The organism is Rhabdaerophilum calidifontis (assembly GCF_008641065.1).
Lineage (GTDB): Bacteria > Pseudomonadota > Alphaproteobacteria > Rhizobiales > Beijerinckiaceae > Rhabdaerophilum > Rhabdaerophilum calidifontis.
The window spans coordinates 168,679-392,390 of sequence record NZ_VTRS01000001.1 but is presented as its reverse complement, the minus strand read 5'-3'; the positions used below and the strand labels follow the sequence as shown (position 1 = coordinate 392,390).

209 protein-coding genes, 3 tRNA genes, 2 pseudogenes and 2 riboswitches (2 of these 216 only partly in view) are annotated in these 223,712 nt (G+C 68.6%); of the genes and pseudogenes, 91 read left to right on the top strand and 123 right to left on the bottom strand.

The window, feature by feature from the left end; all coding sequences use genetic code 11:
* A protein-coding gene (gene purC / locus FWJ24_RS01865; RefSeq protein ID WP_150286071.1) for a phosphoribosylaminoimidazolesuccinocarboxamide synthase crosses the window boundary here: on the bottom strand, window positions 1-431 show its 5' portion. 364 nt of this gene lie to the left of the window's left edge; only the first 431 of its 795 coding nucleotides appear in the window; the start codon lies at window positions 429-431; its stop codon lies off the left edge, out of view.
* Between the two features lie 284 nt (window positions 432-715).
* Here purC and FWJ24_RS01860 point away from each other — a divergent pair, with 284 nt between their 5' ends.
* Both FWJ24_RS01860 and FWJ24_RS01855 read left to right on the top strand, forming a co-directional pair.
* Window positions 716-1,039 (top strand): DUF1476 domain-containing protein, encoded by a 324-nt coding sequence (locus FWJ24_RS01860; RefSeq protein ID WP_150286070.1) that lies wholly within the window; start codon window positions 716-718, stop codon window positions 1,037-1,039.
* Window positions 1,040-1,127: 88 nt separating this feature from the next.
* Entirely contained in the window at window positions 1,128-1,934 is an 807-nt protein-coding gene (locus FWJ24_RS01855) for an HpcH/HpaI aldolase family protein (RefSeq protein ID WP_150286069.1), read from the top strand.
* On the opposite strand, the gene FWJ24_RS01850 is transcribed toward FWJ24_RS01855, so the two are convergent.
* The 5 genes from FWJ24_RS01850 to FWJ24_RS01830 form a co-directional block, all read right to left on the bottom strand.
* Entirely contained in the window at window positions 1,935-2,603 is a 669-nt protein-coding gene (locus FWJ24_RS01850; protein WP_150286068.1) for an alpha/beta hydrolase, read from the bottom strand.
* 42 nt (window positions 2,604-2,645) lie between these two features.
* Complete coding sequence (locus FWJ24_RS01845; RefSeq protein ID WP_150286067.1) at window positions 2,646-3,878, bottom strand: ABC transporter permease; 1,233 nt, start codon at window positions 3,876-3,878, stop codon at window positions 2,646-2,648.
* Window positions 3,879-3,888: 10 nt separating this feature from the next.
* Window positions 3,889-4,632: an ABC transporter ATP-binding protein gene (locus tag FWJ24_RS01840; protein WP_281291930.1), complete on the bottom strand. Its 744-nt coding sequence runs from the start codon at window positions 4,630-4,632 to the stop codon at window positions 3,889-3,891.
* On the bottom strand, window positions 4,632-6,350 hold the full coding sequence (locus FWJ24_RS01835; RefSeq protein WP_166443550.1) for an HlyD family secretion protein: 1,719 nt from the start codon (window positions 6,348-6,350) through the stop codon (window positions 4,632-4,634). Before FWJ24_RS01835 ends, FWJ24_RS01840 begins: the two co-directional genes overlap by 1 nt.
* Before the next feature lie 82 nt (window positions 6,351-6,432).
* Complete coding sequence (locus tag FWJ24_RS01830; RefSeq protein WP_150286065.1) at window positions 6,433-7,359, bottom strand: polyprenyl synthetase family protein; 927 nt, start codon at window positions 7,357-7,359, stop codon at window positions 6,433-6,435.
* A 206-nt stretch (window positions 7,360-7,565) separates the two neighbouring features.
* Here FWJ24_RS01830 and rpmF point away from each other — a divergent pair, with 206 nt between their 5' ends.
* Window positions 7,566-7,751 (top strand): 50S ribosomal protein L32, encoded by a 186-nt coding sequence (rpmF, locus tag FWJ24_RS01825; RefSeq protein ID WP_150286064.1) that lies wholly within the window; start codon window positions 7,566-7,568, stop codon window positions 7,749-7,751.
* A gap of 94 nt (window positions 7,752-7,845) precedes the next feature.
* On the opposite strand, the gene FWJ24_RS01820 is transcribed toward rpmF, so the two are convergent.
* Entirely contained in the window at window positions 7,846-8,088 is a 243-nt protein-coding gene (locus FWJ24_RS01820) for a hypothetical protein (RefSeq protein WP_150286063.1), read from the bottom strand.
* Window positions 8,089-8,237: 149 nt separating this feature from the next.
* Between FWJ24_RS01820 and FWJ24_RS01815 the strand changes: the two genes are divergently transcribed.
* A complete protein-coding gene (locus tag FWJ24_RS01815) occupies window positions 8,238-10,007 on the top strand; it encodes a sensor domain-containing phosphodiesterase (RefSeq protein WP_150286062.1) in 1,770 nt (589 codons plus the stop codon).
* Window positions 10,008-10,016: 9 nt separating this feature from the next.
* On the opposite strand, the gene phaR is transcribed toward FWJ24_RS01815, so the two are convergent.
* Window positions 10,017-10,559 carry a polyhydroxyalkanoate synthesis repressor PhaR gene (gene phaR, locus FWJ24_RS01810; RefSeq protein WP_150286061.1) on the bottom strand — a complete coding sequence of 181 codons (543 nt, stop codon included), beginning with the start codon at window positions 10,557-10,559 and terminating at the stop codon, window positions 10,017-10,019.
* Window positions 10,560-10,762: 203 nt separating this feature from the next.
* Between phaR and FWJ24_RS01805 the strand changes: the two genes are divergently transcribed.
* The 3 genes from FWJ24_RS01805 to yddG all read left to right on the top strand — a co-directional run bounded on the left by FWJ24_RS01805 (window position 10,763) and on the right by yddG (window position 13,727).
* The gene (locus tag FWJ24_RS01805) at window positions 10,763-11,941 is read left to right on the top strand and encodes an acetyl-CoA C-acetyltransferase (RefSeq protein WP_150286060.1); all 1,179 of its coding nucleotides are present in this window, start codon (window positions 10,763-10,765) and stop codon (window positions 11,939-11,941) included.
* A 110-nt stretch (window positions 11,942-12,051) separates the two neighbouring features.
* Entirely contained in the window at window positions 12,052-12,777 is a 726-nt protein-coding gene (gene phbB / locus FWJ24_RS01800; protein ID WP_150286059.1) for a beta-ketoacyl-ACP reductase, read from the top strand.
* A gap of 74 nt (window positions 12,778-12,851) precedes the next feature.
* Window positions 12,852-13,727, top strand: coding sequence for an aromatic amino acid exporter YddG (gene yddG / locus FWJ24_RS01795; RefSeq protein ID WP_150286058.1), 876 nt, complete (start codon window positions 12,852-12,854; stop codon window positions 13,725-13,727).
* A 40-nt stretch (window positions 13,728-13,767) separates the two neighbouring features.
* Here yddG and FWJ24_RS01790 read toward each other — a convergent pair whose 3' ends face one another.
* Both FWJ24_RS01790 and gloB read right to left on the bottom strand, forming a co-directional pair.
* Entirely contained in the window at window positions 13,768-14,223 is a 456-nt protein-coding gene (locus FWJ24_RS01790; protein WP_150286057.1) for a cupin domain-containing protein, read from the bottom strand.
* Between the two features lie 27 nt (window positions 14,224-14,250).
* Window positions 14,251-14,970 carry a hydroxyacylglutathione hydrolase gene (gene gloB / locus FWJ24_RS01785; RefSeq protein ID WP_150286056.1) on the bottom strand — a complete coding sequence of 240 codons (720 nt, stop codon included), beginning with the start codon at window positions 14,968-14,970 and terminating at the stop codon, window positions 14,251-14,253.
* Between the two features lie 68 nt (window positions 14,971-15,038).
* On the opposite strand from gloB, the gene FWJ24_RS01780 reads away from it, so the two are divergent.
* Window positions 15,039-15,788 (top strand): methyltransferase domain-containing protein, encoded by a 750-nt coding sequence (locus tag FWJ24_RS01780; protein WP_150286055.1) that lies wholly within the window; start codon window positions 15,039-15,041, stop codon window positions 15,786-15,788.
* Between the two features lie 12 nt (window positions 15,789-15,800).
* Here the strand turns inward: FWJ24_RS01780 and metW are convergent, their stop codons facing one another.
* A complete protein-coding gene (metW, locus tag FWJ24_RS01775; RefSeq protein ID WP_150286054.1) occupies window positions 15,801-16,436 on the bottom strand; it encodes a methionine biosynthesis protein MetW in 636 nt (211 codons plus the stop codon).
* Window positions 16,433-17,596, bottom strand: a complete 1,164-nt coding sequence (metX, locus tag FWJ24_RS01770) for a homoserine O-acetyltransferase MetX (RefSeq protein WP_150286053.1) — start codon at window positions 17,594-17,596, stop codon at window positions 16,433-16,435. Before metX ends, metW begins: the two co-directional genes overlap by 4 nt.
* A gap of 185 nt (window positions 17,597-17,781) precedes the next feature.
* Between metX and FWJ24_RS01765 the strand changes: the two genes are divergently transcribed.
* From FWJ24_RS01765 to FWJ24_RS01755, 3 genes and pseudogenes are all read left to right on the top strand, one after another.
* Entirely contained in the window at window positions 17,782-18,615 is an 834-nt protein-coding gene (locus FWJ24_RS01765) for a chorismate mutase (protein WP_246155470.1), read from the top strand.
* Window positions 18,616-18,665: 50 nt separating this feature from the next.
* A pseudogene (locus FWJ24_RS01760) lies at window positions 18,666-19,754 on the top strand (pyridoxal phosphate-dependent aminotransferase); the annotation flags it as partial.
* A gap of 107 nt (window positions 19,755-19,861) precedes the next feature.
* Entirely contained in the window at window positions 19,862-20,803 is a 942-nt protein-coding gene (locus FWJ24_RS01755) for a prephenate/arogenate dehydrogenase family protein (protein ID WP_150286050.1), read from the top strand.
* On the opposite strand, the gene FWJ24_RS01750 is transcribed toward FWJ24_RS01755, so the two are convergent.
* Window positions 20,797-21,828, bottom strand: a complete 1,032-nt coding sequence (locus FWJ24_RS01750) for a DUF2125 domain-containing protein (protein WP_150286049.1) — start codon at window positions 21,826-21,828, stop codon at window positions 20,797-20,799. The genes FWJ24_RS01755 and FWJ24_RS01750 overlap by 7 nt on opposite strands.
* Window positions 21,829-21,873: 45 nt before the next feature.
* Between FWJ24_RS01750 and FWJ24_RS01745 the strand changes: the two genes are divergently transcribed.
* Window positions 21,874-22,476 (top strand): gamma-glutamylcyclotransferase, encoded by a 603-nt coding sequence (locus tag FWJ24_RS01745; protein WP_150286048.1) that lies wholly within the window; start codon window positions 21,874-21,876, stop codon window positions 22,474-22,476.
* Here FWJ24_RS01745 and FWJ24_RS01740 read toward each other — a convergent pair.
* From FWJ24_RS01740 to ftsE, 4 genes are all read right to left on the bottom strand, one after another.
* On the bottom strand, window positions 22,419-23,186 hold the full coding sequence (locus FWJ24_RS01740) for a lysophospholipid acyltransferase family protein (protein WP_150286047.1): 768 nt from the start codon (window positions 23,184-23,186) through the stop codon (window positions 22,419-22,421). The genes FWJ24_RS01745 and FWJ24_RS01740 overlap by 58 nt on opposite strands.
* Before the next feature lie 83 nt (window positions 23,187-23,269).
* A complete protein-coding gene (locus FWJ24_RS01735; RefSeq protein ID WP_206110765.1) occupies window positions 23,270-23,863 on the bottom strand; it encodes a YdcF family protein in 594 nt (197 codons plus the stop codon).
* A 35-nt stretch (window positions 23,864-23,898) separates the two neighbouring features.
* Complete coding sequence (locus tag FWJ24_RS01730; protein WP_246155469.1) at window positions 23,899-24,897, bottom strand: cell division protein FtsX; 999 nt, start codon at window positions 24,895-24,897, stop codon at window positions 23,899-23,901.
* A complete protein-coding gene (gene ftsE, locus FWJ24_RS01725) occupies window positions 24,890-25,606 on the bottom strand; it encodes a cell division ATP-binding protein FtsE (RefSeq protein ID WP_150286045.1) in 717 nt (238 codons plus the stop codon). The genes FWJ24_RS01730 and ftsE overlap by 8 nt, the downstream gene beginning before the upstream one ends.
* A 77-nt stretch (window positions 25,607-25,683) precedes the next feature.
* On the opposite strand from ftsE, the gene FWJ24_RS01720 reads away from it, so the two are divergent.
* From FWJ24_RS01720 to FWJ24_RS01710, 3 genes are read left to right on the top strand one after another with little or no spacing between them, the layout of a single operon-like run.
* The gene (locus tag FWJ24_RS01720; protein ID WP_150286044.1) at window positions 25,684-26,748 is read left to right on the top strand and encodes a zinc-ribbon domain-containing protein; all 1,065 of its coding nucleotides are present in this window, start codon (window positions 25,684-25,686) and stop codon (window positions 26,746-26,748) included.
* A gap of 26 nt (window positions 26,749-26,774) precedes the next feature.
* Entirely contained in the window at window positions 26,775-27,341 is a 567-nt protein-coding gene (hpt, locus tag FWJ24_RS01715; RefSeq protein ID WP_425468885.1) for a hypoxanthine phosphoribosyltransferase, read from the top strand.
* A 12-nt stretch (window positions 27,342-27,353) separates the two neighbouring features.
* Window positions 27,354-27,728 carry a response regulator gene (locus tag FWJ24_RS01710; protein WP_150286043.1) on the top strand — a complete coding sequence of 125 codons (375 nt, stop codon included), beginning with the start codon at window positions 27,354-27,356 and terminating at the stop codon, window positions 27,726-27,728.
* Window positions 27,729-27,768: 40 nt separating this feature from the next.
* Here FWJ24_RS01710 and FWJ24_RS01705 read toward each other — a convergent pair whose 3' ends face one another.
* From FWJ24_RS01705 to FWJ24_RS01670, 8 genes are all read right to left on the bottom strand, one after another.
* Window positions 27,769-28,275 carry a TspO/MBR family protein gene (locus FWJ24_RS01705; RefSeq protein ID WP_150286042.1) on the bottom strand — a complete coding sequence of 169 codons (507 nt, stop codon included), beginning with the start codon at window positions 28,273-28,275 and terminating at the stop codon, window positions 27,769-27,771.
* 58 nt (window positions 28,276-28,333) lie between these two features.
* The gene (locus FWJ24_RS01700; protein ID WP_166443549.1) at window positions 28,334-29,209 is read right to left on the bottom strand and encodes a DMT family transporter; all 876 of its coding nucleotides are present in this window, start codon (window positions 29,207-29,209) and stop codon (window positions 28,334-28,336) included.
* Window positions 29,210-29,330: 121 nt separating this feature from the next.
* Window positions 29,331-31,961, bottom strand: a complete 2,631-nt coding sequence (clpB, locus tag FWJ24_RS01695; protein ID WP_150286040.1) for an ATP-dependent chaperone ClpB — start codon at window positions 31,959-31,961, stop codon at window positions 29,331-29,333.
* 204 nt (window positions 31,962-32,165) lie between these two features.
* Window positions 32,166-32,978 carry a DUF4167 domain-containing protein gene (locus tag FWJ24_RS01690; RefSeq protein ID WP_150286039.1) on the bottom strand — a complete coding sequence of 271 codons (813 nt, stop codon included), beginning with the start codon at window positions 32,976-32,978 and terminating at the stop codon, window positions 32,166-32,168.
* Between the two features lie 300 nt (window positions 32,979-33,278).
* Complete coding sequence (prmC, locus tag FWJ24_RS01685; RefSeq protein WP_246155466.1) at window positions 33,279-34,193, bottom strand: peptide chain release factor N(5)-glutamine methyltransferase; 915 nt, start codon at window positions 34,191-34,193, stop codon at window positions 33,279-33,281.
* Window positions 34,190-35,275 carry a peptide chain release factor 1 gene (gene prfA, locus FWJ24_RS01680; protein ID WP_150286038.1) on the bottom strand — a complete coding sequence of 362 codons (1,086 nt, stop codon included), beginning with the start codon at window positions 35,273-35,275 and terminating at the stop codon, window positions 34,190-34,192. Before prfA ends, prmC begins: the two co-directional genes overlap by 4 nt.
* A gap of 20 nt (window positions 35,276-35,295) precedes the next feature.
* On the bottom strand, window positions 35,296-37,566 hold the full coding sequence (gene ptsP / locus FWJ24_RS01675) for a phosphoenolpyruvate--protein phosphotransferase (protein ID WP_150286037.1): 2,271 nt from the start codon (window positions 37,564-37,566) through the stop codon (window positions 35,296-35,298).
* A gap of 137 nt (window positions 37,567-37,703) precedes the next feature.
* Window positions 37,704-38,960 (bottom strand): aspartate kinase, encoded by a 1,257-nt coding sequence (locus tag FWJ24_RS01670; RefSeq protein WP_150286036.1) that lies wholly within the window; start codon window positions 38,958-38,960, stop codon window positions 37,704-37,706.
* Between the two features lie 170 nt (window positions 38,961-39,130).
* Between FWJ24_RS01670 and ubiG the strand changes: the two genes are divergently transcribed.
* Window positions 39,131-39,910 (top strand): bifunctional 2-polyprenyl-6-hydroxyphenol methylase/3-demethylubiquinol 3-O-methyltransferase UbiG, encoded by a 780-nt coding sequence (ubiG, locus tag FWJ24_RS01665; RefSeq protein ID WP_150286035.1) that lies wholly within the window; start codon window positions 39,131-39,133, stop codon window positions 39,908-39,910.
* A gap of 14 nt (window positions 39,911-39,924) precedes the next feature.
* On the opposite strand, the gene FWJ24_RS01660 is transcribed toward ubiG, so the two are convergent.
* The 5 genes from FWJ24_RS01660 to FWJ24_RS01640 all read right to left on the bottom strand — a co-directional run bounded on the left by FWJ24_RS01660 (window position 39,925) and on the right by FWJ24_RS01640 (window position 42,919).
* Complete coding sequence (locus FWJ24_RS01660; RefSeq protein WP_150286034.1) at window positions 39,925-40,353, bottom strand: DUF1178 family protein; 429 nt, start codon at window positions 40,351-40,353, stop codon at window positions 39,925-39,927.
* Window positions 40,350-41,231: a carbon-nitrogen hydrolase family protein gene (locus tag FWJ24_RS01655; RefSeq protein ID WP_150286033.1), complete on the bottom strand. Its 882-nt coding sequence runs from the start codon at window positions 41,229-41,231 to the stop codon at window positions 40,350-40,352. Before FWJ24_RS01655 ends, FWJ24_RS01660 begins: the two co-directional genes overlap by 4 nt.
* A 65-nt stretch (window positions 41,232-41,296) precedes the next feature.
* A complete protein-coding gene (locus tag FWJ24_RS01650; RefSeq protein ID WP_150286032.1) occupies window positions 41,297-41,650 on the bottom strand; it encodes a hypothetical protein in 354 nt (117 codons plus the stop codon).
* 151 nt (window positions 41,651-41,801) lie between these two features.
* Window positions 41,802-42,059, bottom strand: a complete 258-nt coding sequence (gene grxC / locus FWJ24_RS01645) for a glutaredoxin 3 (RefSeq protein WP_150286031.1) — start codon at window positions 42,057-42,059, stop codon at window positions 41,802-41,804.
* A gap of 8 nt (window positions 42,060-42,067) precedes the next feature.
* Window positions 42,068-42,919 carry a ComF family protein gene (locus FWJ24_RS01640; RefSeq protein WP_150286030.1) on the bottom strand — a complete coding sequence of 284 codons (852 nt, stop codon included), beginning with the start codon at window positions 42,917-42,919 and terminating at the stop codon, window positions 42,068-42,070.
* Here FWJ24_RS01640 and FWJ24_RS01635 point away from each other — a divergent pair.
* A complete protein-coding gene (locus tag FWJ24_RS01635) occupies window positions 42,918-43,778 on the top strand; it encodes a class I SAM-dependent methyltransferase (RefSeq protein WP_150286029.1) in 861 nt (286 codons plus the stop codon). The genes FWJ24_RS01640 and FWJ24_RS01635 overlap by 2 nt on opposite strands.
* Window positions 43,779-43,792: 14 nt before the next feature.
* Here the strand turns inward: FWJ24_RS01635 and FWJ24_RS01630 are convergent, their stop codons facing one another.
* Genes FWJ24_RS01630 through argJ form a run of 3 tightly spaced genes read right to left on the bottom strand, consistent with a single transcriptional unit; the run spans window position 43,793 to window position 45,673 of the window.
* Window positions 43,793-43,984 carry a Flp family type IVb pilin gene (locus FWJ24_RS01630; RefSeq protein WP_166443548.1) on the bottom strand — a complete coding sequence of 64 codons (192 nt, stop codon included), beginning with the start codon at window positions 43,982-43,984 and terminating at the stop codon, window positions 43,793-43,795.
* A gap of 43 nt (window positions 43,985-44,027) precedes the next feature.
* On the bottom strand, window positions 44,028-44,426 hold the full coding sequence (locus FWJ24_RS01625; RefSeq protein WP_150286027.1) for a (deoxy)nucleoside triphosphate pyrophosphohydrolase: 399 nt from the start codon (window positions 44,424-44,426) through the stop codon (window positions 44,028-44,030).
* Window positions 44,423-45,673, bottom strand: a complete 1,251-nt coding sequence (gene argJ, locus FWJ24_RS01620) for a bifunctional glutamate N-acetyltransferase/amino-acid acetyltransferase ArgJ (protein WP_150286026.1) — start codon at window positions 45,671-45,673, stop codon at window positions 44,423-44,425. Before argJ ends, FWJ24_RS01625 begins: the two co-directional genes overlap by 4 nt.
* A 172-nt stretch (window positions 45,674-45,845) precedes the next feature.
* Between argJ and FWJ24_RS01615 the strand changes: the two genes are divergently transcribed.
* Entirely contained in the window at window positions 45,846-46,712 is an 867-nt protein-coding gene (locus FWJ24_RS01615; protein ID WP_150286025.1) for a PAS domain-containing protein, read from the top strand.
* 24 nt (window positions 46,713-46,736) lie between these two features.
* Here the strand turns inward: FWJ24_RS01615 and FWJ24_RS01610 are convergent, their stop codons facing one another.
* On the bottom strand, window positions 46,737-47,537 hold the full coding sequence (locus FWJ24_RS01610; RefSeq protein ID WP_150286024.1) for a peptidylprolyl isomerase: 801 nt from the start codon (window positions 47,535-47,537) through the stop codon (window positions 46,737-46,739).
* 274 nt (window positions 47,538-47,811) lie between these two features.
* Here FWJ24_RS01610 and secA point away from each other — a divergent pair, with 274 nt between their 5' ends.
* Complete coding sequence (gene secA / locus FWJ24_RS01605) at window positions 47,812-50,682, top strand: preprotein translocase subunit SecA (protein WP_150286621.1); 2,871 nt, start codon at window positions 47,812-47,814, stop codon at window positions 50,680-50,682.
* A gap of 7 nt (window positions 50,683-50,689) precedes the next feature.
* Complete coding sequence (locus FWJ24_RS01600; protein ID WP_150286023.1) at window positions 50,690-51,295, top strand: hypothetical protein; 606 nt, start codon at window positions 50,690-50,692, stop codon at window positions 51,293-51,295.
* A 34-nt stretch (window positions 51,296-51,329) separates the two neighbouring features.
* On the opposite strand, the gene FWJ24_RS01595 is transcribed toward FWJ24_RS01600, so the two are convergent.
* From FWJ24_RS01595 to FWJ24_RS01580, 4 genes are all read right to left on the bottom strand, one after another.
* Window positions 51,330-52,772, bottom strand: coding sequence for a L,D-transpeptidase family protein (locus tag FWJ24_RS01595; RefSeq protein ID WP_246155464.1), 1,443 nt, complete (start codon window positions 52,770-52,772; stop codon window positions 51,330-51,332).
* A 131-nt stretch (window positions 52,773-52,903) separates the two neighbouring features.
* Complete coding sequence (locus FWJ24_RS01590) at window positions 52,904-53,863, bottom strand: acetyl-CoA carboxylase carboxyltransferase subunit alpha (RefSeq protein WP_150286022.1); 960 nt, start codon at window positions 53,861-53,863, stop codon at window positions 52,904-52,906.
* A 93-nt stretch (window positions 53,864-53,956) separates the two neighbouring features.
* Window positions 53,957-54,883, bottom strand: a complete 927-nt coding sequence (locus FWJ24_RS01585) for a tyrosine recombinase (protein ID WP_150286021.1) — start codon at window positions 54,881-54,883, stop codon at window positions 53,957-53,959.
* Window positions 54,883-55,020 carry a histidine kinase gene (locus tag FWJ24_RS01580; protein ID WP_150286020.1) on the bottom strand — a complete coding sequence of 46 codons (138 nt, stop codon included), beginning with the start codon at window positions 55,018-55,020 and terminating at the stop codon, window positions 54,883-54,885. The genes FWJ24_RS01585 and FWJ24_RS01580 overlap by 1 nt, the downstream gene beginning before the upstream one ends.
* A 152-nt stretch (window positions 55,021-55,172) precedes the next feature.
* On the opposite strand from FWJ24_RS01580, the gene FWJ24_RS01575 reads away from it, so the two are divergent.
* Window positions 55,173-55,805 (top strand): shikimate kinase, encoded by a 633-nt coding sequence (locus tag FWJ24_RS01575; RefSeq protein WP_150286019.1) that lies wholly within the window; start codon window positions 55,173-55,175, stop codon window positions 55,803-55,805.
* Window positions 55,798-56,922 (top strand): 3-dehydroquinate synthase, encoded by a 1,125-nt coding sequence (gene aroB, locus FWJ24_RS01570; protein ID WP_150286018.1) that lies wholly within the window; start codon window positions 55,798-55,800, stop codon window positions 56,920-56,922. The genes FWJ24_RS01575 and aroB overlap by 8 nt, the downstream gene beginning before the upstream one ends.
* Here aroB and FWJ24_RS01565 read toward each other — a convergent pair.
* A complete protein-coding gene (locus FWJ24_RS01565; RefSeq protein WP_150286017.1) occupies window positions 56,919-58,688 on the bottom strand; it encodes a glucan ABC transporter ATP-binding protein/ permease in 1,770 nt (589 codons plus the stop codon). The genes aroB and FWJ24_RS01565 overlap by 4 nt on opposite strands.
* A 186-nt stretch (window positions 58,689-58,874) precedes the next feature.
* Here FWJ24_RS01565 and FWJ24_RS01560 point away from each other — a divergent pair, with 186 nt between their 5' ends.
* Window positions 58,875-59,651, top strand: coding sequence for a motility protein A (locus FWJ24_RS01560; RefSeq protein ID WP_150286016.1), 777 nt, complete (start codon window positions 58,875-58,877; stop codon window positions 59,649-59,651).
* Between the two features lie 15 nt (window positions 59,652-59,666).
* On the top strand, window positions 59,667-60,491 hold the full coding sequence (locus tag FWJ24_RS01555) for an OmpA/MotB family protein (RefSeq protein WP_150286015.1): 825 nt from the start codon (window positions 59,667-59,669) through the stop codon (window positions 60,489-60,491).
* 10 nt (window positions 60,492-60,501) lie between these two features.
* On the opposite strand, the gene FWJ24_RS01550 is transcribed toward FWJ24_RS01555, so the two are convergent.
* The 11 genes from FWJ24_RS01550 to FWJ24_RS01500 all read right to left on the bottom strand — a co-directional run bounded on the left by FWJ24_RS01550 (window position 60,502) and on the right by FWJ24_RS01500 (window position 72,880).
* Window positions 60,502-62,946 carry a DUF3772 domain-containing protein gene (locus tag FWJ24_RS01550; RefSeq protein WP_166443547.1) on the bottom strand — a complete coding sequence of 815 codons (2,445 nt, stop codon included), beginning with the start codon at window positions 62,944-62,946 and terminating at the stop codon, window positions 60,502-60,504.
* 125 nt (window positions 62,947-63,071) lie between these two features.
* A complete protein-coding gene (gene ccoS / locus FWJ24_RS01545; protein ID WP_150286013.1) occupies window positions 63,072-63,224 on the bottom strand; it encodes a cbb3-type cytochrome oxidase assembly protein CcoS in 153 nt (50 codons plus the stop codon).
* Window positions 63,221-65,401: a heavy metal translocating P-type ATPase gene (locus FWJ24_RS01540; RefSeq protein WP_150286012.1), complete on the bottom strand. Its 2,181-nt coding sequence runs from the start codon at window positions 65,399-65,401 to the stop codon at window positions 63,221-63,223. Before FWJ24_RS01540 ends, ccoS begins: the two co-directional genes overlap by 4 nt.
* Before the next feature lie 9 nt (window positions 65,402-65,410).
* The gene (locus FWJ24_RS01535; protein ID WP_166443546.1) at window positions 65,411-65,935 is read right to left on the bottom strand and encodes a FixH family protein; all 525 of its coding nucleotides are present in this window, start codon (window positions 65,933-65,935) and stop codon (window positions 65,411-65,413) included.
* Between the two features lie 73 nt (window positions 65,936-66,008).
* Window positions 66,009-67,451 carry a cytochrome c oxidase accessory protein CcoG gene (ccoG, locus tag FWJ24_RS01530; RefSeq protein ID WP_150286010.1) on the bottom strand — a complete coding sequence of 481 codons (1,443 nt, stop codon included), beginning with the start codon at window positions 67,449-67,451 and terminating at the stop codon, window positions 66,009-66,011.
* 75 nt (window positions 67,452-67,526) lie between these two features.
* Window positions 67,527-68,405, bottom strand: coding sequence for a cytochrome-c oxidase, cbb3-type subunit III (ccoP, locus tag FWJ24_RS01525; RefSeq protein ID WP_150286009.1), 879 nt, complete (start codon window positions 68,403-68,405; stop codon window positions 67,527-67,529).
* Window positions 68,406-68,409: 4 nt separating this feature from the next.
* Entirely contained in the window at window positions 68,410-68,565 is a 156-nt protein-coding gene (locus tag FWJ24_RS01520) for a cbb3-type cytochrome c oxidase subunit 3 (RefSeq protein WP_150286008.1), read from the bottom strand.
* Window positions 68,566-68,577: 12 nt separating this feature from the next.
* Window positions 68,578-69,312 (bottom strand): cytochrome-c oxidase, cbb3-type subunit II, encoded by a 735-nt coding sequence (gene ccoO, locus FWJ24_RS01515; protein WP_150286007.1) that lies wholly within the window; start codon window positions 69,310-69,312, stop codon window positions 68,578-68,580.
* Between the two features lie 13 nt (window positions 69,313-69,325).
* Complete coding sequence (gene ccoN, locus FWJ24_RS01510) at window positions 69,326-70,984, bottom strand: cytochrome-c oxidase, cbb3-type subunit I (RefSeq protein ID WP_150286006.1); 1,659 nt, start codon at window positions 70,982-70,984, stop codon at window positions 69,326-69,328.
* Between the two features lie 185 nt (window positions 70,985-71,169).
* Window positions 71,170-71,778: a Crp/Fnr family transcriptional regulator gene (locus tag FWJ24_RS01505; protein ID WP_150286005.1), complete on the bottom strand. Its 609-nt coding sequence runs from the start codon at window positions 71,776-71,778 to the stop codon at window positions 71,170-71,172.
* Window positions 71,779-72,028: 250 nt separating this feature from the next.
* Window positions 72,029-72,880, bottom strand: a complete 852-nt coding sequence (locus FWJ24_RS01500; RefSeq protein WP_150286004.1) for an SDR family oxidoreductase — start codon at window positions 72,878-72,880, stop codon at window positions 72,029-72,031.
* 76 nt (window positions 72,881-72,956) lie between these two features.
* Here FWJ24_RS01500 and FWJ24_RS01495 point away from each other — a divergent pair, with 76 nt between their 5' ends.
* Window positions 72,957-74,033: an L-idonate 5-dehydrogenase gene (locus FWJ24_RS01495; RefSeq protein WP_150286003.1), complete on the top strand. Its 1,077-nt coding sequence runs from the start codon at window positions 72,957-72,959 to the stop codon at window positions 74,031-74,033.
* Window positions 74,034-74,059: 26 nt separating this feature from the next.
* Here FWJ24_RS01495 and FWJ24_RS01490 read toward each other — a convergent pair.
* Window positions 74,060-74,136: transfer RNA gene (locus FWJ24_RS01490), tRNA-Arg, on the bottom strand.
* A 252-nt stretch (window positions 74,137-74,388) separates the two neighbouring features.
* Between FWJ24_RS01490 and FWJ24_RS14565 the strand changes: the two genes are divergently transcribed.
* Together FWJ24_RS14565 and FWJ24_RS01485 are read left to right on the top strand one after the other, a co-directional pair.
* Window positions 74,389-74,964: a hypothetical protein gene (locus tag FWJ24_RS14565; RefSeq protein ID WP_166443544.1), complete on the top strand. Its 576-nt coding sequence runs from the start codon at window positions 74,389-74,391 to the stop codon at window positions 74,962-74,964.
* 107 nt (window positions 74,965-75,071) lie between these two features.
* Complete coding sequence (locus FWJ24_RS01485; RefSeq protein ID WP_166443543.1) at window positions 75,072-76,529, top strand: M48 family metalloprotease; 1,458 nt, start codon at window positions 75,072-75,074, stop codon at window positions 76,527-76,529.
* 15 nt (window positions 76,530-76,544) lie between these two features.
* Here FWJ24_RS01485 and FWJ24_RS01480 read toward each other — a convergent pair whose 3' ends face one another.
* The 6 genes from FWJ24_RS01480 to FWJ24_RS01455 form a co-directional block, all read right to left on the bottom strand.
* Window positions 76,545-77,417 (bottom strand): RNA polymerase factor sigma-32, encoded by an 873-nt coding sequence (locus FWJ24_RS01480; RefSeq protein WP_150286001.1) that lies wholly within the window; start codon window positions 77,415-77,417, stop codon window positions 76,545-76,547.
* A gap of 140 nt (window positions 77,418-77,557) precedes the next feature.
* On the bottom strand, window positions 77,558-78,142 hold the full coding sequence (locus tag FWJ24_RS01475; protein WP_150286000.1) for a CarD family transcriptional regulator: 585 nt from the start codon (window positions 78,140-78,142) through the stop codon (window positions 77,558-77,560).
* Window positions 78,143-78,488: 346 nt separating this feature from the next.
* On the bottom strand, window positions 78,489-78,827 hold the full coding sequence (gene fdxA / locus FWJ24_RS01470; protein WP_150285999.1) for a ferredoxin FdxA: 339 nt from the start codon (window positions 78,825-78,827) through the stop codon (window positions 78,489-78,491).
* Window positions 78,828-78,933: 106 nt separating this feature from the next.
* Window positions 78,934-79,242 carry a S4 domain-containing protein gene (locus tag FWJ24_RS01465; RefSeq protein WP_150285998.1) on the bottom strand — a complete coding sequence of 103 codons (309 nt, stop codon included), beginning with the start codon at window positions 79,240-79,242 and terminating at the stop codon, window positions 78,934-78,936.
* 9 nt (window positions 79,243-79,251) lie between these two features.
* Window positions 79,252-82,638 (bottom strand): helicase-related protein, encoded by a 3,387-nt coding sequence (locus tag FWJ24_RS01460; protein ID WP_150285997.1) that lies wholly within the window; start codon window positions 82,636-82,638, stop codon window positions 79,252-79,254.
* A 656-nt stretch (window positions 82,639-83,294) separates the two neighbouring features.
* Window positions 83,295-84,119: a DUF3108 domain-containing protein gene (locus FWJ24_RS01455; protein ID WP_166443542.1), complete on the bottom strand. Its 825-nt coding sequence runs from the start codon at window positions 84,117-84,119 to the stop codon at window positions 83,295-83,297.
* Between the two features lie 210 nt (window positions 84,120-84,329).
* Between FWJ24_RS01455 and rpmB the strand changes: the two genes are divergently transcribed.
* Complete coding sequence (gene rpmB / locus FWJ24_RS01450) at window positions 84,330-84,614, top strand: 50S ribosomal protein L28 (protein WP_150285995.1); 285 nt, start codon at window positions 84,330-84,332, stop codon at window positions 84,612-84,614.
* A gap of 79 nt (window positions 84,615-84,693) precedes the next feature.
* On the opposite strand, the gene FWJ24_RS01445 is transcribed toward rpmB, so the two are convergent.
* The 5 genes from FWJ24_RS01445 to FWJ24_RS01425 all read right to left on the bottom strand — a co-directional run bounded on the left by FWJ24_RS01445 (window position 84,694) and on the right by FWJ24_RS01425 (window position 90,338).
* Window positions 84,694-85,539 carry a hypothetical protein gene (locus tag FWJ24_RS01445; protein WP_150285994.1) on the bottom strand — a complete coding sequence of 282 codons (846 nt, stop codon included), beginning with the start codon at window positions 85,537-85,539 and terminating at the stop codon, window positions 84,694-84,696.
* A gap of 177 nt (window positions 85,540-85,716) precedes the next feature.
* Window positions 85,717-86,736 carry an esterase-like activity of phytase family protein gene (locus FWJ24_RS01440; protein WP_246155527.1) on the bottom strand — a complete coding sequence of 340 codons (1,020 nt, stop codon included), beginning with the start codon at window positions 86,734-86,736 and terminating at the stop codon, window positions 85,717-85,719.
* Window positions 86,737-86,738: 2 nt separating this feature from the next.
* Window positions 86,739-88,673 carry a cobaltochelatase subunit CobT gene (gene cobT / locus FWJ24_RS01435; RefSeq protein WP_150285992.1) on the bottom strand — a complete coding sequence of 645 codons (1,935 nt, stop codon included), beginning with the start codon at window positions 88,671-88,673 and terminating at the stop codon, window positions 86,739-86,741.
* Window positions 88,674-88,676: 3 nt separating this feature from the next.
* The gene (cobS, locus tag FWJ24_RS01430; RefSeq protein ID WP_150285991.1) at window positions 88,677-89,684 is read right to left on the bottom strand and encodes a cobaltochelatase subunit CobS; all 1,008 of its coding nucleotides are present in this window, start codon (window positions 89,682-89,684) and stop codon (window positions 88,677-88,679) included.
* Between the two features lie 57 nt (window positions 89,685-89,741).
* On the bottom strand, window positions 89,742-90,338 hold the full coding sequence (locus FWJ24_RS01425; RefSeq protein ID WP_342788592.1) for a J domain-containing protein: 597 nt from the start codon (window positions 90,336-90,338) through the stop codon (window positions 89,742-89,744).
* Window positions 90,339-90,429: 91 nt separating this feature from the next.
* On the opposite strand from FWJ24_RS01425, the gene FWJ24_RS01420 reads away from it, so the two are divergent.
* Together FWJ24_RS01420 and FWJ24_RS01415 are read left to right on the top strand one after the other, a co-directional pair.
* Window positions 90,430-90,720 (top strand): BolA family protein, encoded by a 291-nt coding sequence (locus FWJ24_RS01420; protein ID WP_150285990.1) that lies wholly within the window; start codon window positions 90,430-90,432, stop codon window positions 90,718-90,720.
* A gap of 96 nt (window positions 90,721-90,816) precedes the next feature.
* Window positions 90,817-92,118, top strand: coding sequence for a hemolysin family protein (locus FWJ24_RS01415; protein WP_150285989.1), 1,302 nt, complete (start codon window positions 90,817-90,819; stop codon window positions 92,116-92,118).
* Window positions 92,119-92,121: 3 nt separating this feature from the next.
* On the opposite strand, the gene FWJ24_RS01410 is transcribed toward FWJ24_RS01415, so the two are convergent.
* Window positions 92,122-93,339: an MFS transporter gene (locus FWJ24_RS01410; RefSeq protein WP_166443541.1), complete on the bottom strand. Its 1,218-nt coding sequence runs from the start codon at window positions 93,337-93,339 to the stop codon at window positions 92,122-92,124.
* A 5-nt stretch (window positions 93,340-93,344) separates the two neighbouring features.
* Window positions 93,345-94,511 (bottom strand): acetyl-CoA acetyltransferase, encoded by a 1,167-nt coding sequence (locus FWJ24_RS01405; protein WP_150285987.1) that lies wholly within the window; start codon window positions 94,509-94,511, stop codon window positions 93,345-93,347.
* Between the two features lie 296 nt (window positions 94,512-94,807).
* Between FWJ24_RS01405 and FWJ24_RS01400 the strand changes: the two genes are divergently transcribed.
* Complete coding sequence (locus FWJ24_RS01400) at window positions 94,808-96,223, top strand: D-alanyl-D-alanine carboxypeptidase family protein (protein WP_166443540.1); 1,416 nt, start codon at window positions 94,808-94,810, stop codon at window positions 96,221-96,223.
* Window positions 96,224-96,242: 19 nt separating this feature from the next.
* Entirely contained in the window at window positions 96,243-97,250 is a 1,008-nt protein-coding gene (locus tag FWJ24_RS01395; protein WP_166443539.1) for a CobW family GTP-binding protein, read from the top strand.
* Between the two features lie 11 nt (window positions 97,251-97,261).
* Here the strand turns inward: FWJ24_RS01395 and FWJ24_RS01390 are convergent, their stop codons facing one another.
* Window positions 97,262-98,941 (bottom strand): AMP-binding protein, encoded by a 1,680-nt coding sequence (locus tag FWJ24_RS01390; RefSeq protein ID WP_150285984.1) that lies wholly within the window; start codon window positions 98,939-98,941, stop codon window positions 97,262-97,264.
* Between the two features lie 181 nt (window positions 98,942-99,122).
* On the opposite strand from FWJ24_RS01390, the gene FWJ24_RS01385 reads away from it, so the two are divergent.
* A complete protein-coding gene (locus FWJ24_RS01385; RefSeq protein ID WP_150285983.1) occupies window positions 99,123-100,130 on the top strand; it encodes a TerC family protein in 1,008 nt (335 codons plus the stop codon).
* Between the two features lie 20 nt (window positions 100,131-100,150).
* Here FWJ24_RS01385 and FWJ24_RS01380 read toward each other — a convergent pair whose 3' ends face one another.
* Window positions 100,151-100,615: an Lrp/AsnC ligand binding domain-containing protein gene (locus tag FWJ24_RS01380; protein WP_150285982.1), complete on the bottom strand. Its 465-nt coding sequence runs from the start codon at window positions 100,613-100,615 to the stop codon at window positions 100,151-100,153.
* Window positions 100,616-100,756: 141 nt separating this feature from the next.
* Here FWJ24_RS01380 and putA point away from each other — a divergent pair, with 141 nt between their 5' ends.
* Both putA and FWJ24_RS01370 read left to right on the top strand, forming a co-directional pair.
* On the top strand, window positions 100,757-103,846 hold the full coding sequence (gene putA, locus FWJ24_RS01375) for a bifunctional proline dehydrogenase/L-glutamate gamma-semialdehyde dehydrogenase PutA (RefSeq protein ID WP_150285981.1): 3,090 nt from the start codon (window positions 100,757-100,759) through the stop codon (window positions 103,844-103,846).
* 68 nt (window positions 103,847-103,914) lie between these two features.
* Window positions 103,915-104,742, top strand: coding sequence for a hypothetical protein (locus tag FWJ24_RS01370; RefSeq protein WP_150285980.1), 828 nt, complete (start codon window positions 103,915-103,917; stop codon window positions 104,740-104,742).
* A 23-nt stretch (window positions 104,743-104,765) separates the two neighbouring features.
* Here FWJ24_RS01370 and FWJ24_RS01365 read toward each other — a convergent pair whose 3' ends face one another.
* The 6 genes from FWJ24_RS01365 to FWJ24_RS01340 all read right to left on the bottom strand — a co-directional run bounded on the left by FWJ24_RS01365 (window position 104,766) and on the right by FWJ24_RS01340 (window position 112,275).
* Window positions 104,766-105,155 (bottom strand): F0F1 ATP synthase subunit epsilon, encoded by a 390-nt coding sequence (locus FWJ24_RS01365; protein ID WP_150285979.1) that lies wholly within the window; start codon window positions 105,153-105,155, stop codon window positions 104,766-104,768.
* A gap of 15 nt (window positions 105,156-105,170) precedes the next feature.
* On the bottom strand, window positions 105,171-106,607 hold the full coding sequence (gene atpD / locus FWJ24_RS01360; protein ID WP_150285978.1) for a F0F1 ATP synthase subunit beta: 1,437 nt from the start codon (window positions 106,605-106,607) through the stop codon (window positions 105,171-105,173).
* A 26-nt stretch (window positions 106,608-106,633) separates the two neighbouring features.
* Window positions 106,634-107,503: a F0F1 ATP synthase subunit gamma gene (locus tag FWJ24_RS01355; RefSeq protein ID WP_150285977.1), complete on the bottom strand. Its 870-nt coding sequence runs from the start codon at window positions 107,501-107,503 to the stop codon at window positions 106,634-106,636.
* A 107-nt stretch (window positions 107,504-107,610) separates the two neighbouring features.
* A complete protein-coding gene (atpA, locus tag FWJ24_RS01350; RefSeq protein ID WP_150285976.1) occupies window positions 107,611-109,140 on the bottom strand; it encodes a F0F1 ATP synthase subunit alpha in 1,530 nt (509 codons plus the stop codon).
* A 77-nt stretch (window positions 109,141-109,217) separates the two neighbouring features.
* Window positions 109,218-109,775 (bottom strand): F0F1 ATP synthase subunit delta, encoded by a 558-nt coding sequence (locus FWJ24_RS01345; RefSeq protein ID WP_150285975.1) that lies wholly within the window; start codon window positions 109,773-109,775, stop codon window positions 109,218-109,220.
* A gap of 283 nt (window positions 109,776-110,058) precedes the next feature.
* Entirely contained in the window at window positions 110,059-112,275 is a 2,217-nt protein-coding gene (locus FWJ24_RS01340; protein ID WP_150285974.1) for a primosomal protein N', read from the bottom strand.
* Between the two features lie 105 nt (window positions 112,276-112,380).
* On the opposite strand from FWJ24_RS01340, the gene FWJ24_RS01335 reads away from it, so the two are divergent.
* A complete protein-coding gene (locus FWJ24_RS01335) occupies window positions 112,381-113,286 on the top strand; it encodes a tyrosine recombinase XerC (protein ID WP_150285973.1) in 906 nt (301 codons plus the stop codon).
* A gap of 70 nt (window positions 113,287-113,356) precedes the next feature.
* Here the strand turns inward: FWJ24_RS01335 and lpdA are convergent, their stop codons facing one another.
* The 9 genes from lpdA to zapE form a co-directional block, all read right to left on the bottom strand.
* Window positions 113,357-114,754, bottom strand: coding sequence for a dihydrolipoyl dehydrogenase (gene lpdA / locus FWJ24_RS01330; RefSeq protein ID WP_150285972.1), 1,398 nt, complete (start codon window positions 114,752-114,754; stop codon window positions 113,357-113,359).
* Window positions 114,755-114,881: 127 nt separating this feature from the next.
* Window positions 114,882-116,084 (bottom strand): 2-oxoglutarate dehydrogenase complex dihydrolipoyllysine-residue succinyltransferase, encoded by a 1,203-nt coding sequence (gene odhB, locus FWJ24_RS01325; protein WP_150285971.1) that lies wholly within the window; start codon window positions 116,082-116,084, stop codon window positions 114,882-114,884.
* A 38-nt stretch (window positions 116,085-116,122) separates the two neighbouring features.
* A complete protein-coding gene (locus FWJ24_RS01320) occupies window positions 116,123-119,005 on the bottom strand; it encodes a 2-oxoglutarate dehydrogenase E1 component (RefSeq protein ID WP_246155463.1) in 2,883 nt (960 codons plus the stop codon).
* An 8-nt stretch (window positions 119,006-119,013) separates the two neighbouring features.
* Window positions 119,014-119,247 carry a YqaE/Pmp3 family membrane protein gene (locus tag FWJ24_RS01315; RefSeq protein ID WP_150285969.1) on the bottom strand — a complete coding sequence of 78 codons (234 nt, stop codon included), beginning with the start codon at window positions 119,245-119,247 and terminating at the stop codon, window positions 119,014-119,016.
* Between the two features lie 23 nt (window positions 119,248-119,270).
* Window positions 119,271-120,155 (bottom strand): succinate--CoA ligase subunit alpha, encoded by an 885-nt coding sequence (gene sucD / locus FWJ24_RS01310; protein WP_150285968.1) that lies wholly within the window; start codon window positions 120,153-120,155, stop codon window positions 119,271-119,273.
* 16 nt (window positions 120,156-120,171) lie between these two features.
* Entirely contained in the window at window positions 120,172-121,365 is a 1,194-nt protein-coding gene (gene sucC / locus FWJ24_RS01305) for an ADP-forming succinate--CoA ligase subunit beta (RefSeq protein WP_150285967.1), read from the bottom strand.
* A 91-nt stretch (window positions 121,366-121,456) separates the two neighbouring features.
* A complete protein-coding gene (gene mdh, locus FWJ24_RS01300; RefSeq protein WP_150285966.1) occupies window positions 121,457-122,419 on the bottom strand; it encodes a malate dehydrogenase in 963 nt (320 codons plus the stop codon).
* A 340-nt stretch (window positions 122,420-122,759) separates the two neighbouring features.
* Window positions 122,760-123,356 (bottom strand): TetR/AcrR family transcriptional regulator, encoded by a 597-nt coding sequence (locus tag FWJ24_RS01295; protein WP_150285965.1) that lies wholly within the window; start codon window positions 123,354-123,356, stop codon window positions 122,760-122,762.
* The gene (gene zapE / locus FWJ24_RS01290) at window positions 123,353-124,528 is read right to left on the bottom strand and encodes a cell division protein ZapE (RefSeq protein ID WP_150285964.1); all 1,176 of its coding nucleotides are present in this window, start codon (window positions 124,526-124,528) and stop codon (window positions 123,353-123,355) included. Before zapE ends, FWJ24_RS01295 begins: the two co-directional genes overlap by 4 nt.
* A 251-nt stretch (window positions 124,529-124,779) precedes the next feature.
* Here zapE and FWJ24_RS01285 point away from each other — a divergent pair, with 251 nt between their 5' ends.
* Window positions 124,780-125,433, top strand: coding sequence for a GNAT family N-acetyltransferase (locus FWJ24_RS01285; protein ID WP_150285963.1), 654 nt, complete (start codon window positions 124,780-124,782; stop codon window positions 125,431-125,433).
* Here the strand turns inward: FWJ24_RS01285 and FWJ24_RS01280 are convergent.
* Window positions 125,408-126,037, bottom strand: coding sequence for a glutathione S-transferase family protein (locus tag FWJ24_RS01280; RefSeq protein WP_150285962.1), 630 nt, complete (start codon window positions 126,035-126,037; stop codon window positions 125,408-125,410). The two genes, FWJ24_RS01285 and FWJ24_RS01280, sit on opposite strands and share 26 nt — an antisense overlap.
* 23 nt (window positions 126,038-126,060) lie before the next feature.
* Window positions 126,061-126,783 (bottom strand): AprI/Inh family metalloprotease inhibitor, encoded by a 723-nt coding sequence (locus tag FWJ24_RS01275; RefSeq protein ID WP_150285961.1) that lies wholly within the window; start codon window positions 126,781-126,783, stop codon window positions 126,061-126,063.
* A 111-nt stretch (window positions 126,784-126,894) separates the two neighbouring features.
* Here FWJ24_RS01275 and FWJ24_RS01270 point away from each other — a divergent pair, with 111 nt between their 5' ends.
* Window positions 126,895-127,275 (top strand): MAPEG family protein, encoded by a 381-nt coding sequence (locus FWJ24_RS01270; protein ID WP_150285960.1) that lies wholly within the window; start codon window positions 126,895-126,897, stop codon window positions 127,273-127,275.
* Between the two features lie 9 nt (window positions 127,276-127,284).
* Here the strand turns inward: FWJ24_RS01270 and FWJ24_RS01265 are convergent, their stop codons facing one another.
* The 7 genes from FWJ24_RS01265 to FWJ24_RS01235 all read right to left on the bottom strand — a co-directional run bounded on the left by FWJ24_RS01265 (window position 127,285) and on the right by FWJ24_RS01235 (window position 132,236).
* Entirely contained in the window at window positions 127,285-128,079 is a 795-nt protein-coding gene (locus FWJ24_RS01265) for a succinate dehydrogenase iron-sulfur subunit (RefSeq protein WP_150285959.1), read from the bottom strand.
* A gap of 10 nt (window positions 128,080-128,089) precedes the next feature.
* A complete protein-coding gene (gene sdhA / locus FWJ24_RS01260) occupies window positions 128,090-129,928 on the bottom strand; it encodes a succinate dehydrogenase flavoprotein subunit (RefSeq protein ID WP_150285958.1) in 1,839 nt (612 codons plus the stop codon).
* Window positions 129,929-130,013: 85 nt separating this feature from the next.
* Entirely contained in the window at window positions 130,014-130,412 is a 399-nt protein-coding gene (gene sdhD, locus FWJ24_RS01255) for a succinate dehydrogenase, hydrophobic membrane anchor protein (RefSeq protein WP_150285957.1), read from the bottom strand.
* A gap of 5 nt (window positions 130,413-130,417) precedes the next feature.
* On the bottom strand, window positions 130,418-130,810 hold the full coding sequence (gene sdhC, locus FWJ24_RS01250; protein WP_150285956.1) for a succinate dehydrogenase, cytochrome b556 subunit: 393 nt from the start codon (window positions 130,808-130,810) through the stop codon (window positions 130,418-130,420).
* Between the two features lie 178 nt (window positions 130,811-130,988).
* Entirely contained in the window at window positions 130,989-131,315 is a 327-nt protein-coding gene (locus FWJ24_RS01245; protein WP_150285955.1) for a DUF167 family protein, read from the bottom strand.
* Window positions 131,316-131,321: 6 nt separating this feature from the next.
* The gene (locus FWJ24_RS01240) at window positions 131,322-131,876 is read right to left on the bottom strand and encodes a cytochrome P460 family protein (protein ID WP_150285954.1); all 555 of its coding nucleotides are present in this window, start codon (window positions 131,874-131,876) and stop codon (window positions 131,322-131,324) included.
* Between the two features lie 75 nt (window positions 131,877-131,951).
* Window positions 131,952-132,236 carry a YggT family protein gene (locus FWJ24_RS01235; protein WP_150285953.1) on the bottom strand — a complete coding sequence of 95 codons (285 nt, stop codon included), beginning with the start codon at window positions 132,234-132,236 and terminating at the stop codon, window positions 131,952-131,954.
* Window positions 132,237-132,380: 144 nt separating this feature from the next.
* Between FWJ24_RS01235 and FWJ24_RS01230 the strand changes: the two genes are divergently transcribed.
* Together FWJ24_RS01230 and FWJ24_RS01225 are read left to right on the top strand one after the other, a co-directional pair.
* Window positions 132,381-132,456 (top strand) — tRNA-Ala (locus FWJ24_RS01230).
* 546 nt (window positions 132,457-133,002) lie between these two features.
* Window positions 133,003-133,434 carry a hypothetical protein gene (locus tag FWJ24_RS01225; RefSeq protein WP_150285952.1) on the top strand — a complete coding sequence of 144 codons (432 nt, stop codon included), beginning with the start codon at window positions 133,003-133,005 and terminating at the stop codon, window positions 133,432-133,434.
* Between the two features lie 106 nt (window positions 133,435-133,540).
* Here the strand turns inward: FWJ24_RS01225 and exbD are convergent, their stop codons facing one another.
* From exbD to nirB, 4 genes are all read right to left on the bottom strand, one after another.
* Entirely contained in the window at window positions 133,541-133,993 is a 453-nt protein-coding gene (gene exbD / locus FWJ24_RS01220) for a TonB system transport protein ExbD (protein WP_150285951.1), read from the bottom strand.
* A 7-nt stretch (window positions 133,994-134,000) separates the two neighbouring features.
* Entirely contained in the window at window positions 134,001-134,783 is a 783-nt protein-coding gene (gene exbB / locus FWJ24_RS01215) for a tonB-system energizer ExbB (protein WP_150285950.1), read from the bottom strand.
* 156 nt (window positions 134,784-134,939) lie between these two features.
* On the bottom strand, window positions 134,940-135,308 hold the full coding sequence (gene nirD / locus FWJ24_RS01210; protein WP_150285949.1) for a nitrite reductase small subunit NirD: 369 nt from the start codon (window positions 135,306-135,308) through the stop codon (window positions 134,940-134,942).
* Between the two features lie 40 nt (window positions 135,309-135,348).
* Window positions 135,349-137,820 (bottom strand): nitrite reductase large subunit NirB, encoded by a 2,472-nt coding sequence (nirB, locus tag FWJ24_RS01205; protein WP_150285948.1) that lies wholly within the window; start codon window positions 137,818-137,820, stop codon window positions 135,349-135,351.
* A gap of 68 nt (window positions 137,821-137,888) precedes the next feature.
* Here nirB and FWJ24_RS14560 point away from each other — a divergent pair, with 68 nt between their 5' ends.
* Window positions 137,889-138,059, top strand: coding sequence for a hypothetical protein (locus tag FWJ24_RS14560; protein WP_166443538.1), 171 nt, complete (start codon window positions 137,889-137,891; stop codon window positions 138,057-138,059).
* Window positions 138,060-138,159: 100 nt separating this feature from the next.
* Here the strand turns inward: FWJ24_RS14560 and FWJ24_RS01200 are convergent, their stop codons facing one another.
* The 3 genes from FWJ24_RS01200 to FWJ24_RS01190 all read right to left on the bottom strand — a co-directional run bounded on the left by FWJ24_RS01200 (window position 138,160) and on the right by FWJ24_RS01190 (window position 141,264).
* Window positions 138,160-139,662 (bottom strand): tripartite tricarboxylate transporter permease, encoded by a 1,503-nt coding sequence (locus FWJ24_RS01200; protein WP_150285947.1) that lies wholly within the window; start codon window positions 139,660-139,662, stop codon window positions 138,160-138,162.
* Between the two features lie 48 nt (window positions 139,663-139,710).
* Complete coding sequence (locus FWJ24_RS01195; protein ID WP_150285946.1) at window positions 139,711-140,169, bottom strand: tripartite tricarboxylate transporter TctB family protein; 459 nt, start codon at window positions 140,167-140,169, stop codon at window positions 139,711-139,713.
* A gap of 108 nt (window positions 140,170-140,277) precedes the next feature.
* Window positions 140,278-141,264: a Bug family tripartite tricarboxylate transporter substrate binding protein gene (locus FWJ24_RS01190; protein ID WP_246155461.1), complete on the bottom strand. Its 987-nt coding sequence runs from the start codon at window positions 141,262-141,264 to the stop codon at window positions 140,278-140,280.
* Between the two features lie 181 nt (window positions 141,265-141,445).
* Between FWJ24_RS01190 and FWJ24_RS01185 the strand changes: the two genes are divergently transcribed.
* From FWJ24_RS01185 to FWJ24_RS01150, 8 genes are all read left to right on the top strand, one after another.
* Window positions 141,446-142,111: a response regulator transcription factor gene (locus tag FWJ24_RS01185; RefSeq protein ID WP_150285945.1), complete on the top strand. Its 666-nt coding sequence runs from the start codon at window positions 141,446-141,448 to the stop codon at window positions 142,109-142,111.
* Window positions 142,108-143,523 (top strand): sensor histidine kinase, encoded by a 1,416-nt coding sequence (locus tag FWJ24_RS01180; RefSeq protein WP_150285944.1) that lies wholly within the window; start codon window positions 142,108-142,110, stop codon window positions 143,521-143,523. The genes FWJ24_RS01185 and FWJ24_RS01180 overlap by 4 nt, the downstream gene beginning before the upstream one ends.
* Window positions 143,520-144,596, top strand: a complete 1,077-nt coding sequence (locus FWJ24_RS01175) for an ABC transporter substrate-binding protein (RefSeq protein WP_246155460.1) — start codon at window positions 143,520-143,522, stop codon at window positions 144,594-144,596. The genes FWJ24_RS01180 and FWJ24_RS01175 overlap by 4 nt, the downstream gene beginning before the upstream one ends.
* A gap of 95 nt (window positions 144,597-144,691) precedes the next feature.
* On the top strand, window positions 144,692-145,666 hold the full coding sequence (locus tag FWJ24_RS01170) for a Bug family tripartite tricarboxylate transporter substrate binding protein (protein ID WP_150285943.1): 975 nt from the start codon (window positions 144,692-144,694) through the stop codon (window positions 145,664-145,666).
* 3 nt (window positions 145,667-145,669) lie between these two features.
* A complete protein-coding gene (locus FWJ24_RS01165) occupies window positions 145,670-146,167 on the top strand; it encodes a tripartite tricarboxylate transporter TctB family protein (RefSeq protein ID WP_150285942.1) in 498 nt (165 codons plus the stop codon).
* Window positions 146,167-147,681, top strand: a complete 1,515-nt coding sequence (locus FWJ24_RS01160; protein WP_150285941.1) for a tripartite tricarboxylate transporter permease — start codon at window positions 146,167-146,169, stop codon at window positions 147,679-147,681. Before FWJ24_RS01165 ends, FWJ24_RS01160 begins: the two co-directional genes overlap by 1 nt.
* The gene (locus FWJ24_RS01155) at window positions 147,662-148,867 is read left to right on the top strand and encodes a CaiB/BaiF CoA transferase family protein (protein ID WP_246155459.1); all 1,206 of its coding nucleotides are present in this window, start codon (window positions 147,662-147,664) and stop codon (window positions 148,865-148,867) included. The genes FWJ24_RS01160 and FWJ24_RS01155 overlap by 20 nt, the downstream gene beginning before the upstream one ends.
* Window positions 148,864-149,700 carry a citryl-CoA lyase gene (locus FWJ24_RS01150; protein ID WP_150285940.1) on the top strand — a complete coding sequence of 279 codons (837 nt, stop codon included), beginning with the start codon at window positions 148,864-148,866 and terminating at the stop codon, window positions 149,698-149,700. The genes FWJ24_RS01155 and FWJ24_RS01150 overlap by 4 nt, the downstream gene beginning before the upstream one ends.
* Before the next feature lies 1 nt (window position 149,701).
* Here FWJ24_RS01150 and FWJ24_RS01145 read toward each other — a convergent pair whose 3' ends face one another.
* Entirely contained in the window at window positions 149,702-150,424 is a 723-nt protein-coding gene (locus tag FWJ24_RS01145; RefSeq protein ID WP_150285939.1) for a fused DSP-PTPase phosphatase/NAD kinase-like protein, read from the bottom strand.
* A gap of 130 nt (window positions 150,425-150,554) precedes the next feature.
* Here FWJ24_RS01145 and ppa point away from each other — a divergent pair, with 130 nt between their 5' ends.
* Complete coding sequence (ppa, locus tag FWJ24_RS01140) at window positions 150,555-151,091, top strand: inorganic diphosphatase (protein WP_150285938.1); 537 nt, start codon at window positions 150,555-150,557, stop codon at window positions 151,089-151,091.
* Between the two features lie 42 nt (window positions 151,092-151,133).
* On the opposite strand, the gene FWJ24_RS01135 is transcribed toward ppa, so the two are convergent.
* The gene (locus tag FWJ24_RS01135; protein WP_150285937.1) at window positions 151,134-152,009 is read right to left on the bottom strand and encodes an HpcH/HpaI aldolase/citrate lyase family protein; all 876 of its coding nucleotides are present in this window, start codon (window positions 152,007-152,009) and stop codon (window positions 151,134-151,136) included.
* A gap of 66 nt (window positions 152,010-152,075) precedes the next feature.
* Here FWJ24_RS01135 and FWJ24_RS01130 point away from each other — a divergent pair, with 66 nt between their 5' ends.
* From FWJ24_RS01130 to FWJ24_RS01070, 13 genes are all read left to right on the top strand, one after another.
* On the top strand, window positions 152,076-152,828 hold the full coding sequence (locus FWJ24_RS01130; protein WP_150285936.1) for a DUF429 domain-containing protein: 753 nt from the start codon (window positions 152,076-152,078) through the stop codon (window positions 152,826-152,828).
* A gap of 154 nt (window positions 152,829-152,982) precedes the next feature.
* On the top strand, window positions 152,983-153,582 hold the full coding sequence (locus FWJ24_RS01125) for a carbonic anhydrase (RefSeq protein WP_425468896.1): 600 nt from the start codon (window positions 152,983-152,985) through the stop codon (window positions 153,580-153,582).
* Between the two features lie 108 nt (window positions 153,583-153,690).
* The gene (locus FWJ24_RS01120) at window positions 153,691-154,602 is read left to right on the top strand and encodes an alpha/beta hydrolase family protein (protein ID WP_150285935.1); all 912 of its coding nucleotides are present in this window, start codon (window positions 153,691-153,693) and stop codon (window positions 154,600-154,602) included.
* Between the two features lie 132 nt (window positions 154,603-154,734).
* Window positions 154,735-155,790 carry an aromatic ring-hydroxylating dioxygenase subunit alpha gene (locus FWJ24_RS01115; RefSeq protein ID WP_150285934.1) on the top strand — a complete coding sequence of 352 codons (1,056 nt, stop codon included), beginning with the start codon at window positions 154,735-154,737 and terminating at the stop codon, window positions 155,788-155,790.
* A 2-nt stretch (window positions 155,791-155,792) separates the two neighbouring features.
* Entirely contained in the window at window positions 155,793-156,557 is a 765-nt protein-coding gene (locus FWJ24_RS01110; protein WP_425468884.1) for a GntR family transcriptional regulator, read from the top strand.
* Window positions 156,558-156,566: 9 nt separating this feature from the next.
* Window positions 156,567-157,547, top strand: coding sequence for a PDR/VanB family oxidoreductase (locus FWJ24_RS01105; protein ID WP_150285933.1), 981 nt, complete (start codon window positions 156,567-156,569; stop codon window positions 157,545-157,547).
* A gap of 86 nt (window positions 157,548-157,633) precedes the next feature.
* Window positions 157,634-157,810, top strand: a riboswitch (cobalamin riboswitch).
* Window positions 157,811-157,861: 51 nt separating this feature from the next.
* Window positions 157,862-158,539 carry an energy-coupling factor ABC transporter permease gene (locus FWJ24_RS01100; RefSeq protein ID WP_150285932.1) on the top strand — a complete coding sequence of 226 codons (678 nt, stop codon included), beginning with the start codon at window positions 157,862-157,864 and terminating at the stop codon, window positions 158,537-158,539.
* A gap of 129 nt (window positions 158,540-158,668) precedes the next feature.
* Window positions 158,669-158,871, top strand: a riboswitch (cobalamin riboswitch).
* A 30-nt stretch (window positions 158,872-158,901) separates the two neighbouring features.
* Window positions 158,902-160,923: a TonB-dependent receptor plug domain-containing protein gene (locus FWJ24_RS01095; RefSeq protein ID WP_150285931.1), complete on the top strand. Its 2,022-nt coding sequence runs from the start codon at window positions 158,902-158,904 to the stop codon at window positions 160,921-160,923.
* Window positions 160,924-160,930: 7 nt separating this feature from the next.
* The gene (locus FWJ24_RS01090) at window positions 160,931-161,941 is read left to right on the top strand and encodes a FecCD family ABC transporter permease (protein WP_150285930.1); all 1,011 of its coding nucleotides are present in this window, start codon (window positions 160,931-160,933) and stop codon (window positions 161,939-161,941) included.
* Complete coding sequence (locus FWJ24_RS01085; protein ID WP_150285929.1) at window positions 161,938-162,714, top strand: ABC transporter ATP-binding protein; 777 nt, start codon at window positions 161,938-161,940, stop codon at window positions 162,712-162,714. The genes FWJ24_RS01090 and FWJ24_RS01085 overlap by 4 nt, the downstream gene beginning before the upstream one ends.
* Window positions 162,699-163,634, top strand: a complete 936-nt coding sequence (locus FWJ24_RS01080; RefSeq protein WP_150285928.1) for an ABC transporter substrate-binding protein — start codon at window positions 162,699-162,701, stop codon at window positions 163,632-163,634. The genes FWJ24_RS01085 and FWJ24_RS01080 overlap by 16 nt, the downstream gene beginning before the upstream one ends.
* A 161-nt stretch (window positions 163,635-163,795) precedes the next feature.
* A complete protein-coding gene (gene cobN, locus FWJ24_RS01075) occupies window positions 163,796-167,494 on the top strand; it encodes a cobaltochelatase subunit CobN (RefSeq protein ID WP_150285927.1) in 3,699 nt (1,232 codons plus the stop codon).
* On the top strand, window positions 167,491-168,816 hold the full coding sequence (locus FWJ24_RS01070) for a cobyrinic acid a,c-diamide synthase CobB (protein ID WP_150285926.1): 1,326 nt from the start codon (window positions 167,491-167,493) through the stop codon (window positions 168,814-168,816). Before cobN ends, FWJ24_RS01070 begins: the two co-directional genes overlap by 4 nt.
* A 132-nt stretch (window positions 168,817-168,948) precedes the next feature.
* Here the strand turns inward: FWJ24_RS01070 and FWJ24_RS01065 are convergent, their stop codons facing one another.
* The 3 genes from FWJ24_RS01065 to FWJ24_RS01055 are packed head-to-tail and all read right to left on the bottom strand — an operon-like array spanning window position 168,949 to window position 170,861.
* Window positions 168,949-169,797 carry a class III extradiol dioxygenase family protein gene (locus FWJ24_RS01065; protein WP_150285925.1) on the bottom strand — a complete coding sequence of 283 codons (849 nt, stop codon included), beginning with the start codon at window positions 169,795-169,797 and terminating at the stop codon, window positions 168,949-168,951.
* A complete protein-coding gene (locus FWJ24_RS01060; protein WP_150285924.1) occupies window positions 169,798-170,136 on the bottom strand; it encodes an extradiol ring-cleavage dioxygenase in 339 nt (112 codons plus the stop codon).
* A gap of 11 nt (window positions 170,137-170,147) precedes the next feature.
* On the bottom strand, window positions 170,148-170,861 hold the full coding sequence (locus FWJ24_RS01055; RefSeq protein ID WP_150285923.1) for an alpha/beta fold hydrolase: 714 nt from the start codon (window positions 170,859-170,861) through the stop codon (window positions 170,148-170,150).
* Between the two features lie 223 nt (window positions 170,862-171,084).
* On the opposite strand from FWJ24_RS01055, the gene FWJ24_RS01050 reads away from it, so the two are divergent.
* Window positions 171,085-172,074 carry an acetyltransferase domain-containing protein gene (locus FWJ24_RS01050; RefSeq protein ID WP_150285922.1) on the top strand — a complete coding sequence of 330 codons (990 nt, stop codon included), beginning with the start codon at window positions 171,085-171,087 and terminating at the stop codon, window positions 172,072-172,074.
* Between the two features lie 84 nt (window positions 172,075-172,158).
* Here the strand turns inward: FWJ24_RS01050 and FWJ24_RS01045 are convergent.
* From FWJ24_RS01045 to hemC, 5 genes are all read right to left on the bottom strand, one after another.
* A tRNA-Thr gene (locus FWJ24_RS01045) sits at window positions 172,159-172,234 on the bottom strand.
* A 61-nt stretch (window positions 172,235-172,295) separates the two neighbouring features.
* A complete protein-coding gene (locus FWJ24_RS01040; RefSeq protein ID WP_150286613.1) occupies window positions 172,296-173,957 on the bottom strand; it encodes a heme biosynthesis protein HemY in 1,662 nt (553 codons plus the stop codon).
* A gap of 28 nt (window positions 173,958-173,985) precedes the next feature.
* A complete protein-coding gene (locus tag FWJ24_RS14685; protein WP_206110764.1) occupies window positions 173,986-175,281 on the bottom strand; it encodes a COG4223 family protein in 1,296 nt (431 codons plus the stop codon).
* A 131-nt stretch (window positions 175,282-175,412) separates the two neighbouring features.
* Complete coding sequence (locus FWJ24_RS01030) at window positions 175,413-176,150, bottom strand: uroporphyrinogen-III synthase (protein WP_166443537.1); 738 nt, start codon at window positions 176,148-176,150, stop codon at window positions 175,413-175,415.
* Between the two features lie 4 nt (window positions 176,151-176,154).
* Window positions 176,155-177,099: a hydroxymethylbilane synthase gene (gene hemC, locus FWJ24_RS01025; RefSeq protein ID WP_206110763.1), complete on the bottom strand. Its 945-nt coding sequence runs from the start codon at window positions 177,097-177,099 to the stop codon at window positions 176,155-176,157.
* Window positions 177,100-177,231: 132 nt separating this feature from the next.
* Between hemC and tsaD the strand changes: the two genes are divergently transcribed.
* The 3 genes from tsaD to FWJ24_RS01010 are packed head-to-tail and all read left to right on the top strand — an operon-like array spanning window position 177,232 to window position 179,757.
* Window positions 177,232-178,290 (top strand): tRNA (adenosine(37)-N6)-threonylcarbamoyltransferase complex transferase subunit TsaD, encoded by a 1,059-nt coding sequence (gene tsaD / locus FWJ24_RS01020; RefSeq protein WP_150285920.1) that lies wholly within the window; start codon window positions 177,232-177,234, stop codon window positions 178,288-178,290.
* Window positions 178,291-178,333: 43 nt separating this feature from the next.
* Window positions 178,334-179,320 carry an NAD(P)H-dependent glycerol-3-phosphate dehydrogenase gene (locus FWJ24_RS01015; protein ID WP_150285919.1) on the top strand — a complete coding sequence of 329 codons (987 nt, stop codon included), beginning with the start codon at window positions 178,334-178,336 and terminating at the stop codon, window positions 179,318-179,320.
* A 17-nt stretch (window positions 179,321-179,337) separates the two neighbouring features.
* On the top strand, window positions 179,338-179,757 hold the full coding sequence (locus tag FWJ24_RS01010) for an EVE domain-containing protein (protein ID WP_150285918.1): 420 nt from the start codon (window positions 179,338-179,340) through the stop codon (window positions 179,755-179,757).
* A 456-nt stretch (window positions 179,758-180,213) separates the two neighbouring features.
* Here the strand turns inward: FWJ24_RS01010 and FWJ24_RS01005 are convergent, their stop codons facing one another.
* On the bottom strand, window positions 180,214-180,636 hold the full coding sequence (locus FWJ24_RS01005; protein WP_150285917.1) for a DUF6455 family protein: 423 nt from the start codon (window positions 180,634-180,636) through the stop codon (window positions 180,214-180,216).
* 226 nt (window positions 180,637-180,862) lie between these two features.
* On the opposite strand from FWJ24_RS01005, the gene acs reads away from it, so the two are divergent.
* Window positions 180,863-182,809 carry an acetate--CoA ligase gene (acs, locus tag FWJ24_RS01000; RefSeq protein WP_150285916.1) on the top strand — a complete coding sequence of 649 codons (1,947 nt, stop codon included), beginning with the start codon at window positions 180,863-180,865 and terminating at the stop codon, window positions 182,807-182,809.
* A 7-nt stretch (window positions 182,810-182,816) separates the two neighbouring features.
* Here the strand turns inward: acs and FWJ24_RS00995 are convergent, their stop codons facing one another.
* On the bottom strand, window positions 182,817-184,142 hold the full coding sequence (locus tag FWJ24_RS00995) for an SAM-dependent methyltransferase (RefSeq protein WP_246155458.1): 1,326 nt from the start codon (window positions 184,140-184,142) through the stop codon (window positions 182,817-182,819).
* A 294-nt stretch (window positions 184,143-184,436) separates the two neighbouring features.
* Here FWJ24_RS00995 and FWJ24_RS00990 point away from each other — a divergent pair, with 294 nt between their 5' ends.
* Window positions 184,437-184,865, top strand: a complete 429-nt coding sequence (locus tag FWJ24_RS00990; protein WP_150286611.1) for a L,D-transpeptidase — start codon at window positions 184,437-184,439, stop codon at window positions 184,863-184,865.
* A gap of 21 nt (window positions 184,866-184,886) precedes the next feature.
* Here FWJ24_RS00990 and FWJ24_RS00985 read toward each other — a convergent pair whose 3' ends face one another.
* Entirely contained in the window at window positions 184,887-185,120 is a 234-nt protein-coding gene (locus FWJ24_RS00985) for a DUF1674 domain-containing protein (RefSeq protein WP_150285914.1), read from the bottom strand.
* Between the two features lie 82 nt (window positions 185,121-185,202).
* Between FWJ24_RS00985 and FWJ24_RS00980 the strand changes: the two genes are divergently transcribed.
* The 4 genes from FWJ24_RS00980 to purH all read left to right on the top strand — a co-directional run bounded on the left by FWJ24_RS00980 (window position 185,203) and on the right by purH (window position 190,738).
* Window positions 185,203-185,928 (top strand): RluA family pseudouridine synthase, encoded by a 726-nt coding sequence (locus FWJ24_RS00980; RefSeq protein WP_150285913.1) that lies wholly within the window; start codon window positions 185,203-185,205, stop codon window positions 185,926-185,928.
* 16 nt (window positions 185,929-185,944) lie between these two features.
* Window positions 185,945-187,291 carry an RsmB/NOP family class I SAM-dependent RNA methyltransferase gene (locus FWJ24_RS00975; RefSeq protein ID WP_425468883.1) on the top strand — a complete coding sequence of 449 codons (1,347 nt, stop codon included), beginning with the start codon at window positions 185,945-185,947 and terminating at the stop codon, window positions 187,289-187,291.
* A 33-nt stretch (window positions 187,292-187,324) separates the two neighbouring features.
* On the top strand, window positions 187,325-189,034 hold the full coding sequence (locus FWJ24_RS00970; protein WP_166443536.1) for a heparinase II/III family protein: 1,710 nt from the start codon (window positions 187,325-187,327) through the stop codon (window positions 189,032-189,034).
* Window positions 189,035-189,142: 108 nt separating this feature from the next.
* On the top strand, window positions 189,143-190,738 hold the full coding sequence (gene purH / locus FWJ24_RS00965; protein WP_150285911.1) for a bifunctional phosphoribosylaminoimidazolecarboxamide formyltransferase/IMP cyclohydrolase: 1,596 nt from the start codon (window positions 189,143-189,145) through the stop codon (window positions 190,736-190,738).
* Between the two features lie 19 nt (window positions 190,739-190,757).
* Here the strand turns inward: purH and FWJ24_RS00960 are convergent, their stop codons facing one another.
* A complete protein-coding gene (locus FWJ24_RS00960) occupies window positions 190,758-195,566 on the bottom strand; it encodes an NAD-glutamate dehydrogenase (protein ID WP_150285910.1) in 4,809 nt (1,602 codons plus the stop codon).
* 141 nt (window positions 195,567-195,707) lie between these two features.
* Between FWJ24_RS00960 and FWJ24_RS00955 the strand changes: the two genes are divergently transcribed.
* On the top strand, window positions 195,708-196,316 hold the full coding sequence (locus FWJ24_RS00955) for a peroxidase-related enzyme (protein WP_150285909.1): 609 nt from the start codon (window positions 195,708-195,710) through the stop codon (window positions 196,314-196,316).
* A gap of 455 nt (window positions 196,317-196,771) precedes the next feature.
* Window positions 196,772-197,152 (top strand): DUF2794 domain-containing protein, encoded by a 381-nt coding sequence (locus FWJ24_RS00950; RefSeq protein WP_150285908.1) that lies wholly within the window; start codon window positions 196,772-196,774, stop codon window positions 197,150-197,152.
* A 77-nt stretch (window positions 197,153-197,229) separates the two neighbouring features.
* Here the strand turns inward: FWJ24_RS00950 and FWJ24_RS00945 are convergent, their stop codons facing one another.
* From FWJ24_RS00945 to FWJ24_RS00935, 3 genes are all read right to left on the bottom strand, one after another.
* A complete protein-coding gene (locus FWJ24_RS00945; protein ID WP_150285907.1) occupies window positions 197,230-198,003 on the bottom strand; it encodes a Bax inhibitor-1/YccA family protein in 774 nt (257 codons plus the stop codon).
* A 203-nt stretch (window positions 198,004-198,206) separates the two neighbouring features.
* Window positions 198,207-200,777, bottom strand: a complete 2,571-nt coding sequence (locus tag FWJ24_RS00940; protein ID WP_150285906.1) for an ABC transporter permease — start codon at window positions 200,775-200,777, stop codon at window positions 198,207-198,209.
* Window positions 200,774-201,490 (bottom strand): ABC transporter ATP-binding protein, encoded by a 717-nt coding sequence (locus tag FWJ24_RS00935; RefSeq protein WP_206110762.1) that lies wholly within the window; start codon window positions 201,488-201,490, stop codon window positions 200,774-200,776. Before FWJ24_RS00935 ends, FWJ24_RS00940 begins: the two co-directional genes overlap by 4 nt.
* Window positions 201,491-201,565: 75 nt before the next feature.
* Here FWJ24_RS00935 and FWJ24_RS00930 point away from each other — a divergent pair, with 75 nt between their 5' ends.
* The 4 genes from FWJ24_RS00930 to FWJ24_RS00915 all read left to right on the top strand — a co-directional run bounded on the left by FWJ24_RS00930 (window position 201,566) and on the right by FWJ24_RS00915 (window position 203,894).
* Complete coding sequence (locus FWJ24_RS00930; protein ID WP_425468895.1) at window positions 201,566-202,234, top strand: arylesterase; 669 nt, start codon at window positions 201,566-201,568, stop codon at window positions 202,232-202,234.
* Window positions 202,235-202,331: 97 nt separating this feature from the next.
* Entirely contained in the window at window positions 202,332-202,892 is a 561-nt protein-coding gene (locus FWJ24_RS00925; protein WP_150285903.1) for a hypothetical protein, read from the top strand.
* A gap of 142 nt (window positions 202,893-203,034) precedes the next feature.
* A complete protein-coding gene (gene thpR, locus FWJ24_RS00920; protein ID WP_150285902.1) occupies window positions 203,035-203,583 on the top strand; it encodes an RNA 2',3'-cyclic phosphodiesterase in 549 nt (182 codons plus the stop codon).
* 17 nt (window positions 203,584-203,600) lie between these two features.
* Window positions 203,601-203,894 (top strand): 4a-hydroxytetrahydrobiopterin dehydratase, encoded by a 294-nt coding sequence (locus tag FWJ24_RS00915; protein WP_150285901.1) that lies wholly within the window; start codon window positions 203,601-203,603, stop codon window positions 203,892-203,894.
* Between the two features lie 3 nt (window positions 203,895-203,897).
* Here the strand turns inward: FWJ24_RS00915 and FWJ24_RS00910 are convergent, their stop codons facing one another.
* Complete coding sequence (locus FWJ24_RS00910; protein WP_150285900.1) at window positions 203,898-204,683, bottom strand: SDR family NAD(P)-dependent oxidoreductase; 786 nt, start codon at window positions 204,681-204,683, stop codon at window positions 203,898-203,900.
* 203 nt (window positions 204,684-204,886) lie between these two features.
* Here FWJ24_RS00910 and FWJ24_RS00905 point away from each other — a divergent pair, with 203 nt between their 5' ends.
* Window positions 204,887-205,297: a YkvA family protein gene (locus FWJ24_RS00905; protein ID WP_246155455.1), complete on the top strand. Its 411-nt coding sequence runs from the start codon at window positions 204,887-204,889 to the stop codon at window positions 205,295-205,297.
* On the opposite strand, the gene FWJ24_RS00900 is transcribed toward FWJ24_RS00905, so the two are convergent.
* On the bottom strand, window positions 205,283-205,852 hold the full coding sequence (locus FWJ24_RS00900; RefSeq protein WP_150285898.1) for a sigma-70 family RNA polymerase sigma factor: 570 nt from the start codon (window positions 205,850-205,852) through the stop codon (window positions 205,283-205,285). The genes FWJ24_RS00905 and FWJ24_RS00900 overlap by 15 nt on opposite strands.
* 347 nt (window positions 205,853-206,199) lie before the next feature.
* Here FWJ24_RS00900 and FWJ24_RS00895 point away from each other — a divergent pair, with 347 nt between their 5' ends.
* The 3 genes from FWJ24_RS00895 to FWJ24_RS00885 all read left to right on the top strand — a co-directional run bounded on the left by FWJ24_RS00895 (window position 206,200) and on the right by FWJ24_RS00885 (window position 209,088).
* Window positions 206,200-206,790 carry an invasion associated locus B family protein gene (locus tag FWJ24_RS00895; RefSeq protein ID WP_150285897.1) on the top strand — a complete coding sequence of 197 codons (591 nt, stop codon included), beginning with the start codon at window positions 206,200-206,202 and terminating at the stop codon, window positions 206,788-206,790.
* Window positions 206,791-206,874: 84 nt separating this feature from the next.
* Window positions 206,875-208,104: a dual-specificity RNA methyltransferase RlmN gene (rlmN, locus tag FWJ24_RS00890; RefSeq protein ID WP_150285896.1), complete on the top strand. Its 1,230-nt coding sequence runs from the start codon at window positions 206,875-206,877 to the stop codon at window positions 208,102-208,104.
* A gap of 138 nt (window positions 208,105-208,242) precedes the next feature.
* Window positions 208,243-209,088: a YiiX/YebB-like N1pC/P60 family cysteine hydrolase gene (locus FWJ24_RS00885; protein ID WP_150285895.1), complete on the top strand. Its 846-nt coding sequence runs from the start codon at window positions 208,243-208,245 to the stop codon at window positions 209,086-209,088.
* Here FWJ24_RS00885 and FWJ24_RS00880 read toward each other — a convergent pair whose 3' ends face one another.
* On the bottom strand, window positions 209,089-209,748 hold the full coding sequence (locus tag FWJ24_RS00880; protein WP_246155454.1) for a LysE family translocator: 660 nt from the start codon (window positions 209,746-209,748) through the stop codon (window positions 209,089-209,091).
* A gap of 138 nt (window positions 209,749-209,886) precedes the next feature.
* Between FWJ24_RS00880 and ggt the strand changes: the two genes are divergently transcribed.
* A complete protein-coding gene (gene ggt, locus FWJ24_RS00875) occupies window positions 209,887-211,641 on the top strand; it encodes a gamma-glutamyltransferase (RefSeq protein WP_150285894.1) in 1,755 nt (584 codons plus the stop codon).
* Window positions 211,642-211,650: 9 nt separating this feature from the next.
* On the opposite strand, the gene FWJ24_RS00870 is transcribed toward ggt, so the two are convergent.
* Together FWJ24_RS00870 and acnA are read right to left on the bottom strand one after the other, a co-directional pair.
* Window positions 211,651-212,388: a DUF1223 domain-containing protein gene (locus FWJ24_RS00870; protein ID WP_166443535.1), complete on the bottom strand. Its 738-nt coding sequence runs from the start codon at window positions 212,386-212,388 to the stop codon at window positions 211,651-211,653.
* 148 nt (window positions 212,389-212,536) lie between these two features.
* Window positions 212,537-215,233 carry an aconitate hydratase AcnA gene (gene acnA / locus FWJ24_RS00865; RefSeq protein WP_150285892.1) on the bottom strand — a complete coding sequence of 899 codons (2,697 nt, stop codon included), beginning with the start codon at window positions 215,231-215,233 and terminating at the stop codon, window positions 212,537-212,539.
* A 221-nt stretch (window positions 215,234-215,454) separates the two neighbouring features.
* Between acnA and ccmA the strand changes: the two genes are divergently transcribed.
* The 5 genes from ccmA to FWJ24_RS00840 all read left to right on the top strand — a co-directional run bounded on the left by ccmA (window position 215,455) and on the right by FWJ24_RS00840 (window position 218,440).
* Window positions 215,455-216,162: a heme ABC exporter ATP-binding protein CcmA gene (gene ccmA / locus FWJ24_RS00860; protein ID WP_246155453.1), complete on the top strand. Its 708-nt coding sequence runs from the start codon at window positions 215,455-215,457 to the stop codon at window positions 216,160-216,162.
* Window positions 216,159-216,824: a heme exporter protein CcmB gene (gene ccmB / locus FWJ24_RS00855; protein ID WP_150285891.1), complete on the top strand. Its 666-nt coding sequence runs from the start codon at window positions 216,159-216,161 to the stop codon at window positions 216,822-216,824. The genes ccmA and ccmB overlap by 4 nt, the downstream gene beginning before the upstream one ends.
* A 67-nt stretch (window positions 216,825-216,891) precedes the next feature.
* The gene (locus FWJ24_RS00850; protein ID WP_246155452.1) at window positions 216,892-217,665 is read left to right on the top strand and encodes a heme ABC transporter permease; all 774 of its coding nucleotides are present in this window, start codon (window positions 216,892-216,894) and stop codon (window positions 217,663-217,665) included.
* Entirely contained in the window at window positions 217,665-217,841 is a 177-nt protein-coding gene (ccmD, locus tag FWJ24_RS00845) for a heme exporter protein CcmD (RefSeq protein WP_150285890.1), read from the top strand. Before FWJ24_RS00850 ends, ccmD begins: the two co-directional genes overlap by 1 nt.
* Window positions 217,838-218,440, top strand: a complete 603-nt coding sequence (locus FWJ24_RS00840; RefSeq protein WP_150285889.1) for a DsbE family thiol:disulfide interchange protein — start codon at window positions 217,838-217,840, stop codon at window positions 218,438-218,440. Before ccmD ends, FWJ24_RS00840 begins: the two co-directional genes overlap by 4 nt.
* A 4-nt stretch (window positions 218,441-218,444) precedes the next feature.
* Here the strand turns inward: FWJ24_RS00840 and FWJ24_RS00835 are convergent, their stop codons facing one another.
* Window positions 218,445-219,083 (bottom strand): septation protein A, encoded by a 639-nt coding sequence (locus FWJ24_RS00835; protein ID WP_150285888.1) that lies wholly within the window; start codon window positions 219,081-219,083, stop codon window positions 218,445-218,447.
* 119 nt (window positions 219,084-219,202) lie between these two features.
* Here FWJ24_RS00835 and FWJ24_RS00830 point away from each other — a divergent pair, with 119 nt between their 5' ends.
* Window positions 219,203-219,904, top strand: coding sequence for a fumarylacetoacetate hydrolase family protein (locus tag FWJ24_RS00830; RefSeq protein WP_150285887.1), 702 nt, complete (start codon window positions 219,203-219,205; stop codon window positions 219,902-219,904).
* Window position 219,905: 1 nt separating this feature from the next.
* Here the strand turns inward: FWJ24_RS00830 and ftsY are convergent.
* The 3 genes and pseudogenes from ftsY to dapF form a co-directional block, all read right to left on the bottom strand.
* A pseudogene (ftsY, locus tag FWJ24_RS00825) lies at window positions 219,906-220,820 on the bottom strand (signal recognition particle-docking protein FtsY); the annotation flags it as partial.
* Window positions 220,821-220,928: 108 nt separating this feature from the next.
* Window positions 220,929-222,221 (bottom strand): tRNA (N(6)-L-threonylcarbamoyladenosine(37)-C(2))-methylthiotransferase MtaB, encoded by a 1,293-nt coding sequence (gene mtaB, locus FWJ24_RS00820; protein ID WP_150285885.1) that lies wholly within the window; start codon window positions 222,219-222,221, stop codon window positions 220,929-220,931.
* A complete protein-coding gene (gene dapF, locus FWJ24_RS00815; protein ID WP_150285884.1) occupies window positions 222,218-223,114 on the bottom strand; it encodes a diaminopimelate epimerase in 897 nt (298 codons plus the stop codon). Before dapF ends, mtaB begins: the two co-directional genes overlap by 4 nt.
* Before the next feature lie 135 nt (window positions 223,115-223,249).
* Here dapF and FWJ24_RS00810 point away from each other — a divergent pair, with 135 nt between their 5' ends.
* Window positions 223,250-223,712: the 5' end (the start) of an esterase-like activity of phytase family protein gene (locus tag FWJ24_RS00810; RefSeq protein WP_150285883.1), read on the top strand. The gene runs 923 nt beyond the window's last position; the window shows 463 of its 1,386 coding nt (coding positions 1-463); its start codon is at window positions 223,250-223,252; the stop codon falls past the right edge of the window.

The following is a 223,712-nucleotide window of genomic DNA, read 5'->3' as shown; positions in this document are numbered from 1 at the left end:
TCGGAAACCATCGGATCGTTGAGCGTGTCGTTCTTGTAGTAGAATTCGATGATCGAGCGCGGCAGCGGCGTGCCCTCGTCGATTCCGAGCCGCGCCGAGAGCGAGCCGGCGGCGACATTGCGCACCACGATCTCGAGCGGGATGATCTCCACCTCGCGGATCAGCTGCTCGCGCATGTTGAGCCGCTTGATGAAATGGGTCGGCACGCCGATCGCGTTGAGCTGGTTGAAGATATATTCCGAGATGCGGTTGTTGAGCACCCCCTTGCCGTCGATCACCTCGTGCTTCTTGGCGTTGAACGCGGTGGCGTCATCCTTGAAATGCTGGATGAGCGTGCCCGGCTCGGGCCCCTCGAACAGGACCTTGGCCTTGCCCTCGTAGATGCGGCGGCGACGATTCATCGGTGTGTACCGTGGTTTCAGGAAATCCATGGAGGGCCGAAGCTCCTTGATCGCGTGAGCGCCGGCTCGGGCGGCTTCGCGGGGGTGGGGCGATCATGCCCCCGATGGGCGCGGTTCATGGCCAGGATGTCCCCCGATCACGCCGGAACCTAGCTGATCCGGCCGGCGGACACAATGTTGCCGTCCCGCTCCATCTATGCATCCACACCATTGATTTCCAGATTGGTGAACCCTATTCCCTCCCTGTCGCCTGCGCGGCGCAGGGCGGCAAGAGGTTGAACGGCCCGTGAGGGCCCCTGGGAGAGGTCTCGGCCATGACGACATTCGACAATCGCAAGGATGCCGCCGAGAAGAAATTCGCGCATGACGCGGAATTGCAGTTCAAGGCCACCGCGCGGCGCAACAAGCTGCTCGGCCTCTGGGTCGCCGAAAAGCTCGGCAAGACCGGCGAGGCCGCGGAGGCCTATGCCAAGGAGGTCGTGAAGGCGGATTTCGAGGAAGCGGGCGACGAGGACGTGTTCCGCAAGGTCCACGCCGATCTCGCGGCCGCATCGGCCGGGATCTCCGACCATGTCATCCGCCGGACGATGGAAGAACTGATGGCCAAGGCGATCGCGGAGATCAAGGCCGGCGCCTGAGCGCGATCATCGGCTCTGGCATTCGGCGCGCGAAGCACGCAGGATCGGGCGCCGTCGTTCCCGCGGCGCCTTCGATTCGGAATTTGCCATGGCTCACGTGCCGCTCCTCGCCCTTGCCGCGCGCCTGCGCGCCGGCCCCACCGCCTTCGCAGCCTGGTGCGGCACGAAGGATCCCGCCATCGTCGATGGTCTCCTGCGCGAGGGGTTCGATTGCGCCGTGCTGGATTGGCAGCACGGCCATCTCGATCAGGCGGCGATCTCGGCCGGCATCCTCGCCGCGGAGGCCAATGGCAAGGCCGCACTGGTGCGCATCGGTGTCGGGGCCTTTGCCGAGGCGGCCCGCTATCTCGATTGGGGGGCGGCGGGCATCATCGCACCGATGGTCAATTCGGTGGAGGATGCCCGCCTGCTGGCCGAATTCGTGAAATATCCGCCCCTCGGCCGCCGCTCCTGGGGGCCGGTGCGTGCGCTGCCGATGTCCGGGCAATTGCCGCTCGATCACCTGCGCGGCGCCAATGCCGCCACGCTCGCGATCGCGATGATCGAGACGCGCGAAGCGCTCGATGCCCTTGACGCCATCCTCGCCGTCGAGGGCATCGACGGCGTGTTCGTGGGACCGTCGGATCTCTCGATCACGCTCACGCGCGGCGCGCTCGTCGATCCCGTGCATGCGGAGGTCGATGCGGCGCTCACGCGCGTCGTTGCTGCCAGCCGCGCCGCCGGCAAGCTCGCCTGCGCCTTCTGCATGGACGGCGCCCGCGCCGCCGAACTCGCGGCACGCGGCTTCCATCTCCTGTCGATCGGCACCGATCAGATCCTGCTCCGCGCCGCCGGCCGTTCCGAGCTGGCGCGGGCGCGCACCGGCCTGCCGGCCGGCGGCAAGGCCGCCTCCTGATCAGCGCGCCGGCGGCCTGATCCCGAAACTCTGCGCCAGGAACAGCCCGCCATGGCGCAGGCCCTCCTGGTCGATGCCGTGGCCGAGCCCGGCCGAGAGATGCCATTGGCAGGGGATTTCCGCCTGGCCGAGGCCGTCCATCGCCTCGAACAGCGCGTCCACCGGGATGACCTCGTCGCGGTCGCCATGCACGAGCAGCACCGGCGGCCGCCCCGTGGCCTCGGCCGCGAGATGCTCCGGCCCGACAAGATGGCCCGAATAGCCGATGATCGCCGCCGGCGCCGGTTTGCGGCGGAGTCCGACATGCAGCGCCATCATCGCGCCCTGCGAGAACCCGACCAGCGCCAGCCGCTCCGGCGGCAGCGCATGCCGGGCGAGTTCCTGATCAAGAAAGGCATCGAGATCCGGCGCCGCCTGCACGCAGCCGCGCCAGCGCTCGGACGGATCGCGGAAGGTCAGCGCCCACCATTGCCGGCCCATCGGCCCCATGCCGCAGGGCTCCGGCGCGTGCGGCGAGGCGAAGGCGGCGTCCGGCAGCAGCCCCGCCCAACTCCGGCCGAGATCGATCAGATCGTTGCCGTCCGCGCCATAGCCGTGCAGGAACACGACGAGCTTGCGTGCGGTGCCGGATTTCGCAGGCAGTCGGGGGCCGTCGAGCGGGCGGGGCATGGATGACCTCAAAGATCCTGTCCCGCCCCTGATGCCGGAGGCTCACGCCGCGCGCAAGGCCTCGACCGGATCGAGCCGCGCGGCGCGGAAGGCCGGGTAGAAACCGGAGACGATGCCGACGAGCCCCGAGAACAGCACCGCCGCCGCCACCACCGCGGGGTCGATCAGCAGCGGCCAGCCGGCCGAATGCGCCGAGACGACGGCGATCCCGATTCCGATCGCCACGCCGATCAGCCCGCCGATCAGCGCGATCACCGTCGCCTCGATCAGGAACTGCCCCATCACGTCGCGCGGGCGGGCGCCGACCGCCATGCGCAGGCCGATCTCCCTGGTGCGCTCCGTCACCGAGACCAGCATGATGTTCATGATCCCGATGCCGCCGACGACGAGGCTCACCCCCGCGACGGAGAGCAGCAGCATCGCCAATGTCCGCGCGCTTTCCTCGCGCGTCTGCTGGATCTCGGCGAGGTTGCGGATCGAGAAATCGTCGTCGCGCCCGTCGAGGATCCGGTGCCGCTGGCGGAGCAGCCGGCGCATCTCGTCCTCGGCGGCGGCGATGTCCTCACCCTCGCGCACCTTGACCATGATCTGGTTGACCGAGCGCGTCTTCGCCCGCCCGGTGCCGACGACCCGCTGCCGTGCCGATTGCAGCGGCAGGAGGATGACATCGTCCTGGTCGAGCCCGCCCATGCTCTGGCCCTTGCGGGCCATGACGCCGATCACCGTGAACGGCACGTTCTTGACGCGGATCTCGGCGCCGATGGCGCTGCCACCCTGGAACAATTCGCGCGCCACCGTCTGGCCGACGATCGCGACCTGCCCGCCCCGGCGCGCCTCCTCCTCCGTGAAGCCGCGCCCCTCCTCCACCGCCCAGTCGCGGGCGGTGAAGAAGGCGAGATCGACGCCGATCGCCGTCGTCGACCAGTTGGCCCCGCCCGAAACGAGCTGCACCCCGCCGCGCACGAGCGGCGCCGCCGCTTCCACCGCCGCGATCTCGCCCTGGAGCGCGGCGGCGTCCTGGTCGGTCAGGGTCGCGGCATTGCCGGTGCCGAGCCGCGCACCGGTCAGGGTGACATTGCCGGGGATGATGATGATGAGATTGGCGCCGAGCGCCTGGATCTGCGCGTTGATCCGCTCGCGCGCGCCGTTGCCGACCGCGACCATCGCGATCACCGCCGCGACGCCGATGACGATGCCGAGCATGGTCAGGACCGAGCGCAGGGCATGGGCGCGAATGGCGGCAAGCGCGGTGAGAAGCGCGTCGGCAAGGCTCATCGGCGCGCCCTCACGCTGCCTCGGCCCAGGATGCGAGCGCGGCGGCGGCATCCTTCGGGGTCTGGCGCTGATCGGCGACGATCCGGCCGTCGCGGAAGCGGATCACGCGGGCGGCGAATGCGGCGACATCGGCCTCATGGGTGACGATGATCACCGTCATGCCCTCGCGGTTGAGGTTCTGGAACAGCGCCATGATGTCGAGCGAGGTGCGGCTGTCCAGCGCGCCGGTCGGCTCGTCGGCGAGCAGCACGGCGGGCCCGTTGACGAGCGCGCGCGCGATCGCCACGCGCTGCTGCTGCCCGCCGGAAAGCTGGAGCGGCAGATGTCCCATCCGGTCCGCGAGGCCGACCCGCGCCAGCGCCGCCCGGGCCCGCTCGGCGCGCAGCCGCGCCGGAACGCCGGCATAGAGCATCGGCAATTCGACATTGCCGAGTGCATCGACCCTCTGGAGCAGGTTGAACTGCTGGAACACGAAGCCGATCTCGCGGTTGCGCGTCGCGGCGAGTTCGGCGGTGGAAAGCCGCGACACCTCGCGGCCCTTGAGCCGGTAGGAGCCGCCGCTCGGCTGGTCGAGGCAGCCAATCAGGTTCATGAAGGTCGATTTGCCCGAGCCCGACGGCCCCATCACCGCGACGAATTCGCCGGCCGCGATGGAGGTCGTCACCCCGCCGAGCGCCACCACGCGCTCGCTGCCCATCCGGAACTCGCGGGCGAGGTCCCGGACATCGACGAGGGGTGCGGCGGTCTCCGCCATCATAGCCCGAATCGGAAGCTCGATGACGGGCGCGCCAGCTTGCCCGCCGCACCGAGCCCGGTGATCACGCTGTCGCCGGCGCGCAGATCGCCGGAGAGCATTTCGGTGAAGCTGCCGTCATTGGCGCCGAGCCGGACATTGACGGCACGCGGATTGCCCTTCTCGTCCGGTACGAAGACGCGGCCGGGAACCCCGCCGGCGCTGCGCGCCATGGCACCGCTCGCCCGCTGCCGGCGCGCCTCGGCGAGGGCGCGGTAGGCGCCGCGCTGCTCGGGCGTGAGAAGCTCTTCAACCGCGCGAGTGAAGCGCTGGCGCGCCTGCCGCGCCATCTCGCGGCGCGCATTGGGGTCGCTTCCGGCGGCGGCGATCTCCGCGCGCATCCGGGTCGCGAGCGCCTCGACCTCCCGCACCTGCTCCGGCGCAAGCTTGAGATCGCGCGTCAGTCCCTCGACGATCGCCGCGACCGGGCGCGGCCCGGAGCCGCCCGCAGCCGCCGCATCCCCCGCGGGACCCGCGAAGGGGCCGGCACCATCCTCGCCCGGCGCAGGGGGGCCGGCATTGCCCGCGCCGCTCCCGGCCGCGCGCGGGGTTCCCGCCGGCTGCCAGCGTAGCGCGGCATTGGGGATGCGCAGCACATCGGCCTTGCGATCGGTGAAGATGCGCAGATTGGCCGTCATGCCCGGCAGCAGCGCCATGTCCTCGTTCGCGACCTCGACCACCGTCGTGTAGATGACGACATTCTGCACGTTCTGCGATCCGAGGCGGATCTGCTTCACGCGGCCGCGAAAGGTGCGGGCGGGATAGGCGTTGACGGAGAATTCCACCTCCTGCCCGGGCTGAACGCGCCCGACATCGGCCTCGTCGAGATTGACATAGATCTCGATCAGCTTGAGATCCTGCGCGACGAGGAACAGCGTCGGCGATTGCAGCGAGGCCGCGACCGTCTGTCCCAGTTCGACATTGCGCTGGATGACCACGCCGTCGACCGGCGAGCGGATCTCGGAATTGGCGAGATCGACCTCGATCTGCCGCACCTGCGCCTCGGCCTTCAGCACCTGCGCGTCACCGGCGCGCTTCTGCGCCTCGATCACCTTGAGATCGGCGTCGAGCGCCGCGATCTGCGCGCGCGAGGAGGCGATCTGCGCCTCCGCCGAGCGGATCGCCGCCGCCTGGCTGTCGCGCTGGGTCGTGGCGGATTGCAGCGCGACATCGCTGGCGATGCCGCGCGCCTTCAGCGCCTGCTGGCGCTCGAACGTCGTTTCGGCATCGTCGAACATCGTCTGCGCGCGCTGGCGCTGCGCCTGCATGTCGGCGAGGGTCGCTTCGGCGCGGCGGAGATCGGCGCGGTTCTTCTCGGCCTGCGCATCGGTGAGCTGGCGCGCCGCGCGGGCCTGGGCGAGATCGGCGCGGGCGCCGTCGAGCCGCGCCGTCAGCGTGTCGCGGTTGAGCCGCGCCAGCACCTGGCCGGCCTTCACCTGGCTGTTGTAATCGGCAAGGATCTCGACCACCTGCCCGGAAAGCTGGGAGCCGACGATCACGGTCGTCGTCGGCGTCACGGTCCCGGTCGCCGAGACGGCGGCGATGATCGATCCGCGCTCAATCTTCTCGACGCGGAAGCGCTGGCCGGCATCGGCCCGCTCCTCGGCCTTGCGGGACGCGAAGGCCCAGGCGCCGAGCCCGGCGACAAGAACCGCGAGAATAAGGAATGCCTTGCGCATGCCGCTTTCTTTAGCAAAGCGGCAATGCCGGCGCATGTGAAAGCTTGGTAATCTCCGCGAGCCTGGCAATCCCACGCCGGGTTCAGCGGTCGCGGGCGCGGTTGAACTCGAGCAGCGCGACGAGCGTCGCCGCGCGATCGCCGAAGGCCGCGGCGAGCGCCGCGCGTCCCCGTTCCGTCACCCGGTCGAGTTCGGCGCGCGCCCCCTCGATGCCGAGCAGGCCGACGAAGGTCGCCTTCCCCACCGCCGCATCCTTCGCAAGCGCCTTGCCGACGGAAGCCGCATCGCCCTCGACATCGAGGAGATCGTCGCGAATCTGGAAGGCGAGGCCCAGCGCCTGGCCGTAGATCCGCAGCGCGCGCCGCTCCACGCCCCCCGCACGCGGCGCGAGGATCGCGCCGGCCTCGACCGCGAAGGCGATCAGCGCCCCGGTCTTGAGCGCCTGGATGCGCCGGATCGCCGCCGCCCCGGTGCGGCGTCGGCGGGGCGGTTCGAACCGTCCCTCGGCGGCGAGGTCGAGCATCTGCCCCCCCACCATGCCGTCCATGCCCGCCCCCCGCGCCAGCGCCGCAACGAGGCGGGCGCGCCGGCCAGGACTAACCGGCGCGGCGGCAAGCGCGGCGAAGCCGAGCGTCAGCAAAGCGTCGCCCGCCAGGATCGCCGTTGCTTCGTCGAAGGCCCGGTGCACCGTCGGCTGCCCGCGCCGGAGATCGTCGTCATCCATGGCCGGCAGGTCGTCATGGACAAGCGAATAGCAATGGACGAGTTCGAGCGCCGCCGCGACCGCGACCGGCGCCGCGCCGGTGACGCCGAACAGCCGGGCGGATTCGAGCACCAGGAACGGCCGCATGCGCTTGCCGCCGTTGAGCACGGCATGGCGCATCGCCGCGACGAGCCGGGGTGGCCGGCGCCCTTCGGCAAGCAAGGCCTCGAGCGCCGCGCGCACCGTCTCCTGCGCCGCGCCGAGCCGCGCCTCGAACCCCGCCTGCTCCGCATCATCCGCCCGCATCGCCCGCTCCGCCCTGGCTCTCGTTCCGCCCCGGCATTAGGATTGTTTGAGCGCCGCGCCAAGCGCGACGCGCGCCCCGACGCTTCTTGCGACTTTGCGCTGGCGTTTCGCGTCGCTTGCGATTATAGAGCGCGCTTCGCTTTCACCCCAGATATCGATCTGGCTGCCGGTCCGGCCTGCCCCGGACCAATCCGAGGAGTTCGACCATGGCCGTTCCGAAAAAGAAGGTCTCGCGCATGAAGCAGGGGCATCGCCGCTCCGCCGATGCGATTGCCGCCCCGACCTATGTCGAGGACAAGAACACGGGCGAGCTTCGCCGTCCGCACCATATCGATCTGAAATCCGGCATGTATCGCGGCCGTCAGGTCCTCACGCCGAAGGATGCCGGCTGACGCCGCACCCGCCTGACGCGGCGGATAGAACCCGGCCCTGGCCGGGCTTTTTTCTGCGCGGAGGGCGCTGGCCCTCCTTTGGAAGCGCAGTTCTTCAGGCCATGGCCTGCAATTGCGGGGCACAGGGCCGCTGCGCCGAAGGCCGGTTGGCGAGCGCTTCGCCATAGGCATGCTCGCGCTGGTCCGCGCGATCGGCGCGGCCGAGGCTGGCGGAGCGGCCGACCCCCTGCTCGATCATGATCTGAACCAGGAAGGGGCCGGACCGTTGCGGCATGGCACGGCCGGACGGCGCCGCTGCGCCGGAATGATACGGGACGGGAATGGTTGTGCTGCTCATGCCCCTGAACCGGCAAGCCTCGTGCCAGCCCCCAGCCGCCGCCGTAAGCCTTCATTTAGGCTTCGCCGATCATAACAGCGATCGGCCGGCTTTACCCGCGCGCTCGGGTTCGGGATCGGCCTGTTCGGAATGGACCGGAACGGACCAAGATGATTCAGGATCTCGGGCTCGCCGCAGGATACGGGAGCATCGCGCCACGGCCTGAGCCGGATACGGCACCTTCCGGTGTGCAACTCGCGCTCGCAAGCGGCGAGGATCCGGGCGAGGCGGTCTATTCCTGGAACATCGAAACCGACCAGATGGTCTGGAACGCCGATGCGGCGCCGCTCTTCGGCGTCAGCGAACCGGTCCTGCTCGCCGCCGGCACGAGTTTCGCGACATTGATCGACCAGGCGAGCCCCACCTCGCGCCATGCCGAAATCTTCGAGAGCAACCGCAAGGACCCCGGCACCGGCGTACCGTTCTCGACCCGCTATCTTGTCAATCCGGCACCGGGACTCCGGTTCTGGATCGAGGATTGCGGTCGCTGGTTCGCGAACGAGGCAGGCCGGCCGCGGCTCGTCCACGGCACCTGCCGCCGCGTCCTGGCACCGACCGCGCAGGAACTCGCGCTGGCCGCGAAGCGCCATTTCGACCCCGCGACCGGCGCGCTGACCCGCGCCGATTTCTGCAATGCGCTCGCCCATGCCATCGAGGCCAATGCGCGGGATTCGCGCGGGCTGGTGGTGATGATGGTGGCGATCGACGATCTCCAGCAGATGAACCGGACCTATGGCTACCAGATCGGCGACGAGGTGATCGCCGCCATCGCCCGGCGCCTGCGCGGCATGATCCGCCGCCGCGACATTCTCGGCCGCTATGCCAGCAACAAGATCGGGCTGGTCCTCGCGCCGAGCGGCCCGGAGCACATGGAATTCATCGCGGCGCGGCTCGCAAGCGGGGTGCGCTCCGCCCCCATCGATACCAGCGCCGGACCGATCCCCGCGGCGATCCGGATCGGCGGCGTTTCCGTGCCCGACGAGGCGCGCACGACGATGGAGGCGCTACATGCCTGCGAGGAGGCCCTGACCGACGCACATGAGCGCGCGGATTCGGCCTTCGCCGCCTTCTCCGCCGATCCGGAAATCCGCCGCCGCCGCTCCGCGAACCGCGAATCAACCGACACCGTGCTCTCGGCGCTGAACGATCGCCGCATCCGCCTCGCCTTCCAGCCGATCATCGCCTCGGCGAGCGGCGAGACCGCGATGTATGAATCGCTCGTCCGGATGGAGACGCCCGACGGCGAGCGCCTCGGCGCCGCGCGGATCGTGCCTGTCGCCGAGCGGCTCGGCTTCCTGCATCTCGTGGACCATCGCGTCACCGAACTCGCGATCGAGGCCCTGCGCGCCCGACCGGACGTGACGCTCAGCGTCAATGTCGGCGTCAACACCGCCCTGCATCCGGACTGGATGGCCGCGTTCCGCGCGCAGCTCGCGCCCGATCCCGATATCGCCCGGCGGCTGATCGTCGAGATCACCGAAACCGCGTTGATCGAGGACATCCAGGCCGCCCGGCGGCTGATCGAGGGCATCAAGGAACTCGGCGCCCGCGTCGCGATCGACGATTTCGGCGCCGGTCACACCTCGTTCCGCAACATGCGGCTGCTGCCGATCGACATCCTCAAGATCGACGGCAGCTTCATCAAGAATCTCGCGCGCTCCGCGGATGACCGCTTCTTCGTCCAGACCCTGCTCCAGCTCGCGCGCCATCTCGGCATCGCGACGGTCGCGGAATGGGTGCAGGACGAGGAGACGCTGGCGCTGCTGACCGCATGGCGGGTGGAGTATATCCAGGGCGACTTCCTCGGCCCGGCGCAGGATTGCCTGCCGTCGCGCGCCGATGCGGCCCCGCAGAACCCTGCCCTGCGGCGCCGCGCCTGAGCCCGACCTTCAGCGCGGCTTGCGGCCGCCCGGCTTGGTCTCGGTTTCCTCCGGGGCGGTGCCTGCGGAAGGGAACGGCGAGAAGGCGCGCATCGCCTCCTGGAACAGCGCCATGTTGTTGCGGGCCTGCTCCTCCAGCGCTGCCATCGCGCCGGGGCCGAACACGCCGCTCGTGAAGGCATTGGTGCCGAAGCTCTTCGTCATCTGCTCGCGCAGCTTCTGCTGCTCGGCCATGAAGCGCTCGATCGAGAGTTCGAGATAGCGCGGCACCAGGGCCTGCATGTTGTCGCCGTAGAACTGGATCAGCTGGCGGAGGAAGGTGATCGGCAGCAGGAACTGACCCTTGTTCTCCTGCTCGAAGATGATCTGCGTCAGGACCGACCGCGTGATGTCCTCGCCGGTCTTGGCATCGGTGACCACGAAATTCTCCCCCTGGCGGACCATCAGCGCGAGATCCTCGAGCGTCACGTAGGAACTCGTTCCCGTGTGATAGAGGCGCCGGTTGGCGTATTTCTTGATGATGGTCGGGTCCTTCGCGTTGTGCTCCGCCATTCCTGCTCCCTGTCCGGCATGTTCCGGCCCGGCATGCGCTGTTCGCCGGCTTCGCGTCGGGACATGCACCCGGCGCATTCCGCCGAACCATTCTTAGCGCCGTTTCTGGCTTGACGATAGTTCCTTCGCAAGTGTCATAGTTGGCTTGGAGAATGCGGGCGCCGGACGAGAAGGCCCCCCGAGGCCCGGGCAAGGAGAGCGAGATGTCCACCAATTCGATTGTGATCGCGAGTGCGGCGCGGACGGCGGTTGGCGCCTTCGGCGGTGCCTTTGCCGAGGTTCCGGCGCATGATCTCGGCGCCGCGGCGATCCGGGGCGCGCTCGGCCGCGCCAAGGTTGAGGGCGCCGAGGTGGACGAGGTGATCATGGGGCAGGTGCTCGCCGCCGGGCAGGGCCAGAACCCGGCCCGCCAGGCGGCGATGGCCGCCGGCATCCCCCAGGAAAGGACCGCCTGGGGCCTCAACCAGCTCTGCGGCTCCGGCCTGCGCGCCGTGGCGATCGGCATGCAGCAGATCAAGAGCGACGACGCGCGGATCATCGTCGCCGGCGGTCAGGAATCGATGACGCTTGCCCCGCACGCCGCCTATCTCCGCTCCGGCGTGAAGATGGGCGAGATGAAAATGCTCGACACCATGATCAAGGACGGGCTGTGGGATGCGTTCCACGGCTACCATATGGGCCAGACCGCCGAGAACGTCGCCGCGAAATGGCAGCTGACGCGCGAGGAGCAGGACATCTTCGCGGTCGCCTCGCAGAACAAGGCCGAGGCTGCCCAGAAGGCCGGGAAATTCAAGGACGAGATCGTCCCGGTGACGGTGAAGACCCGCAAGGGCGATGTCGTCGTCGAAGCGGACGAATATCCCCGCCACGGCTCCACGGTCGAGGCGATGGCCAAGCTTCGCCCCGCCTTCACGAAGGACGGAACGGTCACCGCCGGCAATGCCTCCGGCATCAATGACGGCGCCGCCGCCGTCGTGCTGATGAGCGAGGCGGAAGCCGGGCGGCGCGGCCTCACGCCGCTCGCCCGCATCGTCTCCTGGGCCACCTGCGGCGTCGACCCCGCCATCATGGGCACCGGGCCGATCCCCGCCTCGCGCAAGGCGCTCGAAAAGGCCGGCTGGAAGATCGGCGATCTCGATCTCGTGGAAGCCAACGAAGCATTTGCGGCGCAGGCGCTGGCGGTCAACAAGGATCTCGGGTGGGATCCGGCGATCGTCAATGTCAATGGCGGCGCGATCGCGATCGGCCATCCGATCGGTGCCTCGGGCGCGCGCATCCTCAACACGCTGCTGTTCGAGATGCAGCGGCGCGGCGCGAAAAAGGGCCTCGCAACCCTCTGCATCGGCGGCGGCATGGGCGTCGCCATGTGCGTGGAGCGCTGAAACCCGGTATCCGGGCGCGCGATCCCGCGAGACAGGCACCGGGGCCCGAGCCCCGGCGCCCCATAAAATAAGTCGGCGAAACGCCGCATGAATCCGGAGGAGGAGACGGAATGACCCGAGTGGCATTGGTGACTGGCGGCTCGCGCGGCATCGGCGCGGCGATCTCGAAAGCGTTGCAGGCGGCCGGCTACAGGGTGGCCGCGAATTACGCCGGCAACGACGAGGCGGCCGCCGCCTTCACGAAGGAGACCGGCATCCCGACCTATAAATGGGATGTCTCGGATTTCGACGCCTGCGCGGCGGGGATCGCCAGGGTCGAAGCCGATCTCGGCCCTGTCGAGGTGCTCGTCAACAATGCCGGCATCACCCGCGACAGCATGTTCCACCGCATGACGAAGGACCAGTGGAACGCGGTCATCAACACCAATCTCAATTCGCTGTTCAACATGACGCGCCCGGTCTGGGAGGGCATGCGGGCGCGGAAATTCGGCCGCGTCATCTGCATCTCCTCCATCAACGGCCAGAAGGGCCAGATGGGCCAGGCGAATTATTCCGCCGCCAAGGCCGGCGATGTCGGGTTCGTCAAGGCGCTGGCGCAGGAGGGCGCGCGGGTCGGCATCACCGTCAACGCCATCTGCCCCGGCTATATCGCGACCGAGATGGTGAAGGCGGTGCCGCAGGACGTGCTGGAGAAATCGATCCTGCCGCATATCCCGGTCGGCCGGCTCGGCGAGCCGGAGGAAATCGCCCGTGCGGTCGTGTTCCTCGCGGCGGACGAGGCCGGTTTCATCACCGGTTCGACGCTCTCCGCCAATGGCGGGCAATACATGGTGTGAGCCCCGGCGGGGCGGCAGCGGGGCCGGGCGACCGGCCCCTTTCCTTTTGTCGCCGCCGCGACTATCCCGCGGGCATGCCGCGCCTTTCCCTGCCCGAACATGTCTCTTTGCCCACCCTTGCCGGCCTCGGAGCCATCCTGCTCTGGGGGCTCCTCGCACTGCTGACCGATCTCACGGCCGGCGTGCCGCCCTTCCTGCTGACAGCGCTGACCTTCGCGATCGGCGGCGGGCTGGGGCTTGCCCTTGTCGCCCTGCGGGGCGGATTGCACCGGCTGCGCCAGCCTCCCGCCGCCTGGGCGCTGGGGCTCGGCGGGCTCTTCGGCTACCATGCCGTCTATTTTGCGGCGCTCAAGGCTGCACCGGCGGCGGAGGCGAGCCTGATCGCCTATCTCTGGCCGCTGCTCATCGTGCTGTTCTCGGGCCTTCTGCCCGGCGAGCGGCTGGGCGCGCGGCCGGTATTCGGCGCGCTGCTCGGCTTTTCGGGCGTGGCGCTTCTGGCACTGGCCAAGGGCGGGTTCGGCGCCGGCGATGCGGTTCCGCTGCTCGGCTACGGGCTCGCGCTTGCCTGTGCCTTCATCTGGTCGGGCTATTCGGTGCTTTCGCGGCGGATGTCGGCGGTGCCGACCGAGGCGGTGGCCGGCTTCTGCCTCGCCACGGCCCTGCTTGCGGCGCTGGCGCATCTCGCGCTCGAACCGGCGCATTGGCCGGCGGAGGGACGGGTCTGGGGCGCGATCCTGCTGCTCGGGCTCGGTCCGGTCGGCGCGGCGTTCTTCCTGTGGGATCTCGGCATGAAGCGCGGCGATATCCGCTTCCTCGGCACCGCCTCCTACGCCGCGCCGGTGATCTCGACGCTGGCGCTGGTCGCGGCCGGCCGGGCGGCGGCGGGCTGGCCGCTGGCGCTCGCCTGCGCACTCATCGTCGGCGGGGCCGTCATCGCCCGCCCGCGCTGATCAGGCGGGGCGGCGCCAAGGGGCCGCTCACGCAGCGGCGTCAGCCTCCCGGCCGGCGCGGCACAGGACGCCAGCCCGGCGGCGCCATTTCGAAGCCGGCAAACTCGAAGCCCGGCGCCACCGTGCAGCCGACGAGCGTCCAGGCGCCGAGGCTTGTCGCGCATTGCCAATGCCCGGCGGGAACGACGATCTGCGGCCGCTGCCCGGCCGCGAGCGCGGGGCCGAGATGGCGCGCTTCCGCGTCATGGCCGTTGGGGCTGATGGTGAGCACCAGCGGCGCCCCGGCATAGAAATGCCAGATCTCGGCCGCATCGACACGATGCCATTCCGAAACCTCGCCGGCTTCGAGCAGGTAATAGATCGCCGTTCCGCAGGACCGCCCGTCCGCCCCGGCGCGCGGATCGCGGAAGGTCTCGCGGTAATGCCCGCCCTCGGGATGGGGGTGGAGATCGAGCAGCGCGATGATATCGCGCGCCGGCAGGGAGGATTCGAGCATGACGTCCCCGATGGAAAGCAGATATTCCTAGAAGGTGTTCTTGGCCTCGCGCCGGGCGGCGAACTCGGCGAGATCGCGCGCGCGGACGAAGACATTGGTCGCCTTCTCCTCGCCGACGCTGGTCGGGACGGTGAACACCCCCGCCGCGCGCAGCGCCTCGACCGCCGCCAGCCGCGCCGCGATCGCCGGGTTCTCCGGCTCGACATGCGCGCAGAATCTGGCATTGGCGATCGTGTATTCGTGCCCGCAATAGATCCGGGTGGCATCCGGCAGCGCGGCAATGCGCCGGATCGAGGCATGAAGCGCCTCGGCGGTCGAATCGAGGATGCGCCCGCAGCCCATCACGAACAGCACGTCGCCGACAAAGATCGCGTTTTCGGAGCGGAGATAATAGGCGACGTGATCGGCGCAATGCCCCGGCGCGTCCCAGACCTCGGCGACGAGCCTGCCGATCTCGACCCGATCGCCTTCGCCGACGAAACGATCGGCGCCCGGCAGCTCCGCCCGCGCGCCCTTCGGCGCCACGACCTTGACTCCGTAGCGCGCGACAAGCGGCGCCACGGCCTCGATATGGTCGAAATGCCGATGGGTGACGAGGATCATGTCGAGCGTCCAGCCGCGCCGCGCCAGCGCCGCCTCGGTTGCCGCGAGATCGCCGGCATCGATCGCCGCGACGATCCCCGTGGCGGGGTCGCGGATCAGGATGCCGTAATTGTCGCTGCGGCAGAGGAAGAGTTCGATCTCCATGACGCTCTTTCCCTTTCTCGCAGATCCCCGGCTTCACGCGGGCGGCGTTTCCTGTCAGGTTCTAGCGCATGCATCTCGACATCGTCGATCTCAAATCCTTCTATGCGAGCCCGCTCGGCGAGGTGGCCCGGCGGATGATCCTGCGCGGCATTCGTGCGCGCTGGGATTCGCTCTCCGGGCTCGCCCTGCTCGGACTCGGCTATCCCGGCCCCTATCTCGACATCCTGCGCGAGGGCACGGAGCGCAGCCTCGCCTTCATGCCGGCGCGGCAGGGCGTCATCGCCTGGCCGTCGCGCCAGCTTTCCGCCGCGAGCCTGGTCGAGGCGACCGACATGCCGCTGCGCGATTCGGTGGTCGACCGCATCCTCGTCATCCATGCCCTCGAAACCTCGGAGGATCCGGCGCAGCTCATGGCCGAACTCTGGCGCGTTCTGGCGCCGGGCGGCCAGATCATGATCGTGGTGCCGAACCGCCGCGGCCCCTGGGCCAGGCGCGATTCCACGCCCTTCGGCCATGGTCAGCCGTTCTCGCGCCGCCAGCTCACCACCCTGCTGAAACAGGCGCTGTTCACGCCCACCCATTGGGGCGAGGCGCTCTATGTGCCGCCGGTGCAGCGCCAGTTCTTCCTGCGCAGCGCGCTGGCCTGGGAGCGGGTCGGCGCCGCCCTGGCCCTGCCATTCTCCGGGATTTACGTCATCGAGGCGACGAAGCAGGTCTATCGCCCGGCGCTTGCCGGCAAGGCGCAACGAATCCGGGGCTTGCTGGAACCGATCCTGGTGCCGAGCGGCGGCGGTGCCGCCGGCCGCTGGACGCCCTGAAAGAAAGCCGACTTACTTCCCGCGCGCCAGCCAGAAGATCCCCTGCTCCGCCATCAGGTTCCAGAACCACCACGGCATCCGCACGCCCACCGGCCGGCCGGCCGCGTCCAGCGCCTCGGCGCGCATGATCCGCGCATCGAGCGCGCCGGCCAGCGCCACGAAATCGCGGATGGTGCAGAAATGGATGTTCGGCGTGTCATACCAGGTATCCGGCAGGTTCTCGGTCACCGGCATCCGGCCGTGGAGCAGCAGATGCCCGCGGATCCGCCAATGGCCGAAATTCGGGAAGGAGACGATGGCATTGCGGCCGATGCGGAGCATCTGCTCCAGAACCACCTTCGGCCGCCGCGTCGCCTGGAGGGTCTGCGACAGGATCACGTAATCGAAGCAATCATCGGGATAATCGAAGAGGTCGGCATCCGCGTCGCCCTGGATCACCGCCAGCCCGCGCGCGACGCAGGCCGCGACACCCTCGCGGGACAATTCGATGCCGCGCGCATCGACCGCCTTGGCCCGCGCGAGAAAATCGAGCAGCGCCCCATCGCCGCAGCCGACATCAAGCACCCGCGCCCCCGCCGCGACCATGCCGGCGACGAGCCGGTGATCGGCGCGCACAAGCGGCAGAATGCCATGTTCCGGCCCGGTCATCGGCCCGCCTCCGCCACGCCGCGCGCCCGCGCCGCCGCATCAAGGAAGCCGGAGGCGGTGGCGAACAGGTTTGGCTCCTCGAGCAGGAAGGCGTCGTGCCCCTTGTCGCTCTCGATCTCGACGAAGGAGACCGAGGCGCCGGCGGCGTTGAGCGCATGCACGATCTGCCGGCTGTCGGCGGTCGGGAACAGCCAGTCCGAGGTGAAGGAGATCAGGCAGAACCGCGTGCCGGTGCCGCGGAAGGCCGCCGCCAGCGAGCCGCCATTGTCGGCGGCGAGATCGAAATAATCCATCGCCCGCGTCAGATAGAGATAGGAATTGGCGTCGAACCGCTCAACGAAAGTGATCCCCTGATGGCGGAGATAGGATTCGACCTGGAAATCCGCGTCGAACGAGAAGGTCGGCGCGTCGCGGTCCTGAAGCTTGCGGCCGAATTTCCGCTGCAGGGCCGGCTCGGAGAGATAGGTGATGTGGGCGGCCATGCGCGCAACGGAAAGGCCCTTTACCGGCCGGGTGCCTTCGAGCATGTAGCGCCCGCGCCGCCAATCCGGATCCGCCATCACGGCCTGGCGCCCCACCTCGTGGAAGGCGATGTTCTGCGCCGTGTGCTTGGCGGCGGAGGCGATCGGCATCGCGGCGAAGACCCGTTCCGGGAACAGCGAGGCCCAGGCCAGAACCTGCATGCCGCCCATCGACCCGCCCACCACCGCGAGCAGGGTCTCGATCCCGAGATGATCGACGAGCCGCGCCTGTGCCCGCACCATGTCGGAGATGGTCACCACCGGAAAGGCCGTGCCATAGGGCTCGCCGGTGGCCGGATCGGTCGAAGCCGGCCCGCTTGATCCCATGCAGCCGCCGATGACATTGGCGCAGATCACGAAGAAACGGTCGGTGTCGATCGGCCGCCCCGGCCCCACCATGCTGGTCCACCAGCCGGGTTTTCCGGTCACGGGATGGATGTTGGCGACATGCTGGTCGCCGGTCAGCGCGTGGCAGATGAGCACGGCATTGGCGCGCGCGGCATCGAGCCGCCCATAGGTCTGATAGGCGATCTGGAGTGGCGCGATCGTCGCGCCCGATTCGAGCGTGAGCGCCGCCTCCGGCGCGAGCCGCAGCACCTCGGATCGCGGTGTGTCGGCTTCGGTGTTGCGCGGTGCCATGTCTGTCCGGTCTGGCGGCGCGGGACCGCGCCGGTTCGTCGAGCGTTTTTTCTTTAGGTAGCGCCGTCCGTCTTAACGAACAAGCGCTTTCAACGCAACGCCCCGCTCTTGCCGCACCGCCGGAACCGGGCCTATCTCAGATGCGTACATCGCCGGCAGCCGCACAGCCCGACAGGAGCCCCATCGTGACCGACCCCCGCCCCGTCCTCGGCCAGCTGCGCGAGGAGATCGACCGGATCGACGGCGCCATTCACGCGCTGCTCGTCGAGCGCGGCGCGGTGGTCGGCCGCGTCATCGCGGCCAAGCGGGCGGCGGGCGATGCCGGCTCCGCCTTCCGCCCCGATCGCGAGGCTGATCTGATGCGCCGTATCGTGCTGCGCAATCCCGGCCGCTGGCCGCTCGACGCGCCCGAGAACATCTGGCGCATCATCCTCGCCACCTCGACCTTCACCCAGATCGCCTACCGGGTTCATGCGGATCTTTCCGGCGGAGAGACGCCGATCCGGGAGAGCATGCGCTTCCATTTCGGGTTCACGGTCCCCTTCGTGCCGGCGGAGCATTCGGCGGCGGTGATCGCCGCGGTTGACGCCTCGGAGGGCGATCTTGGCATGTTCCGCATCGACCAATCCGCGATGCTGGGCGCCTGGTGGAAAGGGCTCGAAGGCCCGCGCGCGCCCAAGATCATCGCGCGGCTGCCCTTCGCCGAACGGCCGGACCATCCGGCGGGCCTGCCGGTCTTCGTCGTCGCGCGCCCGCAGAACGAAGGGCTCGCGCGCGAGACGATCCTCGCCTCGGTGCGCGCCGAGCGCTGGCGCAATCCGGCCGGCGCGGCGCTGGCGGAACTCGGCGCCGAGCTGGTTGCCAGCGCCGGCGATGCGGTGGGCGCGAACCTGCTCATCGCCCATCCGGCCGAAATCCCCGCCCGGGCATTGACGGATGCGCTTGATGCGGCGAAATGCGCGCCGACGCGCTATATCGAGATCGGTTGCCACGCGCACCGCTTCCGCATCGCGCACTGAGAATCGTTTGTCCCGGGCCGGCGGGCTTCTCCGGCAGATCGGAGTCGCCCGTGCCCGCCCCGCAACCCCGCCCCGGCATTCTCGCGATCGAGGCCTATATCCCCGGCAAATCCAAGGCGCCGGCGGGGGTCACGCTCCACAAGCTCTCCTCGAACGAGACCCCGCTCGGCCCTTCGCCCGCCGCCATCACCGCCTATCGCGACGCGGCCACGCATCTCGAACGCTATCCGGACGGCTCGGCCGAACGGCTCCGCGCCGCCATCGCCGGCCGCTACGGGCTCGATCCCGCGCGGATCCTCTGCGGCGCCGGCTCGGACGAATTGCTCTCGCTCGTCGCCAATGCCTATCTCGGTGCCGGCGACGAAGGCGTCTACAGCGAGCATGGTTTCCTCGTCTACCGGATCGCGATCCTCGCCGCCGGCGCAACACCCGTCATCGCCAAGGAGACCGGTCTCACCGCCGATGTCGATGCCCTGCTCGCCGCGATCACCCCGCGGACCCGAATCGTCTTTCTCGCCAACCCCAACAACCCGACGGGAACCTATCTCCCGTTCGAGGCGGTGAAGCGGCTCCATGCCGGGCTGCCCCCGCATGTCCTGCTGGTGCTCGACGCCGCCTATGCCGAATATGTCCGCCGCAACGATTATGCCTCGGGACTCGAACTCGTCGCGACGAGCGACAATGTCGTGATGACCCGGACCTTCTCGAAGATCCACGGCCTTGCCGGGCTGCGGATCGGCTGGCTCTACGGCCCGCCGGCGATCGTCGACATCCTCAACCGCATCCGCGGGCCGTTCAATGTCAGCGCGCCGGCGATCGCCGCCGGCATCGCCGCAATGGAGGATCGCGCGCATGAGGAGCGCGCCGTCGCCCACAACGCGCTCTGGCTCGGCCGGATGACCGCCGCGCTTCAAGCGCTGGGCCTCGTCGTCACGCCCTCGGTCGGCAATTTCCTGCTGATCCATTTCCCGGACGCCGACGGCCGCCGCGCGCCGGATGCCGACGCCTTCCTGACCGAGCGCGGCGTGATCCTCCGGCGCATGGAAGCCTATGGCCTGCCGAACGCGCTGCGGCTGACCATCGGCTCCGAGGCCGCCAATGCCGCCGTGATCGAGGGGCTGGCGCTGTTCCTCGGCGACAAGACCGCCCCGGACGTCCATCTCCACCCGGTGGCCGCCGGCAGCGAGACCGCCTTCGACGCGGTTCTCGAACGCGCGCTCGCCCTGCTCGGCAAGGCCTTGCCCTGATGCCGGGCTTCGACCGGCTCGCGATCATCGGCATGGGGCTGATCGGCTCGTCGATCGCGCGCGCCGCACGCAAGGCCGGCTGCGCCGGCACGATCGTCGCCATCGATCGCGACCGGGGGGTGATCGAGCGCGTCGTGGAACTCGGCATCGCCGATACGGCGACGACCGACGCCGCCCAAGGGGTCCGCGATGCGGATTGCGTCATCCTCTGCGTGCCCGTGATGGCGAATGCGGCGCTTGCGGCGCTGATCGGGCCGCATCTCGCGGCCGGCGCGCTCGTTTCCGATGTCGGCTCGGTCAAGGGTGCCGTGGTGCGCGATGTCGCGCCGCATCTGCCGGAGGGCGTGCATTTCGTGCCCGCGCATCCGGTGGCGGGCACCGAGCATTCCGGCCCCGATGCCGGTTTCGCGGAACTCTTCGTCCGGCGCTGGTCGATCCTCACCCCGCCGGAAGGCACCGATCCGGCGGCGATCGCGCGGATACGGCGGTTCTGGGAGGCGCTCGGCGCCAATGTCGAGATCATGACGCCGGATCATCACGATCTCGTCCTCGCCATCACCTCGCATGTGCCCCATCTCATCGCCTACAACATCGTCGGCACCGCCGCGGATATGGAGAGGGTCACCCAGAGTGAGGTGATCAAGTTCTCCGCCGGCGGCTTCCGCGATTTCACGCGCATCGCCGCCTCCGATCCGACGATGTGGCGGGATGTGTTTCTCACCAACCGGGAGGCAGTGCTCGAAATGCTCGGCCGCTTCAACGAGGATCTGCTGGCGCTCCAGCGCATGATCCGCTGGGGCGACGGCGACGGATTGCACGCGCTCTTCACCCGCACGCGCGCGATCCGGCGCGGCATCATCGCCTCGGGGCAGGAAACCGCGGCACCCGATTTCGGCCGCCCGCACGGCGCGTTGCCGCCGCCCCCCGACGAGGCTCAGTAGAGCGGCGCCAGCGTCGCGATCGGGAACGGGCCGTAACGCAACACACCGTCCTGGAAGGCGAGCACGACCGGGATCCCCTGTCCGCCGCCGCCGAGCCGGCCGAGAATGCCGCCGACATCGAGCCCGCCGCGCCGGGCGAAGCGGCTCGTCAGCGCCTCGAGCCCACGCGCGCGGCCCTGGAGATTGCCCTCGAGCCGATGCGCCGCGTCGAGGCCGATCTCGCCCGCCAGATCGATATTCGCCGCTCCCTTCTCCGCCTTGAGGACCAGAACGCGCGCCCGGTTGCCGCGCTGGCGCCATTCATCGAGCACCGCGTGCCAGCGCCGTGCCGGATCGACCAGCAAGCCCGGCGCCCGCGCCTGGATCTCCAGGCGCAGCGGATCCGGCGTGCCCGTCAATTCGTCGAGCGGCGCAACCGCGAGGTCCGAGACGAGGCCGGCGAAATCCGTGCCCGCCCCATCTCCCGGCGAGGGACGGAGATGGAATTGCACCGCGCGCGCAGCCGCCTTCATCGGGCGCTGCTCACCGAAGCCGAAGGAAAGGCGCGGCTCCAGCATCTCGAACGACATCTCGCCGATCGCGCCGCTGCCGAGGCGGAAACTCGCCCGCGCGCTCTTCCAGTTCAGGTCGCCGTCGCCCTGGCGTAGCGTGCTCGTGAAGGGGCCGGTGAAAGTCGCGATCACATGCTCCGGCGCGGCAAGCCGGGCATGGAGAATCAAGCCGCCGAGCCGCATCTCGTTCCTGAGTCCGTCCTGCCCGCGCATCACCAGCTGCGGCCGGGTGCAGGAGAGTTCGATCCGGAACGGGAAGCCGCCGACCCGCCGGTCGGGGCAGAGCCAGTCGCGGCCGCGCTCGGCTTCGCGCGCGACGAAGGCGTCGGCGAACCGGTCGACACGCCGCGCGCCGTAGACCCAGGCGGCGATCCAGGCGAGCGAGACCACCACCAGCAGGGCGAAGGGCGCGTAGAGGCCGATGCGGCGCAGCGGCTTTCGCGCCGGGTGCGGCGTTGCATCCCCATCGGTCATTGGTGTACTCCGCCTTGGCCTGATCCTTGCGGGCGATGCGCCGTCATGTCGGATACCGTGCCGCTTCCCTCGCCGTCAATCTCGTCCCCGCAGGCCGGGCCGCCGCCCGCCGCGGAGGAATTCTGGGTATTCGGCTACGGCTCGCTGATGTGGCGGCCCGGCTTCGCCTATGTCGAGCGGGTGCCGGCCTTGCTGAAGGGCGTGCATCGGGCACTCTGCGTCTATTCGACCCGCTATCGCGGCACGCCGGAAACACCCGGCCTGGTGCTCGGGCTCGATCATGGCGGCTCATGTCACGGCATCGCCTTCCGCGTCGCCGCCGAGCACGCCGCCGCCACGCGGGCCTACCTCACCGAGCGCGAGATGGTCACGCATGTCTACCGCGAGGTGATGCGACCCATCCGTCTCCAGGACGGGCGGCGCGTGCCGGCGCTCGCCTATGTCGTCGATCGCCGACACCGGCAATATGCCGGCGGGCTCGCCCGCGAGGATCTGGTCGCGATCATCCGGCGTGGCCACGGCCAGAGCGGCCCCTGCCGCGAATATGTGCTCAACACGCTCGCCGCGCTCGCCGAACTCGGCATCGAGGATCACGCGCTGGCCTGGCTGGCGCCAGCGCTGCGGGAGGCCGATTCCTCCGGCCGGTAGCCCGCCTCGGCGAGCAGCCGATTGGTATTGGTCTCGATGGTCTCCTGGAGCCGGGCGAAAAACTGGTCGGGGTCGAGCCCGGGAGGGATCGGGTCGAGAAATTCGACGAGGATCGGCCGCGGATAATGCAGCAGCGTGTTGCGCGGCCAGGCGAGGCCCGACGTCATCGCCACCGGCAGGCAGGGCACCCCAAGCGCGGCATAGAGCCGGGCGACGCCGTATTTGTAATCCGGCGGCGCCCCCACCTTGCGGCGCGTGCCTTCGGGAAAGATGATGATCTGCCGCCCCTCTGCAATCGCGGCCTTGGCGTGCACCATCATCTTGGCGAGCGCCGCCACCCGCTGGCCGCGATCGATCGGGATCTGCCGCGCCTTGATCAGATGCCAGCCGAACAGCGGCACACGCAGCAATTCGCGCTTGAGAATATAGGTCGGCAATTCGACATGATAGGCGAGCGCCATCGTCTCCCAGGCGGAATGATGCTTCGCCGCCACGAGGCAGGCGCCCTTCGGGATCCGCTCGACCCCGCGGAACTCGACCGGCGCGCCGGTGATCGCGCGGTGCAGCCAGAGGCTCGTCCGCGCCCAGCCATGGGCGAACTTGATCATGAACCGCGAGGGCAGCGGCCAGGCGAGCATCGCGGCGAGGAACCACAGCGTGCAATTCGCATAGAAGGCGGCCTGGAACAGGATCGATCGGAGAACGAGCATCGCGCGGGCGATTTCCTTCGGAAGGGTGGAGGCTGGCCGCCCTCCTTGCCCGATCGCGCCCGACGGAACAAGTCCACCGGACGCTACCGCCCCGGCAGCCCGAGCGTCACGCGCAGCGAGGCCGCCCAGTATTTCACGAATTCGAGGGCGAGGATGCGGATCAGAGCCGGCTCCTGCCACCAGCGCCGGATGCGCGACGCCTCCGGCACCACGGGATAGGGATGGATCAGGACGGCCGGCATCGCCGCCTCGAATTCGAGCCGCGCGCGCGGAAGATGGTAGCTAGCCGTGACGAGAACCAGCGAACGGAAATCGTTGGCCGCCACCCAGCGCCGGGTTTCCAGCGCGTTCTCGTAGGTGTTCCGGGCCTGGAAATCGAGATCGACGCAGCAATCGAACAGCGCGGCGCGTGCCGCATGCTGACGCTTGAGCATCTCGGTCGGCACCCCGGCATGGACCCCGGAAATGAACAGGCGCCGGCCCTTGCCGCGTTCGAGAAGGGCGAGCCCGTCGCTGATCCGGTCCGCCCCGCCGGTCAGCACGACGATGCCGTCCGCGGCCGCGACATCGCCGCGCTCCTGTCGGTCGAGCGAATGCGCGAACAGCGCGACGCCGATCCCCGACAGCACCACGACCAGCAGCCCGACACGCACGAAAACGCGCAGGAAGCGCAGCATGGGCGGCCGCGCGCCAGGGATGGGGGAGCGCGCCGTCATTCCTGGCCGCTCAGCGTTCGGTAGACGGTCATCCGCGAGACGATGGCGGTGACGGCCGAGACGACAAGGCCGATCGCCGCAACGGACAGATAGCCCGCCGCCGGCAGGCTGAACCGTCCGAACAGCGCCTCGACCTGCTCCGCGCCGGGCGTCGTCGCGAAATGCTGCGCGGAAAGCGAGAACATGAGGTAGAACAGGATCGCAAGCACCCCGCCGACCGCGGCGCCCCTGAGCCCGAGGCGCAGGAAATGCCGCTGGAACTGCCCGGCGATGTAGGAATCCTCGGCCCCGACGAGATGCAGCACGTCGATGATCTGCGCCGTGCCGGCCATGGCGCCGCGCGTCGCGAAAGCCACCGCGAGCCCGGTCGCCGTCAGCACCAGCGCGAGGATCGCGAGGCCGATCAGCACCGCCGTGTCCGCCATGGTCTTCAGCCGGCCGAGCCAGAGCCGGTGATCGTCGAGCCCGGCATTCGGCACCCGCTCGGCAAGATCGGCCTTGAGCCGCGTAAAATCCGGCGCCGCGCCGGCGGCGAGCTTCAGCACCACCAGCCGGGGCACTGGCAATTCGCTGAGGTCGAGCCCAGCACCGAGCCAGGGCTCGAGCAGCTTCTCGCCCTCGCTCCGTGCGAATACCCGCACCGCCTCCACGCCGCGCGTGCGGCCGGCGAGGTCGGCGGCGAGCCGCACATCGGCCTCGATATCGCGGCCGGGAACCGGCCGGATCTGCAGCGTGATCTCCCGTGCCAGAGCGCCGGACCAATCCGCCGAGGCATCGGCGACGAGATGCACCGCGCCGGCCGTGAGCCCAGCGAGAAAGGTCATGATGGCGATGACGAGCACCAGCGCCCGCCCGGCGATGGACCTGGCCGGCAGGATCGGCCCGCCGCCGGCATCCCGGCCGCCCAGCCGTTCCGCGAGGCCACGCAGCAGCCGCCCGGCGCGGTCCGCGACCGGCTCGGCGGCTTCGGCGGAAGAGGGCGCGGCCTCAATCATAGATATGCAGATGCCCTTCCGCGAGCACGAGGCGGCGCGCATCGACGAGATCCATCAGCGGCAGATCATGCGTCGCGATCACCACGGCGGTTCCCGTGCGGTTGAGTTCGATGAACAGCCGGAGCAGGCGGCGTGCCAGCGAGGGATCGACATTGCCCGTCGGTTCGTCGGCGAGCAGCAGCGCCGGCTGGGCGATCAGCGCCCGCGCGATCGCCGCACGCTGCTTCTCGCCCCCGGAGAGGATCACCGGCGGCACATGCATCCTGTCCCCCAGCCCCACCCAGCGCAGCAATTCGATCACCTCGGCGCGGTAGCTCGCCTCCTCGCGGCCCTGCACGACCAGCGGCAGCGCGACATTCTCATAGGTCGTCAGGTGATCGAGCAGCCGGAAATCCTGGAAGACGATGCCCATACGCCGGCGCAGATGCGCGAGTTCGCCCTTGGAAAGCCCGGCGACATTCTGCCCGAACAGCCGGACGCGGCCGCGCGTCGGCCGCAAGGTCTGGAGGATGAGCCGCAGCAGGGTTGTCTTGCCGGCGCCGGACGGGCCGGTCAGAAACTGGAAGGAATGCGAATGGATCGAGAAATTGACATCGCGCAGGATCTCGGCGCCGATCCCGTAGCGCAGGCCGACATTCTCGAAGCGCACAAGCTCGGAGAGCGCCTCCTCTCCGGTGGAGGGGGCGGCATGTTCAACGTCCGGCTGCATCGATCTCCCGGTTTCCACCAAGGCTTTACCCGCCCTTAACGCTCTTGAGGGAGGAATAGCAGGGGGGCACGCATGCCGTGAACCCCTTGCTATCGCTCGAGCCGCAGAACCGCGACATGGCGCTGATCCGCTGTCCGAATTGTGACACACTCCACGATCTCGACGGGGCGCTGTTCGCGGAGGGGCCGCGCAGGGTCCGCTGCGCCACCTGTCGCACGGTCTGGGAAGCGGACGATCCGATGCGCGATGCCGGGCCGATCAATCCGCTCGCCAATCTCGCGATCAATGCCGGCGCGGCACGCTATGCGCCGCCACCCGCCGCAGAACCCCTGGACACGCGCGAGCCCCTGCAGGCACTCGAAACCCAGGGTGCGGGCGGCGACCAGGCTGTGCCCGCCTCCCAGGAGGCTGGCGGCGATATCTCGCCCGAGGAACTCGAAGCACTGTTCGCCGAGGAGACGGCCGGCAGCAGCGGCGAATCGGTGCCGGCCGCTTCCGCTCCTGCCGACGCGCCGCCCGCCGAGACCTCCGCGCTGGAAGACCTGCCCGCCTTCGACGCCGAATCGCTCGCGCGCGATCAGGATGCCGCCATCGCCTCCGCCAGCGAGGACGCCACCGTCGAAGCGCGCGCCCGCCGGCGCGAGAAGCGTCTGCGCGCCACCGACGCGCATCACCGCCCGATCGAGAAGCCGTCGCGGTTCCGCCCCATCGCCGCCATGGCCATGGCCGCCGGGCTGGGCACTTTCGCAACACTCGTCGCGCTGCGCCACGAAACCGTGCGGCTGGTGCCGGAAACCGCGCCGCTCTTCGAGGCGTTCGGGCTCGGGATCACCCCGCGCGGGCTCGATATCCGCGATGTCCATGGCCGTCTCGTCGCCGAGGAGAACCGCGAGACGCTGGAGATTACCGGCACGATCGTCAACCCGACCCGGCAGCCGATGAAGATTCCGGTCCTCCGGCTCTCGATCCGCAACCAGGCCGGTCAGGACATCTATGTCTGGACCGCGACGGCCGATCAGCCGGAACTGGCGCCGGGCGAGACCACGCAGTTCCGGCGCCGACTCGCGAGCCCGCCCGCGGAATCCTTCTCGGTCATGGTGCGATTCGTCGCGAAAGACGATATCGTCGCCGCGATCCGCTGAGTGCGCGGAGCCGACAGGAGCATCGCTTGACCACCAAGATTGCCGAGGAGCCGGGCGACATCGCCGGCGCGCACCGGATCCATGTCCTGTTCGACGCGGCCGAGATCGCCGCGCGCGTCGAAACCCTCGCGGCCGAGATCCGCGACGCGGCGCCGGTCGACCTGCTCGTCGTCGCCATCCTGCGCGGGAGCTTCATCTTCGCCGCCGATCTTCTGCGGGCGCTGCACCGCGCCGGGCTGGCGCCGAGCGTCGAGTTCATGCAGCTCGCAAGCTACCATTCCGGCATGTCCTCCTCGGGGCAGGTGACGATCGTCAAGGATATCGACAACCATGTCGAGAATCGCGACGTGCTGATCATCGACGACATCCTCGAATCCGGCCGGACGCTTGCCTTCGCCAAGGATCTGCTCGCCGCGCGGGGCGCCCGGCGGGTGATGAGCGCCGTGCTGATCGAGAAACCGGTGCCGCGCGCGGTGCAGTTCGAGGCGGATTTCATCGGCTTCGAGGCGCCCGATCATTTTCTCGTCGGCTATGGCATGGATGTCGCGCATAAATTCCGCGAATTGCCCTATGTCGGGATCATCGAGAACTGAGGGCCGGGAAGCATGGCGCGCATCCTGCTGGTCGACGACGAATCCTCCGTGCGCGAGCCGCTGGCCCGTGCACTCCGCCTCGACGGCCATGCCGTGACCGAGGCCAGCGACGGCGCCGAGGCGCTCGAATGCTTCCTCGCCGCCGAGCCCGCCTTCCAGATGATGGTCTCGGATATCCGCATGCCGGTGATGGATGGCATCGCGCTGACGCTCAAGATCGCCGCCGAGCGGCCAGGCTTCCCGATCGTGCTGATGACCGGCTATGCCGAACAGCGCGAGCGCGCGCGCGAATTGCAGGGCCTGGTCGAGGATGTGCTGACCAAGCCCTTCCCGCTCGCCGAGTTCCGCGCCGCGATCCGGGCGGTCGTCGAGGCGCGCGGGCTCTGAGCGCGCCCGTAAGGCGATCCCGCTCCGCAATCGCCCCGCATCACGGGTTGAGGATCACGATCGCGCCGTTCAGCACCATCGCGAAGCCGACCCAGGCAAGATAGGGCGTGAGCGCATAGGCCGCTGCCGGGTCGATCGGCCGGAAATGGCGGATGGTCAGCGCCACCGCGATGAAGAGCAGCGCGACGACGACCATGCCCGCGAGCGGCGCGCGCAGGCCGAAAAAGGCATAGGACCAGGCGACATTGAGCAGCATCTGGCCGGCAAAGGCGAGAATCGCATCGCGCTTTGGTCCGGCCTCGGGCCGGGCGCGCAGGATGCGCCAGAACGACAGCGCCATCAGCGCGAAGAGAAAGGTCCAGACCAGGGGAAAGACGATGTTCGGCGGCGTGAACACCGGCTTCTGGAGCGCCGCATACCAGCTGCCGAGCGCCGGGGCCGTCACCATCGAGCCGAGCATGCTCGCGATCACCGACGGCAGCAGAGCCGGCACGAGCAACGCCAGCGAACGCGGCGCGAAGGCGGGGTGAAGATGGGGGTCGCGCATGGTCGGATCCTCGAGATCGGCGAAGCGGGTGGGCTGACGATGGCCGGTCCCGCCCGATTCACGGCCGCGTGGCAAGGTAGACGCCGAGCGCCGCCACCGCCATGGCCGCCATCTGCAACGGGTTCAGCGTCTCGCCGAACATGAAATAGGCCTCGATCGCCGCCGTGGGAGGGATCAGATAGATCAAGGCCGCGACTTTCGACACCGCGCCGCGGCGGATCATGATCAGCATCAGCCAGATGGCGCCGATCGACAGCGGGATGACCGACCAGGCAAGCGCGATCCAGATCTCCGGCCTGTTCTCGATCCGGAGCGGCTCCAGCAGCAGGGCCGCCGGCAGCGTCGCCAGGAAGGCGCCGGCATATTGCAGCGCCGAGACGACGCGCAGGTCCCCGGTGGCGATGAAACGCTTCTGGTAGAAGGTGCCGAGCGTCACCGCCAGCATCGCCAGCGCGTTGATCAGCAGCGGCAGGATCAGCCCATCGAGCCCGCCGGTTCCCATGAGCTTCGGCGCGATGACGCCGAGCACCCCGAGGAAGCCGAGGACGATCCCCGCGAACTGGAGCGGACGGACGCGCTCGCCGGCGAGATGCGGGGCGAGGGCGGCGGTCATCAGCGGCTGGACCGCGGCGATCAGCGCCGAGATCCCGGCCGGCAGCCCGTGTTTCACCGCCCACCATACCCCGCCGAGATAAAGCGCATGCAGGAACACCCCGCTCGCCAGCGCATGGCCGTAGCCGGCGCGGCGCGCCGGCCATTCCGCCCTTGCGGCCAGCGCGATCAGCGCCATCAGCACGAAGGCGCAGGCATAGCGCAGGGTGAGAAAGGTCAGCGGATCGGCGAAGGGCGCGGCGTATTTCGCGACGATCCAGCCGGTCGACCAGATCAGGACGAAGATCGCGGGCGCAACCGCGATGAGCGACAGGGCTGGCAAGGCAGGATCCGGCAGGTTGGCCGGCAAGGCCGGCGCGGAGGAAGCGGGGCCATGCCCCGCTCCCTTCCTATCCGAGGCACGCTACCCCGGAAACCCCGCCCCCTGTCAGGCTTTGTCAGGGTTAGTTGAGCCGGGTCCCCGCCGGCGGCGCTTCGAACCCGGCGCCGATGACCCGATTGCCCACCGCGAGCCCGCCATCCCGCACCGTCACCGGCACCGTCTCGCCGTCGCGGATCTCCCCGGACAGGATGAGATTGGCGAGCGGATCCTGAAGGCTCTTCTGGATCACGCGCTTGAGCGGGCGCGCGCCATAGGCGGGATCGTAACCGCGTTCGGCGAGCCAGTCGCGCGCCGCATCGTCGAGCGTGATCGTGATCTTGCGCTCCTCGAGCAGCTTGGCGAGCCGGCCGATCTGGATATCGACGATCGCACCGATATCGGCGCGCTTAAGGCGCTGGAACAGCACGATCTCGTCGATCCGGTTGAGGAATTCCGGCCGGAAATGCCCGCGCACCATCGCCATCACGTCGTTCCGCGCGGCATCCACCCCCTGCTCCTCGCCGAGCGCGACCAGGAATTCCGCGCCGAGATTGGAGGTCATGATGATCAATGTGTTGCGGAAATCGACCGTGCGGCCCTGCCCGTCGGTCAGCCGCCCGTCGTCGAGCACCTGGAGGAGCACGTTGAACACATCCGGATGCGCCTTCTCGATCTCGTCGAACAGCACGACCTGGTAGGGCCGGCGCCGCACCGCCTCGGTCAGCGCGCCGCCTTCCTCATAGCCGACATAGCCCGGAGGCGCGCCGATGAGCCGGGCGACCGAATGCTTCTCCATGAATTCGCTCATGTCGATGCGCACGAGCGCGCTGTCATCATCGAACAGGAAGGCGGCAAGCGCCTTGGTCAGTTCGGTCTTGCCGACACCGGTGGGGCCGAGGAACATGAACGAGCCGATCGGCCGGTTCGGATCCTGCAATCCGGCGCGGGCGCGGCGGACGGCGGTAGACACGGCCTCGACCGCCTCGCGCTGCCCGACGACGCGGCGACCAAGCTCCGCCTCCATGCGCAGCAGCTTTTCGCGCTCGCCTTCCAGCATCTTGTCGACCGGGATTCCGGTCCAGCGCGAGACGACCTGGGCGATATTGTCCGGCGTGACCGCCTCGGAGACGATGGCGCCATTGCCGCCGCCGGCGCCTGCCGCCTCGATCTCCTTGAGCCGCTTCTCGAGCGCCGGGATGATGCCATAGGCGAGTTCGCCCGCGCGCTGGAATTCGCCCTGGCGCTGCGCCTGTTCGAGCTGGGTGCGCGCCTGTTCGAGTTCGCCCTTGAGCTTCTGCGCTTCGCCCAGCTTGTCCTTCTCGGCCTTCCAGGCTGCCGTCAGCGCGGTCGAGCGCTCTTCGAGTTCGGCGAGTTCCGCCGTCAGCTTCACCAGCCGGTCCTTGGATGCGGCATCGGTCTCGCGCTTCAGCGCCTCCTGCTCGATCCGGAGCCGGATGATCTCGCGATCGATGCTGTCCAGTTCCTCCGGCTTCGAATCGACCTGCATGCGCAGCCGCGCCGCGGCCTCGTCCACGAGGTCGATCGCCTTGTCAGGCAGGAAGCGGTCGGTGATGTAGCGGTTCGAAAGCGTCGCGGCGGCGACAAGCGCCGAATCGGTGATGCGCACGCCGTGATGGAGCTCGTATTTCTCCTTCAGCCCGCGTAGGATCGAGATCGCGTCCTCGATTGTCGGCTCGCTCACGAAGACGGGCTGGAAGCGCCGGGCGAGCGCCGCGTCCTTCTCGACATGCTTGCGATATTCGTCGAGCGTGGTCGCGCCGACGCAATGCAGTTCGCCGCGCGCCAGCGCGGGCTTCAGGAGATTCGAGGCATCCATCGCCCCGTCGGCCTTGCCGGCGCCGACCAGCGTATGCATCTCGTCGATGAACAGGATCACCCCGCCCTCGGCCGCCTGCACCTCCTGCAGCACGCCCTTGAGCCGCTCCTCGAACTCGCCGCGATATTTCGCGCCGGCGATCAGCGCACCCATGTCGAGCGCCATCAGCGCCTTGTCCTTCAGGCTCTCGGGCACGTCGCCGTTGACGATCCGCAGCGCCAGCCCCTCGACGATCGCGGTCTTGCCGACGCCCGGCTCGCCGATCAGCACCGGGTTGTTCTTCGTGCGCCGCGACAGGACCTGGATCGTGCGGCGGATCTCCTCGTCGCGGCCGATGACGGGGTCAAGCTTGCCCTCGCGTGCCGCTTCGGTGAGGTCGCGGGCGAATTTCTTGAGGCTGTCATAGGCGTTCTCGGCGGTTGCCGTATCCGCCGTGCGCCCCTTGCGGATCGCCTCGATCGCGCTGTTGAGGTTCTGCGGCGTCACGCCCGCCGCGGCAAGCGCCTTGCCGGCCGGATTGTCCTTCTCGAGCGCCAGCGCAAGCAGCAGCCGCTCGACGGTGACGAAGGAATCCTTCGCCTTCTCCGCCGCCTTCTCGGCGGTGTCGAATACCCGCGCCAGCGCCGGCGTGAGATAGAGTCCGGACGCCCCCTCGACCTTCGGGAGCTTCGCGAGCGCGGCATCGGCCGCCCGCCGCGCCTCGGCCGAGCGCCCGCCGGCGCGATCGATCAGCCCGGCCGCCGCGCCCTGCTCGTCGTCGAGCAGCGCCTTGAGCAGGTGCTCGGGCGAGAATTGCTGGTGCCCCTCGCGCAGGGCGATGGTCTGCGCGGCCTGGATGAACCCACGGGCGCGTTCGGTGTATTTCTCGGTGTTCATGCTCTTCCCTTCCACGAGGCGAAGTTGCGGATCCCGCACGGCGGCAATCCGACCACGCTCATGTAGGTGTTGCGAAGGCGCAACAAAAGGGTCGGCGGCGCGAAAAGCTTCGCCCGGCCATATCGCATCGTCATCCCGTCAAGGGAGGAACCAAAGGAGGGCCAAAGGCGCCCCGGAGGACGCCAAGAGAAGCGTCGGGCCGGCTCAGCCCTCGTCGGACGCGCCTTCCACCGCGAGCGGCGCCTCATCGCCACCTTCGCGCGCGCCGCGCCCCCGCCGCCGGCGACGGGTGCGGAACGGCGAGCGGCCGCCCTCGTCATCGCCGCCGGACATGGGCTCACCGGCATCCTCAGCCTCGGCCGGCGCCGGCCGCGCCGGCGCGGTCAGGAAGGCCGGCAGCACCGGCTGTTCCCCGGCGCCGGGATCGGCCTGCGGCCGGCGCGGGCGATTCGAGTCGAAGGCCGGACGCTCGCTGGCAGGACGATCATGCGCGGGGCGCTCGAAAGGCTGGCGTTCCTGCCCGCGGCCGTTGCGCCTGTCCTGGTGGCGCGGCCGGTCCTGGCCGAAACGCGGCTGGCCGCCCTGCTGCTGCGGGCGCGACTCAACCTCCTCGCCCTCGCCGGCCTCGCCCGACTCACCGGCATAGGGCTGGAACTGGCCGACCTGCTGGGGCTGGTGCTGCTGGACGGGGCGGAAGGTGAAGCGGTCGGAGGCGGGATCGAAATCCTCGTCTTCGTCGTAGCGCTCGTCACCATTGCCGGATTGCTGCGCCTGCTGCGCCTGCATGGCGGCGGCGATCAGCCGGTAATAATGCTCGGCATGCTGGAGATAGCTTTCCGCCATCACGGGATCTCCGGAGGCATGGGCGTCGCGCGCGAGCTGGGTGTATTTCTCGGCGATGTGCTGCGCGGTGCCGCGCACCTTCACATCGGGGCCGTTCGACTCATAGGAGCGCGTCAGGGGGTTCGGCCCGCGCCGATTGCGGCCGCGCATGCGCTTGTTCTGTCCTGGTCTCATCTGTGTCTCAGCTGCCCTAAACCGGTCAAATCCGGAGTTTCCGGCCGCGCCGGAGCCCGCCCCCGCATGGCACCGGCAGTTCTGGCGCGTGTCGGGCCCGCCTGCCGGGATTGCGATCCGCCTCGAGATGCCGCGCGGCGCGCGGGTCTGGATGTCGGAAAACTGGTGACTTCGCGATGGTCCGATCCGGCGCTGGACCCGATCACACCCGCCCCGTTCGCGTCACCGGTGCTCTCCTTAGCGCGCGGACCGGGTGATGGCAAGCGCCCCGTTCCGGCGCGGGCCGGAATCCGGCGCGTTTCAGCCCCCCGCGGCGGGCATCGCCACCCGTCCGAGGACGACGCGCGTGATCCCGCCGAGATCGCGGCGCGTGGCGATGTCGGTGATTCCCGCCGCCGCCAGCATGGCCGCCACCGGCATCGCCTGGCCACGCCCGATTTCGAGCGCGACAAGCCCCCCGGGCCGGAGATGCGCCCCGGCTCCGGCGGCGATCCGCCGGTAGAATGCGAGCCCGTCGGCCCCGCCATCGAGCGCGAGGCGCGGATCATGGTCGCGCACCTCGGGATCGAGCGCCGCGAGCACCGCCGTTTCGATATAGGGCGGGTTGGAGACCAGGATATCGAAGCGCGCCGCGCCGAGCCCCTCGAAAAGATCGCCTTGCATGAAGCGGGCGCGGGCGGCAAGGCCGAGCGCGGCGGCATTCTCCGCCGCCATGGCCAGCGCCTCGGGTGCGAGATCCACCCCGAGCCCCCGCGCCGCCGGCAGAAGATGGAGCAGCGCCAGGAGGATGGCGCCGCTTCCCGTGCCGAGATCGAGGATCGACAGCGCCGCGCTGCGGCCTCCTCCGGCATCGATCGCCGCCAGAACCGCATCGACCAGCGTCTCGGTATCCGGGCGCGGATCGAGCGTCGCGGCATTGAGGCGAAAACCGAGCCCGTGGAATTCCCGCCGCCCGAGAATGCGGGAGAGCGGCTCGCGCGCCAAACGGCGCCGGAGCATGGCCTCGACCGCGCCGGCCCGGCCGCCGAGCGGCATCGATTCCCGCGCGATCAGCGCCGCGAGATCCGTGTCGATCGCGGCGGCGAGCAGCAGCCGCGCCTCGCGGCGCGGCTCCTCGATCCCGGCCTCGGCGAGGCGGGCCGCGATCGCAGCCAGCGCCGCGCCGAGCGTGGTCTCGGCGGTGAGCGCGATCCCGGCGCCGGGCGGCGCGCTCACGCCGCGTCCCCGGCCAGGAGCCGCGCCTGGTGCTCGGTCACCAGCGCCTCGATCAGCTCGTCAAGCCCCGACCCCTCGATCACCTGATCGAGCTTGTAGAGCGTCAGGTTGATCCGGTGATCGGTCACGCGCCCCTGCGGAAAATTATAGGTGCGGATGCGCTCGGAACGGTCGCCGGAGCCGACCTGCACCCTGCGATCGGCCGCGCGGGCATCGGCGAGCCGCTGCCGCTCCATCTCGAACAGCCGCGAGCGCAGGATCGCCATCGCCTTCTGGCGATTGCGGTGCTGGGAGCGCTCGTCCTGCACGACAACCGCGAGCCCGCTCGGCAGATGGGTGATGCGCACGGCCGATTCGGTCTTGTTGACATGCTGTCCCCCGGCGCCGCCGGCGCGCATCGTGTCGATCCGCAGGTCGCTCTCGTTGATCGCGAGATCGACCTCCTCGGCGAGCGGCAGCACCGCGACCGTCGCCGCCGAGGTGTGAATGCGCCCCGAAGCCTCGGTATCCGGCACGCGCTGCACGCGATGCACGCCCGATTCGAACTTGAGCCGCGCGAAGACGCCCTCGCCATGGATCTCGGCGATGATCTCCTTGAAGCCCCCCATCGCGCCCTCGCTCGCCGAGACGAGTTCGACCTTCCAGCCGCGCAGATCGGCATAGCGCTGATACATGCGGAACAGATCGCCCGCGAACAGCGCCGCCTCGTCGCCGCCGGTGCCCGCCCGCACCTCGAGGATCACCGAACGCTCGTCGGCGGCATCCTTCGGCAGCAGCGCGACGCGAATCGCCTGGGCGAGCCGCTCCTGCTCGGCCGCGAGCCGCCCCTGCTCCTCCTCGGCGAGCGCACGCATCTCCGGGTCGAGCGTGGGGTCTTCGATGAGTGCCGCCGCCTCCGCCCGCTCGGCCGAAACCCGCCGCCAGGCGCCGATTGCCGCGACGATCCCCTGGAGCTGCGACGCCTCCCGGCTCAGCGCGACGATCTGCGCCGGATCGCTCGCGCCCTCCAGTTCCCGCGCGATCGCAGCGTCACGGGCGAGGATCGCATCGAGCTTCTCCTGGGGCAGAACGAATTCGGACATCGGCTGGCTTCGCGGGCGCGCTAGAAGGCAAGGTCGTGCGCGGCGGCGAATTCCGCGAGATCCGCCCGGAGGCGCGCCGGATCGCTGCCCCGCTCGAGACGCGACCAGACGAGAGCCTCCAGCGCGCCGATATCGACAGCCCGCACCAGGGCCTTGATCGGGCCGATATTGGAGGGCGAAATCGAGAAGGCGCGGAAGCCGAGGCCCAGCAGCGCCAGCGCCTCGATCGGCTTGCCCGCCATCTCGCCGCAGATCGAAACCGGCTTGCCCTTCTCGGTCGCGATCGCCGGCACGCGCGCCAGCGCCTTGAGGAAGGAGGGATGGAGCGGATCGAACCGCGTCGCCACCCGCGGATTCTCGCGATCCACCGCGAACATGAACTGCAGCAGGTCATTGGTGCCGATCGACACGAAATCCACCTGATCGAACACCCGTTCGAGATCGAAGAGCAGCGAGGGAACCTCGAGCATCACCCCGAGATGCACCTGCTTCGGCCCGCTCTGCCCTAGCCGGCGCAGACGCTCGCGCTCGCGCAGGAACATCGCCCGCGCCGCCTCGAATTCCTCGAAGGTCGCCACCATCGGCAGCATCACCCGCAATTCGCGCTCGCGCGCGGCACCGAGCAGCGCGCGGAACTGCGTGCGCAGCAAGGCCGGCCGGTCGAGCCCGATCCGCACCGCGCGCCAGCCGAGCGCGGGGTTCTCCTCGTCGATCTTGCGCAGATAGGGCAGCACCTTGTCGCCGCCGATATCGAGCGTGCGGAAGGTGACCGGGCGGCGGCCGGCAATGTCGATGATCGTCCGGTAAAGGGCCTCCTGCGCCTGGGCGCGCGGCAGCGAGGGCGCGACCATGAACAGGATCTCGGTGCGGAACAGCCCGACCCCGGTGGCGCCGGTCTCGTCGAGATTGGGCAGGTCGACGAGCAGGCCGGCATTCATCTGGATCTCGACCGGGACCCCGTCCTTCGACAGTGCCGGCCGGTCGCGCAGCGCGCGGTATTGCTCCTGCCGACGAGCGCGCAGCCGCGCCTTCTCGGCATAGGCCGATTGCAGATCGACCGGCGGCCGGACATGCACCTCGCCGGTGCCACCATCGATGATGATCGCATCTCCGGGCTCGACGAGGCCGATCACCCCCTCGACCTTGCCGACCGTGGGAATGCCGAGCGCGCGCGCGACGATGGCGACATGGCTGGTCGCGCCGCCCTCCTCCAGCACGAGACCACGCAGCTTCAGGCGCTGGTATTCCAGCAGCGCCGCCGGCCCCATGGTGCGGGCGACGAGGATCGCGTTTTCGGGCAGCTTGTCGGCCGCCAGCGTGAAGGCGGTGCCGGTGAGCTGATGCAGCAGGCGGTTGGCGAGATCGTCGAGATCGTGCAGCCGCTCGCGCAGATAGGGGTCGGTCTGCCGCAGCAGCCGCGCGCGGATATCGGATTGCACGCGCTCGACCGCCGCCTCGGCCGTCAGCCCGGTATGGATCGCCTCCTGGAGCCGATGCACCCAGCCGCGGTCGCGCGCGAACATCCGGAAGGTTTCGAGCACGTCGCGCGTCTCGCCCGCCGGGATCAGCGCCCCGGAATCCATGAGATCGTCGATCGAGGCACGGAGCTGCTCGAGCCCGGCCGCGAGGCGCTGCAATTCGCGCTCGGGATCATCGGCGACGAGGTTCTTGATCTCGACGCGCGGCTCATGCAGCACCACATGGCCGAGCCCGACACCGTCGGCGATGCCCTGTCCCGAAAGCGTCAGCACCCGGCGCATGGCCGTGCCGCCGGAGCCGGGCCGCGCCAGCGCCTCCAGCTCGCCGCCGGCGATCATCTCGGCCAGCACCATGGCGGTGGTCTGGAGCGCCTCGACCTCCTCCTCGGAATAGGTCCTGGCAGCGCGGTTCTGCACCACGAGCACGCCGATCGCGTTGCCGCCGCGCAGGATCGGCACGCCGAGGAAGGAGGCGTAGATCTCCTCGCCCGTCTCGGGCTTGTAGGAGAAGGCTGGGTGGCTCTGGGCATCGGAGAGCGAGAGTGGTTGCGCCTCGCGCGCGATCAGCCCGACAAGGCCCTCGTCCATGCGCATCGTGGTCAGATGCACCGCCTCGCGCTTCAGCCCCTCGGTCGCATAGAGTTCGAGCGTATTGTCGGCCCGCGCGACATAGACCGAGCAGACCTCTGCGACCATGTTCGACGCAATCAGGACGACGATCTTGTCGAGCCGCGCCTGCGCGCTCGCATGCTCGCTCATCACTTCGCGCAAGCGTCTCAGCAGCACGCGGGGGCCGACGAGTCCGCCTCGCATTCCTGATGGTCCTTTCCCGGCCGGCCGCGTCGCGCGGCCGCGACCGGCTGCCCTGTTCCTGAGCTACAATGACGCATGGCGCGCATGCAAGTCATGCGCCGGCTCGGCGGATATTTTTCCTCGCCGTTCGCGACCGTTCAGGCCGCATCAAGCCCGTAGAGCGAATGCAGCGTCCGGACCGCGAGTTCGGTATAGGCTTCGTCGATCAGCACCGAGAACTTGATCTCGCTGGTCGTGATCGCGCGGATATTGATGCCGCGATCCGCCAGCGCCCGGAACGCCTTGGCCGCGACGCCGGCATGGCTGCGCATGCCGATGCCGATCGCCGAGATTTTCGCCACGTCCTGCGCGCCCTGAAGCAGGTGATAGCCGATCTCGTCCCGGCGCTTCTCGATCACGTCCATCGCCCGCGCATAATCGGCGGAGGGCACGGTGAAGGTGATGTCGGTCGTCGCGCCATCGGCGGAGATGTTCTGGACGATCATGTCCACGACGATATTCGCCGCGGCGAGCGGCGCGAACACGGCCGCGGCGACGCCGGGCTTGTCCGCGACCTGGCGGAGGGTGATCTGCGCCTCGTCCTTCGAATAGGCGATTCCGGTGACGACCTGGGTTTCCACGATTTCCTCCTCGGCGCAGATCAGCGTACCGGGCATGGGCTGGGCGGGATTGTCGAAGGACGAGCGCACGAAGGTGCGGACATTATGCACCATCGCAAGCTCGACCGAACGGACCTGGAGCACCTTGGCGCCGAGCGAGGCCATTTCGAGCATCTCCTCGAAGGCCACCTTGTCGAGACGCTGCGCCCGGGTGACGATGCGCGGATCGGTGGTATAGACCCCGTCGACATCGGTGTAGATGTCGCAGCGTTCGGCCTGGAGCGCGGCCGCCAGCGCCACCGCCGACGTATCCGAGCCCCCGCGCCCGAGCGTGGTCAGCCGCCCGCTCGCCTGGTGGATGCCCTGGAACCCGGCCACCACCGCGATCTCGCGCTCCCGCGCGAAGCCTTCGAGGATGGCGGTGCCATCGATCGCCGCGATCCGCGCCGAGCCATGGGCTTCGTTCGTCATCACCGGCACCTGCCAGCCCTGCCAGGAGCGGGCCCGCAGGCCGAGCGCCTGAAGGCAGATCGCCAGCAGGCCGGTCGTGACCTGCTCGCCGGACGCCACGACCGCGTCGTATTCGCGCATGTCATGCAGCTCGGCCGCCTCCTTGACCCAGCCGACCAGTTCGTTCGTCTTCCCCGACATCGCCGAGACGACGACGGCGACATCATACCCCGCCTCGATCTCGCGCTTCACATGCTGGGCGACATTCTTGATCCGCTCGACATTGGCGACGGAGGTGCCGCCGAACTTCATCACAAGGCGGGGGCGGGAGGCGTTCGACGACATCGGAACCTGCGTGCGGCGATCGGAAGCCCCGGGCGGAACGCCGCAGGGATGGAAATTCGGGTCCGCGGGCGTATAGAAGGCTTCGCGGGGTGCGGTCAATGCATGCCCCACGGCGCGCCCGCCCGAAGCCGGGCAGGCGGGAGGCGGAGGCGGAGGCGGAAGGCAAAGGCATGGACCACACGAAGGCCACATCCCCCAACCCCGCCGCCTCCGGCCTGGCGCGCCTGTCCGATGCCGGAGAGATCGCGCGCTTCGATCGTCTTGCCGCCGAATGGTGGAATCCCGAAGGGCCGATGAAGCCGCTCCACCGGCTCAACCCGACGCGCATAGCCTTCCTGCATGCGGCGTTCGCCGGCCATTTCGGGCGCGATTCCCGCGCGCTGGCGCCGTTCGCGGGGCTCGATGCGCTCGATCTCGGCTGCGGCGCCGGCCTCGTCGCCGAGCCGCTGGCGCGGATGGGCTTCGCCGTGACGGGGCTCGATCTCGCGCCCGCGAGCATCGCCGCCGCGCGCCAGCATGCCGAGGCCGGCGGGCTCTCGATCCGCTACGAAGCGCGCGCCGTCCAGGACCTGCCCGCGGAACCGGCCTTCGACGCCATCACCATGCTGGAAATCGTCGAGCACGTGCCCGATTGGCCGGCGCTGATCCGCGAGGCCGCACTGCGCCTCAGGCCCGGCGGCATGCTCGTCGCCTCGACGCTCAACCGCACGCTCAAGGCCTATGCGCTGGCGATCATCGGCGCGGAATACGTGCTCGGCTGGCTGCCGCGCGGCACGCATGACTGGGAACGGTTCGTGACACCCGACGAACTCGACGATGCCTTCCGCGCCGCCGGCCTCGCGCCGCGCGAGCGACGCGGCATGGTCTTCAGCCCGCTGGCGGGGGAATGGCGCCTCGCGGCGGATTGCGACGTCAATTATCTCGCAAGCGCCACAAAGCCGGCCGCATGAGCCCGGCCTGAACCTCAATTCGCATCGTCCGGCAGGGGCGGCAGCGGCAGCACCGCGATTCCCTCCTCGCGCAGCTCCATCGCCTCGCGCAGCGTCGCCACGCCGTGGATCGCCCGTTCCTCGGCCTCGCCGGCATGGATCCGGCGCGCCTCCTCGGCGAAGGCTTCGCCCACATGCTCGGCATTCTCGCGCACATGGCGGTGGAGCGCCGCGATCATCGCCCGGATCTGCCGCTCCCGCTCGCCCATCATGGCGACCGGTGCTGCGGCGCGCTCCTCGCGCGTCGCCACGGCCGGCGCCATGATGCGCTTGGCGATCCGCGTCGTGCCGCATTCCGGGCAGGCGACAAGCCCGCGCCGCACCTGTGCGTCATAAGCGGCGCTATCGCGGAACCAGCTCTCGAACTCGTGGCCCGCCGCGCAGTGGAGCGCATAACGGATCATTCCGCGGCGCGCGCCTCCGCGAATCCCTGCCGCGCCACCTCGATCGCGCGCGCGTGCCGCATCGTGGGGATGCGGATGCGCGCATCGGCAACGAGAGCGAGGTCGATCGTGGCGAGGAGAGGCCCCGGCTGGTCGTCGGCCTCGGCCAGCACCCGCCCCCAGGGATCGACGAGAATCGAATGGCCGAAGGTTTCGCGGCCATCCTCGTGCAGGCCGCCCTGCGCGGCGGAGATCATGAACGAACCGGTCTCGATCGCCCGCGCGCGCTGGAGGACGACCCAATGCGCCTCCCCCGTCTGGCGGGTGAAACAGGCCGGGGCGGTGAGGATATCGGCGCCAGCTTCCGCCAGCGCGCGGAAGAGAGAGGGGAAGCGGAGATCGTAGCAGATCCCCATGCCGAGCACGGGATTACGCTCCCCCTGCTCCGCCGGCGTGATCGCCGCGAGCGGCGCCACCACCGCGCAGCGGCCGGCGGTATAGGTGGCGCTTTCGCGCCAGCTCTCGCCATTGGGGAGATCGACATCGAACAGGTGCAGCTTGTCGTAGCGTGCGACGATGCCGCCATCCGGCCCGAGAAGGAAGCCGCGATTGGCGATCTTCTCCCCCTCCCGCACCGCGAGCGAGCCGAGATGGACATGCACTTTGTGGCGCCGTGCGAAATCGCGCATGGCCGCGAGCATGGGGTCCTCGCCCTCCGGCCGGATCGCGGCGAAGAGCCCGGCACGGCTCCGCTCGACGATGTTCGACATTTCCGGCGATTGGAGGAAGCGCGCGCCCTGCGCGACCGCCGCCTCCGCCATGGCCAGAAGTGCTGTGATGTTCTCCTCGACCGAGCGGGTCGAGCGCATCTGCAGGCAGGCGGCGGTGAAACGGGTCATGGCGATCTCCGGAAAGCCCCTGTCCTGGGAGGCCCCGCCGAAGATAGTGCCGTGGCCCGCCAATCTCAATTCTTGTGATGGCTCACCGATTGGTTGCCCTGGCGGTCGGTGTGCACGCCGGTGCGCGTGCCGTCGGCATTGCGGATCCACACCGAGGTGATGCCGGTGCGGGAATTGTGCGAGGTGCGGATATGCTTGCCCTGAAACACCTTTCCGTCGGCGGTATTGACGGTGACATCCCGGTTTCCGGCCGGCCCGGCAAGGGTCACGGTCGTGCCGCCGGGCAGGGTCGTGGTCCCGCTCGGCTGGCCGCGGCCGGGTGCGGCACCCGCCGGCGCCCCGCCTGCCGGCGCGCCGCCGGCCATGACACCGGGCCCGCCGCCGCCATCTCCGCCGCTCGCATGGACGGGGACACTCACCAAAGACGCCAGGAACGCGAGAATCAATGCGGTTCTGCGCATGGTCTCCTCCATCTGTCGCAAAGTGGGGCTCTGTCGGCCCCGATCGCATCTTTGCGCATCCGGAAGTATACGCCCGTGCGGCGGCACACGCGACTCGTGCGGCGCGGACTCAGCCCGCCAGAAGCGGATCGAGCCCGCCGGCGGCGTCGAGGGCATGAAGATCGTCGCAGCCGCCGATATGCCGCCCATCGATGAAGATCTGCGGCACGGTCGAGCGGCCTTGGGCGCGTTGCGCCATCGCGCGCTGGCCTTCCGGATCGCTCGTCACGTCGATCTCGGTGAAGCGGGCGCCCTTGCGGGTCAGCAAGGCCTTCGCGGCCTGGCAATAGGGGCAGTAGGATTTCGAATAGACGATGATCTCGGGCATGCGCGGGCTCATTCCTCGCCCTCGGCGACGAGGGTGAATGTCAGGATGTCGATGCGGGCGGCGCCCGCCTTGCGCAGGATATGGGCGCAGGCATTGGCGGTTGAAGCGGTCGTGCGCACATCGTCGATCACAACCACGTGGCGGCCGGCGATCTCGGCCGCGCCGCCGGGGCGGATGGCGAAGGCGCCGCGCAGGTTCTGGCGGCGATCGGCGCGGTTGAGCCCGACCTGCGGCCGCGTCGCGCGGATGCGCAGCAGCACATCATAGGCCGCGGGAATGCCGCTCTCGGCGGCCAAGGCGCCTGCGAGCAGGGCCGCCTGGTTGTAGCGCCGCTGCCAGAGCCGGAACCGGTGCATCGGCACCGGCACGAGCATATCCGCGCCGGCGAGGAGGTCGCGCCCCGCCCCGGCCATGAGCCGCGCCATCGGCCGGGCGAGATCGAGCCGCTCGCCATATTTCAGGCGGCTGACGAGCCCCTTCGCCGGCTCGCGATGCAGCGCCACCGCGCGGCCACGGTCGAAGCGCGGCGGATCGGCGATCGCGGCGGGCGAGAGCAGGTCCTGGCCGTTCAGGCTCTGGCCGTGATCGATCGCGAAGGGTGTGCCGAGCCGCTGGCAGAAGGGCGGCGCGATGAACGGCATCGCCCGCCAGCAGGTTGCGCAGAGCGAGAAGGATTCCGCCGTGGCGGCTTCGCAGGCGATGCATTGCGGCGGATAGACGAGCCGCGTCGCCGCCGCTCCGAACGCATCGAGCCAGCCGCACAGCCGCGCAAGCGGCGCGCGCCAGCCCTCGCGGCGCGTGCGATCCGTGCTATCAGCCGGAAGAGGAAGGCCGGTGACCGGCCCGGGAAGCCCATCCATGTCCGAACTCGTCCCGCAACTCTTCGATCCGGTCAAGGCCGAGGCTGCGTTGGCACGCGCCGCGCGGAGCGGCCCCGAGCGCTTCCTGCTCGACCGGCTCGCAGCCGATCTCTCCGAACGCCTCGCGGCCGTGACGCGGCGCTTCGGCGCAACACTCGATTTCGGCACGCCGGCCGCGGCCTTCGGGCTGGCCAGCGGCGCCGCGCCGGAGGAGCTGACGATCCTGCCGCCGGCGATCGCCCGCGATCCCGGCCCCGCCGATCTCCCCGCGGCGCGCTTCGACCGCATCCTCTCCGGTGGGCTTTTCCACCAGGTCAACGATCTCCCCGGCCTGCTCGCACGCCTCCGCCGCGCCCTGGTGCCGGACGGGCTGATGATGGCGGCCTTCCCCGGCGGCGACACATTATGGGAATTGCGCGCGGCGCTGGTCGCGGCCGAGAGCGAACTGCGCGGAGCGGCGGGCCTGCGCGTCTTCCCGATGGTCGATCTCCGCGCGGCGGGCCAGCTTCTCCAGCGCGCCGGCTTCGCGCTGCCGGTCGTCGACAGCGAGACGGTCATCGTCCGCTACGCCACCCCCTTCGCGCTGATCCGCGATCTCCGGGCCATGGGCGCGGGCGCCGCGCCGCTCCGGCGCCCGGGCCAGCCGGGCCTGACCCGCGCGATCATCCTGCGCGCGGCCGAAATCTATGCCGAACGCCACGCCGATCCCGACGGGCGGCTGCGCGCGACCTTCGAATTCATCTGGATGTCAGGCTGGGCGCCGCACGAGAGCCAGCAGAAGCCGCTGCGGCCGGGCAGTGCCAAAACGCGCCTCGCGGACGCGCTGCGCGAGATCGAGCAGGGCAAGCGCGAGGCATAGCGGCAGCGGATCGATCACCATTGCGTAACGCTCCGGATCTTTTCACCCTGGTTGATCCAGGTCTGCATGAAATCGCCGTAAAACCCCGGCCAGAGCGCCAGCAGGGCGGCCGCCATCAGCAACGCGATCAACGTATATTCGATCGCGGAGGCCCCGCGCGCGTCGCGGATGAACCGCCCCAGCACCGCTCCCAGAACCGCCCCCATGCCCAGCCTCCTGGCCTGCGCAGGCGGCAGGATGCGCCGGCGCTTACAATGCATCCCGGAGCATGGGGATCAGCGGCTCGTCCGCCGGCGGCATCGGGAAATCCCGCAAGCGCTCCGGCGCGACCCAGCGGATCGCCTGATGCTCCGCCGGCCGCGGGATGCCCTCCCAGCGCCGGCAGACATAAAGTGGCATCAGGAGATGAAAATCCGGATAATTGTGGCTCGCAAACGTCAGGGGTGCGAGGCAGGATTCCTTGACGATGATGCCGAGTTCCTCGTGGAGTTCGCGGATCAGCGTCGCCTCCGGCCGCTCCCCCGGCTCGACCTTGCCGCCGGGAAACTCCCACAGACCCGCGAGCTGCTTGCCCTGCGGGCGCTGGGCGATCAGCACCCGCCGGTCGGCATCGACGAGCGCCGCCGCGACGACGAGCAGCAGCCTCAAGACCGGTAATCCCCGTTGATCTCGACATAGGCCTTGGTCAGGTCGCAGGTATAGACCGTGGCCCGGCCGCGCCCCAGCCCGAGTTCGACGCGGATATCGATCCGCTCGCCCCGCATGTATTCGGAGACGCGCACCTCGTCATAGGCCGGATCGCGCGCGCCTTCGACCGCGAGGCGGTGCGGGCCGAAATGGATGGCGAGCCGGTCGCGCTCGGCCGGTTCGCCCGCCTTGCCGACTGCCATGACGATCCGCCCCCAATTGGCGTCCTCGCCGGCAATCGCCGTCTTGACGAGCGGCGAATTGGCGATCGCCAGCGCCACGCGCTTGGCCGAACGCTGCCCCCTGGCGCCCTCGACCGTGACGGTGACAAATTTGCGCGCGCCCTCGCCATCCTTGACCACGAGGATCGCGAGTTCCTTCAGAACCCGCTTGAGCGCGGCGCGGAAGGCCGAAAGGCGCGGATCGCGCGGATCGTCGATCAGGCCCTGCCCGCGCCGCGCGGCCGCGCCGGTCGCAAACAGCATCAGCGTGTCCGAGGTCGAGGTATCGCTGTCGACGGTGATGGCGTTGAAACTGTCCTTCACCCCGGCCGCGAGCATGGCTTGCAGCGCGCTCTCGCCGATCGCGGCATCGGTGAAGACGAAGGCGAGCATCGTCGCCATGTCCGGCGCGATCATGCCTGCGCCCTTGGCAATGCCCGAGATCGTGACCGACACGCCGTCGATCTTCACGCTCTTCGTCGCGATCTTGGGGAAGGTGTCGGTGGTCATGATCGCGCGGGCAGCGTCCTGCCACGCATCTCCCGTGGCTCGCGCCGCGCAATCGCCGAGCACGCCGTTGAATTTGGTCGCATCGAGCGGCTCGCCGATCACGCCGGTCGAGGCCAATGCAACCTCCTCCGGCCGGCAGCCGAGCGCCTTCGCGGCGATCTCGGCGGTGAGACGGACGGATTCCCGCCCCTTCATCCCCGTGAAGGCATTGGCATTGCCGGAATTGACGACGAGCCCGCGCGCCCGTCCGCCCGGCAGGATGGCGCGGCACCAATCCACCGCCGCCGAGGGACATTTCGAGCGCGTGAACACCCCCGCCATGCGCGTGCCCTCGGCGAGCACCGCCAGCAGGACATCCGTGCGGCCCTTGTAGCGGATGCCGGCCTCGGCGGTGGCGAAGGTCACGCCCTCGATGGCGGCGGGCTTCGGCAGGCGCTTGGGGGCGAGCGGCGAGACGGGGACGTTCTTTCCGGCCATGGCGGGCTCCGCAATCGATGGATAACCGTGCCTGTGCCTGAAAGCCGGCAGGCTGGCAAGGCGCCGGCCGGATATGGGCACGCCGCGGACGCCATCGCATCGCACACCACCTTAATGAATTCTCAATTTAAACGTGTATTACTTGCAGACTCGGGTCGTATGAGACGATGCCATGTTCTCCGAGATCTTCGACGACCATTTCGAACGCCATATCCAGGCACCCGAGGCCTCCTGGCTGCTCGCGCAATGGCGTATGGCGTGCGGCTACCGCCGCATGCCGCGGGAGGGCGACATCCCGCAGGCTCAGCTCGCCTATCTCCGGCCGGACCTGATCGTCCTGCGCCCGCTCGACGGAGGCGATTTCCGCTTCGAGCATTACGGCGCCAACATCACCACGCAGACCGGCTTCGACATGACCGGCAAGCGGGTGAGCGAGTTCCGCGGCGAACTCGGGGGGTTCTTCCTGCATGTCTATGGCCGGGCGCTGCGCGAATGTCGCCCCATCGCGGCGGTGCACCGCTTCGGCCGCTTCGGCGAGACCCCGCTCTGGGAGCGGCTCATCCTGCCCTGCGGCATGGGCGAGACCGTCACCTGTCTCTATGCGGTGGTGAAGGCCCGGGAGATCGCGCAGGATATCAGCCATCTTGCGGCGCGCATGCGCAACCGGGCGCTGATCGTGCTGCAATTCGAACGCGACGATCAGAACCGGATCGTCGACGCCATCATCGTCGGTGCCAACCGGCTCGCAGCCCTCGCCACGCACAGACGAACCGACGAGCTTGTGGGGCATGCCATGCTCGCGCTCTTCCCCGGCCTGAAGACGGCGGGGCTGTGGGAGCGCTATCTCGCGGTGGCCGAGGCCCGCATCCCCCAGCGCCTGCGCGTGCCCTATCACGCCGACGGCCTGAACGGGCTTTTTTCTGTCGAGATCAGCCCGATGCTTGACGGCGTGACCGTGGCCTTCGAGGAGATCACCGATCCGCACCGGATGCGGGTCGCGCAGCGCGGCGGCGGCCCGGCGGCGGAGGCCGCCGCCTGATCTCCGCTCTTGCGGCGCCCCGGCCTATTTCTTGTCGCTGGTTTCGATCTTCGCCTCGCTGCGCAGGCGGGCGAGGAAATCCGATTGCGCCTTGCCGACCAGCGCTTCCTTCAGCCGATCCTTCACCTGGTCATAGGCGGGAATGGGGCGGTTGCGGCGCTCCTCGAGCTTGATCACGTGCCAGCCGAACTGACTCTTGACCGGCGCCGAGACCTCGCCCGGCTTGAGCGCGAAGGCCGCCTCGGCGAATTCCGGCACCATGCGGTCCTTGGTGAAGAAGCCGAGATCGCCGCCCTCCTTGCCCGAGCCAGGATCCTTCGACGTCTCGCCGGCGATCTTGGCGAAATCCTCTCCGCCCTTGACGCGCGCGGCGACCTTCTTCGCCTCGTCCTCGTTCTCGACGAGGATATGGCGCGCCCGCACCTCCTCGACCGGTTTGAGCTGCTTCACCTGCTCGTCGTAATAGGCCCGGACCGCGGCCTCGCCCGCCGCCTTCTCGCCCTCGCGGGTCAGGAGCCGCTCCATCAGGATGCGCTCGCGGGCATAGGCGAGCTTGCGCTTGTAATCCTCGCTGTCCTCGAGCTTCTCGGCCTTGGCCTTCTGGGCCGCCGCCTTGACCTCGATGAGAAAATCGAGCGCCACCTGCTTCTGCCGCTCGGCGGGCAGGTTGGGGTATTGCGCCTGCAGATCCTCGATCGCCAGCGCGATATCGGCCTCGGTGATCGCCTCGCCATTGACGGTGGCGAGCGTCTTGTTCTGGGCCTGGGCGGCGGCAAGGCCGAGCGCGCCCGTCAGCAGCAGCGTGGCCAGCGTGAGCTTCGTCATGGGAACTCCGGGATTCGGCCGCCCGTCACCCGGGGCGCTCTGCACGGGAGGCGACCGTTCGCCTTCTCGTTAGCGCATGTTCGCGACGAGCGCGAGGGGCGCGCGGCCACGCCGCCGCGCAGCGCGCATGCCGGCATGCATTGACAATCGCCCCCCCCGATCCTTATCTCCCGGCGCAGAAAGGCCCGGATTCCGGGCGTAATTTCGCGCGTCTCCGGCTCTCCCGGCCAGATGCGGATCGTCGCCGCGCCGCGGCGGGAACAGGATGAACCTCATGCTCGGCGCGCTCGCCAAGTCGATCTTCGGCTCCGCCAATGACCGCCGCCTCAAGGGCTATCGCCCCAAGGTCGCGGCGATCAACGCGATGGAGCCGGAGCTCGAGGCGCTGTCCGACGAGGCGCTCCGCGCCCGCACCGAGACCTTCAAGGCGCAGATCGCCAATGGCGAGAAGAGCCTCGACGACCTGCTCGTGCCCGCCTTCGCCACGGTGCGCGAGGCGGCGAAGCGCACGCTCGGCCAGCGCCATTTCGATGTTCAGCTCATCGGCGGCATGGTGCTACACGAGGGTGCGATCGCCGAGATGAAGACCGGCGAGGGCAAGACGCTCGTCGCGACATTGCCGGTCTACCTCAACGCGCTCGCCGGCCGCGGCGTCCATGTGGTGACGGTCAACGATTATCTCGCCCGCCGCGACGCGGAATGGATGGGGCAGATCTACCGCTTCCTCGGGCTCTCGGTCGGCACCATCGTGCACGGCCTCGACGATGCCGAGCGCAAGGCGTCCTATGCCTGCGACATCACCTACGGCACCAACAACGAATTCGGCTTCGATTATCTGCGCGACAATATGAAATATGATTTCGCGCAGATGTGCCAGCGCGGCCATGCCTTCGCGATCGTCGACGAGGTCGATTCGATCCTGATCGATGAAGCGCGCACGCCGCTGATCATCTCCGGCCCGACCGAGGACCGTTCCGAACTCTACAACGCCATCGACGCCCTGATCCTCAAGCTCGTGCCGGAGGATTATGATGTCGACGAGAAAGGCCGAACCTGCCACCTGACGGAGGCCGGCAACGAGCATATCGAGGCGCTGCTGGAAGAGGCGGGACTGCTCAAGGATTCGACGCTCTACGACGCCGCGAACTCGACGCTGGTCCACCATGTCAATTGCGCCCTGCGCGCGCACCGGCTCTTCACGCGCGACAAGGATTACATCGTCCGCCTCAACCCGGAGACGCGCGTCAACGAGGTGGTGATCATCGACGAATTCACCGGGCGGATGATGCCGGGCCGGCGCTATTCGGAAGGCCTCCACCAGGCGCTCGAGGCCAGGGAACATGTGCCGATCCAGCCCGAGAACCAGACGCTCGCCTCGATCACCTTCCAGAACTATTTCCGCCTCTACGACAAGCTCGCCGGCATGACCGGCACCGCCGGCACCGAAGCCGACGAATTCCGCGAGATCTACGGGCTCGAAGTCATCGAGATCCCGACCAACGTGCCCGTGGCGCGCCTCGACCAGGACGACGAGGTCTACCGCACGGCGCGCGAGAAGGATGCGGCGATCATCGCCGAGATCGAACGCGCCAAGGCGCGCCGCCAGCCCGTGCTTGTCGGCACCACCTCGATCGAGAAATCCGAGGCCCTGGCGGAGACGCTGAAGGCCCATGGCTTCAAGCAGATCGACCTCGGCGATCCGAATGCGTTCAAGCCGCTGCTCGACGGCGACCAGGGCACGCGCGAGGAGAAGCTCTTCGCGGTGCTCAATGCCCGCTACCACGAGCAGGAGGCCTTCATCGTCGCGCAGGCCGGCGTGCCGGGCGCCATCACCATCGCCACCAACATGGCCGGCCGCGGCACCGATATCCAGCTCGGCGGCAACCTCAAGATGCGCATCGAGCGTGAATGCGAGGGGCTCGAGGGCGCCGCGCGGGAGGCCGCGATCGCCCGCATCCGCGCCGAGGTCGAGCGCAACCGCGAGATCGTGCTCAATTCCGGCGAGGTGATCGAACTGGAACCGGCCAAGGGCCGCGAGGGCGAGAAGGGATACCGCCCCGCCAAGACCTTCCAGGCGCCGGGCGGGCTCTATGTCATCGCCGCCGAGCGGCATGAGAGCCGGCGCATCGACAACCAGCTCCGCGGCCGTTCCGGCCGGCAGGGCGATCCCGGCCGCACCAAGTTCTTCCTCAGCCTCGAAGACGACCTGATGCGCATCTTCGGCTCCGACCGCATGGATTCGGTGCTCCAGAAGCTCGGGCTTCAGGAAGGCGAGGCGATCGCGCATCCCTGGGTCAACAAGGCGCTCGAAACCGCGCAGAAGAAGGTCGAGGCGCGGAATTTCGACATCCGCAAGAACATCCTTAAATACGACGACGTCATGAACGACCAGCGCAAGGTCGTCTTCGAACAGCGCCGCGAATTGATGGCCCAGGAGGATCTCTCCGCCACCATCACCGACATGCGCCACGGTGTCGTCGAGGATATCGTCTCCCGCCATATCCCCGAGGGCGCCTATCCCGAGGCCTGGTCGATCGACGCGTTGAAGGCCGATGTCGAGCGCTTCCTGGCGCTCGACCTGCCGGTCGCCGATTGGGCGAGGGAGGAAGGCATCGCCGACGAGGAAATGCGCGAGCGCCTCATCACGGCCGCGGACGAGGCCTATGCCGCACGCGTCGAGAAGAACACGCCCGACGTGATGCGCTATGTCGAGAAGCAGGTCGTGCTCCAGACACTCGACCATCTCTGGCGCGAGCATCTCGTCACGCTCGACCATCTCAGGCAGGTGATCGGCTGGCGCGGCTATGCCCAGCGCGACCCGCTGAACGAATTCAAATCCGAGGCTTTCGAGCTTTATGACCAGCTCCTCGCCCGGCTGCGCGAGCATGTGACCGGTCAGATGATGCGGATCGAGGTGGTGTTCGAGGCGCCGCCGGCGCCGGAACTGCCGCCAATGCAGGTGATGCATGCCGATCCGCGGACCGGGGAGAACGAATTCGCCGCCGAGATCCTGCCCGCCTCATCCCCCTCCCAGACCATCCGGGATCCGAAGGATCCGACCAGCTGGGGCAAGGTGGGCCGCAACGAGCCCTGCCCCTGCGGCTCCGGCAAGAAGTTCAAGCATTGCCACGGGCGCTTCGCCTGAGGCGCCGATGACCTTACGCTCAACCCTCTCGGAACTGCGCGGCCTGGTCCAGATCCTGCGCTGGGTGCGCAACGGCATGCCGCTGCCTCCGGTTCCGGCCGCGAAGCGCCGGGTCATCCTGTCGCTGCTCCGCCAGCACGGCCTCTCGACCTTCATCGAGACCGGAACCTTCAAGGGCGACACGCTCGCCGCGATCGCCGCCACCGGAATCCGGGCGATTTCGGTGGAATTGTCACCGGAATATTTCGACCGCGCCAATCAGCGCTTCGCCGGGCATCGCAATGTCGAGCTGCATCAGGGCGATTCCGGATTGGTGCTGCCGCGCATCGTCGCAACGCTGACGGAGCCGGCGCTGTTCTGGCTCGACGGGCATTATTCCGCCGGCGAGACCGCGCATGGCGCGCTCGCCTCACCGATCAGCGCCGAGGTCGAGGCGATCCTGAACTCACCCGTCCGGGGTCATGTCATCCTGATCGACGATGCGCAGGACTTTACAGGCGAGGGCGGCTACCCGGAACTCGGCCGCTTCCTCACCGCCATCGCCGAGACCGGGCGCTACCGCGCACGGGTGCATGCGAACATCATCATCCTCGAACCGCTCGCGACCGAATAGCCGGCCGCACGACGCGCAGGAATACCGGGCCGGATCAGCGCCGGGGCGCCTTGGGCGGCACCGGAGCATCCACGGGCTTCGGCCCGATCTCCTCCGCGCCGCTCGCATTGGCGGAAAGCCCGCCGAGAGAGCCCAGCCAGCGGCTGTAGAAGGGCGGCTCCGCCCGCTTCGGCTCGGCGGCGACAAGCGCCGTGGCGGTTGCCGGCGGCGGAACGGCCGCGGTGCCGACGGGGGCGCCGCCGCGTGCGGGGGCCGGGCCGGCAGCCGGAGCGGCCTGCGGCGCCGGGGCGACGGCCACGGCCGCGTGCTCCTGAAGCTTGGCCTGCTGCGCCCGCGCAAGCAGCGCCTGGCGGCTCAGCCCGCGCGTCTGTTCGGCCGGAAGATCGACAGCCCCGAAGGCGAGCGCGTCGGGCTGCGAGACCTCGGCGACCTTCGAGACGCCCTGCGGCACGCTCGAAGCCACCTGCGGCGATTCCACCGCCACCGCGGCATGGGTCGTGTGCTTGAAGCTCGGATGCTGGTCGCCGTCGTGATAGACGCGCTTTACGGCCTTGACGCCGGACGCGACGAGCGCGGCGACCTGCTGCTCGTCCTCCGCGGCCTTGCGGCTCACGGCGGCGACAAGCGATTCATCGCGCGTGACCGGCGGGCATGCCGCGTTGGCATCGAACCGCGTGCCATCCTGCGGCTGGCTGTTGAACACGTAGCGCCGCGCGCAGACCGAGACCTGCGGCTCGCGCTTCGTCACCTCGAAATGATCCGACCCTTCCTTGAGGTTTTTCCAGAACGGCATGTTCTCGTCGGCACGGTAGCGCGCGAGATTCTGGGCATTCATACGGAAGGGGAAGGATTGCAGCTGGATCGCCTTCTGCCCGCCGCCGAACGCCTCGCGGGCGAGCGCGTAGATATCGGCGATCTGCTCGTCGGTCATCGAGAAGCAGCCGCGCGAGGAGCAGGCGCCATGCACCATGATCAGGCTGCCGTTGCGGCCATGGGCGCGGTCATAGGCGTTGGGATAGCCGACATTGAAGGAGAGATAGAAATTCGAGTGCGGATTGAGCTGCTGCGGGGTGATCGCGTAGAACCCCTCCGGCACCTGCCGGTCCCCCTCGGTCTTCTTTGGGCCGAGCTGGCCCGACCAGCGGCACATCGGGAAGGTCTTGAGGAGCTTGTACTCGCCGGAGGCATCCTGCTTCCAGACCTCAAGCTCGCTCTCCTTCTTGTAGGCACGCAGCAGGATGGGCTGGCGGGCATTCATGCCCTTTTCTTCCATCAGCGACTGCACCTGCGGCGAGATCGCGACCCAGTGCCGGGAATTCGAGGGCAGCCGGCCATCCTCCGAGCAGGCCGCGAGCGCGAGCAGCGCGAGCCCCACGAAGCCCGAGCGCAGGCCCCGCCCCGCCGCGATCGCCGTCGTTCCGCTGTTGATGACCGGAGAACCAAGCACGAGCCTACCCCACCACATACGCTGCGACATCCCGGGCTTTGCGGCGCGATCCGAGCGAAAATAAGACATGACCATATCGGAACGCCTGCCCTATCGCTACAAAACTCTCCGTTAAGATCAAGAGGTCGTTAATATTGGCCCGGGGACGGAGCCATCCTCTCTCAGGCGCCGAGCCGGCGGCCGATCGCCAGAAATTTCTCCGCGCGGGCATTGCGGATCGCCGCGGCGTCGAGGCCCGCGAGATCCTGAAAGGCGCGGGCGATCGCCTCGCCCGCGGCCTGGATCGCCTTGTCCGGCGCGCGATGCGCCCCGCCCGGCGGCTCCGAGACGATGACGTCGACGACATTCATGCGCAGCAGGTCCTGCGCGGTGATCTTCATCGAGGTCGCCGCCTCCTGCGCGCGCGCCGAATCGCGCCAGAGGATCGAGGCCGCCGCCTCCGGGGAGATCACGGAATAGATCGCGTGTTCGAGCATCAGCGCGCGATTGGCGGTGGCGATCGCGATCGCACCGCCGGAACCGCCCTCGCCGAGGATGATCGCCACATTCGGCACGCCGAGACCGAGGCAGGCATCCGTCGAACGTGCGATCGCCTCGGCCTGGCCGCGCTCCTCGGCGCCGATTCCGGGATAGGCGCCGGCCGTATCGACGAGGCTCAGCACCGGAATGCCGAACCGGTCGGCAAGCTCCATGATCCGCTGCGCCTTGCGGTAGCCCTCGGGCCGCGCCATGCCGAAATTATGCCGGAGCCGGCTCTCCGTGTCGGAGCCCTTTTCCTGCCCGAGGATGCAGATCGGCTCGCCCCGGAACCGGCCGAACCCGGCGACGATCGCCTGGTCCTCGCCGAACAGCCTGTCGCCCGCCAGGGGCGTGAAATCGGTGATCAGCGTGCGGATATAATCGAGACAATGCGGCCGCTCGGGATGCCGGGCGACCTGGGTCTTCTGCCACGGCGTCAGGTTGGCATAGAGATCGGCGAGCGCCGCCTGGGCCTTGGCCTCCAGTCGCTCCAGCTCGTCGCCGATCGCCGCGGCCTCGTCCTTCTCGGCGAGCGCGCGCAATTCGGCGATCTTGCTTTCGAGTTCCGCGACCGGCTTTTCGAAATCGAGATAAGCGCGCATGAACACCGACGGGTTGGCCGGGGAACGCCCCCGGCGAAAGGCGCCGCAACCTGACGACGAAGGCCGGGGCCGTCAAGTCAAAACGGCGCGGGATCAGCCGCCGGGATCGTTGAGCGGGTGCAGATCGCGCACCATGGCGCGTGCACGATCGTCGAGGACATGGGTGTAGATCTGGGTCGTCGCGATATCGGCATGGCCGAGCAATTGCTGCACGATCCTGAGATCCGCGCCGTTCTGCAGCAGATGCGTCGCGAAAGCGTGGCGCAGCACATGCGGGGAAAGCTGCTCGGCCCGCAAGCCCGCCGCCCCGGCAAGTCGCTTCAGCTCTCGCGCAAAGACCTGGCGCGCCACCGCGCCCTCGGCATGCTCGGCCGGGAAGAGGGCCTTCGGCGGCGGACCCGGCCGCATCTCCGCCAGCGCCGCGCGATAGCGGCGGATCGCGGCGCGCGCGGCCTCGGTGAGGAGCACGATGCGTTCGCGCCCGCCCTTGCCGCGGATCACCAGCCCCTCGCGCGCCGCAGCCAGCGCCTGGGCCGGCAGGGCGACGAGTTCGCCGATGCGCAGCCCGCTGGCATAGAGCGTCTCGATCATCGCCGCCATCCGTAGGGCCGCGAGCCGGGCGCCAGCCTCCTTCGCCGCGGCCACCTCGGCCTCGGCCTGCGCGAGCAGCCGCGTCACGTCGTCGATCGTCAGCACCTTCGGCAGCGGGCGGGGGCGGCGGGGCCCCTCCAGCGTCACGGTCGGATCGTCCGGCCTGTGGCCCTCGGCATAGAGGAAGCCGTGGAACTGGCGCAGCGCCGAGAGCCGCCGCGCGATCGTCGCCGGCTTCAACCCTGCCGCCGCGAGCGTCTGGAGATAGGCACGGATGCCGGCGACATCGATCGAGGCCGCATCCCGCCCCTTGGCGGCGAGATACCCGGCATAATCCTCGAGATCGCGGCGATAGGCGTCGAGCGTGTTCCTGGCGGCGCCGCGCTCCGCGGCGACCAGCGCGAGGAAGGCGCGAATGAGGCGTTCCATCACGGCCTCGGGAGCGGGATGATCAGCGTCATCTCGCGCGGCTCGGGCTCGACCAGGCTGACGAGGAGGTGGAGCGCGGCATAGCCGAGCCCCGCGAGCAGTGCGGCCGTGAGGAGGATGCGGCCGAGGAAAAGCATGCAATCAGGCCCCGGGGATGCCCGTACCGGGCGGGAATCGTGCCCCTCCCTTATCCATCCGTCGAAGGATGGAGGCAAGGCCGCCTGCGCCGATGCCCGGCGCGGTTGCCGCCGGGCCGTCATTCGCCTATTCGGTCCCGACTGGATGGATGATGACCGATCTGCCCGCCCCGTTCCGCTCCGCGGAAGCCCCGAAGACCGGCACGCCGGAGCCTGATCCCGCAGCCGCCATCCGCGCGCGGCTCGGCGGGCGGCATGTCGTGCTTGTCGGGCTGATGGGCGCCGGCAAGACCTCCGTCGGCCGCCGCCTCGCGCAGCGCCTCGGCCTGCCCTTCGTCGACAGCGACCACGCGATCGAGGAATCGGCGCGGATGACCATCCCCGAAATCTTCGAATTGCGCGGCGAGGCCGAGTTCCGCGCCGGCGAGCGCAAGGTGATCGCGCGGCTTCTCGGCGAGCGACAGCAGGTGATCGCCACCGGCGGCGGCGCCTATATGGACCCCGATACCCGCGCGCGCATCCGCGCGCAGGGAGTCTCGGTCTGGCTCAAGGCGGAGCTGCCGGTGCTGATGCGCCGCGTCCAGAAGCGGCAGAACCGGCCCCTGCTCCGTCAGCCCGATCCGGAAGCCGTGATGCGGGACCTGATCGCCCGGCGCCATCCCGTCTATGCCGAGGCGGACATCACCGTCCTCTCGGAGGACGTGCCCCATGACGTGATGGTCCAGGCCGTGCTGGCCGCGCTCGAGGTGCATCTCCCGCCGGAGGAAGGAGCCAACGATGCCTGAAACCGCCCCGCCCCGGATCGTGACGGTCGATCTCGCCGGCCGCAGCTACGAGATCCGCATCGGCCGCGGCCTGCTCGCCGAAGCCGGCAGCGCGATCTCTGCCGTCTCGGCCGCGCGCGCCGTGCTGGTCGTGACCGACACGCATGTGGCGGGCTATCATCTTCCGGTGCTCGAACGGGCGCTCGACGCCGCCGGAATCCGGCGTCACGCGCTGATCCTGCCGCCCGGAGAAGCCACGAAGAGCTGGCCGCAGCTCGAACGCCTGGTCGAGGCCATCCTTGCCGCCCGGCTCGAACGCGGCGATCTGGTGATCGCGCTCGGTGGCGGCGTGATCGGCGATCTCGCCGGCTTCGCGGCCGCCATCGCCCGGCGCGGCATGCGCTTCGTGCAGGTGCCGACGACGCTCCTCGCCCAGGTGGACAGCTCCGTCGGCGGCAAGACCGGGATCAATTCCCCTCACGGCAAGAACCTGGTCGGCGCGTTCCACCAGCCGGCGCTCGTCCTCGCCGATACCGCGCTGCTCGATACGCTGAGCCCGCGCGAGATGCGCGCCGGCTACGCCGAGCTGGCGAAATACGGGCTGATCGACCGGCCCGATTTCTTCGAATGGCTGGAGCAAGGCGCCTGGCGCGGCATTTTCTCCGGCGGGCCGGAACGCGAGGAGGCGATCGCAATCGCCTGCACCGCCAAGGCCGCCATCGTCGCCCGCGACGAGACCGAAACCGGCGACCGGGCGCTGCTCAATCTCGGCCATACCTTCGGCCACGCGCTGGAGGCGCTCACGGGCTATGACGGCACCCGTCTCGTCCATGGCGAGGGGGTGGCGATCGGCATGGCGATGGCGCACCGGTTCTCGCAAAACCTCGGCCTCTGCGCGCAGGAGGTGCCGAGCCGCGTCGCGGCGCATCTCGAAGCCGTGGGGCTGCCGACACGGCTCGCCGATGTGCCCGGTGGCATCGGGACGCCCGAGGCGATCCTCGACGTGATCCGGCAGGACAAGAAGGTGGCGCGCGGCACGCTGACCTTCATCCTGACGCGTGGGATCGGGCAGAGCTTCATCGCGCGGGACGTGCCGGCCGAGAAGGTCCTGGCCTTCCTCGCCGCGGAAGCCGGCTAAGCCGTGCCCGTGACGTCCGGCGCCATGAACTGCGCCCGCGCCAGGGTCGCGAACCGCCCTCCGGCCGCGACCAGGTCCTCGAACGTGCCGTGCTCGACGATCCTTCCCTGATCGAGCACGACGATCTGGTCGGCGTTGCGGATCGTGGCGAGGCGATGCGCGATGACGAAGGTGGTGCGCCCCTTCATCACCGCGTCGAGCGCCTTCTGGAGCTTCTGTTCCGTGGCGGCATCGAGCGCCGACGTCGCCTCGTCGAGGATCAGGATCGGCGGGTTCTTGAGCAGCGCCCGCGCGATCGAGAGCCGCTGCCGCTCGCCCCCGGACAGCGAACGGCCGCGTTCGCCGACCTTGGTATCGAGCCCCTCGGGCTGGCGGCCGATGAATTCGAGCGCCTGCGCGCGCTCCAGCGCCTGCATCATTTCGGCATCGCTCGCATCGGCCCGGCCGACCTCGAGATTCTCGCGGATCGTTCGCGCGAACAGCATCGGCTCCTGAAACACGACCGCGATGTTCCGGCGCAGCGATTGCAGGGTGAAATCGCGGATATCCCGCCCGTCGATCAGCACCCGCCCCGATTGCGGGTCGAAGGCGCGATGCAGGAGGCCGAGCGTCGTCGATTTGCCGGATCCCGTCGCGCCCACAAGCGCGATCACCTGGCCCGGCGCGGCGGTGAAGGTGAAATCGGCGATCGCCGGCCGCTTGCCGTCATAGGAAAAGGTCACGCTCTCGAACGCGACCTCGCCCTTGAGATCGCCGGCATCGACGGCGTTCGGCCGGTCGCGCACCTGCGGCGTCGTGTCGAGAACCTCGAAGAAATCCTTGAGGCGCGGTGCCTGCATGAAGACCTGGTTGACGAAGCCCACGGCTGCTTCGAGCTTGCCGATCAGCAAGGTCGCATAGCCCATGAAGGTCACGATATCGCCGATCGTCGCGAGATCGTTAAGGTGGAGCCAGGTGCCGAGCAGGAAGATCGCCGTCACGGTCAAGGTCGAGGAGGCGCGGGTCGCCACCGATGCCAGCGCCCACCAGGACAGGACGGGGATCTGCGCGCCGAGCAGCCTGTCGATCACGAAGCGGAGCTGGCCGAGTTCGGCCTGGATCCGGGTGAAGCTCTGGATGACGGGGATATTGCCGAACGCATCGGAGGTGTGCTCGGCGAGTTCGGAATGGTAGCCCTCGACCTTTTCCTGAAGCCGCGCCGCGCGCGTGACGACGACCCCCATCAGGAACGCAAAGACGACGACGAGCGCCACCAGCAGCAGTGCCAGCCGCCAGTTGATGAACAGCGTCAGCGGCAGCAGGCAGAGCAGCGAGACCAGGGCCGCGCAATGATCGCGCAGAAAGCCCAGCCAGAGCCAGAACATGCCGTCGGCGCCGTTCAGCATCACCTTGAGCGTGCGCCCGGAATGCGTACCGGCATGGAAGGACAGCGGCAGGGTCAGCACATGCTCGAAATAGGTCGCCATCACCCCGAGGCGGCGGCGATGGGCAAGCCGGTCGGCGTGCAGCGCCACCATGACGCCGCCGAGGATCGTCACCAGCCCGAAGGCAAGCCAGAGCGCGATCAGCGGCGCCAGCGCGGCGAGAGTCGGCCGGCTCGCCGCGGCCTGCGCCGAGGTCAGCAGGTTGATGATCCGGCCGAACAGATACGGTTCCGCGAAGGTTGCGACCGCCAGCGCCAGATTGGCGAGGACGAGCACAAGGCCAAGCCGCAATTCCGGGCCGAGCTGGAGCAGGACACGCCAATAGAGACGAGGCAACGACATGGGGGACTTCCGGGCTGGCCTTCGGAGAAATTCCGGTTCGGGGCACGGGCTTATCGCGTCCGCGAGATGAACGGCGACTGAGCGCCCGCCCTTTAAGCTTAACCCTTCCTTTAGCCGCAACGCCTAACGTGCGGGGAGAGAGCTGGCGGCGCACCGGAGTGCGGGCGCCCGGGGGACAGGCGGGTCATGGATATCTCCACTATCGTTGGAACCTTGCTGGGCATCGCGACCGTCGTGCTGCTCATGCTGATGGACGGCCATCTCTCGATCTATGTTTCGGATCACGCCGCGATCGTGATCTTCGGCGGGGCGACGGCCTCGACGATGATCCGCTTTCCCTTTTCCTCGATCATGCACGGCCTGCCCATGGGCATGCGCTTCGCACTGCAATTGCGGCCGCTCGATCCGCGCGCGCTGATCGAGGAAATCACCAAGGTCGCGGATATCATGCGCAAATCGGGGCCGATGGCGCTCGAAAACCATCAGGTGGAGGACCCCTTCCTCGCCCAAGGCATCCGCTATGTCGTGGACGGCTACGACGCCGAGTTCATCAAGGACACGATGGAAAAGGACCGCGACACCTTCCTCGCCCATCTCGACGAAGGCCAGAAGATCTACCGTGCGATCGGCGATTGCGCGCCGGCCTGGGGCATGGTCGGCACGCTGCTCGGCATGGTCGGCATGTTCGCCAATATGGACGATCCGTCGAAGCTCGGTCCCTTCATGGCCACCGCCCTGCTGGCGACGCTCTACGGCGCACTGATCGCCAACCTGTTCTGCCTGCCGATCGCCGACAAGCTGCATCTCAAGCTCGAGGAAGAGGATCTCTCCCGCTCGCTGATCATCGACGGCGTGCTCCAGATCCGCCAGGCGAAAAGCTCCGGCATCATCCGCGAGATGCTGCTCTCCTACCTGCCCGAGCACCACAAGGCGCATTTCGCCGAGGCCGAGGCAGCCGCGTAACCGGAACGGGGACCGATCATGGCTCGCAAAAGAGGCGCGGCGCATTCGGGCGGCCATGGCTGGTTCGTGACCTTCGCGGATCTGATGGGCCTGCTCCTGAGCTTCTTCGTAATGCTCGTGGCATTCTCGACGCCGAATTCCAAGAAGCAGCAGATCGTCGCCGGCTCGATGCGCGAAGCTTTCGGCGCCCAGCGCCACACCCGTCTTTCCGGGGTGATCGAGACCGACGGCCTGCCGACGCGCTCCAATGTCCGCAACACCGAGAAGGTGACGCCGGATTACGCCGCCGACCAGACGGCGCCGGTCAAGAATGTCCAGCGCAACACGGCTGCCGAGGGCACGTTCTTCACCGATCGCGGCTTCACCACCGCCGCCGCGACCCTGCGCCAGGCCCTTCAGGAAATGCCGGAGATCACCGAGATCTCTCGCAACGTCGTCATCGAGGAGGTCGCGGACGGGCTCGACATCCAGATCCTCGACCAGGACGGCCGCTCGATGTTCGCCGAGGGCGCGGCCCTGCCCTACGAGCGGACGCGCCGCGTGCTGGAGGCGATCGCCCCGACGCTCCGCCGCCTGCCGAACCGCATCCGCATCACCGGCCACACGAGTTCGGTGCGCGGCGCGACCCGCGAGCGGGGCGCCGGCTGGCGACTGTCCTCGGAGCGTGCGGTGGCGGTGCGCGACCTGCTCGCCAATGCCGGCGTGCCGGATGACCGCTTCGAATCGGTGATCGGCCGCGCCGACAACCAGCCTATATTCCCAGACGATCCCTATCTCGCGCCGAACCGTCGCGTCTCGATCCTGCTGGTGCGCGAGGCACCGCCCCTGCCGCCGCAATGAGCCCGCCGGCTCAGCGGCGCCGCGGCCCGCTTTCATCCGCGATCGCGGCCGAGAGCACGCGCGGGTCGATCTCGGAAATATTCGCGATCTCGAGTCGCCGCGTCGGATAGGGGATCGCGATCCCCGCCGCCTTCAGCCGGCGGAGGATGTCGAACAGCAGTTCGGAACGGGTCCTGGCGCGCGATTCGACATCGGTGTAGCAGTAGAGCTCGAAATCGAGCCCGGATTCGCCAAGATTCTTGAACAGGACGAAGGGAGCCGGCTCGCTGAACACCTCCCGATGCGCGAGCGCCGCCTCCTTGAGCAGCGCATCGACCGTTTCCGGATCCGCATTGTATTCGACGCTGACCGGAATGACGATCCGGCCGGTGCGGTCGGCATGCATCCAGTTCTTGACGCGGCCGGAGATGAATTCGGAATTGGGGATGATCAGGCTCGCGCGATCGAAGGTCTCGATCTCGGTGGCGCGGACATTGATCCGCTTCACCACGCCCTGCTCCTCGCCGACGGCGATCTGGTCGCCGACGCGGATCGGCCGCTCCCAGAGCAGGATCAGGCCCGAGACGAAATTCTCGACGATCGAGCGCAGCCCGAAGCCGATGCCAACAGAGAGCGCACCGGCAACGATGGCGAGCTTCTCGAAGGACAGACCGAGATGGCTCAGCGCCAGCATCGCGGTGAGGATGGTGCCGAGATAGCCGAAGACGGTCTTTATCGAGTTCCTGAGCCCGAGATCGAGCCCCGTATGCGGCAGATAGCGCGTTTCCAGCCAGTTCTGGATCGCGCGCGTGGCGGCGAACCCGAAGATGAACAGCAGCAGCGCGAAGGCGATCGTGGCCAGCGAGATCGTGACGCCGCCGACCTGGAAGCCGAAGAATGCCGCGCGCAGATTGCCGAAGAGATTCGAGGAATCGATGCCCCAGGGCGCCAGCGCCAGCATGCCGAGCACGACGAACAGCATCAGCCGCGCGATGCCGGCGCCCAGCACACCCAGTTGATCGAGCGAACGCGCGGAGAACCCCGTCGCCTCGCGCACCCGCCGGCCGAGCAGGCCGCGCGCCGACAGCCCCGCCCCCAGCGCCTCGTCGATCAGCGCCAGCGCAAGCGCGCTGCCCAGCGCCAGGATCGTCAGCCAGAGGAGCTGGTCGACGAGGAAGGCCGCAAGCGCCACATAGCCGAGCAGGACCGCGCCGACGACGAGCACGATCACGCCCCAGATGGCGATCCGCGCCGTCGTGAGCGCCGGGGCGGCGCGGGCGACGCCCTCCTCGGGCTCCGGCTCGACGGCAAAGGCACGGTGCAGGCCGCGCGCCACCAGCAGCGCCACCAGCAGCGCGAACACGCCCTTCGTCGCGATCGTCCCTGGCAGCGCCGCGACGATCGCCGCCTGCAATGCCTCGACAACCTTGCCGAGCGAGAGCAGCGCCACCGCCGCCAGCACCAGCCGCGCGAAGGCATGCGCCATCCGGTCGCTCGCCGCGATGAGTCGCCAGGCCGGATGCGCCGGCGCAAACACCGCATGGACCAGCCCGGTCATGGCGATCGTCACGGCGATACCGCCCGTCACGGCATCGACGACCCGCCCGAGGCGCGCCGGCACCAGCCCGAAATTGACCACAAGCCATTGCAGGAGGAACAGCACCACCACCGGCAAGAGCACGGCGAGAACGATGCGCCGGAGCCCGAACAGGGCTCGTGCCAGCCGCGAGGGCTCGATATCGCTCGTCGCCGCCGCCGCGGGCGTCAGCAGGTCGCGCGTCAATCTGCTGCGGATGCGGGGCAGGCCGAGGAGCGCCGCGACGCCAAGCAGAACGAGGATCACGACCTCGAACCAGTCGAGATTGTCCGCAAGCACCTCGCCCCATTGCGAGAACAACACCCGAAGCGCCCGGAAATCGCCGGGCAGCGCGCGGGTCACGTCGAGCCACAGCAGCGGCGAGGCGATGGAGGGGCCCTGCGCCAGGATCGCGCGCGCGAAATTGGCGCGGCGACGCTCGGCCACCGCCTCGCGCAGCTGCTCGATCCGGAGATCGAGCGCGCGGGAAAGACGCAGGGTCTCGTCGGCATCCTGCCACAGCCGCTGCTGCTCGGCGCGGTCCCGCGTCACTTCGGCGCTTTCGGTCTGCCCCTTGGTGGCGTCCGGCGGCGCGCCCAGCCGATCGAGCCGCGCCCGGATCTCGTCGGCGCGCGGCTGCTCGCGCTGGATGATCCCGGCGATCCGTTCGGAAAGCGGATCGAGCCGGCCGCGCAATTCGGCGAGGCGAGCGTCATCGAGCGTTTCGCGCTGGAGCGCCGCCTCGATCTGGCCGATATCGAGGCGGATCGCGTCCAGCTGCTCGCGCGGCGACCGTGCGCCGCCGGCCTGCTGCGCGACCGCCGCTGTTCCGATGGCGGCGCACAGCGCCAGCAGGAAGGCGAGCGCCGCAAGCGGGATGCGATGGGAGAAGCGGGACATCGGGGAACGGAACATCGGGAAACCGGCCAGGCTGGAGGGCCGGCCGTCGAAGCGGCCGATTCGGGCGAGAGCATGACCATAACGTCTCGTTCGCACCGCCGGAACCCGCCCGCTCGGGCTCGCGCCTAGCCGCGTCCGATATCCTCGTCATCGAGCACGCGATGCGCCGCGCCTTCGAGATCGTCGAACTGGCCGCTCTTCATCGACCAGACGAATGCCCCGAGCCCGAGAAGTCCGAGCCCCAGCGCCAGCGGCACGAGAAAGACGAGCACGTTCATGCCGCCCTCCCCGACCGCAGGGCGTTGAGCGTCACCAGAATCGACGAACCGGACATCGCCAGCGCGGCGATCAGCGGCGTCACGAGGCCGGCGATCGCAATCGGCACCGCCACGGCGTTGTAGAGCACCGCAAGCCAGAGATTCTCGATCATGATCCGCTTGGCCCGCCGCCCGATCCGCAAGGCGGCCAGAACCGGCGCCAATGCCGCGCCGATGAACACGCCATCCGCCTGCACCTGGGCGAGATGCGTCGCATCGATGGGCGAGAGCGAGACATGCGCCGCAGCCAGCGCCGGCGCGTCGTTGAGCCCGTCCCCGACCATCATGACGCGGCGCCCCTCGGCCCGCAAAGCCTCGAGGCGGGCAATCTTGTCCGCCGGCTTGAGGCCGCCGGCATGCTCCGCGACGCCGAGCGACGCCGCCGCCTCCGACACTGCCGCCGCATGGTCGCCGGACAGGATCAGCACACGATAGCCCGCCCGTTGCAGGGCTGTCACCGTCTCGACCGCATCGGGCCGGAGCCGCTGGCCGATCGCCAGCACCGCCCCCCGCTCCCCGAAGCGGATGGCGATCAGCGACGCGGAGGGATGCGCCTGCTGCACAGCGCCCGCCTCGAAGGCGAGCCGGGCATCCTCGGGCTTGCCGAGAAACGCCTCGGTTCCGTCGATCACGGCGCGGACACCGCTGCCCGGCTCCTCGGTCGCGCCGGGCACCGGCTCCGCCGCGCCGGTCGCGGCGACGATCGCTGCCGCGAGCGGATGGCGGCTCGTCAGCGCCAGACGCCCGGCCAGCGCCACGAGCCCCGGCTCGACCGCGCCAGCATTGAGCAGGCTGGCCTCGGGCAGTGTCAACGTGCCGGTCTTGTCGAAGGCGATCGTATCCGCCTCGGCGAGCCGCTCCAGCACGTCGCCGGAATTGATCAGGATGCGGGCGCGGAACAGCGCCCCCGACGCGACAACCTGCACCGCGGGAATCGCGAGGCCCAAAGCGCAGGGGCAGGTGATGATCAGCACCGTGATCGCGATGATCAGCGCGTCGTGCCAGCCGGCGCCGGCGACGATCCAGCCGAGAAAGGTCAGGAGCGCCGTCAGATGCACGACCGGCGCGTAGAGCCGCGCCGCGCGGTCGGCCAGAACCACATGACGCGAGCGCGTTTCGGCCGCCTTGTCGAGCAGCCGCTGCACCTCGGCGAGCAGCGTGCCCTCCTCCGCCGAATGCACCCGCACCTTGATCGTGCCGGAGAGGTTGAGCGTGCCGGCATAGACATCGGCGCCGGCTTGCACCGTCGCCGGCCGCGTCTCGCCCGTCACGAGGCTTGCATCGATCTCGCTCCGGCCCTCGACGACGGTGCCGTCGACGCCGATCCGCTCGCCCGGCCGCACCAGCACGAGATCGCCGGCCGCGAGCGCCGCCACCGGCACGGTGCGGATCTCGGTCTCCGAGACGAATTTCACCGCCGTCTCGGCCTTGAGCGCCGCGAGATTGGTCGCGACCGCGCGCGTCCGCCGCCGCATCGCCCGTTCGAGATAGCGCCCGACGAGCAGGAAGAAGAGCAGCATCACGGCCGAATCGAAATAGGCGTGCTCGGCATGGTTCAGCGTCTCGACCACGCTCATCCCGAGCGCGAGCAGCACACCGAGCGAGATCGGCACATCCATGTTGACGGCGCGCTGCCGCAGCGCCCGGCCGGCGCTCTCGAAGAAGGGCATGCCGGCATAGAGCGCCGCCGGCAAGGCGATCAGCGCCGAGAGCCAGTGGAAGAAATCCCGCGTCTCGGGCGTGATGTCGGAGACATTGCCCGCCCAGACCGAAACCGAGAGCAGCATGATGTTCATGGCCGCGAACCCCGCGACCGCAAGGCAGATCAGCAGCCGCTTCTCCTCGCGCCTCTCGCTGTCCTCCGCTCTGCCTACCGTGAACGGATGGGCATGGAAGCCGATCGCATCCATGCGGTCGAGGATCCGCCCCGGATCGACACGGCCGGGCTCCCACTCGACCGTCACCCGGCGATTGGCGAGATTGACGCGCGCGCCGGTGACGCCGGGCTCGGCGGCGAGCCCCTTCTCAATGGCGCGCATGCAGGCCGCGCAATGGATACCCTCCACCGCGAGATCCATCGCGGCGCGGCCATCCGCCGCCGGGCGGACGAAGACTGAGAAATCGCGCATCTCGGACATGGCTCCCTCCTAGCGGGGGATCTGGAACTTGCGCCGAGACACGAACAGGATCTCTCCCTCGCGTGCCAGCGTCACGGTGAGCAGCCATTGCCCCGGCGCGAGGCTCTCCGGCGCGCCGGCATAGCGCCCGCTCCCCCTCTCCGCGAGCGTGATCCGCTGGTCGAGGCGGGCATCGACCGGGCGTTCGAATCGCGCCATGACTTCGAGGCCGGCAAGCATGTTCCCGTCGCGGTCGCGCGCCTCGACCGTCACGGGCCCGCCGCCGGCGAGCGCGGCAAGGCCGATCGCGACCCGCCAGCCGCGCCGGTCCTGCGCGGCGATTCGGTCGAGTTCCTGGTTGAAGCGCTGGCTCGCCTCGTAGGCGCTGCGCGTCTGCGTGCCCGGCATGGTCCGGAGCGCGAGCGTCATCATCACCAGATTGACCCCGAAGACGACGGCGAAGAACGCGATCAGCGCGAAAAGCACGTGGCGCCCGGTGAGCACCCGGACCGGGCGCGGCCCCGGCCGCGCCGGCGGCATGAGATCGGTCGGCATCACGAAGGCTCCACAGCAGCTCACTTTGCCCCTCCCGCCACCGGAGCACCCGGCGGCATGAAGCAGATAGGGCCTAGCCCGGCCCGAAGAAATGGTCCCGCGCGGCGACATCCTCGCCCGCGAAGAGATCCGAAGCACGGATGACGATCGGCACGCTCTTGCCGGAGAACGCCGATTTCGGCGCCGTCACCAGCGCCCGGATCTCGCGCGTCGAATCCGGCTCCACCGCGACGACGGGGCGCCAATCCGCAGTCGCCGAGACGTTGACGAGTTCGATCCGCGCGCCAGCCGGGCCTTCGACCGTCAGCGCGAAGAGCCGGCTGTCCGGGCGCTTGTTGATGAGCCGGATCGTGTAGGCGTTGCGGATCGAGCCGTCCGCCAGCGTGACGAAAAGCGGCGACCGGTCATGGATGAGGCTGATCCCCGCCGTCGCGCGCGTGGCGAGCTGATAGAGCATCGCCCCGCCGACCAGCGCGATGATGGCGAAATAGATGATCGTCCGCGGCCGGACGGGACGGAAAGGCCGCTCGGGCAGGCCTTTGGCACGGGCCTGCACGTTGCCGTCGGTATCGTAACCGATCAGCCCCTTCGGCCGACCGATCTTGGTCATGACGGTGTCGCAGGCGTCGATGCAGAGCCCGCATTGGATGCATTCGAGCTGCGCGCCGTCGCGGATATCGATCCCCGTCGGGCAGACCGCGACGCATTGGAAGCAATCGACGCAATCCCCGGCGGCCTCCCCGGTCGCCTTGCGTCGCGCGGCCTCCTTCACCGAAACGCGCGGTTCGCCGCGATCATAGCGGTAGGTGACGTTCAGCGCCTCGTCATCGGTCAGCGCCGCCTGGATCCGCGGCCAGGGGCACATGTAATTGCAGACCTGCTCGCGCATGATGCCCGCGAGCGTATAGGTGGTGAAGGTGAGGATGCCGATCCAAATATAGGCGACGGCGGGCGCCGTGCCGGAGGCGAGTTCCCGCACCAGCGTCGGCGCGTCGGCGAAATAGAGCACCCAGGCGCCGCCGGTCCACCAGGCGATCATCAGCCAGATGAAATGCTTCGCCGCCTTGCGCGCAAGCACGCCCGGCCCCCACCGGCCCTCATCCATGCGCATCCGATCGCGGCGATCGCCCTCGATCATCCGTTCGACATGCAGGAAAAGATCGGTCCAGACCGTCTGCGGGCAGAGATAGCCGCACCAGATCCGCCCGGCGATGGCGTTCATGAGGAACAGCACCATCGCCGCAAGAACCAGCAGGCCGGTGAAGTAGTAAACCTCTTGCGGCCAGACCTCGATCGGGAAGAAATAGAAGCGCCGGTTGACGAGATCGACCAGAATGCCCTGGTTGGGCAGGTTGGGTCCGCGATCCCAGCGCAGGAAAGGCAGGAAATAGTAGATTCCCAGACAGACGAACAGGACGCCCCATTTGATCCGCCGATAGGTTCCGCGGACCGATTGCGGATAGACCTTCTTCGCCGAGGCGTAGAGGGGAATGTCGGGGATGTCGCTCGTCGACATGGGAGACCTTCGCTGCCGCGGCGCGCCCAAATGCGCGCCGGGATTGCCGGCAGGACCGGCGTCGCCGGGCGGCGGTTACTGACCCCCGCCCAGAGAATGCACGTAGACTGCGAGCGATTTCACCGTCACCGGATCGAGCCGCCCGGCCCAGGCCGGCATCACGCCGGCGCGGCTGTTGGTCACCGTCTCGACGATATCCTCGAGCCGGTTGCCGTAAAGCGAGATGGCGTCGGCAAGGTTCGGCGCACCGAGATCGCGGTTGCCGAGCCCCTTTTCGCCATGACACGAGGCGCAATTATCCGCGAAGAGTTTCTCGCCCGCCGCCCGGTTATAGCCCGCCTCGGTCGGCTGGCCGGAGAGCGCGCGCACATGATTTGCCACCATGCGGATCTCGTCGCGCTTGAGGATGCCGTCCCGCCCGAAAGCGGGCATCGCCGAAATCCGCGTATCGGCATCGTTCGAGGAGCGGATGCCATGCTTGAGCGTCGTGTGGATGTCCTCGAGCGTCCCGCCCCACAGCCATTCGTCATCGTTCAGGTTGGGGTAGCCCTTCGAGCCCGTCGCGCCGATGCCGTGGCAGGGCGCGCAATTGTCACCGAACGCCGCCTTGCCCTGCGCGATGGCCAGCGAAAGCAGCTTCGGATCGGCCTTGATCGCCGCCAGTTCGACGGTGGCGAGATCGGCCGCCTGCGCGGCGCGCCGCGCCTTGAGCGCCTCGACCTCGACGGCCACGTCGGCGCGCGAGGAATAGCCGAGCACGCCCCTGGTATAGGACGAGACCCCCGGCCAGGCCGGGTAGGCGATGAAATAGCCGATCGACCAGATGATCGTCGCGTAGAACACGTTGAGCCACCAGCGCGGCAGCGGCGTGTTCAGCTCCTTGATCCCGTCCCATTCGTGGCCGGTGGTGGTCCGGCCGGTGACGGCATCATGTTCTTCGGTATGCCCGGCCATCGGATCAATCCTCCTTGAGCGGGATTTCGGCGGCCGCGTCGAACCGGGCACGGTTCTTCGGCCAGAGCGCATAGGCGACGATCGAGAGGAAGATCGCCATGAAGAAGAGAACGCCGAATTGCTGGGCGATCCCGGCGAGAAGGGCGTAGGTCTGGGTCATGCTGCGCCTCCCTCAGCGATAATTCGCCTTGGCGTCATAGCCCTTGAAATCGACCATCGTCCCCAGGACCTGGAGATAGGCGATCAGCGCGTCGGCCTCAGAGAGCCGCTGCGGATTGCCGTCGAAATCACGGATCTGCGCCTTGGGATAGCGTTTTTCGAGTTCGGCCGCCCGCGGATCGTCGGGGTTCACCTGCGCCCTGAGATCGGCGACGGCGTTGGCGATCATCTCGTCGGAATAGGGCACGCCGCCGGCACGGTTCGCGCGCATGTGCTGGGCGATATCCGCGACATCGAGTTCGTTGCGCACGAGATACGGATAGCCCGGCATGATCGATTGCGGCACCACCGAGCGCGGGTTGACCAGGTGTTCGCGCTGCCAATCGTCCGAATACTTGCCGCCGACGCGCGCGAGGTCCGGCCCCGTGCGCTTCGAACCCCATTGGAACGGCTTGTCGAACATCGATTCCGCCGCGAGGCTGTAATGGCCGTAACGCTCGATCTCGTCCCGCAGCGGACGGATCATCTGGCTGTGGCAATTGTAGCAACCTTCACGGACATAGATCGCGCGGCCGGCGAGTTCGAGCGGCGTGTAGGGGCGCACGCCCTGAACCTGCTCGATCGTCGAACGCAGATAGAAGAGCGGCGCGATCTCGACCAGCCCGCCGATCGACACCACGATGATCACGCCGATCACCAGGAGAAGCGAGTTCTTCTCGAAGATGGCGTGTTTCTGCCAGAGCGACATCGTCTCTCTCCCCTTACTCGGCGGCGATGGCGGCGGGCGCCGCGGCGGGGGCCGGCTCGGCGGCCTCGCCGGCGCGGATGGTCATGTAGACGTTGTAGGCCATGATCAACGCGCCTACGACGAAGAGGAGCCCGCCCAGTGCCCGGATCACGAAGAACGGATATTTCGCCTCAACCGTCTCGATGAAGGAATATTCGAGGAAGCCGAGCGAATTATAGGCACGCCACATCAACCCTTCCATGATGCCGGCGACCCACATCGCCGAGATGTAGAGCACGATGCCGAGGGTCGCGATCCAGAAATGCCAGTTCACGAGCTTGAGGGAATAAAGCCCCTTCTTGTTCCAGAGCCACGGAACGAGGCAGTAGATCGCGCCGAAGGATACGAACCCGACCCAGCCGAGCGCGCCGGAATGCACATGGCCGACGGTCCATTCCGTGTAATGGCTGAGCGAATTCACGGCCTTGATCGACATCATCGGCCCCTCGAAGGTCGACATGCCGTAGAACGCGACCGACACGACCATCATCCGCAGGACGGGATCGGTCCTGAGCTTGTCCCAGGCGCCGGAAAGCGTCATCAGCCCGTTGATCATGCCGCCCCAGGAGGGCATCCAGAGCATGATCGAAAAGGTCATGCCGAGCGTCTGCGCCCAATCCGGCAGCGCCGTGTAATGCAGGTGATGCGGCCCGGCCCAGATATAGAGGAAGATCAGCGCCCAGAAATGGATGATCGAGAGCCGGTAGGAATAGACCGGCCGCTCCGCGCGCTTGGGCACGAAATAATACATGATGCCGAGGAAGCCGGCGGTGAGGAAGAAGCCGACCGCATTGTGGCCGTACCACCACTGGAACATCGCATCCTGTACGCCCGACCAGAGGCTGTAGCTCTTCGGCGAGAAGATCGAGACCGGCACGGCAGCGTTATTGCCGAGATGCAGCACGGCGATCGTCAGGATGAAGGCGAGGTAGAACCAGTTCGCCACATAGATATGCGGTTCCTTGCGCTTCCAGAGCGTGCCGAGGAACACGAGCAGGAACGCCACCCAGACGATGGTGAGCCAGAGGTCAGCATACCATTCCGGCTCGGCATATTCGCGGCCTTGCGTGATGCCGAGCAGGTAGCCCGTGCCGGCGATGACGATGAACAGGTTATAGCCGAGAACCACGAACCACGGTGCAAGCTCGCCGGCGAGCCGGGCGCGGCTGGTGCGCTGCACGACATAGAGCGCGGTAGCGATCAGCACGTTGCCGCCGAAGGCGAAGATCACCGCCGAGGTGTGCAGCGGCCGCAGCCGCCCGAACTGGACCCAGGGCAGATCGAGATTGAGGATCGGCCAGGCGAGCTGCGCGGCGATGATGAACCCGACCAGAAACCCGGCGACACCCCAGAGGAGCGCGGCGATGGTCGCAAACCGCACCGGACCCATGTTGTAGTTCGGCCTGCCGTCGATTTCCTGCGGCGGTGCCGCCGGCGCATTGGCCACCGCGCGGCGGCCGAGCGCGAAGACGGTGGCGATGCCGGCCGCGGCAAAGACCCAGGCATGAAAGACATAGCCGGGATCGGTCGCCTTCGAGGCGATGAAGATCCAGAGCAGGGCGAAAGCTGCCGCAAGGACCATGCCGACAATCTCGCCGGCGCTCATCGAACGGGGGGGTGCCAATGTGCTCATGCGCGGATCCTTGGCCGTTTTCGTTCAGGCGGGCGCGCGGGCGTAACCCGCACGGGAGGAGGCAGGATCCGCGCCCCCGCGAAACCCTGACTCGTTCTAGCATGGGCCGTTGCCGGTAACGGAGCCTTGATGCAGGTCAAGCCTTCGCTGCAACGCAACGCGACAATTGTCGCACCCGGTTCCGATCATCCCCTTGCGAGCGCCGCGATCCGGTCCGGATCGAGCAGCCGCACGCCATCCGGGACGACGACGATCAGCTTCTCGCGCGCGAGTTTCGAAATCGTGCGGCTGACGGTCTCGATCGTCAGGCCGAGATAATCGGCGATGTCCGAACGACTCATCGGCAGCGGAATCGTCACGGTGCAGTTCGAGACTCGCGCCAGACGGTCGCGGTGGCTGATCAGGAAGGCGGCGACACGCTCCTCGGCGTTCTTGCGGCCGAGCAGCACCATCTGATCATGCGAATGGTGCAGTTCGCGGGAGGCGATCTCGTGCAGCTTGCGCAGCAGATGCGGCTTCTCATCGGCCATCGTCTCGAAGCCGTGATGCGGGATGCGGCAGACGCGCGCGGTATCGACCGCCTCCGCCGTGAACTCGTAATGGCTCTCGAGCCCGACGCCGAGGAAATCACCCTTGATCGCGAATCCGACGATCTGCCGGCGGCCGTCGGAGAGCAACCGCACCAGCCGGATCGTGCCCTCGGAGACCGAGAACACGAAATCCGCCGCCGCACCCTGCTCGAACAGCACGGATTTCGGAGGAAACTCGCGATGCTGGACGAGCTGGTCGAACATGACAAGTTCGGGGCTGCTCAGCGCCGCGCAGATGGAAAGATGACGGGTCTTGCAGGTGACGCAATTCGGAATGTGTTCCGCAGGTTTGCGCGGTGCAGCACTCGCTTCTTCGCGCGTCACAACGGGCACGGCAGCCTCCATTCGCCGGCGGATGGTTCGCACCGGACCGCTGCCGGAGCCTGTCGCCACCATGGGCGCGCCATGCGTGCGATGCAAGACTGCAATTGCATGCCCCCCCTGCGTGGTTTGATCACACCACGCTTGTCATGCCGCCATCGACCATCAGCATCTGGCCATTGATATAGCACGCGGCATCGGAGGCAAGGAAGATCGCGGCCCCCACCAGCTCCTCCACCTCGCCCCAGCGGCCGGCCGGCGTCCGCTTCTCGACCCAGGCGGAGAAGCCCGGGTCGGCGACAAGCGCGGCGTTGAGTTCGGTGCGGAAATAGCCGGGGCCGATCCCGTTCACCTGGATGTTCATCGGCCCCCATTCGGCCGCGAGCGCGCGGGTCAGCATCTTCACCGCCCCCTTGGACACACAATAGGGCGCGATCGAGGGGCGGCCGAGTTCGCTCTGCACCGAGCCGATATTGATGATCCGGCCGGCGCGGCGCGCCAGCATCCGCCGCCCCACCGCCTGGCTGACGAAGAAGACGCTGTCGACATTGGTGGCCTGGAGGCGCCGCCAATCGGCCTCGGCGAAATCGGCCGCCGGGGCGCGATGCTGCATTCCGGCATTGTTCACGAGGATCGCGATCGGCCCGATCTCCGCCTCGATCGCCGCGACGCCCCGCTCGATCGCTGCGGCATCGGTGACATCGAAGGGCGCGGCCTCCGCCGCGATCCCGGCCGCGCGCAACGCCGCCAAGGCAGCATCGAGCCGCGCCCCGCCGCGGGCATTGAGCACCACCCGGGCGCCGGCCTCGCCAAGCCCGCGCGCCAGCGCGAGGCCGATCCCGCGGCTCGCACCGGTAACGAGCGCGACCCGGCCCGTAAGATCGAACCGCGCGAGCGCGCCGGGCAGCGCGCGGGCGGGCGCTGCCGCAACAGGGATCGTCGGGTCGGTAGCGGCAGAAGTGGAAGCGGTCGAGGCAGAAGACATGGCAACCCCGGGCAGGCATGCTACGGTTGAGGCGGCCGGCTGGCGCGCCGGCGATGATTGGAAGGAAATTGCCGCGATGCCGCAAGCCGAAACCGCCCGCGAAGCCCGAGCCCGCACCACGCTTGCGGTCATGGTGCATGGCGCGCGGGATTTGCGGCTCGCCGAGATCCCCGTTCCCGTGCCCGGGCCCGGCCAGGTCGAGATCGCGATCGGCGCCGGCGGTATCTGCGGCTCGGACCTGCATTATTACCTGGAGGGGCGGATCGGCGCGATCGTCGTTCGCGAGCCGCTGGTGCTCGGCCACGAGATCGCCGGCACGATCACCGCCATCGGCCCGGCGGTCGAGGCGCTGAAGCTGGGGGACCGGGTCGCCATCAATCCCGGCCTCGCCTGCGGTGAATGTCGCTATTGCCGGGCCGGCTTGCGGCTGCATTGCCTCGACATGCGCTTCTACGGCTCGGCGATGCGCTATCCCCATGTCCATGGCGGATTTCGCAAGGTTCTGGTGGCGGAGGCGCGGCAATGCGTGTCGCTTCCGGCGGATTTCGATCTCACGAAAGCCGCCTTCGCCGAGCCGCTCGCGGTCTGCCTGCATGCGGTGGAACGCGCCGGCCCGCTTCAGGGCCGGAACGTGCTCGTCACCGGCTGCGGGCCGATCGGTGCGCTGACGATTCTCGCTGCGCGCCATGCCGGCGCGGCCAGGATCACCGCGACCGATGTCAGCGCGAAGGCGCTGGCCCTCGCCCGGCGGATCGGTGCCGACGAAACGATCGATGTTGCGGCGGCGCCGGAGCGCCTCGCGGCGCTCGCCGCCAACAAGGGCACGTTCGACGTCGCCTTCGAATGCGCCGGTGCCGCGCCGGCGCTGCGCGGCGCGCTGGAGGCGACGCGGGCGCGCGGCATCTTGGTTCTCGTCGGCATAGGCGGCGAGATGCAGCTCGCGATGAGCGTCGCGGTGGCGAAGGAACTCGATCTGCGCGGCACCTTCCGCTTCGACGGCGAATTCGACCAGGCGGTTGCGGCGCTGGTTTCCGGCCGCATCGACCCCGCGCCGCTCCTCACCGACGTGATCCCGATCGAGGAGGCCCGCCGCGCCTTCGATCTCGCGGCAGACAAGGCCAGGGCGATGAAGGTGCAACTCAGCTTCGCGTGAGGTCCCCGGAGCGGCACGGAAACGGATGGCGATCCCGACAGGATTCGAACCTGTGACCTACAGTTTAGGAAACTGCCGCTCTATCCTGCTGAGCTACGGGACCGTCGCTGCGCAGATACCAGTTTTCTCCCGATATTGCACCCTCCTGCAACATCTGGCGACGCGAATTCTCCCGCTGATTCTGACGGCATCCGCCGCTCCCGCCGCGCCGCTCCCCTGCGCGGCGGAGGGCGCGCTGCCGACGAGCGTTCTCTCGGTCTCCGAGGAGGGAGCCCTGCCGATCGCGGACGGTTTCGCGCTGCGGCCCGCCGGCATCGTCTGGCCCGATCATCTCGAACCGGGCCGGCGCCGGGAATTGGCGGCGCGCATCGCGGAGGCGCTGGCTGGCCAGCAGGTCAGCTGGAAACCGGCCGCCGGGCCGGACCGCTGGGGCCGCGTGCCGGCGCATCTCTTCATCCGCGAGCCGGACGGCGATCTCGCCCCGTTCTGGCTCCAGGCGGGGCTTGTCGAGGCCGGCCTGGTCCCGGCCTGGCCGGAACCCGAACAGGCCGAGTGCTGGGCGGCGCTGCTCCGCCACGAGGCGCTGGCGATCCGCGCCCGGCGCGGCCATTGGGCGCCCCGCGCGCAAGCGCAGCGCCACCGGGCGGCCGAGGCCAAGCGTGAAAGCCATGCCGGGCGCCGGATGGTCGCGCTCTGGCGCGTGCGCAGCGTGCGCACATGGCGCAATCTGGTCTTTGTCAACTTCGCGCCATCATTTCGTGGTGCTCCCTCGGTGGGACTGACGGCGCGGCAGCTCTCCCGATTGCGCGATTCGGGACAGGACCCCGCCGGATGGGCCGGAAAGCGCGTTGTCGTCCGCTTCATCGTCGGCAGCGGGGGCTTATCGAGGTTGCGGGTCGAGACGCCATGGCATATCGCCCCGGTGGAATGATCCTTGCTGCAAGCGCGACGGGCGGGCGGCGGGCTGGGGCGGGCGATATGACGCAGATCGGACGGGAAGCGGATTCCTGGCGACGGCCGTGGCGAGCGGTCCGGCGCATGCTCGCCCCCGGGCTGGCATGCGCGCTTGTCGGGCTCCTGCTCGGCGGCTGTTTCACGGATCCGCTCTCGGTGCCGCCGGTCGAGCCGCGCAAGGTGCAATTGCCGGGTTCGGGACCGAAACTCGAACCCGGCTCGGCGCTGGAGCGCGAGCACAAGCGCCTTGTCGCGAGCTTCGGCGGCGAATATCGCGCGCCGAAGACCCAGGTCCTGCTCAACGCGATCGCGGACCGGCTCCGCCTCGTCTCCGACAGGCCGAACGAGCATTTCCGCATCGTCGTGCTGAACTCGCCGTCGATCAACGCCTTCGCGCTGCCGAACGGCTATGTCTACCTCACGCGCGGCCTGCTCGCGCTCTCGAACGATACGGCCGAGATCGCCTCGGTGATCGCGCATGAGATCGCTCATGTCACGGCCCGCCACGCCCTGGCCCGCGCCGAGCTCGACGCCCGCTCCAATCTGGTGAGCCGCGTCCAGACCGAGGTTCTGGAGAACCCCGGCGCGGGCGAATTCCTGCGCGGTCAATCCCGCCTGACCTTGGCGGGCTTCTCCCGCCAGCAGGAGATCGACGCCGACGAGATGGGCGTGCGCTCCATCGCCAAGGCCGGGTTCGAGGCGCATGGCGCCACGCGCTTCCTGATCGCGCTCGATCGCTCCGGCCGCATGCGCGAGGCCATCGGCAATCGCGGCCGCGAGGAGGGCAACGATATCCTCGCGACCCATCCGACGACGCCGGAGCGCATCCAGCGCGCGCTCGCCGTCGCCCGGCAATACGGCGCGCCCGGCGTCGGCGAGGCGGATCGCGGCAAATGGCTTCAGGCCATCGAGGGCATGGCCTTCGGGGAGGATCCGTCGCAGGGCGTCGTCCGCGGCCGGACCTTCCTGCATCCGCGGCTGAAATTCGCGGTCGAGGCACCGGAAGGCTTCGTGCTCGAGAACACGCCGCAGGCCGTGCTCGGTGTCACCGCCGGCGCCAGGGAGGCGCTGCGCCTCGATTCGAGCCGGGTCGAGGCCGCGAAGCCGCTGCCGGCGCTGATCGCCCAGAACCCGATCGAGAATCTTCCGGTCGGGGAGATCACCGAACTCACGCTCGACGGTCTTCCGGCCGCCACCGGGATCGCGCGCGGCCAGGACTGGAGCTTCCGGGTCGTGCTGATCCGCTCCGGCGACACGGTCTTCCGCTTGATCTATGCCGCACAGAATTTTTCCGCCGCCATCGACGAGCGTTTTCTCGCCAGTGCCCGCAGCTTCCGTCGTCTCGGCGAGGAGGAGGCCCGCGCCTTCCCGGCAGAGCGCGTGCGGATCGTGCAGGCGCGGGCGGGGGAACGGCCGGAGGATCTCGTTGCGGCGCATATGAGCGGCCAGCCGCAGGCACTTGAACGCTTCTATATCCTCAATGGGCTCGGGCCCGAGGATCAGCTCGCGCCCGGCACAAGCTATAAGGTCGTGGCCGGCTGAAGACGGCTGCCTCGCTCAGGAGAGCGAGGTCGCGAAGCGCGGATTGCGCTCGATCAGCGCCTTGCGGAGCTTTTCCAGCGCCCGGCTCTCGATCTGGCGGACACGTTCCTTGGAAATGCCGAGCTTGGAGCCGAGCGCCTCGAGGGTCTCGCCCTCCTCCGAGAGCCGCCGCTCGCGCAGGATGCGCAATTCGCGCTCGGAAAGCACCGTCAGCGCCGATCGCAGCCATTCCGTGCGCCGCGCGCCGTCGATCTGCTCCCCGACCACCTCGTCCGGCAGCGGCGCCGGATCGGCGAAGAAATCCATCCGGTCCGACGAGCCGGAGGATTCGTCATCCGAGATCGGCGCGTTGAGCGAGACATCAGGACCGGAAAGCCGCGTCTCCATCGCCTGCACATCGGCCTTCTGCACCCCGACCGCCGCGGCGATCTCGGCATGGATGTCGACCGAGGGGTCGCCCTCGGCCTTGAGCGCGATGCGCATCCGCAGGCGCCGCAGATTGAAGAACAGCGCCTTCTGCGCGGAGGATGTGCCGCCGCGGACGATCGACCAGTTGCGCAGCACGAAATCCTGGATCGAGGCGCGGATCCACCAGGTGGCGTAGGTCGAGAAGCGCACCTCGCGCTCCGGCTCGAACCGGGCCGCCGCCTCGAGAAGCCCGACATGCCCCTCCTGCACGAGATCGGAAACCGGCAGGCCGTAATTCCGGAAGCGGGCCGCGATCGCGATCACCAGCCGCATATGGGCGGTGGTCAGCCTGTCGAGCGCGGCGCGGTCCTGGTTGTCGCGCCAGCGCAGGGCCAGGCCGTGCTCCTCCTCGCGGGTGAGGAAAGGGGCCTCCATCGCGGCGCGGACGAAGGATCGACTGATGCCGGAAAGCTGGGCCATGCGCGTCTCCCTGTCAGTTGAACGATATACGCGCGAAAACCGGTCCGGTTCACAGGGGGGCGCCAGATGCTCCCGAACCCCGGAAAGAAAAGGCCCGCGACCATGGGCCGCGGGCTTCGATCAGGGACAGCAGGCGGCGTTCACGCCGCCTCCTCGCTCGAATCGTCGTTGTCCGCCTCGGCATCGGTGCTGGCATCGGTGCCCCGCGTGCGGCGCGGCCCCTTGGCGAGGCTCGTCTCGATGCGCTTCATCGCCTCGGTATCGGTCGAACCGTCGACCGCGGCGACCTCGTCGACGAGCCGGGCCAGCGCGGTCTCGAACAGCTGGCGCTCGGAATAGGATTGTTCCGGCTGCGCCTCGGAGCGGTAAAGATCGCGCACGACCTCCGCCACCGCGATGATGTCGCCGGAATTGATTTTCGCCTCGTATTCCTGCGCCCGGCGCGACCACATGGTGCGCTTGATGCGGGCGCGGCCGGTCAGCACCTCGAGCGCCTTGGCAATGCCTTCGGCATCCGAGAGCTTGCGCATGCCGACGCTCGCGACCTTGGCCACGGGCACGCGCAGCGTCATTTTCTCTTTCGCAAAATTGACGACAAACAATTCGAGCTTGAAGCCCGCGATCTCCTGCTCCTCGATCGCCACCACCTGTCCGACGCCATGGGCCGGATAGACGATGGACTCGCCCGGCCTGAAACCATCGCGCTGCGTCTTCTTTGTGCTCATTTTTCCCTCACCAATCATCCGCCGGCAGCTGCGCGGGCGGACGAAGCCTCAGACGGGGTTCAGCACCCCGCGCCACAAACACGGCCCGCCCTGCCGGAAACCCCGTCAGGCCGGAATCATCGACGAGGAAGAACGATTTCCCGCCGCGTCTCGCCAAAGACAGACCAAAGAGCCCGCGCGTGGGGAACGTGCAGGCCCGTGAACGATCATGTCAGTGGGAAGCTCGGCGCAAAGGAAGCGGCCACCTGTCTCGACTGTTGATTAACCGATACCACGCTTCGGCGGAAAAATCAAAAACGCCGCCACGCCCCTGCCGCAAAGCCGCCATGCAGGGTTAACGGGGCGCTCAATCGCCCTCGCCGGGCTTCTCCGAGAAAAGATCGGGGAACTTGCCGGTCTTGCCGTCCCATTCCTTGGCATCGGCCGGCGGCTCGCGCTTGATGGTGATGTTGGGCCAGGTCTTGGCGAAATCCGCGTTGAGCTTCAGCCATTGCTCAAGGCCGGGTTCCGTATCCGGCTTGATCGCCTCGGCGGGGCATTCCGGCTCGCAGACGCCGCAATCGATGCATTCATCGGGATGGATCACGAGCATGTTCTCGCCCTCGTAGAAGCAATCGACCGGGCAGACCTCGACGCAATCCATGTATTTGCACTTGATGCAATTCTCGGTGACCACATAGGTCATCGGCTTCTCCTGATATTCCGGCGCCGGCGCGGCCCGCCGGGTTAGATGGCGATGCCGTCGATGGGCGGCAAGCGCTAGAGCGGTTTCGCGCGCGATGCAAGCCGGCTCAACCATCTCCGCCGGCCTCGATCCGCCGATAGAGGCGCAGGGCGGCCGCGCTTTCGCCGCGCCGCTCGGCAAGCGCGCGGATCTCGACCAGGATCGTCTCGCCCGGCAGCGCCAGCGTCAGCACATCGCCGACCCGGACCACCGCGCCCGGCTGCGTGACCCGCCGGCCGCCGATCCGGACATGCCCGGCCCGGACCAGTTCCGCACAATCTGCCCGCGCGCGCTGGAAACGCGCGAACCACAGCCATTTGTCGAGGCGGATGGCGGGCGGCGCGCCCTCCGGCACCCGAACCCGGCCCCGCGTCATCGCCGCCGGTCAGGTTTTGCCTTCGAGCTGGGCCTTGAGGGCCGCGAGCTTGGCGAAGGGCGAATCGGGGTCCGGCGCGCGGTTGGTATCGCGCGGGCGGTCGCCGAACACGCGCGGCGCGTCGCGATCGCCGCCGCGGTTCCCGCTCCTGTCCCGGCGTGGCCCGTCACCCTTGCCGAGCCCCTTGCCCTGATCCTGGCCATATCCCTGGCCGTGTCCCGAACCCTTGCCTTGGCCATGCCCCCTTGCATGTGCCGGCGCCTTATGGCCCTGGCCGTTGCGCCCCGCATTCTCCTCGGGCTGCGGCCCGGCGCCGCCATGCCCCTGGCCGGGGAAGAACCGCTTCGGCCGCTCGTGCCGGCGTTCGCCCTCGCGCCTCTCCGGACGGGGCGAATCATCGCCGGCCTGCCTCTCCGGCTGCCCCGGCGAAGCGCGTCCCTCGTCGCGGCCGCTCTCGCGATGCCGGGGATTGCCGCGGCCGCGCTGCGGCGGGCGATTGCGGTCGGGCCGCGCGATCCGCCAGATCTCGATCTCGACCGGCGCGGCAGCCACATCCGCGGCCGGCTCGGCAGCGGTCGATGCCGCGGCGGGGTCAGCCGCCCCGGCCGCCGCAGAGACGTCGGAGATTTCGGAAGCAGCCTCCTCGCCGGCCTCGGGACCGGCCTCGACCGGCGCGGCGGCATCTTCAACCGGCGCCGCCGCCTCGATCGCCGCACCTTCGCGTTCGGCGCGGCCGGTGGAATCGGCGGGCCAATCGGTCGCGCTGGCTTCCGCCGGCGCGGGGCCGGCCGCGCCAATCGCGGACATCGTGGCATCCGGGATTCCGGGTTCCGGCATGGCGGTCTCGGGTGATTCGGCCCGAAGCGGTTCCGTCGCCGCCACCGGCGCCTCGATCTTGAGCGGCACGGTGATCGCCGGCCCCGGCCGCGTTTCGGCGCGATAGCCGAGCGATTTCAGGATCTCGCCGAATTCCGCCCCGGCGCAGCCGACGAGCGAGGTCATCGCGCCGGTCACGACGAAGCCGTCGCCATCCGCAGCACCCGGAGGCGGCGCACCCGGCGTCACGCCCGGCCGATAGGCGACCGCCGGGCGGATCAGATCCGCCAGCCGCTCGAGGATATCGACACGGACTGCGCGCGGCCCGACAACCCTGAACCCCGCGACACGGTAAAGCTCGCGGTTGATCGCCGGATCGACCGGGATCGAGGTCCGGCCCGAGAAGGCGAGATGCGAGACGTCACGCAACGCCGCGGGATCGTCGCCGCGCTGGAGCGCGAAGAGCTGGGCGGCGAGGCTGCGCGGACCCGGCTTCATCAAGGCCGGCAGGAACAGGTGATGCGCCCCGAACCGCAGGCCGAGCTTGCGCAGCTCGGCGCGGGCGTTCTGGTCGAGCGCGCGGACATCGTTCGCCACCGCCGCCCTGTCGAGCACGCCGAGCGCTTCCGCGACCCGGAAGGCAATGCCGCGCGCAATGCCCGTCACGCCTTCGGCCGCCTCGAGCGCGAAGAGCGCCCCGAGCAGCTTCTGCACATGCGCCTTGATCCAGTTGGCGATGCGGGTCTCGACCATCTCGCGATGCAGCCCGGCAAGCGCCTCGTCCGCGAGAAGCAGGAAGCGTGGCTCCAGCGGCCGCGCGCCGGCCTGAAGCGTTGCGATCGGCTCGCCGAGATAGCGGATCACCCCGTCGAGCGAGAGCTGGAGCTGGTCGTCATTCGCGGTCGAGAGCCGTGCCGCGCGGGTTTCGATCTCGCCGGCGAGCGCCTTGCCGGCGGCCGCGCGCAGGGTCTTGGCCTCGGCCGCCTCGGCGCCCGGATCGGGCGTGAAACGGAACCCCTCAAGGCGTCCGATGTGCTGGCCTTCGACCAGCACGTCCCCCGTCGCGTTTACTTCCGCTTCCAGCATCACATTCTCTTTCAGTCGACGCATCAGGACCGAGGTGCGCCTGTCGACGAAGCGCTGCATGAGCCGCTCGTGCAGTGCGTCCGACACCTTGTCCTCTAGCGCGCGCGTCACGTTCTGCCAATGCAGAGGATCGGCGAGCCAATCGGGCCGGTTGGCGCAATAGCTCCAGGTGCGGATCTGCGCGAGCCGCCAGGAAAGGGTGTCGATATCGCCCTCGATCCGGTCGCAGGCCTTGATCTCGCGGCTGAACCAATCGGCGTCGATGGCCCCCTTGCGGATAATCGCTTCGTAAAGTGACACAACCAAGTCGGCATGCACGCCGGGCGAAACCTTGCGATAATCCGGAAGCTGGCAGAGATCCCAGAGCCGCCGGACCGCGGCCTCGCCGCGCGCGAGATCGCGGATCGCCGGGCGCAGCATCGCGATCTCGAGCGTCGCCTCGTCATCCGCCCGGCGTGCACGGACGAGGGCCGCGTCGCCCGGCGCCCGGTTGAGGCTCGCCTCGAGCCGGTCGAGGGTTGCGAAATCGAGCGCCGAATTGCGCCATTGCGCCATTGCGAGCGGATCGAAGCGATGCTCCTCGAGCGCCTCGACCAGATCCTCATCGAAAGCCGGGCAGCGCCCGGTGGTGCCGAAGGTTCCGTCCTGAACGGCACGACCGGCACGGCCGGCGATCTGCGCCATCTCGGCCGGGAACAGCCGGCGGTGGCGGCGGCCGTCGAATTTCCGGTCTGCCGCGAAGGCGACATGCCCGATCTCGAGGTTCAGCCCCATCCCGATCGCGTCGGTGGCGACGATATGATCGACCTCGCCGGCCTGGAACATCGCGACCTGCGCGTTGCGCGTGCGCGGCGAGAGCGAGCCCATCACCACCGCCGCGCCACCGCGCTGGCGGCGCACCAGTTCGGCGATCGCATAGACCTCCTCGGCGGAGAACGCGATCACGGCCGCGCGCGGCGGCAGCCGGGTGATCTTCTTCTCCCCCGCATGGACAAGCCGCGAGAGGCGCGGCCGCGTCTCGATCCGCACGCCGGGCAGCAGGCGCTCGATCAGCGGCTGCGCGGTGGCCGCGCCGAGCAGCAGCGTTTCCGCCCGTCCGCGCCGGTGCAGAAGCGCGTCGGTGAAGACATGGCCGCGCTCGAAATCCGCGATGAGCTGGATCTCGTCGATCGCCACAAAGCTCACATCCAGGTCGCGCGGCATCGCCTCGACGGTCGAGACCCAGTAGCGCGGCGCCTTGGGCTTGATCTTCTCCTCGCCGGTGACGAGCGCCACTGCCTCCGCCCCCACCCGCGCGACGATGCGCTGATAGACCTCGCGCGCCAGCAGCCGCAGCGGCAGGCCGATCATGCCGCTGTCATGCCCCAGCATCCGCTCGATCGCGAGATGCGTCTTGCCGGTATTGGTCGGGCCGAGAACGGCCGTCACGCCGCGCGCCCGCGCCGAAACGCCGGCCCTCGAACCCTCGGCCACGGGACGGAAGGGAAGCGTCATGGGCGCTCCGGCTGCATCAGACCGGGTGCGAATCGGCTTCATCAGCCTGCACCCGCGCATGAATGCTATCTGGGCACCCGGCCGGCGATCGGCAACCGGATTCCCGCCGCAGCGCCTCGATTCCCCGGAATTGGTGCCAATCCGGCACAGACGGGCCGAGCGAATCGCCAGATGCTGAAAGCTTCCGAACAGCCTGCGAACGAATCCGGCCCGAATCGCTGACTCGGGTCGAGTCTTGCTTTGTTCACGCACAAGATATGGCGAAGCATAACCGTCGCTCCGCGACATGTTGTTGAATCTCTCGACTCAGCATTGCGAATCGCCCTGCCCGCTCGACTCCCGTGCCGAGTCGAGCGGAGATCGCCGTCAAGACGATTCTTCCGGGAATCATGGTTAATACTTCGATAGCCCGTCTCCCCCTGCGGACAGGCGCCCGCGTTAAGATTTGGCCCATTCTTGGAACGGAACCGGCACGAATCGGGCGTCGCTGATTCGCCTCGCGCACCAATCCGGTCCTCTGGCGCCGAAACCGGGCTGCAACGCGCCGAAACCCGCATTCTGCGCGCAGAACGCGCATGCGGAGCCGGCGACGGAATTTCTAGAAAAAGCGCGACGCCCGTTAACCGCCCGGTCCCGTTCCGGGACAGGCAATCGCCTCAGCCGGGATTGAACCGCGTTGCCTCGATGATCGTGGTGCCGATCATCGTCCGCACCGAGATCCGATAGGGCAGCAGCAGGCGGCCGCTCTTCACCGGCGCGAGCCAGGCCTGCATGTCGCGGTTCTCGATCATGAACTTCGTCACGCGGCGGTTCGGCCTGTGCCCGGCCACGGGCACGTAGCGCGCCGCGCAGACAAGAACCGGACCGGAATAGCCGCCCTCGCTCTCGACCTGCTGCGTTCCGGCATAGGACAGAACAATATCGAAGCGCTGGCTGCCGTCGAAGACCGGCAGGCGCCGCTCGCAATTGGCCTTGTCGAGCGGATCGACGGCCTTCGACGGCATGACCAGCGCGCTGACCGGATCAAGCACACCGTTCCTGTGCGCGGGCCGCACCGGCACGCGGTCATCCTTCTGGTCGAAAGGTGGCTCGATCACCACGCTGCGGACGGAGCCACCGCTCGCCACGATCTGCACCGAGCGCTGATCGGTGCCGTTGCTGGCGGAGAACGAAAACCCGTTGGTCAGCACCGTGCCCCCGCCGATCTGACCGCGCGCAGCCGCCGACCCCTGCCCGCGCGAGACCGCACCGACGAGCCCCGTCAGCGCGGAGCTGACATTGAGCGTGTAGGACGAGCCGGACAATTGACCGCTGATCGCCGCCTTGCCGATCGTCAGCCCGGCCAGCGTGATCGTATATTGCGCCTCGACATTCTGGCCGAGGGCCGGCGCAACGCCGAACAGCAGCGCCGCGAGCCCCGCCACTGCGCTGCCGGGAACGCGCCCGGCCCGCACCCATCGTGCACTCTCTGCCGCCGCCAAGGCCGAGCTCCCCTGTTGATCCGCGATCTAGTTGTGAATCCGTGGCCGATTCGTGGCAAGCTTCGAAACGTCGCGCCCGCGCGGGGAGGTTGACCGCCCAGGCCGCTTCGATTATAGGCGGCGCTTCGGTTTTCACCCAGTTCGAAGGCTTGCCTCCGGGCTGCTCGGACCCCGCATCCGGCGGCGGCCCGGTTTGAAAGGTTTCGTGTCATGTCCCGTGTTTGCGAGCTCACTGGCAAGGGCGTGCTGGTTGGCCACAAGGTCAGCCATTCCAACCGCAAGACGAAGCGGCGCTTCCTGCCGAATCTGGTCAATGTGACGCTCACCTCGGATGCGCTAAACCGCGCCGTCAAGCTGCGCGTCTCGGCCAACGGGCTGCGCTCGGTCGAGCATCGCGGCGGGCTCGATGCCTTTCTTCTTAAGGCGGATGCGGCGGATCTCTCGCCGACGGCGCGCGACTTGAAACGCGACATCGAGAAGAAGCTCAGCGCCTGAGGCGCCCGCCTCACGAACCCGGTTTCGCGGCCGCCCCATCGGGCGGCCGTTTGCTTTGCGGACCGCCCCGTCCAGGGGCTCAATTGGGCGCGCAGGCGCTCGCGAAATCGAGCAGCGCCTTCAGGTTGCCGGGCAGCCCTTTTGACGCGGCATAGGCGCCGATCCGCTGTTCGAGATTGGCGGCCGTGAAGGGCCGTTGCGGCTGGAAGCCGCGCGAATCCGGCACGATGACCACGATCATCTGCTTCGGCCCGGTATCGAGCTGCAGCGCCTCGCCATAGGTCGCCGGCGGACGCGGCGCACCGAGCAGGCGCATGTTGAGCGCGACGGAGCCTTCGCCGAGATTGTCGGGCGGGCCGGCATCGGCGATGATCGCCGCCACATCGACGCCGGTCTCCGGGTTGCGTACCGCGACGAGATCGCCGATTCGCGCCCCGAACTGCCGCAGCGGATTGGCGCCACCGGGCAGCACGATCGTCGGGATCTGGCTCTGATCGACCTGGTCGGCCGCCTCGCACTCGCCGCGCTCGGCCGGCGCAAGGCCGTTCTTAAGCGTCGTCAGCGAGCCGAGATACCCGGCATGCGGGCCGGAGCGGAACACGCAGGGGATGCTCCGGCCGCCCTCGCTCCGGGCCGCGATCACGTTCTGCCAGCGGATCGTCACGCCCGGCGGCTCCACCCAGTTCCGGTCGCGGAACGCGGCGAACGCCGCGCGCGCCTCGCCGCAGCCGAGGCGCCGGCCGGCCATATCGCGCACGGAGACGCCGTTGCAGATATTGTTGATCGCCTTGACCCGCCCGCGCAGATCGTCCGGGTGATAGGAGATAGGCGCGCCGTCGGTGTTTACCCGCAGGCCGGCGCGGAAGGCGATGAGGCTCATCGGCTGGCCGTCACTGCGCCCGATCAGATGAACCCGCTCCCGCATTCGCGGGCTCTCGAAAAGATCAACATCGGCAACCTGACATTGCTGCGCGACAGCAATACCAGAAAAACAACAGATTGCTGAAACAAGCAGAGTTCTCACAGCCGACCCCGCTGTTCGAAACCTTTAAGAGAACTTAACAGAAGCGCAGTTGCCTCGCAAGCCGTTCCGCCGCCCGGCTCATTCCTGAAGCGCGAAGCGCAGCAGCAAGGTCCGCTGGAGGATCGAGAAATTGTTGTCCGAGACGATGGTGAGGATCGTCCGGCCCTCGGCATCGCGATGCGCCGCGAGCGCCTCCATATTGTCGATCTGCACCCCGCCATCGGCCTCGATCAGGATCTCGCCGTCGAGCCGCGCGCCGGGCCGGATGGCGGCGAGCGCGATGCGGCGGATGCGCAGGCCGAGCCCGAGAATGGGCACGAAGCGCCGCTCCAGCACGAGGAGATCGCCATCCGGCAGGAAGGCGATGTCGGTCACGTCGTAATCGCCGATCCGCCGCAGGCTCACGCGCCCCCCGCCCGGACCGAGGATGAAGCCGACATGATCCGCCATCCGCCAGCGCGCCGGCGCGCGCTCCGCGAAGGCGAGGAGCTGGCCCGCCTGCGCCGCGCGCGGCGGCAGAACCGCCAGCGCCTCGATGCCGCGATTGCCCTCGAGATCGCGGAACGCCGCCGGCACCTCGATCACCCGGCCGCGGCCGGGCATTCCCCCCGCCGGCAGCTCGAAGCGGAGGATGTCATGCGCCCTCTCGGTGGCGACAAAGAGCGTGTTCCCCTGCCAGGCGAGCGCCTCGGTGTCGAAATGGCGCGTGCGCTTCAGCGGTGTGCCGACCGGGCCGAGAATCGGCGCGATCCGCGCCTCCGCGATCGCCGCGGGCGCACCGTCGCGCGCAACGATCCGCCCGGTGATCCAATGCGCCTGATCGGTCACGGCGATGAAGCGCTCGCCGTCGCGCGCGATCCGAAGGCTCGAAATGCCGCCGAAATCCGGGTCGTGCGCGCGCAATTCGAGCCCGCCGAGAAACGTGAGCCGCCCGAAGACACGCCGGTCCGGCTCGCCGATCACGAAGCCCTTGAGCGGATAGGCGATGATCTCCAGCGCGCGCGGGGCGGCGCGGTCGAGCGCCGCCGCCGGGGCGGCAAGCGCGGCGGACCAGGCCAGGAGCCCGGCGAGCAGGGCCCGCCGGCGGAGACTGCCCATGCTCACCGGCCGGCTCCGGCGCGGCGGCGCGGCCCTTCCGGCGCCGGCGCGGCGCGCGGCGCCTCCTCGAACAATTCGGCGAGCTTCTCGGTCATCACCCCGCCGAGTTCCTCGGCATCGACGATCGTCACCGCGCGGCGATAATAGCGCGTCACGTCGTGGCCGATGCCGATGGCGATCAGCTCCACCGGCGAGCGCGTCTCGATCTCCTCAATCACCTGCCGGAGATGCTTTTCGAGAAAATTGCCGGAATTCACCGAAAGCGTCGTGTCATCGACCGGGGCGCCATCGGAGATCATCATCAGGACGCGGCGCTGCTCGCGCCGGGCGAGCAGGCGCTGATGCGCCCAGGCGAGCGCCTCGCCATCGATATTCTCCTTGAGCAGCCCTTCGCGCATCATCAGCCCGAGATTGCGCCGGGCGCGGCGCCAGGGCGCATCCGCGCTCTTGTAGATCACGTGGCGGAGATCGTTGAGGCGGCCGGGGCTGGCGGGCTTGCCGGATTGCAGCCATAGTTCGCGGCTCTGCCCGCCCTTCCAGGCGCGGGTCGTGAAGCCGAGGATCTCGACCTTCACCCCGCAGCGTTCGAGCGTGCGGGCGAGGATGTCGGCGCAGGTGGCGGCGACCGTGATCGGCCGGCCGCGCATCGAGCCGGAATTGTCGATCAGCAGCGTCACCACCGTGTCGCGGAAATTCGTGTCCTTCTCGCGCTTGAACGAGAGCGGCGCGAAGGTGCCGCGGAGATCGTCGATCACCACGCGGGTGAGCCGCGCCGGATCGAGCATGCCTTCCTCAAGATCGAATTCCCAGGCGCGGCTCTGCTGGGCGAGCAGGCGCCGCTGAAGCCGGTTCGCGAGGCGGCCGACGACGTTGTGGAGATTGGCGAGCTGCTTGTCGAGATAGGCGCGGAGCCGGTCGAGCTCTTCGGCATCGCAGAGATCCTCGGCCGCGATCGTCTCGTCGAACCTGGTCGTGTAGGCCTTGTAGGCGGAGAGATCGCGCTGGGCGTCGCGCGCGCTCGGCGGCCGGCTCGCCTCGGCGGGCTCCTCGGCATCGACCATCTCGCTGTCATCGGGGTCCTCGCCCGGCGGCGCGTCGGCCGCCTCCTGCGCGCCCTCGCTCATGTCGTCGGAGAGTGCATCGGTCTCCTCGAGATCGAATCCCTCATTCTCTTCGGCTTCGCCGCTCTCCCCGTCGGGATTGTCCTGCTCGCCATCCTGGTCGTCGGCCTCGTCCTCGCCCGTCTCGTCGTCCCCTGCGAGATCCTCGCCCTCGATCATGCCGAGATCGAGGAGCAGCTTCTGGACGATCTTCGCGAAGGCCTGCTGATCCTCGATGCTGCCGGCCAGGGTGTCGAGCGTCGGGCCGGCCTTCCCCTCCAGTTCCGTGCGCCAGAGGCCGAGCAGCTTCCGGCAGGCAGCCGGGGTTTCGCGACCGGTCAGCCGCTCGCGCACCAGCAGCGCCACCGCCTCCTCCATCGGGGCATTGGCGATATCGCTGACCTGGGCGAGGTTGGCGCGCTGAAAACGCTCGTCGAGCATGGTGTCGATATTGTCGGCAACGCCGATCATCCGGTTCGAGCCGATCGCATCGCAGCGCGCCTGCTCGACCGCCTCGAAGATCTTGCGGGCATCGAGCCCCTCCGGCTGGAGCCGGCGATGCAGCTTCTCGTCATGGCAGGCGAGCTTCAGCGCGTAGGAATCGGCATGCCCGCGCAGGATGGCGATATCCCGCGCACTCGGCCGCCGCGGCGGCTCCGGCAGGCGGGCCCGCACGACATCGCCGGCATCGACGAGGCTCGGCCGGTCGGCCGCGAACTGGACCTCGATCTCCTCCTTGCCGGCCATGGCGCGCAGCGCGCCGGCAACCGCCTTCTTGAACGGCTCGACGGGCGATGCCTCGGGCTGGCCCGGTTTGCGGTTGGAAAGCGCGGTCATGCCTCAGCTCAGCGCGACATTGACCGTCGATTCCTTCAACTCCACCCCGAACGAGCGCTGGTAGAATTCCGCCACGAGGCTGCGCTCGAGTTCGTCGCATTTGTTGAGGAAGGTAAGGCGGAAGGCCATGCCGATATCCCCGAAGATCGCCGCGTTTTCCGCCCAGGTGATGCAGGTGCGGGGGCTCATCACGGTGGAAAGCTCGCCGTTGATGAAGGCGTTGCGCGTCAGATCCGCCACCCGCACCATGCGGTTGACGATGTCACGCCCCTCCTTGCCCTTGTAATGCTTGGCCTTGGCAAGAACGATATCGACCTCCTTGTCGTGCGGGAGGTAGTTGAGCACCGTGACGATCGACCAGCGGTCCATCTGCGCCTGGTTGATCTGCTGCGTGCCGTGATAGAGCCCGGAGGTATCGCCAAGCCCGACCGTGTTGGCGGTCGCGAACAGGCGGAAGGCCGCATGCGGCCGGATGACGCGGGACTGGTCGAGCAGCGTCAGCCGCCCCGAACTCTCCAGCACGCGCTGGATGACGAACATCACGTCCGGCCGGCCGGCATCGTATTCGTCGAACACGAGCGCGACATTGCGCTGATAGGCCCAGGGCAGGATGCCGTCCCGGAATTCGGTGATCTGCTTGCCGTCCTTGAGGACGATGGCGTCCTTGCCGACGAGATCGATCCGGCTCACATGGCTGTCGAGATTGACGCGCACGCAGGGCCAGTTGAGCCGCGCCGCGACCTGCTCGATGTGGGTGGATTTGCCGGTGCCGTGATAGCCGGTTACCATGACGCGGCGGTTATGCGCGAAGCCGGCGAGGATCGCGAGTGTCGTATCGCGGTCGAACAGGTAATCCGGGTCGAGATCGGGCACGGCATCGGTCCGCGCCCTGTAGCCCGGCACGCGCATGTCGGAATCGATCCCGAATGCATCGCGAACGGAGACGGTGGTATCCGGCTCGCCGCCGGTTCCATCGGCGGCCAGGGTCTCGGCAAGCGCAGTCACAGACATTCATCACCCAAGGCCGCCGCGTGTTCGGAACGGCCTTCCTTTCGCAAACGGGCCGGATCAGGCAAGGCCCTCGGATTTGAGATAATTATAGGCGTCGATGATCGCACGCAATTTGTCTTCTCGCGAGCGGTCCCCCTCGTTGAGGTCCGGGTGCAGCCGTTTCGCGAGGTCCTTGAAGCGGCGCCGGATGGTGGCGCGGTCGGCGTTCTCGTCGAGCCCAAGGGCTTCGAGCGCCTTGAGCGCAAGCTTGCCGACGCGGCGGCGCGGCTCTCCGGCCGCCGCGCGGGCCTTGCGCAGCCTCTCGAGCCGGGCACGCAGCAGCGTTGCGGCATCGAGCTTGGATTCGGGGCCGGGCCCGCCATTGACCCCGACCGTCCAGGTCGGGCGGTGGCCGGTCAGCGCATCCTTCTGGTAGTTCTGCACCGCGCCTTCGCTCATGCCGGCGAAGTAATTGTAGCTCTGGTTGTATTCCCGCACGTGATCGAGGCAGAAGCGGAAGAACTCGCCCTCATGGACACGCCCCTTCGGTGCGCGGAACTCGCCCTTGCGCGCGCAACCGGGATGCTCGCAGCGCGGACCTTCTTCCGCGCGCGGCTCATCCGCGACAGGCTTCGACCGCACCTTGTCGAAAAGCGGCGAGTTGAGATTCATCATCGACCGAGTTTAGGTTCCGCGCCAAGGGCAGGGCAAGCGCTTTCCGGCGCGCCCGGCTTGCCGATATGGCAGGTTCCCGCAGGAGGACAAGATGACCGAAGATCCCAGCGCACCGCCGGCCGGCACCCGGATCGAGCGCATCCGCGCCGCCCTCGCCGCGCTCGACCCCGTCGAACTCGCGGTGATCGACGAGAGCGAGCGCCATCGCGGCCATGCCGGCTGGCGCGAGAGCGGCGAAACGCATTACCGGGTCCAGATCCGCGCCCGCGCGCTGTCGGGGCTCGGCCGCGTCGCCTGCCATCGCCGGATCAACGCGCTGCTGGCGCCGGAATTCGAAACCGGCCTCCACGCGCTCGCGATCGAGGCCGCCGGGGCGGATTGAGGCGGGCAGCGTGCCGCATGCTGGACTTTTGCGCCCCGGCATGGTGAAACCCGCTCGGGCCTCGGAAAGGGCCTCTCCGGGTTTCCTGCCGCTTTCATGCTTGCCGTCGAACTCCTCGTTGTTCTCGGGCTGACCCTCCTCAACGGCTTTTTCGCGATGTCGGAAATGGCGGTCGTGTCCTCGCGGCGCGCCAGGCTCGAAACCATGGCGGAGGCCGGGCATTCCGGCGCGGCGAAGGCGTCGGAACTCGCGGCCGATCCCTCGCGCTTCCTGTCCTCGGTGCAGATCGGCATCACGCTCGTCGGCATCGTCGCCGGCGCCTTCGGCACCGCGACGCTCGGCCAGAAACTCGCCGAATATCTCGCGGGGCTCGCCTTCATCGCGGGCTATGCCGAGCCGATCGGCTACGGCATCGTGGTGATCGGCATCACCTTCCTCCAGCTTGTCCTCGGCGAACTCGTGCCGAAGCGGATCGCGCTCGCCAATCCGGAACGGGTGGCGGCGAAGGTCGCGCGGCCGCTGGCCTTCATCGGCGATGTCGGTCGACCCATCGTCAATCTGCTCGGCTTCTCGAGCGCCATGATCCTGACCCTGCTGCGCGTGCCGCAGACGCGCGACCAGAGCGTGACCGAGGAAGAGGTCGAGACCATCCTTCAGGAGGGCACCAGATCGGGCGTGATCGACCCCGCCGAACGCGAGATCGTGCGCGAGGTGATCGGCCTCGCCGACCGGCCGGTCTCGGATATCATGACCCGGCGTACCGAGGTCTACTGGATCGACGTCTCGGATGATCCCAAGGTCGTGCGCGCCGAATTGCGGCAATGCCCGTTCAGCCGCGTCGTCGTCGCCAAGGGCGGCTCGATCGACGAGCCGCTCGGCTATGTCCACAAGAAGGACCTGTTCGATCTCACGCTCGAGGGAAAGCCGCTCGACATCGAGCGCAATGTCCGTGAGCCGCTCTTCGTGCCGGAGGTCTCCTCGGTGCTCGACGTGCTGGAACTGTTCCGCGAGAAGCGCAACCATTTCGCCTTCGTGCTCGACGAATTCGGCACCTTCGAAGGCGTCCTGACCCTCACCGACGTGCTCGAGGCGATCACCGGCGACATTCCGGAGGAGCACGAGGTCGCGAGCCCGCGCATGATCCATCCTCGCCAGGACGGCTCGTTCCTCGTCGATGGCCGCACCGAGATCGGCGAACTCGAGGAGGAACTCGGCATCGAGGTTCCTTCCGACGCGCGGTTCCGCACCGTCGCCGGCCTCGCGCTCGAGGTCTTCGGCCGCATCCCCACCGAGGGCGACAGCGCCGAACTCGCCCCCTGGACGATCGAGATCATGGATATGGACGGGCGGCGGATCGACAAGCTGCTCTTCCGCCGCCTCGATCAGACCGTCACCTGAGGATCAGCGCCCTGCGGGGCGCGCCGGGGCCCAGGCATAGACGAGCGCGCAGAAAACGAGCAGCGCCCCGAAGGCGAGATGCAACGCAGCATAGGTCGCGCCCGGATCGAACCCGGCCCCGCGCATCCCCGCGATCGCGTGGCCCGAAGCGAGCTGCGCGAGCCCCGTGCCGCCGATCGAGACGAAATTGACGAAGGTCACCCCCCGCCCGATGACATGTGCAGGCATGAACAGCCGCGCATGGGCGATCAGCACCGCATAGCTGACGCCGAAGAGCCCGGCGAGCATCACCAGAACCAGCGCGCCGGCCAGGGGCGCCTCCCGCCACAGGCCAAGCCCGAGAAAGGCGAGACCGCAGAGGAAATTGGCCCAGAACACCACGGCCTTGGCATTGTCGAGCAGCCGCGCCGCCGGGCCGGCGAGCAGGGCCGAGGCGGTCATCGCCACCGCGAGCGCCAGCGCCGCGTTGCCGCGCTCGATCGGCCCGAGCCCGTGGACCTCGCCGAAGAACGGGCCGACCCAGAGCGCGCGCTCGGTAAAGACCGGCGCCGAGATCGCGAAGCTCATGACGAGGATCGGCCAGAACAGCGGCAGGCGCAGAAGCGCGAGGAGATCGCCCACCAGCGAACCACCTCCCGCCCCCGTCTCGCGCGGCGGATCGCGCATTGCGATCCAGACCGCGAAGGCGGAGGCCAGCGTCGCCAGCGCGACAAGCGCCATCGCCGCGCGCCAGCCGATCGCCTGGACCAGGGCCGCCATCGGCGTCGCCGCGATCAGGCTGCCGACAAGCCCGCAGCTCAGGAACAGGCTTCCGAGCATCGCGAACCGCGCCGGCGCCTCGGTGCGGGCGAGGAAATAGAGCGCCCCCATCAGGATCGGCGCGCAGCCGATGCCGATCAGCGCCATCGCAACCAGCGCCAGATGATGCGTTCCGGCCAGCGCGAACAGCAGCGCGCCGGCAACCGCCACCAGCATCAGCGCCGCCATGGTGCGGCGCGGCCCGAGCCGGTCGAGCGCCATGCCGACCGGGAATTGCGACAGCGCGAAGGCCAGGAACCAGGCCGCGCCGAGCGCCGCGAATTCCTTCGGCCCGATGCCAAGGTCGCGCGCGAGATCGTCGACCACCACCGTCAGGAACGAGCGATAAAATTGGCTCAGCACATAGCCCGAGGCCGCCGCCGCAAAGGCGGCGCGGCGACGGCCAATGGAGAACGCATCCACGGGCGTCAGCGGATCCGCTCGAGGATCGAGACGTAATTCGCCACCGCCGCACCGCCCATGTTGAAGATGCCGCCGAGTTCGGCCCCCGCGATCTGCATGCCCTCCGGCGCCGCGCCGCAGAGCTGCATCGCCGTCAGCGCATGCATGGAAACGCCGGTCGCGCCGATCGGGTGCCCCTTGGCCTTCAGCCCGCCGGACGGATTGACCGGCAGCCGGCCGCCCTTCTCGGTCCAGCCCTCGTGGATCGCGCGGGCGCCCTCGCCGGGGCCGGTGAGCCCCATGGCCTCGTATTCGATCAGCTCGGCGATGGTGAAGCAATCATGCGTCTCAACGAAGGAAAGATCGGTGATCGCGAGCTTCGCCTTGGTGAGCGCCTGCCGCCAGGCATTCTGGCAGCCCTCGAAGGCAAGGATGTCGCGCTTCGACATCGGCAGGAAATCCTGCGCATGCGCAAGGCTGCGCAGGAGCACGGCACGCTCGGCCTGCATGGCAGTCTCGACATCGGCGAGCACGATCGCCGCCGCGCCGTCGGAAACCAGCGAGCAATCCGTGCGCTTCAGCGGCCCGGCGACGAAGGGGTTCTTGTCGCTCTCGGTGCGGCAGAACTCGTAGCCGAGATCCTTGCGCATCTGCGCGTAAGGATTGGCGACGCCGTTGCGGTGGTTCTTGGCCGCGATCTTCGCCAAAGCGTCGGATTGATCGCCGTAGCGCTGGAAATAGGCGCCGGCGATCTTGCCGAAAACGCCCGCGAACCCGCCTGCCGTATCGCCCTCCTCCGGAAGATAGGACGCCTTGAGCAGGTTCGCGCCGATTTCCGGCCCCGGAATCCGCGTCATCTGCTCGACGCCGACGACGAGAACGACCCGTGCGGCGCGCGCCGCAATCGCCTTCGCGCCCTGGTGCACGGCGGCGGAGCCGGTGGCACAGGCGTTTTCCACCCGGGTGGTGGGCTTGAAGCGCAGCCCCGGATCGGCCTGGAGGATCAGCGAGGCGGTGAAATCCTGCGGCGAGAAGCCGGCGTTGAAATGCCCGAGATAGATTTCGTCCACATCCTCTGCCGCGATCCTCGCATGCGCGAGCGCGTCGCGCGCGACCGCGACGATCATCTCCTCGAGGCTTTCCTCCTTCTTCCCGAAACTTGTATGCGCCCAGCCGATGATCGCGGCACTCATGGTCTCGCTCCCTGCAAAGATCGTTTCTGACGTCCCGCTGCCCGTGACATCCTCGGCCTTGCGGCCATGGAATGTTCAATGTTTAACATTCAATGCCCCAGCCGGCAATGCAGACGGTGGACCAGCCCCGCGCCGAAGAAAAGGCCTCGGCCGAACGATCGCCACATTTGAATGGCGGAAGCGGGGAATCAGGCTCCGGCCCTTCCCAATCCCGCACCGGGAGGCTACGAAACAGATCGGCCTGTCCGATTGAATCGGCCCGCCCGTCGGGCGGCCCTTCCGAAAAGGCGAAACCCGTGCTCCATCGCGCTCCGCAAAGCCTGCTCGCGCTTCTCGGCCTGATGGTCGGCGCGCTTCCGCTCCGTGCCGATCCGATGGTGCCGACCGTGATCGTCGATGCGCTTTCGGGCGAGGTGCTGCAAGCCGAGGAGGCGACGCGGCCCTGGTACCCCGCCTCGACGACCAAGCTGATGACGGCCTATGTCGCGCTGCGCGCGGTTGCCCGCGGGCAGATCAAGCTCGAAACGCCGATCGTCGTCTCGGCCGCCGCCGCCCGCCAGCCGCCGAGCAAGATCGGCGTCAAGCCGGGGCAGGAGATCACGCTCGAGAACGCGCTCAAGATCATCATGGTCAAATCCGCGAACGACATCTCGACCGTGATCGCGGAAGGGATCGGCGGCTCGACGGCGGGGTTCTCGGCGATGATGAACACCGAGGCCCGGCGGCTCGGCATGCGCGAAAGCCATTTCGTCAATCCGCACGGCCTGCACCAGCCCGAACACGTGTCTTCCGCCCGCGACATGGCAATCCTCGCCCGGGCATTGCTGATCGAGTTTCCCGAATACCGCGACCTGTTCGGCATCGGCGCGGTGCAGCTCGGCAACCGCAAGTTCCAGAACACCAACGGGCTGATCGGCCGCTATTCCGGCGCCATGGGCATGAAGACCGGTTTCGTCTGCGCCTCCGGCTTCAACCTCGTCTCGGCCGCCGAGCGCAACGGCCGGATCCTGATCGCGGTGGTATTCGGCGCCTCATCCGCCGCCGACCGCACGCTGAAGGCCGCCCAGCTCCTCGATCAGGGATTCGCCGGCGGCGGCTTTTTCGGCGGGAGCGGGAGCGGGGGCGGCGGCCGCACACTCGAATCGCTCACGGCCAGCGTCGAGACCAGCGCGCCGAACCGCCGCGCCGAGATCTGCGGCCGGCGCGGCGCGCCGGCAAGCGAGGAGGATGCCGGCGGCGCGATCTTCATCTCCCAGACCTCGAATTCGGACCGGCCGGATTCCCTGATGAGCTTCGCGAGCCCGGGCCTCGCCTCCACCGTCGGCCAGCGCGCCGGCGGGCGCGTCTCGCTCGGCCCGCGCGAGCAGCTCGCGGCCATCCCCGTCTATCTCGGCCCCAAGCCGGGCTCGACCGAAATCGCCCGCCGCCCCGGCGGCGCCCCCGCCGGGGCCACGCTTCAGGCTGCGGCGCCGGAGCCCCGGCGGAAGGCGAGCGGCGCGCCGCTCGCTCTCGGCGCCATCGGGCGCGCCACCGCGCCGGCAGCCGCCCGCCCCGCGGCTGCGGCCTCGCTCCAGCAGCGCGCCCGCGCTCTCCCCGCTCAGGGCGATGCTCGCCCCGCGCCCGGCCCGGCACCGAAGGCCGAGGCCGCGCGCAAGCAAGAGACGGCCAGAAAGAAGCGCGCGCCGGCCGGGAATTCCGCGCCGCGCTCCTGAACCGTCCCGGATCCACCCGATGGCCGAATCCGAGCCTGATCCGCTGACGCCGATCCCGCTCGTGGTGCTGACGGGCTTCCTCGGCGCCGGGAAGACGACGCGGCTCAACGCCTGGCTGCGCGACGCCGCGCTCGCGGATACACTCGTCGTCATCAATGAATTCGGCGAAGTGGGGCTCGACCACCTGCTGGTGGAAGCGGCACCGGAGGATGTGGTGCTGATGGCGGCGGGCTGCCTGTGCTGCACCGTGCGCGGCGACCTCGTCGCGACGCTCGAGGATCTGCTGCGCCGCCGCGACAATCGCCGCATCCGCTTCTTCCGGCGGCTGCTGATCGAGACCACCGGCCTCGCCGATCCGCTGCCGATCCTGCAGGCGGTGCTCCAGCACCCCTATCTCTCGAAGCGCTTCGCCATCGCCGGGCTGGTGACGCTGGTCGATGCCGTATCGGGCGCGACGACCATCGCCGCGCATCCCGAGGCCCGCCGTCAGGTGGCGCTGGCGGATGCATTGCTGCTGACCAAGACCGATCTCGCTGATCCGGCCGGGCTCGCCATGCTGAAGGCGGATATCCGGGCGCTGAACCCGATCGTGACGCCGCAGGACGACAATGAGAGGCCGTTTCCCGCCGATGCGCTGTTCGCGCCGCGCTTCTCGGCCGCGCGGACGGAGGATATCGCCTCCTGGCTCGGCACCGGCGAGGAGGCCGCGCATCAGGCCGGCGCGATCGCCAGCCTGACGCTGACCGCCGGGAATCCGGTACCGGAGGGCGCGCTCACCGTATTCCGCGAAGCGATGCGGATGCTGCACGGCCCGCGCCTGCTGCGCATGAAGGGGATCGTCGCGCTGGCCGAGGATCCGGAACATCCGGTGGCGATCCACCAGGTGCAATCGGTCGTCCATCCGCCGCTGCGGCTGCCGCGCTGGCCCTCGCGGGATCGGCGCACGCGCATCGTCTGCATCACTCAGGACATCGCGCCGGGAACCATCGAGGGGTTCTGGACAGCGCTTGTCGGGCGTGGCGGCTAGGTTCTGTACCGTCAGGCGCCGCTTTCGCTGAAGCGATCGCGCAGCGTGCGCCGAATGATCTTGCCGGTCGTAGTCAGCGGCATCTCGTCGATGAAATGCACCTCGCGCGGATATTCATGCGCCGAGAGCCGCTCGCGGACATGGCGGCGGATCGATTCCGCCAGCGCCTCGCCGGGCGCGAAGCCGGGCTTCAGCGTCACGAAGGCGGTGACGATCTCGGTGCGCAGCGGGTCCGGCTTGCCAACCACCGCCGCCAGCGCCACCGCCTCGTGCTTGATCAGGCAATCCTCGATCTCGACCGGGCCGATCCGGTAACCCGACGAGGTGATCACGTCGTCATCGCGCCCGACAAAACCGATATAGCCCTCCGGATCGCACATGCCTTGATCGCCGGTCGTCATCCAATCGCCGATGAATTTCTCCGCCGTCGCCTCCGGTCGGTTCCAGTAGCCGAGGAACATCACCGGATCGGGCCGGCGGATCGCGATCTGCCCGCGCTCGCCGAGCGCGCATTCGCTGCCATCCGGCCGGATCACCGCCACGCGATGCCCCGGCACCGGCCGGCCGATCATGCCCGGCCGCGCCACGCCCATCGCCGCGGAGGAGGACAGGACGAGGTTGCACTCGGTCTGGCCATAGAACTCGTTGATCGGGAGGCCGAGCGCCTCGCGCCCCCATTCGAAGGTCGGCGTGCCGAGCGCCTCGCCGCCGGAGGCGAGCGAACGCAGCGGCATGCCGTAGCGCCTCGCAGGGTCCTCCACGTTGCGCATCAGCCGCAGGCCGGTCGGCGGGATGAAGGCGTTGCGCACCGAAACCCGCGCCATCATCGCGAAGGCGGCCTCGGGATCGAATTTCTGGAACGGCCAGGCGACAACCGGCACGCCGAAGAACAGCCCCGGCAGCAGCACGTTGAGCAGGCCGCCGGCCCAGGCCCAATCCGCCGGGGTCCAGATCCGGTCGTCGGGCTGCGGCAGGAAATCATGGTGCATCTCGACACCGGGCAGATGCCCCGCGAGCACGCGATGGCCATGCAGCGCGCCCTTCGGCTGCCCGGTCGTGCCGGACGTGTAGATCATCAGCGCCGGGGCGTCGCCGGTGCAGGCCCGCGTCTCGAACCGCTCGGGCATGCCTTCGAGGAAGCGGTCATAGCCCAGCGCATCGCCATCCGCGCCGTCGATGGAGATCACCCGCTCCAGCGCCGGCACCGCGCCGGGAAAGGCGCGGAGCTTCGCGAGCCCGCCGGAATCGGTGATCAGCAGCCGCGCGCCGGAATCCTGGAGCCGATAGCCGATCGCCTCGGCACCGAACAGCGCCGCGAGCGGCAGCGCCACGGCGCCGAGCTTGTAGATCGCCATATGCGCCACCGGGACGTGCCGTCCCTGCGGAAGCAGGATCGCCACCCGGTCGCCGCGCCTAATCCCCGCCCTTTCGAGCGCATGCGCCAGCCGGTCGGCCTCCGCGCGCAGCGCACCGAAGGTCAGAACCGAGACCGAGAAATCCGCCGCCAGCGCGAGAATTGCCGGCCGGCCGGGTTCCGCGGCCGCATGGCGGTCGCAGCAGAAGGCAGCGATGTTGAACGCCGCAAGATCCGGCCAGCGGAACCGGGCCAGAACCGTTTCATACGATGCAGGCGCACCCAGCAGCGGGCCGAGGCCCCGCGCATCCCGCTCGGCACTCGTCTTCGACGCCATCGCGATCTCCTCGCCTGCCTGTTTAGGAAAAAGCGTTCCGGACGGCAATCGCCCTGGCAGAAGGGGGTTGACAACACGCCCGCCGCCCTTATTTGACCGCCTCGGTTACCGGGCCCCTCTGGTGCGATCACCGATCGCGCGATGTCGGAACCATGGTTCTGGGCTCATTACGGTAACGGTCATGCTCGATCTGCTCACGCTTGTCTTCCTTGGGAAGCCCCTGTGGATGTGGGGGGCGTTCCTCGCCATCATCCTTGCCCTGCTGGTCTTCGATCTCGGCCTGCTGAACCGCGGCGACGCGGAACTCGGCGTGGCGAAGAGCCTCTGGCTTTCCGCCTTCTATATCTGCATCGCGCTGGCCTTCGGCGGCTATATCTGGTGGGCCTACGAGACCGGACGGCTGGTGACCGAAGACGGAAGTCATGCCGGCATCGCCTATTTCACCGGCTTCTTCATCGAGAAGGCGCTGTCGATCGACAATGTCTTCGTGATTTCGCTGATCTTCTCCTTCTTCGCCATCCCGCCGCGCTACCAATATCGCGCGCTGGTCTGGGGCATCCTCGCCGTGATCGTGCTGCGCGGCGTGATGATCGCCGCCGGCGCGGCCCTGGTTCAGCAATATTCCTGGGTGCTTTATCTCTTCGGCGCCTTCCTTGTCGCGACCGGGATCAAGATGCTCGTCGTGCCCGAAAGCGACCCCGATGTGGCGAAGAACCCCGTCGTGCGCTTCCTCCGCAATCGGATGCGCGTCACGGAGGAGCTGCACGGCCAGAAATTCTTCGTCCGCAAGCCGGACCCCGCTACCGGCCGGCGCGTGGCCTTCGCCACGCCGCTCTTCCTGGCGCTGGTCGTCATCAATATCGCCGACCTGATCTTCGCGGTCGATTCGGTTCCGGCGATCTTCGCCATCACCACGGATACCTTCATCGTCTACACGGCGAACATCATGGCGATCCTCGGCCTGCGCGCGCTCTATTTCGCGCTCTCCGCCATGGTGCATCGCTTCCATTACCTGAAATACGCGCTGGCGCTGATCCTTGTCTTCATCGGGCTGAAGATCTTCTGGAACGAGCTGGTCGGCAAACTGAACCCCGCCATTTCGCTCGGGGTCACCCTGGCGCTGATCCTCGGCGGCATCCTCTATTCCCTGTGGAAGACCCGCGCCGTTTCCGTCACCCGGCACGGCTGAGGCCCGAGGCCGGGCGGCGCTCAGAGCGGCAGCGCCAGCTCGGCCTTCACCTCCTCCATCACCGCGTAGGAGCGCGATTCCCGCACGCCGGGCAGGGCGAGGATCGTCTGGGTGAGGAGGTTGCGATAGGCTTCCATGTCCTTGACACGCGTCTTGATCAGATAATCGAATCCCCCCGCGACGAGATGGCATTCAAGGATCTCGCGACTCGCCCGCACCGCGACCGCGAATTTCGCGAAGACATCCGGCGTGGTCTTGTCGAGCGTCACCTCGACGAACACGAGGAGGGCCCGGTCGAGCAGCGCGGGGTCGAGTTCGGCGTGATAGCCCCGGATATAGCCGTCGCGCGTCAGGCGCTTGACGCGCTCGGTCGTGGCGGTCGGCGAGAGCCCCACCGTCTCCGCCAGCGCGACCGTCGAGAGCCGGCCGTCGCGCTGGAGCGCCCGCAGGATCTTGAGATCGGCCCGGTCCAGGATCACACTCATTTCGACGCCTCCGGCACTATCGCTGCAATAAACCGCATGAATGGGGATTTTCGCTATATATGAACCAATTTTGCCGTTGAAACAACTGTCAAACAACCGTTAGGCTTTGGTAACTCCAGTCAATCGCGAGGAAACGCGCCGATGCCCGAGAGTGCCGCCCCGCCATCGCCGATCCCGCCCTTCCGCGCGCCCTATGCACCGGACGACGAAACGCTTGCCGCGACCCTGCTGGCCGAAGCCGCGCTGCCGCCGGAGACGGAGCGCGCGATCGATGCCCGCGCACGCGCGCTGATCGGCGCCATCCGTGCCGGCACCGGTGGAATCGGCGGCATCGAGCAGATCCTCCAGGAATATGCGCTCTCGACCAAGGAGGGGCTGGCGCTGATGGTGCTGGCCGAGGCGCTGCTGCGCGTGCCGGACAGCCTCACCGCCGACAAGCTGATCGAGGACAAGCTTGGCCAGGGCGATTTCACGCATCATGAGCCGAAATCCGACGCCTTGCTGATCAATGCCTCGGCCTGGGCGCTCGGCATCGGCGCACGCATCATCCAGCCGGGCGAGACGCCGGACGGCATCCTGGCCGCGCTCGCCAAGCGGATCGGCCTGCCGACGATCCGCACCGCCGCGCGGCAGGCGATGAAGGTGATGGGCAACCATTTCGTGCTCGGCCAGACGATCGACGAAGCGCTAAGCCGCGCCGGCACCGGGCGCAATTACCGCTATTCCTTCGATATGCTCGGCGAGGGCGCCCGCACCGCCGAGGACGCGCGGCGCTATTTCGCAAGCTACGCCGACGCCATCCGCCATATCGCCGCGCGGGCCGGCAACCGGCCGCTGCCGGATCGTCCCGGCATCTCGGTCAAGCTCTCGGCGCTGCATCCGCGCTACGAAGCGGTCAACCGCGCTGCTGTTCTGGCGGAACTCGTACCGCAGATCGCGGAACTCGCGGCCATGGCGAAGGCGAGCGATCTCAACCTGACGATCGATGCCGAGGAGGCCGACCGGCTCGAACTCTCGCTCGACATCTTCGCCGAACTGACCCGCGATCCGGCGCTTGCCGGCTGGGATGGGCTCGGTCTCGCCGTACAGGCCTACCAGAAGCGCGCACGCGCCGTGATCGCCTGGCTCGACGGCCTCGCCGCCGCGACGGGCCGTCGCCTCATGGTTCGCCTCGTCAAGGGCGCTTATTGGGACAGCGAGGTGAAGCGCGCGCAGGAGCGGGGGCTCGACGACTTTCCCGTCTTTACCCGCAAGGCGATGACCGACCTGAATTACCTTGCCTGCGCGCAGGCGCTGCTCGCCGCGCGGCCGCGCCTTTTCCCGCAATTCGCGACCCACAACGCCCTCACCGTCGCGACGATCGGCGCGATGGCCGGCACGGGCGAAGGTTACGAGTTCCAACGCCTGCACGGCATGGGCGAGGCGCTCTATGACGCGGTGCTGAAGGCGGACCCCGAAACCGCATGCCGGGTCTACGCCCCGGTTGGCGGACATCGCGACCTGCTCGCCTATCTGGTGCGGCGCCTGCTCGAGAATGGCGCCAATTCCTCCTTCGTCCACGAGGCTGCCGACCCTGCCGTGCCGGTCGAGCGGCTGCTCGCGCGGCCGGCGGCGATCATCGGCGACGCGCGCCGCGCCCGCCATCGCGGTATCCGGCGCCCCGCCCTGCTCTACGGCGCGGAGCGCATCAACAGCCGGGGCGTCGAGCTCGGCCATGCCGAATCCCTCGCGGCGCTCGTCGCCTCGCGTGATTTTGCACCATATCGCGCCGTGAGCATCGTCGAGGGCGCGGCCGTGCCGGGACCGGAAACGGAAATCCGCTCGCCCATCGACGGGGCGATCATCGGCCATGCCGCGATCGCCGGCGCCGAAACCGCCGCCGCCGCCATGAGCGTCGCCCTTGCCGGGTTCCGGCGCTGGGGCGCGACGCCGGTCGCGATCCGCGCCGGCGCGCTGCGCCGCGCAGCCGATCTCCTCGAGGAGCATCGCGGCCGGCTTCTTGCCCTGCTTCAGGCCGAGGCGGGCAAGACCATCGACGACGCTCTCGCCGAGCACCGCGAGGCGGTGGATTTCCTGCGCTACTATGCCGGCGAGGCCGAGCGGCTTTTCACGGCCCCCCTCACACTGCCCGGTCCGACCGGCGAGGAGAACCGCCTGCTCTACCGGCCGCGCGGCGTCTTCGTGGCGATCGCGCCGTGGAATTTCCCGCTGGCAATCTTCCTCGGCCAGATCGCGGCGGCCCTGGCCGCCGGCAATGCCGTGCTCGCCAAGTCCGCGGAGCAGACCCCGCTGATCGGGCATTTCGCGGTTTCGCTCCTCCACCGCGCCGGGATCCCCGCCGATGCGCTCAATCTCGTGCTCGGCGACGGCGCGATCGGCGCGGCCCTGGTCGGCGATCCGCGCGTGGCGGGCGTCGTCTTCACCGGCTCGACCGAAACCGCGCGCCGGATCAATCGCGCGCTTGCCGCCAAGGACGGCCCGATCGTGCCGCTGATCGCCGAGACGGGCGGCATCAACGCCATGATCGTCGACGCCACCGCCCTGCCGGAACAGGTGGCGGACGATGTCGTGGTCTCGGCCTTCCGCTCGGCCGGGCAGCGCTGTTCGGCATTGCGGCTGCTCTGCGTGCAGGAGGATGTCGCGGATCATGTCATCGCGATGATCGTCGGCGCCGCGCGCGAACTCCGCCTCGGAGATCCGCGCGATGTCGCCACGCATATCGGCCCGGTGATCGATGCCGAGGCCAAGGCGCGGCTCGACGCGCATATCGCCCGGATGCGGCGGGAGGCGCGCGTCCATTACGCCGGAACGGCTCCTGCAGGGCTTTATGTCGCGCCGCATATCTTCGAGATCGCGCGGCCGGAGGATCTCGCCGAGGAGGTTTTCGGCCCCATCCTGCATGTGCTGCGCTATCGCGCCGGGGCGCTGGACGCGCTCATCGCCGCCATCGACCGCTCCGGCTACGGCCTCACGCTCGGCCTGCATTCGCGCATCGACAGCGAGATCGAGCGCGTCACCGCCGCGCTTGCAACCGGCAACATCTATGTCAACCGCAACATGATCGGCGCGGTCGTCGGCGTGCAGCCCTTCGGCGGGCACGGCCTCTCCGGCACCGGGCCCAAGGCCGGGGGGCCGAACTATCTCCTCCGCTTCGCCACCGAGCAGGTGGTGACGGTGAACACCGCCGCCGCCGGCGGCAATGCGAGCCTGATGGCGCTCGCGGAGGAATGATCGCCGCCTGATGCGCGCCGGCCCGCCCTTCGCTACAAGAGCGGAGACAAGACGCGGGCGGAAGCGGAATGCGCGGGGGAAAGGCATTGCTGGGCCTGGTGACGCTCGTCGCGTTTGGCGGCATCGCGGGCGCACAGGCCCCGCGCGCGGCCCTGCCGGCAGCGCTCGCGCCGCCCTCCGCGGCAGCGCCGGGCTGGTCGCTGTCGCTGGCCCTGGTCCCCGGCTGGTCCTCGAATCCCGAGGAAGCACCCGGCCGCCGCAAGGGCGACGCCTTTCTCGGCCTCGAGGCCGGCCTCTCGCGCAGCTGGCAGCTCCGCGCGGGCACCAGCCTCACCCTCACCGGCGCGGCCATGTCGGAACTTTACCGGGAAACGCCGCGCGCGGGGTTCAACCGGGCGCTCGCGGGCATCAGCCTCGGGCAGGCGCTCTGGGGCGGCACGCTGACGCTCGGCGCCGGCGCCCGCACGACGCTGAACCAGCGCCTCACCGCCCATGACAGCGCCAGCCAGAACCTGAGCCTCGGCTTCTCGCGCTCCTTCGGGCTCGGCAGCGGGTTGACACTCATCCCGAGCCTCGGCCTGTCGCGCCGTTTCTACCAGAATGGCTCGAAGAACGATTGGGGCGCGCGCGCCAGTCTCGCACTGGTGCATCGCCGCGGGCCGCTCAGCCTGCGAATCGGCGGCGGAATCGGCTGGCTGCTGGAGGACAATACGCCGATCCTGCCCCGGATCCGCGATCGATCCTTCACCCTCTCCGCCGGCCTGGCCTATGAATGGGCGCCGGGCCGCGAACTCAGCCTGCGGACGAGTTTCACACGCGGCTTCTCGTCCTATGCGCCGAACCGCTATCGGGCGCTGACGCTGGCGCCGCAGGCCGCCGCGACCTTGCGGTTCTGAGGCGCGGCGAGAAAGAAGCCGGATCAGTGACGCAGCGCGGCGAGCATCGCCTTGAGGCCCTCGGCCTTCTCGGCGAGGCGCGCCCGCGCCTCGTCGGACTTGGCGTCGCGCAGATCTTCCTCGACATCCTTGAGATCCGCCGTGACCCGCCCGGCATCGATCTCCTCGACCGCCACCGCCTGCTCGGCAAGCAGGGTCAGCCCGCCGGCGCCGACATCGACGAACCCGCCGCGGACGAAGAGCCGCTTCGCGCCGTTGACCGTCACCACACCGGACCGCAGCGCCGACATGAAGGGCGCGTGATGCGCGAGAACGGTCATGTCGCCTTCGGCGGCGGGAACGACCACCGAGGTGACATCACCCGAGAACAGCACGCGCTCCGGGGAGACCAGTTCGAAGGAGAAGGTTGCCATGGAGGAATGCCCCGGTTACGCGGCCTCGGCCGCGAGCTTCTGCGCCTTCTCGACCGCCTCCTCGATGGTGCCGACCATGTAGAAGGCCGCCTCCGGGAGGTGATCATACTTGCCAGCGCAGAGATCGCGGAAGCCGGCGATCGTATCCTTCAGCGACACGAGCTTGCCCGGCGAGCCGGTGAAGACTTCCGCCACGTGGAACGGCTGCGAGAGGAAGCGCTCGATCTTGCGCGCGCGGGCGACGGTGAGCTTGTCCTCCTCGGACAGCTCGTCCATGCCGAGAATGGCGATGATGTCCTGCAGCGACTTGTAGCGCTGGAGAATCGACTGCACCTGGCGCGCCACGGCGTAATGCTCGTCGCCGACGATCATCGGCGAGAGCATGCGCGAGGTCGAGTCGAGCGGGTCGACCGCCGGATAGATGCCCTTCTCGGCGATCGAGCGCGAGAGCACGGTGGTCGCGTCGAGATGGGCGAAGGAGGTCGCCGGCGCCGGGTCGGTCAGGTCGTCCGCCGGCACGTAGATCGCCTGCACAGAGGTGATCGAGCCCTTGGTCGTGGTGGTGATGCGCTCCTGCAGCGCGCCCATGTCGGTCGCGAGCGTCGGCTGATAGCCCACCGCCGAGGGGATGCGGCCGAGCAGCGCCGACACTTCGGAGCCGGCCTGCGTGAAGCGGAAGATGTTGTCGACGAAGAACAGCACGTCCTGGCCCTGGTCGCGGAAATGCTCCGCGACGGTGAGGCCGGTCAGCGCGACGCGGGCGCGGGCGCCCGGCGGCTCGTTCATCTGGCCATAGACGAGGGCGCATTTCGAGCCCTTGGTCGAGCCGCCATGCTCCTTCGGATCGAGATTGACCTTGGATTCGATCATCTCGTGATAGAGATCGTTGCCCTCGCGGGTGCGCTCGCCGACGCCGGCGAAGACCGAATAGCCGCCATGCGCCTTGGCAACGTTGTTGATCAGCTCCATGATCAGCACCGTCTTGCCGACGCCGGCGCCGCCGAACAGGCCGATCTTGCCGCCCTTGGCGTAAGGGGCGAGCAGATCCACCACCTTGATGCCGGTCTCGAGGATCTGCGCCTCGGTCGATTGCTCGGCATAGGAGGGGGCCGGCTGGTGGATCGGCCGCTGCGCCTCGCCCACGACCGGCCCGGCCTCGTCGACCGGCTCGCCGATCACGTTGATGATGCGCCCGAGCGTCGCCTCGCCGACCGGCACGGCGATCGGTGCGCCGGTATCCGCAACCGGATTGCCGCGCACGAGCCCCTCGGTCGAGTCCATCGCGATGCAGCGCACCGTGTTCTCGCCGAGATGCTGCGCGACCTCGAGCACGAGGCGGTTGCCGAGATTGGAGGTCTCGAGCGCGTTGAGGATCTCGGGCAGGTGGCCGTCGAACTGAACGTCGACGACGGCGCCGATAACCTGAGCGATGCGACCCTGCGGCTTGGCCATTGTTCTACCCTCGTTTCGATTGCTGCTCAGAGCGCCTCGGCGCCCGAGATGATTTCAATGAGTTCCTTGGTGATCATCGCCTGACGCGTGCGGTTGTATTTCTGCGTCTGCTTCTTGATCATCTCGCCGGCATTGCGCGTGGCATTGTCCATCGCGCTCATGCGCGCGCCCTGTTCGGAGGCGGCGTTCTCGAGCAAGGCACGGAAGATCTGCACCGCGACATTGCGCGGCAGCAGCGTCGAGAGGATCGCCTCCTCGTCCGGCTCGTATTCGTAGGACACCGCACCATTGGCGCCGCCGGCGGGAATCTCGGCCGGGATGACCTGCTGCGCGGTCGGGATCTGGGCGATCACCGACTTGAACCGCGAATAGAACAGCGTCGCGACATCGAACTCGCCGGCCTCGAACATGCCGAGCACGCGCCGGGCGATCATCTCCGCCTCGCCATAGCCGATCTGCTTCACGGCGCGGAGATCGACGACATCGAGGATGAGCTTCTCGTATTGACGCTTGAGCTGCTCGAAACCCTTCTTGCCGACGCAAAGGATCCTGACCGTCTTGCCCGCTGCCTGGAGCGCGTTGATCCGCTCGCGGGCAAGGCGGACAATCGAGGAATTGAACGCGCCGCAGAGCCCGCGCTCGGCGGTGCAGACGATGAGGAGATGAACCTGATCCGCGCCGGTGCCGGCGAGGAGCCGGGGCGCGGCGGCGCCGGTGATGCCGCCGGCGAGATTGGCGAGCACCGCCTCCATTCTGGCGGCATAGGGCCGCGCCGCTTCCGCGGCACTCTGCGCGCGCCGAAGCTTCGCCGCGGCGACCATCTGCATCGCCTTGGTGATCTTCTGCGTCGCCTTCACCGAGGCGATGCGGTTGCGGAGGTCTTTCAACGAGGGCATCTGCTACCGTTTCCCGTCGTCATTGCGAGGAGCGCGAGCGCCGAAGCAATCCATTATCCGGCGGGCGGAGTGGAGCCTGCCGGCTCCGTTCCGCCCGCGATTGACCCTCAGGCGAAGCTCTTCGTGAAGCCCTCGACGATGCCTTTCAGCGTCGCGGCATCCGCGTCGGAAAGGTCCTTCGTCTTGGCGATGTTGTCGAGCAGCGCCTTGTGCTTGTCGCGCAGCAGGGCCAGCAGTCCGTCCTCGTAGGCGCGGACGCGATTGACCGGCAGGCCGTCGAGATAGCCGTTGACGCCGGCATAGATCACGCAGACCTGCTCTTCCATCTTCAGCGGCGAGAATTGCGGCTGCTTCAGGAGTTCGGTCAGCCGCGCGCCGCGGTTGAGCAGGCGCTGCGTCACCGCGTCGAGATCCGAGCCGAACTGCGCGAAGGCCGCCATCTCGCGATATTGCGCCAGCTCGCCCTTGATCTTGCCGGCGACCTTCTTCGTCGCCTTGGTCTGCGCCGAGGAACCGACGCGGCTGACCGAGAGGCCCACATTCACCGCCGGGCGGATGCCCTGGAAGAACAGGTCGGTTTCGAGGAAGATCTGGCCGTCGGTGATCGAGATCACGTTGGTGGGGATATAGGCCGAGACGTCGTTCGCCTGGGTCTCGATCACCGGCAGCGCGGTGAGCGAGCCGGAACCATTATCGGCATTGAGCTTCGCGGCGCGCTCCAGCAGGCGGGAATGGAGATAGAACACGTCGCCGGGATAGGCTTCGCGGCCCGGCGGGCGGCGCAGCAGCAGCGACATCTGGCGATAGGCGACCGCCTGCTTGGAAAGGTCGTCGTAGATGATCACGGCGTGCATGCCGTTGTCGCGGAAGAACTCGCCCATCGCACAGCCGGCGAACGGGGCCAGGAACTGCATCGGCGCGGCATCCGACGCGGTGGCGGCGACGACGATCGAATATTCGAGCGCGCCGCGCTCCTCGAGCACCTTCACGAATTGCGCGACGGTGGAGCGCTTCTGCCCGACGGCGACATAGACGCAGTAGAGCTTGCTCGCCTCGTCATTGCCCTCGTTGAGCGGCTTCTGGTTGAGGATCGTGTCGAGCGCGATCGCGGTCTTGCCGGTCTGGCGGTCGCCGATGATCAGTTCGCGCTGGCCGCGCCCGATCGGGATCAGCGCGTCGATCGCCTTGAGGCCGGTTGCCATCGGCTCGTGCACCGATTTGCGCGGAATGATGCCCGGAGCCTTCACATCGACGCGCGCGCGCTTCTCGGCCTTGATCGGCCCCTTGCCGTCGATCGGGTTGCCGAGCGCATCGACCACGCGGCCGAGCAGACCCTTGCCGACCGGCACGTCGACGATGGCGCCCGTGCGCTTCACCGTCTGGCCTTCCTTGATGTCGCGGTCGGAGCCGAAGATGACGACGCCGACATTGTCGGTCTCGAGGTTCAGCGCCATGCCACGGACGCCGTTCTCGAACTCGACCATCTCGCCGGCCTGGACCTTGTCGAGGCCGAAGACGCGCGCAATGCCGTCGCCGACCGACAGAACCTGACCAACTTCGGCGACTTCCGCCGAAGCGCCGAAATTCTTGATCTGCTCCTTGAGGATCGCCGAGATCTCAGCGGCGCGGATATCCATCTCTCAAGCCTTTCGTTTGCGAAAGCAGTTTCGGGAACCGTGGGAAGCGGGTTGCCTGGCGAAAATGCGTCTGGGGTTCAGCCGTTGATCATCGCGAGTTTCATCGCGTTGAGTTTGGTTTTGAGCGAGGCGTCGATCATGCGGCTGCCGATCTTGACGACCAGCCCGCCGATGATTGCCGGGTCGACCTTCTCGGTCAGCGCGATCTTCTTGCCGGCCTGGCTCTCGAGCGCCTCGAGCACGGCGGCGCGGTTCGCCTCCGAGAGCGGCGCCGCGACGATCACCTCAGCCGGGACGATGCCCTTGCTCTCGGCGACCAGCGCGCGATAGGCGGTGATCATGCCGCGCACGGCGAAGAGCCGGCGCTTGGCCGCAACCAGCTTGAGAAAATTGGCGGCAAGCCCCTCGATCTTCGCCCGCTTGAGCACGGCATCAAGCGCACCGACCTGCTCCTCGGCGGTGAAGACGGGGTTGCGGACGAGGCGGTCGAGGTCGGGACTGATGTCGAGCAGGGCCGCGAAATCGTCGAGTGCGGCAGAAACGGAATCGAGCGCCTGGGCTTCGCTCGCAAGTTCGAACAGCGCCGAGGCATAGCGCCCCGCAAGGCCGGAAACGATCGGGCTGGATGAGGCCACGACGGATGTCTTTCGCGTTCCACACGCGCCGTTCGCCGTCGAGGTGATGGCCTCGGCCGAACGATCGGGCGCCGTGCCCCGGCAACCGGGATCAATCAACGGATCGACGCCGTCGCAGGATGGGAAATCCCTGCGAGGGTCGCGGGGTCGCTAACAAATCTTCAACGGCTGCGCAACACCTTTCACCCCCGGCTTTTGGTCGCAAAGCCGCGGATCGGCGCCGGTTCCGCTCCAGTGTTGCTGCGACGCACAAGCACGGGCGGGAATCCGGCTCCGGCGGAGATCAAAGGAAGCTCAGCGGGTCGATATCGACATCAATCCGCGCCCCGCCCCGCGGCGGGCCGGCCGCGGCGAGCATGGCGCGGATCAGCCCCTGCACCGGAACCGTGCGGGCGGCCTTCAGGATCAGCCGCATGCGGTGGCGGCCGCGCAGCAGCGCCAGCGGCGGCTCGGCCGGGCCGAGCAGCGCCGCCGCGCCGCCGAGGCCGCGCGCGGCGATCTCGCCATGGCCGGCGCGGGCGATCTCCCGCGCATGCGCCTCGGCTGCGGCCTTGTCCCGCGCCGAGACGAGAATGGCGGCAAGCCGCCCGAAGGGCGGTAGCCCGGCCGCCTCGCGCATGGCGATTTCCTCGGCGTAGAAGCGGGCATGGTCGCCCGAAACGAGCGCGCGGATCACCGGATGGTCGGGCTGGTAGGTCTGGAGCACGCCGCGCCCCGGGCGCTCGCCCCGCCCGGCCCGGCCCGTCACCTGCGCGAGAAGCTGGAAGGTCCGTTCCGCGGCGCGCGGATCGTTCGAGACGAGGCCGATATCCGCATCGAGCACGGCGGCGAGCGTCAGATGCGGGAAATTATGGCCCTTGGCGATGAGCTGGGTGCCGATGACGATCGGGAATTCACGCTGCGCCACCGCCTGCAATTCCCGCCGCAGCCGCTCTGTTCCGCCCGGAAAATCCGAGGAGAGGACGATGCGCCGCTCGCCGGGAAAGAGCTCGGCGACCTCCTCGGCGATGCGCTCGACACCGGGCCCGCAGGCGGCGAGGCTTTCCTCGGCGCCGCAGGCGACGCATTGCGCCGGACGCCGCTCGACATGGCCGCAATGATGACAGACGAGCGCGCGCCGGAACCGGTGCTCCACCAGCCAGGCATCGCATTGCGGGCATTGCCAGCGATGGCCGCAGGCCCGGCACAGCGTCAGCGGTGCATAGCCGCGGCGGTTGAGGAAGAACATCACCTGCTCGCCGCGCTTCAGCGCCGCCTCCGCCAGCGCGACGAGACGCGGCGAGAGGAAGCGGCCGCGCGGCGGCGGATCGCGCTTAAGGTCGAGCGCGGAAATGTCCGGCAGGCTGCGACCGGCCGCACGATCCGGCAGCAGGAGATGGCGGTAGCGTCCCTGCATCGCGTTGACGCGACTTTCGATCGAGGGCGTCGCCGAGGCGAGCACCACCGCGCAATCCTCGATCTTGGCGCGCAGAACCGCCATGTCGCGCGCATGGTAGCGCACGAGATCGTCCTGCTTGAACGCTGCCTCGTGCTCCTCGTCGACCACGATCAGCCCGAGTTCGGGAAAGGGCAGGAACAGCGCCGAGCGCGCGCCGACCACCACCCGCGCCTCGCCCTCGGCCACCGCGTGCCAGAGCCGGTCGCGCCGCCCGGCGGGAATGCCGGAATGCCAGGCGCCGGGCAGCCCGCCGAACCGGGCCTCGAACCGCGCGAGGAATTCCGGCGTCAGCGCGATCTCCGGCAGCAGGATCAGCACCTGCCGGCCGGCCGCGAGCGCCGCCGCCACCGCCTCGAAATAGACCTCCGTCTTGCCGGATCCGGTCACGCCTTCGAGCAGATGCGGCACGAAACCGCCTGCCGCCAGGCTCGCGCGGAGCGCCTCCGCCGCCGCCGCCTGCGCCGGCGAGAGCCGCGGCGCCCGCCCGGCCGGGTCGAGCCTGTCCGCCCGCGCCTCCGGCGCCAGGGCCACGATCTCGAATACGCCGTCATCGACCAGCGCATCGATCACGCCGGTCGAACAGGCGGCCGCCTCGGCGAGATCGCGCTTGCGGTAAACGAGCGCGCCGGATGCCGCGGCGAGCAGGCGGGCGCGGGCAGGTGTCATCCGCGCCGGCGTCTTTCCCGTCCGCCGCACGCCGAAGCGGAGCGGCTCATGCGCCTCGCCATCCGGGTCGCGCGCCGCCATGCGCGCCACCATGCCGAGCGGGGCGAGCGTGTATTCCGCCACCCGCGCGATGAAGCGCCGCATCGCCGGCCGCAGCGGCGGCAGCGCCGTCTTCGCCACGATGTCCTTGAGATTGGTCCCGCCGGAGCCGTGGTGAAGCTCCCAGACGAAGCCGTAGCTCCGCCGCGGCCCGAGCGGCACCACCACGCATTCGCCCGTTTCGAGCCGCATCCCCACCGGCACGCGATAGGAATAGCAATGCGGGATCGCGAGCGGCAGCGCGACCTCGGCGATCAGGGGCTCGGGCGACGCGGACCCGCCTTCAGGCACGGACATGCGCGCCTGATAGCACGGATTCGCTCCGGCGCGGCGAGGGTGGAACCGGATTTCTTAACCCGCGCGCCGCAGGATGCCCCAGGATTGTTTCATCCGACGGGGCCCATGTCGATCGAGAACGCCCGCATCGCCTGGCTCGCGGAACTCGCGCGCGAACGGCTCTATTCGGCCAAAACCATCGAGGCCTATGGCCGCGATGTCGGGCAATTCCTGGCCTTTCTCGGCCCCGATCACCGCGCACCGGCCGATTTTCTCGCCGCCCGCCCCGCCGATCTCCGGCTCTTCCTCGCCGCGCGGCGCGAGGCAGGGGTGGGCAGCCGCTCGCTGATGCGCCAGCTCGCGGGGCTCCGCTCCTTCGCACGGTTCCTCGAACGCGAGGGCCACGGCCATGCCTCGGCCTTCAAGGCGGTGAAGGGGCCGCGGGTGAAGAAGGGGCTGCCGCGCCCGCTCTCGCCTGGCGATGCCCGCGCGACCGCGACGCGCGAAGCCCGCGCCGGCGAGGCGAAGGCGCCCTGGATTCTTGCCCGCGACGCTGCCGTCTTCGCGCTGCTCTACGGCGCGGGGCTGCGCATCTCGGAGGCGCTGGCGTTGCGGCGTGCCGATGCGCCGGAACCTGGCGGCGTGCTGCTTATCACCGGCAAGGGCGGCAAGCAGCGGCAGGTCCCCGTCCTGCCGCAGATCGCCGCCGCGATCGCCGATTACCTCGCGCAATGCCCCTGGCGGATGCCGGCCGATGGCCCGCTCTTCGTCGGCGCGAAGGGCGGCCCGCTCTCGCCGCGCATCATCCAGCTGGCGATGGAAGGTTTGCGCGGCGCGCTGGGCCTGCCGGAGAGCGCGACACCGCACGCGCTGCGCCATTCCTTCGCGACGCATCTGCTCGCGCGCGGCGGCGATCTCCGCACCATCCAGGAACTGCTCGGCCATGCCTCGCTCTCGACGACGCAGGTCTATACCGCCGTCGATACCGACCGCCTGATGGCCACCTACAAGGCGGCGCATCCCAGGGCATGATCCGGATGCTGCCCGCTTGCCGGGCCGGCGCATGGAACCTGCCCGGCAAGGCTGCATCGGCAACCTGCCATCAGAGATGGATCTGCCGCTTCTCCACCGCCATCGCGGCTTCCTTGACAGCCTCGCTCATCGTCGGATGGGCGTGGCAGGTGCGGGCAAGATCCTCGGATGAACCGCCGAATTCCATCAGCACCGCTGCCTCATGGATCATTTCGCCCGCGCCCGCCGCGACGATATGCACGCCGAGCACCCGGTCTGTCGCCTTGTCGGCAAGCACCTTGACGAAACCGTCGGTGGCGCGGTTGGCGCGCGCGCGGCCATTGGCGGTGAAGGGGAACTTGCCGGCATTGTACTCGATGCCGGCAGCCTTGAGCTCCTCCTCGGTTTTTCCGACCGAGGCGATCTCCGGGAATGTGTAGACCACGCCGGGGATGACGTCGTAATTCACATGGCCCGCCTTGCCGGCGATGATCTCGGCCACCGCGACGCCCTCATCCTCGGCCTTGTGCGCGAGCATCGGCCCGCGCACCACGTCGCCGATGGCGAAGATACCGGCGACATTGGTGCGGAAATGATCGTCGATCACGATGCGGCCGCGTTCCATCGCCACCCCCGCCGCCTCGAGCCCGAGCCCGGCCGTGAAGGGCCGGCGGCCGATCGCAACCAGCACGATGTCCGCCTCGACACTCTCCGCCGCGCCGCCGGCGGCGGACTCGACCGTCAGCGTCACGCCCTTGGCCGTGGCCTTGGCGCCCGTGACCTTGCTCGCAAGACGGAAGGTCATGCCCTGCTTCTCGAAGAGCCGCTGCGCCTGTTTGGCAACCTCGGCATCCATGCCCGGCAGGATGCGGTCGAGATATTCGATCACCTCGACCCTGGCGCCGAGGCGCCGCCAGACCGAGCCGAGTTCGAGCCCGATCACCCCGGCGCCGATCACGATCAGCCGGCCCGGAACCTTGGCGAGGTCGAGCGCGCCGGTGGAGGAGACGATCCGCTTCTCGTCGATCTCGACGCCGGGCAGCGGGGTCACTTCCGAGCCGGTGGCGATGACGATATTGCGGGTTTCGAGCACCTGGACCGTGCCGTCCTCCACCGTCACCTGGACCTTGCCCGGAGCCAGAACAGCGCCGAGCCCCCTGAAGGCCTCGACCTTGTTCTTCTTGAACAGGAAGGCGACGCCGTTGACATTGGCGGCCACGGTATCGGCCTTGTGCTTCATCATGCCGGGCAGGTTGAGCTTCGGCGCCGGCACCTCGATGCCGAGCGCCGCGAAGCCGTGCCCCGCCTCGTCGAACAGCTCCGAGGCATGCAGCAGCGCCTTCGACGGGATGCAGCCGATATTCAGGCAGGTGCCGCCATAGGTCTTTTCCTTCTCGACCACGGCGACCTTGAGGCCGAGCTGCGCTGCGCGGATCGCGCAGACATAGCCGCCGGGGCCGGAGCCGATGACGATGAGATCATAGGACATGCTTCTCTCCTCTGCCCGACCCCACGCGTCATGGGCGGGCTCGGCCCGGCCAGTCGCGGATCTCCGCGCCGGGACCGGGCAAACAGGGCGGGATGCCGGCTCGCGCCGGGCATGATCGTTCGCCGGATCAGAGATCCATCGCCAGCCGCGCCGGGTCCTCGAGGCATTCCTTGACGCGCACGAGGAAGGTCACGGCTTCCTTGCCGTCGACGATGCGGTGATCGTAGGAAAGCGCGAGATACATCATCGGCCGCACCTCGATCTTGCCGCCGATCACCACCGGCCGCTCCTGGATCTTGTGCATGCCGAGGATGCCGGATTGCGGCGTATTGAGGATCGGCGTCGACATCAGCGAGCCGTAGATGCCGCCATTGGTGATCGTGAAGGTGCCGCCCTGCATCTCCTCGATCTTGAGCTGTCCGTCGCGGGCACGACGTCCGAAATCGGCGATGGTCTTCTCGATCCCGGCCAGGCCGAGATGATCCGCCTCGCGGACGACCGGCACGACAAGGCCCTTGTCAGTGCCGACCGCGATGCCGATATGGTAGTAATTCTTGTAGATGATATCGGTTCCGTCGATCTCGGCGTTGACTCCCGGCAACTCCTTCAGAGCCTGCACGCAGGCCTTGACGAAGAAACCCATGAAGCCGAGCTTCACGCCGTGCTTCTTCTCGAACAGATCCTTGTATTGATTGCGCAGGCCCATCACCGCACTCATGTCGACCTCGTTGAAGGTCGTGAGCATCGCGGCAGTGTTCTGGCTCTCCTTCAGCCGCCGCGCGATGGTCTGGCGCAGCTTGCTCATCTTCACCCGCTCCTCGCGGGCGGCATCATCCGCCGGCGAGGCCACGCGGGGGGCGGCGGGCGCGGCCGGGGCGCTCGGCGCAGCCGGAGCGGCGGCGGCGCGGATCACGTCCTCCTTCAGCACCTGGCCGCGCTTGCCCGATCCTTCGACGACCTGGAGCCCGGTCTCGGCCATCATCCGCGCGGCAGCGGGGGCCGGCGGCATGGCTGCCACCGCAGCGGCGGCGGGCGCCGAAACCGCAGGCGCCGGCGCCTCGGCCTTCGCGGCGGCTGGCGCATCGGCGGCGCCACCGGCCGCGATCGTGCCGAGCAGCGCGCCGACGCCGACCGTTTCGCCATCCTTGGCGACGATTTCCGCGAGCGTTCCGGCCGCCGGCGCATTGACCTCGAGCGTCACCTTGTCGGTTTCGAGTTCGAGGAGCGGCTCATCGGCCTTCACGGCCTCGCCCGGCTTCTTGAACCATTTGCCGATGGTCGCCTCGGTAACGCTTTCGCCGAGGGTCGGAACGCGGATTTCGGTGCTCATGCTTTTGCCTCTGGGGATTCGGTCGGGGCCGAGTTCACTCATTTCGCGAAGGCTTCGTCGAGGAAGGCCTGCAATTGCTGGAGATGCTTGGACATCTGCCCGACCGCAGTCGAGGCTGAGGCCGGGCGGCCGACATAGCGCGCGCGCTTTGCCGCCGAGCCGGCCTGCTGCATGACCCATTCGAGATAGGGCTCGACGAAGGACCAGGCGCCCATGTTCTTCGGCTCTTCCTGGCACCAGACGATCTCGGCCTTCTTGAAGCGCGCAAGCTCCTGCGCCACCGATTTCAGCGGGAACGGATAGAGCTGCTCGACGCGCAGCAGATAGACATCGTCGATCTCGCGCTTCTCGCGTTCCTCGAGCAGGTCGTAATAGACCTTGCCGGAGGACAGGATGACGCGCCGGATCTTGGAATCGGCCTTGAGCTTGAGCGGCGCGCGGCCGCTCTCGGCATCGTCGCGCAGGATGCGGTGGAACGAGGTGTTCTCCGCCAATTCGTCGAGCGTCGAGACGCAGCGCTTGTGGCGCAGCAGGCTCTTCGGCGTCATCAGGATCAGCGGCTTGCGAAAATCGCGCTTGATCTGCCGGCGCAGGATATGGAAATAGTTAGCCGGCGTTGAGCAATTCGCCACCTGCATGTTGTCTTCCGCGCAGAGCTGGAGGAACCGCTCGAGGCGTGCGGAGGAATGCTCCGGCCCCTGCCCCTCATAGCCATGCGGCAACAGGCAGACGAGCCCCGACATGCGCAGCCATTTGCGTTCGCCCGACGAGATGAACTGGTCGAACAGCACCTGCGCGCCATTGGCGAAATCGCCGAACTGCGCCTCCCAGCAGGTGAGCGCATTGGGCTCGGAAAGCGAATAGCCGTATTCGAAGCCGAGGACCGCCTCTTCCGAGAGCATCGAATTGATGACCTCGTAGCGTGCCTGTCCCGCCTCGATATTGTTGAGCGGGGTGTAGCGCGCCTCCGTCTCCTGATCGATCAGCACGGAATGGCGCTGCGAGAACGTGCCGCGTTCGCAATCCTGGCCGGAAAGCCGGACGCGATGCCCCTCCGCCACCAGCGAACCGAAGGCCATGGCCTCGGCACTTGCCCAATCGAGCCCCTCGCCGGTCTCGATCATCTTGCGGCGATTGTCGAGGAAGCGCTGGATCGTGCGGTGGACGTTGAAACCCTTGGGTGCGCGGGTGATCGCCTCGCCGATCGCCTTGAGGCGCGCCAGCGGCACGCCGGTCTGGCCGCGGCGCGGATCCTCCTCGGTTTCCTTGATCGATTTGAGGCCGGACCATTTGCCGTCGAGCCAATCGGCCTTGTTCGGCTTGTAGGCCTGGCCGGCCTCGAACTCGGCCTCGAGACGCTGGCGCCAATCGGCCTTCATCTTCTCGATCTCGCCCTCGGTGACGACGCCTTCGGCCACCAGCTTCGCGGCATAGATCTCGAGCGTCGATTTGTGGCCGCGGATCTTCTTGTACATCAGCGGCTGGGTGAAGCCCGGCTCGTCGCCCTCGTTATGGCCGAAGCGCCGGTAGCACCACATGTCGATGACGACCGGCTTCTGGAACTTCATCCGGAATTCGGTCGCGACCTTCGCCGCGAACACCACCGCCTCGGGATCGTCGCCGTTGACGTGGAAGATCGGCGCCTCGACCATCTTCGCCACGTCCGACGGATAGGGCGAGGAGCGCGAATAGCGCGGATAGGTGGTGAATCCGATCTGGTTGTTGATGATGAAATGCACCGAGCCGCCGGTCCGGTGCCCCTTGAGGCCCGAGAGCCCGAAACATTCCGCGACAACGCCCTGACCGGCGAAGGCGGCATCGCCGTGCAGGAGCAGCGGCATCACCGCGCGGCGATCGTCGCGCGGACAGCCATGCTGGTCCTGCTTCGCGCGCACCTTGCCGAGCACGACCGGATCGACGATCTCGAGATGCGAGGGATTGGCGGTCAGCGACAGATGCACCTTGTTGCCGTCGAACTCGCGGTCCGACGAGGCGCCGAGATGGTATTTGACATCGCCGGACCCCTCGACATCGTCGGGCGCGAAGGAACCGCCCTTGAATTCGTGGAACAGCGCGCGATGCGGCTTGCCCATCACCTGGGTGAGCACGTTGAGGCGCCCGCGATGCGCCATGCCGAGCACGACTTCCTTGCAGCCGAGATTGCCGCCGCGCTTGATGATCTGCTCAAGCGCCGGGATCAGCGCCTCGCCCCCGTCGAGCCCGAAGCGCTTGGTGCCGGTGAACTTGACGTCGAGGAATTTCTCGAATCCTTCCGCCTCGACGAGCTTGTTGAGGATCGCGCGCTTGCCCTCGCGGGTGAAGGTGATCTCCTTGTCCGGCCCCTCGATGCGCTCCTGGAGCCAGGCCTTCTCGGCCGGCTCGGAAATATGCATGAACTCGTAGCCGATATTCTCGCAATAGGTCCGGCGCAGGATCTCGAGCATCTGCCGCAGCGTCGCGAATTCGAGCCCGAGGACATGGTCGATGAAGATCGGCCGATCCCAATCGGCTTCGGTGAAGCCGTAGGAGGAGGGGTGCAGCTCCTCATGATCGCGGCGCGGCTCGATGCCGAGCGGGTCGAGATTGGCATGGAGATGCCCGCGCATGCGATAGGCGCGGATCATCATCAGCGCATGCACCGAATCCCGCGCCGCGCGCTGAAGATCGGCTTCCGCGAAACCCAGCCGGCCGCCCTTGGCATCGCCCTTGGCTTCGGCCGCCTTGCCCTTGAGCTTGTCGCCGATCGCCTTCTCGATCGCGCCCCAATTGCCGTCGAGCGCCGAGATCAATTCGCCATTGGCCGGCACCGGCCAGTTCGGCCGCTGCCAGGACGGGCCGGGCGTCACCTCGCCGGTGATGGCTTCCAGATACGCGGCGTTCGCGCCGGAGAAGGCGGAAAGATCGATTTCGCTGTTGTCCATGTCCGACCTCAAGATTCCCGGGATGTCCCGCCCCCCGCGTCGTTTCTCGCTGTGAGCGTCGCCAGCATTTCCCTGTGGCGGCGCTCGGCATTGTCATCGAGGACCACCAGCACCGCCCAGAGCGCGGCCAGGATCCACCCGTACACGGTAAGCTGAAGGATGAGGCAGAGAATCGACTGGAAGATCTTCCCCCGCAGCGCGAGCGCCAGAAACGGGAGAAGAAGCGCCAGCGCGTAGATCATCGCCTCATGAGCCTTTCAGCACCTCAGCCCTTCAGCACCTCGACGAGCGTCTTGCCGAGCCTCGCCGGTGAGGGCGACACGCGGATGCCCGCCGACTCCATCGCCGCGATCTTGTCCTCGGCGCCGCCCTGGCCGCCCGAGATGATCGCACCGGCATGGCCCATGCGCCGCCCCGGAGGCGCGGTGCGGCCAGCGATGAAGCCGACCATCGGCTTCTTCCGCCCGCGCTTCGCCTCGTCCTTGATGAACTGCGCGGCATCCTCCTCGGCCGAGCCGCCGATCTCGCCGATCATGATGATCGACTGCGTGGCCGGATCGGCGAGGAACAGCTCCAGCATGTCGATATATTCGGTGCCCTTCACCGGGTCTCCGCCGATGCCGACGGCCGTCGTCTGGCCGAGCCCCTCCTGGGTGGTCTGGAACACCGCCTCGTAGGTCAGCGTGCCGGAGCGCGACACGATGCCGACATTGCCGCGCTTGAAGATGTTGCCGGGCATGATGCCGATCTTGCACTCGCCCGCCGTCATCACGCCGGGGCAATTGGGCCCGATGAGGCGCGATTTCGAGCCGGAGAGCGCGCGTTTCACCTTGATCATGTCCTGCACCGGAATGCCTTCCGTGATGCAGACGATGAGCGGGATCTCGGCCTGGATCGCCTCGCAGATCGCATCCGCCGCGCCGGGAGGCGGCACATAGATCACGGACGCATCGGCGCCGGTCTTCTCGCGCGCCTCGGCCACGGTATCGAAGACCGGCAAGCCGAGATGGACGGAGCCGCCCTTGCCCGGCGAGGTGCCGCCGACCATCTTGGTTCCATAGGCGATCGCCTGCTCGGAATGGAAGGTCCCGTTCTTGCCGGTGAAGCCCTGGCAGATGACCCTGGTATTCGCGTCGATGAGGATGGACATCTGGTCAGTCTCCCACTCAGCCCTGAACGGCCTTGACGATCTTCTGCGCGGCGTCGTCAAGGTCATCCGCCGGGATGACGTTGAGGCCGGATTCGCGGATGATTTTCTTGCCGAGTTCCACATTGGTGCCTTCGAGGCGCACCACGAGCGGCACCTTGAGGCCGACCTCCTTCACCGCGGCGATGACGCCCTCGGCGATGATGTCGCATTTCATGATCCCGCCGAAAATGTTGACGAGAATGCCCTTCACGTTCGGATCAGCGGTGATGATCTTGAACGCCGCCGTCACCTTCTCCTTGCTCGCACCGCCGCCGACATCGAGGAAATTCGCCGGCTCAGCACCATAGAGCTTGATGATGTCCATCGTCGCCATGGCAAGGCCGGCGCCGTTGACCATGCAACCGATCGTGCCGTCGAGCGCGACATAGGAGAGATCGTATTTCGAGGCCTCGATCTCCTTCGGATCCTCCTCGGTCAGGTCACGCAGCTCCACCATGTCGGGGTGGCGGTAGAGCGCGTTGGAATCGAAGCCGACCTTGGCGTCGAGGCATTTGAGCACACCATCCTTGGTGACGATCAGCGGATTGACCTCGAGCAGGCTCATGTCCTTCTCGACAAAGGCGGCGTAGAGCTGCGCGGTGAGCTTCTCGGCCTGCTTGGCGAGATCGCCGGTAAGGTTCAGTGCCCGGGCCACCGCGCGGCCGTGATGCGGCATCACGCCGGTGGCGGGGTCGACCGAGAAGGTCACGATCTTCTCGGGCGTGTCATGCGCCACCTTCTCGATATCCATGCCGCCCTCGGTAGAGACAACGAAGGCGGTCCGGCCGGTGCTGCGATCGACGAGCATCGAGAGGTAGAATTCCTTTTCGATATCCGAGCCGTCCTCGATATAGAGCCGGTTGACCTGCTTGCCGGCGGGCCCGGTCTGGATCGTCACCAGCGTGTTGCCGAGCATCTCGCGGGCATGCGCCTCGACCTCGGCGACCGATTTCGCGAGCCGCACGCCGCCCTTGGCCTCGGCCGGAAGCTCCTTGAACTTGCCCTTGCCACGCCCGCCGGCATGGATCTGGCTCTTCACGACGAAGAGCGGTCCGGGCAGCTTCTTCGCCGCCTCGACCGCCTCCTCGACGCTCAACGCCGGATAGCCGGCGGAGATCGTCGCGCCATAGGCCTTCAGAATGGCCTTGCCCTGGTATTCATGGATGTTCATGGAAACTCCTTCGGAAAGGCAATCGGCGATCGGAACCGGACCGGAGGAGCGAGGCGGCCGCCAGGCCGCCCGCCACCGGCCCGCCTCGGCCTTATTTCAGCGCCGGGTTGATGGATTTGCAGGCGTCGATCAGGCCCTGGACCGAGGCGATCGACTTCGCCATCATCGCCTGCTCGTCCTTGTTGAGCCGCACCTTGACGACCCGCTCGACGCCCTTGGCGCCGATCACCACGGGCACGCCGATGAACATGTCGCGCACGCCATATTCGCCCTTGAGATAGGCGGCGCAGGGCAGGACGCGCTTCTGGTCCTTGAGATAGCTCTCGGCCATGACGATCGCGGAAGCCGCCGGCGCGTAGAAGGCCGAGCCGGTCTTGAGAAGGGCCACGATCTCGCCGCCGCCCTTACGGGTGCGCTCGACGATCTGGTCGATCTGCTCCTGCGTGATCCACTTCATCTTGACGAGATCCGGCAGCGGCACGCCGCCGACGGTCGAGTAGCGCACCAGCGGCACCATGTCGTCGCCATGACCGCCGAGCACGAAGGTCTGGATATCCTTGATCGAGACGCCGGTCGCCTCTTCGAGGAAATAGGCCATGCGCGCCGAATCCAGCACGCCCGCCATGCCGACGATCTTGTTCGGCTTCACACCGGAGAACTTCTGGAGCGCCCAGACCATCGCGTCGAGCGGGTTGGTGATGCAGATGACGAAGGCCTTCGGGCAATACTGCTTGATCCCGTTGCCGACCGCTTCCATCACCTTGAGGTTGATGCCGACCAGGTCGTCGCGGCTCATGCCGGGCTTGCGCGGCACGCCGGCGGTGACGATCACGACATCGGCGCCTTCGATGTCCTTGTAGTCGTTCGTGCCCTTGTAGAGCGCGTCGAAACCGTCGATCGCCGAGGATTCGACGAGATCGAGCGCCTTGCCCTGCGGGATGCCCTCCGCGATGTCGAACAGGACGATGTCGCCCAGTTCCTTGAGCCCCGCGAGATGCGCGAGCGTTCCGCCGATCTGGCCGGCTCCGATGAGGGCGATCTTCCGACGTGCCATGGGTTTGTCCTGATGTCTTTCCGAAAGATGGCGCGGGTCCGGTCGAATCCGGCTGCGCGCATCGGGTTCTGGACGCGGCGCCGGATCGGCGCCGCCTGGGCAAGAGAGGCCCGGAAGGCCGGGCGCTTCTGGGTAGGGCCTCCGCCCCGTCGCGACAATATCGAACAGGAGCCAGCGCCCGTCTTTCTGACGCAGACTTGGCGGACATGATGGAAATTCGTTACAGACGAACGGAAAAATCCTTTCTTATCAATGCGGATTTGTTGACGGCCGGCTAAATTCCGGTTCGAGCGGGCGGCGGTTTGATTGTAACAAATAACAATTTTTGTAATTTGAAATATCAATTTCGCCCCGTGAGCGCCCGCACCGCCCAGCGGACCACGCGCTCGCGACGCCCGTCTCCGGCGGGAATGCCCGATTCGGCACAGGACAGCGCCGCCGGATCGCAGAAGCGATGCGCGAGATCGAGCGCCAACGCCGCGGCGCGGCGGGCATCGCTGCCGCCGAACAGCCGCGTCGCGATTCCCTCGTCGGCGATCCGTATCGTCCAGGTCTCGACCCGGCGTCGGTGGCGCGCCGGCTCGAGCATACCGGGGAAGGGGTCGGCCAGCAGGGCGAACAGCGCCCGGTCCTGTGCCCTTGTCTCGGCATAGGCGCGCGAGAGGGTGGCAAGGAAGCGCTCAAGCTTGTCATCGGCCGGGTCCGGCCCGTCGACGATCTCCTGCAGGCGTGCTTCGAGACCGCGCAGCCATTGGCCGAGCAGCGCATCCAGCACCCCCGCCTTGCCGTCGAAATGGCGATAGACATTGGCATGGCTCATCCCGGCGCGCCGGGCGATGCCGGAAATCTTCAGCCGCTGCGGCCCGATCTGGCGCAGTTCGGTCGCGGCCATGGCGAGGATCCGCGCCCGCGCGCTCTCGGCGGGCTCGCCCGTCATGTCTCGACCAGCCCCGTGCTGTCGCCCGAGGCCTGGCTGTCCGGCCGGCCATGCGGCAAGGCGAGATAGGCCTCCGAACGCATCTCGATCAGCCGCGAGACCGTGCGGTCGAACTCGAACGCCTCGTGGCCGCGGCTCGCCATGTAGAGCCCGGCGGGCTCCGCCGCGGCCGAGACGATCAGCTTGACATGGTGCTCGTAGAGGATGTCGATCAGCGTGATGAAGCGCTTGGTTTCGTTCCGCCGCGAAAAATCGAGCCGGGGAACATCGTCCAGCACCAGCGTGTGGAAGTTCCGCGCCAGCGCCAGATAATCGACCGCGCCGAGCGGCTGCGCGCAGAGATCCTCGAACGAGGCACGCGCCACCCCCGCCGCGGCGCGCGGCAGGCGCAGCGCCCGCCCGCCGAGATCGATGTCGCGCGGCTGCGCCGGCTGCCCGGCCGCGATCTCTTCGAACAGCCGATCGAGCACCGCCGCCGCCGCCACATCCGCCGGCGCGTAATAGACCGGGCGGCCGGCGAGCTTCTCCAGCCGGTAATCCGTGCGGGCATCGAGCCGGATCACCTGCATCCGCGCCTCGATCAGCCCGATGAAGGGCAGGAACAGCGCGCGGTTGAGGCCGTTTTCGTAAAGCCGCGCCGGCTCGACATTCGAGGTCGCGACGATCACCACCCCGCGCGCGAACAATGCCTGGAACAACCGGCCGAGAATCATCGCATCCGCGATATCCGTCACCGCGAATTCATCGAACACCAGCACCCAGGCCTCGTCGGCCAGCGCCTCCGCCACCGGGCGGATCGGATCCTCGCCCTTGATCTCGCCGCGCCGGGCGCGCTGGCGCCAATCATGGATGCGGGCATGCACATCCGCCATGAAGGCGTGGAAATGCGCGCGCCGCTTGCGTTTCACGCCAAGGCTTTCGTGGAAAAGGTCGGCGAGCATCGTCTTACCGCGGCCGACCGAGCCCCAGAGATAGATGCCGCGGATCGGCGCCTCCGGCTCCCTGCGGCCGAACAGCCAGCCAAGCGCCGAGCCCTTGCGCGCCAGCCGATGTGCCTCGAGCCGCTGGGCGAGCTGATCGAGCGCCGCCACCACCTGACGCTGCGCCGGATCGGCCTCGAGCCGCCCCTCCGCCACCATGCCCGCGTATCGCGATGCGATCGCCCCGCTCATCCGCCCCGGTCCAGTCTTCGGTCGCGGCGCGGATACCCGCACCCGATTGAGGCTCTAGAGAAACCGCGCGCCGGAGGGAAGAGGCAACGGAAAGACACGGATATGCGCCGCGGCACGGACGGGATTCACCACGCCGGGAAAAAGGCACGGAGCTTGCCACGCTTCTGACAAAAGCGCCCTATATTGCACTGCACAATCGAATCGCCGCGTCTTCGGCCCTCCGTCCCGCGCGGGCGATCAGGACATGCATCATGGACCCCCATTCGCAATCGACCCCCGAAACCCGTGCGGAGAGCCGTTCGCTCGACGATATCGTCTTCCGCAAGCTCAACGCCACCGATCACGCCGCCTTCGAGGCGCATCTGCTGGCGCTTGATCCGGACAGCCGCCGCTCGCGCTTCGGCATGACGGCAACCGACGCGTTCCTGGAGCAATATGCCGCGCGCTGCATCACCCTGAACGCGATCATCCACGGCGCCTTCCTCGGCGAGGAGCTGATCGGCGCCGCGGAAATGCGCCCGGTCGGCGATTTCATCGCCGAGGAGGCGGAGATCGCCTTCTCCGTGCGGCAGGACTGGCGCAATTGCGGCATCGGCAGCGTGCTCTTCGCGCGCGTCCTGCGCTCGGCGCGCAATCGCGGCTTCGTGCGCCTCTACATGAGCTGCCTCAAGCACAACGCGCCGATGCGCGCGCTGGCGCGCAAATTCTCCGCCGAGATCCATGTCGAGTTCGACGAGGCCGTCGCGCTGGTCGAGCCGCCACGCCAGACGATCATCTCGCTCCTGCGCGAGGTGTTCGACGAAGCGAGCGCCTTCACCGCCATCGCGCTCGACTGGCAGCGCCGCGCCATTCTGGGGCGCGAGCCGAGAAACGGCGATGTCAGGCCGCAAAAGCCGGCGGCATGAGCGCATAGGGCGGCTTCCAGCCCGGCAGGGCACGGATGCGCGCCTTCCAAGCCTCGATATGCGTGAAGGCCGCGCGGTCGAGCCCGGTTTCCTCGTCGTAGAACACATAGCCGGCAAGCGAGAGATCGGCGATCGTCGCCCGCTCGCCGACGACGAAGCTCCGCGTCGCGAGATGCGCGTCGAGGATCTGATAGGCCGCCCTGGCGCGTCCGCGCAGGAATTCGGTTACCGGCGTCTCGCCCGTCTTCTGAAGGCCGTAGAGGAAGCGCAGCGTCGCGAAATACGACGTGAACTTGTGGTTGTCGAACAGGATCCAGCGCCAGATCTCGCGCGATTCCCGCTCGCCCCCCCCCGCGAAAGTGCCCATCACCGTCGCAAGATAATCGAGGATGACGCCCGATTGCGTGAGCGTCTCGCTGCGATGCTCAAGCACCGGCACCTCACCCATCGCGTTGACATTCGCCCGCCAGCTCGCCTCGCGGGTGGCGCCCTGGAAGAACGCCACCGGCACCAGTTCCCAATCCGCGCCGGACAATTCCAGCATCAGCGCCACCTTGTAGGCGTTGCCGCTCTCCCCGAGGCCATGCAGGCGGAATTCAGCCATTATCCCCTCCCGCGGCCGCGCGGCTATTTCGAGATCGAGATGGGTGCGCCGGTCTTGGCGACAACACCGGAGAAGCTCTGCCCGCCGCTCTGCCGCAGCCGCGCCACCACCCCGCCGCCGGGTTCATAGAGGATGACTTCGGAGCCGTTGAGCTCCCAGGCATTGACGCGCTGGAGATCCTTCGACTGGCAGCCGGAGGTGCCGGCTCCGTAGAGATCGAGCTTCGGCGCGCTCGAAAGCGTGATCCGGCAGCGCCCGCCCGCCGATTCCGCGAGCGACCAATTGCCGATCACCGCCGTGCGCGTGGGAGCGCCGGCAGGTGCCGCGGGAACCGGCGCGGCGGCGACCGCCCCGGCGGTGCCAGTGCCGGTGCCGGTCTGCGACGGCGAGCCGGGGAAATAACCGCCAGAAGGCGCGGGTGTCGCGGTACCCGGCTGGGCAGGCGCGCCCGGAAGACCTTGCCCGGCGCCCCCGAGCGGCGCACCGGGCGCCGTTCCGACCCCGCCCTGCGGCAGGCTTGCAGCCGGCGGCGGCGCGGTCGCGGCGCCGGGCGGCGGCGGGAGATCGCTCGTGTCGACATCGGCGCTGGGTGCCGGGGTGAGCGGCGCCGGCGGCGCGCCCCGCACCGCCTGGCGCTGGCCATCCTCGGGCAGCAGCGAGCGCAGCCGCGAACTCGATTCGCACCCCGCGAGGGCGAGGCTTAAGGCGGAAATGGCGGCGAGCATGCGGAAGGCGGTCAGCGACATGCCGGTCTCCGGGGCGACAGCACGGAGGCGGAGGAAGTTCCGCCTGTTTTCCGGGTCGTCTCATCCACCATTTCCGGCCGCGCGTAAATACGGCATGAACGGGGAGGAACCATGTCGATCGCCCTCTGGAGCATCCTTTTCGCCGGGCTCCTGCCCTATCTCACCGTCGGCATCGCCAAGTTCTCCGGAGGCGGCTACGACAATGCCCGCCCGCGCGAATGGGCCGGCAGCCTCACCGGGCTGCGCGCCCGGGCACATGCCGCGCATCAGAACCATTTCGAGTTCCTGCCGCTCTACGCCGCCGGCGTGATGCTGGCCGAATGGAAGGCGGGGCCGGGCGCCGCGGACATGCCGGCGCTGGCCATCATGGCGCTGCGGCTCGGCTATACCGGCGCCTATCTGGCCGATCGGCCGAGCCTGCGTTCGCTGCTCTGGGCGTTGGCCCTGGCAGGCGTGGCCGGGCTCTTCGCCCTGGCGGCGCGGGGCGGATGAGCCCGCGGCTCAGAACTGCCGCGCGACCATCATCTTCTTGATCTCGGCGATCGCCTTGGCGGGGTTCAGCCCCTTGGGGCAGGCATTCGAGCAGTTCATGATCGTGTGGCAGCGATAGAGCCGGAACGGATCCTCAAGGAAATCGAGCCGTTCGCCGGTCGCCTCGTCGCGGCTGTCGATCAGCCAGCGATAGGCCTGGAGCAGCGCCGCCGGGCCGAGATAGCGGTCGCCGTTCCACCAATAGGAGGGGCAGGAGGTGGAGCAGCAGGCGCAGAGGATGCATTCATAGAGCCCGTCGAGATGCTCGCGGTCGGAGGGGCTCTGCCGCCATTCCTTCTCCGGCGCGGGCGTGTCGGTCTTGAGCCAGGGCTCGATCGAGGCGTGCTGCGCATAGAACCGGGTCAGATCCGGCACCAGATCCTTCACCACCGGCATGTGCGGCAGCGGATAGATGCGGATCGTGCCGGAGACCTCCTCCATGCCCTTGGTGCAGGCAAGGGTGTTGGTGCCGTCGATATTCATCGCGCAGGAGCCGCAGATGCCTTCGCGGCAGGAGCGGCGGAAGGTAAGCGTCGGATCGACCTTGTTCTTGATCCAGATGATCGCGTCGAGGATCATCGGCCCGCAATCGTCGAGATCGACGAAATAGGTGTCGATGCGCGGGTTGCTTTCACCGTCGGGATCCCAGCGATAGATGCGGAACTCGCGCAGGTTCGTGGCGGGTTTCCCATCCGATCCTTGCGGCTTGGGCCAGGTCTTGCCCTCGGTCAGGCGGGAGTTCTTGGGGAGAGAGAATTCGGCCATCGGGCAAACCTCAATATACCCGCGCCTTGGGCGCGATATAGCTGACCTCGTTGGTCATCGTGTAGGAATGGACCGGACGGTAATCGATCGAGACAGACTTCTTCTCGGTATCCGCCCAAGCCAATGTGTGCTTCATCCAGGTCTTGTCGTCCCGGTCCTTGTAATCCTCGCGGGCATGGGCGCCGCGCGATTCGGTGCGGTTGAGCGCCGAATCCATCGTCACCACCGCCTGGCAGATCAGGTTGTCGAATTCGAGCGTCTCGATCAGGTCCGAGTTCCAGACAAGCGAGCGATCGGTGACGCGGATATCCGCCGCCGCCTCCCAGACCTTGTGGATGTTGCGCGAGCCTTCGGCCAGGGTCTCGCCGGTGCGATAGACGGCGCAGTTCGATTGCATCTCGCGCTGCATCGCGAGGCGGAGTTCGGCGGTCGGCGTCGAGCCGTTGGCATGCCGGAACCGGTCGAGCCGCCCGAGCGCGAGTTCCGCGGAATTGGCCGGCAGATCCGCCTGCTTGGCGCCCGGCGTGAGGATCTCCGCCGCGCGCAGGCCGGCCGCACGGCCGAACACCACGAGATCGATGAGCGAGTTCGAGCCGAGCCGGTTCGCGCCGTGCACCGAGACGCAGGCTGCTTCGCCGATCGCCATCAGCCCCGGCACCACGACATCCGGGTTGCCGTCCTTCAGCGTCACGACCTCGCCGTAGAAATTCGTCTGGATGCCGCCCATGTTGTAATGCACCGTCGGCAGGACGGGGATCGGCTCCCTGGTCACATCCACCCCGGCGAAGATCTTCGCGCTCTCCGAGATGCCCGGCAGCCGGGCGGCGAGGATCGCGGGGTCGAGATGGTCGAGATGCAGGTGGATATGGTCCTTGTTCTTGCCGACGCCGCGGCCCTCGCGGATCTCCATCGTCATCGCGCGGCTCACCATGTCGCGCGGTGCAAGGTCCTTCACGCTCGGCGCATAGCGCTCCATGAAGCGCTCGCCGTCGGAATTCGTGAGATAACCGCCCTCGCCGCGCGCGCCTTCGGTGATGAGGCAGCCCGCGCCGTAGATTCCGGTCGGGTGGAACTGCACGAATTCCATGTCCTGAAGCGGCAGGCCGGCGCGCAGCACCATCGCGTTGCCGTCACCCGTGCAGGTATGCGCGGAGGTCGCGGAGAAATAGGCCCGGCCATAGCCGCCGGTGGCGAGGATCACCAGTTGTGCGCGGAAGCGGTGGATCGTGCCGTCATCCATCTTCAGCGCGACGACGCCGCGGCAGCGGCCCTCCTCGTCCATGATGAGGTCGATCGCGAAATATTCGATGAAGAATTCGGTCGAATTGCGCAGGGCCTGGCCGTAGAGCGTGTGCAGCATGGCATGGCCCGTGCGGTCGGCCGCGGCGCAGGTGCGCTGCGCGGGCGGGCCATTGCCGTAATCGGTCGTCATGCCGCCGAAGGGGCGCTGATAGATCTTGCCGTCCTCGGTGCGGGAGAACGGCACGCCCCAATGTTCGAGCTCATAGACCGCCGCCGGCGCGTTGCGGCAGAGATATTCGATCGAATCCTGGTCGCCCAGCCAGTCCGACCCCTTCACGGTGTCGTACATGTGCCATTTCCAGTCGTCCGGCCCCATATTGGCGAGCGCGGCCGCAACGCCGCCCTGCGCCGCCACCGTGTGCGAGCGCGTCGGGAACACCTTGGTGATGCAGGCCGTGCGCAGACCCGCCTGCGAGCAGCCCACCGTCGCCCTGAGCCCCGCCCCGCCGGCGCCGACCACAACGACATCGAAGCTGTGGTCGGTGATCGGATAGGCCTTGCCGTTCACGGCCGGTGAGGCCTTCGCAGAAGCGCCGTTCTTTGCCATCCCGCTCGATCTCCCAAAAGGCATGTCCCGAACCCGGCGGCCGCCGGCGAACCGGAACGATGCGTCAACCCGATGATCCCACCCGTCAGCCCGCGAGGTCGACCCGGAGGATCGCATAGGCCGAGGCAAGACCGACCCCGACCGCGAAGAAGGTATTCAGCATCAGGAGCACGATCTTCGTCCCTTCCCGATGCACGTAATCCTCGATGATGACCTGCATGCCGAGCCGCATGTGGATGCAGACCGAGAGCAGGAAGCCGAGCAGAACCAGCGCGACCAGCGGATGGCCGACAAGCGCCATCGCGCCCGCATGGTCGCGCCGGGCGAGCATCAATGCGATCACCAGGAAGGCGATCGTCAGCGGCAGGTTCGCGACCGCCGTCAGACGGCTCAGCCAGAAATGCCCGGTTCCGGATTTCGCCGCGCCGAGGCCGCGGACGCGGGATGCCGGGGTGCGGATGGAGGTGGGGGAGGAGCCGTGCATCGCATTCACCCGACGAAATGGAAAAGCCAGAGCAGCAGCGTCAGCGCCAGCGAGCCGATGATCGTCAGCCAGCCGAACCGCAGGCGCGTGGCCCGTTCGAGCCCGGCGCCGGTATCCCAGACGAGATGGCGAAGCCCGCCGAGCGCGTGATGGATCAGCGCCCAGGAATAGCCGAACAGCACCAGCCGGCCGAGCATCGACCCGTAGATCCCGCGCACCGCGTCATAGGCGCCGGCCCCGGCGGCGAGTGCCACCAGCAGCGCCACCACGAGCAGGGTGCCGAAGAACAGCGCCGCCCCGGTGATGCGGTGAAGGATCGACATCACCATCGTCACCGACGGCCGGTAGATCTGGAGATGCGGGGAGAGCGGACGTTCCGCCGGACCGGTTCTAGCCATGGTTCACCTTGCCGCGTATCGCGAATGCGGTTGGACTAGCGGAGTTTGGAATGCTTCGCAACGCAACACCCGACTCGACCTTCTGCCAAGATGTACGGGCCGCGCCAAGCATCGGGGGCGGGGCAGAACGTCGCGCCCCGACCCGAGCCTCCCGCCGGCCGCTTTTCCGCCTTTCTTCTTAAGGCTTTGTAACCAGAGCCGCCAGCCGCTCGGCGAGCGCCTCGGCATCGCCCTCGGCCTGGATCAGCTTGACGCGTGCCTGCTGGCCGGATCGGATCGTCACCGCCCGCCGCGGCAGCCCCAATGCCTCCGCGAGCAGCGCGACCAGCGCCGCATTGGCGCGGCCCTCCTCGGGCGGCGCCGCGACCCGGGCCGCGACATGCGCGAGCCCGGCCGAATCCCGCCCCACCCCGTCGATGGAATCGCGCCCGCCGCGCGGCGTGAGCCGGACCCGGAAGACGATCCCGCCGGCCTCGCACCGCGCGAGATCCGCGATCGCCGCCATCGCCGGTCAGCGCCGCGCCAGCGCGTGGATCCCGGCGCCGGAGAAGGTGAAGTCGAGCCCGTCCTTGTTCTGCGGCAGGTGGCAGGCATAGCAGGTGTCGAGCTTCACCGGGTTCGGGCTGCCGTCGCCGCGGAACAGCGCGTATTCCCAATCGCCATTGTCCTTCTCGGGCGGGAAGAGATTGGTCTCGCCCCAACCCTTGCGCTTCTCCATCAGCAGATAGGCGCGGACGCGCCCCGTCGGCTGGAGGCGGCCGTCAGCGCCCCGGATCGGCGCCCCGGCGGTATCGAGGGCGACGCCGCGATCCTCCATCACGATCACCGTGCCATCCGGGAATGGCTCGCCAGGCCGGACCCCGGCAAGCGCGTCGCGGTTCACGTAGAGGAATCGCACGATCTTGCGGTCGGGCTTGTCCACCTTGCCGTAGAGCTGGAAGCCCGCCAGATCCTTGGGCATGGCGACGCGCGTGAAGGTCGCCTCACCCGCATCCTGCGCCAGGCCGCCGCCCTGGCCGGCGAGCGCAAGCAGCATGGCCGCGCCCAGCATCCTGATCCGAACCATGAAGCCCTCCCGTTCCGCGCTCCGGATCAGGATTAGGGCCTGTCGCCGCGGCGTCGTCAATCCGGCGTCGAAGCCTCAGAAGGCGCGGGCGTAGTAATTGACCGTGATCTGGAGGAATTGCAGCCCCAGCAGCACCACGACCGGGGAAATGTCGATCGGCCCGAGATCGGGAAGCCGCCGGCGCACCGGCGCCAGCACCGGCTCGGTGATGCGGTAGAGGAACTCGCCGATGGCCGAGACGAGCGGCTGGCGCGCATTGACGATGTTGAAATTGATCAACAGCGACAGCACCACGAAGGCGATCAGGAGAAAGGAATAGATGCCGATCAAGGTGTTGAACAGCCAAAGGATGGGGTACATGCCAGCTCCCGTCTGCCTGCGGCGGCCTTGCGCCGCGCCGGACCTTAGACGAGCGCACCGGGCTCGCGCAAGACGGCCTCCGATGCCGCGAAAATCCGTTGACTTCCCGTGCCCGATCGGCGAAGGAAGCGCCTCCGTCTGACCGGGGCTGTAGCTCAGTTGGGAGAGCGCTGCAATCGCACTGCAGAGGTCAGGGGTTCGAATCCCCTCAGCTCCACCAGATTTCTGATTTCGTTCATTGTTATAATTAGTTTTTTAGTTTAATTTTAGCGTGCGGTGCTGTTGGCCCCATCACGGGTCCCGCCGCATCGCTCTGCTTCGGGCGAGCCAGCATCTTCCGAACGCTCGTGAATGGTGTTAGCGTTTTAATCCGACTTGTCGGAGTGTGCGATGCGTCAGTGGTTAGCCATACCTTGCTTCGCCTTGTTTCTAGCCTCCGCCGGCACAGCATGTGCTGATCCCGCTTCGGACCGTGACAAACGGCGCCAGCATGTTCCCTATGTACGCGCGGCGACCGACTGCATCTCCAATTATGTTAGCGCGTCATCCAGTTTCTCGAATGCAGTCGAGATGAACAATTTCCGGCCGCTGACCGCCATAGCGATGGACGCTTGTAGGCCATCTCTCCTGACCATGATCGCCATGCACGATGCAATCTATGGCGGCGGCGGGATGGAGTTTTTCTCCGGTGCTTATTTGAACGATTTGGACCGGGCAATTCGAGCCCGCGCCGCGCATCGCGAGCATCAAGGCCGATATGATACGCTTGGAGGAATTGCGCCGCACCGAGGCTGCGCGACAAGCGGCAGAGCGAGCCGAATCGGAGGCACGTGCCAAAGCGGCTCGCGCTGACAAGCTCGCGACGGCTGAAAAAGTTCGCGATGTGATCCGTGAGCGGACCATGGGCTGCATCGGAAAGCAGGCCTTACCCATGCTTGTGACCGATGAAAAAGCGGAAGTCATCGCCAAAGCGGCCATGCTTTTCTGCGAAGGCGAGGTGAATGCGCTCATTGCGGCGACGGTGGATGTTATTTTGAATGACGGAGAGTTGACCAACGAAACCGCCATCCGGCAGGCTGCGCGTAAGCGCGTAGAAGAGGTGGTTACCGCACACGTTGTGCGGGCCAAGGGCGAATTGATCCTGCAAGGCCAGAAGCGCGAGGATCGGCCTGCCCAGTCTCGGGCGCCGACACTCTAGAAATGAAGGCAAAAGACCTTCCATCTCTGGATTTGCCGTCGGGCGATATTGTGCATTGCAGCTTCAGCGGGAATTGCAGCGGCAGGCAGGAAGGGCGAGCCCGCCTTCATGGCGCCCAGGCGGGTTCCGCCGCCGGCGCGCCGCCCTGCTCGAGCGCCACGAGCGCAACCTTGAGATAGCCCTGCTGGCGCAAGGCGGTGAAGAGCCGCATGATCTCGCCATAGGGCACATTGCGGTCCGCCCGCAGGAAGAGCCGCGTGTCGCGCTGGCCGCCGGTGGCGGCATCGATCGCCGGCCCGAGCCTCTCCGGCGCGACCGCCGCCTCACCCACCGCGAGCGAGAGATCGGCCTTGAGCGTCACATAGACCGGCTTGTCCGGCTTCGGACTGGGCTGCGCCGCCGCCGCCGGCAGGTCGACCGGGACATCGACCGTCGAGATCGGCGCCGCGACCATGAAGATGATGAGCAGGACGAGGATGACGTCGATGAACGGCGTGACGTTGATCTCGCCGCTCTCGGTCAGGTCGTCTTCGCCCCCGGATTTGACGGAAAACCCCATCTCGGCCTCACTCCGCCGCCAGGCGCAGGGACGGTCCCCGGTCGAGATCGCGGCTCGCGAGCACGCTGGTGATCGCGACCGCATCGCCCAGCGCGGCGCGATAGCCCGCCACCGCGCGGGTGAGGTGGTTGTAGAAGATCACCGCCGGAATCGCGGCGACAAGGCCGATCGCCGTCGCAAGCAGCGCCTCGGCGATGCCCGGCGCGACCACGGCGAGGTTGGTCGTCTGCGATTTCGAGATGCCGATGAAGCTGTTCATGATGCCCCAGACGGTGCCGAACAGCCCGACGAAGGGCGCAGTGGCGCCGATCGTCGCCAGCAGGCTGACGCCGCGCCCGATCTCGCGCGTCGCCGCCGCCTCGATCCGCTGGAGGCGGAGCGCGATGCGCTCCTTGACGCCGTCGCGGCTCGCGCCCTCCCCGGCGCGCGTGATCTCGTCGAGCGCGGCGGCGGTGAGCGCCGCGGCGATCCGGTCCGGCACCGGCCCGGCGGAGGCCGCACGCAGGCCGGGCTGGTCCGCCAGCGCGGCGAGGCTGCGGGCAAGCCGGGCACGGGCGAGCCCGATCTCGATCTTCTTCGCGAACAGCACCGTCCAGGCGACGAGCGAGGCGAGCGCAAGCCCGACCATCACCGCCTTCACGACGAGATCGGCCTGCAGAAACATGCCGACCTGCGAGAGATCAGCCGGCAGGGTCGGATCGGCGGCCCGGAGCGGCGCCGGGGAGAACAGCGCGACCATGCCGAGGGCGAAGGCCGCGCGGATGCGGCGGCGGAAAGGAAAATCGATCATGCGCCTGCCCGATTGTCATGAGCCGCGATGATCCGCGGCCTGCCCGGGCCTGGGTGGCTGCTCTGGCTGCCTCGGCCACCCGCTCGATAACAATCCAGACCCGGAACGTCAATTTCCTGGGCCGGGCCGCCACCGGCCTGCGATGCGGGAAGGCAATCAGGCCGCAGAGGCGTCGGATTGCGGGGCGCCCAGCCTGGCGATGGCGGCTGCATCGAGGAGCACCCGCCCGTTTTCGACGCGGAGCGGGATTTTCGGGGTGCATCCGTGATCGGCGCCCTGGGCCTCGCCGGTCTCGAGCGAAATGACCCAGTTGTGGAGCGGGCACGTGACGGCGTGGCCATGGACGATGCCCTGGGAGAGGGGGCCGCCCTTGTGGGGGCAGCGGTCGCGCAGGGCGAAAAGTGTGCCGTCCGCGGCCTTGAAGACGGCGATATCGCCGATGGGGGCGCGGACGACGCGGGCGCCGCGCAGAGGGATGTCGGCCTCTGCGCCGATATCAAGCCAGGTTTCGGCGATCCGGTTCATCGCATGCTCCGTGTCGGGTCTGGGGCCTGCTCGGCGGGGTTCATTCGGCGGCCTGAGGCAGGCGCAGTTCGGCCATGGCCGCGAATTCATGCGCCTCCCGGCCGTTGACACGCTCGGCCCAGGGATCAACCTGGGCATAGCGCTGGGAGAGGACGAAGCGCTCGAAGAGCGCGCGGCGGCGGGCGGGATCCTCGATGATCGCGGCCTTGATGGCGGGGATGCCGACGCGCTTCGCCCATTTGTAGATGCGTTCGAGATAATGGCCCTGCTCGCGGTAGAGCTGGGTCAGGGCGGCGATGATCTCGACGGCCTCGTCCTCGGTGCCGGCATGGCCGAGAATCTCGGTGCCCTTGATGTCGAGACCGGCGGCACCGGCAAAATGGATCTCGTAGCCGGAATCGACGCAGATGACCCCGATATCCTTGCAGGTGGCCTCGGCGCAGTTGCGCGGACAGCCGGAGACGGCCATCTTGAGCTTGGCCGGGGTCCAGGAGCCCCACATGAACTTCTCGAGCCGGACACCGAGCCCGGTGGAATCCTGGGTGCCGAAGCGGCACCAATCGGAGCCGACGCAGGTCTTCACCGTCCGGAGCCCCTTGGCATAGGCGGCGCCGGAGATCATGCCGGCGGCGTTGAGATCGGCCCAGACGGCGGGGAGATCCTCCTTGCGCACGCCGAGCATGTCGATGCGCTGGCCGCCGGTGACCTTGACGGTGGGGATCGCGAACTTGTCGACGACATCGGCGATGGCGCGCAGCTCCTTTGCGCTCGTCAGCCCACCCCACATGCGCGGCACCACCGAGAAGGTGCCGTCCTTCTGGATATTGGCGTGGACGCGCTCGTTGATGAAGCGGCTCTGCTGGTCGTCCGCGTATTCGCCCGGCCAGTCGCAGACGAGATAGTAATTGAGCGCCGGCCGGCATTTGGCGCAGCCGCAGGAGGTCTTCCAGCCGAGTTCCTGCATCACTGCCGGGATCGATTTGAGCCGCTTGGCCCGGATCAGCCGCCGCAACTCGTCATGGCCGAGATCGGTGCAGCCGCACATGGGCTGCACGGCGGCAGGATTGTAGCCCTCGCCGAGCCGGAGCCGGAGCAGGTTCTCGACTAGGCCAGTGCAGGAGCCGCAGGAGGCCGAGGCCTTGGTATGCGCGCGGACGCCGTCGAGCGTCGTCAGCCCGAGCTCGTCGATCTTCTGGATGATCGTCCCCTTGCACACGCCGTTGCAGCCGCAGATCTCCGCGTCGTCCGGCAGTGCCGCGACCGTTGCCAGCGGGTCCAGCGCCTGGCCCCCTTGATAGCCCTGGCCGAAGATCAGCGTCTGGCGCATCCCGGAAATGTCGGTGCCGCGCCGGATCAGGTCGAAGAACCACGCCCCGTCCGAGGTATCGCCATACATCACCGCGCCGATCACCCGGTTGTCGCGCAGCACCAGCCGCCGGTAGAGCCCCGCTGTCGGGTCGCGCAACACGATCTCTTCCCGGTCCTTCGCTTCCGCGAAATCCCCGGCCGAATAGAGGTCGATCCCCGTCACTTTCAGCTTTGTCGCCGTCACCGCAGGCTTGAACACGGCCGTCTCATCGCCCGAGAGCCGTGCCGCCACCACATTCGCCATCTCGTAGAGCGGTGCCACCAGCCCGAAGACCTGGCCCTCCGCCTCCGCGCATTCGCCGAGCGCGAAGATCGACGGGTCCGAGCTGCGCATATCCGGTCCGACCACGATCCCGCGGTTGACGGCGAGCCCTGCCTCCCGGGCCAGGCCCGCATTGGGCCGGATTCCCACCGCCATCACCACCAGATCCGCGGGGATCAGCGTCCCGTCGTCCAGCCGCACGCCGGAAACCCGCCCCTCGCCTTCGATGGCCTGCGTGTTCGCCTGGCACCGCACCGCGATTCCGCGCCGCTCCAGTTCGCGCTGCAGCAGATATCCCGCCGCCGGGTCGAGCTGACGCTCCATCAGATGCGGCATCAGGTGCAAGACCGTCACCGTCATCCCCTGCGCCTGCAGACCCGCCGCGGCCTCCAGCCCCAGCAGCCCGCCTCCGATCACCACCGCGCGGCCGCCGGCCTTGGCCGCCACCATCATCGCATGCACATCGTCGAGGTCGCGATAGGTCACGACCCCCGGCAGATTCGCCCCCGGAACCGGAAGGATGAACGGCACCGACCCCGTCGCCACGATCAGGTCATCATAGGGAACCGTGATCCCGCCCGTTCCCGTCACGGTCTTCGCCACCCGGTCGATCGCCGTGACCCGCACACCCTTGTAGAGCGTGACACCGTTCCGGATGTACCAGCCGTCGCCGTGGATCACGATCTCCTCGTAGCTCTTCTCGCCGGACAGCACCGGCGAAAGCATGATCCGGTCGTAATTGACCCGCGGCTCCGCGTTGAAAATCGTCACGGAATAGGTTCCGCTTCCGCCGGAAGCGCCGGGGTCCAATTCGAACAGCTTCTCCAGCGCTCGGCCGGGCGCCATGCCGTTTCCAATGATGACCAAGCGACGAAGAGACATCGGTGCCCTGATCCAATGCGGCGGCGCGGCGGGATGCTGCCGCGCGGAGCCAATGACGGAAGAGCCGCATGGCTGCGGCGGATCGCGCTTTTCCAGAGCAGGATGCGTGCCAACAGGACGGGGCGGTCGATCACGCCGAATCCGGCGACGATCCATCCCGTCCCGGCGCCGAGCTGTCGATCTCGCGGGAGGGGCTCGATGAAATATTGAGCAGAACGTCGCTTTGCGCGGCGCCCTGATGGCTTGGAATCCGTCCAGCCTGCACGGGTCATGCGCGAAGGGCGGCGGTTCCGGCCGGAACCGCCGCCCTTCGCTGGATGAGACCCCGGATATGCCGCCTCACGCCGCCGGAACGGCGGTTGGCCGTGCCCGCCGCCGCAGCCACCAGGGCAGGATGACGATCGCGCCGGCCATGATCCAGAGGATGATCGCGAGCGGGCTCGCGAAGAGGATGCCGGGATCTCCGCCCGAGAGCGCGAGCGCGTTGCGGAGATTGACCTCCATGACGCGCCCGAGCACGAAACCGAGGATGATCGGCGCCATGTCGAAGCCGAGCTTGCGCAGCAGATAGCCCGCGACACCGATCCCGAACATGATCAGGACGCTCATCACGCTGGCATAGGCCGAATAGACCCCGAGGATCGACAAGGCCGTGATGCCGGGGATGAGAATCCAGTTCGGCATCAGCAGCACGCGGGCGAAGAGCTGCACCAGCGGCAGGTTCATCACCAGCAGCAGCAGATTGCCGACATACATCGAGGCGATCAGCCCGCCGACGAGCTTCGGCTGCTCGACGAAGAGCTGCGGCCCCGGCTGGATGTTGTAGAGCATCAGCGCGCCGAGCATCACTGCCGTCGTGCCGGAGCCCGGAACGCCCAGGGTCAGCATCGGCACGAAGGCGCCGGTGGCGGCGGCGTTGTTCGCGGCCTCGGGCGCCGCGAGGCCGCGCATGTCGCCGGTGCCGAACGTGCCCTCCTTGTCGTTGAGGCGCTTCTCCGTGGTGTAGGACACCGCGCTCGCGACCGAGGCACCCGTGCCCGGCAGCACGCCGATCACGAAGCCGATCACCGTGGCGCGGACGGAGGGCCACCAGATGAAGCGGATATCCGCCCAGCTCGGATAGGCGCCGGAAACGGCGAGCGGCCGCAGCGTGCCCTTGAGCTGATGTTCGAGCATCAGCAGCACTTCCGAGATCGAGAACAGGCCGATCACCAGGATGATGAACTCGATCCCGTCATGCAGTTCGGCCTGCTCGAAGGTGAAACGATAGGCGCCCGAGGTCGCGTCGAGGCCGATCGTCGTCAGCATCAGGCCGAGCACGCAGCCGATCAGCGTCTTTGCCGGCTCGTGCCCGACCATCGAGCCGAGCGTCGCGAAGGCGAAGACCATCAGCACGAAATATTCGGCCGGGCCGAACTTGATCGCGAGCCAGGACAGCGGCACCGCGAGAAAGGTCATCCCCACCACCGCAAGGATGCCGCCGATGAAGGAGGAGATGCCCGAGATCGCAAGCGCCTTGGTCGCCTCGCCCCGGCGCGCCATGGGGTAGCCGTCGAGCGCGGTCATCACCGCCCCGGCATCGCCGGGCACGTTGAGCAGGATCGAGGAGATCCGCCCGCCATATTCGGCGCCGTAATAGACGCCGGCGAGCAGGATCAGCGTCGATTCCGGCGGCAGCCCGGCCGTATAGGCGATCGGCAAAAGCAGCGCGATGCCGTTGATCGGGCCGATCGCCGGCAGGGCGCCGATCATCGTGCCGAGGAAGCAGCCGATCAGGCCGATCAGCAGGTTCTGCGGCAGGAGGGCGACGCCGAAACCCTGCCAGAGGAAATCGAAGGACACGCGGAAACTCCCCTCTTCTCGTTCTTGTCGACCGTGCCGCGCTAGGCCTCAGAAGCCGAGCAGCCCCTTGGGAAGATTGCCGCCGAGCAGCGGCCCGAACAGCAGCCACCAGAGCAGCGCCTGCCCGATCCCGCCCAGGATCGCCGTGATCCACCCCGCACCGAACAGCCGGGCGATCACCGCCATCAGCACCGCCATGCTCGGCACGAAGCCGGCATGGTCGAAGACGAGCAGGCAGGCGACGCTTGTGCCGAGAAAGGCGAGTGCGGCGCCAAGCCCCGCGCGGCCCGGCCATTCCTCTGCCTCGCCGGGCCTCGCGAGATACCAGAGCGCGAGCAGCGCCAAAACCAGCGCCAGCGCCACCGGGAAGCCGCGCGGCCCGATCGGATCGGAGGCGAAGGCGTATTCGATGCGCGCGCCGAACAGGCCATAGACGAGCGCGAAGGCGAGCAGCGCCAGCGCGGCGATGCGCCCGGAAAGGCGCGCATTGCGGGAAGTGTCGGTCATGGAAACCCTCATCGGGACGGGGCGCCGGAGCGGCGGCGCCTGAAGAACGGCCCCGCGCGCCGCCGGCGCGCGGGGTCGGGGCGGCAAGCCCCTCCGGAACCGGACCTTTTAGAGGCCGGCCTCCTTGGCCAGTTGCTTGAAGCGGGCGACATCGGTCTTGACGCGCTTTTCGAAATCCGCGCCGATCGAATCGAAGGCGAAAAGCCCGCGTGCCTCGCGCTCCTTGATGAATTCCGGCGAATCCTTGAGCTTCTTCAGCGTATCGACCCACCAATTGTAATCGGCGTCGGAGACCTTGGGGCCGACATAGAGCCCGCGCCAGATCGGCCAGTCGATCGTGTAGCCCTGCTCGAAGGTGGTCGGGATGTCCTTGAACCGGCCGGGCAGGCGGCGTTCGGACATCACGGCGAGGATGCGCAGCTTGCCCTGCTCGTGCAGCGCGATCATCTCCGAGGCATCACCGGCGGCGATCTTGATATGGCCGCCCTGGAGCGCCGTGGTCACCGCGCCGCCGCCTTCGAGCGCGGCATAGCGCATCTTCTTGGGATCGGCCTTCGCCTCCTTGGCGAGCAGCGCCATCTTCATCCAATCCTGGCTGCCGACCGCACCGCCACCGCCGATCGGGAAGGCGCCCGGATCCTTGCCATAGGCCGCGACAAGATCCTTGAGCGTCTTGATCGGGCTGTCGGGTGCCACCGCGATGACGCCGAAATCCGCGCCAAGCGCACCGACCCAGCGCACCGCGTTCTCGTCATGCTTGCCGAACTTGCCCTGCGCGATCAGCAGGGCCGAGCCGCTCGAGGCCGCGACGACGAGGCCGGAATCGCCGGGCCGCGTGCCGACGACATGGTTGTAGGCCACGGCCCCGACGCCGCCCTCCATGTAGGAAACCGCCATCGGGTCCTTGATCAGCTTGGTGGCGTGCAGCGCCGCGCCGGCGAGACGGCAGGTGAGATCGAAGCCGCCGCCGGGCTTGGCGCCGGCGAGGCACTCGGTCTTCGCGGGCTGCGCCGCCGCGGTCCCGGCCGCGAGGGCGGCAGCGGCGAGCGACAGCATTGCGGAGGACAGGGTCGCAGAAATCCTGGAGCGGATCATCTTTTCCTCACTTCGGTTGCGAGCGAGGCAGGCGGTTCCGGCCCGGCCGGCGACGCTTCCCCCTCGAACATTGTTTCACTCACCCACTTGGCGGGGTGATCCCTCCCCGATACGCTCCCAACCTGTCGTCAACCTGACTCGCGCCTTCTCGGCGCAGAGAACGAGGGGAAGAAAGGCGGCCATGCGCCTGCTCGTCGTCGAGGATGTCGCCGATGTCGGCGAGGCGATCGTCGCCGCACTCGAACGGCTCGGCCACGCGATCGACTGGGCGCGCGACGGTGAGGAGGCCGAGGCGCTGGCCCGCGCGCAGGAATACGGGTTGATCGTGCTCGACGTGATGCTGCCGCGGCTCGACGGGTTCAGCCTGCTCAAGGCGTTGCGCCGGCGCGGGGTCACGACCCCGGTCCTGGTGCTGACGGCGCGCAGCCAGATCGAGGACCGCGTCTCCGCGCTCGACCTCGGCGCCGATGATTATCTCGTCAAGCCGTTCGATTTCCGCGAACTCGAAGCCCGTGTCCGGGCGCTGCTGCGCCGGCGGCTGGGCTCGGCCACCAGCCGGCTCGAATGCGGCGGGCTGGTGCTCGATCAGGCCAGCCGCAGTGCGACCCTCGACGGACGCCCGCTCGACCTGACCAGGCGGGAACTGACCCTGCTCGAGATCCTCGCCGCGCGGCCCGGCCGCGTCTTCGGCAAGGACGAACTGATCGAACAGCTCTTCGGCCTCGACGACGAACCGAGCGAGAACGCCGTCGAGCAATATATCGGCCGGCTCAGGCGCAAGATCACCGGCGCGCGCGCCGAGATCCGCACCCTGCGCGGGCTCGGCTATCAGTTGGTGGCATTGTGACCGGCGCCGGCCCCTCGCTGTTCCGGCGGCTCGTGCTGGTCATCACGCTTGTGTTCGGGCTGGCGGCGGCCGGGCTCGGCTCGGCGGCCTGGATCTATGCCCGGATCGCGGCGGACGAAGCCTATGACCGCCTGCTTGTCGGCGCCGCGCTCCAGATCGCCGAGAGCATCGCCACCGAGCCGGGGGCGGTGACGGTCGATCCGCCGAATTCCGCCTTCGAGACGCTGGCTCTCGCCCCCGACGACCGGATCTTCTATCGCGTCACCGATCCGCATGGCACGCATCTCACCGGTCAGGAGGACCTCGTCTCCGCGCTCGACGGCACGCCGCTGGGGCGGATGCCGGTGATGGCCGATGCCCGCTATCGCGGCTTTCCCGTGCGCATCGTCACCCTCGGCCGCTACGTCACCGGGCCGGGCATTGCCGGCTGGGTGGAGGTGAGCGTGGCACAGACGCGGCTCGCGCGTCTCGCCCTCGCGCGCGATCTGACACTGAAATCCGTGCTGCTGGTGCTCGGGATGAGCCTGCTGGCGCTCGTCGCGCTGGTGGTGGCGGTGCGCCTCGCGCTGCGCCCGCTGAGCCAGGTCGAATCGGCAATCGCCGCGCGTGATCCGAAGGATCTGCGTCCCGTCGCGATTGCGGCGCCGCGCGAGATCGGCACGCTGATCGCCTCCATCAATCATTTTCTCGGCCGGCTCGCCGCGCGGATCGGCGGCATGGAGCGTTTCATCGCCGATGCCGCGCACCAGATGCGCACGCCGCTGACCGCCCTGCTGGCGCAGATCGACCTGCTCTCGGCCGAGACGCGCGCCGATCTCCGCCGCGCCCAGATCGCGCGCATCCGCGAGCGCGCCGAGCAGCTCGGCCGGCTGACGAGCCAGCTTCTCAACCATGCCATGGTGATCCATCGCCGCGAGGTGGTGGCGCTGACGCCGGTCGATCTCGTCCCGCTCGTCCGCGCCGCGCTGGCGGAAACCGTCCCGCTCTCGCTCGACCGCGACATCCGGGTGGGCTTCGAGGCGGAGACGGAAAGCCTGGTCGTGATGGGCGATCCCGTCTCGATCCGCGAGGTGATCGGCAATCTCGTCCACAACGCCGTCCGTCACGGCGCGCCGGGGCTGATCGCGGCGCGGATCCGGGCCGAGGCCGGCCGCGCCCTCGTCGAGATCGCCGATGACGGGCCGGGCATCCCGCCGGAATCCTGGCCGGAAGTCGTCAAGCCCTTCACGCGGCTCGGCGTCGAGCCGGCCGGCTCCGGCCTCGGCCTCGCCATCGCCGCCGATGTGATGGCCGCCCATGGCGGCACGCTCGGCTTCGCGCGTCGTGCCGACGGGCATTTCGCCGTGCTGCTCGCCTTTCCGCTCGCCGAGGCCGGAACCGTTCCGCTCCGTCTTGCGGAGGCCGCGGCATGATGCGGCGCATGCTCCTGCTGCTGGCCCTGCTCGCCGCCCCGACCGCCGCGGCGGGCGAGGATGTCACGATCTTCACGGCGCCGGGAACCGAACGGCATGTCCTGACCCTCGACACCGCCACGGATCTCGCGGCGTTCCAGCCGCTGATCCTCGCCTTCCAGCGCGAAGAGCCGGATGTGACGATCCGTTATCGCGAGATGGTGACCAACACGCTGTTCGAGCGCGTGCGCCAGGAATGCGCCGACGGGCGGCGGAACGCCGATCTGGTCATCACCTCCTCGGTCGACCATCTCGTCGTGCTGGCGAACGAAGGCTGCGCGCGCGCGCATCGCTCGGCCGAAACGCTGGCCGCGCCGGCCTGGACGCGCTGGCGCGACGAGATCTTCGGCTTCACCTTCGAACCGGCGGTGATCGTCTACAATCGCGCGCTGATGGCGCGGGAGGAAGTGCCGCGCACCCGCCTGGCGCTGATCGAGCTGATGCGCGAGCAGCCCGTGCGGCTTGCCGGGCGCATCGGCGGCTATGACATCGCGCGCTCGGGCATCGGTTACCTGTTCGCAGCCTTCGACGCCCGCAACGCTCTGGTCTATGGCCGGCTGATCGAGGGATTCGGCCGCCTGAACCTCGTGACCCGCTGCTGCAGCGGCGACCTGATCCAGGAACTCGCCGAAGGCCGCCTGCACCTCGCCTACAATCTCCTCGGCTCCTATGCCTATGCCGCGCAACGCCAGGGCGCGCCGATCGGCATCGTGCTGCCGGAGGATTACGTCCTCGTCCTCAGCCGCGGCGCGATGATCCCAGTCCGCGGGGGTGAACCGGCGCTTGCGCGGCGCTTCCTCGATTTCCTGCTCTCGCCACGGGGGCAGAAGGTGGTGCGCGAGGAAGCCTTCTTCTTCGATGTCAGCGGCGCGGTTCCGGAAGGCGTCGAGGCCGCCGCCCCCGTGCTCGACGCCGGCAACATCCGGCCGATCGTCATCGGCCCCGGCCTGTTGCCGATGCAGGACAGGGCCCGCCGCATCCGCTTCCTGCGCGAATGGGCGAAAGCGATCGAACGGAGCCCGGCCGGCGAGTAGCCGGTTGCGGCGCGGCCAAAAATTCGCCACGTATAGTCTGGCTCGGCCTGAAGGCCGGACGGCCCTTCGCCGTAAAAGACATCCGGGAGGACATCATGCTGAACCGCCGCACCCTGCTCACCACCTCGCTCGCGCTCGGCGGCGCGGCGATGCTGCCGTTCAGCCGCGCCGAGGCCCAGGCGCTCCAGAGCCTCCAGATCTTCGTGCCCGCCGCGCCCGGCGGCGGCTGGGACGGCACCGGGCGGGCCATCGAGCAGGTGATGCGCGCCGAGAAGATCATGGAGAGCTTCCAGTTCGAGCACGCGCCGGGCGCCGGCGGCGTCGTCGGCCTGCCGAAATTCATGTCCTCGAAGAAGGGCCAACCCAACGCGGTGATGGTCGGCGGCATGGTGATGGTCGGCGCGATCATCGCCAACAAGGCGCCGCTCAAGCTGACGGACCTGCCGCCGATCGCCCGCCTGACAGGCGAGTTCGAGGCGATCGTCGTGCCGGCGGCGAGCCCGTTCAAGACGATGAAGGACCTCGTCGCCGCGTTCAAGGCCGACCCGGCGAAGGTCTCCTGGGCCGGCGGATCGGCCGGCGGCACCGACCACATCCTCGCGGGCATGATCGCCAAGGCGGTCGGCGTCGATCCGAAGAAGGTCGCCTATGTTGCCTTCGCCGGCGGCGGCCCGGCCGTGGCGGCGCTGCTCGGCAACCAGGTTTCCTGCGGCGTCTCGGGCTACGGCGAATTCGCCGAACAGGTGAAGGCGGGCAAGCTGCGCGTGCTCGCGCTCTCGGCCGACAAGCGCCAGCAGGGCATCGACGCCCCGACGCTGAAGGAGGAGGGGGTCGATGTCGAGCTGTTCAACTGGCGCGGCGTGTTCGGCGCGCCGGGCATCACCAAGGAGCAGCAGGCAGCACTGATCGGGCTGTTCGACAAGCTCAATGCCAGCGCCGGCTGGAAGGCCGAACTCGCGAAACGCGACTGGACGGGGATTTACCTCTCCGGTGACGGTTTCGGGAAATACATCGAATCCGAGGTCACGCGCATTACCGGCATCCTCAAGGATCTCGGGCTTGCGAGCTGAGCCATGACGATCCGCCCCGCCCTCCCCGAGCTCTTTGTCGGGCTCGGGGTTCTTGCGCTCGCGGCCCTGGTCGGCTGGGCCACGGCCGCCATCCCGCAATCGACCTATGCCCGGATCAGCCCGGCCGCCTTCCCCTGGGCGATCACCGCCGGGCTTGCCGCGCTCGGCGCGCTGCTGACGATCGAGGGATTGCGGGGCGGATGGGAGCATGACGAGGGCACGGTGCTCGATCTTCCGGGCATCCTCTGGCTCGGCACGGGCCTCGCCGCGAACCTGCTGCTGATCGACGGGCTGAGCATCGGCGAGACGGTGATCCTGCCGCGGATGGGCTTCATCATCGCCTCGACGATCCTGTTCGCCTGCACGGCGCGCGCCTTCGGCAGCCGCCGGTTCCTGCGTGATCTCGCGTTCGGCCTCGTGCTGACCATCGTCGCCTATATCGGATTCGACCGCGTGCTCGGCTACCAGATCGGCTCCGGGATCATCGAAAGGTTCCTGTGATGGAAACGCTGGGCCATCTCGCGCAAGGCTTTGCCGTGGCCCTGACGCCGATCAACCTGATGTGGGCGCTGATCGGCGTGGCGGTCGGCACCGCGATTGGCGTGCTGCCCGGCCTCGGCCCGGCCCTGACCATCGCATTGCTGCTGCCGATCACCACCAAGGTCGACCCCACCGCCGCCTTCATCCTGTTCGCCGGCATCTATTACGGCGCGATGTATGGCGGCTCGACGACCTCGATCCTGCTCAACACGCCGGGGGAAAGCGCGACGATCGTCACCGCGCTCGAGGGCAACCGCATGGCGAAGCGCGGCCGCGCCGGCGCTGCGCTCGCCACCGCCGCGATCGGCTCCTTCGTCGCGGGCACGATCGGGACGATCGGCATCACCTTCCTCGCCGGTCCGGTCGTGGATTTCGCGCTGAAATTCGGCCCGGCCGATTATTTCTCGCTGATGGTCCTGTGCTTCGTCACCGTCTCGGCGGTGCTCGGCAATTCGGCAGTGCGCGGGCTGACGGCACTCTTCATCGGCATGTTCCTCGGCATGATCGGCGTCGACAACCAATCGGGCCAGATCCGCTTCGCCTTCGGGATCACCGAGCTTTATGACGGGATCAACGTCATCATCGTCGCGGTCGGGCTGTTCGCGATCGGCGAGACGCTCTGGCTCGCCGCGCAGCCGAAGGTCAGGGACGAGGTTCTCGACATCAAGGATTCGATCTGGATGAGCCGCGAGGATTGGGCACGCTCCTGGAAGCCATGGATCCGCGGCTCGCTGATCGGCTTCCCCATCGGCGCGATGCCGGCGGGCGGCGCCGAGATCCCGACCTTCTTCTCCTATTCGCTCGAAAAGAAGCTCTCGCCGAAGCCGGAGGAATTCGGCCATGGCGCGATCGAGGGCGTGGCCGGCCCGGAGGCGGCCAACAACGCCTCCGCCGCCGGCGTGCTGGTGCCGATGCTCGCCCTGGGCCTTCCGACCTCGGCAACCGCCGCGATCATGCTCTCCGCCTTCCAGAGCTACGGCATCAATCCCGGCCCGCAGCTGCTGGAGAGCAACCCGCAGCTCGTCTGGGGGCTGATCGCCTCGCTCTATGTCGGCAACGTGATGCTGTTGGTGCTCAACCTGCCGCTGGTGGGGCTCTGGGTGAAGATGCTGAAGATCCCGGCGCCGCTGCTCTATGGCGGCATCCTGATCTTCGCGACGATCGGCAGCTACGGCATCTCGCGCTCGGTCATCGACCTGATCCTGCTCTATCTCATCGGGATCATGGGCTTCTTCATGCGCAAGTTCGACTTTCCCACCGCCCCGGTGATCATCGGCATGATCCTCGGCCCGATGGCGGAAACCAATTTCCGCCAGGCCATGACGATCTCGAACGGCGATTGGTCGACCTTCCTCACGCGGCCGCTCTCGGCGAGCCTGCTCGCGCTCACCCTGATCCTGCTGCTCGGCCCGAAGCTGCACATGTTCTTCCGGAACCGGAACCCCAAGCCCGACCATGTCCCCGGCGATGCCTGATCCGGCGCCCGCACTGGCCCTGCTCGCCGGCTATCGCGTGCTCGATCTCACCAATGTGCTGGCCGGCCCCTATTGCGCCTACCAGCTCGCGCTGCTCGGCGCCGATGTCATCAAGGTCGAGGCGCCGGAGGGCGGCGACCTCGCCCGCCAGCTCGGCGCCGCGCCGGAACTGAACGCGGCCGGGATGGGCGCCTCGTTCCTCGCGCAGAACGCGGGCAAACGCTCCGTCGCGCTCGATCTCAAGACGCCGGAGGGTCGCGCCGATTTCCTCGCCCTCGTCGCGACCGCCGACGCACTCGTCGAGAATTTCCGCCCCGGCGTGATGGAGCGGCTCGGCCTCGGCCCCGAGGCGCTGCGGGCCGTGCGCCCCGATCTCGTCTATTGCGCGATCTCCGGCTTCGGCCAGACCGGACCGATGCGCGCCAACCCGGCCTATGACCAGATCATCCAGGGGCTTTCCGGCGTCATGAGCATCACCGGCACGCCCGAGACGGCGCCGCTGCGCGTCGGATACCCGATCTGCGACACGCTCGGCGGCCTGTTCGGCGCCTTCGCCATCGTCGCGGCCTTGCTGCGGCGCGAACGGCACGGCGCCGGCGCCGTGCTCGATGTGTCGATGCTCGAATGCACGCTGAGCGCGCTCGGCTGGCCGGTCTCCAACTATCTCACCGCCGGCATCCCGCCGCAGGCGATGGGCAACGAGAACATGACGGCGGCGCCCTCCGGCGCCTTCCGCGCCGCCGACGGTCTCCTCAACATCGCCGCCAACAAGCAGGCGCAGTTCGAGGCGCTCTGCGACCTGATCGGCCGGCCCGACCTCGCGGCCGATCCGCGCTTCGCCGGGCGCGAGGCGCGCAAGGCCAACCGCTTCGCGCTCAAGGCCGAGATCGAGGCCGCACTCGCCGCAGCGCCGGCGGCCGAATGGGAGGCGCGGCTCAATGCGCGCGGCATCCCGGCCGGGCGGATCCTCTCGATCCCCGAGATCCTCGCCGAACCCCAGGTGGCCGGCCGCGCGATGACGGCGCGGTTCGAGGCGGTGCCGGGCATCGACCGGCCGCTGAGCGTCACGCGCGGCGGCTTCCTGGTCGATGGCATCGCGCCCCGGCCCTTGCGGCCGCCGCCGCGGCTCGGCGAACATTCCGGCGAGATCCTCGCCGATGTGCGGCCCCGCGGGAATTTGTCATGACGGACCCCCCCGCCGATCCCGGCCGCGCCCGCGGCGAAGCCTGGTGGGAGACCGGCATCATCGAGATGCGCCCCGGCATGATCCGGCTGCGCGGCTATGCGATCGAGGATCTGATCGGCCATGTCTCGTTCCCGGCGATGATCTGGCTGATGCTGCATGGTGAATTGCCCACGGAGGCGCAGGCGGAGCTGCTCGGCCATGCGCTGGCCGCCGCGGTCGATCACGGACCCCAGGCGCCCTCGATCGCCATCGCGCGCATGGCCGCCACCTGCGGCGTGGGGATCAACGCCGCCATGGCCTCGGCGATCAACGTGCTCGGCGACATCCATGGCGGCGCGGGCGAGCAGGCGCTGGCCTTTTTCGGCGAGATCGCGGCGGCGATGGATGCCGGTGCCGGCCTTGCGGCGGCCGTCACGGCCCGGCTCGACCGTTTCCTCGCCACGGAGGGCGGCTATGTTCCCGGCTTCGGCCACCGCTTCCACCCGGTGGATCCGCGCGCGGCGCCGCTTCTCGCGCTGGCGCACGCCGCCGCCGCCGCCGGAACGGTTCCGGGCCGTTTCGCCGCCATCGCCGAGGCGATCGGCGCCGATCTCGAGCGGCGCAAGGGTCGGGTAATCCCGCTCAATATCGACGGCGCCACCGCGGTGATCTACGGCGAACTCGGCTTCCCCCCGCCGCTGACGCGTGGCCTCTTCGTGCTCTCGCGTTCGGTCGGTATCCTCGCCCATGCCTGGGAGCAGATGCAGGCGCCGGCGCGCAACAAGGGCCCGCTGCCGCGGGAATGGCTCTGGGCCTATGCCGGCCCGCCGGCGCGGCCCGTGCCCGGGGATTGAGCTATTCGCGCCGGAGCACGAGATCGACGACGAGGCTGGCGAGCGGCCGGGGCCGGAACCGGGCCTTCAGCGCCTCGGGGTCGTAATCCTCGCGCACCCAATCGATGAACGCCTTGCCGCGCGCCTCGCCCTCGTCGCGATAGGCTTCGAGGAAAGCGTCGAGGATTCCGGTCTGCGCGTAGCGGAAATGGCCCTTGCGCAGGCTGAGTTCCCGCAATGCCCGCGCTGCCTCCGCCTTTTCCACCACGAGCAGGTAGAGCGCCGCGAACAGCCCGGCGCGGTCGGCGCCGGATTTGCAGTGCGCCAGCGCGGGATAGGCGAGGCCCGCGAAGAAATCCGGCAGGGCGAGCAGGGTCGCGCGGTCCGGCGCCTCGCGCGAGCGCAGCACGAGATCGACGATCGTGATGCCGTGCCGCTGGGCCGCATCCTTCTCGAGCTGCCAGGCGCCATGCGCGCGCCCACCGCGCAGATTGACGATGGTCCTCAGCCCCTCGCGCGCGAGCCGCGCGATATCCCGCGGCGAAGGCTGCGCCGAGCGCCAGAGCCGGCGCCCGACCCGGTGCCGGTTGAGATGGAAGAGGCGGAGCACGCCGTGATCGACGATCAGCAGGTCGAGCCAGGCGCGCAGCCGCTCGCCCGGCGTTTCGATCGCGCGGTTCCAGCGGGCCTCGCGCTTCTCGCGGCGGGCGGTGTAATATTCGACGGTTCGCGGCAGGCGCGGCATGGCGCCGGCTTAGAGGATTTTTGCCGCAAGGGAAACCGCGCCGCCCGCGCATGGCATCGTGCTCGCGGCCGGGAGTTGTGCGGCGCACCAATCCCGGCTAGAGGCTCGCGCAACGAAACCGGAGCTTCCCATGCGCATCGATGCGATCCCGATCGGCAAGAACCCGCCCCACGATGTCAACGTGATCGTCGAGGTGCCGATCGGCGGCGAGCCGATCAAATACGAAATGGACAAGGCGGCGGGGACGCTGATCGTCGACCGCTTCCTCTACACGCCGATGCGCTACCCCGGGAATTACGGCTTCGTGCCGCATACCCTTTCCGATGACGGCGACCCGATCGACGTGCTGGTCGCCAATACCCGGCCGATCATTCCCGGCGCGGTGATCAATGTGAAGCCGATCGGCGTGCTGAAGATGGAGGATGACGGCGGCGGCGACGAGAAGATCATCGCCGTGCCCTCGCTCAAGCTGACCCGGCGTTACGAGCGTGTCGAAAATTACACCGACATGCCGGAGATCACCTGGAAGCAGATCGAGCATTTCTTCCTGCATTACAAGGATCTCGAACCCGGCAAATGGGTGAAGCTCCTCGGCTGGGGCGATGCCGCCGAGGCGCGCGCGCTGATCAGCCGCGCGGTCGAACGGGCCCGCGAGGCGGGCGCCTAGGGCGAAACCCGGCAATCTCCGCTTCCAGCGGAACTGGCGGGATCAGGCCAGCGCGACGAGCCGCAGCGCCATCTCGTAATGCAGGCGCTCCACCATCCGGCCATCGACAACGATGACGCCGCGTCCGGCATTCTCCGGCGCCTCGAAGGCGGCGATGAGCGCGCGCGCATCTGCAAGCTCCGCTTCGCTCGGCCCGAACAGGCGGTTGGCGGGCTCGATCTGGGCGGGGTGAATCAGCGTCTTGCCGTCGAAGCCGAGGCCGCGCCCCTGCAGGCACTCGGCCTCGAACCCGACGGTATCGCCGAGCGCGGCGTGGACACCGTCGAGCACGGCAAGGCCATGCGACCGGGCGGCAAGCACGCAGGCCGAGAGCGCGTGCAGCAGCGGCAGCCGCGAGGGCACCGGCGGCAGCCGCATCTCCTTGGCGAGATCGTTGGTGCCGAGCACCAGGGCGGCAAGGCGGGAATCCGGCTCCCCCGCAAGCCCGGCGATCGCGGCGATATCGAGAACCGCCCGCGGCGTCTCGATCATCAGCCACAGGCGCAGCGCCGGCGGCGCGAAATGATGGTCGAGCGCCGATTGCGCGCGCTCGGCATCGTCGCGGGTCCGGATCTTCGGGAACAGCACGGCATCGGGCCCGGCAGGCACAATCGCCGCCAGATCCTCGACCAGCCAGCCCGGCCCATCCTCCGCCTCATCGAAGCCGTTGACGCGCACCGCGACGAACCGGCCGGCAAAGGCGCCGCTCTCGAGGGCGGCGCGCGCGGCGAGCCGCGCCCCGGCCTTGGCCTCGGGATGCACGGCATCCTCGAGATCTAGGATCACGGCATCGCAGGCGAGTTCGGCCGCCTTGGCAAGCGCCCGCGAATTCGCCGCCGGAACATAAAGCACCGAACGCAGGCGCGGTTGCTCCCTCATGCGTCTCTCCCTTGCCGGCCGGTTCGCCCTTGCCGGGCGCCGGCGATCCGCTATCAGCTTATGCCCATGCTGGCGAGGGGCGAGACAGGCGAAGCAGACGGGAACGACGCGGGCTTCGTCGCGGGGCTCGACGGCTGCCCGGCCGGCTGGATCGTCGCCCTGCTCCCGCTGGCCGGCGACGCGCCGGGACGGATCGGCCTCTGGACGGATTTCGCGGGTTTCATCACCGCCCAGCCGCGACTTGCCGCGATCGCCGTGGACATGCCGATCGGCCTGCCGGACTGGATCGCGGGGCCCGGCCGCGCGGCTGAGCAGGCGGTGCGGGGTCGGCTCGGCGCGCGGCAATCGAGCGTCTTCTCGATCCCCGCACGGGCCGCAGTCGAGGCCGCGGATTATGCATCCGCATGCCGGGCGGCACTGGCGACGAGCACACCGCCGCGCAAGGTCTCGAAACAGGGCTTCAACCTCTTTCCGCGCATCCGCGAGGTCGATGCCGCCCTTCGTGCCGATCCCGGCCTGGCCGCCCGCGCGGTCGAGACGCACCCGGAAGTGGTGTTCCGCGCGCTGGCCGGCGCGCCGCTCGCGCATCCGAAGAAAACCGCCGCGGGCCTCGCGGAGCGGCGGGCGCTGCTCGCGGCCGCAGGCCTGCCGCCGGCGCTGCTCGTCGGAACTCCGCCCGCCGGCGCCGCCGAGAACGATCGCCTCGACGCGCTCGCCTGCGCGCTCACGGCCCTGCGCCATGCCCGCGGCGAGGCACGCCCCAACCCGGACCCCTTCCCGCGCGACCGCCATGGATTGCCGATCGCCATCTGGGTCTGATGCTGCGCCGCCACTTGCCGAAAGCCCCGGCGCGGACATCTTGCGAAATGTTCCAAACCGTGAGGCCAGAACCGTGTCCTTCGCCACGACCAGCCACGCCGCCCCACCGGAGCGGGAGGCCGCTCCCAGCCGGGCCGAGCCCTTTCCCCAGCGCCTGCTCGACGGCTACGCCGCCTTTCGCGAGGGGCGCCTGCCGCAGGAGCGCGCGCGCTTCGCAGCCATGGCCGAAGTCGGCCAGAAACCCGAGACGATGATCATCGCCTGCTGCGACAGCCGCGTCTCGCCGGAAGTCATCTTCGATGCCCGGCCGGGCGAGATCTTCGTCGTCCGCAACGTCGCCAATCTCGTGCCGCCCTATTCGCCGGACGGGGAATTGCACGGCACCTCCGCGGCATTGGAATTCGCGGTCCAGGCGCTCAAGGTCCGCCACATCGTCGTGATGGGGCACGGCCGCTGCGGCGGCGTCCATGCCTTCGTGCGGCGGCTGCGCAATCCCCAAAGCGACGACGCGCTTTCGCCCGGCGATTTCATCGGCAAATGGATGACGCTGATCACCCCGGCGGCGGAAACGCTGCCAGCCTCCGAGGGTGAGAGCGATCACGATTATGCCGAAAGGCTGGCCATCGCCTCGATCCGCAACTCGATCGAGAACCTGCTGACCTTCCCATGCATCAACATCCTGCACGGCAAGGGCCGGCTGCATCTCCATGGCGCGGTCTTCGACGTGACGACGGGCCAGCTCCGGATTCTCTAGGGCATTCTCCGATCGGGCGGATCACCGGGAGCATGCGCGCGCCGCGGCTTCCGCGCGCGCATGCCGAATGGCAGAATGCGCCTCCCCACGACCTTCCGGAGATACACCATGCCTTCCCCGTTCCCGGCACGGCCGGCGCCGACCCGTCGCATGGCGCTCGCCCTGGGGCTTCAGACGCTGATCCTGCCGCGCCTTGCCCGCGCCGAGACCCCGTCCGGCGCGTCGCGTTTCACGCTCGCCGACCGTTTCGGCACCGGCGCGCGGCCGATCTCGGTGCATCTCTACCGCCCCGCCGCCTGGCGCGCGGCGGATCAGGTCCTGATCGTGCTGCATGGTCGCGGACGCAACGCCGCCGAATACCGCGATCAATGGATCCTCCATGCCGAGGCGGGGCGGGTGCTGGTTGCGGTCCCGGAATTCGATCGCGACAATTTCCCCGGCACGGCTGCCTACAATTGGGGCGGGGTGGTCGATCAGCACGGCGCACCGCGCCCGCCCCAGGACTGGGCCTTCCCGATCATCGATCGCGTGCATGACGCGATCTGCGCCCGCACCGGGGCGACACGGCCGCATTACGCGCTCTACGGCCATTCGGCCGGCGCGCAGTTCACGCATCGCTTCCTGCTCCTCGCCCCCGCGAGCCGGGCGGAACCGGTGATCATCGCCAATGCCGGTTCCTACACCATGCCCCGGCGCGACGTGCCCTTCCCCTTCGGTCTCGGCGGGATCGCACTCTCCGACGCGGATCTGTGGCGAGCCCTCGCGCGGCCCGCCGTGATCCTGCTCGGAGACCGGGATAATGATCCCGACCATGAATCCCTGCCCCGCCAGCCCGGCGCCGCAGCGCAGGGCCCGCATCGGCTGGCGCGCGGCCACGCCTTCTTCGCCGCCGCGCGGGAGGCGGCGGAACGGCTCGGCGCGCCGTTCCGCTGGCGTCTCGTCGAGGTGCCCGGCATCGCCCATGACAATGCCGGCATGGCGGCGGCGGCGATCCGGCTTCTCGCGGAGCCGGCGCGCTGAGAACGACATCTCCGGCCACTGTATACCATCTGCGTTTGATTCTACATGTGATGCGGCATAACCGCATGCGCCGTTGACAATTTCAGAAGATAGTGGATTCATTCCAGAAATAATGTATACAGGAGGAATACCATGTCGGCATCCGCCTTCCCGCTCAATGCCTGGTATTGCGCGGCGTGGGACATCGAGGTGAAGCGGGCGCTTCTCGCGCGCACCATCTGCAACCAGAAGATCGTACTCTACCGGAAGGCCGACGGCGCGGTGGCGGCGCTGGCGGATGCCTGCTGGCACCGCCTGGTGCCGCTCTCGCGCGGGCATCTCAAGGGCGACGAGGTCGTCTGCCCCTATCACGGCCTGGTCTTCAACGCGCAGGGGCGCTGCACCTTCATGCCCAGCCAGGAGACGATCAACCCCTCGGCCTGCGTGCGCGCCTATCCGGTCGTCGAGAAGCATCGTTTCATCTGGCTGTGGCCGGGCGATCCCGCGCTGGCGGACCCCGCGAAGATCCCGGACCTGCACTGGAACCGCGACCCGGAATGGGAGGGGGACGGCAAGCGGATCCACGCCAAATGCGAATACCGCCTCGTGATCGACAACCTGATGGACCTGACCCACGAGACCTTCGTGCATGGCTCCTCGATCGGCAACGACGCCGTGGCCGAGGCCCCCTTCGTGACGACGCATGGCGAGCGCACCGCCACCGTGACGCGCTGGATGCGGAACATCGAGCCGCCGCCCTTCTGGGCCGCGCAGCTCGGCAAGCCCGGCCATGTCGATCGCTGGCAGATCATCCGCTTCGAGGCGCCGGCGACCATCGCCATCGATGTCGGCGTCGCACCGGCCGGCACCGGCGCGCCGGAGGGCGACCGCTCCCAGGGCGTCAACGGCATGGTTCTGAACACGGTCACCCCGGAAACCGACGAAACCTGCCATTATTTCTGGGCCTTCGTCCGCAATTACCGGCTGCGCGACCAGGCGCTGACCACGCAGATCTGCGAGGGCGTCAGCACGATCTTTCGCGAGGATGAGGAGATCCTTGAGGCGCAGCAGCGCGCGATCGCGGAAAATCCCGGCCGGATCTTCTACAATCTCAACATCGATTCCGGGTCGATGTGGGCGCGGCGGCTGATCGATTCGATGATCGAGGCCGAACAAGGCGGCCCCGCCATGCCGCAGGCGGCGGAGTGAGCATGGCGACCGCAGGCGCCCCGCTGGCGGAGGATCGTGCCGTCTCGCAGACGGTTCGCGCCGAACTGATGCTGCGCGATCTGATCCTCGCCGGCGAGATCCGGCCCGGCGAGCGGCTCGCCGAACTCGCGATCGTCGAGCGGATCGGGGTGTCGCGGACTCCGGTGCGGGCGGCGCTGATGAAGCTCGCGGAGGAAGGGCTGCTGGAGGCGATCCCCTCCGGCGGCTATGCCGCCCGCGCCTTCGGCGAGCGTGAGGTGCTCGATGCGATCGAACTGCGCGGCACGCTGGAGGGCCTCGCCGCGCGGCTCGCCGCCGAACGCGGGGCGAGTTCGACCGCACTCGACCGGCTGCGCGATCTGCTCGCCCGGCTCGACGAGGCGGTCGCGCGGATCGCCGCGAGCGAGGACGCCTTCACGCTCTATATCGATCTCAACGCCGCCTTCCACCGCGAGATCACGCGGCTTGCGGCGAGCCGAGTCGTCGAGCGCCAGATCGAGCGGGCGATGTCCCTGCCCTTCGCCTCGCCGAGCGCCTTCGTGCGGGCGCAGAGCGAGAGCCCCGAGGCGGGGCGGATCCTGATCCTGGCGCAGGATCAGCATCATTGCATCGTCGACGCGATCACCCGTCGCGAGGGCGCCCGCGCCGAGGCGCTGATGCGCGAGCATTCCCGCCTCGCCGGCCGCAACCTCGCAATGGCGCTGCGCTCGCGCGCCGCGCTCGCCCGGGTGCCGGGCGCGGCGCTCATCCAGATCCGGACCGAATAGGAGACCGCCATGCGTTTTGCTGCCCATTGGGGCGAGGCCACGCTCCGCGCCATCCGCGATGTCGCCCCGACGATCCGCGTCTTCGATCTCGTGCCGCAGGCCGGCAATCTGCTGCCATTCACCCCCGGCGCGCATCTCGATATCCGCGTGATGGTCAATGGCCAGCCGGAGACGCGCTCCTATTCGCTGATCGGCGAGGCCGGCGGCGACAGCTACCGGATCGGCGTCCGGCGGCGGGCGGACAGCCGTGGCGGCTCGGATTATCTCTGGAGTCTCGCCCCCGGCGCGAGACTGGCGATCACCGCCCCGAAGAGCGCCTTCACGCTCGATTTCGAGCATTCCGAATTCCTGCTCGTCGCCGGCGGCATCGGCATCACGCCGCTGATCGGCATGGCCGGCCTGCTGAAGCGCCGCGGCGCGCGGTTCCGCCTGCTGCATGCGGCGCGGCAGCGCGCCGATCTCGGCTTCGAGAGGGAACTCGCGGCGCTGCTCGGGGCGGATTACATCCCCATGCTCTCGGAGGAGGGCCGGCGGATCGATCTCGGCGCCGAATTCGCGCGACTCGCGCCGGATGCGCTCTGCGCGCTCTGCGGCCCCATGCCGATGCTCGACGCGGCGCGCCGGCTCTGGGCCGCCGCCGGACGGCCGGCGGCAAACCTGCGCTGGGAGACCTTCGGCTCCTCCGGACGCCTCGGCGCGGAGGATTTCCGCGTCCGCGTGCCGCGCCACGGCGTCGACCTGATCGTGCCGCGCACCATGACGCTGCTCGACGCGCTGGAGCGCGCAGGCATCGGGGTGATCTCGGATTGCCGGCGCGGCGAATGCGGCCTCTGCGCCATGGACGTTCTTGCCGTGGAGGGCGAGATCGACCATCGCGACGTGTTCTTCTCGGATCACGAGAAGGCGGCGAACGGACGCATCTGCGCCTGCGTCTCGCGCGCGACGGGCACGCTGACCATCGATTCCGATTATCGCCCGGACGCGATCTGACCGCGCCCGGGCTCGGCCCGCTGCCAGCCCCTCGATGCGCACCCCGCATCCCAGGTGCATTTTGTTTGACACGTGACCGGCCTTCGCCCAGACCGGATTGCGATGGTGCCCGAAAGGGCTTCAAAGGGAACCCGGTTGGAAGCCGGGACTGCCCCCGCAACTGTAAGCGACGAGCTGAGGCCAAGATGCCACTGGGCAACCGGGAAGGCGGCCTTCAGCAGCGACCCGCGAGTCAGGAAACCTGCCATCCGGCGCTCCGCGCGCCGCAATTCCAACCCCGTTACCGCCGTCGGGGAAGACGGCGAGGAGGAACGATGCATATTGAGCCTGGAATTGTTGACGGCACGAAGATGGTGCTGAGCTACGCAACAGCCGCCGCGTCGATGGGCTATCTCGGCAAGCTCGCAGTTGCGAACATCCGCGAACAGGGGCTGCCGTCGTTCGTGCAGCGCGCGCTGATCACCTCGCTTGCGGTCTTTTCATTCTTCGAGGTCTTCCCGCATTACCCGGTCGGGGTTTCGGAGGTCCATTTCATCCTCGGCTCCACTCTCTTCCTGTTGTTCGGTGCCGCGGCCGCGGGTGTCGGCCTCGTGCTTGGGCTTGCCACGCAGAGCGTGTTCTTTGCTCCGCAAGACCTGCCGCAATACGGCATGAACGTCACCACGCTGCTGGTGCCGCTCTTCGGCATCGAAATGCTTGCCAGGCGCCTGATCGCGCCAGGCACGGCCTATGTCGAAATCTCCTATCGTCAGGCGCTGGCGCTCTCCACGGCCTTCCAGGCCGGCATTGTCGGCTGGGTCATCTTCTGGGTTCTTTACGGATCGGGCTTTTCGGTCGAGACGTTCGCCGGCCTTGCCAAGTTCGGCGGCGCCTACATGAGCGTCATTCTGGCAGAGCCGTTGGTTGACCTCGCGCTGCTGGCAGCGGCGAAGTTTGCGCATGGCCTCTCCCGCACAGGTTTCGTGGTGAACCGCCTCTACAACCGCGCCTGAGACGCTGGCGGCGGGCGGGGCCATGCCGCTTCGCCCGCGCTGTCTGTCCAGTCAGACCTCCTGGTGCCGGTCGACAGGCTGGGGGCTTCGTTCTCCCGACCCGTTCTTGTCCCGGGCCATGTTCCGTGCTTAACCAGGATCGCTTTCGGTGCCTTTCGGGAGAAAGGTGAAACGGGAACGCCGTGACGGCCCGCAGGGCTGAAATCGGCGGCTGCCCCCGCAACTGTGAGCGGCGAGCCGTTTCGACATGACCACTGATCCGAAGGATCGGGAAGGGTCGAACCGACATTTGAGCCGCAAGCCAGGAGACCGGCCGAGAGCATGTGCAACCCGAACCACGGCGGCGGGCCGTTGGAGGAAACATGTCTGGTCTGTCTCGCGTGGCTTGCGCCACGTCCTTTGCTTGTCTTCTGCTGACATGGGCCGCTCCGGCGCTCGCGCAGACAACACCCCGACAACCTGCCGAACCCGTTCTCGAAATCACGCTGACGGCGAACCGGCTGCCAACCGCGATTCAACGGACCGGCAGCGCCATCACGGTCGTCCCGCGGGCGGAGATCGAGCGCACCAATCCCGCCTCGCTGGTGGATGTGCTGCGCAGCGTGCCCGGCGTCTCGCTGACCGAGGCCGGCGGGCCCGGCGGCACCAGCGACATCAGGCTGCGCGGCGCGAATCCCAACCACACGCTGGTTCTGATCGACGGTGTGCGCATCAACGATCCGGCACAGGCCAGCGGCGAATTCGACGCTTCGATCATCGCGCCTTCCCTGATCGAGCGCATCGAGGTGCTGCGCGGCCCGCAATCGGCGCTTTACGGCTCGGATGCCATCGGCGGCGTGGTCAACATCATCACCAAGCGCGGACGAGGCCAGCCGAGTTTCAGCTTCGGGGTCGAGGCCGGCAGCTACGGCACCGTCAGCACGGTCGGCTCCGCCACCGGCACCGTCGGCCCCTGGAGCTTCGCCTTCTCCGGCACGGCTCAGCGCGCCGACGGATTCTCGCGTTATGGCTACAGGATTGATCGATTGTCCAATGCCAATAACATCCACGGAATACGCGGCGGAAAGCTGGAGGCGGACGGTTTCGAGCGCTTCGGCGGCTATGGCCGCCTTGGCTACGATCCGGGAACCGGGTTTCGCTTCGAGCTGGCGGGCATCTCGGTTGATACGCGCGCCGAAACGGATGCAGGTTCGGGCCTTGCATCGCCAGGGTCAACGACATTCCCCGATACGGCCAGTTCGGCGGCGAGGCGTCTGAACCAGATCACGGCGCGGACCGAGCTGGACACTTGGGACGGAGCCCTGACCCACGCGATCCAGCTGTTTGCCGCGCGCACCGAGCGCAATTTCGTCAATTCGACCTTGTCGCGGACGGGCGGCGTGCTGCGGGAGACGCGGACGACGAGTGATTTCATCGGTGATCGGCTCGGCACCGAGTATCAGGCGACATTCCGCATGCAGCAATTCGGCTCCCTGATCGCCGGAGCGCGCATCGAACGCGAGAGCGCCGACACCTTTGCCACCAATGTTCTGCCCATACCCGGGCCACGCATCCGGAATGTCGGTGCCCATCAGGACACGATGTCTGGCTTTGGCCTGTGGCAAGTGCCGATCGGCGAACGGCTGATGGTTTCACTGGGGGCAAGGCACGACAAAATCAGCGACAGCAGGGGGTTCAGCACCTGGCGCACGACCGCCGCCTACCAGATCTTCGAAACCGGCACGGTTCTCCGCGCCAGCGCCGGCACGGGCGCCAAGGCCCCGACCCTGTTCCAGCGCTTTGCCGTGGTCGGCACACCCGATCTCCGGCCCGAATTCAGCACCGGCTTCGACGCGGGCATCGACCAGTCATTCCTAAAAGGCCGCGCCAAACTCTCATTGACAATATTTCACAACAATATCCGCAATCTTGTGCAGTTCAACAACTCGGCAGGCTGCATCGCACAGACCGAGTCGCGCTGTTACTTCAATGTCGATCGCGCGGTGACCTCGGGGCTGGAGGCCAGCGCGCGGGCCGAGATCATCGAAGGCATGCTTTCGATGACGGCGGCCTATACTTATCTTCACGCCAAGGATGAGGCGACGAATCTCACGCTCCAGCGCCGCCCCCAACATACGGGCCGGATCGCACTGCAATGGATGCCGTTGCCGCAGGTATTGATTGAGCCTTCGGTGACCCTGATCTCCGAGCGGTTTTCAAGATCCAACGAGCGCGACAGGCTGGCACCCTTTGCGCGGCTCGACATGGCGACCAGCTACAGGTTCAACGAAACCTGGAAGGCTTCGCTACGTGTGGAGAATATCACCAACGCCAAGTATCAGGACGTTTATAATTTCGGCACGACAGGCCGCGCCGCTTATGCGGGGTTGGCCGCGACATGGTAACGCCCGCATGAGGAACCTGCCCCGCTCGTGGCTGCTGCCTGCGCTGGCGCTGCTTGCCGCGACCCTGTTCACGGCCTGCCTTGCGGTCGGACCGGTGAGGCTGACCTTCACCGAGGTCTGGAGCGGTCTTGCCGGCATCGGCCTGGATGCGCATGGCATCATCGTCAGGGAGATCCGCCTGCCGCGTGCCGTGCTTGCGCTGATGATCGGCGCGATTCTCGGGCTTTCGGGCGCGGCCATGCAGGGCCTGTTGCGCAACCCGCTGGCGGCGCCTTCGCTGTTCGGAGCCCCGCAGACGGCGGCTTTCGCGGCGGTATCGACCATCGCGCTGGGTTGGAATGACACGCTCTCCTGGGGCCTGCCGGTTGCATCCATCGGCGGCGCATTCCTCTCCGTTTTTCTGTTGATCGCCGTGGCGGGGCGCAGCGCGTCGCTCTTGCTGCTGATCCTCTCCGGTCTTGCCGTCTCGGCACTGGCCGGGGCTGGAACGGCGCTGGCGATGAACCTTGCGCCCAACCCGTTTGCAGCACTCGAGATCGCCTTCTGGCTTTTGGGATCCTTGGAAGATCGCAGCATGCGCCATGTCGTGATGGCGCTGCCATTCATCGCTGTCGCGGCCGTGTTGCTGTTCCTGCAGCGGGGGGCGTTCCGCGCGCTCACGCTGGGCGAGGAGGCAGCCCAGAGCCTTGGCGTCAATGTCGATCTGCTCCGGCTCGTCGTGATCCTCGGCGTGGCGCTTGGAGTGGGCGCGTCGGTCGCGGTCGCAGGAACCATTTCCTTCATCGGTCTGGTCGCACCGCACCTCGTGCGGCCGCTGGTCGGGCATGATCCGGCTCGCCTGATGATCCCCGCGGCCTTGACGGGAGCCTGTCTGCTGATGGCAGCCGACATTGCGGTCAGGCTCATTCCCGCAACCAGCGACATCAAGGTTGGCGTTCTGACCTCGCTTATCGGCGTACCGTTCTTCCTGTATCTGATCATGCATCAACGTCGCAGCCTTGCGGGCGGTGTGGCATGAGCGCGGCACTGACCCTGGACCGGATCAGCGTTGCTCTCGGGGGCCGCGATGTCGTGCGCGACGTGACATTGGCGCTGGGCGCGGCCCGGTTTGTCGCGCTGCTCGGCCCCAACGGTGCCGGCAAGACGACCCTGCTGAAAGCCATGGCCGGCCTCCTGCCTGCGCGCGGCATTGTGCGCATCGGCAATCAGCCCCTGGCGGCACTCAGCCGCAAGCAGCGCGCGCAGCGCATGGGATATCTCCCGCAAGGACATCAGGTGCACTGGCCGCTCAGCACCTGCGACGTGGTGGCGCTCGGGCGCTTTCCCCACGGCCTTGCCGATCCCGCGGCCATGCGCGGGGCCGACGCCACGGCCGTGAACACCGCGATGATGCGCACCGACACGACGCGGTTCGCCGATCAGGCCGTGACGACGCTCTCGGGCGGCGAGCGGGCCCGCGTGATGCTGGCCCGAGTGCTGGCGGGGCAACCCGAGATCCTGCTGGTCGACGAACCGACGGCGTCACTCGATCCGCGGTATCAGATCACCGTCATGCAGGATCTGCGCTCCGAGGCCCGGCGCGGCGCCCTGGTGGTCGCGGTCACGCATGACATCGCCCTGGCCAGTCGTCTCGCGGACGAGATCATGCTGATGCACGAGGGGCTCCTCGTGGCCCGGGGGGCGCCGGCCGACGTCTTGACGGATGAGCATCTCGCCAAAGTCTACGGCATTACGGCGCTGCGTCAGACCATCGACGGAGAAGAGATCGTGACGCCATGGGGATTGGCGTGAGCGGAAGCCGGCGGCGCTGCCCGAGAGGGGGGCTCGCGTTTCTGCGCCCGTCCGCGTTTCCCGGCCTGCGCCTCATCCGTGTGACCTACGCGGGTTTTTGCTTGCTGGGCGGCATTGTCTGCGCCCAGGCTGACCCGTCGAGGCGGATCATTTCGCTCAACATGTGCACGGATCAGGTGCTGCTCGACCTTGCCGCGCCGGAGCAGATCGCGGGCCTCAGCCCGTTTGCGGCCGATGCTGCCCGCTCCTTCATGGCAAGTCGCGCGAAGAGCCTGCCCATCCTCTCCGGGTCCGCGGAGGAGATCATGGTGCTCAAGCCCGATCTCGTCGTGACCGGCACGTTCACCAAGCGTGCAACCCGGGAGTTCATCCGCGCACGCGGCATCAATCTCGAAGAATTTGCGCCGGTGCGTTCCGTGGCCGAGACGAAACGTCAGATCACGCGCTTTGGAGAGATCACGGGGGCCGGCGCCAGGGCCTCGGCACGGAATGCCGAGATCGATGCGGCGCTGGCCGAATTGCGCGCTGCCGCCTCCGCCCGGAAGCTGACAGTATTGCCGCTTTCCCGCCGGGCCTGGGTTTCGGGCGCACACTCGCTGATGTCGGAGCTTCTCGCGCAGGCCGGGCTTGTCAACGCCGCGGCGGAACTTGGGATCAGGACGGGCGGGCGCATCGCGCTGGAGCAGATCGTGATGCTGAAGCCGGATGCCATTCTGATCGCGCGCGATGACAACGTGGCCGAGGATCAGGGCAGGGCGCTCCTGCTGCATCCTGCCCTCCAGTCGCTGTTTCCGCCCGAGCGACGCATCGTCATCCCCGAGCGGCTGACAATCTGCGGCGGGCCGATGCTGGTCGAGGCGATACGGAGCCTGGCTGGACAGATCGCCCGCCTCGCGCCGCGCCAGCCCCGGGAACCATGATGCCTGTCTCTCCCGGAACCCTGGGTGCATGCCTTCTTGCGCGGTTGCCGTGCGGCGGGACAGGGTCCACGTCGCGTTCCCGGCATCATGCCGATCCCGGATGGACGGGCCTGCCGCATGCCGCCAGCCTGCCCCCTGCCCACGCGGCGCGGTGACACGCCATGCACATGCGGCTGTTCCAGAAAGGCAAGATCGATTTCGGCGCCCCGAACCGCGAGGAGCATCAACCAACCGCCGATATCGTCTTCATCAGTGCCCATGACAGCGAATTGCGCCTTCTGGCCGAATGTCATCGCGATATCGGCGCGGATGCGCCGTCTCTGACCCTGACGAATTACCTGACGCTGACGAATCCTTCGGCGATCGCCCCCTACATCGAGGAAACCCTTCGCGGCACAAGGCTCGTCGTCCTGCGCCAGATCGGCGGGGAGAGCTATTGGCCGGAAGGCGTCGATGCGCTGCGGGAATGGGCTTTCGCGAAACCGGGCCGCCAGCTCGCCCTCGTGCCCGGCGGAACGGTCTGGGACGAGCAATATGCTGCGCGGGGAACCGCAGGGCTCGAAAAGACCCGATCGCTCTGGCGCTATCTGAGCGAGGGCGGTGCGCGCAATGTCCGCAACGGCCTGCATTTCATGGCATCGCTGCTCGACGGGAGGGAGGAGGTGCCACCCCCCGAGCCGATGCCGCTGGCCGGCTTCGTCGCTTCGGAAGACGCATGCCCCGCCGATGCGGCTCTGATCATCTACCGCGCCCTCGCCCAGGCCGGCGATCTCGAGCCTGCCGATGCCCTGCGGGAAGCCCTGAAACAGCAGGGCCTGCGCCTGAGCATCCTTTATGTTTCCAGCCTGAAGGATCCCGTGGCGCGCGACGTGGTTGCTTCGGCCCTGAAGGTGGTGGCGCCATCCGTGGTCATCAACGCGACCGCTTTTGCGGCTGATACCGCTGCCCTTTTTCGGGAAACACCCGTGCTCCAGACGGCCTTTGCGGGCCAGTCGCGCAGGGAATGGGCGGCTTCCCAACGCGGCATGGGGCCGTCCGATCTCGCCATGCATGTGGTGATGCCCGAGCTTGACGGACGCATCTTCACAAGCCCCGTCGCCTTCAAGACGAAGATCGCCTGGGATGCCGAAGCGCACCATGTTCCGACCGTGCTGCAGGCAGAGCCTTCGCAGGTGGCCGCGCTGGCGGCGCGCGCGGCGGCACTGGTGAAGCTGCAGCGCACGAAGCCGGGCGAGCGGCGGCTGGCCATCATCCTCGCAAATTATCCGAACCGCGATGGCCGTCTGGCCAATGGGGTCGGCCTCGACACGCCGCAATCCTGCGCCGATCTTGTCGCAGCCCTCGAAGCAAACGGATATCTGACCGGCGACGCGCCGCGCACATCGGCGGGCCTTATGGCATTGCTGGCGGCCGGCCCCACCAACGCGGCGGACAAGACCGCGCCTGCCTCCGTCGCGTGGCCACTCGAGGCCTACCGAAGGGCCTTCGCCGCGCTTCCCGCCGATCTCCGGCAGCAAGCGCGCGATCAATGGGGCGAGCCGGAGGCCGACCCGCATGCCGTCGGCGGCGCGATCCAGCTGGCGCTGCACCGCTTCGGCAACCTGGTCCTCTGCATACAGCCTTCCCGAGGGTATGATGTCGACCCGGCCGCGACCTTTCATGATCCGGCCCTTGTGCCGCCGCACCGTTACATCGCGACCTATCTCTGGCTCCGGACGGAGTTCCAGGCCCATGCCTTCATCCATCTCGGCAAGCACGGCAATCTGGAATGGCTGCCCGGCAAGGCGGTCGGCCTGTCGCAAGCCTGTTGGCCCGCCGCGCTGATCGGCCCTCTGCCGAACATCTACCCGTTCATTGTCAACGATCCGGGTGAAGGCGTGCAGGCCAAGAGGCGCATTTCTGCGGTCATCATAGATCATCTCACGCCGCCGCTGACGCGGGGAGAGCTGCATGGCGATCTGGCGCAGCTTGAAACGCTGGTCGATGAGCATGCATTGGCGACCGATCTCGACCCGCGCCGTGCCCGCAGGCTGGCCGATGAAATCGCGGGCTATGCATCCGTGCTTCGCCTCGACGAGGATATCGGGCTGAACGCCGCGATGCCGATCGAGGAGCAGGTTCGCCGCGTTGACGCGCATCTGTGCGATCTCAAGGAAATGCAGATCCGCGATGGACTGCATGTGATCGGTTCTTCCCCGCAGGGGCGTTTGCGCACCGATCTCGCGGTCTCGATCGCGAGGGTGCCGCGTCCCGGCGAGGCACCGGCCGCGCGCTCGCTTCACCGGGCGATCGCGGCCGATCTCGGCCTCGGCGATTTCGACCCCCTCACGCGGGACCTTTCCGCCGCCTGGACGGGCCCGAGACCGCACGCGCTGATCCGCCTCTCCGCCGATCCATGGCGGAGCGCGGGCGATACCGTCGAGCGGGTCGAATTGCTGGCGCAACAGCTTGTTGGCGAGACCCGGAATTGCCCTTCTGAATGGGCGCGGACATCTGCGGTTCTTGCCTGGATCAGATCGACGCTGCTGCCGGCCGTGGATGCCTGCGGAGCGGCGGAAACAGCGGCGATCCTCGCGGCCCTCGACGGCAGGCATGTCGCACCCGGTCCGAGCGGCGCACCGAGCCGGGGCCGCCCGGACGTACTGCCGACCGGCCGCAATTTCTATGCCGTTGATCCGCGCGCGGTGCCGACACCGTCGGCCTTTGCCATCGGCAAGGCCAGTGCCGAAGCGCTGGTCAAGCGCCATTGGGACGAGACGGGAAGCTGGCTCAGATCCGTTGCCTTTTCCGCCTGGGGCACCGCCAACATGCGCACCGGCGGCGATGACGTGGCGCAGGCGCTGGCGCTTCTCGGCTGTCGGCCTGTCTGGGAACCCGCATCGGGCCGTGTGACCGGATTCGAGATCCTGCCCGCCTCCGAGATGAGACGCCCGCGCGTCGATGTAACCTTCCGGGTTTCGGGCCTGTTCCGCGACGCCTTCCCGACCCAGATGGATCTGATCGACAGCGCCGTCAAAGCCGTCGCCGCGCTGGACGAGGACGCGCATCAGAACCCTGTCGCTGCCGCCGTCAGACGCGAGGTGAGGGCTTTGAGAAAGGCCGGACACGACCTGCCCTCCGCAACACGATTGGCGAGCGCCCGCGTGTTCGGTGCCATGCCGGGCGCTTACGGGGCGGGCCTTCAGGCGCCGATCGACAGCGGTGCCTGGACGGGGCGCGCAGACCTATCGGAACTCTACCTCGCCTGGAGCGGATTCGCCTATGGCGGCGGACAGGATGGCCGCGCCGACCGGGAAGCCCTGGAGCGCCGGCTGCGAGCCGCCGATGCCGTGCTGCAGGCGCAGGACAATCGCGAGCATGATCTGCTCGATTCCGACGATTACTACCAGTTCATGGGCGGCCTTGCCGCGAGCATCGAAACGCTGTCGGGAAGACCCGTCCCGATCTACCATACGGATACTTCGCGTCCGGAAGACCCCAAGGTCAGGACGCTTGCCGAAGAGATCGCCCGCGTCGTCCGGGGCCGTGCCGCGAACCCCAAATGGATCGCCGGAATCATGCGTCACGGCTACAAGGGTGCGTTCGAAATGGCCGCCACACTGGATTACCTGTTCGCATTCGCCGCGACGACGCATGCCGTCAAGAGCCATCATTTCGATCAGCTCTTCGACGCCTATCTGGCGGACAACGCCGTTCGGACGTTTATCCGCGAGCATAATCCCGATGCGCTGCGCGAAATGGCCCTGCGCTTCGAGGAAGCGATCCGGCGCGGGTTCTGGCAGCCGCGTTCGAATGGAGCCAGGGCGATCCTCGCCGAATTGTCCGGTTCGGCGGCGGCTGTTGCAGGGCCGGCCTCATGAGCCCGCCCTATCCGGGTCAATCCGGCCTGATCATCGCGGCGACGCATTCCGGCGCGGGCAAGACCAGCCTGACCACCGGCCTCATCTTCGCCCTGTGCCGGAAAGGGTTGCGGATCCAGCCGTTCAAATGTGGTCCGGATTACATCGATCCGGGCTTTCTCGGCGCTGCGGCGGGGCGGCCCTGCTTCAATCTCGACGGCTTTGCGATGGGAACCGCCGAGATGGCCGGAATCCTTGCGCTCGCCGGCAGCCATGATCTCGCCATCGCGGAAGGCGTGATGGGCCTGTTCGATGCCGGCCCTGCCCCGGGCAGGACCGGCGCCGGTTCGACCGCCGATATCGCCGCGGCAACCGGTTGGCCCGTGATCCTGGTCATCGATGCCGCAAAGATGGCGCAGACCGCCGGCGCCATCGCGCTGGGCTGCGCAACCTTCAGGCCGGATGTTCTCGTGGCCGGCGTGATCCTCAACCGCGTCGCCAGCGAACGGCACCGGGAACTTGCCGAAACGGGCCTCGATCAGGCCGGCATTCCGCTGCTCGGAAGCCTGCCTGCGCGCAAGGAGGGCCATCTGCCCTCTCGCCATCTCGGTCTCGTGCAGTCCGGCGAGATGTCGAACCTCGCGAGCATCATCGAAGGGCTGGCAGAGCACGTCGCAGCAGGTATCGATCTCGAGGCCCTGATCCGGCTGGCGCGGCCCGCGCGCCTTACCGGGCAACACCCCCTGCGCATGGCACCTCCGGGCGGGCGGATAGCCCTTGCCCGCGATGCGGCCTTCTCGTTCATATACCCGCACATGATCGCCGGGTGGCGCGCATCCGGCGCCACCATCCTGCCGTTCTCGCCGCTCGCCGACGAGCCCCCGGACGAGAGCGCGGATATCGTCTGGCTGCCAGGGGGATATCCGGAATTGCATGCGCCGCGTCTGACGGATGCGGGCCGGTTTCGCAGCGGCATGCAGGCCTTCGCCCGCAGGAAACCCGTCCATGGCGAGTGCGGCGGATACATGACCCTTGGCGCGGGCATCACGACCCGTGACGGAGCGCGCCATGCCATGCTCGGTCTGCTGGGGCTTGAAACCAGCTTCCTGCCGAAGCGCATGCGGCTTGGCTATCGTCGTGCCACCCTGCTGGAAGCCATGCCCGGGCTGGCCGCAGGCACCAGGCTGATCGGCCATGAATTCCACTATGCCGGGATCACCCACCAGCCCGATGCGCCGCTCGCCGTCATCCGCGATCCGACGGGGGCCGTGATGCCGGAAACCGGCAGCCGGCGCGGGCATGTGACAGGATCGTTCTTTCATCTGATCGCGCGCGACGCCTGAAACGAACCCCGCCGGCACCGCGGGCCGAGAGCACAGGCGCCCAGCCAGGAATGATGCGGCCGGGGGGGGGGGGGCAGCACGCTGGCTCCCGGTTCCGATGATCGGCCGGATGCGACCCTCCCTCTTTCGGGCTCAGGCCGCCCGGTTCTCGAGCACGATCATGCCGGCACCGGTCATCGAGGCCGGCAGGTGGTAATGCGTGTGCCGGACCTCGACCTCGCGGTCCATCGCCCCGCGCATCACCAGCCACATCATCAGTTCCGCGCCTTCGGAACCGAAGAGCCGCACGTAATCCTCGCGCGACATCGCGGCGAGACGGTCGGGATCGGCGGCGATATCGGCGAGGAAGGCGCGGTCCGCCTCGGCATTGGTGAAGCCGGCGCGGCTCCCCTGCAATTGATGCGAGAGCCCGCCGGTACCGATCACCACGAAGCGTTCGTCGCTGTCGAAGCTGTCGATCGCCTGCCGCAGCGCCCGCCCGAGCTGGTAGCAGCGCGCCGGCAGGGGAATCGGATACTGGATGACATTGACGAAGATCGGCACGATCTTCACCGGCCACGCGGTTTCCGGCCGGCCGAAGAACAGCTCCATCGGCACCTGCAGACCATGATCGACCTCGATCTCCTGGACAATCATGGGGTCGAAATGGCTCTCGACCAGCCTGTCGACGAGATGCCAGCCGAAAGCGGCATGACCCGCGAAGACCGGGATGGCGCGCGGCCCCCAGCCCTCGTCGATCGGCCGGTATTCCTCCGCGCAGCCGATCGCGAAAGTCGGCACCTTGTCGAGGAAGAAGGCGTTGCCGTGATCGTTGAAGATCACCACCGCCACATCCGGGCGGTTGGCTTCGCACCAGGCCCGGCCCGGCACCGTGCCGTCGAAGAACGGCTTCCAGTCCGGCGTTTCGCGCAGGCCCTTGTCGAGCGCCGCGCCGATCGAGGGAACATGCGAGGCCCCGAGACCTCCGATGAGCTGTGCCATTTACCGCTTCCCCAGACGTTCGCGCAGGAAGGTTTCGTGATCCATTCCCGCCTGATGGGCGCCGATCTCGGTCATCCGCACCGGATCGATCGCCGAGATCTTGAGCAGGTAGAAGACATTGCCGCCGAGGCGCACCATCTCCCGCCAATCCCGCGCCATCACGGCCCGTTTCTCCTCGGGGCTGAGCCCGAACCGGTTGAGATAGGCGCTCTCATCGGCGCGGAAGGCATCGCGGTTCGCGGGCGTGCCGAGCCCCATCGCCATCTTGTTGAGATTGTAGCCACGGCGCTGGCGGGCCCGGTCGAAGAGCGGGGTATCGGGAATGCGGTCGGGGTCCATCGCCCTCTCCTTCATGTTCCGGCGCGCGGCAGCGCAAGCCAATCCGCCAGCGCGGCGCTGACCTGGCCCGGCTGCTCGACGGGCGCGAAATGGCCGCTCTCCTCGATGATCGCCAGCCGCGCGCGGGGGATCGCGGCCGCCATTTCCTCGTGCTGCGCGAGCGGGCTCCAGCGATCCTGGCGGCCGACCATCACCAGCACCGGGCAGCGGATATCCGGCAAGGCCGGCCGCATGTCGGGCCGGGCGAGCAGCGCCTGCACCTGCCGCGCATGCTGTTCCGGCGTCGCCCGCTCGACCATCGCGGTCAGCGGCCCGATCAGCGTCGGGTCGTCCTCGCGGTCGGGGTGGAGCATCGGCGGCAGCCAGCGCGCGGCCAGCGCGCGCATGCCCTCCCGCCGCGCGAGATCGACGAGCGGCTGCCGCACCGCCGCCTCGTCCGCGCGCGCCGGCCCGGCGCCGGTATCCATCAGGCACAACGCCGCCACCCGATCCGGCGCCTGCCGGACGGCCTGAAGCGCCGCGCGCCCGCCCATCGAGAAGCCGACCAGCACGACCTCGCCCTCGAACAGGCCGAGCGCCGCCTCGGCCATCGCGGCAAGGCTGTTGTGCCGGGAGAAATCCGCAACGCGGATCTCGGCATGGGGCGCGAGCGCCGCAACCTGCGCGGTGAAGACCGAGGCATCGCAGAGCAGCCCCGGCATGAACACGATCCGCGGTCCCGCCATTGCGTTCTCCGTGTTGTTGCGCGACAGATTGTCGATCCGGGAACTGAGAATACAAATGCTTTGTTTGCGCCATTTCATGAATTTACTTCATGAAACTCCGAGAGCCGAACTGACGGGTCAGGCCCCCCGCCGGAGGATTCCGCTCTGGAGGCGACCGGAAACCGGCCGGAAAAGCCCCTGAATACGCCTCCGCTCGCCGGGCCCGACATGGGAGACGATCGACATGGGAGATGATGCCGTCGGGCCCCGGGATGTCGCAGGCCACACGCACGCCACCCGGCGCATGGCCGCGCTCGACATTGCGCGCGGCATGGCGATCGTGGCGATGATTGTCTATCACACCGCCTGGAACCTCTCCTTCCTCGGGCTGAGCGCGGTCGATATCCGCGACAGCACGCTCTGGACGGGCTTTGCCCGCGCCATCGCCGCGAGCTTCCTGGCGCTGACCGGGATCGGGCTTGTGCTGGCGCATCGGCGCGGGTTCGACGCGCCCGCCTTCGGGCGGCGGCTGGCGCGGATCGCCGGCGGCGCGCTGCTCGTCACCGCCGGAACCTACCTCGTGTTCCCCGGAAGCTTCGTGTTCTTCGGCATCCTGCATGCCATCGCCGTCTTCAGCCTTCTCGCCCTGCCGGCGCTGCGGCTGCCTGTCGCGATCGTGATCGCGCTGGCGCTCGCGATCTTCGCCCTGCCCTGGCTCTGGCGCAGCGAGGCGTTCTCATCGCCCTGGCTGGTCTGGCTGGGGCTCGGTACACGCGAGCCCGTGACCAATGATTTCGTGCCGCTTTTCCCCTGGTTCGGCATGGTGCTCGCGGGAATCGCCTTCGCCCGCCTCGCCGGGCTCGGCGATATCCCCGCCGCAACCGCCGCGCCGGTCTCCCGGCCCGGCAAGGCGCTGGCCTGGGCCGGACGCCGCAGTCTCGCAATCTACCTGCTGCATCAGCCGATCCTGTTCGGGGCGCTCTGGCTGCTCGCGCTGGCGATCCAGCCTGCGCCAGACCCGGAAGCGCGCGGCTTCCTCTCCGCCTGCCGAGCCGAATGCCGCGCGACGGGCGGAGAGGTTCTGAGCTGCCAGGCGCTGTGCCGGTGCGCGGTCGAGGGACTGAAGGCGGAAGGCCTCTGGGCACAGGCTCTCGCCGGGCAGCTCGACACCGCCGGCAGGCTCCGCCTCGATGCGATCAGCCACGCTTGCGCGGCGGATTCCGCAGCGCGCTGATGCAGAACCCGAAGGAACCGCGCGCATTTGCTAGAACTTTCAGTCGCTTGAGAAGTTCGGAAAACGTCCGGAAAGGGGAAGAATTGGTGCCGCAAGAGGGAATCGAACCCCCGACCCCATCATTACGAATGACGTGCTCTACCAGCTGAGCTATTGCGGCTTGGGAAAGTAGCCCATAGCGGGACTCGCGCTGCCGCGCAACCCGCTTCCCGCGCGAAGTCTCAACCGCCGAACAGTCGGAAGCCGGTCTTGGCCGGTGCCGGGCCGGGCTCAGGGCCCGGATCATCGGCATTGACCGGCCGGAACGGGTCGAAAACCGGCAAAGGGCCGGGCGCCTCCGCCATCTCGGCCGGCGGTTGCGTCTCGGCGGGGCTTGCGTCAGGAGCGGGCGGCGCCTCGACTTCGAGGATGGTCGCCCCCGCGGCGCTGTTTCCGGCCATATCCTTCGCCGGCACGCCCTTCTCCGGCGGAACCTGCCCCGGAATCGGATCCGGATCGGGCATGATCCCGGACCGGACCGCCGCTTCGGCTGGCGCAGCCGGAATCGCCGGCGCCGGATCGAACCGGTCGGCATCGATCCGGGCGCGCAGATGCGTCTCGCTTGCCTGCGGCGGATCGCGCCATTCGAAGGCGCCGATCCGGCCCGTCACCGGCGAGACCGGCGCCCATTCGTCCGCCACGACGCCGTCGGCCACCCAGGCCGGGTCGCGCGGCGCCCGCGAGGCCCGTGCGAGCCAGGCGCGAACGAGCCCCTGGTTGCCGCTCTCGAGCTCCTCCAGCTCGGCCATCATCAGGCAGGCGCGCGCCGTCGGCTTTTCGAGCGCCAGCGATTCCAGCGCCTCGCGCGCGTCGGTGAATTCGCGCGCGTCGAGCGCCGCGCGGGCGACAGCGAAGCGCGATTCGCGGGCATGCGGCGCGAGCCTGCGCAGGGTCCGTGCGCGCTTCAGCCGGTCGAGCGCCGAATCGCCGGGCCGGACGCCGAGATAGGCCTCGGAAAGGTCGGGGTGCGGGCCGGTCTTCCAGGCGGTTTCGAGAATGCGCGCCGCGCGGGCATAATCGCCGCGGGCCGAGAGCCGGCGCGCCGCCACCACCGCCGCCGGCACGAGGCCCGGCTCGGCGCGCAGCGCGTCGAGCGCTAGAGCGAGCGCCTCGTCGGGGCTGGTTTCGACGACAGCGCGCGCCGCCGCCGCCAACAGGATCGCGCGGCTTCGCCGGCCTTCGGCACGGCCGATCAGCCGCCGCGACACCGATTGATCGACGATGGCGATCGCGCCTTTCCAATCCCCGCTCGCCGCACGGAAGCCGAGCATGGCCTCGTTGGGCCAGGCCGAATCCGGGGCGCGCGCCAGCGCCGCCTCGGCAAGACGGAGCGCCTCGGCTGCATCGCCCTTGCGCATCGCCTCGATATAGAGCCCGCGCAGGCCGAGGCTCGCGGTATCCGCACGCTCGAGCATGGCGCGGAAGGCGGTTTCGGCGCCGCGCGGATCACCCGCGAGTTGGGCCGCCTGCGCGCGCAACAGCAGCGCCAGCGGCTCGTGCCCCAACAGCCGTTCCGCCTCCTGCGCATGGCGCTGCGCCAGCCGGGTGTCGCCGGTGCCGACCGCGATGAGCCCGCGCCCCACCGCCTGCTGGCCGCGGGCCTGCCGCCGCATCCGGTTCGCGAGCCCGATCAGGCTCGGCAGCCTCAGGAGCAGACGAAGCAGGGTCCAGCCGACCATCAGCGCCAGCGTCAGCGCCGCGATCACGCCGATACCGGTGATCAGCGATACCCGGAATTCCGTATCCCCGACCTGGAGAACCACATGCCCCGGCGTATCCGCGACCTCGGCAAGACCAAGGGCGAGCACGAGCAGCACGCCGAGGAACAGCACCAGCCTGATCATGGGTCCGCCTCGCTCCCGCCGCGTGTTGCTATTGTCCGCCGGCCGCCGCGGCCAGGGCGGCGAGCGCCTCGCCCCCGAGCGCCGCCAGCACCGCCTCCGCCTGCTGGCGCGCCGTGGCGCGCTTCAGCCATTCCGCATGCGCCGGCGCCGATGCCGGGGACAACTGACCGATCGCGCGCAGCGCCGCGGCGATGTCTTCCCGGAGGAGGGCCTGCTCGGCGCGGGCGAGATGCACGGCATCATCGCTGCCGGTCGTTTCGCCGGCCTTGCGGATCTCGACAAGCGAGAGCGCGCTGGCGCGGAGGCGGTCGAGCGTCGAGCCTTCCGCCGGCCGGGCATCGGCCTTGGGCCGGGCGTCGCGAAGGTCGTCGAGCAGCCCGCGCGCGCCCGGCGCGCCGGTTGCGGCGAAGGGCCGCAACGCGGCGAGCCTTTCGGATGCGATGCCGGCTTTCGCCAGGAGATCGAGCGGCGTCGCCAGAGGGCGGCCGGCACGGAACGCCTCCTGCGCCAGCGTCACCGCCGCGAGGCGCGCCTGCGCGCGGCCGATCGCCTCGCCCGCGGCGCGTGCGGCGAGGCGGGATTCGAGCGCTGCGATTGTCGTGGCCAAGGCCTCGATCCGCTCCGGAAGCACCTTGCCGCCCGCCTCCAGCGCCGCGACCCGGCCGGCCAGCGCGGCATGCTCGCCGGCGGAACCGCCGGCCGGCGCCGAGCGTCGCGCCAGCGTTTCCAGGGCCGCAGCACGCTCGGCGCTCTCCCTGGCAAGCGCGGCGTCAAGGCGGGCAAGGTCCGCGCGGAGGGCCTTCAGCGCCGCCGGATCCTCGGCAAGCCGAGCCTCAAACCCGGCGATGCGCTCGGCGAGCGCGTCGGCCGCGGCCGGAAGCGGAGGAAGCGCGGCGATCCGGCGCTCGAGGGCCTCGATCCGCGCCGAGACGGCTTCCTGCGTCGGCGCCAGGCGATCCGACAGCACGCCGCCCGCGAAGCCGCCGGCAAGCCCCGCCGCCAGTGCGAAGAGCACCGGAGCAGCGCCGCGGCGCGGTGTCGCTTCCGCCGGAGGGAAGGATGGCGCGGGCGAGGGCGGCGGCGTGGAAATCTCCGGCCCCTTCTCCGCGCCCGGCGCGGGATTGGAGAGAGCCGGTTCGGGTATCGGGACGTCCGGTGCGGCCGGTGCGGCCGTCTCGTTCACCTCCCGCACGGCCTCGGCGGGAAGGTCGATGGCGATCGCGGATTTCGATCGCGGAGTGCGCCCGCCCTGCGCCGATTTCGGCGCCGCGCCGGAGGCAGCCTCGGATTTGGGATCGTCGCCGTTATCCGCTGTCTGAGGCATCCCGCGCGTTCCCGTCTCTGAGTGAGGCCCATCGGGCGCCGGGCGACGCGAGGTTCCGGCGCTCCATGCGTCCATGAACCGGAATCGGGCCGGGGCGTCAATCGGGAAAAGGTCGCCCGTCGCGCCGACGTTCAGAGACAGGCGATGAGGCTCGCGGCATCCGGACGGGCAGCCACGGCGATCTCCAGCCGGTGCCGCGCCGCCCGCGTTGCCGCCTCGGCAATGGCGGGCGAAAGGCAGAGCTGGCGCGGCCGCGCCGCCGCCTCGGCGAGCCCGGCAGCGCCGGCCAGCGCGAAATAGGTGCGCGCGGATTCTGCCGAGAAATGCAATACGGCGTCGCAGGTTGCGGCCGCCAGCGCCGCCCGCGCCGGCTCCGGTAATTCACCCGCCGGCCGGACGCGATAGCGCAGGGTGAGCGCCATCCGATACCCGGCGCGGCTCAGCGCCGCCTCCAGTTCCGGTCGGCGCGGCACGCCGGCGGCGTAAAGCAGGGTCGCGGGCGGCGGCAGGCCCTCGACAATCGCCGCGAAGAGCGCCCCGGCATCCGCCGCGGCGGCGGCGATCCGCGCGAACCCGGCCTCGGCGGCAGCCTCCGCCGTCCGGGCGCCGACGCAGAACACCGGAAGATCCTGCAAACCCGTCGGCGCCGGCGCGCCGCGGAAGGCGTTGCGGCTGGTGGCGATCACGGCATCCGGCCTCTCGCCGGCCTGCGAGGCGGGCCGTGAGAATGGCCACGCGAAGGGCCAGGGCTCCGAGAGCGGCTCGACGATCCGCAGCGGCGCGACGATCGGCACATGCCCCGCCTCGCGCAGCATTGCAGCGCTTTCCGCAGCCTCGGCCGCGGGGCGGGTGACGAGAACCCGCGCCATGGCCTCAAGGCCCTCCAGTGCCGGCGCCCATGAAGCCGGGCGGCAGCGCGGCGCGGATCTCGCGACCGAGCGCGCGGCCGAGCGCCGCCGCCTCCGCGGCCGGCGCATCGCCCGCGATCGGCACCGCGTCGCGCCCGTCCGGCGCCAGCACGATGCCACGGAAAGCGAGATGGCCGCCGGACAACCGGGCATGGCCGCCGATCGGTGTGCGGCAGGAGCCGTCAAGCTCGGCGAGAAAGGCGCGCTCGGCGGCGAGTTCGGTGCCGGTTCCGGCATCGAGAATCGGCGCCAGCCAGTTCCGCGTCGCAGGATCCGCCGCGCGTGCCACCAGCGCGATCGCTCCCTGCCCCACCGCCGGGATGAAACGGGCCTCGTCGAGAATCTCGGTCACCGCATCCGCCAATCTGAGGCGCCGCAACCCGGCCATGGCGAGGATCACCGCATCGAACGCGCCAGAGCGCGCCTTGTCGAGCCGCGTCTCGACATTGCCGCGCAGCGGCTCGACGCGCAGGTCGGGCCGCAGATGCCGGAGCATCGCCTGCCGACGCAGCGAGACGGTGCCGATCCGTGCGCCGGATGGCAGGGCATCGAGCGTGCCGGCGCGCGGCGCAACCAGCGCATCCCGCGCATCCTCGCGCGGCAGGCAGCCGGCAAGCACCAGCCCTTCGGGCAGGATCGTCGGCAGATCCTTGGCGGAATGCACGGCGATATCGATCCGTCCCTCGATTTGCGCGAGGTCGATCTCCTTCGTGAACAGGCCCTTGCCGCCGATCTCGGCCAGCGGCCGGTCCTGCGTGCGATCCCCGGTCGTGGTGATGATCTCGATCGCGATCCGCTCCGGCGCGAGGCCATGCGCGGCGGCGAGCGCATCGCGGGTCATCCGGGCCTGGGCCAGCGCGAGGGGGCTTCCACGGGTTCCGATCCGCATGATCGGCGCAATCTTCGCCATTTTTCTGTCCGAATCTCAGCCGTCAGGCCATGGAGGGGCTGGCCCGCGGCCGCGCGAGGCTCTATCGCGCTATGGGACAGCGAACAAGGGCGGCGCGTCGCGCCGCGGCATCCGCAACCGAAAGACGGCGCGATGACCCTGGTGCTCGGAATCGAGACGACCTGTGACGAAACCGCCGCGGCGATCGTCGAGCGCCGGTCCGACGGCGAGCGCCGTATCCGGGCGAACCGGATCCGCTCGCAGGTCGCGGAGCACGCGCGCTTCGGCGGCGTGGTTCCGGAAATCGCCGCCCGTGCCCATGTCGAGGTGCTCGACAGGATGATCGCCGAGGCCATGGACGAGGCGGGGATCGGCTTCGGCGATCTCGACGCCATCGCCGCCGCCGCCGGGCCGGGTCTGATCGGCGGCGTGATGGTGGGGCTGACCACGGCAAAGGCGCTGGCGCTCGGGCTCGGCCGGCCGCTGCTGGCGGTCAACCATCTCGAGGCGCACGCGCTGACCCCGCGCCTCGTCGACGACGTGCATTTCCCCTATCTGCTGCTGCTCGCTTCGGGCGGGCACACCCAGCTCGTCGCGGTGCGGGAGGTCGGCCGCTACACCCGGCTCGGCACCACGATCGACGATGCGATCGGCGAAGCGTTCGACAAGGTCGCCAAGATGCTGAGCCTCGGGTTTCCGGGCGGTCCCGCCGTCGAGCGCGCGGCGCGCGACGGCGATCCCGAGCGGTTCGCGCTGCCCCGGCCGATGCTCGGCAAGCCGGACCCGGATTTCTCCCTCTCCGGCCTGAAGACGGCGGTGCGGCTCACCGCCGAATCCGTCGAGCCGCTGACGGCGACCGATATCGCCGATCTCTGCGCGAGCTTCCAGGCAGCGGTGGTCGATTGCGTGATCGACCGCACGCGCGTCGCGATCCGCGCCTTCCGCCGCGAGATCGGGACACCCTCGGCGCTCGTCGTCGCGGGCGGTGTCGGCGCCAACCGCGCCATCCGCCAGGCCCTGCAACGCTCCGCCACCGAGGCCGGGCTGCGCCTCGTCGTGCCGCCGCCGGCGCTCTGCACCGATAACGGCGCGATGATCGCCTGGGCAGGAATCGAGCGGCTCGATCGCGGCCTCGTCGATGGGCTGGATGTCGCGGCGCGGCCGCGCTGGCCGCTCGATGCCGCGCGGGCGCAGCCGGGGGCGCGGGCGTGACCATGCGGGGCAGCGCGGTGGATCTGCCGGGAGGCGGCGTGGCATGACGGATCGCGTCGCCATCATCGGCGCCGGCGCCTGGGGCACGGCGCTGGCGCTGGCCTTCGCCCGCGCCGGCCGGGCGGTGACGCTCTGGGGCCGCGACGCCGCGCGGATGCAGGCGATGGCAAACAGCCGGACCTGCGGCGAGATCCTGCCCGGAATCGCGCTCGAACCGGGAATCCGGCCGGTTTCCGCCCTGGCCGAACTCGCCGCGCATCCGCTGATCGTGATGGCGGTGCCGACACAGGCGCTCTGGACGATGGCGCGGCAGCTGCGCGGCGAAGTCGCGCCGACCGCGATCATCCTCTCCGCCGCCAAGGGCATCGAGCGCGAGACCGGCTATTTCGTCACCGAGAGCATGGCGGATGCGCTGGGGCCGCACCGATTCGGCGTGCTCTCCGGCCCCTCCTTCGCCGCCGATGTCGCGCGCGGCCTGCCGACCGCGATCGTGCTGGCGCTCGCCGAGGCCGAGACCGCCGAACGCATCGCCCAGGCGCTCTCCGGCCCCGGCTTCCGCGTCTACCATTCCACCGATATCCGCGGCGTCGAGATCGGCGGCGCCGCCAAGAACGTGCTGGCGATCGCCGCCGGCATCGTGGCCGGGATGGGCCTCGGGGAGAGCGCCCGCGCCGCGATGATCGCGCGCGGCTTCGCCGAATTGCGGCGCTTCGCGGCGAGCCACGGCGCCCGGCCCGAGACGCTGATGGGCCTTTCCGGCCTCGGCGACCTCGTGCTCACCGCCTCCTCGCCGCAATCGCGCAATTACGCGCTGGGCCTCGCGCTGGGGGCGGGCAAGCCGCTGGCGGCGGCCAACCCCTCCGGCAAGCTGGCCGAGGGCGCCTTCACCGCCGCGATCCTCGCCGACATGGCCGCGCGCCGCCAGGTGGAGATGCCGATCGTGACGGCGGTTGCCCGCGTGCTCGCCGGCGCCATTTCCGTTCCCGACGCGGTGCGGGAACTGATGAGCCGGCCGCTCAGGGCGGAATAGGAAGGAGAAGCCACACAATGGCGCATTGGCTCGTGAAAAGCGAACCGTTCAAATGGTCGTGGGAGATGCAGGTCGCGGCGGGCGCGCAAGGCACGTTCTGGGACGGCGTGCGCAACCATTCCGCCAAGCTCAACCTGATGGCGATGCGCAAGGGTGAGCAGGTCTTCTTCTACCATTCGAACGAGGGGCTCGAGATCGTCGGCATCGTCGAGGTGATCCGCGAGGCCTATCCGGATCCCACCGCCACGCCGGGCGAACCCTGGGTGGTCGTCGATTTTGCGGCCCTGCGCGCGCTGAAGCGCCCGGTAAGCCTCCGCGAGATCAAGGCAAACCCCGCTCTCTCGAAGATGAGCCTCGTCACCTCGATGCGGCTTTCGGTGCAGCCCGTGACGGAGGCGGAATGGAACGCAATTCTCGCGATGAGCGAAGGGGGCTAATTCTTAATTTTATTTAACAAATTCTGTCCATGTAATCATCTTTCTGGGTTCTATCCTAGAGTTAATTTGCCTGTTCAAAGGCCTTAGACAATAATTGATCTCGGATGTCGTCAGCCATTCAGCTTGTCGGGGTTCGGGATGTGGGTCTCGTTTTGCATCGCACCGCTCTTCTTCGGCTTGTTCCTCCTGCGGCGCTCGCCAATGATTGTACTTCACTGCCTCGGGGAGAGATTTGTCCGGGCAGGCACGGCGCCCCGGCAGGCGGGTTTCAACCCGGCTTCGGTTCAGGGCCCGGCGAGGCGCCCACGCAGCCGGTGGGCGCGCGCCCGGCCATCGGCCGCGGCGCGGCGCCAATCCTGCGCCCCGGCTCCTCATCGCCCCGGGCGACCAATATGGAAATGAAGCTCCGCGGCTACGGGCTCAGCGTCGGCGTCGTGCGACGCTTCTGACCGTCCGTCAGGGGCCGCATTCAGAATGCTGCGCGCGTGCCAGAGCCGCCATCGTGCCGGCATTGGGGCAGAACGCGCCGGCTTCCGACGGCTCGATGCCCTCGGCGAGACCATGCGCGCAACGCCGCTCCTGTGCGCAGCGCGCGCAGGTGAGCGTCATGTCGCGCATCAGTTCCGGCGATTCCCGTTCGATCCGTCCCGGATCGAGGCCATGCAGCGCCATCATCCGGCGCATGAGCCCGATCACGGCCCCGCTCCGGCACGTCGTGTCGCGCAGGTCGTCGATGCTGACGCGCAGATCGGCGGCGATGTGCCGCAATTCCTCCGCGTCGAGCGCGTCGAGTTCCCGGGCACGCGCCTGACGCCTGAACCATTCCACGATCGCCTGAAACGGCGCCTGCGGCAGAGCGGACAAAGCAATGCGCGACATGGCGACACCTCCGGTTTCGAGCAAACCTGCTTCCTCCTGAACAGGGTCGCGATGATGGAGATCAATTCCACTTGGCGCGAAATCTGTCGCGGCGCTCCCGCCTCCTCCCAATTGCCGAGGCGGCGCGCCTTCCGCCACTGCCGGCTTTCCGCTACAAAAGTCCTAACAGAAAACGGGGTGGCCGGCCCTCGCGGGCCCAGGCCGCCGGGATGTGCGGGAGGTGACCATGTCCGAGAAAAGCTATGACGTGCCGGGCGAATGGCGGAAGCGCGCCTATGTCGACGACGCGGCCTATGAGGCGCTCTATGCCGCCTCGATCCGGGACCCGGATGCATTCTGGGCCGAGCATGGCAAGCGGATCGACTGGTTCCGGCCCTATACCGGGGTCCGGAACACGCGCTATACGCCGGGCGATGTCTCGATCCGCTGGTTCGAGGACGGCACGACCAACGTCGCCTATAATTGCGTCGACCGCCACCTTGCCCGCCGCGCCAACCAGACCGCGATCATCTGGGAGGGGGACGACCCGTCGAAATCCCGCCACATCACCTATGCGGAACTCCATCGCGAGGTGTGCCGCATGGCGAACGTGCTGCGCGCGCATGGCGTGAAGAAGGGTGACCGCGTCACCATCTACCTGCCGATGATCCCCGAGGCGGCCTATGCGATGCTCGCCTGCACGCGGATCGGCGCGGTGCATTCCATCGTGTTCGGCGGCTTTTCGCCGGAGGCGCTGGCCGGCCGCATCGAGGATTGCGATTCCCGCATCGTGATCACCGCAGACGAGGGACTGCGCGGCGGCAAGACGGTGCCGCTCAAGAAGAATGTCGATGTCGCCGCCAACAAGGTCCATCCCGCCCTGGAGAAGGTCATCGTCGTCCGGCACACGGGCAACGACGTACACATGCAGGACGGACGCGACGTCTGGTATCATCACGAGGCGGCAAAGGTCTCCGAGCATTGCCCCGTCGAGGAGATGAATGCGGAGGACCCGCTCTTCATCCTCTACACGTCCGGATCGACCGGGAAGCCGAAGGGCGTTCTGCACACCACCGGTGGCTATCTGGTCTATGCCGCCATGACGCATCAATACGTCTTCGATTACCATGAAGGCGACATCTACTGGTGCACCGCCGATATCGGCTGGGTGACCGGCCATTCCTACATCGTCTACGGGCCGCTCGCGAACGGCGCGACGACGCTGATGTTCGAGGGCGTGCCGAACTACCCGTCGATGAGCCGCTTCTGGGAAGTGATCGACAAGCACCAGGTCAACATCTTCTACACCGCCCCGACCGCGATCCGCTCGCTGATGGGCGCGGGCGAGGACGCGGTCAAGAAGACCTCGCGGAAATCGCTGCGCCTGCTCGGCTCGGTCGGCGAACCGATCAACCCGGAAGCCTGGGAATGGTATTACCATGTCGTCGGCGAGGGCCGCTGCCCGATCGTCGACACCTGGTGGCAGACCGAGACCGGCGGCATCCTGATCACGCCGCTGCCCGGCGCCACGAAGCTGAAGCCGGGCTCGGCGACGCGGCCCTTCTTCGGTATCAAGCCGGAGATCGTCGACGCCGAGGGCCGGGTGCTGGAAGGCGCCTGTGAGGGTAATCTCTGCATCGCCGAATCCTGGCCGGGCCAGATGCGCACGGTCTATGGCGATCACAAGCGCTTCATGGAGACGTATTTCTCGACCTATCCGAACAAGTATTTCACCGGTGACGGCTGCCGGCGCGACGCCGACGGCTATTACTGGATCACCGGCCGTGTCGATGACGTGATCAATGTCTCCGGCCATCGCATGGGCACCGCCGAGGTGGAGAGCGCGCTCGTCGCGCACGAGGCGGTGTCGGAGGCGGCGGTGGTCGGCTATCCGCATGACATCAAGGGGCAGGGTATCTACGCCTATGTCACGCTGATGAACGGCGTCACGCCGAGCGAGGATCTGCGCAAGGCGCTCGTCACCACCGTGCGCAACGAGATCGGCCCGATCGCGACGCCGGACAAGATCCAGTTCGCACCCGGTCTTCCGAAGACCCGCTCCGGCAAGATCATGCGCCGCATCCTGCGCAAGATCGCCGAGGACGATTTCGGCACGCTGGGCGACACCTCGACGCTGGCCGATCCGTCGGTGGTCGACGATCTGATCGAGAACCGGCAGAACAAGCGGGCGTGAGCCGGCCTCAGCGGTAGAGATCGGCCCGCGAAGGCGGAACATTCAGCGCGAGGGCGTCCCCCTCGCGCTTCTTTTTTGATGCGAGCGTCTGGAAGATCGCGAGCGAGCCGCGCGAGAAGGCGAGGCTCACCCCGGCGAGATAGGCGAGCCAGATCCGCGTGCGCTCCGGGCCGATCATCGCCTCGGCTTCGTCGCGGCGGGCATAAAGGCGGCGGCACCAGAGTGCACAGGTGCGGGCATAATGCGCGCGCCAGCCCTCGATATCGTGCACCTCGAAGCCATGCGCCTCGAGCATCATCGTCGAATGGCCGATATGATCGACCTCGCCGCCCGGGAAGATGTAGGCGGTCATCGCCTTGTATTCCGGCCGCATGCGGTGGAAGGCCTTCTCGCTGCGCCGCCCGCGCCGGGTGATCGCGTGATGGAGATAGAGCCCGCCGGGCTTGAGCAGGCGGTTGACCGCCGCGAAATACGTCGCATGCGCCGAGAAACCGACATGCTCGTACATGCCGATCGAGGCGATCTTGTCGAATTGCCCCTCCATCGCCTCGTAGGGCTTGAGTTCGAGCGTCACCAGATGCGCGACGCCCGCCGCCTCGACCCGGCGGCGCCCCTCCTCGATCTGCGCCGGTGAGAGCGTCACACCATGCCCTTTGACACCGTAATGCTTCGCCGCGTGGATCAGCAGCGCGCCCCAGCCGCAGCCGATATCGAGCAGGCTCTCGCCGGGCTGGAGCCGCAGTTTCCGGCAGATCATGTCGAGCTTGTCGGCCTGCGCCCGATCGATATCCTCGTGCCATTCGGGAAAATAGGCGCAGGTATAGACCATGCGCGCGTCCAGAAAAAGCTGGTAGAATTGGTTCGAGAGATCGTAATGGAACGGGATATCGACCGCGTTTTGCTTGGTTCCCTCGCGCGCGAGCGGGCGACCCTGGCTGTCAAAGCCCGTCCCCGCCGCCATCCCCTTCGCGAAGGCGAGGGGCAGAAGAGCGCCCGCAAGGCGCGCTATGCCGATGCGCCGGAGCACCTTGCCCGGCTTCTCCGAGGGACGCAGGGCGGCGGCATCGAGGAAAGTGCCGCCGGAAAGGTCGATCGCGCCGGCGGCGTAGCCCTTGAGCAGGGTCGACAGCCGCGGCCGCCGGATGAGGCTCGGGATCAAGCCGGGATCGCGCAGATGGAGCCGCAAGCGCTCGTGCCGCCGGTGCGGCCCGAGCATCTCGACGCTCCCGTCCCAGAGTTCGACCGGAATGCCGAGCGGGAACGCCTCGCCCAGGAGCCGCAGCAGCGCCCGGCTCTTCTCGACGCGGCGGATATCGACGGGCCTGGCTTGCACGGGTGATCTCGTCCGGCGCGTGGATCGGACGCGCAGGAATGCACGACGCGGCCGCGCTGGCAAGAATGCTGCGTCGCATGCGATCCGAGCCCGTCCGCGCATCCGCCCCCTCACACATTCTTAACCGCGTTCGCGTCGCGCCTGTCGCGGATAAGGAATTGGCGAGATCCGCCCGCGATCCTTCGCCCGAACCACGTGCAACCATCGGAATCCGCCTTGGTCGATCGCCGTTCCCTGCTGCTCCTCGTGCCCGCGGTCACGCTCGCTCCGAAGCTGGAGGCGCGGGAGCGCATCATGCTCCCGGCGATGCTCGAAGCCGGCGACATCCTGGTCTCCACCCGCCAGCGGATGCTGTATTTCGCGGAAGGGAACGGTGCCGCGATCCGCTATCCGGTCGCGGTCGGCAAGCCCGGCAAGCAATGGTTCGGCACGCGCCTCATCGACGGCAAGCATATCCGCCCTGCCTGGGCGCCGCCCGCCGAGGTGAAGCGCGCCAACCCCGCGATTCCCGATTTCATCCCCGGCGGCGCGCCGAACAACCCGATGGGCGCGGCGGCGCTCACGATCTATCCCGGCGAATACGCGATCCATGGCACAAGCGCCGCGATGCGCGCCTCGATCGGCTCCTTCGCCTCGTTCGGCTGCATCCGCATGCTCGACGAGGACATTCTCGATCTCTACCCGCGCGTGCGGGTGGGGGCGCAGGTGCATGTCGTGGCGTGATCGCGCCGGGCCGCCGCCGGATCAGAAATCGCTCGCGATCCCCTTTGCTTCCCAGTCGCCGTAGCGCACCGGGTCCTTGCCGCCGCGGCCCTTGATCTCGCGCGTCTTCGCGAGCTCCGCCTCGCGCGCCTCCTGCGCAGCGCGCCGTTCGGCAGCCTCGGCGAGCGCCCGGCGCGCCGCCGCGCTCGGCGGCCGGCGGGGCGCCGAGGGATCGGCAACGGCAGCGCTCGCGGCGGTTTCGGATTTCTCGGACATCGGCTATGACCCCGCTCCCGGTTTCTGCCGGAGAGATAGGACGGGCGACGACCGAAAGCCAGAGCCCGTCGGGGGCCATGCCATGCTGCCGACCGCCGCCGAGATCACCGCCCGCATCCTCTATCGCGATGCCGAGATGCTGGTGCTCGACAAGCCAGCCGGAATCGCGGTGCACAAGGGGCCGAAGGGCGGCGTGACGCTCGATGCCTTCCTGCCCGATCTCGCCTTCGGCGCCGCCGAGATCCCGCAACTCGCGCATCGGCTCGACCGCGAGACCTCCGGCTGCCTCGTGCTCGGCCGCAGCCGCGCCGCACTGAGGCGGCTCGGCGCCGCCTTCGCCGCCGGGCGCATCGCCAAGACCTATTGCGCCATCACCTGCGGCGCGCCGGAGGCCGAGGCCGGACTGATCGATCTGCCGCTGGCTCGCAGGAGCCATGACCGGCGCTCCTGGTGGATGAAGGCCGACCCCGCCGGCGACCCGGCGCTCACGCGCTATCGCGTGCTCGGCCGCGGCGAGGGGCTCGCCCTGCTGGCGCTGGCGCCCGAGACCGGCCGGACGCATCAGCTCCGCGTGCATTGCGCCGGCTCCGGCTTCCCGATCGCCGGGGACCGCATCTATGGCGGGGATCGCGCCATGGCCGCGTCGCGCGCGCTCCAGCTTCACGCCTGGCGAATCGTCGTGCCGGGCCCGCGCAAGGGCGACGCGCCAATCCGGGTGACGGCGCCGCTCCCTTCCGCTATGAGCGGGTTCCTCGCGTTGCTGGCCATCGATTCCACGCCGCTCGCCGACCTGCCCGACAGGCTCTGACCCCGCTCCACGGAGGATGATTGTGGCGAATCCACGCTCCGGCTCCCCCCGGCGCCGCCGCCCCGCCGGCATGGCGGTGCCCGGCCTCGCGCCCCGGCGCGTGGCGGCCGAGGCAATCCGCCGCGTGCTGCGCGAGCGCCGCAGCCTCGACGAGGCGCTGCAATTCGCCGGTGCTGCCGCCATCGAGCCGCCGGACGCCGCGCTGGCGCGCGCCATCGCCACCGTCGCCTTCCGCCGCATGGGCACGATCCGCGCCGCCCTGGCGGAACGGCTGCGCGACGGTTCCCCGCCGGATATCGAACTGCTCGACGGGGCGCTGCTCATCGGCGCCGCGCAGATCCTGTTCATGGAGGTGCCGGATCACGCCGCCGTCCATCTTTCGGTCGAACTCGTCAAATCCGATGCGCGCGCCATGCATTACGCGCCGCTTGTCAACGCCGTCCTGCGGCGGATCGCCGGGGAGACCGGGGAAATCCTCGCCGCAAGCGACACGCTGACCACCGACATGCCGGGCTGGCTGCGCGCGCGCTGGGGCGCCGCCTATGGCGAGGCAACCGTACGCGCCATCGCCGACGCGCATCGCCTGCCGCCGCATATCGACCTGACGCCGACCGGCCCCGCCGCCGCACTCGCAGCCGCGACCGGCGGCGAGGTGCTGCCCACGGGCTCCGTGCGGCTGCGGCGCGAGGGGCGGATCGCCGACCTGCCCGGCTATGCCGAGGGCGCCTTCCTGGTCCAGGACGCGGCGAGCGCCCTGCCCGCCCGCCTCGTCGGCGCGCAGCCGGGCCAGCGGATCGCCGATCTCTGCGCCGCGCCCGGCGGCAAGACCGCGCAACTTGCGCTGACCGGCGCGCAGGTCGTCGCCGTGGAACGCAGCGCCATGCGCGCCACCCGCATCCGCGAGAACCTCGCCCGCCTGCGCCTCGAGGCGGAACTCGTGATCGCCGATGCCGGCACATTCACGGGCGGGCCCTTCGACGCGGTGCTGCTCGACGCGCCATGCTCGGCCACCGGGACGATCCGCCGCCATCCCGAGATCGCCTGGTCGAAGCGGCTGGAGGATATTCTCACCCTGGCCGGCGCGCAGGCACGTCTCCTTGCGCATGCCGCGACGCTGGTGCGCGCCGGCGGCCGCCTCGTCTACGCAACCTGCTCGCTCGAACCCGAGGAAGGCGAGCGCCAGATCGCACGCTTCCTGGAAGAGCGGCCGGATTTCATGATCGAGCCGGTCCGGCCCGGCGAATTGGGGATCGAACCCGCCGCTGTGACCACCGGAGGGTTGCTGCGTGTTTTGCCGTCGCATGGTGCAAGCTATGGCGGCATGGATGGATTTTTCGCGGCAAGGTTGCGGCGTCGTGAATAATTGTCCAGAAGGCCGATGGGAGATCGCGGGCGGGTGAATCCGGTTCAGGAAACCAGGGAGAATCAGGCACCGGGCCGTAGCCTCGGGTTCCGGGCGCGGCGCGCCCTGCTGCGCCTGCGCCTTCGGCGTGCCCGCAGCCGGTTCGGGCATCTCGGCTATGGCGCAAGCCGCTTCCTCTATGTTCCGCCGCATCTTCACCTCGCCGATCCGAGCATGGCCTCGGATTTCCTTGCCGGCCAGATCGTGCTCGCCGGCCGCTCGGTGCTCGCCGGCGGGCGCCCGATCCTCGACCTCGCCGCCCCGAGCCGCGCCTTTGCCGCGGCGCTCAACGGCTTCGAATGGCTGCGTCATTTCGAGGCCAGCGGCAGCACGCCGGTGCGCGAGGGCGCCCGGCGCCTGCTGCGGCAATGGCTCGAACGCCGCGAGGCTGGCCGGCAGCCGGACGCGGAATTGCCGGAGGCCGTCATCCGCCGGGTCATCGCCTGGACGACGCATTCGGCGCTGATCACCGAGAATGCCGATTTCGCCTTCTACCGCCGGCTCCTGCGCCATCTCGCCATGGATGCCGCGATGCTCGCGGTGCTGGCCGAAACGCCGGAAATCGGCATGCTGCGGCTCAGGGCCGCCATCGCGCTGATGTTCCACGCGCTGGCGCTCAACCGCCCGGCGGCGGCGATCGCGCAGGGCGAGAAGCTGCTCCGCGCCGCGCTCGCCGATTCGATCGCCTCCGATGGCGGCCCGCGCGACCGCGATGCCGGCACCGCGATCCGGCTTGCCGCCGATCTCGTGCCGCTGCTGGCGCTCTACCGCGCCCGCCAGCGCGCCGCACCCGAATTCATCGGCGCGGCCTTGCAAAAGCTGATCGCGTTCGGCCGGTTGATGCAGCATCCCGACGGCGCGCTGGCGCTGTTCAACGGCGCGGGGCTGGTGCCGCGCGATCTCGTCTCCGAGGTGACGCGCTTCGCCTCCAGCCGCATCGGTCGGCCGGATTCCGCACCGGAAACCGGTTTCGAGCGCCTTGAGGACGAGAACGGCGTGCTGATCGCCGATGCCGGGGTGTTGCCCGCGCCCGGCTTCGGCGGCCATGCCGGCGCCGGCGCCCTCGCCTTCGAATATTCGACCCGGACGGACCGGATCATCGTCAATTGCGGCATTCCGCGCGCCGCGGAGGGGCCGGGGCTGCTGAGCTATCTCGGCGGTCCGGCGCATTCAACCATGCTGCTCGACGATCAGGCGGTCGCGACCATCGGCACGCGGGAGGATCTCATCGGCCGCCATCTTCACGCCCCGGTCTCGAACGGCGCGGGGCTGGTAGCGGAGCGCTCGCGCATCGAGGGCCACGACGTGCTGATGATCGGCCATGACGGGTTGCGCGCCGCCTATGGCTACGTGCTCGAACGCCGCTTCGCGCTGCTGCCCCGCGGCGGGCTGACCGCGCTGGACCGGGCGCTGGACATCGACCAGCGCGGCGAGACCTGCCGCTTCACGCTGGCCTTCCACCTGCACCCGCGCGTGCTGCCCGTGCCCCTCTCGCGCCAGGATGCCGTCGTGCTGCGCCTGCCGCATCGCGAACCCGGTCAGGATATGTGGCTGTTCGAAGCACCGGGCTTCCCGCTCCATCTCGAAGAGAGCCGCTGTTTCGAGCAGGAGACCGGCCTCGCCCGCACCGAGGCGATCATTCTCGACGTGCCGATTTCCGGCACGACCGAGATCCGCTGGCGCATCGTGCCCTATCACGGCTGAACGCGGTGGATCGGCGCCCTTCAGCCCGGAAACCAGCCCTTCGCGCCATGGTGCGGCGCGAAGGGCTGTGCTAGGCGGAGCGCTTTAGCGACGAGACCGGAGCCGGCCATGCCCCAGAATTCCCGCCCCATCCAGCGCGCGCTGATCTCGGTTTACGACAAGACCGGCCTCGCCCCGCTCGCCGGGGCGCTCGTGGCGCGCGGCGTGACGCTGGTTTCCACCGGCGGCTCGCGCGCGGCGATCGAGGCGGCCGGCCTGTCGGTGACCGATATCGCCGAGGTGACCGGCTTCCCGGAAATGATGGATGGCCGCGTGAAGACGCTGCATCCCCGCGTGCATGGCGGGTTGCTTGCGGTGCGCGGCAATCCCGAACACGAGGCGGCGCTGCTCGCGCATGGGATCGCACCGATCGACCTGCTTGTCTCGAATCTCTACCCGTTCCGCGAGACTTTGGCCAAGGGCGCGGATTTCGCGACCATCATCGAGAATATCGATATCGGCGGCCCGGCAATGATCCGCTCCTCGGCCAAGAACCACGTGGGCGTGACCGTCGTCGTCGACCCGGCGGATTATCCGGCGCTGCTCGCGGAGCTGGACTCGCAGGGCGGCGAGACGCGCAGCACCTTCCGCCGGGCACTGGCCGCCAAGGCTTTCGCGCATACCGCCGCCTATGACCGCGCGATCGCCGAATGGTTCGCGACCGTCACGGCCGACGGACCCGCCCTCGCGCCGGACGCGCATGCGCCGCGCCGCACTGCCCTGCGCTATGGCGAGAACCCGCATCAGCGCGCCTGGCTCGTCACCGATCCCGGCGCGGCGCGGCCCGGCATCGCCTCGGCACGGCAGGTTCAGGGCAAGGAACTGTCCTACAACAATCTCAACGACGCCGACGCGGCCTTCGAATGCGTGGCGGAATTCGATCCCGCCCGCACAAAGGCCGTGGCCATCATCAAGCACGCCAATCCCTGCGGGGTCGCGGAAGGCGAATCGCTCGTCGCCGCCTATCGCAAGGCGCTTGCCTGCGATCCCGTCTCGGCCTTTGGCGGCATCGTCGCCGCGAACGCGATTCTCGACGCCGAGGCGGCGCGGGCGATCACCGAGATCTTCACCGAAGTGATCATCGCCCCGAACGCGACCGAGGAGGCGATCGCCATCATCGGCGCCAAGAAGAATCTCCGCCTGCTGCTCACCGGCGCGCTCCCGGATCGCCGGGCCGAGGACCTGCTCGTGCGCAGCATCGCCGGCGGCCAGCTCGTCCAGACCCGCGACAACCGGACCGTCGACGATCTCGCGCTGACGACGGTGACCCGGCGCGCGCCCACCGAGGCCGAGCGCGCCGATCTGCGCTTCGCCTGGCGGGTGGTGAAGCATGTAAAATCGAACGCGATCGTCTATGCCAAGGATGCCGCCACGGTCGGCATCGGCGCCGGACAGATGAGCCGCGTCGATTCGGCGCGCATCGCCGCCTGGAAGGCCGGGGAGGCGGCCAAGGCGGCTGGCGCCGAGAAGCCGCTCACCTTCGGCTCCGTCGCGGCCTCGGACGCCTTCTTCCCCTTCGCGGACGGGCTCGAGGCCCTGGTCGCGGCTGGTGCCACCGCCGTGATCCAGCCCGGCGGCTCGATGCGCGATGCCGAGGTGATCGCGGCGGCGGACAAGGCCGGGATCGCGATGGTCTTCACCGGAACCCGGCATTTCCGCCATTGAGCCGGCTGAACCCGGCGCCTCAGCGCCGGGCGAGATCGCCGAGCATGCCGCCGAGCACGGTGAGCTTCGCCTGATTGAGCCCGCCGGCGGTGAGATCCGCCATCCCGCGCTGGACGCGGGCGATGGCGCCGCTGCCGGCCTCGATCCAGGCCGCGACATTGCCCGCCCCGGCGCCGTGCCGCGCCACGATCTCGGCCGCGATGAGCCGCGTCGCCTCGCCGATCGCCGCCAGCGCCCGGTCGAGCGCCAGTCGTTCGTAGGGATCCGTGACCCGAATCGCCCGGGCGCCTTCCAGCGCCTCGCCGAGGCGGAAGGCATCGGCCAGCGCGAAGATGGTCCGCGCCGCATCGACGATGCCGATGTCCGCGCGCTCCGCAAGGAGCTGGGCGTCGAGCGCGCCGGCCGCCAGCGGAATATCGGCAATGCGCGCCGCGAGCGCTTCCGGCACGCCGCGCCCGGTCAGCGCCGTGATCTCGGCCGCGCGCTGGGCCTGCGCCGCCGGCGCCAGCAGCGCCGCGGGATCGGCGATGATCGCCGAGACCCCGGCGCGGAAGCGCTGCACCAGCGCCGCGAGCCCCGGCGCGAAATCGACATTGCGCAGGAACCACAGCATGCGCGCGCTGACATGGGCTTCCGCCGCCCCGTAGAGCGCGAGCTGCATCTCGCCGGCGATCCGCGCATCGAGCGCATCGATCGCGAGGTTTATGTCGAGGATGCCGAACACGTCGCGCGCCAGCGCATAGGCGCGGGCGACATCCGGCAGCGGCCGCCCCGTCCGCCCCGCGAGGCGCACAGCGATCGCCGGCCCGCCGCGATTGATCACGGCATTGGCGAGCTGGGTGGCCACGATCTCCCGGCGCAGCCGATGCTGTTCGATCGCATCCGGATAGGCCCGCTGCATGGCGGCCGGGAAATAGCGCCGCAATTCCTCGACGAGATAGGGATCGTCCGGCACGTCGGAGGCAAGCAGCGCGTCATGCAGCGAGAGCTTGGCATAGGCGAGCAGCACCGCGAGTTCCGGCCGCGTCAAGCCCTCGCCGCGCGCCGAGCGCTCGGCGATCTCGGCGTCACCGGGCAGGACCTCGACCGCACGGTCGAGCCGCCCCTCGGCCTCGAGCGCGTGCATCAGCTCGACCATGTCGGGATTGGCGCCAGCGCCGGCGCGCTCGGTGAGCGAAAGCGCCAGCGATTGCAGGTAATTGTTGCGCAGGACCAGCCGGGCGACCTCGTCGGTCATCGAGGCGAGCAGCGCGTTGCGCTCGGCGCGCGTCAGCCGGCCGTCCTGCTCCGGCCGCGCCAGCGCGATCTTGAGATTGACCTCGACATCCGACGAATTGACGCCGGCGGAATTGTCGATCGCGTCGGTATTGAGGCGAATGCCGCGCCGCCCGGCCTCGATCCGCGCCGCCTGGGTCATGCCGAGATTGGCGCCCTCGCCGATCACCCGGGCACCGATCCCGGCCGCCATGATGCGGATCGGATCGTTGGCGCGGTCGCCGACCTCGGCATCGCTCTCGTGGCTCGCGCGGATATAGGTGCCGATGCCGCCGAACCAGAGCAGATCGACCTTCGCCCCGAGAATGGCGGTCATGACCTGCTGCGGCGTCGCCTCCTCGCCCTCGAGGCCGAGCAGGGCGCGGATTTCCGCCGTCAGCGGGATCTTCTTCGCCATGCGCGAGAACACGCCGCCACCCGGCGAGATCAGCGCCCGATCGTAATCCTGCCAGCTCGACCGCGCCTTGTCGAAGAGCCGCTGGCGCTCCGCGAAGCTCGCCGCCGCATCCGGCGCCGGATCGAGGAAGATGTCGCGATGGTCGAACGCCGCCACGAGGCGGATCTGCGGCGAGAGCAGCATGCCGTTCCCGAACACGTCGCCGGACATGTCGCCGACCCCGGCGACGGTGAAGGGCATGGTCTGGATATCGATATCGATCTCGCGGAAATGCCGCTTCACGGCCTCCCAGGCACCGCGCGCGGTGATGCCCATCTTCTTGTGGTCGTAGCCCGCCGAGCCGCCGGAGGCGAAGGCATCGCCGAGCCAGTGCCCGCGCGCCTCCGAAATGGCGTTGGCGGTGTCGGAGAAGGTCGCCGTGCCCTTGTCGGCGGCGACGACAAGATAGGGGTCATCGCCGTCATAGCGGACGGTTCGGGCCGGCGGCACGATCTCCTCGCCGCGGATCGTGTCGGTCACGTCGAGCAGGGCCGAAACGAAGGTCTTGTAGGCGCTGGTGCCCTCCGCGAACCAGGCGTCGCGATCGGTCGGCGGCGGCAGGTTCTTCGGCACGAAGCCACCCTTGGCGCCCACCGGGACGATGACGGCGTTCTTGACCTGCTGCGCCTTGACGAGGCCGAGGATCTCGGTGCGGAAATCCATCGGCCGGTCGGACCAGCGCAGGCCGCCGCGCGCGACACGGCCGAAGCGCAGATGCAGGCCCTCGACCTGCGGCGAGGCGACGAAGATCTCGAAGCTGGGCCTCGGCAGCGGCAGGTTCTCGATCTCGGAACAGGCGAACTTGAACGCGATCGTCGGGCGCGGGGCGCCGTCCTCGCCGCGCTGATAGGCATTGGTGCGCAGCGTCGCCTTCACGAGGTTGAGCATGCGCCGGAAGATGCGGTCATCGTCGAGGCTGGTGATCGTGTCGATCTCGCCGAGCAGCGCCGCCTCCTTGGCGGCGATCTGGCGTGCCCGCTCGCTCTCCTTCAGCTTGAGATCGGGATCGAAGCGCAGCGCGAAGAGCCGCGCGAGGTTGCGCGTCGCGGAGGGGTAGCGCGCCAGCGCGTCGGCGATATAGACCTGCCCGTAAGGCACGCCGATCTGGCGCAGATAGCGGGCATAGCCGCGCAGGATATCCGCCTCGCGCGGGCTGAGCCCGGCTTCCGCGACGAGCACGTTGAAACGGTCCGCATCGAGCCGGCCGGAGAAGATGCCGTCGAGCGCCGCTTCCAGCGCGAGTTCGAGCGCGGCAATGTCGATCTCGCCGCCCTTCTGGCGCTCGAGCGTCATGTCGTGCAGCCAGAGCCGCGCTGCGCCCTCGTCGCCCGGCTGGATGCGGTAGGTCCGCTCGTTGATGACCGTGAAGCCGAGATTCTCCAGGACCGGCACGCGCCGCGACAGCGGGATCGCCCGCGCATGCGAGAACACCTTGAGATTGGCGCGCGTCGGCTCGTCGCCGGCCTTGCGATAGATGTTGAAGGCGAGCGGCTTTTCCGGGCCGAGCGTCTCGAGCAGCACGATATCCGCGATCGCCTCCGAGGCGGTGAACGCCTCGCGATAGGCCGCGCCGAACGCTTCCGACCAGCGCCGCTCCCATTCGACGGCCTTGTCCGCCGGCGCCTCCTCGGCCAGCGCCTCGCGGAAATCGTCGGCCCAGACCCGGATGATGGCGCCGATCTCGGCCTCCAGAACCGCCTGGTCGATCACCGGCGTCGCGCCCTCGAACCGGCCGATGATGAAATGCGTCCGCGCGAGCGGACCTTCGGGATAGGCGGGATAGGCGGCCGAGATCCGCCCCTCATAAACCCGCGCGAGATAATCGCCGATCCGGAGCCGAACCCTGGTGTCGTAGCGGTCCTTCGGCACGAAGACGAGCACCGAGACGAAGCGGTCGAACCGGTCGGTGCGGGCCAGCGCGCGCAGCCGCGGCCGCTCGCCGAGCGCCATCACCGCCATGGCGAAGCGGTAGAGCGTATCGAGATCGACCTGGAACAATTCGTCGCGCGGGTAGGTTTCGAGCACGTTCATCAGCGACTTGCCGGAATGGCTCGCGGGGTCGAACCCGGCCCGCTCGAAGACACGCGCGACCTTGTGGCGCAGATAGGGCACCGCGCGCGTCGAACCGGTATAGGCGGTGGAAGTGAAGAGCCCGACGACGCGCAACTCGCCCTCGAGCCGGCCGGCCGCATCCATCAGCTTGACGCCGATATAATCGAGATAGACACGGCGATGGATCAGGGATTTGACATTGGCCTTGGCGACGAAGAGCGGAGTCGGCTCCTTGAGAAAGGCGCGGATCTCCGGCGTCATCACCACGAGTTCTCGGCCGCGGCGCAGCACCTTCACCTCGGGGTCGCGCAGGATGCCGAGCCCGTCCGCCGCCTTGGGATCGTTGAGCGTGTCGGGATCGTCGAACCGGTATTCGCGGATGCCGAGGAAGGTGAAATTGTCGGCGAGCAGCCAATCGAGGAATTGCACGGCCTCGGCGATCTCGTCCGCCGGCAGCAGCGGCGGATTGGCGCGGAAGCGGGTCGCAACCTCCGCGAGGCGGGTGCGCATCGGCCCCCAATCGACCACGGCGGCGCGGATATCGGCGTAGATCGCATCGAGGCTCGCCTCGAGCGCCGCGCGCGCCGCTGCATCGAGCCGCGCGGCGATATGGATGTGGATCAGGCTCTCGCGCCGCACCGGCGGCAATTCCCGCCCTTGCGCCGCGCCGATCAGCCGCTGGAGCCGCCCGGCACCGTCGCGCTCGACCGCCAGGATCGGATGCGCGACGAGCGCGATCGGCAGCCCGCGTTCGCTCAATTCGGCAAGCGTCGAATCGAGCAGGAACGGCATGTCGTCGTTCACCACCTCCAGTAGCGTCCCCCGCCCGCCTGTGCGGCCGGCGAGCGGCTCCACCCGCAGCTTCGGGCGGCCGGGGCGGTGCTTGCCCAGCGTCCGCAGCGCCGCCTCGCCGAGCTTGAGCCGCGCCGCCGCATCGATCGCCGCCGCATCCTCGGGATCGACCTGCGCGAAAAGCAGCTCCGCCATCTTCCGGATATCGGCCTCGCTCGCCGGCTCACGGGCGCCGGCGGACACAGGTTTCGGGCGGCTGGCGTCATGAGGCATGGGAAGCTCCGCGATGGGCCGAACGACGCGCGACGGACGGAAGCTTGCGGGGCGTCGCCGGCAGGATCATGGTGGGCGGGTCAGTGGATGGCCGGGTCTACGCCACAAGTCTAATGCGCTGCGCGCATCCGGGAGGCAAGCATGACGAACAAAAAAAGCGAGGCAAGCATGGTGCCGAGCCGGCAAAATCCGGCGGATGTGACCGCGCTTGATCTGAAGCCGGCTCCGCTCTCGCCGGAAATGGCCGCCTATTTCACCAAATGCGAGGAAAAGTTGGGGTTCGTGCCGAATGTCCTCGTCGCCTATGGCCATGCCATGCCGAAGCTCGAGACCTTCGCCGCGTTCTACAACGAGCTGATGCTCGCCCCGTCCGGGCTGACCAAGCTGGAGCGGGAGATGATCGCGGTCGTCGTTTCCGCCGAGAACCGCTGCTGGTATTGCCTGGTCGCGCATGGTGCCGCCGTGCGCCAGCTTTCGGGGCGGCCGGAACTCGGCGAGGCGCTGGCCTTCAACTACCGCGCCGCCGACCTCGCCCCGCGCGAGCGGGCCATGCTGGATTTCGCGCTCAAGGTCGCGCGCGCCTCGGCAGAGATCGAGGAGCCGGACCGCGCGCGGCTGCGCGAGGCAGGGTTCTCCGAGGCCGAGATCTGGGATATCGCGGCCGTCGCGGCCTTCTTCGCCATGTCGAACCGCATGGCTTCCGCCGTCGGCATGCAGCCGAACCCCGAATATCACGCCCAGGGCCGCTGAAACCGCAATCCGCTGATCGCGCGGCCCGTTGACATCGCGGCTCGCCGAGCGCCTCACGGCAAAACGGGCGGAGAAGCGGAGAGACGCCCGGGAAGAAGAGCATAAAGAAAAGTGGAACAAGAAAAAGGCGGAACGCCGAGGCGTTCCGCCAAAAAAGAGGGCGGCTCGCGCGGGGGGCCCGAGCCGCCATGCCGTCTGGCAGATCCGGGGGGATCCGACGGTGAGCAGGGGGGCTGGGGGGCGTAGGGTCCTGCTCGACCATCCTGCCTTGGCATTGTTTGCAGCTTGTCCGGCTCATCGGGCTGCCGAATGGTGGAAATCGGGCCAAATTGTGAAATCGCTAACCAAACCGGGCGATGCTGGAAGACTTAGCCGGCTCCTGCCGGGGCTGGCCGGCTCCTGCCGAGGCTTGCCAAGCGGCGGCAATTTGCGACACTGACCGGGTGGAGAAACGGATGGCGGCATTCGATCAGGGCACGGAATCCGAGGCGGCGATTATCCTTCCCTTCCCGCGCTCGCACGGGAATGCGCGCGCGGTGGAACTCGTGCGCTTCGACCGGCGCGAATTGTCGGAGATCCTCCGTGTCTATGGGCGCCACGTCGCCACCGGCGAATGGCGTGATTACGCGATCGAGTTCGGCCGCGAGCGGGCGATTTTCGCCATTCTCAAGCGCAGCGGCGAGATGCCGCTCTATCGCGTGATCAAGGAGCCCGCGCGGGCGGCGAGGCAGGGCGCCTATTCGGTGGTCGCCGCCGGCGGCGCCGTGCTCAAGCGCGGCGAGGATCTCGCGCGCGTGCTCAACGTCATCGACAAGCCGGCGCGGATCGTCGGCTGAGCCGGCCGCAACCGGGTGCTGTCAAAGCAAAAGCCCCGGTTCCCCGGGGCTTTCGATTCTCGCCGGACACCGTGGCCTTATTCGTTGCGGTTGCCGAACAGGCTGAGCAGCATCTGGAACATGTTGATGAAGTTCAGATACAGTGTCAGCGCGCCCATCAGCGACCATTTCTGGAGCAGAACCTGGTCGCCGGCGACCGCGTCATATTCCTCCTTCAGCCGCTGCGTGTCCCAGGCCGTGAGGCCCGCAAACACCAGGACGCCGATCACGTTGATCGCGAACTGGAGCGCCGAGGACTGCATGAAGATGTTGACGAGGCCCGCAATCACGAGGCCGAACAGCCCCATGATCATGAACTTGCCCACGCCGGACAGATCCTTCTTCGTCGTGTAGCCGAACAGCGACAACGCGCCGAACGAGGCTGCGGTGATAAAGAAGACCTGCGCGATCGACCCGAGCTTGTAGATCACGAAGATCGACGACAGCGACAGGCCCATGATCGCCGCAAAGCCGTAGAAGGTCCCGAGCAGCGCGCCGAAGCTCATCCGTTCCCAGCGGAAGGAAAGCAGGAAGACGAAGGCCAGCGGGGCGAGCATGACGGCCCATTTGAGCGGGCTCGTCCAGATCGCGGCGCCGAACGGCGTCAGCGCGAGCCGGCCATTGGCGCCCGTCGTCGTCCCGAGCATGAAGGCGCCGATCGCGACCAGACCCGAAATCGCCAGCGCGATCGACATATGGTTGTAGATGCCGAGCATATAGGAGCGCAGGCCCTGATCGTACTGGGCAGCGCTTATGGTACGGCCCATGCCCGCGGCATAAGGGGCATAAGCGTTGCGATCGAAATCAGCCATCGAACCCTCTTTGGAATCGGCCGGCAGGACAAGCCCCGCCGGTCGGTGAATGTCCGTCTGCGGACCAGCGTAATATGGCGTCAGACCGAGAATTTCTCAAGGGGGTAGAGTGTTTCGCATCAACGACATGCTTTATGCCGCGCCGGACGCGCGCTCAAAAAGAACTTTGGCAGAAAAACGGCGGTTTTCACCTTGGCTTTTATTCAGGCATGGCGCAAGTAAGATGCAGGTTTTTGCCCGAGTATGCGCCATGTCCCAGCCATTCCTAAAACAACTGTCATCAGAAGTGAGGCAAAAGCAATCGAGACAACTTCAACCCAGGCTATTGTGAATTCGAGATTCATGATCCGCCCGATGACGAAGCCGGCCGCGATTGCTCCGCAGATCAGCCCGAAAACGACGGCAATCGCCCCCAGAGCAGCGTATTCGACCAGCATCGCCCGCATGAGGACCGCCCGCGTGGCGCCGAGCGTCTTGAGGATCACCCCCTCGCGCTGGCGGGTCCGGGCGCTGGCGGCGAGCGCGCCGCCCAGCACCAGGATCGAGGAGAGCAGCGCCAGCGCACTCGACGCGCGGATCGCCAGGGCAAGCTGCGAGACGATCGAATCCACGGCGAGCAGCGCATCGCGCACCCGCACCGAGGAAATGGCGGGGAAGGCGCGGGCGACCGCGCGCGCCAGCGCGACCTCCTCCGCCGGCAGCATTCCGGCCGGCGCGGCGAGCGTCACGAGCTGGGTGTGGGGGGCGCCGGCGAAGGTGTTCGGCGAGAACACCATCACGAAATTGATCCCGAGCCGCTGCCAGCGGATCTCGCGCAGATTGGCGATCCGCGCCGTGATCCTGCGCCCGAGCACGTTCACGCTCACCGCGTCGCCGACATCGAGCCCGAGCCCCTCCGCAATGTCGCGCGCGAAGGAAACCAGCGGCGGGCCGCGATAATCCTCCGGCCACCATTCCCCCGCGATCACGGTCGAGCCTTCCGGCGGGCGCGCGGCATAGGTGATGCCCCGATCGCCGTCGAGCACCCAGGAGACGCGCTCGGCTGCCGCGATCTCGGCCGCCGGCACGCCCTTGAGCGCGACGATCCGCCCGCGCAATTGCGGCACGGTCTCGATTCTCGCCTCCGGCTGGCGGGCGCGCAGGAAGGATTCGAACTGCGCCGAATCCCGCGCAGGGATGTCGATGAAGAAGAAGCTCGGCGCGACCCCCGGCAGCGCGGCACGGAATTGCCGCGAGAGATTGACGTCGATCAGGGTCAGCGCCACCAACAGTGCGAGCCCCAGCCCCAGCGACAGGATCACCGGGGGGGTGAGGCTGCCCGGCCGGTGGAGATTGGCGAGCGCCAGGCGGAGCACCGGGCTTGCCGGGCGCGGCAGGGCGCGGGCGAGGCGCATCGCCGCCCAGGCGATCCCGCGCAGGGCGGCGATCGCCGCCAATGCCGCGATGATGTAAATCGTCGCGATGCGCTGGTCCGAGGCGGAGCCGATCGCCAGCGCCACGAAGGCCACACTGGCCGTCAGCAGCAACACGAGGTCGAGGGCGTCGGGCCGGAAGCGCTCGGCGCCGATCGCGTCGCGGAACAGCGTCGAGGCCGGCACGGCCTTGGCGCGCGCGAGCGGCAGGATCGAGAACAGGATCACGGTCGCGACGCCATAGGCGAGCCCGAGCGCCATCTCCGAAGGATAGATCCCCGCCACCAGCGGATAGGGCAGCAGATGCCCGAACAGCGTGATCGCAAGCCAGGGCAGCGCCGCGCCGAGCACCAGCCCGATGGCGATGCCGATCAGCGCGAAGGCCAGGACCTGCGCCAGCGCCGAGAGGAAAACGAAGCCGCGCGTGGCCCCGAGGCTCTTCAGGGTGGCGATGCGCGGCACCTGCCGCTCGGCGAAGGCGCGCGCTGCATTGGCGACGCCGACACCGCCGATCAGCAGCGCCGTGAGACCGACCAGCGTCAGGAATTCCGTGAACCGCGCCACCTGGCGCTGGAGCTGCGGGGAGGCGCGCATGCGGCTCGCCACCTGCCAGCCGGCATCCGGAACCGCGCGGGCGATCGCCGCCAGCGCCGCCGCGAGCCGGGCTTCTCCCGCCCCGGCGCCGAGATCGAGCCGGTAGACGAAGCGGGTCAGCGAGCCGGGCTGCACCAGGCCGGTCTGGTCGAGCCCGGCGCGCGACATCAACACGCGCGGCCCGAAGCCGATCCCGCCGGAAAGCTTGTCCGGCTCGCTCGCCAGCAGCGCGGCGATCCGGAAGCGCGCGGCGCCGATCTCGACGATGCCGCCGACCCCGAGATTGAGCCTTCCGCTGAGCACGGGATCGACGACGATGCCGTACTGTCCGGCAGCATCGGGCGCGAGCAGCGCCGCGAGCGGGCGCGTCTCCGGCCCGTCCTGCCCGGCGAGATCGAGCCGGCCGGCGATCGGATAGGCGGAATCGATCGCCTTGATCTCGACGAGCGCGCTCTCATCCCCCGCCCGCGCCATCGCGCGGGACAGGACGAGTTCGGAAAGCCCGCCCTCGCGCGCGAGGGCGGCGCGCTCCTCGGCGCTGGCCGGCCGCTGGATGAGGGTGAAGGCGGCATCCGCCCCGAGGATCACCCTGCCTTCGCGCTGGAGCCCCTCGTCGAGCGCGCGAGAGAGCGACACCACTGCCACGATCGCCCCGACGCCGAGCGCGATGCAGGCGATGAGAATGCCGAACTGCCCGATGGATTGCGGGATCTCGCGGCGCACGAGGCGAAGGATCAGCGCCAGCGGCGCCAGCAGCCGCCCGTTCATGCCACGGCCCGCGCGCGGTCGTCCTCGACGATCTGTCCGGCGCGCAGCCGGATCACGCGGTCGCATCGCTCCGCGAGCGCGAGATCATGCGTCACCAGCAGCAGGGTCGTGCCCCGCGCCTGCCGGAGGCCGAACAGCAGGTCGATGATGTCCCGCCCGGTCGCCTCGTCGAGATTGCCGGTCGGCTCGTCGGCGACAAGGATCGCCGGCCGCGGCGCCAGCGCCCGCGCGATCGCCACGCGCTGCTGCTCGCCGCCGGATAGCTGGCCGGGATAATGCCCGAGTCGCGCCCCGAGCCCCACGGCCGCGAGTTCCGCTGCCGCCCGCTCCGCCGCGTCGGGCATGCCGGCCAGTTCGAGCGGAATCGCGACATTCTCCAGCGCCGTCATGGTCGGGATCAGGTGAAAGGCCTGGAAGACGATGCCGATCCGCTGGCCGCGGAAGCGCGCCAGCCGGTCCTCCGACAGGCCGGTGATCTCCTCGCCGGCGATCGTCACCGAGCCGGAATCGGGGCGCTCCAGCCCGGCCGCCGTCATCAGCAGCGTCGATTTCCCGGAGCCGGACGGGCCGACCAGGCCGATCGCCACGCCGCGCTCGACGGACAGCGTGACGCCGCGCAGGATGTGCACGCGTGAGGCGCCCTCGCCGAGGCTCAGATGCACGTCGCGCATCGCGATCGCGGCGGGATTCGATGCGGTGATCTCGCTCGGCATGCTTTGCCTTTCCATGGCCCCTCGCCGGCACTAGATGGAGCCGAACATGGCATTTGTCAGGAGAGGCCCCGCGTGATTTCCGTTCCGCTCTCCGGCCTGCCCGTCTACGCGCGGCGCCGGCTTCCGGTTCTCGCCCTGCTGCTCGCCGCGCTTCTCGTGCTGCCCGGCGCCGCTGCCGCCCGCACGATCCGGATCGTCGCGCTCGGTGATTCGCTCAGCGCCGGCTACCAGCTTCCGGCGCAGGATGCCTTCCCCGCGGTGCTGGAGGCGATGCTGAAGGCGCGCGGCCTCGATGTCGCGGTCGAGAATGCCGGCGTTTCCGGCGACACCGCCTCGGCCGGCGCCGACCGCCTCGACTGGAGCGTGCCCGACGGCACGGACCTCGTGATCGTCGAGCTCGGCGCCAATGACGCGCTGCGCGGCATCGATCCCCGCATCACCGAGGCTGCGCTCGATTCGATCCTCGCGCGGCTCAGGGCGCGCGGCATCGCGGTTCTGCTCGCCGGCATGCACGCGCCGCGCAACAACGGCGATGCCTATGTCGCAGCCTTCGATTCCCTCTATCCCCGCCTCGCGGCGAAGCACGGCGTGGCGCTCTATCCCTTCTTCCTGGCCGGGGTCGCCGGCGATCCCGCGCTCAATCTCGCCGACCGGATCCATCCCAACCCGAAGGGCGTGCGGATCATCGCCGAGGGCATCCTGCCGCAGGTCGAGACGCTGGTGCGGGCCGCGCGCGGGCATTGATCAGATGCCGGCGGGCTTGCCCTTCCCGGCATCCGCCGCCATGGTGCGCGGAAAAATCGTGTCCGGCGGGTGGATGCGGCACAAAGGGGGGCGAATCATGTCGAGGCTCGATCTCTGGAAGGATCCCTGGCCGCTCGATGTCGGGCAATGCCCCTGCGACGTGCATTTCACGCGCTTTCTCGCGGAGCGCGGCCTTAGCGGCCAGCGCATCTTCCATCTCGGGACCGGCGACCACCACCATGTCGGGCTTCAGGCGCCGGCCGGGAACCATGCCGTTCTCGGCATCACCGCGACGGAGCCGGAATATGTCTCCTATATCCGGCTGGCGGTCGAGAACCCGCATCTCGGCAAGTTCTACAAGGTGCTGTTCTCGGACATCTACCAGATCAATCCGCGCCTTTTGCCGGAATTCGATATCGTGACGCTGTTCCATCTCTGCGAATTCTGGTCGCAGGCGAACGCGCCCTTCGCCGCGCTGGATGATCGCGGCGTGCTGGAAGCGCTTTCGCGCAAGGTCCGCACGGGCGGGCTCGTGCTATTTTACACAGGTTCCTTCGCCTATGACGCCGCGGCGCGGCTGATCCCCGATTGGCAGGCGGGAACGGGCTTTGTCGAGGAACCCGGCTACGAGAGCCTGCGGATTTTCCGCAAGACCTGATCAGGTCCCGGTGCCGTTCCGCCGGCGGAACGGCGCACGGGCCGCGACAATGCACCGCGGGAAACCGAAATATGGTAAAGGCATGGGCAACCTTTTGTCGCGATGCTAGCGTTGTTCAGCAGCGTGATTCGGGAGGGTGGCCATGCCTCGTCTCTTTGTCGGGCTCGAACTGCCGGATGAGATCGCGTCCTCGCTCTCTTCCCTGCGCGGCGGGCTGCCCGGCGCGCGCTGGACCGACCCCACCGATTATCACATGACGCTGCGCTTCATCGGCGATATCGACCGCCGCGCCGCGCGCGAGATCGAGGACGAACTCGCCGAGATCGAACGGGCGCCGGTGCCGATCACGATCAACGGGCTCGGGGTTTTCGGCGGCGACAAGCCGCACACGATCTATGCCAGCATCGCGCCCAACCGCGCGTTGATCGAGCTTCAGGCGGAGAGCGAGCGCTGCCTGCGCCGGCTCGGCCACAAGCCGGACGGGCGGAAATTCACGCCCCATGTCACGCTGGCGCGGCTGCGCTCCGCCTCCGTGCTCGATGTCGCGGATTATCTCGCCGCCGCCGGCCATTTTCCGCAGACGCGTTTCACGGCCGAACGGTTCGCCCTGTTCTCGGCGCGGGAGACCTTTGGCGGCGGGCCCTATATCGTCGAGGCGGCCTACCCGCTTCACGAGCGCATCGCCGCCTGAGCCCGGCGGAGGCGCCGATGCCCGCCCCGCTCGACGAACCCGCGATCGCATCGGCGCTCGCCGCATTGCCCGGCTGGACCCGCGAGGCCGATGGCCGGGCGATCCGCAAGGAATTCCGCTTCCCGCATTTCCGTGCCGCCTTCGCCTTCATGACCGAAGTGGCGCTGGTGGCCGAGGCTGCGGATCACCACCCGGAATGGACGAATGTCTACGGGCGCGTCGCGATCCGGCTGACGACGCACGACACCGGCGGCCTCACGCCGCGGGACTTGGAACTGGCGCAGGCGATCGAGGCGATCGCGGCGCGCTGAGCCTTATTTCGGCGCGAGCCGGATCGCGCCGTCGAGGCGGATCCCGGTGCCGTTGAGATATTCGTTGCGGCAGATCGTCTCGACCAGCGCCGCATATTCCGCCGGGTCGCCGAGCCGTTGCGGAAACGGCACCTGCTGCGCCAGCGAGGCGCGGTATTCCTCGGTGATCTGGTCGAACATCGGCGTGTGGAAGATGCCCGGCAGGATCGAGACGACGCGGATGCCGAGCCCGGAAAGATCCCGCGCGACCGGCAGCGTCATGGCGAGAACGCCGCCCTTCGAGGCGGAATAGGCCGCCTGGCCGATCTGCCCGTCCTCGGCGGCGACGGAGGCCGTGGTCACCACCACCCCGCGCTCGCCCTGCGCCGTCACCGGATCGAGCGCCGCCATGGCCGCCGCGGATTGCGCGATCATGCGGAAGGTGCCGATCAGGTTGATCGAGATCACGCGGGAGAAGCTCGCGAGATCATGCGGCTGCATCGCCCCGGTGGCACGATCCTTCGAGACCGTCCGCCGTCCGGCGACGATGCCGGCGCAATTGACGAGGATGCGCTCGACGCCATGCCGCTCGCGCGCGCCGGCCAGAGCCGCGGCGACGGAAGCATCGTCGGTCACGTCGCAGGGCTGGAACACGCCGCCGATCTCGGCCGCGACCCGGGCGCCCCGCTCGGCGTTGAGATCAAGGACCCCGACCCGGACCCCGCGCGCGGCGAGATGCCGCGCCGTCGCCTCGCCGAGCCCCGAGGCACCGCCGGTGACGATGGCGGCGATGGATGAATCGAGCTGCATGTTCCCCTCCCTGCTGGTTCCGTTATGCGCGGAATCGCCGTCCGCGCAACGGGGCTTGCGGCGCGTCCCGTCATCGAATCGGGTTCCTTGACACCGCCATAATCGCGCCCGATCCAGTTCCCAAGCTGCGCCGGTTCGGCGTCGGAAGGAGGCGCGACCTGAGGAGGCGCGACCTGAGGAGGCGCGACCTGAGGAGGCGCGACATGAGGAGGCGCGACATGGCGGAACGCTGGCAAGAACCGTTCTCCAAGGCGGAAATGGCGCGGATCCGTGCCGCGCTGCGCGATGAGCCGCGCCTGCTCGACGAAGCCCTAGCGCTGGCGCGCCGCCTCGCGCGCGCCCTGCCCTTCGCGGAGGATGTGGTCGCCGCCTATCATTGCGTCCGTGATCCCGCCACGAGCCCGCGCGTCAAGATGATCCTGCTCGGCGCGCTGGCCTATTTCGTGATGCCGCTCGACGCGATGCCGGATGTGCTGCCGGTCTTCGGCTTCACGGACGACGCCGCGGTGCTCGCCGCCGCGCTCACCGCCGTGCGCGGTGCCATCCGCCCGGAGCACCGCGCCCGGGCGCGCGAGGCGCTCGCCGAGGAAGGGCCCGCCTCACCGGGATTCTGAAATCCCCTCGGCCTCGAGCGCGCGCCGCAGCCGCGTAAAGGCGAGGCGCAGCCGCGATTTCACCGTGCCAAGGGGAAGGCAGGTTCGCTCGGCGATCTGCGAATGCGACAGCCCCTCGTAGAAGGCGAGCTGGACGAGATCCCTCTGCTCGCCGGGCAGCGCGCCGATCAGCGCCCGCACGGCATCGTCGCGCTGCTGGCCGTCGAGTTCGGCGTCGATCCGGCTCTCGCCAGCGATATCGAGGATCGTCGGGGATTGCGGATCGACGTAATCCGTCCGGTCGCGCCGGGAGAGGTCGATGCGGCGGTTGCGCGCGATGCGGTAGAGCCAGGTCGCGAGCGAGGATTTGGCGGGATCGAACAGATCCGCCTTGCGCCAGAGCGTGATCATCACGTCCTGCGCGATCTCCTCCGCCGCGCCCGGATCAAGGCCGAGGCGCGCGAGATAGGCTTCGAGGCGTGGCGTGAAATGATCGAAGATCTCGGTGAAGGCCTGGCGGTCCCGATGCCGTGCAACGGCCTCGACCAGCTTGGCCCAATGCTCCGCGGGCTGCACTCCACAATCCCCATCGGCGGGGCGAAACCGGCCGCTCGGGCCGCGCACCGCGAAACGCTGCTGTTGCACGATGCTAGCATGGCGCTTTCCCCGCGCGCGAGGGGAAATCGCACCGCCCCGGCTCGCAAGCCCGCCATCGAGCGATTTGGCGGCCGCGCAGCGCTGCGTTACATTGCCGCGTGAGGATTCGTCCGCGCCGGCGGCGCGGTTTCATGCTGCATTCAGCCGGCTTCTGCCTTGCATTTGCCGCGGATCGGGCGCTAGACGGCGAAACGCATCGCCGCCGGGGGCAGGCGGCGGGGAAGACAGCCGGATCGCCGGCCTTTTTGGAATCAGGGAAGACCGCATTGACCACCATGCACCGGACCATGTTCCTCCGCCTCGGCGCCGCCCTCCTCCTTGCCGGAGCGCTGGCGCCGGCGGCAGACGCGCAGCAGCGCCCGGCGGCGCCCAAGGCCAGCTCGGCGGCCCCCGCCGCCGGCGCCGCGCAAGGCGCGGGCCAGACGTTCCAGATCGGCGTCTTCGGCGAATGGAAGGCGCTGACGACCGGCAAGGACAAGCAGAAGATCTGTTACGCGCTCGCGCAGCCGAAGGATCGCAAGCCCGCGACGCTCAAGCGCGACCCCGGCTATCTCTTCGTCTCGAACCGCCTCGCCGACGGCGCGAAGAACGAGATCGCGATCAAGCTTGGCTTCACCGGTTCGACCAAGGATGACGGCGCTCTCGCGGTCGGAACGGCGAATTTCGCGCTGATCGCCGCCGCGGAAAGCGCCTTTCTCAAGAACCCGGCACAGGAAGGCCAGATCATCGAGGCGATGAAAAAGGCCCAGCAGCTCACGATCCGGGTCAAGTCGCAGCGCGGCAACGAGACCATCGACACCTATTCGCTGAACGGCTTCGCCCAGGCGCTCGCAGCCGTGGCTAAGGAATGTCCCTGAGGCAGCGGCGCGGATTCGCCTTGCCGCCGGGGCGGTTCGGCGCTAAACGCGCCGCTCCGTAAGTCCTGACGCAAAAGGCAGCCCATGTCGCTCCCCTCCGCCACCGCTCCCCAGGCGGCGCTTCCGCCCGCGCCCCGTGCCAGCGCCGATTCCCGCCCGAGCCTCGTCGGCATGCCGCGTGCGGCGCTCGCGGATTTCCTGCGCGGCCTCGGTCTGCCGGAAAAGGAAATCCGCATGCGGGTCGCCCAGCTCTGGCACTGGATCTATGTCCGGGGCGCCGGGGAATTCGATGCGATGACCAATGTCGCCAAGCATCTGCGCGCGACGCTCGCATCGGCCTCGACGCTCGCCCGGCCCGAGATCGTGCGCGAGCAGGTCTCGGCCGACGGAACCCGGAAATGGGTACTGCGCATGCCCTCGAAGGGGCCGCTCGACCGGGGGGCCGAGGTCGAATGCGTCTATATTCCCGAACGTGATCGCGGCACGCTCTGCGTCTCGAGCCAGGTCGGCTGCACGCTCAATTGCTCCTTCTGCCATACCGGGACGCAGAAGCTGGTGCGCAATCTCGACGCGGCCGAGATCGTCGCGCAGATCGTGGTCGCCCGCGACCGGCTCGGCGATTATCCCGGCCGCCTGCCGCCCGAGGGGGCCTTCGTGCCGGATGACGGCGGCCGCTTCGTCTCGAACATCGTGTTCATGGGCATGGGCGAGCCGCTCTACAACGCGGAGAATGTTCATGCCGCGACCGGGGTTCTGACCGATCCGGAAGGGCTTCAGCTCTCGAAACGGCGCATCACGGTCTCGACCTCCGGCATCGTCCCGGAAATCGGCCCGCTCGGCGCAGCCACGGGCACGATGCTCGCGATCTCGCTGCACGCAACGCATGATCCGCTGCGCGACGAGCTGGTGCCGATCAACCGCAAATATCCGATCGCCGAGCTGCTCCAGGCCTGCCGCGATTATCCCGGCCTCTCGAATGCCCGCCGCATCACCTTCGAATACGTGATGCTCAAGGGCGTCAACGACAGCCTCGCCGAGGCGCGCGCACTGGTGAAGCTGCTGCGCGGCATCCCGGCCAAGATCAACCTCATCCCGTTCAACCCCTGGCCGGGTACACGCTATGAATGCTCCGATTGGAGCCAGATCGAGCGCTTCTCGGAGGTGATCTTCGACGCGGGCTACGCCTCGCCGATCCGGACGCCGCGCGGCCGCGACATCCTCGCCGCCTGCGGCCAGCTCAAGAGCGAGACCGAGAAGCTGCGCGCCCGCGCCCGGCTGATGCTGGAGGAGCAGCTCGCGCTCGGCGCGGATTGAGCGCCGGCACGTTCACCGGATCGTAAAGTTAATTCAAATTCATCGCGCCTGTGCGCCGGCTCACGGCAGCGCACGCAGCCTTTTCGTAAGCTCGTCCCGCTAGCCTCTTCGGCAAAGACGTCGCGTGGGGAGCGCGGGATGAACTTCGTCGGGCGATATATCGCCAGGATCCTGGAACGGCCGATCAAAGGCTACGAGCCCGCGACGACCCCGGATTTCGACGTGCTCCGCGCGGTACTGCGCCCGGCCGACGTCATCCTCGTCGAGGGTTCGATCCGGGTTTCCTCGGTCATCAAATATCTCACGCAATCGACCTGGTCGCATTCCGCAATCTATGTCGGGGACGTGCTCGGCAAGCGCGAGCCGGATGGCGAGCCACATGTGCTGATCGAGGCCGAGATGAGCGACGGGGTCATCACCTCCCCGCTCTCGAAATACCGCAACCAGCATATCCGCATCTGTCGGCCGATTGCGCTCGAACGCGACGACCAGCGCCGCGTCGTCGAATTCCTCAAGGCGCGCATCGGCCATTCCTACGATATCAAGAACGTGCTCGACCTGCTGCGCTTCCTCGTTCCGCTGCCGATTCCGGCGCGGCTGCGCCGCCGGATGCTAGCGCTCGGCTCGGGCGACCCGACCCGCGCCATCTGCTCGACGCTGATCGCCGAGGCCTTCAATTCGGTGCGCTACCCGATCCTGCCGCGCGTCGAGAACATCGCCGACCGCAAGAAGGTGAAATCGCGCTACGCACGGCGCGAGATCCTGCATATCCGGCATCATTCGCTCTACGCGCCGCGTGATTTCGACATCTCGCCCTATTTCGCGGTGGTCAAGCCGACCATCGAGGCCGGCTTCGACTACAAGGCGCTGCGCTGGACCGGCTCTTTCGCCGTATCGCCCGCCAAGGCCATCCGCGAGCCGGCGCCGGGATGGAACGCGAGCGCCGTGCCGGAATTCGCGACCGCGATGCGCGCGACCGATTGATCAGCGGCTCTGCGTGCGCAGCACCTGCACGGCAAAGAAGCCGAACACCCCGGCGAAGCTGTAATCGATCGCCCGCATCAGGCGCGGATTGCGCTTCAGGAGGCCGATGAACCGCTCGGCGATCAGGATCAGCCCGACCGCGAGCGGAAAGGCGAAAACGACGAAATAAATCCCGAGAAAGAACAGCTTGCCCTGGGCGTGCGGATCGCCGGCCGCGACGAATTGCGGCAGGAAGGTGAGATAGAACAGCACGACCTTCGGGTTGGTCAGGTTGACGGCGACCCCGTGCAGGAAGGTTCTGCGCAGCGAAGGCGCACCTCCCTCGGCCCCGGCGAGATTGAGTGCCGAACCGTGGCGGATCGCCTCATAGGCCATCCAGAGCAGATAGAGCGCGCCGATCACCTTGACGGCGGTGAAGGCACTGGCCGAGGCCGCGATCAGCGCCGAGAGCCCGAAAGCGGCGGCGAGCGAATGCACGACATTTCCCGCCGTCGCCCCGGCCATTGCCGCGATCCCGGCGCTGCGCCCGCCCTGCACCGTCTTGGCGAGGAAGAAGCTCATGTCCGGCCCCGGCGTCACGAACAGGATGAAGCAGGCGATGGAATAGGCGACAAGCGTCGCGGTGTCGGGCAGGAAGCTCATCTCGGACAGGAAGGGCATGGCGTTTCCATCGGCTCGGGACGCGGCGTGCGGATCATACAGAAGCCGGGCCCGCGATAAAGCGCGATCGACGGCCGGTATCGACAGGCGCCGCGGCTCTGCTACCCTCGCGCCATCCGCCCTGCTCCGGAGGTTCCCATGCTGACGCGCATGCTGTTCGCCGCCGGCCTCGCATGTGCCGGTCTTGTGCTCGCAGACCCCGGCACGCCTTGCGCGCAAGCGAGCCTGCCCGCGCCCGGCCAGCCCATCCTCTCGGCGCAGGCGCGGCTGCTGCCGGTTCTCGCGCAGGAGGGGATGGTTGCGAGCCAGGAGCGCCATGCGAGCGCCGTCGGCGTCGAGATCCTCAAGCGTGGCGGCAATGCCGTCGACGCGGCGGTTGCGACCGGCTTCGCGCTGGCGGTGACGCTGCCGCGCGCGGGCAATCTCGGCGGCGGCGGCTTCATGCTCGTCCATCTCGCCCGGAGCGGCGAGACGATCGCGATCGATTACCGCGAGACCGCCCCGGCCGCCGCGACGCGCGACATGTTCCTCGATGCGAAGGGCGAGCCCGACTCCGTGAAATCGCGCGATTCCGGCCTTTCGATCGGCGTGCCGGGCACGGTGCGGGGGCTCGCGCTGGCACATGAGAAATACGGCTCGGGCCGGTTCAGCCTCGCGCAACTGCTCGAACCCGCCGTGCGGCTCGCGCGCGAGGGCATTCCGGTCGAGGACGATCTCGCCGATTCGCTGCTCCCGGCCGCGGCCAGGCTCGCCCGGTTCCCGGCATCGGCCGCGATCTTCCTGAAGGACGGTCAGCCGCTCCGGCGCGGCGACCGGCTCGTCCAGTCCGATCTCGCCCTGACGCTCGAAGCCATCCGTCAGCAGGGACCGGACGGGTTCTATGCCGGCCGTGTCGCCGCGGAGATCGCGGCCGCCACCCGCGCGGCCGGCGGAATCATGACGGAGACCGATCTCGCCGCCTACCGGCCGGTGATCCGCCCGGTGCTGCGCGGCAGCTATCGCGGCTACGAGATCCGCGCCATGCCGCCCCCCTCCTCCGGCGGCGTGCATCTGATCCAGATCCTCAACATCCTCGAAGGCTTCGATCTCGCCGCCTCTGGCGCCGGCGCGGCGCGGACGCTGCACCTGCTGGCGGAGGCGATGAAGCCGGCCTATGCCGACCGCGCCGCCTTCCTCGGCGACCCGGACCGCGTGACGGTGCCGGCGCGCGGGCTGACCGCCAAGGCCTATGCGCAGGTGCTGCGCGCCGCGATCGACCCGGAACGGGCACGCCCGGCGGATGCGGTCGCGCCCGGCAATCCCCTGCCCCATGAGGGCGACCAGACCACGCATTTCTCGGTGATCGACCGCGAGGGCAACGCGGTCTCGAACACCTACACGCTGAATTTCTCCTACGGCATGGGCATGGTCGCCGCAGGAACCGGCGTGCTGATGAACAACGAACTCGACGATTTCGCCGCGAAGCCGGGTGCGCAGAACGCCTATGGCCTCGTCGGCGGCGAGGCGAACGCGGTCGCCGCCGGCGCGCGCCCCCTCTCCTCGATGACGCCCGTGATCCTGCTCAAGGACGGCCGGGTGGTGCTCGTCACCGGCTCGCCGGGCGGCAGCCGGATCATCACCACCGTGCTTCAGGTCGTGGTCAATGTCATCGATTTCGGCATGAACATCGCCGAGGCGATCGCGGCGCCACGCATCCATCATCAATGGAAGCCGGATGTCCTGCTCGTCGAGCGCGGGCTCTCGCCGGATACGCTGGCGCTGCTGGCGCAACGCGGCCACCAGGTGCGCCTCGGCGCGACGAGCGGCTCCGCGAATTCGATCCTGATAACGCCCGAAGGCATCACCGGCGCCGCCGATCCGCGCCAGCGCGGCACCGCAGCGATCGGGTATTGACGGCCGGCGTCAGGCCTTGATCCCGGCCGGGTCGCAATAGCCGCCGGCGATGATCTCGCCGGGCTGGGCGAGGCTGCCGGCCTGGATCAGCAGCGCGAAGCCGTTGGCGCCCTCGGCCGCGACATCCGCGCGCGCGAGCGTGATCGGCCGGCTTTCGGAGACCGGGCCGAGATCGCGCAGGTCGCGTGCCACATTGGCGTAGGTGATTGTCCGCCCGGCATTCTCGCCGCGGCCGATCGGCACCGTGACGCTGGTGGCCAGCGGAACGAGGATCGCCCGTGCGCCGGCGCCGCCGGGCGGCGGCATCGCCACCCAGCCATCGGCGCGATCCGCCAGAGCAAGCCGCTGCCCCGAGGCGGAGGCCGTGGCATTGCCGAGCCGGGCGATCGACGAACGATCCGAGCCGACGCAATCGGCGCGGCCATTGACGATTGCCTGCGGGGTATAGATGCGCTTGCGGGCGATGGCGGCCGCATAGGCGCGCTGACGTGCGGTGAAGGCGGGCTTGGCCAGCGTATCGCGCCAGCCGAGATAATCCCAGATCTCGACCGGCCAGGTGAGCGGGATCACGCCCGCATCCTGCGCGAGCTGCCCCATCAGTGCATCTGCCGGCGGGCAGGAGGAGCAGCCCTGGCTCGTGAACAGCTCGACCACCGCCGGCCCGCGCGCGGTCTGCGCGCCGGCACCACGGGGCGCGGCGAGAAGGCCGGCCGCAAGCGCGGCGAAATGGCGGCGGGTGAGAGGCATCGGTTCGGATCCCAGCATCGGTTTCGCGATGAACCAAACCGCAAGCGTGCGTCAATGGCCAATCACAAGCGGGTGTATCACGCGCCGAGATGATACGCGAACGCCGCGGGGCACCCCGCGGCGTCCGGTCTCAGGCCCTGGCGCCGGCTCAGGCGGCGAGCTGGCGCAGCACGTAATGCAGGATGCCGCCATTCTTGAAATACTCGATTTCGTCGAGCGTATCGATGCGGCAGAGCAGCGGCAGGTCGAAGCCGGTCCCGTCCGCGCGGGTCACGCGGGCGATGACCTTCTGGCGCGGCTGGACTTCCGAAAGACCGGGAATGTCGACGGTCTCGTCCCCGACAAGACCCAGCGTCTTCCAGCTCGTGCCCTCCTCGAATACGAACGGCACGATGCCCATGCCGACGAGGTTCGAGCGATGGATGCGCTCGAAGCTCTGCGCGATCACCGCCTTGACGCCGAGCAGCGCCGTGCCCTTGGCCGCCCAGTCGCGCGAGGAGCCGTTGCCGTATTCGACACCGGCGAAGATCACCAGCGGCACGCCCTCCTGCGCATAGCGCATCGCGGCGTCATAGATGAACATGCGCTCGCCGGAAGGCTGGTGGATGGCGTAACCGCCCTCGGGCGTGCTGCCGTCCTGATCCCGCACGACGAAATTCTTGATGCGGATATTGGCGAAGGTGCCGCGCATCATCACCTCGTGATTGCCGCGCCGCGTGCCGTATTGGTTGAAATCCGCCGGGCGGACCTGCCGCTCGATCAGATAGGACCCTGCGGGCGAGGCCGCCTTGATCGAACCGGCCGGGGAGATGTGGTCGGTGGTGATCTTGTCGCCGAACAGCGCGAGGATGCGCGCACCCCGGATATCGGTGATCGGCTTCGGCGTCTTGGTGATGCCCTGGAAATAGGGCGGGTTCTGCACATAGGTCGAACCCGAATTCCAGGCATAGGTCAGGCCGGTCGAGGTCCGCACTCCCTGCCAGCGCGCGTCGCCCTTGAACACATCCGCGTATTTCGTGCGGAACAGATCCTGCGTGACGTTGCGGGCGATGTAATCCTGGATCTCCTGCGAGGAGGGCCAGATATCCTTGAGATAGACCGGCTGGCCGTCGGCGCCCATGCCGAGCGGCTCCTTCGTGAGATCGCGCGTCACCGAACCGGCCAGCGCGTAGGCAACCACCAGCATCGGCGAGGCGAGATAATTCGCCTGCACGTCCGGCGAGACGCGCCCCTCGAAATTGCGGTTGCCCGAGAGCACCGCCGCCGCGATCAGGCCGTTCTCGTTGATCGCCTTCGAGATCTCCGCCGGAAGCGGGCCCGAATTGCCGATGCAGGTGGTGCAGCCGAAGCCGACGAGGTTGAACCCGAGCGCATCGAGATCCTTCTGGAGCCCGGCCTTCTCGAGATATTCCGCCACGACCTGCGAGCCCGGCGCCAGCGAGGTCTTGACCCAGGGCTTCTGCCGCAGCCCGCGCGCGAGCGCGTTGCGCGCCAGCAGCCCGGCGCCGATGAGCACCGAGGGGTTCGAGGTATTGGTGCAGGAGGTGATCGCGGCGATCACCACATCGCCATGGCGGAGCTGGAAGTCACGGCCCTCGACCGGGGCGGCGCGGCCTTCGTCGCCGGCCTTCTTGTATTCGCCAGAGAGGGCGGCGGCGAAGGCCGTGGCGACATCGGTGAGCGCGACGCGGCCCTCCGGCCGCTTCGGGCCGGCCATCGAGGGGAGAACGGTCGAAAGGTCGAGCGAAAGCGTATCGGTGAAGACCGGCGCCGCCGCGCCCTTCTCGCGGAACAGGCCCTGCGCCTTGCAATAGGCCTCGACCAGCGCCACGCGCTCCTCGGCGCGGCCGGTCTCGCGCAGATACCGCACCGTCTCGACATCGCAGGGGAAGAAGCCGCAGGTCGCGCCGTATTCCGGGCCCATATTGGCGATGGTCGCGCGGTCCGCGAGCGTGAGATTGTCGAGGCCGGCGCCGAAGAACTCGACGAATTTGCCGACAACGCCCCTCTTGCGCAGCATCTGCGTCACGGTCAGCACCAGATCGGTGGCGGTGACGCCCTCGTTGAGCCGCCCCGCGAGCTCGAAGCCGATCACCTCCGGCAGCAGCATGGATTGCGGCTGACCGAGCATCGCCGCCTCGGCCTCGATGCCGCCGACGCCCCAGCCGAGCACGGCAAGGCCGTTGACCATGGTCGTGTGGCTGTCGGTGCCGACGAGCGTGTCGGGATAGGCGAGCGTCGAACCGTCGCTGTCGCGCCGGGTCCAGACGGTCTGGGCGAGGTATTCGGTGTTGACCTGATGGCAGATGCCGGTGCCCGGCGGCACGACGCGGAAATTCGCGAAGGCGCCCTGGCCCCATTTGAGGAAGTTGTAGCGCTCCTCGTTGCGCTCGTATTCGAGCTCGACATTGCGGTCGAACGCCTTGGGAGAGCCGAATTCATCGACGATGACCGAGTGGTCGATCACCAGATCGACCGGCACCAGCGGGTTGATCTTGTTGGGATCGCCGCCGAGCGCCACCATGCCGTCGCGCATCGCCGCGAGATCGACGACCGCCGGAACCCCGGTGAAATCCTGCATCAGAACGCGCGCCGGGCGGAAGCCGATCTCCTTCTCGGTCTTGCCCTTGTTGTCGAGCCAGGCCGAGACCGCCTCGATATCGGCCTTGGTAACCGAGCGCCCGTCCTCGTGGCGCAACAGGTTCTCGAGCAGGACCTTCATCGAATAGGGCAGGCGCGAAATGCCCGTGAGACCGGCTTTCTCCGCGTCCGGCAGCGAGAAATAGGTATAGGTCTTGCCGCCGACCTGAAGCTGCTTGCGGCATTTGAAACTGTCGAGAGACATCGGAAGAGGATCCCTTGATATAGTGTCACGATTCGGGGTGGCCGGGGGAGCCGTGAAGACCTCGATGCCCCGGGATTGGACCGGGAAACCGGGCGCGAAACCTCGCGCGCGCCACTCCGGGAGTGCCCGGACCCCGCGCGTGACGCGCGCGGCGCAGCCGGACCGCTCTATAGATCATTTCCAGAAAGCCCGCTACACGCACGAAACGAAATGATGAAAACTTGGCCTCCCGCGCCGACCGGCGCCTGCCGCCCGAAGAGCCGCGCGTGACGCTTCCCGCCCCCCGTTTCGCCCCCGGCTTGCGCCTCGTCGCCGAGGGGCTCGCGATGCGGCGCGGCCACCGGCATCTTTTCGCCGGGCTCGATCTCGCCCTGGCTTCCGGCGGCGTGCTGCGGCTCGCCGGGCCGAACGGCTCGGGCAAGACGACGCTCATTCGCCTTCTTGCCGGCTTCCTGAAGCCCGAAGCGGGGACGATCCGCTGGGAGGGTATGCCGGCGGAAGCCGAGCCGGCGCTCCTTATCCATTATCACGGCCATCGCGAAGGGCTGCGCGAGGCGCTGACGCCGCGCGAGAACCTCGCCTTCGCGGCGGCGCTGCTCGGCGGCGAGCCCGGCCGGATCGCGCCGGCGCTCGCGACACTCGGCGCGCTGCCGCTCGCCGACCTGCCGGTGCATGTGCTTTCGGCCGGCCAGCGCCGGCGGGTGGCGCTTGCCCGGCTGCTCGTGGCGCCGCGCCCGGTCTGGCTGCTCGACGAGCCGCTCGCCGCGCTCGACCAGGCCGGGCAGGCGCTGATCGGCGCCCTGCTCGCGGCGCATCGCGCGGCGGGGGGCCTCGCCGTGGTGGCGACGCATCAGCCGATCGCGGTCGAGGCGGCGATTCTCGATCTCGGCGCGCGGGGCGCTGCCCTCTCCGGGGAACGCGAGGCATGACGACGCTGCGCGCGATCATGATCCGCGAATTGCGCCTCGCCCGCCGCATCGGCGCGGGCGCCGGGCTAGGCCTCGTCTTTTTCCTCATCCTGATCGCGCTCGTGCCCTTCGCCGTCGGCCCGGACCAGAAGCTCATCGGCCGCATCGCTCCGGCCATCCTGTGGATCGCCGCGCTGCTCGCAACCCTGCTCGGGCTCGACCGGCTGCTTCAGGCGGACGAGGACGAGGGCGTGACCGACCAGCTCCTGCTCGCCGGCACGCCGCTGCCGCTGATCCTGCTCGTCAAGGCGCTGGCGCATTGGCTGGCCACCGGGCTGCCGCTGGCGATCGCCGCGCCGATGCTCGGCCTGATGCTGGCGATCGAACCCGCCGCGATGTTGCCGCTGACACTCTCGCTGCTCGTCGGCACGCCGACCCTGACGCTGATCGGGCTGATCGGCGCGGCGCTGACGGTCAGCCTGCGCCGCGGCGGCCTCCTGCTGGCGATCCTCGTCCTGCCGCTGACGATCCCGACGCTGATCTTCGGCGTCACCATCGTCCGGGAGGCGGCGGCGGGCCGCGCCGTCGCCACCCCGCTGATGCTGCTGGGCGGGGTCACGCTGCTGATGGTCGTGATCGGTCCGGTCGCGGCCGCGGCGGCGCTGCGCCTCGCGCGGAATTGAATCGCCCCCTGCGACATGTCGTGCCGGGTGGTTTGCGCGACGGCGCGGCTTCCCCTATGTCAGGGCCATGGACCTCGCCCCGCCGCCCGCGCCCCCGGCGCCCGCCGCCTGGATGCGGCTCGCCAATCCGGCCGTTTTCAACGCGCTGGCCGACCGGCTGCTGCTGCCGCTGGCCGTGCTGACGCTCGCGGCCTTCGCCTTCGGGCTCCACGGCGCCTTTTTCGCCTCACCCGCGGATTACCAGCAGGGCGAGACGGTGCGGATCATGTATATCCATGTGCCGGCCGCCTGGCTCGCGATGTTCGCCTATGCCGGCATGGCGGTCTCGGCGCTGGGGACGCTCGTCTTCCGGCATCCGCTGGCGGATGTGGCGCAGAAGGCCGCCGCGCCGCTCGGGGCCGGCTTCACGCTGATCTGCCTGCTGACGGGCGCGATCTGGGGCCGGCCGATGTGGGGCACCTGGTGGGAATGGGATGCGCGGCTGACCTCGGTGCTGATCCTGTTCCTCGTCTATCTCGGGATCATGGCGCTCTGGCGCGCGATCGACGAGCCGGGGCGCGCCGCCCGCGCGGTGGCGATCCTCACGCTGGTCGGCGCCGCGAATCTGCCGATCATCAAGTTCTCGGTCGATTGGTGGTATACGCTCCACCAGCCCGCCGCCGTGTTCCGGATCGACGGGCCGACCATCCATCCCTCGATGCTGGTGCCGCTGCTGGTGATGGGACTCGCCTTCCTGCTGCTGCATCTCGTGCTGATGCTCCTGCGCATGAAGACCGAGCTTGCGCTGCGGCGTATCGAGCGCCTCCAGATCGTCGCCGCCGAACGGGGAGGGGCTGGCTGATGTCCGGGTCGCATGCCGGTTTCATCCTCGCGGCCTACGGCGCGACCGCCCTGATTCTCGCCGCGATGATCGGGGCGAGCCTCCTCGGCTGGCGCTCGGCCAGGCGGCGGCTCGCGGCCCTGGAGGCGGGCCGCGGCCCGGCGGGTCCGCGCGCACCGGATCTGCGCGCACCATGAGCGCGCCGGAACTCCCGGCCGGCACCGGCCCGCGGCGCCGCCTGCGGCTCCTCGCCTTCCTGCCGCTCGCGCTGTTCCTCGGCCTCGCGGCGGTTTTTGTCGTGCGGCTCTTCACCGGCGACCCCACGAAACTGCCTTCGGCGCTGATCGGCCGGCCGGCCCCGGCCTTCGCGCTGCCGCCGGTGGAAGGCCTGGTCCGGGATGGCCGCCCCGTTCCCGGTTTCGGCCAGGCCGATCTCGCGACCGGCCGGCCGGTTCTGGTCAATGTTTTCGCCTCGTGGTGCGCGCCCTGCCATCAGGAGCATCCGCTGCTGATGGACCTCGCCCGCGACGGCCGCTTCACGATCCTCGGCATCAACCAGAAGGACAGGCCGGAGAATGCCCGCCGCTTCCTCGGCCGGCTCGGCAACCCCTATTCCGCTGTCGGCGCTGATGGCGAGGGCCGGGTGTCGATCGAATGGGGCGTCTACGGCGTGCCCGAGACCTTCCTCGTCTCCGGCGACGGCCGCATTCTCTACAAGCATGTCGGGCCGCTGACGCCCGACTCGATCCGCAACGGGCTGCTGCCGGAAATCACCCGGGCGCTCGCCACGCGCTGAGGCGTCATTTCTTTCCGTCCGGATCGAAACCGTGGCGCAGCATCATCGGCGTCTGCGCGAGCGTGAAGAGAATCGTGAGCGGCATCACGCCCCAGACCTTGAAGGCCACCCAGAAATCCGTGCTCTGCGTGCGCCAGACGAGCTCGTTGAGCGCGGCGAGCACGAGGAAGAACACGCCCCAGCGGAAGGTGAGCTTGCGCCAGCCTATCGCATCGAGATGGAACACCGCCTCGAGCACATAAGGCAGCAGGGGCTTGCCCAACGCGAGGCCGCCGAGCAGCACGGCGCCGAACAGCGCATTGACGATCGTCGGCTTCAGCTTGATGAACACCTCGTCCTGGAGGAGAAGCGTCAGCGTTCCGAAGACGAGCACCACCGCCCCGGAGACGAGCGGCATCACCGGAAGCCGGCGGAACAGCGACCAGGTGATCGCGAGCGAAGCCGCCATCGCCACCATGAACACCGCGGTGGCGATCAGGATGCCGGCATTGGCGCCCGCGACCAGGCCTTCGCCGAAAACCGCCGCCACCGCCGGCCGGAACCATTGCGGCTTGGAATTCGCCGCGAAGAACAGGACGAGCGGCCCCATCTCCAGCGCGAGCTTGAGGAACGGATTCGCATGCGGTTGCGTCGTGTCGGCCATCGTCCTGCCTGGTTGCGCGGGATCGGGCTTTGCCGCCCGGGCGAAGTCGCGTAACGAAGAAGCCCCGCCGATCAGGCGCTTAAACGCTTCGCGCGCGCCTCTCAACTCCGGAATTTGTCATGCACGCTCCCGCCATTCCAGTCCTCGAGCCGCGTCCCACCCTTGCCGTGGCAGAGAGTACGGCGCGCTTTCCCGTGCGCCGGGCCTTCTGCATCGGCCGGAACTATGCCGCCCATGCCCGCGAGATGGGCCATGATCCCGACCGCGAACCGCCGTTCTTCTTCATGAAGGGCGCGGAGGCGATCGTGCCGGTCGAGGCCGGAATCGAGACGCCGATCGCCTATCCGCCGGGCACCTCGGATTACCACCACGAGGCCGAGCTGGTCGTGGCGCTCGCCAGGGGCGGCCGCGACATTCCCGAGGCGCAGGCCATGGCCTGCGTATTCGGGTATGCCGCCGGGCTCGACATGACCCGGCGCGACCGCCAGGCCGAGGCGAAGACGCTCGGCCGCCCCTGGGAAATCGGCAAGGCGGCGGATCAATCCGGCCCCGTCGGCCCGCTGGTTCCGGCCGCCGCCGCGCCCGACCCGGCAGCCCGCATCCGGCTGTTCGTGGATGGCAGCGCGCGGCAGGATTCGGTGCTCGGCGCGATGATCTGGTCGATCCCCGAGCAGATCGCCATCCTGTCGCGCTTTTTCGAGCTGAAGCCCGGCGACCTGATCTTCACCGGGACGCCGGAGGGGGTTTCGGCGGTCGCGCGCGGCCAGACGATCCGCGTCGAGATCGACGGCGTCACGCCCATCGCCGTGCGCCTGGTCTAGCTCAGCCCTCGTCGAGCCCGGCGATCGCCCGGGCGAAATCCCGCGCCGCGAAGGGTTCGAGATCGTCGATCCCTTCGCCGACGCCGATGAAATGCACCGGCAGGCCGAATTTCGCCGCCAGAGCCACGAGGATGCCGCCGCGCGCGGTGCCGTCGAGCTTGGTCATCACGAGGCCGGTCACGCCGGCGATCTGGCGAAACGCCTCCACCTGGCTGATCGCGTTCTGGCCGACGGTCGCGTCGAGCACCAGCAGCACGGCGTGCGGCGCCGCAGCGTCGAGCTTGCGGATCGCCCGCACCATCTTGGCGAGTTCATCCATCAGCCCCTGCTTGTTCTGGAGCCGGCCAGCAGTATCGATCAGCAGGACATCCGTCTCCGCCCTGCGGGCCTGATCCAGCGCGTCGAAGGCGAGCCCCGCCGCATCCGCGCCCTGGTCGCGGGCGACGAAGCCGGCACCGGTCCGCTCCGCCCAGACGCGGAGCTGGTCGATCGCCGCCGCCCGGAACGTATCGCCGGCCGCGAGCGTCACCGAACGGCCCTCGCCGCGGAATTTCGCCGCAAGCTTGCCGATCGTCGTCGTCTTGCCGGACCCGTTCACGCCGACCATGAGGATCACGAAAGGCTTGCGGGCCGCATCGATCTCCAGCGGCTGCGCCACCGGCGCCAGCGCCTTCTCGACCTCGGCGGCCAGGGCCGCCTTGACCTCCTCCGGGCTCACCGCGCGGTCGAACCGGTCGCGGCCGATCGCCGCGACGATCCGCCCCGCGACCTCGACGCCGAGATCGGCCTGGATCAGCACGTCCTCGAGATCCTGGAGGGTGTCGGCGTCGAGCTTGCGCGTGGTGAAGATGGCGGTGATGCCGGCGCCGATCTGCGAGGCCGTGCGGCCGAGGCCGAGGCTCAGCCGCTTCCACCACGACAATCGAACCGCCGGGGCTTGTTCCGCCGGCGCCGGCGCCTCTTCGCGGCCGCGGCCGAAGAGCCGCCCGAGAAGGCCGGGCTGTTTCGTCTCGTCGCTCATCGCCTACTCCGCCGCGATCGTCAGGCCGGACGAGGCCGGCGCGCCAACGAGCACCCGCCCGTCATGCCCCGTGATGCGGATCGGGACGAGCGACCCCGGTTCCGCCGCACCGGCGATGCGCACGGGGGTGAAATCATCAAGCCGGCCGAGGCCGTCGCGCTCGACCAGCGCCATCCCCGCAGAACCGACCCGCGCGTCGAGATGCCGCCGCAACGCCGCTTCGCCCGCGGCGCGAAGCCGGGCGGCGCGAGCCTTGATCTCGGCCCTGCCCACCTGCGGCATGCGCGCGGCCGGGGTTCCGGGCCGCGGCGAATAGGGAAAGACGTGCAGGAAGGCGAGCCCGCATTCCTCGACGAGACGCAGCGTGTTCGTGAACATCGCCTCGGTTTCGGTCGGGAACCCGGCGATGAGATCGGCACCGAACGCGAAATCCGGCCGCGCCGCGCGCAGTTCCGCGCAGAAGCGGATCGAATCTGCGCGGCTGTGGCGCCGCTTCATGCGCTTGAGGATCAGGTCATCCCCCGCCTGGAGCGAGAGATGCAGATGCGGCATCACCCGCGGCTCGGATTTCAGCAGCGCGACGAGACGCGGATCGGCCTCGATCGAATCGATCGATGAGATCCGGAGCCGGGCGAGATCCGGCACATGCTTGAGGATCGCCTCGGCAAGATGGCCGAGTGTCGGCGCGCCGGGGAGATCGGCGCCGTAGGAGGTGAGGTCCACACCCGTCAGCACAACCTCGCGATACCCGCCGGCGACAAGCCGGCGCACCTGCTCGACCACGCCCCCCATCGGCACCGAGCGCGAATTGCCGCGCCCATAGGGAATGATGCAGAAGGTGCAGCGATGGTCGCAGCCGTTCTGCACCTGCACGAAGGCGCGGGCGCGGCCCTCGAACCCGTCGATCAGGTGGCCTGCCGTCTCGCGCACGCTCATGATGTCGTTGACGACGACGCGCTCGGCCGCCGCGACGCCAAGCCCCGCCGGGCGGACAAGGCCGGTCCAGGTCTCGGGGCTGAGCTTCACGTCGTTGCCGATCACCTGCTCGACCTCGGCCATCGCCGCGAAGGTCTCCGGCTCGGTCTGGGCCGCGCAGCCGGTGACGACGATGCGCGCCTCCGGCCGCTCGCGCTTCAGGCGCCGGATCGTCTGCCGCGCCTGCCGCACCGCTTCCGCCGTGACCGCGCAAGTATTGACGATCACGAGATCCTCGTGGCCGGCGGCGCGTGCGGCCTTGCGCATCGCCTCGCTCTCGAAGGTGTTGAGCCGGCAGCCGAGGGTGACGACCTCGCTCATGCCGCCGCCTCCGGCAGGATCAGCAGTGCCGGATCGAGCGTGCCGGTGAAGCTGGTCGCGACCGGCCCCGTCATCAGCACGCTGCCGGCCCCGCCGCGCGCGATGGTCAGCACGCCGCCGGGCAGCAGGATGCGCACAGGCCCTTCCGGAACGAGGCCGAGCCGCCAGGCCGCAACCGCGACCGCGCAGGCGGCCGTGCCGCAGGCGAGCGTCGCCCCGGCGGCCCGCTCCCAGACGCGGACGCGCAACGCATCCGGCCCGGCGCGGCTTGCGAGCGAGACATTCGCCTTCTCGGGGAACAGCGGATGCGTCTCCAGCGCCGGCCCGATCCGCGCGAGTTCGAAGGCGTCGCAATCCTCGACGAAGAACACCGCGTGCGGATTGCCCATGTTCACCGCCGAAAACCAGCCCGGCAGGGCGGGGTCGATGCCCGCCGCATCGATTGCAACACGCGCGGTGTCCGCGCCGGCCCCGGCAAGGGGAATCTCGCCCCAGCCGAGCCGGGGCGCACCCATATCGACCGTGACGACGCCCTCCGCCAATGTGGCCCGAAGCAGGCCGGCCCGTGTCTCGATGATCGCCTGCGCCCGGCCCGCCTCCGCGGCCAGCAGCCAGGCGATGCAGCGCGTGGCGTTGCCGCAGGCCCCAACCTCGCCACCATCGGGGTTGAAGATGCGCATGCGGGCATCGGCGCGGTCCGAGGGTTCGAGCAGGATCAACTGGTCGCAGCCGACACCGAGGCGGCGATCGGCGATCCGGCCGAGCAGGGCCGGCGAAGCGGGGAAGGCGTGCCCGCGCGCGTCGATCACGACGAAATCATTGCCGAGACCGTGCATCTTCCGGAACGGGATCGGCGTAACAGGAGCGGGGAATGGATCGCGCGCGGCAATCATGGCTCGGGCCTTCGATTTGTAAAACAGGGACTTGTCTTGCTTTCGCCGCGCATGCGAATAGCGGTATAGCGGGTTCCGGCAACGGGGGAAACGTTCTCAAGCGTTTTCGACCCAAGAGGTAGGCGCAAGAGATCGATGCGGCGCGAGATCGCGGTTCCGGCACCCCGCCTGACGGGCATTCGCGCGCGGCGCGCCCTCGCGGCCGGATTCGCGGGTCTGTGCCTGTGCGCCGCCCGGGCCCAGGATACGCCGCCGCCGGAAACGCCGCCGCTCCGCGCGCTCGCGACACCGATCCAGATCGCCAATCTTCCGCTCGGCGTCGTCACCTTCCCCAACGGCAAGGCGATCAACCTCTCGGTGGCGATGGGCTCCGCCGCCTTCCGCCAGCCCGGCGATGCGCAGGGGCGGATCTGGCTGCTGACCGATCGCGGCCCCGCCATCGCGTGCGAGGAGGCCAAGCGCGTCATCGGGCTCGAACCCGAGCAGATCTGCAACGGCGACCGCGGCGGCCGGATCAACCCGCTGCCCGGCTTCGTGCCCTCGATCTATGGTGTCGATATCGGCACGGACAACGTGGCGCGGATCAATGTCTTCATTC

Bases quoted from the DNA above. Each gene is read 5' to 3' on its own strand.
- FWJ24_RS01860 (WP_150286070.1), top strand. From the start codon at position 716: ATGACGACATTCGACAATCGCAAGGATGCCGCCGAGAAGAAATTCGCG.
- FWJ24_RS01855 (WP_150286069.1), top strand. From the start codon at position 1,128: ATGGCTCACGTGCCGCTCCTCGCCCTTGCCGCGCGCCTGCGCGCCGGC.
- FWJ24_RS01850 (WP_150286068.1), bottom strand. From the start codon at position 2,603: ATGCCCCGCCCGCTCGACGGCCCCCGACTGCCTGCGAAATCCGGCACC.
- FWJ24_RS01845 (WP_150286067.1), bottom strand. From the start codon at position 3,878: ATGAGCCTTGCCGACGCGCTTCTCACCGCGCTTGCCGCCATTCGCGCC.
- FWJ24_RS01840 (WP_281291930.1), bottom strand. From the start codon at position 4,632: ATGGCGGAGACCGCCGCACCCCTCGTCGATGTCCGGGACCTCGCCCGC.
- FWJ24_RS01835 (WP_166443550.1), bottom strand. From the start codon at position 6,350: ATGCGCAAGGCATTCCTTATTCTCGCGGTTCTTGTCGCCGGGCTCGGC.
- FWJ24_RS01830 (WP_150286065.1), bottom strand. From the start codon at position 7,359: ATGCGGGCGGATGATGCGGAGCAGGCGGGGTTCGAGGCGCGGCTCGGC.
- rpmF (WP_150286064.1), top strand. From the start codon at position 7,566: ATGGCCGTTCCGAAAAAGAAGGTCTCGCGCATGAAGCAGGGGCATCGC.
- FWJ24_RS01820 (WP_150286063.1), bottom strand. From the start codon at position 8,088: ATGAGCAGCACAACCATTCCCGTCCCGTATCATTCCGGCGCAGCGGCG.
- FWJ24_RS01815 (WP_150286062.1), top strand. From the start codon at position 8,238: ATGATTCAGGATCTCGGGCTCGCCGCAGGATACGGGAGCATCGCGCCA.
- phaR (WP_150286061.1), bottom strand. From the start codon at position 10,559: ATGGCGGAGCACAACGCGAAGGACCCGACCATCATCAAGAAATACGCC.
- FWJ24_RS01805 (WP_150286060.1), top strand. From the start codon at position 10,763: ATGTCCACCAATTCGATTGTGATCGCGAGTGCGGCGCGGACGGCGGTT.
- phbB (WP_150286059.1), top strand. From the start codon at position 12,052: ATGACCCGAGTGGCATTGGTGACTGGCGGCTCGCGCGGCATCGGCGCG.
- yddG (WP_150286058.1), top strand. From the start codon at position 12,852: ATGCCGCGCCTTTCCCTGCCCGAACATGTCTCTTTGCCCACCCTTGCC.
- FWJ24_RS01790 (WP_150286057.1), bottom strand. From the start codon at position 14,223: ATGCTCGAATCCTCCCTGCCGGCGCGCGATATCATCGCGCTGCTCGAT.
- gloB (WP_150286056.1), bottom strand. From the start codon at position 14,970: ATGGAGATCGAACTCTTCCTCTGCCGCAGCGACAATTACGGCATCCTG.
- FWJ24_RS01780 (WP_150286055.1), top strand. From the start codon at position 15,039: ATGCATCTCGACATCGTCGATCTCAAATCCTTCTATGCGAGCCCGCTC.
- metW (WP_150286054.1), bottom strand. From the start codon at position 16,436: ATGACCGGGCCGGAACATGGCATTCTGCCGCTTGTGCGCGCCGATCAC.
- metX (WP_150286053.1), bottom strand. From the start codon at position 17,596: ATGGCACCGCGCAACACCGAAGCCGACACACCGCGATCCGAGGTGCTG.
- FWJ24_RS01755 (WP_150286050.1), top strand. From the start codon at position 19,862: ATGCCGGGCTTCGACCGGCTCGCGATCATCGGCATGGGGCTGATCGGC.
- FWJ24_RS01750 (WP_150286049.1), bottom strand. From the start codon at position 21,828: ATGACCGATGGGGATGCAACGCCGCACCCGGCGCGAAAGCCGCTGCGC.
- FWJ24_RS01745 (WP_150286048.1), top strand. From the start codon at position 21,874: ATGTCGGATACCGTGCCGCTTCCCTCGCCGTCAATCTCGTCCCCGCAG.
- FWJ24_RS01740 (WP_150286047.1), bottom strand. From the start codon at position 23,186: ATGCTCGTTCTCCGATCGATCCTGTTCCAGGCCGCCTTCTATGCGAAT.
- FWJ24_RS01735 (WP_206110765.1), bottom strand. From the start codon at position 23,863: ATGCTGCGCTTCCTGCGCGTTTTCGTGCGTGTCGGGCTGCTGGTCGTG.
- FWJ24_RS01730 (WP_246155469.1), bottom strand. From the start codon at position 24,897: ATGATTGAGGCCGCGCCCTCTTCCGCCGAAGCCGCCGAGCCGGTCGCG.
- ftsE (WP_150286045.1), bottom strand. From the start codon at position 25,606: ATGCAGCCGGACGTTGAACATGCCGCCCCCTCCACCGGAGAGGAGGCG.
- FWJ24_RS01710 (WP_150286043.1), top strand. From the start codon at position 27,354: ATGGCGCGCATCCTGCTGGTCGACGACGAATCCTCCGTGCGCGAGCCG.
- FWJ24_RS01705 (WP_150286042.1), bottom strand. From the start codon at position 28,275: ATGCGCGACCCCCATCTTCACCCCGCCTTCGCGCCGCGTTCGCTGGCG.
- clpB (WP_150286040.1), bottom strand. From the start codon at position 31,961: ATGAACACCGAGAAATACACCGAACGCGCCCGTGGGTTCATCCAGGCC.
- FWJ24_RS01690 (WP_150286039.1), bottom strand. From the start codon at position 32,978: ATGAGACCAGGACAGAACAAGCGCATGCGCGGCCGCAATCGGCGCGGG.
- prfA (WP_150286038.1), bottom strand. From the start codon at position 35,275: ATGTCCGAATTCGTTCTGCCCCAGGAGAAGCTCGATGCGATCCTCGCC.
- ptsP (WP_150286037.1), bottom strand. From the start codon at position 37,566: ATGCGAGGCGGACTCGTCGGCCCCCGCGTGCTGCTGAGACGCTTGCGC.
- FWJ24_RS01670 (WP_150286036.1), bottom strand. From the start codon at position 38,960: ATGTCGTCGAACGCCTCCCGCCCCCGCCTTGTGATGAAGTTCGGCGGC.
- ubiG (WP_150286035.1), top strand. From the start codon at position 39,131: ATGGACCACACGAAGGCCACATCCCCCAACCCCGCCGCCTCCGGCCTG.
- FWJ24_RS01660 (WP_150286034.1), bottom strand. From the start codon at position 40,353: ATGATCCGTTATGCGCTCCACTGCGCGGCGGGCCACGAGTTCGAGAGC.
- FWJ24_RS01655 (WP_150286033.1), bottom strand. From the start codon at position 41,231: ATGACCCGTTTCACCGCCGCCTGCCTGCAGATGCGCTCGACCCGCTCG.
- grxC (WP_150286031.1), bottom strand. From the start codon at position 42,059: ATGCCCGAGATCATCGTCTATTCGAAATCCTACTGCCCCTATTGCCAG.
- FWJ24_RS01635 (WP_150286029.1), top strand. From the start codon at position 42,918: ATGTCCGAACTCGTCCCGCAACTCTTCGATCCGGTCAAGGCCGAGGCT.
- FWJ24_RS01640 (WP_150286030.1), bottom strand. From the start codon at position 42,919: ATGGATGGGCTTCCCGGGCCGGTCACCGGCCTTCCTCTTCCGGCTGAT.
- FWJ24_RS01630 (WP_166443548.1), bottom strand. From the start codon at position 43,984: ATGGGGGCGGTTCTGGGAGCGGTGCTGGGGCGGTTCATCCGCGACGCG.
- argJ (WP_150286026.1), bottom strand. From the start codon at position 45,673: ATGGCCGGAAAGAACGTCCCCGTCTCGCCGCTCGCCCCCAAGCGCCTG.
- FWJ24_RS01615 (WP_150286025.1), top strand. From the start codon at position 45,846: ATGTTCTCCGAGATCTTCGACGACCATTTCGAACGCCATATCCAGGCA.
- FWJ24_RS01610 (WP_150286024.1), bottom strand. From the start codon at position 47,537: ATGACGAAGCTCACGCTGGCCACGCTGCTGCTGACGGGCGCGCTCGGC.
- secA (WP_150286621.1), top strand. From the start codon at position 47,812: ATGCTCGGCGCGCTCGCCAAGTCGATCTTCGGCTCCGCCAATGACCGC.
- FWJ24_RS01600 (WP_150286023.1), top strand. From the start codon at position 50,690: ATGACCTTACGCTCAACCCTCTCGGAACTGCGCGGCCTGGTCCAGATC.
- FWJ24_RS01595 (WP_246155464.1), bottom strand. From the start codon at position 52,772: ATGTCGCAGCGTATGTGGTGGGGTAGGCTCGTGCTTGGTTCTCCGGTC.
- FWJ24_RS01590 (WP_150286022.1), bottom strand. From the start codon at position 53,863: ATGCGCGCTTATCTCGATTTCGAAAAGCCGGTCGCGGAACTCGAAAGC.
- FWJ24_RS01585 (WP_150286021.1), bottom strand. From the start codon at position 54,883: ATGGAACGCCTCATTCGCGCCTTCCTCGCGCTGGTCGCCGCGGAGCGC.
- FWJ24_RS01580 (WP_150286020.1), bottom strand. From the start codon at position 55,020: ATGCTTTTCCTCGGCCGCATCCTCCTCACGGCCGCACTGCTCGCGGGG.
- FWJ24_RS01575 (WP_150286019.1), top strand. From the start codon at position 55,173: ATGACCGATCTGCCCGCCCCGTTCCGCTCCGCGGAAGCCCCGAAGACC.
- aroB (WP_150286018.1), top strand. From the start codon at position 55,798: ATGCCTGAAACCGCCCCGCCCCGGATCGTGACGGTCGATCTCGCCGGC.
- FWJ24_RS01565 (WP_150286017.1), bottom strand. From the start codon at position 58,688: ATGTCGTTGCCTCGTCTCTATTGGCGTGTCCTGCTCCAGCTCGGCCCG.
- FWJ24_RS01560 (WP_150286016.1), top strand. From the start codon at position 58,875: ATGGATATCTCCACTATCGTTGGAACCTTGCTGGGCATCGCGACCGTC.
- FWJ24_RS01550 (WP_166443547.1), bottom strand. From the start codon at position 62,946: ATGTCCCGCTTCTCCCATCGCATCCCGCTTGCGGCGCTCGCCTTCCTG.
- ccoS (WP_150286013.1), bottom strand. From the start codon at position 63,224: ATGAACGTGCTCGTCTTTCTCGTGCCGCTGGCGCTGGGGCTCGGACTT.
- FWJ24_RS01540 (WP_150286012.1), bottom strand. From the start codon at position 65,401: ATGTCCGAGATGCGCGATTTCTCAGTCTTCGTCCGCCCGGCGGCGGAT.
- FWJ24_RS01535 (WP_166443546.1), bottom strand. From the start codon at position 65,935: ATGCCGACCGATCTCATGCCGCCGGCGCGGCCGGGGCCGCGCCCGGTC.
- ccoG (WP_150286010.1), bottom strand. From the start codon at position 67,451: ATGTCGACGAGCGACATCCCCGACATTCCCCTCTACGCCTCGGCGAAG.
- ccoP (WP_150286009.1), bottom strand. From the start codon at position 68,405: ATGGCCGGGCATACCGAAGAACATGATGCCGTCACCGGCCGGACCACC.
- FWJ24_RS01520 (WP_150286008.1), bottom strand. From the start codon at position 68,565: ATGACCCAGACCTACGCCCTTCTCGCCGGGATCGCCCAGCAATTCGGC.
- ccoO (WP_150286007.1), bottom strand. From the start codon at position 69,312: ATGTCGCTCTGGCAGAAACACGCCATCTTCGAGAAGAACTCGCTTCTC.
- ccoN (WP_150286006.1), bottom strand. From the start codon at position 70,984: ATGAGCACATTGGCACCCCCCCGTTCGATGAGCGCCGGCGAGATTGTC.
- FWJ24_RS01505 (WP_150286005.1), bottom strand. From the start codon at position 71,778: ATGTTCGACCAGCTCGTCCAGCATCGCGAGTTTCCTCCGAAATCCGTG.
- FWJ24_RS01500 (WP_150286004.1), bottom strand. From the start codon at position 72,880: ATGTCTTCTGCCTCGACCGCTTCCACTTCTGCCGCTACCGACCCGACG.
- FWJ24_RS01495 (WP_150286003.1), top strand. From the start codon at position 72,957: ATGCCGCAAGCCGAAACCGCCCGCGAAGCCCGAGCCCGCACCACGCTT.
- FWJ24_RS01485 (WP_166443543.1), top strand. From the start codon at position 75,072: ATGCTCGCCCCCGGGCTGGCATGCGCGCTTGTCGGGCTCCTGCTCGGC.
- FWJ24_RS01480 (WP_150286001.1), bottom strand. From the start codon at position 77,417: ATGGCCCAGCTTTCCGGCATCAGTCGATCCTTCGTCCGCGCCGCGATG.
- FWJ24_RS01475 (WP_150286000.1), bottom strand. From the start codon at position 78,142: ATGAGCACAAAGAAGACGCAGCGCGATGGTTTCAGGCCGGGCGAGTCC.
- fdxA (WP_150285999.1), bottom strand. From the start codon at position 78,827: ATGACCTATGTGGTCACCGAGAATTGCATCAAGTGCAAATACATGGAT.
- FWJ24_RS01465 (WP_150285998.1), bottom strand. From the start codon at position 79,242: ATGACGCGGGGCCGGGTTCGGGTGCCGGAGGGCGCGCCGCCCGCCATC.
- FWJ24_RS01460 (WP_150285997.1), bottom strand. From the start codon at position 82,638: ATGACGCTTCCCTTCCGTCCCGTGGCCGAGGGTTCGAGGGCCGGCGTT.
- rpmB (WP_150285995.1), top strand. From the start codon at position 84,330: ATGTCCCGTGTTTGCGAGCTCACTGGCAAGGGCGTGCTGGTTGGCCAC.
- FWJ24_RS01445 (WP_150285994.1), bottom strand. From the start codon at position 85,539: ATGCGGGAGCGGGTTCATCTGATCGGGCGCAGTGACGGCCAGCCGATG.
- FWJ24_RS01440 (WP_246155527.1), bottom strand. From the start codon at position 86,736: ATGGGCAGTCTCCGCCGGCGGGCCCTGCTCGCCGGGCTCCTGGCCTGG.
- cobT (WP_150285992.1), bottom strand. From the start codon at position 88,673: ATGACCGCGCTTTCCAACCGCAAACCGGGCCAGCCCGAGGCATCGCCC.
- cobS (WP_150285991.1), bottom strand. From the start codon at position 89,684: ATGTCTGTGACTGCGCTTGCCGAGACCCTGGCCGCCGATGGAACCGGC.
- FWJ24_RS01425 (WP_342788592.1), bottom strand. From the start codon at position 90,338: ATGATGAATCTCAACTCGCCGCTTTTCGACAAGGTGCGGTCGAAGCCT.
- FWJ24_RS01420 (WP_150285990.1), top strand. From the start codon at position 90,430: ATGACCGAAGATCCCAGCGCACCGCCGGCCGGCACCCGGATCGAGCGC.
- FWJ24_RS01415 (WP_150285989.1), top strand. From the start codon at position 90,817: ATGCTTGCCGTCGAACTCCTCGTTGTTCTCGGGCTGACCCTCCTCAAC.
- FWJ24_RS01405 (WP_150285987.1), bottom strand. From the start codon at position 94,511: ATGAGTGCCGCGATCATCGGCTGGGCGCATACAAGTTTCGGGAAGAAG.
- FWJ24_RS01395 (WP_166443539.1), top strand. From the start codon at position 96,243: ATGGCCGAATCCGAGCCTGATCCGCTGACGCCGATCCCGCTCGTGGTG.
- FWJ24_RS01390 (WP_150285984.1), bottom strand. From the start codon at position 98,941: ATGGCGTCGAAGACGAGTGCCGAGCGGGATGCGCGGGGCCTCGGCCCG.
- FWJ24_RS01385 (WP_150285983.1), top strand. From the start codon at position 99,123: ATGCTCGATCTGCTCACGCTTGTCTTCCTTGGGAAGCCCCTGTGGATG.
- FWJ24_RS01380 (WP_150285982.1), bottom strand. From the start codon at position 100,615: ATGAGTGTGATCCTGGACCGGGCCGATCTCAAGATCCTGCGGGCGCTC.
- putA (WP_150285981.1), top strand. From the start codon at position 100,757: ATGCCCGAGAGTGCCGCCCCGCCATCGCCGATCCCGCCCTTCCGCGCG.
- FWJ24_RS01370 (WP_150285980.1), top strand. From the start codon at position 103,915: ATGCGCGGGGGAAAGGCATTGCTGGGCCTGGTGACGCTCGTCGCGTTT.
- FWJ24_RS01365 (WP_150285979.1), bottom strand. From the start codon at position 105,155: ATGGCAACCTTCTCCTTCGAACTGGTCTCCCCGGAGCGCGTGCTGTTC.
- atpD (WP_150285978.1), bottom strand. From the start codon at position 106,607: ATGGCCAAGCCGCAGGGTCGCATCGCTCAGGTTATCGGCGCCGTCGTC.
- FWJ24_RS01355 (WP_150285977.1), bottom strand. From the start codon at position 107,503: ATGCCCTCGTTGAAAGACCTCCGCAACCGCATCGCCTCGGTGAAGGCG.
- atpA (WP_150285976.1), bottom strand. From the start codon at position 109,140: ATGGATATCCGCGCCGCTGAGATCTCGGCGATCCTCAAGGAGCAGATC.
- FWJ24_RS01340 (WP_150285974.1), bottom strand. From the start codon at position 112,275: ATGTCCGTGCCTGAAGGCGGGTCCGCGTCGCCCGAGCCCCTGATCGCC.
- FWJ24_RS01335 (WP_150285973.1), top strand. From the start codon at position 112,381: ATGTCGATCGAGAACGCCCGCATCGCCTGGCTCGCGGAACTCGCGCGC.
- lpdA (WP_150285972.1), bottom strand. From the start codon at position 114,754: ATGTCCTATGATCTCATCGTCATCGGCTCCGGCCCCGGCGGCTATGTC.
- odhB (WP_150285971.1), bottom strand. From the start codon at position 116,084: ATGAGCACCGAAATCCGCGTTCCGACCCTCGGCGAAAGCGTTACCGAG.
- FWJ24_RS01320 (WP_246155463.1), bottom strand. From the start codon at position 119,005: ATGGACAACAGCGAAATCGATCTTTCCGCCTTCTCCGGCGCGAACGCC.
- FWJ24_RS01315 (WP_150285969.1), bottom strand. From the start codon at position 119,247: ATGATCTACGCGCTGGCGCTTCTTCTCCCGTTTCTGGCGCTCGCGCTG.
- sucD (WP_150285968.1), bottom strand. From the start codon at position 120,155: ATGTCCATCCTCATCGACGCGAATACCAGGGTCATCTGCCAGGGCTTC.
- sucC (WP_150285967.1), bottom strand. From the start codon at position 121,365: ATGAACATCCATGAATACCAGGGCAAGGCCATTCTGAAGGCCTATGGC.
- mdh (WP_150285966.1), bottom strand. From the start codon at position 122,419: ATGGCACGTCGGAAGATCGCCCTCATCGGAGCCGGCCAGATCGGCGGA.
- FWJ24_RS01295 (WP_150285965.1), bottom strand. From the start codon at position 123,356: ATGACGGGCGAGCCCGCCGAGAGCGCGCGGGCGCGGATCCTCGCCATG.
- zapE (WP_150285964.1), bottom strand. From the start codon at position 124,528: ATGAGCGGGGCGATCGCATCGCGATACGCGGGCATGGTGGCGGAGGGG.
- FWJ24_RS01285 (WP_150285963.1), top strand. From the start codon at position 124,780: ATGGACCCCCATTCGCAATCGACCCCCGAAACCCGTGCGGAGAGCCGT.
- FWJ24_RS01280 (WP_150285962.1), bottom strand. From the start codon at position 126,037: ATGGCTGAATTCCGCCTGCATGGCCTCGGGGAGAGCGGCAACGCCTAC.
- FWJ24_RS01275 (WP_150285961.1), bottom strand. From the start codon at position 126,783: ATGTCGCTGACCGCCTTCCGCATGCTCGCCGCCATTTCCGCCTTAAGC.
- FWJ24_RS01270 (WP_150285960.1), top strand. From the start codon at position 126,895: ATGTCGATCGCCCTCTGGAGCATCCTTTTCGCCGGGCTCCTGCCCTAT.
- FWJ24_RS01265 (WP_150285959.1), bottom strand. From the start codon at position 128,079: ATGGCCGAATTCTCTCTCCCCAAGAACTCCCGCCTGACCGAGGGCAAG.
- sdhA (WP_150285958.1), bottom strand. From the start codon at position 129,928: ATGGCAAAGAACGGCGCTTCTGCGAAGGCCTCACCGGCCGTGAACGGC.
- sdhD (WP_150285957.1), bottom strand. From the start codon at position 130,412: ATGCACGGCTCCTCCCCCACCTCCATCCGCACCCCGGCATCCCGCGTC.
- sdhC (WP_150285956.1), bottom strand. From the start codon at position 130,810: ATGGCTAGAACCGGTCCGGCGGAACGTCCGCTCTCCCCGCATCTCCAG.
- FWJ24_RS01245 (WP_150285955.1), bottom strand. From the start codon at position 131,315: ATGGCGGCGATCGCGGATCTCGCGCGGTGCGAGGCCGGCGGGATCGTC.
- FWJ24_RS01240 (WP_150285954.1), bottom strand. From the start codon at position 131,876: ATGGTTCGGATCAGGATGCTGGGCGCGGCCATGCTGCTTGCGCTCGCC.
- FWJ24_RS01235 (WP_150285953.1), bottom strand. From the start codon at position 132,236: ATGTACCCCATCCTTTGGCTGTTCAACACCTTGATCGGCATCTATTCC.
- exbD (WP_150285951.1), bottom strand. From the start codon at position 133,993: ATGGGGTTTTCCGTCAAATCCGGGGGCGAAGACGACCTGACCGAGAGC.
- exbB (WP_150285950.1), bottom strand. From the start codon at position 134,783: ATGATCGATTTTCCTTTCCGCCGCCGCATCCGCGCGGCCTTCGCCCTC.
- nirD (WP_150285949.1), bottom strand. From the start codon at position 135,308: ATGAACCGGATCGCCGAAACCTGGCTTGATATCGGCGCAGAGGCCGAC.
- nirB (WP_150285948.1), bottom strand. From the start codon at position 137,820: ATGTCTCTTCGTCGCTTGGTCATCATTGGAAACGGCATGGCGCCCGGC.
- FWJ24_RS14560 (WP_166443538.1), top strand. From the start codon at position 137,889: ATGGCTGCGGCGGATCGCGCTTTTCCAGAGCAGGATGCGTGCCAACAG.
- FWJ24_RS01195 (WP_150285946.1), bottom strand. From the start codon at position 140,169: ATGACCGACACTTCCCGCAATGCGCGCCTTTCCGGGCGCATCGCCGCG.
- FWJ24_RS01190 (WP_246155461.1), bottom strand. From the start codon at position 141,264: ATGATCCGCTCCAGGATTTCTGCGACCCTGTCCTCCGCAATGCTGTCG.
- FWJ24_RS01185 (WP_150285945.1), top strand. From the start codon at position 141,446: ATGCGCCTGCTCGTCGTCGAGGATGTCGCCGATGTCGGCGAGGCGATC.
- FWJ24_RS01175 (WP_246155460.1), top strand. From the start codon at position 143,520: ATGATGCGGCGCATGCTCCTGCTGCTGGCCCTGCTCGCCGCCCCGACC.
- FWJ24_RS01170 (WP_150285943.1), top strand. From the start codon at position 144,692: ATGCTGAACCGCCGCACCCTGCTCACCACCTCGCTCGCGCTCGGCGGC.
- FWJ24_RS01165 (WP_150285942.1), top strand. From the start codon at position 145,670: ATGACGATCCGCCCCGCCCTCCCCGAGCTCTTTGTCGGGCTCGGGGTT.
- FWJ24_RS01160 (WP_150285941.1), top strand. From the start codon at position 146,167: ATGGAAACGCTGGGCCATCTCGCGCAAGGCTTTGCCGTGGCCCTGACG.
- FWJ24_RS01155 (WP_246155459.1), top strand. From the start codon at position 147,662: ATGTCCCCGGCGATGCCTGATCCGGCGCCCGCACTGGCCCTGCTCGCC.
- FWJ24_RS01150 (WP_150285940.1), top strand. From the start codon at position 148,864: ATGACGGACCCCCCCGCCGATCCCGGCCGCGCCCGCGGCGAAGCCTGG.
- FWJ24_RS01145 (WP_150285939.1), bottom strand. From the start codon at position 150,424: ATGCCGCGCCTGCCGCGAACCGTCGAATATTACACCGCCCGCCGCGAG.
- ppa (WP_150285938.1), top strand. From the start codon at position 150,555: ATGCGCATCGATGCGATCCCGATCGGCAAGAACCCGCCCCACGATGTC.
- FWJ24_RS01135 (WP_150285937.1), bottom strand. From the start codon at position 152,009: ATGAGGGAGCAACCGCGCCTGCGTTCGGTGCTTTATGTTCCGGCGGCG.
- FWJ24_RS01130 (WP_150285936.1), top strand. From the start codon at position 152,076: ATGCTGGCGAGGGGCGAGACAGGCGAAGCAGACGGGAACGACGCGGGC.
- FWJ24_RS01120 (WP_150285935.1), top strand. From the start codon at position 153,691: ATGCCTTCCCCGTTCCCGGCACGGCCGGCGCCGACCCGTCGCATGGCG.
- FWJ24_RS01115 (WP_150285934.1), top strand. From the start codon at position 154,735: ATGTCGGCATCCGCCTTCCCGCTCAATGCCTGGTATTGCGCGGCGTGG.
- FWJ24_RS01110 (WP_425468884.1), top strand. From the start codon at position 155,793: ATGGCGACCGCAGGCGCCCCGCTGGCGGAGGATCGTGCCGTCTCGCAG.
- FWJ24_RS01105 (WP_150285933.1), top strand. From the start codon at position 156,567: ATGCGTTTTGCTGCCCATTGGGGCGAGGCCACGCTCCGCGCCATCCGC.
- FWJ24_RS01100 (WP_150285932.1), top strand. From the start codon at position 157,862: ATGCATATTGAGCCTGGAATTGTTGACGGCACGAAGATGGTGCTGAGC.
- FWJ24_RS01095 (WP_150285931.1), top strand. From the start codon at position 158,902: ATGTCTGGTCTGTCTCGCGTGGCTTGCGCCACGTCCTTTGCTTGTCTT.
- FWJ24_RS01090 (WP_150285930.1), top strand. From the start codon at position 160,931: ATGAGGAACCTGCCCCGCTCGTGGCTGCTGCCTGCGCTGGCGCTGCTT.
- FWJ24_RS01085 (WP_150285929.1), top strand. From the start codon at position 161,938: ATGAGCGCGGCACTGACCCTGGACCGGATCAGCGTTGCTCTCGGGGGC.
- FWJ24_RS01080 (WP_150285928.1), top strand. From the start codon at position 162,699: ATGGGGATTGGCGTGAGCGGAAGCCGGCGGCGCTGCCCGAGAGGGGGG.
- cobN (WP_150285927.1), top strand. From the start codon at position 163,796: ATGCACATGCGGCTGTTCCAGAAAGGCAAGATCGATTTCGGCGCCCCG.
- FWJ24_RS01070 (WP_150285926.1), top strand. From the start codon at position 167,491: ATGAGCCCGCCCTATCCGGGTCAATCCGGCCTGATCATCGCGGCGACG.
- FWJ24_RS01065 (WP_150285925.1), bottom strand. From the start codon at position 169,797: ATGGCACAGCTCATCGGAGGTCTCGGGGCCTCGCATGTTCCCTCGATC.
- FWJ24_RS01060 (WP_150285924.1), bottom strand. From the start codon at position 170,136: ATGGACCCCGACCGCATTCCCGATACCCCGCTCTTCGACCGGGCCCGC.
- FWJ24_RS01055 (WP_150285923.1), bottom strand. From the start codon at position 170,861: ATGGCGGGACCGCGGATCGTGTTCATGCCGGGGCTGCTCTGCGATGCC.
- FWJ24_RS01050 (WP_150285922.1), top strand. From the start codon at position 171,085: ATGGGAGATGATGCCGTCGGGCCCCGGGATGTCGCAGGCCACACGCAC.
- FWJ24_RS01040 (WP_150286613.1), bottom strand. From the start codon at position 173,957: ATGATCAGGCTGGTGCTGTTCCTCGGCGTGCTGCTCGTGCTCGCCCTT.
- FWJ24_RS14685 (WP_206110764.1), bottom strand. From the start codon at position 175,281: ATGCCTCAGACAGCGGATAACGGCGACGATCCCAAATCCGAGGCTGCC.
- FWJ24_RS01030 (WP_166443537.1), bottom strand. From the start codon at position 176,150: ATGGCGCGGGTTCTCGTCACCCGCCCCGCGGCCGAGGCTGCGGAAAGC.
- hemC (WP_206110763.1), bottom strand. From the start codon at position 177,099: ATGGCGAAGATTGCGCCGATCATGCGGATCGGAACCCGTGGAAGCCCC.
- tsaD (WP_150285920.1), top strand. From the start codon at position 177,232: ATGACCCTGGTGCTCGGAATCGAGACGACCTGTGACGAAACCGCCGCG.
- FWJ24_RS01015 (WP_150285919.1), top strand. From the start codon at position 178,334: ATGACGGATCGCGTCGCCATCATCGGCGCCGGCGCCTGGGGCACGGCG.
- FWJ24_RS01010 (WP_150285918.1), top strand. From the start codon at position 179,338: ATGGCGCATTGGCTCGTGAAAAGCGAACCGTTCAAATGGTCGTGGGAG.
- FWJ24_RS01005 (WP_150285917.1), bottom strand. From the start codon at position 180,636: ATGTCGCGCATTGCTTTGTCCGCTCTGCCGCAGGCGCCGTTTCAGGCG.
- acs (WP_150285916.1), top strand. From the start codon at position 180,863: ATGTCCGAGAAAAGCTATGACGTGCCGGGCGAATGGCGGAAGCGCGCC.
- FWJ24_RS00990 (WP_150286611.1), top strand. From the start codon at position 184,437: ATGCTCCCGGCGATGCTCGAAGCCGGCGACATCCTGGTCTCCACCCGC.
- FWJ24_RS00985 (WP_150285914.1), bottom strand. From the start codon at position 185,120: ATGTCCGAGAAATCCGAAACCGCCGCGAGCGCTGCCGTTGCCGATCCC.
- FWJ24_RS00980 (WP_150285913.1), top strand. From the start codon at position 185,203: ATGCTGCCGACCGCCGCCGAGATCACCGCCCGCATCCTCTATCGCGAT.
- FWJ24_RS00975 (WP_425468883.1), top strand. From the start codon at position 185,945: ATGATTGTGGCGAATCCACGCTCCGGCTCCCCCCGGCGCCGCCGCCCC.
- purH (WP_150285911.1), top strand. From the start codon at position 189,143: ATGCCCCAGAATTCCCGCCCCATCCAGCGCGCGCTGATCTCGGTTTAC.
- FWJ24_RS00960 (WP_150285910.1), bottom strand. From the start codon at position 195,566: ATGCCTCATGACGCCAGCCGCCCGAAACCTGTGTCCGCCGGCGCCCGT.
- FWJ24_RS00955 (WP_150285909.1), top strand. From the start codon at position 195,708: ATGACGAACAAAAAAAGCGAGGCAAGCATGGTGCCGAGCCGGCAAAAT.
- FWJ24_RS00950 (WP_150285908.1), top strand. From the start codon at position 196,772: ATGGCGGCATTCGATCAGGGCACGGAATCCGAGGCGGCGATTATCCTT.
- FWJ24_RS00945 (WP_150285907.1), bottom strand. From the start codon at position 198,003: ATGGCTGATTTCGATCGCAACGCTTATGCCCCTTATGCCGCGGGCATG.
- FWJ24_RS00940 (WP_150285906.1), bottom strand. From the start codon at position 200,777: ATGAACGGGCGGCTGCTGGCGCCGCTGGCGCTGATCCTTCGCCTCGTG.
- FWJ24_RS00935 (WP_206110762.1), bottom strand. From the start codon at position 201,490: ATGCCGAGCGAGATCACCGCATCGAATCCCGCCGCGATCGCGATGCGC.
- FWJ24_RS00925 (WP_150285903.1), top strand. From the start codon at position 202,332: ATGTCGAGGCTCGATCTCTGGAAGGATCCCTGGCCGCTCGATGTCGGG.
- thpR (WP_150285902.1), top strand. From the start codon at position 203,035: ATGCCTCGTCTCTTTGTCGGGCTCGAACTGCCGGATGAGATCGCGTCC.
- FWJ24_RS00915 (WP_150285901.1), top strand. From the start codon at position 203,601: ATGCCCGCCCCGCTCGACGAACCCGCGATCGCATCGGCGCTCGCCGCA.
- FWJ24_RS00910 (WP_150285900.1), bottom strand. From the start codon at position 204,683: ATGCAGCTCGATTCATCCATCGCCGCCATCGTCACCGGCGGTGCCTCG.
- FWJ24_RS00905 (WP_246155455.1), top strand. From the start codon at position 204,887: ATGAGGAGGCGCGACATGGCGGAACGCTGGCAAGAACCGTTCTCCAAG.
- rlmN (WP_150285896.1), top strand. From the start codon at position 206,875: ATGTCGCTCCCCTCCGCCACCGCTCCCCAGGCGGCGCTTCCGCCCGCG.
- FWJ24_RS00885 (WP_150285895.1), top strand. From the start codon at position 208,243: ATGAACTTCGTCGGGCGATATATCGCCAGGATCCTGGAACGGCCGATC.
- FWJ24_RS00880 (WP_246155454.1), bottom strand. From the start codon at position 209,748: ATGCCCTTCCTGTCCGAGATGAGCTTCCTGCCCGACACCGCGACGCTT.
- ggt (WP_150285894.1), top strand. From the start codon at position 209,887: ATGCTGACGCGCATGCTGTTCGCCGCCGGCCTCGCATGTGCCGGTCTT.
- FWJ24_RS00870 (WP_166443535.1), bottom strand. From the start codon at position 212,388: ATGCCTCTCACCCGCCGCCATTTCGCCGCGCTTGCGGCCGGCCTTCTC.
- acnA (WP_150285892.1), bottom strand. From the start codon at position 215,233: ATGTCTCTCGACAGTTTCAAATGCCGCAAGCAGCTTCAGGTCGGCGGC.
- ccmB (WP_150285891.1), top strand. From the start codon at position 216,159: ATGACGACGCTGCGCGCGATCATGATCCGCGAATTGCGCCTCGCCCGC.
- FWJ24_RS00850 (WP_246155452.1), top strand. From the start codon at position 216,892: ATGGACCTCGCCCCGCCGCCCGCGCCCCCGGCGCCCGCCGCCTGGATG.
- ccmD (WP_150285890.1), top strand. From the start codon at position 217,665: ATGTCCGGGTCGCATGCCGGTTTCATCCTCGCGGCCTACGGCGCGACC.
- FWJ24_RS00840 (WP_150285889.1), top strand. From the start codon at position 217,838: ATGAGCGCGCCGGAACTCCCGGCCGGCACCGGCCCGCGGCGCCGCCTG.
- FWJ24_RS00835 (WP_150285888.1), bottom strand. From the start codon at position 219,083: ATGGCCGACACGACGCAACCGCATGCGAATCCGTTCCTCAAGCTCGCG.
- FWJ24_RS00830 (WP_150285887.1), top strand. From the start codon at position 219,203: ATGCACGCTCCCGCCATTCCAGTCCTCGAGCCGCGTCCCACCCTTGCC.
- mtaB (WP_150285885.1), bottom strand. From the start codon at position 222,221: ATGAGCGAGGTCGTCACCCTCGGCTGCCGGCTCAACACCTTCGAGAGC.
- dapF (WP_150285884.1), bottom strand. From the start codon at position 223,114: ATGATTGCCGCGCGCGATCCATTCCCCGCTCCTGTTACGCCGATCCCG.